This window comes from Snuella sedimenti, assembly GCF_016428595.1.
Lineage (GTDB): Bacteria > Bacteroidota > Bacteroidia > Flavobacteriales > Flavobacteriaceae > Snuella > Snuella sedimenti.
Genome location: NZ_JAELVQ010000001.1, coordinates 1 through 230,686, shown reverse-complemented (window position 1 = coordinate 230,686; position 230,686 = coordinate 1). Strand labels below are relative to the sequence as shown.

The 230,686-nt window shown below is 36.3% G+C and carries 199 protein-coding genes, 2 tRNA genes, 1 pseudogene and 2 riboswitches (1 of these 204 cut by a window edge); of the genes and pseudogenes, 150 read left to right on the top strand and 52 right to left on the bottom strand.

Going from position 1 to position 230,686, the window contains the following annotated elements; all coding sequences use genetic code 11:
• From JF259_RS01010 to JF259_RS00960, 11 genes are all read right to left on the bottom strand, one after another.
• Positions 1 to 107 carry the 5' end (the start) of an EboA domain-containing protein gene (locus tag JF259_RS01010; protein WP_199112240.1) on the bottom strand. 700 nt of this gene lie to the left of the window's left edge, so 107 of the gene's 807 nt are visible here — the first part of the coding sequence; the start codon lies at positions 105 to 107; the stop codon falls past the left edge of the window.
• 4 nt (positions 108 to 111) lie between these two features.
• Entirely contained in the window at positions 112 to 480 is a 369-nt protein-coding gene (locus JF259_RS01005; RefSeq protein ID WP_199112232.1) for a transmembrane 220 family protein, read from the bottom strand.
• A gap of 473 nt (positions 481 to 953) precedes the next feature.
• A complete protein-coding gene (locus JF259_RS01000; RefSeq protein WP_199112230.1) occupies positions 954 to 2,393 on the bottom strand; it encodes a Gfo/Idh/MocA family protein in 1,440 nt (479 codons plus the stop codon).
• Between the two features lie 6 nt (positions 2,394 to 2,399).
• Complete coding sequence (locus JF259_RS00995) at positions 2,400 to 3,251, bottom strand: hydroxypyruvate isomerase family protein (RefSeq protein ID WP_233164044.1); 852 nt, start codon at positions 3,249 to 3,251, stop codon at positions 2,400 to 2,402.
• Between the two features lie 84 nt (positions 3,252 to 3,335).
• Complete coding sequence (locus JF259_RS00990) at positions 3,336 to 4,658, bottom strand: Gfo/Idh/MocA family protein (protein ID WP_199112221.1); 1,323 nt, start codon at positions 4,656 to 4,658, stop codon at positions 3,336 to 3,338.
• A 22-nt stretch (positions 4,659 to 4,680) separates the two neighbouring features.
• Positions 4,681 to 5,646, bottom strand: coding sequence for a formylglycine-generating enzyme family protein (locus tag JF259_RS00985; protein WP_199112219.1), 966 nt, complete (start codon positions 5,644 to 5,646; stop codon positions 4,681 to 4,683).
• A 4-nt stretch (positions 5,647 to 5,650) separates the two neighbouring features.
• Positions 5,651 to 6,445 carry a 3-keto-disaccharide hydrolase gene (locus tag JF259_RS00980; RefSeq protein ID WP_199112210.1) on the bottom strand — a complete coding sequence of 265 codons (795 nt, stop codon included), beginning with the start codon at positions 6,443 to 6,445 and terminating at the stop codon, positions 5,651 to 5,653.
• Between the two features lie 16 nt (positions 6,446 to 6,461).
• Positions 6,462 to 7,076 (bottom strand): gluconate 2-dehydrogenase subunit 3 family protein, encoded by a 615-nt coding sequence (locus JF259_RS00975; protein ID WP_199112208.1) that lies wholly within the window; start codon positions 7,074 to 7,076, stop codon positions 6,462 to 6,464.
• A 3-nt stretch (positions 7,077 to 7,079) separates the two neighbouring features.
• Positions 7,080 to 8,798, bottom strand: coding sequence for a GMC oxidoreductase (locus JF259_RS00970; protein WP_199112206.1), 1,719 nt, complete (start codon positions 8,796 to 8,798; stop codon positions 7,080 to 7,082).
• A gap of 43 nt (positions 8,799 to 8,841) precedes the next feature.
• Positions 8,842 to 9,432, bottom strand: coding sequence for a gluconate 2-dehydrogenase subunit 3 family protein (locus JF259_RS00965; protein WP_199112204.1), 591 nt, complete (start codon positions 9,430 to 9,432; stop codon positions 8,842 to 8,844).
• Positions 9,433 to 9,444: 12 nt separating this feature from the next.
• Entirely contained in the window at positions 9,445 to 11,169 is a 1,725-nt protein-coding gene (locus JF259_RS00960) for a GMC oxidoreductase (RefSeq protein WP_199112202.1), read from the bottom strand.
• Positions 11,170 to 11,278: 109 nt separating this feature from the next.
• Here JF259_RS00960 and JF259_RS00955 point away from each other — a divergent pair, with 109 nt between their 5' ends.
• The 21 genes from JF259_RS00955 (at position 11,279) to JF259_RS00855 (ending at position 34,562) form a co-directional block, all read left to right on the top strand.
• Positions 11,279 to 12,301, top strand: a complete 1,023-nt coding sequence (locus JF259_RS00955; RefSeq protein WP_199112200.1) for a helix-turn-helix transcriptional regulator — start codon at positions 11,279 to 11,281, stop codon at positions 12,299 to 12,301.
• Positions 12,302 to 12,423: 122 nt separating this feature from the next.
• Positions 12,424 to 13,377, top strand: a complete 954-nt coding sequence (locus tag JF259_RS00950) for a sugar phosphate isomerase/epimerase family protein (protein WP_199112198.1) — start codon at positions 12,424 to 12,426, stop codon at positions 13,375 to 13,377.
• 31 nt (positions 13,378 to 13,408) lie between these two features.
• Entirely contained in the window at positions 13,409 to 14,590 is a 1,182-nt protein-coding gene (locus JF259_RS00945; protein WP_199112196.1) for an MFS transporter, read from the top strand.
• Positions 14,591 to 14,625: 35 nt separating this feature from the next.
• Complete coding sequence (locus tag JF259_RS00940; RefSeq protein ID WP_199112195.1) at positions 14,626 to 15,765, top strand: Gfo/Idh/MocA family protein; 1,140 nt, start codon at positions 14,626 to 14,628, stop codon at positions 15,763 to 15,765.
• A gap of 92 nt (positions 15,766 to 15,857) precedes the next feature.
• Positions 15,858 to 16,910, top strand: a complete 1,053-nt coding sequence (locus tag JF259_RS00935; RefSeq protein ID WP_199112193.1) for a sugar phosphate isomerase/epimerase family protein — start codon at positions 15,858 to 15,860, stop codon at positions 16,908 to 16,910.
• A 31-nt stretch (positions 16,911 to 16,941) separates the two neighbouring features.
• The gene (locus JF259_RS00930; protein ID WP_199112191.1) at positions 16,942 to 18,660 is read left to right on the top strand and encodes a GMC family oxidoreductase; all 1,719 of its coding nucleotides are present in this window, start codon (positions 16,942 to 16,944) and stop codon (positions 18,658 to 18,660) included.
• A 12-nt stretch (positions 18,661 to 18,672) separates the two neighbouring features.
• A complete protein-coding gene (locus JF259_RS00925; protein ID WP_199112189.1) occupies positions 18,673 to 19,380 on the top strand; it encodes a gluconate 2-dehydrogenase subunit 3 family protein in 708 nt (235 codons plus the stop codon).
• A gap of 39 nt (positions 19,381 to 19,419) precedes the next feature.
• Entirely contained in the window at positions 19,420 to 20,157 is a 738-nt protein-coding gene (locus tag JF259_RS00920) for a 3-keto-disaccharide hydrolase (RefSeq protein ID WP_199112187.1), read from the top strand.
• A 76-nt stretch (positions 20,158 to 20,233) separates the two neighbouring features.
• The gene (locus JF259_RS00915; RefSeq protein WP_233164029.1) at positions 20,234 to 20,980 is read left to right on the top strand and encodes a 3-keto-disaccharide hydrolase; all 747 of its coding nucleotides are present in this window, start codon (positions 20,234 to 20,236) and stop codon (positions 20,978 to 20,980) included.
• A 535-nt stretch (positions 20,981 to 21,515) separates the two neighbouring features.
• Positions 21,516 to 22,139 (top strand): GNAT family N-acetyltransferase, encoded by a 624-nt coding sequence (locus JF259_RS00910; protein ID WP_199112184.1) that lies wholly within the window; start codon positions 21,516 to 21,518, stop codon positions 22,137 to 22,139.
• A gap of 210 nt (positions 22,140 to 22,349) precedes the next feature.
• Complete coding sequence (locus tag JF259_RS00905) at positions 22,350 to 23,525, top strand: argininosuccinate synthase (RefSeq protein WP_199112182.1); 1,176 nt, start codon at positions 22,350 to 22,352, stop codon at positions 23,523 to 23,525.
• A gap of 58 nt (positions 23,526 to 23,583) precedes the next feature.
• Positions 23,584 to 24,585, top strand: a complete 1,002-nt coding sequence (gene argC / locus JF259_RS00900) for an N-acetyl-gamma-glutamyl-phosphate reductase (protein ID WP_199112179.1) — start codon at positions 23,584 to 23,586, stop codon at positions 24,583 to 24,585.
• Positions 24,586 to 24,843: 258 nt separating this feature from the next.
• Positions 24,844 to 25,638 carry a pyrroline-5-carboxylate reductase gene (proC, locus tag JF259_RS00895; protein ID WP_199112177.1) on the top strand — a complete coding sequence of 265 codons (795 nt, stop codon included), beginning with the start codon at positions 24,844 to 24,846 and terminating at the stop codon, positions 25,636 to 25,638.
• A gap of 1 nt (position 25,639) precedes the next feature.
• Positions 25,640 to 26,785 carry an aspartate aminotransferase family protein gene (locus JF259_RS00890; RefSeq protein ID WP_199112175.1) on the top strand — a complete coding sequence of 382 codons (1,146 nt, stop codon included), beginning with the start codon at positions 25,640 to 25,642 and terminating at the stop codon, positions 26,783 to 26,785.
• Between the two features lie 61 nt (positions 26,786 to 26,846).
• Positions 26,847 to 28,043, top strand: a complete 1,197-nt coding sequence (locus JF259_RS00885) for a glutamate-5-semialdehyde dehydrogenase (RefSeq protein WP_199112173.1) — start codon at positions 26,847 to 26,849, stop codon at positions 28,041 to 28,043.
• 92 nt (positions 28,044 to 28,135) lie between these two features.
• Complete coding sequence (gene proB / locus JF259_RS00880; RefSeq protein WP_199112171.1) at positions 28,136 to 28,897, top strand: glutamate 5-kinase; 762 nt, start codon at positions 28,136 to 28,138, stop codon at positions 28,895 to 28,897.
• Between the two features lie 55 nt (positions 28,898 to 28,952).
• A complete protein-coding gene (locus JF259_RS00875) occupies positions 28,953 to 29,894 on the top strand; it encodes an N-acetylornithine carbamoyltransferase (RefSeq protein WP_199112169.1) in 942 nt (313 codons plus the stop codon).
• Between the two features lie 96 nt (positions 29,895 to 29,990).
• Entirely contained in the window at positions 29,991 to 30,767 is a 777-nt protein-coding gene (gene argB, locus JF259_RS00870) for an acetylglutamate kinase (protein WP_199112167.1), read from the top strand.
• A 1-nt stretch (position 30,768) separates the two neighbouring features.
• Positions 30,769 to 31,839, top strand: a complete 1,071-nt coding sequence (locus JF259_RS00865) for a M20 family metallo-hydrolase (RefSeq protein ID WP_199112158.1) — start codon at positions 30,769 to 30,771, stop codon at positions 31,837 to 31,839.
• 55 nt (positions 31,840 to 31,894) lie between these two features.
• A complete protein-coding gene (gene argH / locus JF259_RS00860; RefSeq protein WP_199112153.1) occupies positions 31,895 to 33,169 on the top strand; it encodes an argininosuccinate lyase in 1,275 nt (424 codons plus the stop codon).
• A gap of 133 nt (positions 33,170 to 33,302) precedes the next feature.
• On the top strand, positions 33,303 to 34,562 hold the full coding sequence (locus JF259_RS00855; protein WP_199112151.1) for a vWA domain-containing protein: 1,260 nt from the start codon (positions 33,303 to 33,305) through the stop codon (positions 34,560 to 34,562).
• 406 nt (positions 34,563 to 34,968) lie between these two features.
• Here JF259_RS00855 and JF259_RS00850 read toward each other — a convergent pair whose 3' ends face one another.
• From JF259_RS00850 to JF259_RS00810, 9 genes are all read right to left on the bottom strand, one after another.
• Positions 34,969 to 36,342 carry an aldehyde dehydrogenase gene (locus JF259_RS00850; protein ID WP_317192052.1) on the bottom strand — a complete coding sequence of 458 codons (1,374 nt, stop codon included), beginning with the start codon at positions 36,340 to 36,342 and terminating at the stop codon, positions 34,969 to 34,971.
• A 72-nt stretch (positions 36,343 to 36,414) separates the two neighbouring features.
• Positions 36,415 to 37,335 (bottom strand): PKD domain-containing protein, encoded by a 921-nt coding sequence (locus JF259_RS00845; RefSeq protein ID WP_233164027.1) that lies wholly within the window; start codon positions 37,333 to 37,335, stop codon positions 36,415 to 36,417.
• A gap of 29 nt (positions 37,336 to 37,364) precedes the next feature.
• Positions 37,365 to 38,843 (bottom strand): SusD/RagB family nutrient-binding outer membrane lipoprotein, encoded by a 1,479-nt coding sequence (locus JF259_RS00840; protein ID WP_199112147.1) that lies wholly within the window; start codon positions 38,841 to 38,843, stop codon positions 37,365 to 37,367.
• Positions 38,844 to 38,854: 11 nt separating this feature from the next.
• Complete coding sequence (locus JF259_RS00835; RefSeq protein ID WP_199112145.1) at positions 38,855 to 41,935, bottom strand: SusC/RagA family TonB-linked outer membrane protein; 3,081 nt, start codon at positions 41,933 to 41,935, stop codon at positions 38,855 to 38,857.
• Positions 41,936 to 41,997: 62 nt separating this feature from the next.
• Positions 41,998 to 43,506 carry a parallel beta-helix domain-containing protein gene (locus JF259_RS00830; RefSeq protein WP_199112137.1) on the bottom strand — a complete coding sequence of 503 codons (1,509 nt, stop codon included), beginning with the start codon at positions 43,504 to 43,506 and terminating at the stop codon, positions 41,998 to 42,000.
• Between the two features lie 79 nt (positions 43,507 to 43,585).
• A complete protein-coding gene (locus JF259_RS00825; protein WP_199112135.1) occupies positions 43,586 to 44,803 on the bottom strand; it encodes a cytochrome-c peroxidase in 1,218 nt (405 codons plus the stop codon).
• Between the two features lie 147 nt (positions 44,804 to 44,950).
• Positions 44,951 to 45,787 (bottom strand): LytR/AlgR family response regulator transcription factor, encoded by an 837-nt coding sequence (locus JF259_RS00820; RefSeq protein WP_199112133.1) that lies wholly within the window; start codon positions 45,785 to 45,787, stop codon positions 44,951 to 44,953.
• Positions 45,788 to 46,022: 235 nt separating this feature from the next.
• The gene (gene leuB, locus JF259_RS00815) at positions 46,023 to 47,141 is read right to left on the bottom strand and encodes a 3-isopropylmalate dehydrogenase (protein ID WP_199112131.1); all 1,119 of its coding nucleotides are present in this window, start codon (positions 47,139 to 47,141) and stop codon (positions 46,023 to 46,025) included.
• 20 nt (positions 47,142 to 47,161) lie between these two features.
• Positions 47,162 to 48,334 carry a 2-isopropylmalate synthase gene (locus tag JF259_RS00810; protein ID WP_199112129.1) on the bottom strand — a complete coding sequence of 391 codons (1,173 nt, stop codon included), beginning with the start codon at positions 48,332 to 48,334 and terminating at the stop codon, positions 47,162 to 47,164.
• Between the two features lie 148 nt (positions 48,335 to 48,482).
• Here JF259_RS00810 and JF259_RS00805 point away from each other — a divergent pair, with 148 nt between their 5' ends.
• The 26 genes from JF259_RS00805 to JF259_RS00680 all read left to right on the top strand — a co-directional run bounded on the left by JF259_RS00805 (position 48,483) and on the right by JF259_RS00680 (position 76,603).
• Positions 48,483 to 50,033, top strand: coding sequence for a hypothetical protein (locus tag JF259_RS00805; protein WP_199112127.1), 1,551 nt, complete (start codon positions 48,483 to 48,485; stop codon positions 50,031 to 50,033).
• A 77-nt stretch (positions 50,034 to 50,110) separates the two neighbouring features.
• Positions 50,111 to 50,256: riboswitch (SAM riboswitch) on the top strand.
• Positions 50,257 to 50,372: 116 nt separating this feature from the next.
• A complete protein-coding gene (locus tag JF259_RS00800; protein ID WP_199112125.1) occupies positions 50,373 to 51,647 on the top strand; it encodes an O-acetylhomoserine aminocarboxypropyltransferase/cysteine synthase family protein in 1,275 nt (424 codons plus the stop codon).
• A gap of 12 nt (positions 51,648 to 51,659) precedes the next feature.
• Complete coding sequence (gene thrA / locus JF259_RS00795; RefSeq protein ID WP_199112122.1) at positions 51,660 to 55,061, top strand: bifunctional aspartate kinase/homoserine dehydrogenase I; 3,402 nt, start codon at positions 51,660 to 51,662, stop codon at positions 55,059 to 55,061.
• 7 nt (positions 55,062 to 55,068) lie between these two features.
• Positions 55,069 to 56,244: a trans-sulfuration enzyme family protein gene (locus JF259_RS00790; protein ID WP_199112120.1), complete on the top strand. Its 1,176-nt coding sequence runs from the start codon at positions 55,069 to 55,071 to the stop codon at positions 56,242 to 56,244.
• Positions 56,245 to 56,278: 34 nt separating this feature from the next.
• Complete coding sequence (locus JF259_RS00785; protein WP_199112118.1) at positions 56,279 to 57,046, top strand: hypothetical protein; 768 nt, start codon at positions 56,279 to 56,281, stop codon at positions 57,044 to 57,046.
• Positions 57,047 to 57,112: 66 nt separating this feature from the next.
• A complete protein-coding gene (locus JF259_RS00780; protein ID WP_199112116.1) occupies positions 57,113 to 57,526 on the top strand; it encodes an RrF2 family transcriptional regulator in 414 nt (137 codons plus the stop codon).
• A 168-nt stretch (positions 57,527 to 57,694) separates the two neighbouring features.
• Entirely contained in the window at positions 57,695 to 57,952 is a 258-nt protein-coding gene (locus tag JF259_RS00775) for a DUF2061 domain-containing protein (protein WP_199112115.1), read from the top strand.
• Between the two features lie 11 nt (positions 57,953 to 57,963).
• A complete protein-coding gene (locus JF259_RS00770; RefSeq protein ID WP_199112113.1) occupies positions 57,964 to 58,584 on the top strand; it encodes a phosphoadenosine phosphosulfate reductase domain-containing protein in 621 nt (206 codons plus the stop codon).
• A 22-nt stretch (positions 58,585 to 58,606) separates the two neighbouring features.
• Complete coding sequence (cysD, locus tag JF259_RS00765; protein WP_199112111.1) at positions 58,607 to 59,512, top strand: sulfate adenylyltransferase subunit CysD; 906 nt, start codon at positions 58,607 to 58,609, stop codon at positions 59,510 to 59,512.
• 83 nt (positions 59,513 to 59,595) lie between these two features.
• Positions 59,596 to 60,843, top strand: a complete 1,248-nt coding sequence (locus JF259_RS00760; RefSeq protein WP_199112109.1) for a sulfate adenylyltransferase subunit 1 — start codon at positions 59,596 to 59,598, stop codon at positions 60,841 to 60,843.
• Positions 60,844 to 60,904: 61 nt separating this feature from the next.
• Positions 60,905 to 63,016 carry a HEPN domain-containing protein gene (locus tag JF259_RS00755; protein WP_199112098.1) on the top strand — a complete coding sequence of 704 codons (2,112 nt, stop codon included), beginning with the start codon at positions 60,905 to 60,907 and terminating at the stop codon, positions 63,014 to 63,016.
• A 10-nt stretch (positions 63,017 to 63,026) separates the two neighbouring features.
• A complete protein-coding gene (gene cobA / locus JF259_RS00750) occupies positions 63,027 to 63,791 on the top strand; it encodes a uroporphyrinogen-III C-methyltransferase (protein WP_199112095.1) in 765 nt (254 codons plus the stop codon).
• 1 nt (position 63,792) lies between these two features.
• Positions 63,793 to 64,380 carry a precorrin-2 dehydrogenase/sirohydrochlorin ferrochelatase family protein gene (locus JF259_RS00745; RefSeq protein ID WP_199112093.1) on the top strand — a complete coding sequence of 196 codons (588 nt, stop codon included), beginning with the start codon at positions 63,793 to 63,795 and terminating at the stop codon, positions 64,378 to 64,380.
• A gap of 1 nt (position 64,381) precedes the next feature.
• On the top strand, positions 64,382 to 65,434 hold the full coding sequence (locus JF259_RS00740; RefSeq protein ID WP_199112091.1) for an NAD(P)/FAD-dependent oxidoreductase: 1,053 nt from the start codon (positions 64,382 to 64,384) through the stop codon (positions 65,432 to 65,434).
• A 43-nt stretch (positions 65,435 to 65,477) separates the two neighbouring features.
• On the top strand, positions 65,478 to 66,212 hold the full coding sequence (gene epsC / locus JF259_RS00735) for a serine O-acetyltransferase EpsC (protein WP_199112089.1): 735 nt from the start codon (positions 65,478 to 65,480) through the stop codon (positions 66,210 to 66,212).
• A complete protein-coding gene (cysM, locus tag JF259_RS00730; RefSeq protein ID WP_199112087.1) occupies positions 66,199 to 67,089 on the top strand; it encodes a cysteine synthase CysM in 891 nt (296 codons plus the stop codon). Before epsC ends, cysM begins: the two co-directional genes overlap by 14 nt.
• Positions 67,090 to 67,206: 117 nt before the next feature.
• Complete coding sequence (locus tag JF259_RS00725; RefSeq protein ID WP_199112085.1) at positions 67,207 to 68,103, top strand: metallophosphoesterase; 897 nt, start codon at positions 67,207 to 67,209, stop codon at positions 68,101 to 68,103.
• An 86-nt stretch (positions 68,104 to 68,189) separates the two neighbouring features.
• Positions 68,190 to 68,309: riboswitch (SAM riboswitch) on the top strand.
• 153 nt (positions 68,310 to 68,462) lie between these two features.
• Entirely contained in the window at positions 68,463 to 69,470 is a 1,008-nt protein-coding gene (locus JF259_RS00720; protein ID WP_199112083.1) for a homocysteine S-methyltransferase family protein, read from the top strand.
• A 294-nt stretch (positions 69,471 to 69,764) separates the two neighbouring features.
• Complete coding sequence (locus JF259_RS00715) at positions 69,765 to 69,941, top strand: GNAT family N-acetyltransferase (RefSeq protein ID WP_199112081.1); 177 nt, start codon at positions 69,765 to 69,767, stop codon at positions 69,939 to 69,941.
• Between the two features lie 20 nt (positions 69,942 to 69,961).
• On the top strand, positions 69,962 to 70,243 hold the full coding sequence (locus JF259_RS00710) for an antibiotic biosynthesis monooxygenase family protein (RefSeq protein ID WP_199112079.1): 282 nt from the start codon (positions 69,962 to 69,964) through the stop codon (positions 70,241 to 70,243).
• Positions 70,244 to 70,292: 49 nt separating this feature from the next.
• Positions 70,293 to 70,640, top strand: coding sequence for a four helix bundle protein (locus JF259_RS00705; RefSeq protein ID WP_199112077.1), 348 nt, complete (start codon positions 70,293 to 70,295; stop codon positions 70,638 to 70,640).
• Positions 70,641 to 70,646: 6 nt separating this feature from the next.
• A complete protein-coding gene (gene metH / locus JF259_RS00700) occupies positions 70,647 to 73,352 on the top strand; it encodes a methionine synthase (RefSeq protein ID WP_199112075.1) in 2,706 nt (901 codons plus the stop codon).
• A 46-nt stretch (positions 73,353 to 73,398) separates the two neighbouring features.
• A complete protein-coding gene (locus JF259_RS00695; protein WP_199112073.1) occupies positions 73,399 to 73,632 on the top strand; it encodes a hypothetical protein in 234 nt (77 codons plus the stop codon).
• A 130-nt stretch (positions 73,633 to 73,762) separates the two neighbouring features.
• Positions 73,763 to 74,719 (top strand): methylenetetrahydrofolate reductase [NAD(P)H], encoded by a 957-nt coding sequence (metF, locus tag JF259_RS00690; protein WP_199112071.1) that lies wholly within the window; start codon positions 73,763 to 73,765, stop codon positions 74,717 to 74,719.
• A gap of 35 nt (positions 74,720 to 74,754) precedes the next feature.
• Positions 74,755 to 75,852, top strand: a complete 1,098-nt coding sequence (locus tag JF259_RS00685) for an acyloxyacyl hydrolase (RefSeq protein ID WP_199112069.1) — start codon at positions 74,755 to 74,757, stop codon at positions 75,850 to 75,852.
• Between the two features lie 4 nt (positions 75,853 to 75,856).
• A complete protein-coding gene (locus tag JF259_RS00680) occupies positions 75,857 to 76,603 on the top strand; it encodes a head GIN domain-containing protein (RefSeq protein ID WP_199112067.1) in 747 nt (248 codons plus the stop codon).
• A 94-nt stretch (positions 76,604 to 76,697) separates the two neighbouring features.
• Here JF259_RS00680 and JF259_RS00675 read toward each other — a convergent pair whose 3' ends face one another.
• The 3 genes from JF259_RS00675 to gldA all read right to left on the bottom strand — a co-directional run bounded on the left by JF259_RS00675 (position 76,698) and on the right by gldA (position 81,284).
• A complete protein-coding gene (locus JF259_RS00675; RefSeq protein WP_199112065.1) occupies positions 76,698 to 77,888 on the bottom strand; it encodes an acetate/propionate family kinase in 1,191 nt (396 codons plus the stop codon).
• A gap of 3 nt (positions 77,889 to 77,891) precedes the next feature.
• The gene (gene pta, locus JF259_RS00670) at positions 77,892 to 79,982 is read right to left on the bottom strand and encodes a phosphate acetyltransferase (protein ID WP_199112063.1); all 2,091 of its coding nucleotides are present in this window, start codon (positions 79,980 to 79,982) and stop codon (positions 77,892 to 77,894) included.
• Positions 79,983 to 80,387: 405 nt separating this feature from the next.
• Positions 80,388 to 81,284, bottom strand: coding sequence for a gliding motility-associated ABC transporter ATP-binding subunit GldA (gene gldA / locus JF259_RS00665; RefSeq protein ID WP_199112061.1), 897 nt, complete (start codon positions 81,282 to 81,284; stop codon positions 80,388 to 80,390).
• Positions 81,285 to 81,571: 287 nt separating this feature from the next.
• Between gldA and JF259_RS00660 the strand changes: the two genes are divergently transcribed.
• From JF259_RS00660 to JF259_RS00565, 20 genes are all read left to right on the top strand, one after another.
• A complete protein-coding gene (locus tag JF259_RS00660) occupies positions 81,572 to 82,399 on the top strand; it encodes a prephenate dehydratase (RefSeq protein WP_199112059.1) in 828 nt (275 codons plus the stop codon).
• Positions 82,396 to 83,550 (top strand): pyridoxal phosphate-dependent aminotransferase, encoded by a 1,155-nt coding sequence (locus tag JF259_RS00655; RefSeq protein WP_199112057.1) that lies wholly within the window; start codon positions 82,396 to 82,398, stop codon positions 83,548 to 83,550. The genes JF259_RS00660 and JF259_RS00655 overlap by 4 nt, the downstream gene beginning before the upstream one ends.
• A gap of 55 nt (positions 83,551 to 83,605) precedes the next feature.
• Positions 83,606 to 84,457: a prephenate dehydrogenase gene (locus JF259_RS00650; protein WP_199112055.1), complete on the top strand. Its 852-nt coding sequence runs from the start codon at positions 83,606 to 83,608 to the stop codon at positions 84,455 to 84,457.
• Positions 84,458 to 84,468: 11 nt separating this feature from the next.
• Complete coding sequence (locus JF259_RS00645) at positions 84,469 to 85,551, top strand: bifunctional 3-deoxy-7-phosphoheptulonate synthase/chorismate mutase type II (RefSeq protein ID WP_199112053.1); 1,083 nt, start codon at positions 84,469 to 84,471, stop codon at positions 85,549 to 85,551.
• A 202-nt stretch (positions 85,552 to 85,753) separates the two neighbouring features.
• A complete protein-coding gene (locus JF259_RS00640; RefSeq protein ID WP_199112051.1) occupies positions 85,754 to 87,112 on the top strand; it encodes a M48 family metalloprotease in 1,359 nt (452 codons plus the stop codon).
• A 13-nt stretch (positions 87,113 to 87,125) separates the two neighbouring features.
• Positions 87,126 to 88,661: a DUF6770 family protein gene (locus tag JF259_RS00635; RefSeq protein WP_199112049.1), complete on the top strand. Its 1,536-nt coding sequence runs from the start codon at positions 87,126 to 87,128 to the stop codon at positions 88,659 to 88,661.
• Positions 88,662 to 88,749: 88 nt separating this feature from the next.
• Positions 88,750 to 89,697, top strand: a complete 948-nt coding sequence (rsgA, locus tag JF259_RS00630) for a ribosome small subunit-dependent GTPase A (protein WP_199112047.1) — start codon at positions 88,750 to 88,752, stop codon at positions 89,695 to 89,697.
• A gap of 42 nt (positions 89,698 to 89,739) precedes the next feature.
• Positions 89,740 to 90,894, top strand: a complete 1,155-nt coding sequence (locus JF259_RS00625) for a sialidase family protein (protein WP_199112045.1) — start codon at positions 89,740 to 89,742, stop codon at positions 90,892 to 90,894.
• 37 nt (positions 90,895 to 90,931) lie between these two features.
• Positions 90,932 to 91,384: a D-aminoacyl-tRNA deacylase gene (gene dtd, locus JF259_RS00620; RefSeq protein WP_199112042.1), complete on the top strand. Its 453-nt coding sequence runs from the start codon at positions 90,932 to 90,934 to the stop codon at positions 91,382 to 91,384.
• Complete coding sequence (locus JF259_RS00615; RefSeq protein ID WP_199112040.1) at positions 91,385 to 91,918, top strand: metal-dependent hydrolase; 534 nt, start codon at positions 91,385 to 91,387, stop codon at positions 91,916 to 91,918.
• A gap of 205 nt (positions 91,919 to 92,123) precedes the next feature.
• On the top strand, positions 92,124 to 94,043 hold the full coding sequence (locus JF259_RS00610; RefSeq protein WP_199112038.1) for a DUF3857 domain-containing transglutaminase family protein: 1,920 nt from the start codon (positions 92,124 to 92,126) through the stop codon (positions 94,041 to 94,043).
• A gap of 319 nt (positions 94,044 to 94,362) precedes the next feature.
• Positions 94,363 to 96,381 (top strand): DUF3857 domain-containing protein, encoded by a 2,019-nt coding sequence (locus tag JF259_RS00605; RefSeq protein ID WP_199112036.1) that lies wholly within the window; start codon positions 94,363 to 94,365, stop codon positions 96,379 to 96,381.
• Positions 96,382 to 96,708 carry a nucleotide pyrophosphohydrolase gene (locus JF259_RS00600; RefSeq protein WP_199112034.1) on the top strand — a complete coding sequence of 109 codons (327 nt, stop codon included), beginning with the start codon at positions 96,382 to 96,384 and terminating at the stop codon, positions 96,706 to 96,708. It abuts the gene before it with no gap.
• Positions 96,709 to 96,743: 35 nt separating this feature from the next.
• Positions 96,744 to 97,970 (top strand): 3-phosphoshikimate 1-carboxyvinyltransferase, encoded by a 1,227-nt coding sequence (locus tag JF259_RS00595; protein ID WP_199112032.1) that lies wholly within the window; start codon positions 96,744 to 96,746, stop codon positions 97,968 to 97,970.
• 171 nt (positions 97,971 to 98,141) lie between these two features.
• Positions 98,142 to 99,191: a tRNA preQ1(34) S-adenosylmethionine ribosyltransferase-isomerase QueA gene (gene queA / locus JF259_RS00590; protein ID WP_199112030.1), complete on the top strand. Its 1,050-nt coding sequence runs from the start codon at positions 98,142 to 98,144 to the stop codon at positions 99,189 to 99,191.
• Positions 99,192 to 99,371: 180 nt separating this feature from the next.
• A complete protein-coding gene (gene rlmN / locus JF259_RS00585) occupies positions 99,372 to 100,412 on the top strand; it encodes a 23S rRNA (adenine(2503)-C(2))-methyltransferase RlmN (RefSeq protein WP_199112028.1) in 1,041 nt (346 codons plus the stop codon).
• Positions 100,413 to 100,551: 139 nt separating this feature from the next.
• Positions 100,552 to 101,529: a polyprenyl synthetase family protein gene (locus tag JF259_RS00580; RefSeq protein WP_199112026.1), complete on the top strand. Its 978-nt coding sequence runs from the start codon at positions 100,552 to 100,554 to the stop codon at positions 101,527 to 101,529.
• A gap of 70 nt (positions 101,530 to 101,599) precedes the next feature.
• Positions 101,600 to 102,181: an RNA polymerase sigma factor gene (locus JF259_RS00575; RefSeq protein ID WP_233164026.1), complete on the top strand. Its 582-nt coding sequence runs from the start codon at positions 101,600 to 101,602 to the stop codon at positions 102,179 to 102,181.
• Positions 102,162 to 102,899 (top strand): hypothetical protein, encoded by a 738-nt coding sequence (locus JF259_RS00570; protein WP_199112024.1) that lies wholly within the window; start codon positions 102,162 to 102,164, stop codon positions 102,897 to 102,899. The genes JF259_RS00575 and JF259_RS00570 overlap by 20 nt, the downstream gene beginning before the upstream one ends.
• Before the next feature lie 55 nt (positions 102,900 to 102,954).
• On the top strand, positions 102,955 to 104,013 hold the full coding sequence (locus tag JF259_RS00565) for a hypothetical protein (protein WP_199112022.1): 1,059 nt from the start codon (positions 102,955 to 102,957) through the stop codon (positions 104,011 to 104,013).
• A 117-nt stretch (positions 104,014 to 104,130) separates the two neighbouring features.
• On the opposite strand, the gene JF259_RS00560 is transcribed toward JF259_RS00565, so the two are convergent.
• Positions 104,131 to 104,511, bottom strand: a complete 381-nt coding sequence (locus JF259_RS00560) for a DoxX protein (protein WP_199112020.1) — start codon at positions 104,509 to 104,511, stop codon at positions 104,131 to 104,133.
• 374 nt (positions 104,512 to 104,885) lie between these two features.
• Here JF259_RS00560 and dnaG point away from each other — a divergent pair, with 374 nt between their 5' ends.
• Complete coding sequence (gene dnaG, locus JF259_RS00555; protein ID WP_199112018.1) at positions 104,886 to 106,844, top strand: DNA primase; 1,959 nt, start codon at positions 104,886 to 104,888, stop codon at positions 106,842 to 106,844.
• On the opposite strand, the gene JF259_RS00550 is transcribed toward dnaG, so the two are convergent.
• A complete protein-coding gene (locus tag JF259_RS00550) occupies positions 106,839 to 107,474 on the bottom strand; it encodes a response regulator (protein WP_199112016.1) in 636 nt (211 codons plus the stop codon). The genes dnaG and JF259_RS00550 overlap by 6 nt on opposite strands.
• Positions 107,475 to 107,574: 100 nt before the next feature.
• Positions 107,575 to 108,363, bottom strand: a complete 789-nt coding sequence (gene nadE, locus JF259_RS00545; protein WP_199112014.1) for an NAD(+) synthase — start codon at positions 108,361 to 108,363, stop codon at positions 107,575 to 107,577.
• A 95-nt stretch (positions 108,364 to 108,458) separates the two neighbouring features.
• Between nadE and gldB the strand changes: the two genes are divergently transcribed.
• Both gldB and gldC read left to right on the top strand, forming a co-directional pair.
• Complete coding sequence (gene gldB / locus JF259_RS00540) at positions 108,459 to 109,421, top strand: gliding motility lipoprotein GldB (protein WP_199112012.1); 963 nt, start codon at positions 108,459 to 108,461, stop codon at positions 109,419 to 109,421.
• Positions 109,421 to 109,756, top strand: a complete 336-nt coding sequence (gene gldC, locus JF259_RS00535) for a gliding motility protein GldC (RefSeq protein ID WP_199112010.1) — start codon at positions 109,421 to 109,423, stop codon at positions 109,754 to 109,756. The genes gldB and gldC overlap by 1 nt, the downstream gene beginning before the upstream one ends.
• 279 nt (positions 109,757 to 110,035) lie before the next feature.
• Here the strand turns inward: gldC and rodA are convergent, their stop codons facing one another.
• The 6 genes from rodA to JF259_RS00505 all read right to left on the bottom strand — a co-directional run bounded on the left by rodA (position 110,036) and on the right by JF259_RS00505 (position 118,266).
• Positions 110,036 to 111,313 carry a rod shape-determining protein RodA gene (gene rodA, locus JF259_RS00530; RefSeq protein ID WP_199112613.1) on the bottom strand — a complete coding sequence of 426 codons (1,278 nt, stop codon included), beginning with the start codon at positions 111,311 to 111,313 and terminating at the stop codon, positions 110,036 to 110,038.
• Complete coding sequence (locus JF259_RS00525) at positions 111,306 to 113,240, bottom strand: peptidoglycan D,D-transpeptidase FtsI family protein (protein ID WP_199112008.1); 1,935 nt, start codon at positions 113,238 to 113,240, stop codon at positions 111,306 to 111,308. The genes rodA and JF259_RS00525 overlap by 8 nt, the downstream gene beginning before the upstream one ends.
• Positions 113,241 to 113,735: 495 nt before the next feature.
• A complete protein-coding gene (gene mreC, locus JF259_RS00520) occupies positions 113,736 to 114,563 on the bottom strand; it encodes a rod shape-determining protein MreC (protein WP_199112006.1) in 828 nt (275 codons plus the stop codon).
• A gap of 11 nt (positions 114,564 to 114,574) precedes the next feature.
• On the bottom strand, positions 114,575 to 115,603 hold the full coding sequence (locus JF259_RS00515) for a rod shape-determining protein (RefSeq protein ID WP_199112004.1): 1,029 nt from the start codon (positions 115,601 to 115,603) through the stop codon (positions 114,575 to 114,577).
• A 166-nt stretch (positions 115,604 to 115,769) separates the two neighbouring features.
• The gene (gene purH, locus JF259_RS00510; protein ID WP_199112002.1) at positions 115,770 to 117,302 is read right to left on the bottom strand and encodes a bifunctional phosphoribosylaminoimidazolecarboxamide formyltransferase/IMP cyclohydrolase; all 1,533 of its coding nucleotides are present in this window, start codon (positions 117,300 to 117,302) and stop codon (positions 115,770 to 115,772) included.
• A gap of 508 nt (positions 117,303 to 117,810) precedes the next feature.
• Positions 117,811 to 118,266, bottom strand: a complete 456-nt coding sequence (locus JF259_RS00505) for a GAF domain-containing protein (RefSeq protein ID WP_199112000.1) — start codon at positions 118,264 to 118,266, stop codon at positions 117,811 to 117,813.
• Between the two features lie 92 nt (positions 118,267 to 118,358).
• Here JF259_RS00505 and xrtF point away from each other — a divergent pair, with 92 nt between their 5' ends.
• The 19 genes from xrtF (at position 118,359) to JF259_RS00410 (ending at position 141,849) form a co-directional block, all read left to right on the top strand.
• A complete protein-coding gene (gene xrtF / locus JF259_RS00500; protein WP_199111998.1) occupies positions 118,359 to 118,910 on the top strand; it encodes an exosortase family protein XrtF in 552 nt (183 codons plus the stop codon).
• Positions 118,903 to 119,349 carry an exosortase F system-associated membrane protein gene (locus JF259_RS00495; protein WP_199111996.1) on the top strand — a complete coding sequence of 149 codons (447 nt, stop codon included), beginning with the start codon at positions 118,903 to 118,905 and terminating at the stop codon, positions 119,347 to 119,349. The genes xrtF and JF259_RS00495 overlap by 8 nt, the downstream gene beginning before the upstream one ends.
• Positions 119,350 to 119,390: 41 nt before the next feature.
• Positions 119,391 to 119,807 carry an HYC_CC_PP family protein gene (locus JF259_RS00490; protein ID WP_199111994.1) on the top strand — a complete coding sequence of 139 codons (417 nt, stop codon included), beginning with the start codon at positions 119,391 to 119,393 and terminating at the stop codon, positions 119,805 to 119,807.
• A gap of 107 nt (positions 119,808 to 119,914) precedes the next feature.
• The gene (locus tag JF259_RS00485) at positions 119,915 to 123,697 is read left to right on the top strand and encodes an efflux RND transporter permease subunit (RefSeq protein WP_199111992.1); all 3,783 of its coding nucleotides are present in this window, start codon (positions 119,915 to 119,917) and stop codon (positions 123,695 to 123,697) included.
• A gap of 16 nt (positions 123,698 to 123,713) precedes the next feature.
• Entirely contained in the window at positions 123,714 to 124,070 is a 357-nt protein-coding gene (locus tag JF259_RS00480; RefSeq protein ID WP_199111990.1) for a four helix bundle protein, read from the top strand.
• Complete coding sequence (locus JF259_RS00475; protein ID WP_199111988.1) at positions 124,067 to 125,374, top strand: TolC family protein; 1,308 nt, start codon at positions 124,067 to 124,069, stop codon at positions 125,372 to 125,374. The genes JF259_RS00480 and JF259_RS00475 overlap by 4 nt, the downstream gene beginning before the upstream one ends.
• A 2-nt stretch (positions 125,375 to 125,376) precedes the next feature.
• Positions 125,377 to 126,084, top strand: coding sequence for a PepSY domain-containing protein (locus tag JF259_RS00470; RefSeq protein WP_199111986.1), 708 nt, complete (start codon positions 125,377 to 125,379; stop codon positions 126,082 to 126,084).
• Between the two features lie 5 nt (positions 126,085 to 126,089).
• Positions 126,090 to 127,835 carry an efflux RND transporter periplasmic adaptor subunit gene (locus tag JF259_RS00465; RefSeq protein ID WP_199111984.1) on the top strand — a complete coding sequence of 582 codons (1,746 nt, stop codon included), beginning with the start codon at positions 126,090 to 126,092 and terminating at the stop codon, positions 127,833 to 127,835.
• Between the two features lie 26 nt (positions 127,836 to 127,861).
• Positions 127,862 to 128,251 (top strand): heavy-metal-associated domain-containing protein, encoded by a 390-nt coding sequence (locus tag JF259_RS00460; RefSeq protein ID WP_199111982.1) that lies wholly within the window; start codon positions 127,862 to 127,864, stop codon positions 128,249 to 128,251.
• A 136-nt stretch (positions 128,252 to 128,387) separates the two neighbouring features.
• Entirely contained in the window at positions 128,388 to 128,960 is a 573-nt protein-coding gene (locus tag JF259_RS00455; protein WP_199111980.1) for a helix-turn-helix domain-containing protein, read from the top strand.
• A gap of 87 nt (positions 128,961 to 129,047) precedes the next feature.
• Positions 129,048 to 131,549, top strand: coding sequence for a heavy metal translocating P-type ATPase (locus tag JF259_RS00450; RefSeq protein ID WP_199111978.1), 2,502 nt, complete (start codon positions 129,048 to 129,050; stop codon positions 131,547 to 131,549).
• 256 nt (positions 131,550 to 131,805) lie between these two features.
• Positions 131,806 to 133,365, top strand: coding sequence for a beta-N-acetylhexosaminidase (locus JF259_RS00445; protein WP_199111976.1), 1,560 nt, complete (start codon positions 131,806 to 131,808; stop codon positions 133,363 to 133,365).
• A 530-nt stretch (positions 133,366 to 133,895) separates the two neighbouring features.
• The gene (locus JF259_RS00440; RefSeq protein ID WP_199111974.1) at positions 133,896 to 134,618 is read left to right on the top strand and encodes an SMI1/KNR4 family protein; all 723 of its coding nucleotides are present in this window, start codon (positions 133,896 to 133,898) and stop codon (positions 134,616 to 134,618) included.
• Positions 134,619 to 134,783: 165 nt separating this feature from the next.
• Positions 134,784 to 136,073, top strand: a complete 1,290-nt coding sequence (locus JF259_RS00435) for a YecA family protein (RefSeq protein WP_199112611.1) — start codon at positions 134,784 to 134,786, stop codon at positions 136,071 to 136,073.
• Between the two features lie 905 nt (positions 136,074 to 136,978).
• Positions 136,979 to 137,782: a lipid II flippase Amj family protein gene (locus JF259_RS00430; RefSeq protein ID WP_199111972.1), complete on the top strand. Its 804-nt coding sequence runs from the start codon at positions 136,979 to 136,981 to the stop codon at positions 137,780 to 137,782.
• A 172-nt stretch (positions 137,783 to 137,954) separates the two neighbouring features.
• Positions 137,955 to 138,425: a hypothetical protein gene (locus tag JF259_RS00425; RefSeq protein ID WP_199111970.1), complete on the top strand. Its 471-nt coding sequence runs from the start codon at positions 137,955 to 137,957 to the stop codon at positions 138,423 to 138,425.
• Between the two features lie 943 nt (positions 138,426 to 139,368).
• Entirely contained in the window at positions 139,369 to 139,992 is a 624-nt protein-coding gene (locus JF259_RS00420; RefSeq protein WP_199111968.1) for a hypothetical protein, read from the top strand.
• Positions 139,993 to 140,410: 418 nt separating this feature from the next.
• On the top strand, positions 140,411 to 141,088 hold the full coding sequence (locus JF259_RS00415) for a DUF5041 domain-containing protein (RefSeq protein ID WP_199111966.1): 678 nt from the start codon (positions 140,411 to 140,413) through the stop codon (positions 141,086 to 141,088).
• 164 nt (positions 141,089 to 141,252) lie between these two features.
• Complete coding sequence (locus JF259_RS00410) at positions 141,253 to 141,849, top strand: hypothetical protein (protein ID WP_199111964.1); 597 nt, start codon at positions 141,253 to 141,255, stop codon at positions 141,847 to 141,849.
• 41 nt (positions 141,850 to 141,890) lie between these two features.
• Here the strand turns inward: JF259_RS00410 and JF259_RS00405 are convergent.
• A pseudogene (locus JF259_RS00405) lies at positions 141,891 to 142,301 on the bottom strand (transposase); the annotation flags it as partial.
• Positions 142,302 to 142,588: 287 nt separating this feature from the next.
• Between JF259_RS00405 and JF259_RS00400 the strand changes: the two are divergent.
• The 7 genes from JF259_RS00400 to JF259_RS00370 all read left to right on the top strand — a co-directional run bounded on the left by JF259_RS00400 (position 142,589) and on the right by JF259_RS00370 (position 147,845).
• Positions 142,589 to 142,831: a hypothetical protein gene (locus JF259_RS00400; RefSeq protein WP_199111960.1), complete on the top strand. Its 243-nt coding sequence runs from the start codon at positions 142,589 to 142,591 to the stop codon at positions 142,829 to 142,831.
• Between the two features lie 90 nt (positions 142,832 to 142,921).
• On the top strand, positions 142,922 to 143,128 hold the full coding sequence (locus JF259_RS17570) for a type II toxin-antitoxin system RelE/ParE family toxin (RefSeq protein ID WP_317192048.1): 207 nt from the start codon (positions 142,922 to 142,924) through the stop codon (positions 143,126 to 143,128).
• Between the two features lie 442 nt (positions 143,129 to 143,570).
• The gene (locus JF259_RS00390) at positions 143,571 to 144,140 is read left to right on the top strand and encodes a hypothetical protein (protein WP_199111958.1); all 570 of its coding nucleotides are present in this window, start codon (positions 143,571 to 143,573) and stop codon (positions 144,138 to 144,140) included.
• Positions 144,141 to 144,211: 71 nt separating this feature from the next.
• The gene (locus JF259_RS00385; RefSeq protein WP_199111956.1) at positions 144,212 to 145,633 is read left to right on the top strand and encodes an SDR family oxidoreductase; all 1,422 of its coding nucleotides are present in this window, start codon (positions 144,212 to 144,214) and stop codon (positions 145,631 to 145,633) included.
• A 218-nt stretch (positions 145,634 to 145,851) separates the two neighbouring features.
• Positions 145,852 to 146,067: a hypothetical protein gene (locus tag JF259_RS00380; protein WP_199111954.1), complete on the top strand. Its 216-nt coding sequence runs from the start codon at positions 145,852 to 145,854 to the stop codon at positions 146,065 to 146,067.
• 312 nt (positions 146,068 to 146,379) lie between these two features.
• Complete coding sequence (locus JF259_RS00375; RefSeq protein ID WP_199111952.1) at positions 146,380 to 146,727, top strand: hypothetical protein; 348 nt, start codon at positions 146,380 to 146,382, stop codon at positions 146,725 to 146,727.
• Between the two features lie 2 nt (positions 146,728 to 146,729).
• Positions 146,730 to 147,845 carry a radical SAM protein gene (locus JF259_RS00370; protein ID WP_199111950.1) on the top strand — a complete coding sequence of 372 codons (1,116 nt, stop codon included), beginning with the start codon at positions 146,730 to 146,732 and terminating at the stop codon, positions 147,843 to 147,845.
• Positions 147,846 to 148,042: 197 nt separating this feature from the next.
• Here JF259_RS00370 and JF259_RS00365 read toward each other — a convergent pair whose 3' ends face one another.
• From JF259_RS00365 to pruA, 3 genes are all read right to left on the bottom strand, one after another.
• Positions 148,043 to 148,804 (bottom strand): cyclase family protein, encoded by a 762-nt coding sequence (locus JF259_RS00365; protein WP_199111948.1) that lies wholly within the window; start codon positions 148,802 to 148,804, stop codon positions 148,043 to 148,045.
• Between the two features lie 59 nt (positions 148,805 to 148,863).
• The gene (locus JF259_RS00360) at positions 148,864 to 149,877 is read right to left on the bottom strand and encodes a DUF3500 domain-containing protein (protein WP_199111946.1); all 1,014 of its coding nucleotides are present in this window, start codon (positions 149,875 to 149,877) and stop codon (positions 148,864 to 148,866) included.
• A gap of 208 nt (positions 149,878 to 150,085) precedes the next feature.
• Positions 150,086 to 151,714, bottom strand: coding sequence for an L-glutamate gamma-semialdehyde dehydrogenase (pruA, locus tag JF259_RS00355; protein ID WP_199111944.1), 1,629 nt, complete (start codon positions 151,712 to 151,714; stop codon positions 150,086 to 150,088).
• Positions 151,715 to 151,883: 169 nt separating this feature from the next.
• Between pruA and JF259_RS00350 the strand changes: the two genes are divergently transcribed.
• Both JF259_RS00350 and JF259_RS00345 read left to right on the top strand, forming a co-directional pair.
• Entirely contained in the window at positions 151,884 to 152,609 is a 726-nt protein-coding gene (locus JF259_RS00350; protein ID WP_199111942.1) for an NRDE family protein, read from the top strand.
• A complete protein-coding gene (locus JF259_RS00345) occupies positions 152,602 to 153,600 on the top strand; it encodes a DUF6695 family protein (RefSeq protein ID WP_199111932.1) in 999 nt (332 codons plus the stop codon). Before JF259_RS00350 ends, JF259_RS00345 begins: the two co-directional genes overlap by 8 nt.
• Here JF259_RS00345 and apaG read toward each other — a convergent pair.
• Together apaG and JF259_RS00335 are read right to left on the bottom strand one after the other, a co-directional pair.
• Complete coding sequence (apaG, locus tag JF259_RS00340; RefSeq protein ID WP_199111930.1) at positions 153,597 to 153,983, bottom strand: Co2+/Mg2+ efflux protein ApaG; 387 nt, start codon at positions 153,981 to 153,983, stop codon at positions 153,597 to 153,599. The genes JF259_RS00345 and apaG overlap by 4 nt on opposite strands.
• Positions 153,984 to 154,119: 136 nt before the next feature.
• On the bottom strand, positions 154,120 to 155,370 hold the full coding sequence (locus JF259_RS00335; RefSeq protein WP_199111928.1) for a type IX secretion system plug protein: 1,251 nt from the start codon (positions 155,368 to 155,370) through the stop codon (positions 154,120 to 154,122).
• A gap of 159 nt (positions 155,371 to 155,529) precedes the next feature.
• Here JF259_RS00335 and JF259_RS00330 point away from each other — a divergent pair, with 159 nt between their 5' ends.
• The 7 genes from JF259_RS00330 (at position 155,530) to nqrF (ending at position 162,121) form a co-directional block, all read left to right on the top strand.
• Positions 155,530 to 156,888, top strand: coding sequence for a Na(+)-translocating NADH-quinone reductase subunit A (locus JF259_RS00330; protein ID WP_199111926.1), 1,359 nt, complete (start codon positions 155,530 to 155,532; stop codon positions 156,886 to 156,888).
• Complete coding sequence (locus JF259_RS00325; RefSeq protein WP_199111924.1) at positions 156,888 to 158,114, top strand: NADH:ubiquinone reductase (Na(+)-transporting) subunit B; 1,227 nt, start codon at positions 156,888 to 156,890, stop codon at positions 158,112 to 158,114. The genes JF259_RS00330 and JF259_RS00325 overlap by 1 nt, the downstream gene beginning before the upstream one ends.
• 112 nt (positions 158,115 to 158,226) lie before the next feature.
• Complete coding sequence (locus JF259_RS00320) at positions 158,227 to 158,580, top strand: four helix bundle protein (RefSeq protein WP_199111922.1); 354 nt, start codon at positions 158,227 to 158,229, stop codon at positions 158,578 to 158,580.
• 37 nt (positions 158,581 to 158,617) lie between these two features.
• Complete coding sequence (locus tag JF259_RS00315) at positions 158,618 to 159,364, top strand: Na(+)-translocating NADH-quinone reductase subunit C (protein ID WP_199111920.1); 747 nt, start codon at positions 158,618 to 158,620, stop codon at positions 159,362 to 159,364.
• 6 nt (positions 159,365 to 159,370) lie between these two features.
• Positions 159,371 to 160,018: an NADH:ubiquinone reductase (Na(+)-transporting) subunit D gene (locus JF259_RS00310; protein WP_199111918.1), complete on the top strand. Its 648-nt coding sequence runs from the start codon at positions 159,371 to 159,373 to the stop codon at positions 160,016 to 160,018.
• A gap of 35 nt (positions 160,019 to 160,053) precedes the next feature.
• Positions 160,054 to 160,812 carry an NADH:ubiquinone reductase (Na(+)-transporting) subunit E gene (gene nqrE / locus JF259_RS00305; RefSeq protein WP_199111916.1) on the top strand — a complete coding sequence of 253 codons (759 nt, stop codon included), beginning with the start codon at positions 160,054 to 160,056 and terminating at the stop codon, positions 160,810 to 160,812.
• A gap of 1 nt (position 160,813) precedes the next feature.
• Entirely contained in the window at positions 160,814 to 162,121 is a 1,308-nt protein-coding gene (gene nqrF, locus JF259_RS00300) for an NADH:ubiquinone reductase (Na(+)-transporting) subunit F (RefSeq protein WP_199111914.1), read from the top strand.
• 103 nt (positions 162,122 to 162,224) lie between these two features.
• Here the strand turns inward: nqrF and JF259_RS00295 are convergent, their stop codons facing one another.
• Entirely contained in the window at positions 162,225 to 162,689 is a 465-nt protein-coding gene (locus JF259_RS00295; RefSeq protein ID WP_199111912.1) for a Na(+)-translocating NADH-quinone reductase subunit F, read from the bottom strand.
• A gap of 681 nt (positions 162,690 to 163,370) precedes the next feature.
• Between JF259_RS00295 and JF259_RS00290 the strand changes: the two genes are divergently transcribed.
• The 7 genes from JF259_RS00290 to JF259_RS00260 all read left to right on the top strand — a co-directional run bounded on the left by JF259_RS00290 (position 163,371) and on the right by JF259_RS00260 (position 173,828).
• Positions 163,371 to 167,009, top strand: a complete 3,639-nt coding sequence (locus JF259_RS00290) for a DUF1592 domain-containing protein (protein ID WP_199111910.1) — start codon at positions 163,371 to 163,373, stop codon at positions 167,007 to 167,009.
• Positions 167,006 to 168,349, top strand: coding sequence for a DUF1552 domain-containing protein (locus JF259_RS00285; RefSeq protein ID WP_199111908.1), 1,344 nt, complete (start codon positions 167,006 to 167,008; stop codon positions 168,347 to 168,349). Before JF259_RS00290 ends, JF259_RS00285 begins: the two co-directional genes overlap by 4 nt.
• A 20-nt stretch (positions 168,350 to 168,369) precedes the next feature.
• Positions 168,370 to 169,695, top strand: a complete 1,326-nt coding sequence (gene fucP, locus JF259_RS00280) for an L-fucose:H+ symporter permease (protein ID WP_199111906.1) — start codon at positions 168,370 to 168,372, stop codon at positions 169,693 to 169,695.
• Between the two features lie 119 nt (positions 169,696 to 169,814).
• Complete coding sequence (locus JF259_RS00275) at positions 169,815 to 171,635, top strand: outer membrane protein assembly factor BamB family protein (RefSeq protein WP_199111904.1); 1,821 nt, start codon at positions 169,815 to 169,817, stop codon at positions 171,633 to 171,635.
• A gap of 124 nt (positions 171,636 to 171,759) precedes the next feature.
• Positions 171,760 to 172,137: a Na(+)-translocating NADH-quinone reductase subunit F gene (locus JF259_RS00270; protein ID WP_199111902.1), complete on the top strand. Its 378-nt coding sequence runs from the start codon at positions 171,760 to 171,762 to the stop codon at positions 172,135 to 172,137.
• A 7-nt stretch (positions 172,138 to 172,144) separates the two neighbouring features.
• A complete protein-coding gene (locus JF259_RS00265) occupies positions 172,145 to 173,128 on the top strand; it encodes an FAD:protein FMN transferase (protein WP_199111900.1) in 984 nt (327 codons plus the stop codon).
• A gap of 31 nt (positions 173,129 to 173,159) precedes the next feature.
• Positions 173,160 to 173,828 (top strand): hypothetical protein, encoded by a 669-nt coding sequence (locus tag JF259_RS00260; protein WP_199111898.1) that lies wholly within the window; start codon positions 173,160 to 173,162, stop codon positions 173,826 to 173,828.
• A 46-nt stretch (positions 173,829 to 173,874) separates the two neighbouring features.
• Here JF259_RS00260 and JF259_RS00255 read toward each other — a convergent pair whose 3' ends face one another.
• Entirely contained in the window at positions 173,875 to 174,294 is a 420-nt protein-coding gene (locus tag JF259_RS00255; protein ID WP_199111896.1) for a (4Fe-4S)-binding protein, read from the bottom strand.
• Between the two features lie 217 nt (positions 174,295 to 174,511).
• On the opposite strand from JF259_RS00255, the gene kynU reads away from it, so the two are divergent.
• From kynU to JF259_RS00215, 8 genes are all read left to right on the top strand, one after another.
• Entirely contained in the window at positions 174,512 to 175,786 is a 1,275-nt protein-coding gene (kynU, locus tag JF259_RS00250; protein WP_199111894.1) for a kynureninase, read from the top strand.
• On the top strand, positions 175,776 to 177,179 hold the full coding sequence (locus JF259_RS00245; protein WP_199111892.1) for an FAD-dependent oxidoreductase: 1,404 nt from the start codon (positions 175,776 to 175,778) through the stop codon (positions 177,177 to 177,179). The genes kynU and JF259_RS00245 overlap by 11 nt, the downstream gene beginning before the upstream one ends.
• A gap of 10 nt (positions 177,180 to 177,189) precedes the next feature.
• Positions 177,190 to 177,606, top strand: coding sequence for a RidA family protein (locus JF259_RS00240; RefSeq protein WP_199111889.1), 417 nt, complete (start codon positions 177,190 to 177,192; stop codon positions 177,604 to 177,606).
• Positions 177,607 to 177,638: 32 nt separating this feature from the next.
• A complete protein-coding gene (locus tag JF259_RS00235) occupies positions 177,639 to 179,081 on the top strand; it encodes an aldehyde dehydrogenase (RefSeq protein ID WP_199111887.1) in 1,443 nt (480 codons plus the stop codon).
• A 78-nt stretch (positions 179,082 to 179,159) separates the two neighbouring features.
• On the top strand, positions 179,160 to 179,942 hold the full coding sequence (locus tag JF259_RS00230) for an SDR family oxidoreductase (protein WP_199111885.1): 783 nt from the start codon (positions 179,160 to 179,162) through the stop codon (positions 179,940 to 179,942).
• Positions 179,943 to 180,049: 107 nt separating this feature from the next.
• The gene (locus tag JF259_RS00225) at positions 180,050 to 180,583 is read left to right on the top strand and encodes a 3-hydroxyanthranilate 3,4-dioxygenase (protein WP_199111883.1); all 534 of its coding nucleotides are present in this window, start codon (positions 180,050 to 180,052) and stop codon (positions 180,581 to 180,583) included.
• 25 nt (positions 180,584 to 180,608) lie between these two features.
• Entirely contained in the window at positions 180,609 to 181,688 is a 1,080-nt protein-coding gene (locus tag JF259_RS00220) for an amidohydrolase family protein (RefSeq protein WP_199111881.1), read from the top strand.
• Entirely contained in the window at positions 181,688 to 182,329 is a 642-nt protein-coding gene (locus JF259_RS00215; protein ID WP_199111879.1) for an O-methyltransferase, read from the top strand. The genes JF259_RS00220 and JF259_RS00215 overlap by 1 nt, the downstream gene beginning before the upstream one ends.
• A 62-nt stretch (positions 182,330 to 182,391) precedes the next feature.
• Here the strand turns inward: JF259_RS00215 and JF259_RS00210 are convergent.
• Positions 182,392 to 182,464 (bottom strand) — tRNA-Phe (locus JF259_RS00210).
• A 249-nt stretch (positions 182,465 to 182,713) separates the two neighbouring features.
• Here JF259_RS00210 and JF259_RS00205 point away from each other — a divergent pair.
• From JF259_RS00205 to JF259_RS00175, 7 genes are all read left to right on the top strand, one after another.
• The gene (locus JF259_RS00205) at positions 182,714 to 183,439 is read left to right on the top strand and encodes a type III pantothenate kinase (RefSeq protein WP_199111877.1); all 726 of its coding nucleotides are present in this window, start codon (positions 182,714 to 182,716) and stop codon (positions 183,437 to 183,439) included.
• On the top strand, positions 183,439 to 184,746 hold the full coding sequence (locus tag JF259_RS00200) for a hypothetical protein (protein WP_199111872.1): 1,308 nt from the start codon (positions 183,439 to 183,441) through the stop codon (positions 184,744 to 184,746). Before JF259_RS00205 ends, JF259_RS00200 begins: the two co-directional genes overlap by 1 nt.
• Before the next feature lie 20 nt (positions 184,747 to 184,766).
• Positions 184,767 to 186,149, top strand: coding sequence for a tetratricopeptide repeat protein (locus JF259_RS00195; RefSeq protein WP_199111870.1), 1,383 nt, complete (start codon positions 184,767 to 184,769; stop codon positions 186,147 to 186,149).
• Complete coding sequence (gene lptC / locus JF259_RS00190) at positions 186,150 to 186,704, top strand: LPS export ABC transporter periplasmic protein LptC (protein WP_199111867.1); 555 nt, start codon at positions 186,150 to 186,152, stop codon at positions 186,702 to 186,704.
• A 155-nt stretch (positions 186,705 to 186,859) separates the two neighbouring features.
• On the top strand, positions 186,860 to 187,054 hold the full coding sequence (locus tag JF259_RS00185; RefSeq protein ID WP_199111865.1) for a hypothetical protein: 195 nt from the start codon (positions 186,860 to 186,862) through the stop codon (positions 187,052 to 187,054).
• On the top strand, positions 187,055 to 188,344 hold the full coding sequence (locus JF259_RS00180; RefSeq protein WP_199111863.1) for a hemolysin family protein: 1,290 nt from the start codon (positions 187,055 to 187,057) through the stop codon (positions 188,342 to 188,344).
• A gap of 186 nt (positions 188,345 to 188,530) precedes the next feature.
• The gene (locus tag JF259_RS00175; RefSeq protein ID WP_199111861.1) at positions 188,531 to 190,660 is read left to right on the top strand and encodes a SurA N-terminal domain-containing protein; all 2,130 of its coding nucleotides are present in this window, start codon (positions 188,531 to 188,533) and stop codon (positions 190,658 to 190,660) included.
• A gap of 48 nt (positions 190,661 to 190,708) precedes the next feature.
• On the opposite strand, the gene JF259_RS00170 is transcribed toward JF259_RS00175, so the two are convergent.
• Both JF259_RS00170 and JF259_RS00165 read right to left on the bottom strand, forming a co-directional pair.
• Positions 190,709 to 191,623 carry a GYDIA family GHMP kinase gene (locus tag JF259_RS00170; RefSeq protein ID WP_199111859.1) on the bottom strand — a complete coding sequence of 305 codons (915 nt, stop codon included), beginning with the start codon at positions 191,621 to 191,623 and terminating at the stop codon, positions 190,709 to 190,711.
• A 3-nt stretch (positions 191,624 to 191,626) separates the two neighbouring features.
• Complete coding sequence (locus JF259_RS00165; protein ID WP_199111857.1) at positions 191,627 to 192,946, bottom strand: hydroxymethylglutaryl-CoA reductase, degradative; 1,320 nt, start codon at positions 192,944 to 192,946, stop codon at positions 191,627 to 191,629.
• A gap of 177 nt (positions 192,947 to 193,123) precedes the next feature.
• Between JF259_RS00165 and JF259_RS00160 the strand changes: the two genes are divergently transcribed.
• The 5 genes from JF259_RS00160 (at position 193,124) to JF259_RS00140 (ending at position 199,740) form a co-directional block, all read left to right on the top strand.
• Positions 193,124 to 195,355 carry a S9 family peptidase gene (locus JF259_RS00160; protein ID WP_199111855.1) on the top strand — a complete coding sequence of 744 codons (2,232 nt, stop codon included), beginning with the start codon at positions 193,124 to 193,126 and terminating at the stop codon, positions 195,353 to 195,355.
• A gap of 26 nt (positions 195,356 to 195,381) precedes the next feature.
• The gene (locus tag JF259_RS00155) at positions 195,382 to 196,770 is read left to right on the top strand and encodes a peptide MFS transporter (protein WP_199111853.1); all 1,389 of its coding nucleotides are present in this window, start codon (positions 195,382 to 195,384) and stop codon (positions 196,768 to 196,770) included.
• Positions 196,771 to 196,824: 54 nt separating this feature from the next.
• A complete protein-coding gene (locus JF259_RS00150; RefSeq protein WP_199111851.1) occupies positions 196,825 to 198,609 on the top strand; it encodes a peptide MFS transporter in 1,785 nt (594 codons plus the stop codon).
• Positions 198,610 to 198,722: 113 nt separating this feature from the next.
• Entirely contained in the window at positions 198,723 to 199,187 is a 465-nt protein-coding gene (locus JF259_RS00145; protein WP_199111849.1) for a thioredoxin family protein, read from the top strand.
• Between the two features lies 1 nt (position 199,188).
• Positions 199,189 to 199,740 carry a thioredoxin family protein gene (locus JF259_RS00140; RefSeq protein ID WP_199111847.1) on the top strand — a complete coding sequence of 184 codons (552 nt, stop codon included), beginning with the start codon at positions 199,189 to 199,191 and terminating at the stop codon, positions 199,738 to 199,740.
• Between the two features lie 167 nt (positions 199,741 to 199,907).
• Here JF259_RS00140 and JF259_RS00135 read toward each other — a convergent pair whose 3' ends face one another.
• From JF259_RS00135 to surE, 5 genes are read right to left on the bottom strand one after another with little or no spacing between them, the layout of a single operon-like run.
• Positions 199,908 to 201,947 (bottom strand): ComEC/Rec2 family competence protein, encoded by a 2,040-nt coding sequence (locus JF259_RS00135; RefSeq protein ID WP_199111845.1) that lies wholly within the window; start codon positions 201,945 to 201,947, stop codon positions 199,908 to 199,910.
• Between the two features lie 23 nt (positions 201,948 to 201,970).
• Positions 201,971 to 202,531 (bottom strand): C40 family peptidase, encoded by a 561-nt coding sequence (locus JF259_RS00130; protein WP_199111843.1) that lies wholly within the window; start codon positions 202,529 to 202,531, stop codon positions 201,971 to 201,973.
• A gap of 4 nt (positions 202,532 to 202,535) precedes the next feature.
• Positions 202,536 to 203,657 (bottom strand): lipid-A-disaccharide synthase, encoded by a 1,122-nt coding sequence (gene lpxB / locus JF259_RS00125; protein ID WP_199111841.1) that lies wholly within the window; start codon positions 203,655 to 203,657, stop codon positions 202,536 to 202,538.
• A gap of 9 nt (positions 203,658 to 203,666) precedes the next feature.
• A complete protein-coding gene (locus JF259_RS00120) occupies positions 203,667 to 203,954 on the bottom strand; it encodes a hypothetical protein (protein ID WP_199111839.1) in 288 nt (95 codons plus the stop codon).
• On the bottom strand, positions 203,947 to 204,723 hold the full coding sequence (gene surE, locus JF259_RS00115) for a 5'/3'-nucleotidase SurE (protein ID WP_199111837.1): 777 nt from the start codon (positions 204,721 to 204,723) through the stop codon (positions 203,947 to 203,949). The genes JF259_RS00120 and surE overlap by 8 nt, the downstream gene beginning before the upstream one ends.
• Before the next feature lie 216 nt (positions 204,724 to 204,939).
• Here surE and JF259_RS00110 point away from each other — a divergent pair, with 216 nt between their 5' ends.
• On the top strand, positions 204,940 to 207,075 hold the full coding sequence (locus JF259_RS00110) for a carboxy terminal-processing peptidase (protein WP_199112609.1): 2,136 nt from the start codon (positions 204,940 to 204,942) through the stop codon (positions 207,073 to 207,075).
• 7 nt (positions 207,076 to 207,082) lie between these two features.
• Positions 207,083 to 208,177: an ABC transporter permease gene (locus JF259_RS00105; protein WP_199111835.1), complete on the top strand. Its 1,095-nt coding sequence runs from the start codon at positions 207,083 to 207,085 to the stop codon at positions 208,175 to 208,177.
• 17 nt (positions 208,178 to 208,194) lie between these two features.
• Here JF259_RS00105 and JF259_RS00100 read toward each other — a convergent pair whose 3' ends face one another.
• From JF259_RS00100 to JF259_RS00085, 4 genes are all read right to left on the bottom strand, one after another.
• Positions 208,195 to 210,330 (bottom strand): FKBP-type peptidyl-prolyl cis-trans isomerase, encoded by a 2,136-nt coding sequence (locus tag JF259_RS00100; RefSeq protein WP_199111833.1) that lies wholly within the window; start codon positions 210,328 to 210,330, stop codon positions 208,195 to 208,197.
• 1 nt (position 210,331) lies between these two features.
• Positions 210,332 to 212,092, bottom strand: a complete 1,761-nt coding sequence (locus JF259_RS00095) for a hypothetical protein (protein WP_199111831.1) — start codon at positions 212,090 to 212,092, stop codon at positions 210,332 to 210,334.
• An 80-nt stretch (positions 212,093 to 212,172) separates the two neighbouring features.
• Complete coding sequence (gene yihA / locus JF259_RS00090) at positions 212,173 to 212,784, bottom strand: ribosome biogenesis GTP-binding protein YihA/YsxC (protein ID WP_199111829.1); 612 nt, start codon at positions 212,782 to 212,784, stop codon at positions 212,173 to 212,175.
• 21 nt (positions 212,785 to 212,805) lie between these two features.
• Entirely contained in the window at positions 212,806 to 213,570 is a 765-nt protein-coding gene (locus JF259_RS00085; protein ID WP_199111827.1) for an alpha/beta fold hydrolase, read from the bottom strand.
• Between the two features lie 293 nt (positions 213,571 to 213,863).
• Here JF259_RS00085 and mraZ point away from each other — a divergent pair, with 293 nt between their 5' ends.
• The 16 genes from mraZ to JF259_RS00005 all read left to right on the top strand — a co-directional run bounded on the left by mraZ (position 213,864) and on the right by JF259_RS00005 (position 230,529).
• Positions 213,864 to 214,334: a division/cell wall cluster transcriptional repressor MraZ gene (gene mraZ, locus JF259_RS00080; protein WP_199111825.1), complete on the top strand. Its 471-nt coding sequence runs from the start codon at positions 213,864 to 213,866 to the stop codon at positions 214,332 to 214,334.
• On the top strand, positions 214,321 to 215,217 hold the full coding sequence (gene rsmH, locus JF259_RS00075) for a 16S rRNA (cytosine(1402)-N(4))-methyltransferase RsmH (RefSeq protein ID WP_199111823.1): 897 nt from the start codon (positions 214,321 to 214,323) through the stop codon (positions 215,215 to 215,217). The genes mraZ and rsmH overlap by 14 nt, the downstream gene beginning before the upstream one ends.
• Positions 215,218 to 215,231: 14 nt before the next feature.
• Complete coding sequence (locus JF259_RS00070; protein ID WP_199112607.1) at positions 215,232 to 215,549, top strand: FtsL-like putative cell division protein; 318 nt, start codon at positions 215,232 to 215,234, stop codon at positions 215,547 to 215,549.
• A 58-nt stretch (positions 215,550 to 215,607) separates the two neighbouring features.
• Complete coding sequence (locus JF259_RS00065) at positions 215,608 to 217,566, top strand: penicillin-binding protein (RefSeq protein ID WP_199112605.1); 1,959 nt, start codon at positions 215,608 to 215,610, stop codon at positions 217,564 to 217,566.
• Complete coding sequence (locus JF259_RS00060; RefSeq protein ID WP_199111821.1) at positions 217,563 to 219,026, top strand: UDP-N-acetylmuramoyl-L-alanyl-D-glutamate--2,6-diaminopimelate ligase; 1,464 nt, start codon at positions 217,563 to 217,565, stop codon at positions 219,024 to 219,026. Before JF259_RS00065 ends, JF259_RS00060 begins: the two co-directional genes overlap by 4 nt.
• A 10-nt stretch (positions 219,027 to 219,036) precedes the next feature.
• Positions 219,037 to 220,278 (top strand): phospho-N-acetylmuramoyl-pentapeptide-transferase, encoded by a 1,242-nt coding sequence (gene mraY / locus JF259_RS00055; RefSeq protein WP_199111819.1) that lies wholly within the window; start codon positions 219,037 to 219,039, stop codon positions 220,276 to 220,278.
• A gap of 41 nt (positions 220,279 to 220,319) precedes the next feature.
• On the top strand, positions 220,320 to 220,649 hold the full coding sequence (locus tag JF259_RS00050; protein WP_199111817.1) for a four helix bundle protein: 330 nt from the start codon (positions 220,320 to 220,322) through the stop codon (positions 220,647 to 220,649).
• Between the two features lie 14 nt (positions 220,650 to 220,663).
• Positions 220,664 to 221,995 (top strand): UDP-N-acetylmuramoyl-L-alanine--D-glutamate ligase, encoded by a 1,332-nt coding sequence (gene murD, locus JF259_RS00045; RefSeq protein ID WP_199112603.1) that lies wholly within the window; start codon positions 220,664 to 220,666, stop codon positions 221,993 to 221,995.
• A gap of 41 nt (positions 221,996 to 222,036) precedes the next feature.
• A complete protein-coding gene (locus tag JF259_RS00040) occupies positions 222,037 to 223,236 on the top strand; it encodes an FtsW/RodA/SpoVE family cell cycle protein (protein WP_199111815.1) in 1,200 nt (399 codons plus the stop codon).
• 102 nt (positions 223,237 to 223,338) lie between these two features.
• Positions 223,339 to 224,433, top strand: a complete 1,095-nt coding sequence (gene murG, locus JF259_RS00035; protein ID WP_199111813.1) for an undecaprenyldiphospho-muramoylpentapeptide beta-N-acetylglucosaminyltransferase — start codon at positions 223,339 to 223,341, stop codon at positions 224,431 to 224,433.
• 3 nt (positions 224,434 to 224,436) lie between these two features.
• A complete protein-coding gene (gene murC / locus JF259_RS00030; protein ID WP_199111811.1) occupies positions 224,437 to 225,789 on the top strand; it encodes a UDP-N-acetylmuramate--L-alanine ligase in 1,353 nt (450 codons plus the stop codon).
• A gap of 40 nt (positions 225,790 to 225,829) precedes the next feature.
• Positions 225,830 to 226,498 (top strand): cell division protein FtsQ/DivIB, encoded by a 669-nt coding sequence (locus JF259_RS00025; RefSeq protein ID WP_317192050.1) that lies wholly within the window; start codon positions 225,830 to 225,832, stop codon positions 226,496 to 226,498.
• A 4-nt stretch (positions 226,499 to 226,502) separates the two neighbouring features.
• Positions 226,503 to 227,816, top strand: a complete 1,314-nt coding sequence (gene ftsA / locus JF259_RS00020; RefSeq protein ID WP_199111809.1) for a cell division protein FtsA — start codon at positions 226,503 to 226,505, stop codon at positions 227,814 to 227,816.
• A gap of 58 nt (positions 227,817 to 227,874) precedes the next feature.
• The gene (ftsZ, locus tag JF259_RS00015; RefSeq protein WP_199111807.1) at positions 227,875 to 229,842 is read left to right on the top strand and encodes a cell division protein FtsZ; all 1,968 of its coding nucleotides are present in this window, start codon (positions 227,875 to 227,877) and stop codon (positions 229,840 to 229,842) included.
• Between the two features lie 147 nt (positions 229,843 to 229,989).
• Positions 229,990 to 230,439, top strand: a complete 450-nt coding sequence (locus tag JF259_RS00010) for a GatB/YqeY domain-containing protein (protein WP_199111805.1) — start codon at positions 229,990 to 229,992, stop codon at positions 230,437 to 230,439.
• 16 nt (positions 230,440 to 230,455) lie between these two features.
• Positions 230,456 to 230,529 (top strand) — tRNA-Arg (locus tag JF259_RS00005).
• Positions 230,530 to 230,686 lie beyond the last annotated feature (157 nt).

Here is a 230,686-nt window from a genome sequence, read left to right as displayed (position 1 = left end):
ACGTTTGAAACGATTGCTGTTTTGGACAAAACCCAGTCTAATTCCTTGGGGTTAAATTTAGATTTAGCCAGATTAGTAAATTGTGTTTGTTCTTTTAATGAACTCATGATTCTATTTTTTCTTTTGTCTTAGTACATAAAAAACACCTAAAGCTGCAATTAAAAGCCCAAGAAATTCCCGAGAGCCTTCCAAATAAGGCTTTTCATATACCATTTTGCCAAATATTTCTTCTTTGTGTTCGGTTTGTAAATACGTAACAAACAATGAGAAATGAAAGACCGAATAGGCTAATAGCCCTATGATAATAGCAATTAGAATATTTTTTGGTATCACTTTAAAACTGGAATACAAACAAATAGCGGAAACAAATCCATAGACAGCAAACCATACCCAAGCATCAGGGTCATTTAGTTGTAAAAAAGCAAAAATGCCAAATAATACAAATAGGCCTATGTTAATTATTTTTTTTGATCTATTCATTATTAAGATTTGTGTGTTTGTTTAATCTTAGTTTGTCAGGTGTTTTAACAAGGGGTTAAAACTTTTTTATTGTTTTTAAGTAGGATTACTTTGCTTATAAATAAATACTTAATTTATTAACTTCAGCTAATTTTGTTTTAAAGAACTCATCTTGACTTTTTCCAATTGGTTAAAAAATTGCTCTTTTGAGCCTGCTTTTCGTCATTTTTTCATTCCGTAGCTCTGCTATGCAACTTAAAAATGCCTTCCATCAAGCTCAAAATAGCTAAATTTAACTTCAATCAAAAAAGGCAAGATGAGTTCAAACACAAACTGAGAGAGCCCAATTATAAAAATAAGCATCTATTCTGTAAAATTAATTAATTTCATAGAGTTATAAGTGGCATTTTTATAATAAAAAGCTATGTAGGCATCAAGTGATTTATGACGTACTCTGGTTTTTAGGATCTATTAAAATTAAAAAATCATTTGAGTTATAATTTCCAGCCTTTTCTGTATTCTCTTTTTACAAATTGATTGGCTTCATCAAAGTTTTTGATTGCCATATTTGTGCCATCCCATAACAGTTTTTTTCTGCCAGGATATTTGAATTGGTTAGGCTTTGTTTGATGTCTAAGCATGTAACTTCTAATTGCCAGATTACCCATCAATACACTTTCTGTTAGAGGGCCAGCATAGTCGAAAGATGAGGTTAAAGCTTTGTGTTTTTCTTTACCAAAGCCTTCCTTACAAGCTTCTACCCAAGCGGCGTTATGCCCATGTTCGGGTAGCGTGCTTTCCTGGGTGTCCTTAAAAGTTAAAAGCTCTCCGTTGTTCAAGTATACTTTAGGGTTTCTACCATAAGTGCCACAAGTCATAATTCCTTTTTCTCCAATCATGATAACCCCATTAGAGCTATCGTTATCTCCAATTGAATGATCTGCAGGAATCAGGTCGGGATGAAATGGTCGTAATCCGCCATCAGACCAGGTTAATTTGAGTTCGGTTGGGTTTTTTTCTGTGGCCGGGAATTTTAACTGCGTTCTCGATGAAGGAGGGCATGATTCTGGTATGTATTCTGGATTCCAGTCTTTCACAAAAACAGCTCCAACGTTAGTTTCTACCTCTGTTGGATATCCTAAACCTAAAACTCTAAAAGGTGGGTCCATTAAATGACATCCCATATCGCCTAAAGCACCTGTTCCAAAATTCCACCAACCGCGCCATTTAAAAGGATGGTAAAGCGGATGGTAATCTACCATCTTTGCAGGGCCTACCCAAGTATCCCAATCAAGACCGTCCATCATTTTAGGTTTGTCTGTAGGGGTAGGGATACCTTGTGGCCACACAGGTCTGTTGGTCCAAACATGTACTTTGTTAACTTTGCCTATTACGCCGGCATCAAACCATTTTGCCATTTGTTTTACACCATTGCCCGATGCGCCTTGGTTTCCCATCTGTGTGACCACTTGGTACCGATTGGCTGCTTCGGTAAGCATACGCGCCTCGTAGATGTCATGGGTTAAAGGTTTTTGGACATAAACATGTTTGCCCAATTGTATTGCGGCCATAGCTATAACAGCATGTGTATGATCTGGTGTCGATACAGTAACTGCATCGATGTCTTTAACTTCTTCTAAAGCTTTTCTAAAATCTTTATATTTTTTTGCTTTAGGGAATTTTTTGAATGCATTGGAAGCCATGTTCCAATCTACATCACAAATTACAGAGATATTCGAAGCACCATTGTTCCAAGCATTAATAGCATCAGAATACCCTTTTCCGCCACCTCCAATTACAGCAATGTTCAATTTATCACTTGGAGGGATATAACCGCTCCCTAACACATGTCTTGGGACGATACTTATTCCGGCAGTGGCAATGGCTGTTTTTTTTATGAAGGAACGTCTACTTGTATTCTTATTTATGTCCATAATGTATTAAAAGTTTGAAGTTTCCCTATAGGCGTCGATTACCTTTTCTTCCCCTTCTTTTCCTTTAATGGAATTGCCATGTTCCATGCCTAAAATTCCTGTATAGCCTTTAGAGTGGATAAATTTAAAGACGTTTTTGTAGTTTATCTCACCAGTAGTAGGTTCGTTACGTCCTGGATTATCACCAATTTGGAAATAAGCTATTTCATCCCAACATTGTTCGATGTTCGGAATTAAATTACCTTCTTGTATTTGTTGATGATAGATGTCGAACAGTATTTTACAGGCTGGCGAGTCAACTGCTTTGCATATTTGATAGGCCTGTGGTGATTCGCTTAAAAATAACCCAGGATGGTTCCTGAAATTTAAAGGCTCTAAAACCATAGTTAAATTGTGAGGTTCCAAAATAGCCGACGCTTGTTTTAAGGTTTCGATAACATGTTCTGTTTGATAGCTCATATTTTGCCTTAAGTCTACATGTCCGGGTACCACCGTCATCCATTTAGCGTTTACACGTTTGGCAACTTCTACTGATGATCGAATCTGACTTAAAAACTCTTCACGTTTTTCTTTATTACCACTGGCTAAATTGGGTTCTTGCCAATAAATTTTATGAGCTACAAATACACCCATGGTCATATTTCTTTTAGCCATGGTCTCCGCCATTTTTTTCTGGGTTTCGACAGAACGGCCTTTCATGCCGTTGTCTTCAAAAGCAGAAAAGCCTTGGTCGGCCATGAAGTTTAATTGGTCTATGGGATCACTACCTGCATGATTTTTAAACATGCCTAAGTGGGGTGCGAAATTTAATTTAAACGTATTCATTGATGTCGTTTTTGATTTGCTTAGCATATTCATAGCTTGTAGACTGGATATTCCTAATAAGGAAGCTGAAGCTGTCGTTTTTTTTATGAATGATCGTCTTTTCACAATGTTTTGTTTTTAGTAATAAGTGGTTTTACCTGGGACAGGAATTGGATATTCTCCAAGTTCATTAGGAACAACAGGAGGCGCAGAATTAAAATCGAGTAAATCTTCATCAGGCACTAATTTTAAGTCAGAATTCATGGCCTTGTCCCATGTTATTTCTTTACCTGAGTAAGTTGCCATACGGCCCATAATTGCAGTCATTGTACTTTCAGCACTATATTGTGCATTGTTTATTACCTCTTCACCCGATCTAATAGCAGCAAAAAGGCGATCGTGTTCTACCTGATAAGGGTTTTTATCGTGCTCGCCATCGTGCTTATATATATTGTTTCCGTCGTATGATTTTAAGATAGCGGTGCTTCCTCCACCTGTATACGATGTTCCCAAAGTGCCCTGAAAGGTCTCTGATACCTGGCTAAAACACCCTGGTTGATGTCTGCATTGACTCGATATAACAGCTCCGCTCGGGTATGTGAATTCTACAAAATGGTGGTCAAATATTTGACCGTGGTCTTTTCCTTTTCTAATTTCACGACCTCCCATACCTTGGGCTTTAATTGGGAGCTCTCCAATAAACCAATTTGCTACATCAATATTGTGTATATGTTGTTCCAGTATATGGTCACCACAAAGCCAGTTAAAATAGTACCAGTTTCGCATTTGGTATTCCATTTCTGTCATAGAATCTTTTCTAGGTCTTACCCATACACCAGCACCGTTCCAATACACTTGACCGGATACAACCTTGCCTATATCACCATTTTGAATGCGTCTTTTTAGTTCAACATATTCTGCTTGATAGCGTCTTTGTAAGCCTACTACAACGTTTAGTTTTTTCTCTTTAGCCAGTTTAGCTGCATTAAGAACCTTTTTAATACCTGCAACATCTGTGGCAACGGGTTTTTCCATAAAAACGTGCTTGCCTTGCGAAACAGCATATTCAAATTGTTGAGGCCTAAACCCAGGAGGTGTTGTTAAAATAACCACATCGGCTTCGTCGATGGCTTTTTTATAGGAACCAAGCCCCACAAATTTCATGTTTGGCTTTAAATCTATACGACTTTTATCAAATAACTTAGATAAATTGCCATAGGACTTTTCTATTTGATCTTCGAATGCATCAGACATGGCAACTAATTTAACGTTGGCGTCTGCTTTAAGAGCTTGAGCAGCAGCACCAGTACCTCTACCTCCACAGCCAATAAGCGCTAGTTTTAGTGTTTTTTCATTTCTAAAAGTAGGAGTAGCGAAAAGGGAAGGGGCTAGTAAAATACCTCCTGTTACTAATGAGGATTCTTTTACAAAATTACGTCTAGATATTTTTTTTTGTTCCATAATTGTATTGAATTAATTAAGGCTAAAAGTCGGCAATAGCTTCCAGCCAATAAGCTTTTATTTCTTCTTTCGTAGGTTGTATTTTGGGTCTAACTACCCTAAAACCAATAAATGGAGCATCGGTGTGCCACCAATCGCTTTTGGGTATTTGCGGATCTCTTCGTTTTAATTTAGGGTTGGATGTCTGTCTTGATGTGCAACATAATTTGTCTGCAGTATCTTTCCATGAGCCACCACGTAAAACACGTGGATAGAGTTTGGTGGGCTTGTTCCAAGGATTATTTTTCGGTGAGTTTTTATAATAGCTCGTACTATATTGATCTAAAACCCATTCTGAAACATTACCAAGTAAATCGTGAACTCCTAAATCGTTGGCCTGTTTTAGGCCTGTTTTTTCATATTTTTCCTTGCCGTTTCCTTCATACCAGGCAATAGCATTTAAGTCCTTATTTTTGTCCGTATTGCCTTTTTTACACACATATTCCCATTCTGCTTCGGTTGGCAAGCGGTAAAAAACACCTGTTTTTGATGTCAACCATTTGCAATACATTAAAGCAGCATATTGGGTCATATTTACTGCTGGGCAACTGCCTTTACCCATGTTAAAACTCATATCGACATAAGGAGGTGTGGCACCTGATACGGCATCTATTCCCAGTGCTTTTAGTTTGGATGGGTCTTGAAATTGAGTGTCATCAAACTGAGCATAGACAAAAGCATCATATTGCTCCCAGGTTATTTCGTATTTCCCAATCCAAAAGTCATCAACAGCAACAGTATGAGCAGGTTTTTCATCTGCTTTTCTATTTGTATCTGTCGTAGGGGCTCCCATAGTGAAATCTCCACCTTTAATTGCAACCATATCTATGGTTATGTCGTCTCCCTTAAGAGATTGGGAATAATTGTTAAAACTTTGAGACACTATAATATTTGTCTGGAAACCAATTAAAAATAGGATACTTGATTTTAGGTAATATTTTATTGTCATGTTATTAAAGTTCTAAAATTTCAATATTTCTAAATTCTACTGGGTGACTTTCACTTTGTAGTGAAATAAAACCTTTCTTTAAAGGCGTTCCCGCTTTTGCTTTCCATTGTTCGTTATTGTAATCAACAGAGCCTCCAATTTGCGGTTTACTATACGATATCACATCAACACCATTAATTTTGTGGGTTATGATGGAATCGTTCATAACAACAATTTCAAGATCGACCCATTGGTCTCCGTGGTATGTTTGCGATATAGAATTGAAACAATGACTCGTTTCTAATTTATCATTCATAACAACATGTGTGCCAGGTGTGCATAAATTACCGGTAGGACGTTCGCCATTACCTAGGCCTCCTAATAATTGAACCTCAATAGAAACTGGGAAATTTTGATCGACCCCCATGTTTTTCGGATCTTCACAATGGATCATAACACCGCTATTACGAAGTGCCCATCCGGCACCACCTTTTACCTGTTCTCCGGTAAATCTGTATTGCATTCTAAATTTGTAATTAGAAAACTCTTTGTTGAAAAAGATATGGCCATAGGCGTTTTCGAAAGTATCATACTCATCATAGTTTACTTTTAAAACACCATCTTCAACACGAAATGTGTTTTTGTAGTTTTCATTTACTGGATGGCCTTTAATTTTTATTGTCCAATCTTTTAAATCGACACCGTTAAATAGTTTGACCCATTGTTCAGGTTTGGGTTCAAGTGTTTTGGTTTTGTTATTTGTTTTGCAGTTCAATAAAAGGAACGTGCATATAATGAATAATGTATTTTTATAGTTCATATAATAGTAATTTATTTTATAAGGACCATGCTTTTCCTCCAGTGGCTTCTTCAACAGAGATGCATCCTTTTTGAGATCCGGGAACGGGATCGTAAGATAGCACATTTAGTCCAATTTCTTTACTTGTTTTATAGCTCCATACGGCAACACTTCTTAATTTGTCAAGAGCTTTAAACGTCATGGCGTCATGATTATCTCCATCAGTGTCTTTGTTGTGGGATTTGTGTTTAGCTTGAAGTGTTTTGTCTGCTTTTAAGTATTTGGCCAGTAAAGCATCGTAGTCTTCTGTCTTTAAAAAATCGGTACCTTGATCTGTTACTTGTAAAGCTTTTAATAGGTAAGATAGTCCTTCTTTATAGCTTTCCTGTTGTTTATTGTTATAAGTTTTATAAATATACAGATCTAAAAATTCGGGGACATTAACATCTAAAGCACCTGGCGAATCACTAGTAGTTGGTAGTATAAGATCGATTAGATTTCTAACTATAACACTTTCGTCTGCCGAAAAGAAAACAGGCTTCCAGTCATCTATTTCGGTTTTACAACTTTGAAGAAGGCTAATAATCGAAGGGGTAGCAACTGCGTACCCAATTGATAGGCCTAGGTTTTTTAATACGTCTCTTCTATTCATAATCTAAGCGTCTTTCATTTTTTTAAACTGTTTTACGGCATGATTAGCAGCTCGTGCTGTTAATGCCATATAAGTTAATGAGGGATTCTGACAACCAGAGGATGTCATGCAAGCGCCATCGGTAACATAAACGTTAGGAACGGTATGTACTTGGTTGTTGTTGTTTAATACAGAGGTTTTTGGGTCGCGTCCCATGCGAGCGGTTCCCATTTCGTGAATACCAATACCTGGAGCTGAACGGTTGTCGAAGGTTTGGATGTCTTTAAAACCAGCTTTTTCAAGCATTTCTTTGGCTTGTTGAATCATGTCTTCTCGCATCTTTAATTCGTTTTCTTTCCATTCGGCATCAAAGGTAACAGTAGGTAGGCCCCATTCGTCAAGCTTTTCGTAGTCAAGCGTCATTTTGTTGTCGTGGTTTGGTAAGCATTCGCCAAAGCCTCCAAGCCCCATGCGCCATTGACCCGGTTCTAATATTTTCTCTTTATATTCAGCGCCATACGCAAGTTCTGCAACGTGTTCGGAAATGCCATATCTTCCAGCGCCCCCTTGGTAGCCATAACCTCTAATGAACTCTTTCTTTTCAGTTTTTTTATCACCTAAGTTTCTAAATCGAGGGATGTAAATACCATTTGGACGTCTGCCTTTATAATATTTGTCTTCGAAACCGTCAAATCTACCTGAAGCACCAGCTCCTAAATGGTGGTCCATAATGTTATGTCCGAGTTCGCCCGAATCGTTGCCAAGTCCGTTAGGGAATCGCTCGGATTTAGATTGCATCAAAATGGATGCCGATGCAATGGCAGAGGCACAGCAAAAAATGATATTGGCATTGAAAACGAGGTTTTCCTTGGTTTCGGCGTCAATGACTTTAACGCCTGTTGCTTTTTTTGTAGAGTCGTCATAAATGATTTCATGAACAATGGAATGCGGTCTTAGCGTCATGTTTCCTGTTCTTTCAGCAGCGGGTAATGTTGATGAGTTACTACTAAAGTAACCGCCGAAAGGACAGCCTCTAATGCATCTATTTCTAAATTGACAATTGCTTCTTCCTTCTCGGCTTTTGTCCCCCGTAATGTGGGCAACTCTTCCAATGGTTAAAAGCCTGTCACTATAATATTCGGATATTTGTTCTTTTAGATGATGTTCTACACAGTTAAGTTCCATTGGTGGTTCAAATACGCCATCAGGCAATTGTGCTAAGCCTAATTTTTCACCACTAACACCTATATAGCTTTCAATATAATCGTACCAAGGAGCTATGTCTTTGTAACGAATAGGCCAATCGACACCGTGACCGTCTTTTTTGTTCGCTTCAAAGTCAAGGTCGCTTAATCTGTAACTTTGCCTGCCCCACATAATAGACCGACCGCCTACATGGTAACCGCGCATCCAATCAAAACGTTTGGTTTCGTTGTATGGGTGTTTAAGATCGTTTACAAACCAATGTCTACTTGCTTCATTAGTGGTGTAACCAGTACGGCTTTGTTTTAATTGTGTTTTTTTTGCTTCAACGGTAGTATGTCCCTTAAATTCGAAATCCCAAGGGTCTTTGTGCATGGTTGGGTAATCTTCGATATGTTTTACCATACGTCCACGCTCTAGTACTAATGTTTTAAGACCGTTTTCGCAGAGCTCTTTTGCTGCCCAGCCACCGCTAACACCTGTTCCTATAACAATTGCGTCATATTTTTCAAGAGTGGCATTTAAATTGTTTTTACTCACGGTATAGAGATTAAAGAATTAAAAATGATTGTTTAATAGTTTTTTATTGGCCATATTTTATGGACCAAGCTTTACCTTGTGTTAAGTTGTTTAAGTCGTCGCAATAACTAGCACCCGGAACTGGGTCGTAAGCCAGTACAGTTTCACCTATAAGTTCGGTTGTTCTATAAGCGTTTATGGTCATCCATTTTATAGTGTTCAATAAGTTAGAAATGGTTATTTCTTTATTGTTATCTTGCTTAGGTGCTTTTAAGGTCATATGACTATCTAAGACCATTTTGTATTGTTCTTCGGTAACTTTACGGATGTTTTTGTTGTACTCTGATGTAATAATGTTTGTTAGCTTTTCGAATGCTGCTAGTGTCTTTTTTTGCTCGTCCAATTCATAAACTTCGTTAAAATAGTTGTCTATAAATTGGGGAATGTTAACTTCGGATGCAGAAGGGGTATCTGTTTTGGGTAAGATAACATCAACAATAGCAGTTAAAACGATGCCTTGTGCTTCCGTTAAAAATGAAGGTCGCCATGTGCTTGTTTCGTTGTTGCAACTTTGTAAAAAACTAATAAGAGCAGGGGAAGCGACAACCATACCTGTTCCTAAACCTAACTTCTTTAGTGCTTCTCTTCTTTTCATAAAACCTGTCGATTAAAGATTAGATTTTTTTAATTCTTCAGCGGCATAGTTTGCTGCTCTAGCTGTAAAAGCCATGTATGTAAGCGATGGGTTTTGGCAGCCAGAAGATGCCATAAAGGATCCGTCGGTAATAAATACGTTTTTACAGGCATGTATTTGATTGTATTTGTTGAGTACCGATGTTTTTGGGTCGTGTCCCATTCTTGCTGTACCCATTTCGTGTATTCCAAGCCCCATGGCTCTTTTATCTGTTTGGTCGTAGCCTTTAACATTTTTATAGCCGGCAGCTTTTAACATTTTAACAGCTTCATTTTTCATGTCTTCACGCATTGCTAATTCATTTTCTCCAAAATCGGCATCAAAGGTGACAGTAGGTAAACCCCACTCGTCTTTTTTATTGTAATCAAGATACATTCTGTTGTTATGGCTAGGTAAGGTTTCTCCAAACCCTAACAAGCCAACATTCCAGGTGCCAGGTTTTAATATTTCTTCTTTTAATTCGGCACCGTACTTAAGTTCGGCAACCAGTTCACTAAAGTCGCCTCTGGTAGCGCCCCCTTGGAAACCATAGCCTCGTAAGAAATTTGGTGTGTTTGTTTTGCCGCCTAAGTTTCTGAATCGTGGGATGTAAATGCCGGTAGGACGCCTGCCCTTATAATATTTATCATCAAAACCTTCCACTGTAGCTTTTGCTCCTATTTTAAAATGATGATCCATGATGTTATGGCCTAGTTCGCCACTATCGTTCCCTAAGCCGTTAGGGAAGCGTTTGGATTTTGACTGTAATAATATGGAGGCTGATGCAATAGAGGATGCGCACAAGAAAATAATCTTGGCTTTGAAGGTGTGTGTTTCTTTTGTTTCGGCATCAATAACTTTAACACCTGTGGCTTTCCCTAAATCTTCATCGTAGATAATCTCGCTTACAATGGAGTGAGGTCTTAGGGTCATATTGCCCGTAGCCTCTGCGGCTGGAAGTGTGGATGAGTTACTGCTAAAATAAGCGCCAAACGGACAACCTCTCATACATCTGTTCCTGTATTGACAAGTGCTCCTCCCAAGCCCTGGTTTCGATCCCTCCGTAATGTGGGCAGTTCTTCCTATGGTAAGAATCCTGTCGTCAAAATTTTCAGCAATCTTTTCTTTTAAATGGGCTTCTACACAGTTCAAGTTCATAGGTTTTAGAAACTCACCGTCTGGTAATTGTGGTAGCCCTAGTTTTTCACCACTTACACCTATGTATTCTTCTACGTGACTATACCAAGGCGCTATGTCTTTGTATCTTACCGGCCAATCTACGCCGTGTCCATCTTTTTTGTTTGCTTCAAAATCAATATCACTTAATCGGTAACTTTGTCTGCCCCACATAATAGAGCGTCCGCCCACATGGTAGCCTCTAATCCAATCAAAGCGTCTGTCCTCGTTGTATGGGTGTTTTATGTCGTCTACAAAATAATGCTGTTGTGCTCCATACATTATATATATGCCAGATCTGTTTTGTTTGTATTTGTGTTCTAATGTTTCCCTAGTTGGGGCACCCCCATTTGGTAAGTCCCAAGGGTCTAGATGTGCAGTATGGTAATCTTCAACGTGTTTAATCATTTTTCCTCGTTCAAGAACTAAGGTTTTTAGTCCTTTTTCACAAAGTTCTTTAGCGGCCCATCCTCCAGAAATTCCAGTCCCTACAACGATTGCGTCATAGGTTTCTTCAGTTGGGTTCAAACAAGCTGTATACATGTAGATTGTTAAGTTAAAATTTTAATAAAATTAGGCTAATTAAAAAGCAAGGTATTTAAATTCATGAAAATTAACTATTTTGCAGGGATTTAATGTTCAATTTTTTTCAGTGAAAACAAATATACAGGAAATACAGCCGTATGAAGCGGATGGGGTAGTGTATCATGCCGATACTTGTTTGCCTTTGGTTGATGCGGTAGACAGGAAAAAGCTAAAGTTTAAGGCGTTGGCGAGGCATACCTATCCGGGCGATCGTTTGGATGGTAATACTTTAGGTCTTAATAGTATTGGTTATTGGGATGCAGATGAGCCGCAAGATTGGGGCTTGGATTGGCATAGGAATGAGGGTATTGAGTTTCATTTTTTAGAGTCGGGGTCCATGCCTTATGCTCAGGAAGGTAAAGAGGTTTTGTTGACGCCCAATCATTTAACCATAACAAGGCCGTGGGAAGCGCATAAAGTAGGTAATCCTAATATTGGTATGGGTAAATTTTATTGGGTTATTATAGATTTGGGGGTTCGCAGGCCGCACCAGGAATGGGTTTGGCCGGATTGGATAACTTTGACGCCTTCCGATTTATTGAGGCTTACCACTATTTTGAGACAAAATGAAAAATCTATTTTTAAGACAGATCAGCGAGTAAGGGAGTGTTTTTTGCGTATTAATAAGGCGGTTAATAAAGATGTTAATGGGAGTAATGCTTCCCGAATACGTTTGCTTGTTAATTATTTGTTGATATTATTGCTCGATATATTGGATGCAGATGATATTGTTTTAAATGAATCTTTGACGGATAGTTCAAGAAGTGTCCAGTTTTTCTTGAACGAGCTAGAAAAGAATCTTTCGGAAAATTGGACAATTGAGTTGATGGCGCAGTCTGCTGGAGTTGGATTGACGCGGTTTACGCATCACTGTAAGCAGTTAACTAATTTAACACCAATGCGTTATTTAACGATGAGACGATTGGAGATGTCGAAAAGAATACTCAGGGAAAATGATGGGGTGTCGATTACTGAGGTGGCGTATATGTGTGGTTTTGCAACAAGTCAGTATTTTTCAACAGTGTTTAAGAAGCATGAAAAATGTTCGCCTAATGAATACCGATTAAAGTCTGCTGAAATTGCTGTTTAATTTGGTTGCTTGTTTAAAATCTTTCACTGAATAAAAATACACAGGATTATAAATTCTATTATATATTTTCACGTATTTATCAAAATAATCAGATTAACCAATACTAAAATATTATTTAAAAAATGAAACGAAGAGATTTTATAAGCAAAACTACGCAAACGAGTGCTGCGCTGGCTGTGTTAGGTCTGTATGCGTGTAAGCAACAAGGAAAAAAAACAACTATGGCAGATATTGTAGAGGAAGAAAAGGCGTTGTTTTTTAAATTGTCCTTAGCACAATGGTCTTTACACAAGGCATTATTTGATAAAAAAATGGATAACCTTGATTTTGCAGCTAAAGCCAATAGTCTTGGTTTTGAGGGCTTAGAGTATGTGAATGCATTTTTTAAGGATAAGGCAAAAGATATGGCTTATTTAAAAGAAATGAATAATAGAGCAAAATCAGAAGGGCAGCAGAATGTTTTGATCATGATTGATGGTGAAGGAGGCTTGGCCAATGCAGATACAAAGAAACGATTGGAAGCCATCGAAAACCATCATAAATGGGTGGAGGCTGCTCACTTTTTAGGTTGCCATGCTATTCGCGTAAACCTAGCGGGAGGAAAAGATAAAGCTGAAGCTGTAAAAGCGAGTATAGACTCATTAACGCAACTTTCAGATTTTGCTAAAGGATCAAACATCAATATATTGGTAGAAAACCATGGTGGCTTTTCGTCAAACGGAAAATGGATGAGTGACGTTTTTTCACAGGTGAAAAATGAAAATTGTGGTACGTTGCCAGATTTTGGGAACTTTTGTATTACGAGAGGCAATGGCGGTTGTGCCGACGAATATGATAGGTATGTAGGTATGCAAGAGTTGTTGCCTTATGCGAAAGCTGTAAGTGCAAAATCTTATGCTTTTAATGCAGAAGGTGATGAGACAAGCATTGATTATTACCGCATTATGAAAATGGTTAAGGAGTCTGGTTATAATGGTTTTGTAGGTGTTGAGTTTGAAGGGGGTAGCGTGTCTGAAGAAGCAGGTATTAAACTAACCAGGGACTTATTGATTAAAGTAGGTAATAAACTTTCCTAAAAAAATTCTAACTAACTAAAATACATTAAAAATGGAGGATATTAATAAAAACAGACTCTTTTTGGCAAGTTGCCTTGCATTAATAACCACAGCTATGACCTTTGCTATTAGAGCAAGATTGGAAACCGTTTTTGGACCAGAAGGTATAGGGCTAACATTAGAACAAATTGGATATGCTTTTACGCCGGCCTTTTTTGGTTTTACGCTTGCTATGATATTTGGAGGGCCACTAGTTGATTTTTTGGGAATTAAAAAAATTACTTGGATTGCATTTGTAACACATGCTGTTGGTATTGTGTGGACACTTATGGCAGATTCTATGACTTCATTGTTTATGGCGACCTTATTTATAGGTATAGGAAATGGAATGGTAGAGGCGGCATTGAATCCTATGGTAGCTTCTATGTATAGTAACGAAAAGACTAAAATGCTAAATAGATTTCATGTGTGGTTCCCAGGGGGGATTGTAATTGGATCGCTTGTAGGTTGGTTGGTAATGGATGTAATGGGGTTGAGTTGGCAAATCATGGTTGCAACTTTGTTTATCCCATTAGTTATTTACGGAGCGATGTTTTTTGGGCAGAAATTCCCGGTTACAGAGCGTGTACAAATGGGGATAAGTAATAAAAAAATGTTTTCGAGTATAGGAAAGCCATTGTTCCTTTTTATGGTTGCTTGTATGTTTCTTACTGCAGCATCCGAGTTGGGTACTACACAACGTATAGAATCGCTTTTAAAAACATCGGTAGATGTACCGCTTTTGGTATTGGCTTTTATCAATGGTATTATGGCGTTGGGTAGGCTGTTCGCTGGAAAAGTAGTTCACAAATTGAAACCTTCGGGTATGTTATTGTATTCTGCAATACTAACCTTTATAGGTTTATGGTTGTTAACCATAACAAGTGGAGGCATGACCTTTGCTGCTGCTGCAATTTTTGCTATGGGCGTTACATTTTTCTGGCCAACAATGTTGGGCTTTGTAGCAGAGTATTTGCCAGAAACAGGTGCTTTAGGGCTTTCTGTAATGGGGGGAGCAGGTATGTTTTCGGTGTCCTTGGTATTGCCAGTAATGGGAAATCTTATGGATAATGCAAGTGCTCATGAAGCATTGAGAACTATGTCTATTTTACCGGCAATTTTAATTGTAGCGTTTTTGGGTTTAAGTATTTATATGAAAAATAAAAAGCAGCAACTAGTTGCAGAAGAATCATAGTTTAATTGAAGAAAAATAAAAGTTTTTAAATTTATATGGCAAGAAAAATAAAGTTAGGCATTATTGGAGGTGGAGGAGATTCTCTAATTGGAGTGCTTCATAGAATAGCGTCTTTTATAAACGATAATTACGAAATAGTAGGAGCGGTATTTAATCCAGTTTGGGAAGAGAATATCAATTTCGCAAAGCAAATAGGTATTAAGACTGATCGTATTTATGTAGATTTCGACACATTAATAGAGGAAGAATTAAAACTTCCAAAAGAAGAAAGAATACAAGTGTGTTCGGTACTTACGCCAAATTTTTTGCATTTTCCTATGGCTAAAAAGTTGTTGAAAAATGGCTTTCATGTTATTTGCGAAAAGCCAATGACTACAACGTTTAGTGAAGCTAAAATACTGCAATCTGTTTTAGAAGAGAACAATGCTGTATTTGCTGTTACCCATACCTATACAGGGTATCCAATGGTACGTCAAATGCGTGAAATGATAAAGGATGGTGCGCTTGGTAAAATTCAAAAAGTAGATGCACAGTACTATCAAGGCTGGTTAAATCCTGTTATCCACGAAAAAGAGAAGCGTGCTTCGACATGGCGGTTAAATCCTGAAAAAGCGGGGATTAGTTGTTGTTTTGGTGATATTGGTGTGCATGCTTTTAATATGATTGAGTTTACAACTGGTATGCAGATAGATACCATTTTGGCTGATCTTAATTATTTGTATGAAGACAATAAAATGGATATCGATGGGACGGCGTTAGTTCGATTCAATACCAATGCAAAAGGGGTTATACGTTCCAGTCAAGTTGCTACTGGGGAGGAGAATAATTTAACCATAGCCATTTATGGCGATAAAGGAGGACTTAGATGGGAACAAGAAAACCCTAACTTTTTATACGTGCTTAGTGATGATAAACCAGTTCAGGTCTATAAACCCGGACATGCTTATAATTCAGAATTATCATTAGATGGTACAAAGTTACCTCCGGGACATCCAGAAGGAATTTTTGATGCTATGGCCAATATCTATTTAGGTGTGGCTAGAGCAATTCGGGGTGAAGCTTATAATTCAGGTGAATTTCCAACAGTTATGGATGGGGTTAGAGGGATGAGCTTTATTGAAAAAGCAGTTGAGTCCCATCAAAAAGGAAATGTTTGGTTAAAAATTGAAGATTAAGCAGGCGTAGAGGCAATAGTTTAGTTTGAACAATTAACCAAAACACCAGTTAAGAACATTTAATATGTTCTTTAAAACAATAAAATAAATAGATGAAAACAATAAAAGGACCTGCGGTTTTCTTGGCGCAATTCGCAGGAGACCAAGCGCCGTTCAATACCTTAGATGGTATCTGTAAATGGGCATCGGATTTAGGTTATAAAGGCATACAAATCCCTGTATGGGAATCTCGTTTTATCGATATCGATAAGGCTGCTACTAGTAAAACCTATTGTGATGAATTAAAAGGAAAGGTACAATCGTATGGGTTAGAAATTACAGAATTATCGACCCATCTTCAAGGACAACTTGTTGCGGTTCATCCTGCTTACGATTTAATGTTCGATAATTTTGCCCCTAACGACTGTAAAAACAATCCTAAGAAGCGAACAGAGTGGGCGGTGGATCAAGTAAAGAAATCGGCCATTGCCAGTAAACATTTAGGGATTAATGCACATGCTACATTTTCTGGAGCATTGCTTTGGCATACCATGTATCCGTGGCCACAACGACCAGCCGGACTAGTCGAAATGGGATTTGAAGAGCTGGCTAAGCGTTGGTTGCCAATTTTGGATGTTTTTGAAGAAAATGGCGTAGACGTTTGTTACGAGATTCATCCTGGAGAAGACTTGCATGACGGTGTAACTTTTGAACGGTTTTTAGAAGCGACAGGAAATCATAAACGAGTGAATATATTGTACGATCCAAGTCATTTTGTGCTACAGCAATTGGATTATTTAAAGTTTATAGATTATTATCATGAACATATAAAAATGTTTCATGTTAAGGATGCCGAATTTATACCTTCAGGAAAGAGTGGTGTTTATGGGGGGTATCAAAATTGGGAAGATCGTCCAGGCAGATTTAGGTCTTTAGGTGATGGCCAAGTCGATTTTAAAAGTATTTTCTCAAAACTTACCAAGTACAATTGCGATGTTTGGGCAGTTATGGAGTGGGAATGCTGTATCAAATCGTCTGAGCAAGGCGCCAGAGAAGGAGCGCCTTTTATTCAAAAGCATATTATTGAAGCGGTTGGAAAGAGCTTTGATGACTTTGCTGGGGCTGAAATTGATAAGGAGCAATTAAAAAGTATACTAGGGTTATAAGTAAAACAATTCATTTTTAAATAACTAAACCATGCAAATAAAAGAATCTCCAGAAATATTTGATGCCATTATTGTAGGATCTGGAGCAGGTGGTGGTATGGCAACTAAAATACTATCTGAAGCAGGTTTAAATATAGCTGTTATTGAGGCGGGACCGTTTTTTGATCCCGCAAATCCAGAATCAAGGACACAGTTAAAATGGTCTTACGAATCGCCAAGGAGAGGAGCGAGTACAACTAGGGATTTTGGAGATTTTGATGCTGCATATGGTGGTTGGGATATCGAAGGTGAACCCTATACAAAAAAGAATGGGACTAAGTTTGATTGGTTTCGCTCTAGAATGTTAGGAGGAAGAACCAATCACTGGGGGCGTATTTCATTGCGATTTGGACCGTTGGACTTTAAACGAAAAAGTTTAGATGGTTTGGGAGACGATTGGCCAATTTCCTATGACGATGTAAAACCTTACTACGACAAAGTAGATAAGCTTATTGGTGTTTTTGGAAGTAATGAAAATTTACCCAATGACCCTGATGGATTCTTTTTACCAGCACCAAAGCCACGACTTCATGAAATGTATTACATTAAAGGTGCTAGAAAGGCCAATGTGCCTGTATATCCCTCGCGGTTATCAATTTTAACTAAGGCCATTAATAATGAGAGGGGTGTTTGCTTTTATTGCAGTCAGTGTAATAGGTCGTGTAGTGCGTATGCCGATTTTTCCTCTGGATCATGCCTTATTTTTCCAGCTCAAAAATCAGGCGGTCAAATTAAACTCTTTACCGATTCTATGGTTAGAGAGGTTGTTATTGATGATTCTGGCAGGGCAACAGGTGTTATTTTTATAAACAAACTGGATAGAAAAGAATATAAATTAAACGCCAAAGTTATTGTTTTAGCGGCTTCAGCGTGTAGTACAGCTCGAATTTTGCTAAACTCCAAGAGTAAAATTCATAAAGATGGCTTAGGGAATAGCAGTGGGCTGGTAGGGAAGTATCTACATGATTCAACGGGGTCGAATCGCAGTGCATTTGTCCCTGATTTAATGGATAGGGAAACCTATAATGAAGATGGTGTTGGTGGCATGCATGTCTACACACCGTGGTGGGGTAATAATAAAAAATTAGATTTCCCAAGAGGGTACCATATTGAAATATCTGGAGGGCTTCGGATGCCGGCATATGGATTCGGATTTAACATAGATGCTTTAAACAAGTTTATAGGAGCCAATGTTGGGGGTTATGGAAATGATTTAAGAAACGACGTTAAGAAGTTTTATGGAGCAATAGTAGGCATATCCGGGCGGGGTGAAAGTATTCCAATGGAAAGTAATTACTGTGAGATTGATCCTAATGTTGTGGATGAATGGGGTATTCCCGTGTTAAGATTTCATTACGAATGGAGTAAACATGAAAAGTTACAGGCAAAACATATGCATGATACATTCGAAGAGATTATAGATGGTATGGGAGGTCATGCATTAGGAGATAAGCCTACAGAAGAAGAAGATTTTGGATTGTTGGCTCCCGGCAGGATTATACACGAGGTAGGGACTACACGAATGGGGGACGATCCAAAGAAATCGGTTACAAACAAGTACCAACAATTGCACGATGTCGATAATGTTTTTATTGTTGATGCCGGGCCTTTTGTGTCCCAAGCAGACAAAAATCCAACTTGGACCATATTGGCTTTGTCATGGCGAACCTGCGATTATATTGTTAGTGAGTTGAAAAAACAAAATATTTAGTAATTTGTAGAAATGAATAGACGCGATAGTTTAAAATCAATACTATTAGGTTCTGTAGCAACTGGATTTGCACTGAATGGTTGTACATCAAATGTGTCGAAATCCGATGAAATACCAGTGCCTAAAGAGGGACCGTTGTATGGAAGAACGGAAGATGAAAAGTTAAGAGATAAAAAATTGTTTGAATCTACTTTTTTCAATGAACATGAACTTTCGACGATTGCTGTTCTTTGTGATATCATATTGCCAAAGAGTGAAACGTATGCTTCAGCAACCGAAGCAGATACTGTTGCGTTTATAGCGTTTATTGTTAAGGATATAGAGGTGGACCAAATACCTTTAAGGGGTGGGTTAATGTGGTTAGATAGTTTTAGTAATAAACTATATAACAAAGAATTTATTAAATGTTCAGAAGAAGAACAGTTACATATTTGTGATCAAATAGCCTATCCTGGGCAAACAAAACCCGAATTGGTACAGGGTGAAGCTTTTTTTACTAGGCTACGTAATTTAACGCTTACGGGCTACTACACTTCAAAAATTGGAATGGAAGAACTCAGTTATAAAGGGAATACGCCGAATGTTTGGGATGGCGTTCCGGATCATATTCTAAAAAAGCATGGTTTTGAATATGAGGAGGCGTGGTTGGCTAAATGCGTAGACCAATCGAAAAGGGGCGATATTGCCCAATGGGATGATAAAGGAAATTTAATTAGTTAAGAACCATATTATTTAAAAAGAAAACTTAAAACTAAACATATGAGATCATATATTTATTTATTAATAACCTTAGCAGTAACTGTTTCGTGTAAGCAAAAGAAAGAAAATGCTGCTGTCGAGGAAAAGTCAGCTGAAGTTCTTGAAGTAAAAACGGCAAAGGAATGGATTACACTGTTTGATGGCAGTTCATTTGATAATTGGAGAGGCTACCGTATGGATGAAATGCCTTCCGAATGGACAATTGAAGAAGGCGCTATGGCTTTTAAACCCGGTGAAACAGGAGGGAAAAATATCATAACAAAACAGAAGTTTACCAATTTTGTATTGTCTTTAGAGTGGAAAATATCAGAAAAAGGCAATAGCGGTATTTTTTGGAGTGTTTACGAAGATGATAAATTTAAAGAAGCCTATCAAACAGGGCCGGAGATTCAGGTACTGGATAATGCAAAACATCCTGATTCTTTTGTTGAAGGAGGCACACATAAAGCAGGTTCGCTTTATGATATGATTGCGTGTCCGGATACATTAGTTAAACCTGCTGGAGAATGGAATTTATGCGTTTTGGAAATAAACCATAAAACAAATCAAGGTAAAGTGAGTATGAATGGCACCGAAGTAATGACATTCCCTGTTCACGGTGAAGATTGGGATAAAATGATAGAAAACTCTAAGTTTAAAGGCTGGGAAGGTTTTGGAAAATACCAAACGGGCCATATTGGGTTGCAAGATCATGGTGATCCTGTTTGGTATAGAAATATTAAAATTAAGGAGCTTTAATAGAGCGTCCATTTAGGTTTTGTGTTATACCAATGAAGTAATTATGAAGTTTGTTTTAAAAATTTTATGCGTTTTCATGTCAGTTTCTGCATATGCTCAAGTTAATGTAGAGGACCTGCATAGTAATAAGCTAGTTGAGCCTACAACGCCAGAAGCCACAGAGTTTTATGAGCCAAAACCTAAAACAGTAGTTCCCGGAATTAATAATTTGGCGCCCTCAGACGCCATTGTGCTTTTTGATGGAACGAACTTTAACGAATGGGAGTCTTCTAAAAATTCTGGAAAGGTAAAATGGTTGTTGAATGAAGATGGTAGTATGACTGTTAAAGACAGATCGGGCAACATACAAACTAAACGTAGCTTTGGAAGTGTGCAACTTCATGTAGAATGGCGATCTCCAAAAAATGTTAGGGGAGCAGGTCAGAGCCGTGCTAATAGTGGTGTGTTTTTGCAAAAACGATACGAGGTTCAAGTGTTGGATAATAATGATAATGACACCTATGTTAACGGTCAGGTAGGAGCTATTTATAAGCAACATGTGCCATTGGCCAAAGCTTCGATGCCGTCTGGCGAATGGAATACCTACGATATTATTTACCGTGCTCCAGAATTTGATGCTAAAGGCGTTAAAGCAAAATCGGCAACTATCACAGTGCTGCACAATAATGTATTAATTCAGGATCATGTAGAAATTAAAGGTACAACAGAATATATCGGTTGGCCTAAAAATAAACCGCATGGTAAAGCCCCTTTAATGCTTCAGGATCATGGTGATAATAGTGGTGTTAGCTATCGGAATATTTGGGTACGCGAATTAGAGTGATTTAAAGGAATTGATATAGTGGTTTAAACTTTTGCAAATTGTGGCTAAAAATGCCGTTTTGTATCTATATTTTTCTTTTTTATCGTCACGTAACCCTACTATGCGACTCAAAAAAGGCTTCTCGTTTATGAAATTGAGATGTTTTTTATTTGTTTTGTTTTGAAGTAGAAAAGCAATGTGTTTAGTTTTGTTTTTCTAAACTGTTTTGTAAAAAACACAAAAAACCATGTTTATTTTGTAAATTCTTACGGAAAAGTTCTTCTTGTTTTAGGAATTCATAATATTTGTTAAAAACAAGTAGATTCGTTTTTGTCATAAAAAATAAAATAATACTTTTACCTTTCTAAAAATAAGGATGTTTACAGATATATTGAACATATCGTTATATTTCACTTCAGCTACAATTATTTCTTGTGGTGAGCGTCGCTTTTTTCCCCGTCGCCCGTAAGGGTGCGCTTCTTATTTGGAACACAGGTGAGTCCGGTTCTTTTTTCAATAGAAAATATTTTACTAAAGTTAATTCAAAATCAAGACAATGAAAGTTGTTATTGCCGATAAATCACATTCTAAATACGCAGAAATTATTTGCGAAACAATAGCCGAATCTGCTGCTGTAAGGGGAACTGGTATTGCTAGACGTACACCAGAATACATTACAAAAAAGTTAGAGAACGGTAATGCGGTTATAGCCTTAGATGGTGATAAATTTGCTGGATTTTGCTATATCGAACTTTGGGGACATGGTAAGTATGTAGCTAATTCAGGTTTGATAGTGCATCCAGACTACAGAGGTGTAGGGTTGGCTAAAAAAATTAAGCATAAAGTGTTTCAGCACTCCAGAACTAAATTTCCAGATGCTAAAGTGTTTAGTATTACAACTGGGGTTGCAGTTATGAAATTGAATAGCGATTTGGGCTATAAGCCTGTGCCCTTTTCAGAATTAACAGATGACCAGTCTTTTTGGGATGGCTGCCAAACATGCAAAAATTACGATGTATTAACGCGTACCAACCGAAAAATGTGTTTGTGTACAGGCATGTTATATGATCCTAAAGACAAAGAACACAAACACAAAAAAATTAAGGAAAAGGTTTTTAATAGATTGAAACATATCAAAGAAACCATGTTTTTAAAAAAAGATAAAAAAATGGACAGGTAGTGATCATATAATAGTTTTAGATAGAATTATTTGGGAGTTACTTTTCGATAAAACAATAGAATTGAACACATGAAACGAACATTAATAAATTTTAAGCATTTTTTCATAATAGGGAATGTTTAAAATTTTTAATGTGAGAGCGTAGCGATTGCATACGTTCTCAATTTTATAATTAATATAAAATCAAATGAATTATCAAAATTTAAACGTATGAAAAAGTTAGTAATAGCCTACAGTGGAGGATTAGATACCTCTTATTGCGCGGTAAGCTTATCAAAGGAGTACGACGTACACGCAGTAAGTGTTAATACAGGTGGATTTACAAAAACAGAAATTGATCATATAGAGACGAATGCTTATAAAATGGGCGTTACAACCTATAAAAATATAGATGCTGTGGCTACCTTTTACCAAAAAGTGGTAAAGTACCTAATCTTTGGAAATGTATTAAAAAATAATACCTACCCTCTTTCTGTAAGTGCAGAGCGTATTATTCAGGCTATTGAAATTATTGAGTATGCTAAAAGTATTGGTGCAGAATACATAGCGCACGGAAGTACAGGAGCAGGAAACGATCAAGTGCGTTTTGATATGATCTTCCAAACACTAGCGCCAGAAATACAGATTATTACACCTATTAGAGATGAAAAATTAACCAGACAGGAAGAAATTGATTATTTAAAAGCCAATGGCATAGACATGTCTTGGGAGAAAGCTAAATATTCAATTAACAAAGGACTTTGGGGAACTAGTGTAGGCGGATCAGAAACTTTAACTTCTGAGAAACCCTTACCAAGTGAGGCATACCCTTCGCAATTAAAACATACCGAAGAAGAAAAAGTAAAATTAACATTTGAAAAAGGAGAGTTAGTTGCAGTAAATGGTATTGAAAACGATCCAGAAATAAATATTGAAACCTTAAATAATTTGGCCTCTGCCTATGCTATTGGAAGAGATATCCATGTGGGAGATACAATTGTTGGTATTAAAGGACGTGTTGGTTTTGAAGCTGCCGCAGCTTTAATTACTATAAAAGCACACCATTTGTTAGAAAAGCATACACTTACCAAATGGCAGTTGCAGCATAAAGAGTACATTGCAAGTTTTTACGGTATGCACTTACACGAAGGGCAGTACCTAGATCCCGTGATGCGAGACATGGAGGCATTTTTGCAAAGTAGTCAAGACAAAGTGAGTGGAGACGTAACAGTGAGCCTAAAACCATACCACTTTACTTTAGATGGTATTTCTTCCAATCATGATTTAATGAGTGCCAAGTTTGGTAGCTATGGGGAAGAGAATAAAGGTTGGACAGCAGACGAAGCGAAAGGATTTATTAAAATCTTCGGAAACCAGAATAAAATATATCAACAAGTAAACTCTTAAATAAGATAGCCCTGCAAGGTTTTTTAAAACCTTGCAGGGCTAAAAAGAAATTATAAACATGAAGCATATTCAAGTTGGAATTATTGGAGGCGCAGGGTATACTGCTGGTGAGTTGATTAGATTGTTAATTAACCATCCTCAAGCAGAAATAAACTTTGTATACAGTACATCTAACGCTGGCAATAAAATAAGTAAGGTACATCAAGACCTGGTTGGTTCTTTAGATTTAGAATTTACCGATACGGTAAATCCGAATATTGATGTCTTGTTTTTATGCCTCGGGCATGGAAATTCGGTTAAGTTTTTATCGTCCAATACCTTTTCCGATAAAACTAAGATTATCGACTTAGGTAATGATTTTAGGCTAAATGCGGATAAGGTTTTTACTTCAACAGGCTCAGCACAAGCTAAAACGTTTGTTTACGGTTTGCCAGAATTGCAACGGGACGCTATTAAAGAGGCTAATTATTTAGCAAACCCAGGTTGTTTTGCTACAGCTATCCAATTAGCATTGTTACCATTGGCTAATGGAGGGTTATTGAATAACGACGTGCATATTAATGCCGTTACAGGCGCTACAGGAGCAGGTACTTCATTGTCTGCAACGACGCATTACACTTGGCGCGATAATAATTTCTCGTACTATAAGCCGTTTACACATCAGCATTTGGGAGAGATTAACCAATCTGTTAAGCAATTACAAAATGGTTTTTCTTCGGATATTTTATTCATGCCAAATCGAGGTAATTTTTCCAGAGGTATTTTTGCAACACTGTATACCGATTTTGAAGGTTCTGTTGAAGACGCTAAAGTGCTTTATAATGATTTTTATAAAGAGGCAGCCTTTACCTTTGTTTCAGATGAAGTTTTACATTTAAAACAAGTTGTTAATACCAACAAATGTTTAATTCATTTACATAAACACAATGGAAAATTATTAATTACAAGTGTTATTGATAATTTATTAAAAGGGGCTTCTGGACAAGCCGTTCAGAATATGAATTTAATGTTCGGACTAGAAGAAACAACAGGGCTGAGCTTAAAGGCAACTTATTTTTGATGGCGGAAACGTCATTACGAGGAGGTACGACGAAGTAATCTCTTCAAATTAAAGAGATTGCTACATCACGCTTTGGCGTGATTAGCAATGACAAATAAAAAAAATATATCATGAAACGAGCATTAAGAAATTTTAAAAATTACTTCACAAAAGGAAATGTTTAAAATTTTTAATGAGAGAACGAGTGTAAGGAGTGGTTACACACGTTCTTAATTTTATAATTACAATAAAATAAATTAATTACTAAAATTTAAACGTGTGAAAATAGCCATTATAGGAACAGGTAATTTAGGAAGTTCAATCGCCAAGGGGCTTATTAAAAATAATACATTTACCTCGTTATATTTAAGCGATAAGAACACTGTAAATGTAGATACTTACAAAACGTTAGACAACGTTACTGTAACGAATGATAATGTCTTGGCTGTAGAACAGTCCGATATGGTCATTTTTGCATTACAGCCCAAGCACATCGATAAGGTACTGGAAAGCGTAGCCTCAAAAATTACAAATGAACATATTGTTATTTCGGTAGCAGCAGGTGTCGAAATTCCGAGAATTGAAGGTATTGTTGGAAACGATAAAAATATCATTCGGGTGATGCCCAATACTGCTATTTCTATTGGTAAATCGATGACTTGCATTGCGGCTAACGGTATAGCTCAAGATAAGGTAGCCTTGGCCCAAGATATTTTTAATCAGTTAGGAACTACCTTGGTTATTCCTGAAGAGCTCATTCAAGCATCAACAGTAATTTGTGCTAGTGGTATTGCTTTCTGGATGCGATTGGTACGTGCTACCACGCAAGGAGCTATCCAATTAGGTTTCGAAGCACATGAGGCTCATGAATTAGCTGTACAAACTTGTTTTGGAGCAGCGAGTCTGTTAATCGAAACAGGAAAACATCCAGAACAGGAAATAGACCGTGTAACTACACCTAGTGGTTGTACTATTGAAGGATTGAATGCTATGGAACACCAAGGATTAAGTTCTGCTTTAATACAAGGTATCGTAGCTTCTTTTGAAAAAATTAATCAAATTAAAAAGAATTAAAATGCCATTATTTGACGTTTATCCATTATATGATGTAACACCCGTAAAAGCTAAGGATGTTTGGGTTTATGATGAAAAAGGAACACAATATCTGGATCTTTATGGAGGACATGCCGTGATTTCCATAGGACATTCGCACCCAACTTATGTTGCTAAAATAAGTAAACAACTGGAAGAATTAGGGTTTTATAGTAATTCCATTCAAAACCCCTTGCAAGTAGCTTTGGCCGACAAGCTGGGGAAACTTTCAGATTGTGAAGATTACCACTTGTTTTTATGTAACTCCGGGGCAGAAGCCAATGAAAATGCATTAAAACTAGCATCGTTCCATACTGGAAAGAAAAAAGTAATAGCCTTTAAAAATGGTTTTCACGGACGCACATCGGCAGCGGTAGCAGCGACCGATAATCCTAAAATTATAGCACCGATCAATGCACAACAAGAGGTGGTTTTTGCAGACTTAGGTGATGCTGAGGCGGTTGAATCAGCTTTAAAAGCAGGAGATGTTTGTGCTGTTATTGTAGAAGGTATACAAGGTATAGGTGGATTGGATGAAGCTTCAACCGATTTTTACCAAACGTTAAGTGTCTTATGCAAACAGCATGGTGCTTTGTATATAGCCGACGAAATTCAGTGCGGTTATGGACGTACGGGCGATTTTTTTGCCTTTCAAAAGCATGGGATAGTACCCGATATTATTTCCATGGCTAAAGGAATGGGCAATGGCTTTCCGGTAGGAGGTATATTAATCCATCCTAATATACAAGCGTCTTATGGTTTGTTGGGAACCACGTTTGGAGGGAACCATCTGGCCTGTGCTGCTGCATTAGCTGTTTTAGAGGTTATGGATACCGAAAACCTTATGCAAAATGCAGAGGAGATTTCAGCTTATTTTGTGGAAAAAGCTCAAGCCATTCCAGAGGTAAAGCAGTTAAAAGGTCGTGGGCTGATGCTAGGTATGGAGTTTAACTTTCCTATTGCAGACTTGAGAAAAGAACTCATTTTTAAACACAATATATTTACGGGAAGTGCTAAAAATCCTAATGTGTTACGTATTCTGCCACCGTTAACCATTAAAAAAGAACATGTAGACCAGTTTTTTGAGGCACTTAAAAAAGTACTGACATTGGTAGGAGTTGAAAAATAAAACAAAGTAACATAGCTTCAATCTTAGAGTATTTGAAGCTTTGAAATTAAGAAATTAAAAAATGAATACCTTATTATCAATTGAAACAAGAAACGCTGTATTATTAAAAATGGCGACGCTTTTAGAAAGAGAACGTGCTGCCATTATAGCTATTAATAAAGGTGATTTAGAAGCCTATGATGGTGATGATATTTCCATGTACGATCGTTTAAAAGTAAATGATGCTAAAGTAGACGAAATGATAGCTTCGGTAACACATTTGGCTTCACAAGAAGACCCTGTGGGGGTTGAGCGTTTTAGTTTTAAGCACGATAATGGGATGCAGGTTTATAATAAAACAGCTTCGTTTGGAACCGTATTAATTATTTACGAATCGCGTCCAGATGTAACCGTCGAGGCTGCGGGTATAGCTTTTAAATCTGGTAATAAAATTTTATTAAAAGGCGGGAAGGAATCCACTAAATCCAACTTAAAAATAGTTGCCTTATGGCATGAAGCGTTGCAAACGTATGGTGCATCGACAGAATGGGTAGAATATTTACAATATAACCGAACCGAAACACAGGCCTTTTTGGAAAAACCGACGCAACAAGTCGATTTAATAGTTCCTAGAGGAGGTGAACGCTTAATAGCTTTTGTAAAACAACATGCTACCTGTCCGGTTATTGTTAGTGGCCGAGGTAATAACTTTGTATATGTGCATAAGGCGGCCGATCAGCAAATAGCATTAGATGTAATAGAAAATGCCAAGACGGCAAAAATATCTGCGTGTAATGCTTTAGATAAAGTGCTTATTGATAAAAACCTCCCTAATAAAGAAGTATTTATAAAGACTTTAATCGCTAAGCTAAAGGCTTTTGAAGTTCAAATTTTAGGAGATGAAACGTTAGCGGCATACGATGAGGTCGAAGCTATCCAATCGGATGCTATTTGGTATCAAGAGTTTTTAGATTTTAAAATAGCCATTGCCGAAATAGACTCGACGCAAGAAGCCATAGCCATGATTAATAAATATTCGGGAGGGCACTCGTCGTCTATCATTACAACTAATGAAAATGAAGCTAAAGTGTTTATGGAAAATGTAGATACCGCAGCGGTTTATCATAATGCGTCGACCCGTTTTACCGATGGTGGCCAGTTAGGGCTTGGAGGCGAATTGGCGATTAGTACTGATAAATTGCACCAACGCGGACCTATAGGACTGCAACATTTAGTAACCAATAAGTGGTATGTTCATGGTAATGGACAAATACGATAGCATGCAAGCCCTATAATGGGCATTTAAAAAATAGGCTTACGATAGTCCATAATGATAAAAGACTACTTTTAAGGAGTTGAAGTTTAAAATAGATGAAGAAAAAACGTATTTTACTCAAAATAGGTTCCAATACGCTTACTAAGGAAACCAATAATATCTCAAGGGGCAAAATTGAAGACTTAGCAAGTCAAATTGCCCAACTTCAAGATACGCATGAGTTTATTATTGTTAGTTCGGGTGCCATTGCAGTGGCCAAACAGTTTGTTAAGTTAGAAAGTAAGCAAAAGGATGTTTTTGTAAAGCAAGCCTTGGCATCTATAGGTCAGCCACATTTAATAAGAATTTATCAGGAAATCTTTAGAGAATATGGCTTATTGACTTCTCAGTGTTTATTATCGTATTCCGATTTTGAAAAAAAGGAAAGTAGGACCAATATTGTCAATACCATTAACGTACTGGTAAATAATAATTACATTCCTATAATCAATGAAAATGATACCGTGGCGACCGATGAGATTAAATTTGGCGATAATGATAAATTAGGTGCTTTAACGGCTTCTTTATTGAATGCTGATTTATTTATTGTTGCTACCAATACCAATGGTATTTATACAAAAGAGTCGATGGAAAATGGTGCGCCAAAAACCATAGAAGTTGTTGAGGATTTTGAAGCTTTGCAGCGTGAAGTGGTAAATTCGAAGTCATCACATGGTAGTGGCGGGATGCAATCGAAAATAGAGGCGGCCGCTGTGGCCAAAAAATCTAATATAGAAACCTGGATAGTCAACGGGTTGGAAGATCAGTTTATATTGAACGCCATCGAGAATAAGGTAGCGTATACCAAAATTAAATAAGACCTGTTAGGTTCTAAAAAAAAACTAACAAGTCTAACAAATAAAAGGAAAAAAAATGAAACATTACACCTCCATACATGATATAGATAACATCAATTCTTGGATTGAGGAAGCAAAAACATTAAAGTCCAACCCCTTAAAGCATTTGGAATTAGGACGTAATAAAACACTTGGTTTGTTATTCTTTAATTCTAGTCTGCGTACGCGTTTAAGTACGCAAAAGGCAGCTTTAAATTTGGGGATGAACCCAATTGTAATGAATGTTTCAGGAGACGCCTGGGGTATCGAGTTTGGTGATGGTACCGTGATGAATGGCAAGACTGCCGAACATATCAAAGAAGCGGCGGCAGTGGTGTCACAATATTGTGATATTATTGCTGTTAGAGCGTTTCCAACACTTACCGATAAAGTAAAGGATGAAAGTGAAGAGGTTTTGAATGCCTTTAAAAAATATGCTTCCGTGCCGCTTGTGAATATGGAAAGTGCAACGGGGCATCCGTTGCAGGCCCTAACCGATGCGATTACGATTTCAGAACACGCCAAAAAAACACGGCCCAAAGTGGTGTTAAGCTGGGCGCCACATATAAAGGCCCTGCCACATGCCGTAGCCAATAGCTTTACCCAAGCCATGCAGAAAATGGATGTCGATTTTGTAATCACCAATCCAGAAGGGTATAATTTAAGTCCTGATGTTGTGGGGAACACCTCTGTGGTTCACGACCAAGAAGAAGCGTTCAAGGATGCCGATTTTGTTTATGTTAAGAACTGGAGTAGTTATGAGAACTACGGAAAAGTATTGAATACCGATCCCAATTGGATGATTACCAAAGAAAAATTAGGCGATGCCAAATTTATGCACTGTTTACCCGTAAGACGTAATGTTATTGTTGAAGATGCCGTTTTAGATAGTGATAGCTCACTAGTTATTGAACAAGCTAACAATAGAACATATGCAGCGCAATTGGTGCTTAAAAAAATATTAGAAAGTAATAATTAAGAAATGAACGTCATTGCGAAAGAGGCACGATTGAAGCAATCTCTTCACCAGAAACAGTTTACTTCGTTGATGCTCCAATGACAAATTAAATGATATATGGAAAAGCTATCCATAGTAAAAATAGGAGGAAACATTATTGAAGACTCTACCGCTTTAAAGGCATTTTTAAAGTTGTTTTCAAACTTAGAAGGAAAGAAAATTTTGGTGCATGGAGGCGGTAAACGTGCTACACATATCGCTTCAAAATTAGGTATTGAATCTAAAATGGTTAATGGTCGCCGTATCACCGATGCCGAGACCTTGGAAGTGATTACAATGGTTTATGGCGGTTTGGTTAACAAAAATATTGTAGCACAGCTCCAAGCCTTAAATGTAGATGCCATTGGATTAACTGGAGCCGATGCGAATAGCATCACTTCTGATAAACGTCCTGTAAAAGAAGTCGATTTCGGATTTGTAGGTGATGTAAAACGTGTGGCATATAAGTCGGTTAACAAATTGATTGAAGCCGATTTTACGCCCGTTTTTTGTGCGATTACCCATGATGGTCACGGCCAGCTTTTAAACACAAATGCAGATACTATTACCTCGCAAATAGCAGTTGGTATGAGTAACCTGTATGAAACGTCTATTTACTATTGTTTCGAACTCAATGGTGTTTTAGAAGACATAAACGATAAAAACTCGGTCATTAAACACATCGATACTAAACGATATGGAGAGTTGTTGGAGCAAGGTATTATTGCCGATGGCATGTTGCCAAAATTAGAAAATTGTTTCGACGCATTAAATAATGGCGTAAAAAGTATAAATATGGGGAATACGTCCATGTTGACCCAAGAAAATGATAGTTTTACAACCATAACCTTATAATATGACGCAACAAGAATTGACAAGCGATGCGATTGCGCTATTAAAACAATTAATAGAAACACAGTCTTTTTCTTCGGAAGAAGACCAAACGGCATTGCATATTGAGGCTTGGTTTAAGCGTTACAATATCGACTATAAACGCACACAAAATAATGTTTGGGCTGTTAACAAGTATTTCGATGCAAGTAAACCAACTTTACTGTTAAACTCGCATCACGATACCGTTAAACCAAATAGTGCTTACACAAAAGATCCGTTTAAAGCGATTGTTGAAGATGGTAAATTATTTGGATTGGGAAGCAACGATGCAGGTGGATGCTTGGTGTCTTTAATAGCGACGTTTACTTATTTTTACAACCATAAAGATTTAAAGTACAATTTGGTTATTGTTGCTTCAGCAGAAGAGGAAAGCAGCGGGCCAAATGGCTTGAACAGTATGCTGCCCATCATTCCTAAAGTTGATGTAGCCATTGTTGGAGAGCCAACCTTGATGAATTTAGCAGTAGCCGAAAAAGGCTTGGTAGTTTTTGATGCTGTTGTTGCAGGAACACCAAGTCATGCCGCCCATCCAAACGATAATAATGCCATTTACAAAGCGATTGATGTCTTGCAGTGGTTTAAAGATTTTAAGTTTAAAAAAGGATCTGAGGCTTTAGGCGATGTAAAGTTAACCGTAACACAAATTAATGCGGGTTCGCAACATAACGTAGTGCCGGGGCATGTAGATTTGGTGATCGATGTACGTGTAAATGATGCCTATACCAATGCTGAAATTGCAGAGATATTGCAAACACAATCACCGTGTACTAGTATCACACCACGAAGTTTACGTTTAAATTCATCGTCCATTCCAATGGATCACGATTTGGTTAAAGCTGGTGTGGCCATGGGAAGAACGACGTACGGATCACCAACGTTATCCGATCAGGCGGTACTAACATGTCCATCATTAAAATTGGGGCCTGGTGATAGTACGCGCTCGCATTCGGCAGATGAATTTATTTATCTTAATGAAATTGAAGAAGGAATAAATATTTACGTAGAATTGTTGAATCGTGTAATTGTTAAGTAGTTTTTTTATTAAGCAATTAAACAAATCAACACATAAACGAATAAACATATAGACAATGAAACTCTGGGACAAAGGCATATCAATCGATAAAAAAATAGAGCAATTTACCGTAGGTAACGATAGGGAAATAGATATTCATATCGCTAAGTATGATGTAATTGCTTCCAAGGCACATGCAAAGATGTTGCATAAAATAGGAATACTCACCACAATTGAATTAGAACAATTGCTGGGAGGTTTGCAGGTTTTGGAAAATGAAATTAAATCAGGCGAATTTGTTATCGATGCGCAGTTTGAAGACGTACATTCTAAAATAGAATACGATCTAACAGCTACTTTGGGCGATGTTGGTAAAAAGATACATACGGCGCGTTCTAGAAACGATCAGGTTTTGGTAGCCTGTCATTTGTATTACAAAGAGAATTTAAACATTGTTAGAGAAAAAACAAAAGCACTTTTTGATACGCTTCTTGAGCAAGCCGAAACCTATAAAGACAAGGTCTTACCTGGTTATACTCATTTGCAGGTGGCGATGCCTTCATCTTTCGGATTATGGTTTTCGGCTTATGCCGAACTGATGATTGATGATGTATTCTTGTTAGATGCAGCCATTAAAACCGTAGATCAAAATCCGCTTGGTTCTGCAGCTGGCTACGGAAGTTCGTTTCCAATAGACCGAGAGTTTACTACACAGGAGATGGCCTTTTCAACATTGAAGTACAACGTCGTGGCAGCACAAATGGGACGCGGTAAAAATGAGCGTACGATCTCAGCAGCATTAGGTAGTTTGGCAAATACAATGGCACGCTTTGCAATGGATATTTGTTTGTATATGAGTCAGAATTTTGGATTTGTCTCTTTCCCAGACGAGTTAACAACAGGTAGTAGTATTATGCCGCATAAAAAGAATCCGGATGTATTCGAGTTGATTCGTGGCAAGTGTAATAAGATACAGGCTCTACAAAGTGAAATGGTTCTCATAACTAATAATTTACCGAGTGGTTATCACAGGGATTATCAGCTATTAAAAGAAAACATGATTGCTGCTTTCGAAGAGATCAAGGATATTTTAGATATTTTTAATTATTCTATCCAACAGGTTATCGTTAAAGATGTGGATATTAATAGTGATTTATATAAGTATTTATTCACAGTAGATAACATCAACACGCTTGTAATGGAAGGGCAGACGTTTAGAGAAGCCTATCAAAAAATTGGCGGGCAGGTGCAAGATGGTACTTATGTTCCGGATATGTCAAAACACCATACCCATGAAGGGAGTATCCATAATTTGTGTTTAGATAAAATAAGAAATAAGTTTCCTGAGTAACTTTTGAGTTTTGTATAAGTTGAATTCTTTTGGGGTTTGATATTAAAATTTGTAATCACTTATTTTATTGTCAATTTTCACTTCAGGACGCAACCTTTTTGCTTTTTTCCATCTATAATGAAAACACATTATTATGATAGGTTTAAATGGACTAGTAAGATTTGCCTTAATAGCAATTATAGTGATCATTTATGGCTGCTCAAAAGACGATGGCTTAATAGGAAACTCAACAGCTAATGGCAAAACAAGTTTGTTTGAGGAGGTAACTGAACCGGAATCGACGCAAACAAATTCTGATTTCTATGAAACGGCTTTAAGTTTATCTTCTGAAGTTCTAAGTGGAGGAGGTGGCAGTTGGGGAGATGGCATTCCAAACGATCAAATCGAGCCAGGTGTTTTAACAGCGGGAGAATGGAACGATCTTAATAATTGGGATTTCTGGAATGATTTGTTGAGTAATAAAGACTATTATGAAGATGTTAATCGATGGAAGCTTAAAAAAATAAAAAGATACAGCTTTCTTGTAACCGATAGTAACGAATCATTAGTTGCAAATGCAGAAATAACTCTTCTGTCTGGAGGCGTAGAAATTTGGAAAACCAAAACAGATAATAAAGGCAAAGCTACATTGTGGTCAGATATGGGACTTAATAAGGTATCTGCCCGTGTTGAATTTGGAGAAACCGAAAGTATTGTTGCAAATGTATTAGCGTATGAAGCAGGTGTCAACAAAGTATCCCTAAACAATAATATAGTCAACAAAAAAATAATTGATATTTACATTGCTGTGGATGCAACTGGTTCGATGGGTGATGAAATTGATTATTTAAAAGTAGAATTAAACAATGTAATTAGACGTATAAAGGAATTGAATCCATTGTTAGAAATGCGTTTTGGGTCTGTGTTTTATAGAGACGAAGGTGATGAGTATGTAACCCGCCCTTTTGGTTTTAAAGCCGATGAAGCAAGTTTGATTTCTTTTATATCAGACCAGTCTGCCAAAGGCGGTGGTGATTTTCCCGAGGCTGTGCATTCTGCCCTTGATGTTGCTATTTCGCAAAGTTCGTGGAACGATAATGCTTCAGCCCGTATCATGTTTCTATTGTTAGACGCTCCGCCGCATTACACCCAAGAAGCTATTTCAAGTATAGAATTGAATTTGATTAAGGCAGCAGAAAAGGGTATTAAAATAATACCAATTACGGCTTCAGGTATAGATAAGGCAACAGAGTATTTAATGCGTTCTTTTGCAATTTTGACCAATGGAACCTATGTTTTTATAACTGATGATAGTGGAGTGGGCAATCCCCATTTGGAGCCTACTATTGGAGAATTTGAAGTTGAAAAATTAAATGATTTAATGGTCAGATTGGTTGATGAATACATTCCCTGATTTTTTAAAGTTTTGTCGCGTAAAAACCTTATATAGGCATTATAACTGTTGTCATAACAGTGTTTTAAACTGTCAGTTTTTTAAAGATTTTCAAAAACACTGATTTTGTTTCAAAACAAATAGACTCCGTTTTTAATATAATCATTTATACTAATCAAATCTAAAGGAGTGAAATTCTGGAAGAATTTAGTACTTCGACTTCGCTCAGTAGAGCTATCGAGAAGTGTTTTTAGTGGAAAATTTATTTGTTTTCGATACACCAAATCACAGATTTGGCACTCAAACTGACATAAATTCCTTATCCATTATTCACGTTAAAGCTATATTGAATTATCTATATTAATTGGTTTGTAAGAAAGGCGTTTAAACTTTGAAATTACCAATAAAAGCACCTTTTTTGTGCTCTTTAAAAAAAATGTTTTATTTTCTTAGCTAAGTGCAAAGGTAAATTGTAAGGCGCATAACGTAACGGTATGTCCAGCCAGTTCGCTTTCTTAATAATGGCTTTATGATGCGAAAAGAGATTGAAAGACAATTTTCCGTGATAAGCACCCAAACCACTTTGTCCAACGCCTCCAAAGGGTAACCTTTTATTTCCAATTTGTATTAAGGTGTCATTTATAGCGCCACCACCAAAGCTGTAAGTGTCTATGATTTTATTCTGAAAGGCTTTTTTGTTGGAAAACACATAAGTTGCCAAAGGTTTGCCATAAGCGTCAATTACCTTGGCGATGTCTGTGTCGTTTTTATAAGAGATGACAGGGAGTATTGGGCCAAAGATCTCACCTTTCATAAGAGGGCTATCCATAGCCGGTTCGTTAACAAGGGTGGGTTCTATAAAATTGTCCTCGGGATTACTACGGCCTCCAAAAAGAATCTCTTGGCCTTCTAAAAGTGCTATTAATTGGTTAAAATGGGTGGCACTGACAGTACGCGAAAAGTAGGGAGAAGCCTCAATGTCTGTGCCATAACAGATCTCAATGTGTTTCTTTAGGGCTTCTACCAACTCTTCTTTTATGGTTTGATGTACTAGAATATAGTCGGGGGCGATACAAGTTTGACCGGCATTTAAAAATTTACCCCATATAATTCGTTTAGCGGCAAGATCTAAAGAAGCTGTTTCATCTACGATACAAGGGTTTTTCCCTCCCAATTCGAGTGTTACGGGTGTTAGATGTTTAGCAGCACTTTCATAAACAATCCGACCTACTCGGGTGCTGCCCGTAAAAAAGATGTAGTCCCATTTTTGAGAAAGTAGCGCTTTCGATACTTCAACACCTCCTTCAACAACCGATACATGCTCGGGAGCAAAGGCTGTTTCTATGATTTCTGAAATAATTTTAGAGGTGTTTGGTGTTAATTCCGATGGTTTTAAAACTACCGTATTGCCTGCTGCAACGGCACCTATTAAAGGCGCTATTGCCAATTGGAAAGGGTAATTCCAAGGCGCTATAATTAAAACATTGCCGTAAGGTTCTTTATGAATCCAATCCGATGATGGGAAATTGACCAAGGATGGCCTCACGCGTTTAGGTTTTGCCCAAGTACTTAAATGCTTTATAGTTGTTTTTAATTCAGCCAATACAAATTGTGTTTCGGCAAAAATGGTCTCAAATCGCGGTTTCTTAAAATCGGCATAAATAGCATCGCATATCAGATCCTCGCGCGCAATAATCTCATGTTGCAACCTTTTTAAGGCTTCTTTCCTGTAGGTTATTTGCTTGCTTCTTTGTGTTTGAAAAAAATCACGTTGTTTCTGTAATAACTCCATAATTGTAATACGCGTTATCTGGTTAATGCTATTTTAAATACCTAAGCTGCCTCACTACTAAAATACTGTAAAATAACCATATTATAGCGCTTCAAAAGAGAGGTGAAACATTAAAGTAGGGAATGCATACAAGTCTGGGTGTTGTACTGCGCCAATAGATATAGCGACATTCATAGTCGTTTCTGTAATGTCTTTAATTATAACAAACCCATTGGCATCCTTAAACCCAAAATAATCGCCAGTAATAAGTCGCCTTTTACCACTAAAATCTGCTTGATAAGGAGCACCTGTGGTCGGGTCTGTTGCTGTAACCGAAAAATCGTCGTCACTAATACTCCATGTGGCATCTGTTGCAGGCGTATACATAACATTGGCCAGAGGTACCAGACCTGGATCCCAAGAAACTTCCCTGATATCAGCTTGTCTTTCAAAATTGGCATACACTAGAGCCATTAAACTATTGCCGTCTACATTATCGATTTTGTAACTACCATCGTGAACAAAGGTAAATGTGTCTTGGTATGATTTCTCTAAGCCGACAGCATTTAATAAATTGTCAATAGAAGGCTGGAAGATGCTTAACGAATTTTCCACCCCACTGGCACCTTCAAGACCAGCAGTGTAAGCAGCTTTAAGGTGCCACGATTTGCCTTCTGGTTTGGCAGGCCCACCTGTTAGCAAGATTTCAAAAGATGGTAAAATGGCAACTGTTTTGGTTTCTATAAAAGTGCCATTCGGACTTGTGGCCGTTAAGCTAACTTCATACTCACCAGCCGCGGCATAAGCATATACGGGATCCTCTTCGGTACTTGTGTTTCCATCACCAAAATCCCATGTATATGATTGTGTGTCGCTAGAAACTGTTCCATTGAATGTAACTAATGCCCCCTCTACTAGAAACTGAAAGTCGGCAATAGGAAACAGAGGTGCTTCATCGTTACTGTCGCATTGAATACATGTTAGCGATACAATTAAAATGAAGAATATTTTAAATGGTTTCATAATTATATGGTTTATCATTTTTGTCGGTTTTAGTTTTTATCCCACCAAACAGGTGTGTCAATCTTGTTTGCACCTTGTCTGCTAATGGCTTCAGAAACATTTGTGCCGTTGGTGCTTAATTCAAAAGAACTATACAAGAAACGGGATGGCATAATGCCATTAGTAACGCCACGTTCCAGATCGCTATCGGTTCTTTCGGCAATAACGGGATACCCTGTTCTTCTAATGTTGCACCAGCCTTCGTAATAGTTAGGTGTTAAGGCCAGCCACATTTGGGTGCCAATTTGTGATTCCTGTTCGGTTGTGCTTCCCGATAGTGTTCCAGTGGAACTTGATAGGAAAGTTGTTATAGAGCCTGAATCAATATCCCATTGTTTAAACGACGTTTCAATTCCCTTTCTGTAAAGGTCATTGGCTTCTGTGGGATCGGTATTGTAAATAAGGGCTGCTTCAGCCTTTAAGAAGTAAACTTCTGAAGCGGTCATTACATAAAGTTTGCTGTCTTGAGAAGAAAGCGCTAGTCCCATATCAGATTTACTTGCCAGATCGGATTTGCCGAAAGCTTCATCATTTAGCCCGTTGGTTTGTCCGGTATAATTACCGTTAGCATCTTGGGCAACAAAAATCGAAAGTCTGGGGTCTGACGTATTTTTTAGTTGATCGACTAACATGGTGGACATTTTAATTGACGGATAGCCAATGCGTCTATTATACCATGCGTTGCCATCTCCTTCGGTCTCAATCATAGAAGCATTATGACTATTGTCTTCCATTAAAGGAGCGGTTAAACATTGGCTTACCACTTGTCTGGATAAATTGTTGTCAACATATCTTAATCGCATCCCTAATCGGAGTTTTACCGAGTTTGCCAATCGTATCCATTTGGATAGATCGTTGCTAAAAATGGGATCTGACTTTGGATAGCCCATTGCAGGATTGGCATTTGTTAAAACATTAATGCTTGCCGTTAAACGTTGGATTAAATCGTTATAAATAAATTCCTGGGTATCGTATTTTGGTGTAAGAATATCACCTGTTTTTCCTTTGCCACCTTCAGTATAAGGAATCTCTCCAAAACCATCGGTTATACGTGCATACCCCATGACCCCAATAATATTGGCCATAGCATAACGAACAGGGTTTTCGGTTTCTGGCTGCGAGGTAATATATAATACTTCTTCAATATGTTTAATTACGCCACTGTACATACTGTTGTAAATACCGTTGTAAGCGCCATCAAAACCATCGGTATATTGATCCGGTAGTCTGGCGGTGCTTCCAGCAACATAATAATGGGCATGTTGCCCTGCAAATCGATACGACCCTTCATCTAGGGTGCCATTAAATAAACTTCTAACAGCAGTGGCAAATAAGGGGGCATCATCAATACTGGTCACATTGTTAGGGTCTTGTCTTACATCTTCTAAAATATTATCACACGAGGTTATTACCGTTCCAACTAGTAAAACAATCAATAATTTATAGGATATGGTTTGTATTCTTTTCATTGACTTAAGTTTTAAAAGTTGATGTTTACGTTTATGCCGTAGGTTCTGGTGGAGGGTAGGGAGGCATGTTCTAAAGCCGTTGCGGTTGGACTGCTACCATTACTGGCTTCGGGATCAATGTCTTCAGCGGCATTATAGATGAAAAACAAATTTCTGCCTGTGGCTGATATACTAACGCCTTGAATGCCTGAATTTCCCAGTGCTTTTTTGGGTATATTGTAGGTTAATGCAATTTCTTTCATTCTTACATTTGATGCATCAAAAATCAAATCGGTTCTAATGTTGCTAACAAAATTGTTTGTATAATTTTTTAATAGTGGATTAATAGCCACTGTGTTTTCAAAACCGGTGTGTTCGTTGATTCCGTCTTCAACTATACCATCTACACGACCAATTAATGAGGTGGCATCTGTACCAAACATTTGTCTGTAACCACGTCCCCAGGAAAAGAACTCACCACCTTTTTGATAACTTACCAGCGTTCTTAATGAGAAGTTTTTGTATTTAAAGTTATTACTGATTCCGCCATAATAGTCGGGATTAATAGAGCCTAACTTAATGCGTTCGCCTGGTTGGGCCAGTCCGGCATTTGTAATTAATTTTCTTCCAAAATTATCTCTTAAATAATCCAGTCCATAGATGGAACCAAATTCTTCCCCTGGTCTGGCTTCTACCGATACAGCCATTAGGGAGTTTAAGGTAATGGCTTCTACAGATTCATCAATGCTTTTTACAATGGAATTGCTTTTGGTAATTGAAACGCCCATGTCCCAACTAAAGTTTTCAGTTTCAATAGGAATGATGTTTAATTGCGCCTCATATCCCTTGTTTTTTATAGCTCCAGCGTTTGTTGTATAAGAACCGAATCCAGTAGTTCCAGAGATGGGAATTGACATGATTTGATCTTCGGTTAATGTTTCATAATACGTGAAGTCCAAGTGAATTCTGTTTTTAAAGAAACCCAACTCTGTACCTAGTTCCCAGGAATGAGAAACCTCTGGGCGTAAATTAGGATTTGGGATTGATCCGGGAATTGAGGCTACCGTATAATCCAAAGTTCTGGTTTGATCTATGCTGTAAGACGATTGTGTTCTGTATGGACTGGTGTCGTTACCTACCTTAGCATAGGATGCCCTTATTTTTCCTTTGTTAAACATATTGGAAGTTAAACCGAAGAATTTTGAAAAAAGGAAGCTTAAATTTTCTGAATGATACCAATAGGAATCATTGGCTGCCGGCAAAGCGGACGAGTTATCGTTACGTATTGTGGCATCCAGATATAAGTAGCCACCATAACTAATTTGTCCAAGGCCATAAAAGGAATACATGGTCTTTTCCCAAAAATAATCGGAGTCACTTACAACCGCGTAGTTGGAGATTCTATAAAAATTCGGAACTTTTTCATCCCTTCCTGACACGCCTATGGATTTACCTGAATCGGATCTGTAATTAGCTCCAACACTTGCTGTAGCATTAAACCCTAAAAAGTTGGTTGTATAGGTAGCTAGTATATCGGAGTTCCAAGAGCTGCTCTTACTGGTGTTGGTGCTGTAGCCTCCTAAACCATTATAATTTGCTTGTCCTCCTCTAGCGGCATGTTCGGTCCCTTCTGTTACGACATAATTTAAACCGGTTTTACCCGTAATATAGAAAGCGTCTGAAATATCCAGTTTTGCAGAAAATGCACTTTGAAAGCGATCCCGGTGGTCTTCATTGAAAACATTGTTTAATGCCCAATATGGATTGTTAAAGGTATTGTCTAGATTCCATTTAATTTCATTTCCATTAGCGTCTACAGTATTGTTTTTAGCATCGGAAAGGCGTACATCCCTTGGCATTAAAGAAAGTTGTAAGGCTGTATTGGAAGCGCCTTCCCCCAATTCAGGTCTGTTTTTTACATGGGACTTGATGTAGGTTACTTTACCATCAATCTTTAATTTTTCGGTTAGGTTTGATGATGCTCGAAAATTCACCGTATTTTTTTTAAGTGTATTATTAGGGATAATACCTTGTGTATTTTGGTTGGTAATGGAAAGCCTAAAAGCACTTTTGTCTGTAGTGCCTTCAAAAGAAACGCCATTGGTTAGGGAATATCCTTTTTGGTAAAATTCTTTATAAGGATTTCCCCTTGGGGAATAGGTGTCCGTTTGTCCCAGCCAATTGGTATAGGTCTGACCTTCCATTTTAGGGCCATAGCTCCATGAGCCTGGGTAGTCTAAATTTGGCCTTCCGTCGCTGCCAACTGGAGAGAAAGCATCAAAGGCACCCATACCGTATTCGTTTTGAAGCCTTGGCGTTAGCGCTATTTCGGTAATGTTAAATGAAGATGTTACCGTAACACCTATACCACGTTTGCTAACACCCGACTTAGTGGTAACAAGTATTACCCCGTGCATGCCTAAGGAACCATAGGCGGCGGCGGCACCGGCACCTTTTAAAACAGTTACGGAGGCCACATCATCTGGGTTAATATCAGAAAGGGCATCTCCACTATCTCTGCCTCCGTTAGGGTTTCCACTACTACTGGCATTGGAAACGGGTATACCGTCGATAACAATAAGCGGTCTGTTGTTTCCGTTTATCGTTGTAACGCCTCTTAATAAAATGCGAGACGAACCGTCTACTCCTGTGTTACCTTGTGTAATTTGTAGTCCTGATACCTTACCAGAGAGTGAGTTCATTATATTATTTTCCTGTGCTATAGCAAACTCAGCGGGCTGTAATTGATCTACAGAATATCCTAGTGATGCTTTATCTCTTTGTATGTCTAGTGCGGTAATCACCACCTCGTCGATGATTTCCGTTCCGGGTTCAAGATAAACGACGAGCTCATCTTGCTCATTTATGGTAATTTCGTAGGTTGTGTATCCTATATAGGAGAAAACCATGACCTCTCCTTTGTTAACATTTTGGAGTTTAAAACCACCGTCAAAATCGGATGAGGTTCCTTTGTTCGTTCCTTTTATGAGTACACTAACCCCTAAAAGAGGCTCGTTGGTGTCTTTTTCCAACACCTGACCAGTGATCGTTTTTTGAGCCGAGGCTGTAACCGATAAGGTGATTAAAGCCCATAGTGTTAAGAGTTTATTCATACGGTTGTACTTTTTAGTTTGGTTAATTATTAGTTTCTCTAGTGTTTTTATGATGCTTATTCCTAATTTTTAAGGGAAAGGATGTACTCTGCTACAGCTATTTTAGCTTCGTCGGATAAGTAATTCTGTGGGGGCATTTCTGGATAATCGTCTCTCAGATTTCTAGGGGCGTTTATATAGTCTACAATACCTTGGGGATTGTCTTTATATATTGCTTGAATGAGTTTTGTTGGAACGCCAATGAGACGTGTGTCAAAAGCATGGCAGCCAGCACAAACGCCATAATAAGTAAGCTCTCCTAATTCTTCTTTGGAAACAGATCTGGGGGCTACGGGCTTATCGAACATAAGTGTTGTGACGTCTTTTGTGTCTGTAATTTGGGCGGGGCCATAGTGCTCCAATCCAAATGTGCGATAACGGTTTTTATCCCGAATTGTACTGCCTACACCTCCTCCCATGGCGAGAATATCTGGGCCTTTGGTTTTAAGTTGAGAAAGCATTAAAGCCTTAATATCGCCAACAGGGTTATTGCCATTTTCGATCATAAAATTGTCTAAGATGACAACTCTATCTGGGTTGGGTTCAGAATTGGGGTCGTTAGCAGTAGGAGCACCAGTTGGAAGGTCTACTATAGTGATGCCTGCATTGTCGTTATTAGAAATAATATTGTCTTCAATAATAACGTCATCGGCAGCCATAACCAATATGCCTGTTCCTGGGGGGATACCAGAAACGATTGATCCTGGTGCGCCAAAGTTTTCGTGGTTGTTGCCGCTAATAAAGTTGTTTCTAATGATTACATCAAATACTGTTTTTATGGGAAGTCCGGGAGTAAGAAAGGCTAGGATGCCTCCTGTATTGTTATAAGCCAGATTGCTTTCAACCAGACAATGTCTGGAGTTCTCAATTTCAATGCCGGCAACATTACCATATACTTCATTGAATTTTACATCTACGTTGTCGCACATACCAACATAGATGGCAGCATCTTCAATTTCTGTTAAAATATTGTGGCTAATGAGGCCATTTTTACCATATTGAGGAAAAATGCCATACACACCGGTATCAACAATCCAATTGTTTCGAATAATAAAATTGTTTCCGGCCTGTCCCATGATACCATTCCCTTTGTACTCAATAATTTTTAAGTTTTCAACAGTAATACCGTTGCCTGAATATAAAATAGCATCATTCAAGGCTTTTTTGCCGTCTAATGTTGGCCAAACACCATCTATAATAACCCCTTGAATACTAATGTTGTCTTTGTCAATGTATACAGTTTCCGAATAGGTGCCGGGATATACTCGCAATAAATCCCCTGGATTTGCTTTTAAAACAGCTTCTTGAATGGATTCCCCATCTTTAATCTGAATAATGTTGCCACTAAAGGTGTTTTGGTCTGTAACAGTCAAGGAGTCATTTGTTGCACCCACGCTGCGATATTTCATAGTTGTAGGCATAGGTACTGTGTCTGCTGGTTGGGGCTTAAGGAGCGTTTTTCCAAATAGTACGCCAATGGCAAATAAAACGAGGTATCCAACGATTTTTAAAAGGCGAGATTTTGTTTTCATGTACGTTTTTTTTAGTGTTTATTAAAGAATAAGTATTATGAGTATGGTAGCTAGTTTAGTGAACCACCACTGTCTAATTTCATTTTATTGATTCTTGATTTTGGTTATTAATAAAAGCTGCTTGGTTTGATGGAAGTACTTTTGGAACTTTAGGCATAAAGGATTCGTCGGTTAGGGTTTTTAAAAAATCTACCAGCCTGTCCAGTTCGTAATCTGTTAGTTTAGGTTCCCAAATATGCCAATGGATCCTTAGATTTTCATCTTTTGGAACCGCATGTCCACGTCCGTCGGTATAAAACTGAACGGTTTCTTTAAGTGTAGCAAAGTTTCCTGAGTGCATGTACGGTGCGGTTTTTTCTATGTTTCTTAGGCTAGGTACTTTAAACCCACCCCGTAAGGTGCTATCGTTAAATGGAATTTCGGCGCCTGGGTCTAATGCTAGGCCATTGGGTTCTGGAGTTCCTAAAACAGCTATTTGCTGATTGGTAAATAAAGGTGGGGTATGGCATTCTGCACAGCGGGCGACAAACGATCTAAAAATGTTCATGCCCTCTATTTCTTGTTTGTTTAGGGCTTGGTGGTAACCGTGGGCATACCGGTCATATTTACTGTTTAGAGATATTAGTGATGCCTCAAAGGCTGTTATTGCAGTATATATGTCATTTAAGCTAATTGGAGCTTCTTTTACTTTATTTGGAAAGGCTTCTGCGAAAAGATGTTTATAATTATTTAAACTGTTAATTGTTTTTAATAGTTTTTCCGGTGTGTTTCCCATTTCTTCTTTGGAAAACAAGGGGCCTTGCATTTGTTCTTCTAAAGAGTTTGCGCGTCCGTCCCAAAAGAATAATTTAAAATAAGCTACGTTCCAAAGAGATGGTGCAGAGCGTTTTAATTGATGCCCTTTAAATCCAATACTGGTTGCCAAGCCATCACTAAATCCTTTTTTCGGATCGTGACAAGAAGCGCAAGAAATTGTACCATCGCCAGATAGGATCGGATCAAAAAAGAGATAGCGCCCCAAGTCGATTTGTTGGGGAGAAAAGCCGTCACGAACTTTAGGAAGCGCAGTTTTTAATCCACCAACACCGGGGTCGTTATTGGTGCTATAGGCCATATATAAGTTTTGGGCGATGCACTCGTTTTTGTCATTTAGTTTAAATCCTGGGGGGCAATCACAGTTTAGTTGGGGTACGTATTGGGTATGTGGAACTTTAATGGCAGCAACAAGAATAATTAATAAAGTGCTCATTAAAATTACGGGAATAACCCATTTTAGAATCGTGCTTTTTTTGCTCATTAACTGTTTGGATTTATTAAAATGGTAGCTATTAAAAAGATTGACTACCTATTTGTTTGTATAAACAACTGTTGGGAAATTAATGAGCTTGTTATTTTTAACAAGGCTATTTTCAAGGGTTTGTGATGAAATTGCCCTTAATTGGTACTAATGGGTGTCCTTGTTTTTAAGGGCGTCTTCAAAAGCTTGTTTGTAAGAAGAGGAAATGGGGATAATTTCGTCAGGTACATGTTGAACTGTAAGAGCGTATCCTTTTCTTGTTTTTTTATATGAAACGAGGTGTTGTAAATTAACAAGATAAGATCTGTGTATGCGGATAATGGAATCATCATCTATCGTTTCCTCAAATCTTTTTACACTACCTCTAATTAGTTCTTTTGCCAATTTATCGCCTTTAAGGTAAAATAACTCTAGATAATTCCCTGCTGACTTAACATAGACCAAGTGCTTAGGTTTAATGGCAAGTAAAACTTTTCCATTTTCCTCGCTTATCGTTATGAGTTTGTTGGCGTTGACTTTTACGGTTTCTTCAATTTTTTTTAGACCGGAAATTTTTACCCTAAGTTGTATGTACCATAAAAATAGTAGATAAGGAACCATAATTACAAGACTGGTATATCTTAAAGTAAGAAAGTACTCTTGTAGCTTTTCATTGAAAGTGTTTAAAGGCGCATTTTCTAATAAAAAAAAGATCAGGGCTATTATGGAAACTTCAAAGATGCAGTATAGTAATACGCTATAAAGGTTGGTTCTATATGACTTAAATACAAAATGGAAGATAAATTGTGTTATTAGAAGGATGCCACAGCCAACTAAGGTGAAGTTCCAATAATACTCCTGTCCCCATTCGTTAATGTTAAAAGGCTCATAGATATTAATAAAAAAGAGCGCATATAAAAAAACAAAAGCCACTAGTAAAACCCTGTTCCTAAAAAAAAATAAAGGAGGAATGTCTTTTTTAAATGATTTTAATAGAGGCGTCATTTTTTGTTTTAAACTGATTTATTGGTTTTTAAGGGTGGATTTTGTTTTTACAAATTTTTGACAAAAAGATATGAATAAAAGTTTGAATTTTGGCCAACCGAGCATTACTTATGTGAATACTATCGGCAAAATAAGATTTTATACGAGGTGAAATACTGTAATTAAAAAAGCGTACTCTTTCGAATACGCTTTTAAGGACTCCAAAAATTTTAATTTTGGTGACTAACTCAAATAATTAAATTATAGTGGACTGCCCTAAATGTATGTTTGTAAAATTTAAATTTGTTTCGTCCGGGTTATTGATAAAGTCTTCAATAAAATCTCCAACTTTACTGGTACTAATATTATCGTACTTGGTGTTTAGATCTGGTGTTGTAATATGAAGCTTTAATGCTTTATCTACACCTTCTCTAACCAATGATGCTTCATCGTATAGGCCAAAGTGATCTAAAAGCATGGCGGCAGATAGAATAGCAGCAATCGGATTGGCAATTCCTTTATTGCGAGCCGTGGTATACGTGCCGTGAATGGGTTCGAACATAGCATGTGTGTCTCCTATTGAGGCCGATGCCAACAAGCCAATAGATCCCACAATAACACTAGCTTCTTCCGAAATGATATCACCAAACATGTTTTCGGTTAAGATAACATCAAATTGTTTAGGATTGGTAATAACTTGCATAGCAGCATTGTCAATAAACAAAAAGTCTAGAGTCACATCGGGATATTGAGATGCAAGTTCCTTAACTACTTTTCGCCAAAGCCTAGAACTTTCAAGTACGTTTGCTTTGTCTATTAAGGTTAGTTTTTGTTTTCTGGATTGAGCAGCTTTAAATGCCATATGGGCAATACGTTCTATTTCAAACCTAGAATATTCACATATATCCGATGCATTATTGCCATCTTCACTTACTTTTTTATCACCAAAATAAATACCTCCCGTTAACTCACGATAAATACAAATGTTAACATCTTTAATATACTTTCGCTTGAGAGGTGAATTGTTTAACAGGTCTTCATAAGCGATAACAGGTCTTATATTGGTAAATAAGTCGAGTTCTTTACGTAATTTTAAAAGACCTTGTTCTGGCCTTATTTTAGCATAAGGATCATTATCGTATTTTGGTTCTCCTATAGCACCAAACAATATGGCATCAGCTTTTTTGCAAAGTTCTAGTGAGGTATCAGGCAAAGGAATACCATCTTTGTCAATAGCACTGGCGCCAATAAGGCCGTAATCAAATGTAAATACATGATTAAATTCCATAGCAATAGCCTTTAAAACCTTAACGGCTTCGGCTGTTACTTCTGGTCCAATACCATCTCCTGGTAAAACGGCGATATTTAATTTCATGTATTTATTAACTGTTATCGTTAAGAGTTGATCTCTTTGTATATTTTACTGTTTTCTATAATTTGATGAATGTCGTTATCATCAATTTCCTTTTTCTTATCGGCAAATTCTAAAAAGCTTTGATAGATAACATCCAATTGTAGCTTTGTTAATTCATAACCAATATTTTTAGCTCTGTAGGCTAGAGCTGCCCTTCCGCTTCTGGCGGTTAATACTATAGCAGACTCTGTAACGCCAACATCTTTTGGGTCAATAATCTCGTAGGTTTCACGATTTTTTATAACACCATCTTGATGGATACCCGAGCTATGTGCAAAAGCATTAGCTCCAACAATTGCCTTGTTTGGTTGGGTGTAAATACCCATACTATCGGATACTAATTGACTAATGCCATAAAGCATTTCGGTTTTAATATTAGTGTCTAGATTCAAGTACGGATGCTGTTTCAAGATCATTACTACTTCCTCTAAAGCAGTGTTGCCGGCACGTTCACCAATACCATTAATAGTACACTCAATTTGTCTAGCGCCATTAATAACGCCTTCAATAGAGTTTGCAGTAGCTAACCCAAGGTCATTATGGCAGTGGCATGATAAAATTGCTTTATCAATACCTTTTACATTCTCTTTTAAGTATTTTATTTTTGCTCCGTATTCGCTTGGTAAACAATATCCAGTTGTGTCTGGAATATTAAGCACGGTAGCACCGGCCTTAATTACAGTTTCACATACACGTGCTAAATATTCATTGTCGGTTCTTCCGGCATCTTCGGCATAAAATTCAACATCTTCAACAAAGGATTTTGCGTATTTAACAGCGGCGTAGGCACGTTCAAGAACATCCTCCCGAGTGGATCTAAATTTATATTTTATATGAGAATCAGAAGTCCCTATTCCAGTGTGAATACGAGGTGTTTTAGCATGCTTTAACGCTTCAGCAGCTACTTTAATATCATTTTCAACCGATCGTGTAAGTCCACAAACTGTTGCATTTTTAACAATTTTAGAAATAGCTTCTACCGATTTAAAGTCACCAGGACTCGATACAGGAAAGCCTGCTTCAATAATATCAACACCTAAATTGTCAAGTTGCTCTGCTATGATTAATTTTTGTTCAGTGTTTAATTTGCAACCTGGAACCTGCTCACCATCACGAAGTGTTGTATCAAAAATTTGTACGTTAGTATCAGACATTTATTAAAATATATTTTCGTATTGTATTACGAATGTATATTTTGGTTTCCTAAAAGGATAATTCAATAGGTGCTTTTTACGATGTTTAACATATTTATTTGTATTCTAAAACACTGTGTATCAGGTTTTTAAATACAATTTTATAACTATGACAAAAGAACAAAAAGATAATTTGTTTGTGTTAGTAAAGTCGCTGTCTAAATCGGAAAAGCGACAATTTAAACTTTATGTGGGAAGACTGGGGGTTAATGAGGATTCCAAATTTCTAACACTTTTCAATATTTTAGATAAACTTTCTGTTTATGATGAGTCGGTGATCCTTAAAAGGGGTGTGGTAAAGAAACAGCAGCTATCTAATTTAAAGGCCCATTTGTACAAACAAATCTTAATCAGTTTAAGGCTGAACCCGTCTCACCAAAATGCAAGAATTCAAATTAGGGAACAATTAGATTTTGCCACGATTCTATATCATAAGGGCTTGTATAAGCAAAGTTTAAAAATTCTTGATAAGGCAAAGGCCTTGGCTATAGCAAACGAAGAAAAGAATATAGCTTATGAGATCGTAGAGTTGGAAAAGGTTATAGAATCTCAATATATTACTAGGAGTTTAAGCAACCGGGCAGATGAACTAACCGTTCAAGCTAAAGAGCTCAGTATGCAAAACGTAATGGCTAGTAAGCTGTCTAATTTATCGCTTCAACTATATGGCTTGTTTTTAAAAACGGGTTATATAAAAAATGACAAGGAGTTTAAAAGGGTTACCAAATATTTTAATGACAGATTACCAAAGTACGATATAAATAAGCTAGGGTTTAGGGAAAAACTATGGCTGTACAAAGCGTATTTGTGGTATAGTTTTTTAACCTCAGATTTTTTGTCATGTTATAAATATGCCTCTAAGTGGGTGGATTTGTTTTATGATAATAAAGACATGATTGTTTTAAACCCTGTCTTTTTTTTAAGAGGCAATCACTACTTATTGGAAGCTTTATTTTATCTACGTCATTATGGTAAGTTTAAAACAACGCTTTTGCGTTTGGAAAGCATAACTAATGAAAAATGGTTTCCGGTAGATGATAACTTAAAAGGTTTGGCGTTTCTATATATCTACAATAACAAGTTTAATTTACATTTTATTGAAGGAAGTTTTAAAGAAGGACTTTCTTTGGTGGAGGAAGTCTTGGAGCGCTTAAAACGTTATAATGACCGAATTGATGAGCATCATGTCATGGTGTTTTATTACAAAATAGCAAGTATGTATTTTGGAGCCGGTGAGAATAAGAAGTGTATTATGTATCTGGACAAAATAATTAGTAATAAATCGTTGCAGATGCGTGAAGATTTATTGTGTTTTTCCAGGATATTAAACCTTGTGGCGCATTATGAAGCTGGATTGGATTATAATTTGGATGTGCTTATTAAAAGCACGTATAAGTTTTTGATTAAAATGGAGGATCTGTACGAAGTACAGAAAGAGTTTATCAAATTCTTAAGGGGCTTAGGTGATATTTATCCTCATGAGGTTAAAGGAGAGTTTATTAAACTGCATAAAAAGTTGAAAGAATACGAGGAAGATCCATATCAAAGCCGAGCCTTTTTATACCTAGATATTATTTCTTGGCTAGAATCTAAAATTCAAAACAGACCTATAGATCTCATAATTAGAAATAAATTTCACGAAAATAGTGCTCGAAAGTAAAATTTTTACAAAAAAATTAGGTTTTTAACTTTTTCTAACTGAATATTTGCACTCACAAAGTTCAAGAACTTATTGAAATGTTATCAAGAAAGGTGGAGGGATTAGACCCTATGAAGCCTTAGCAACCCTTTAGATGTCCTGTTATCAATTTAGGATCTTAAAGAAGGTGCTAAATTCTACCCCGTCTTAAGCTTATTTTTAGGATTTTACGGATAGATAACCCATAAAACTACTTTCTGTAGTTTTAAGATTTCTTTTTAACATTTTTCTATTAAGTACGTTAGTAATAACGCATTTTGGCTTTTGGTTTAATTTATTAATTCAAAAAAGATTAGAAAAATGAGTATTCAAAGCATTGCCACAGAGGCATTACACGCAGGGCACGACGTAGCACAAACAGGAGGAACAAGAGCTGTTCCTATTTACCAAACAACATCGTATGTTTTTAACAACACCGATCATGCAGCAAATTTATTTTCATTAAAGGAGTTAGGGTTTATATACACACGACTCAATAACCCAACAAACCAAATTTTGCAAGAGCGTTTGGCTGCAATAGAAGGTGGTATTGGGGCAGTAGTATTTGCTTCGGGAACCTCGGCCATTTCAACAGGTTTGTTGACTTTATTAAAAGCGGGCGATCATATTGTTGCTTCAAGTAGCTTGTATGGTGGTACTTACAACTTGTTAAAAGTGACTTTGCCTCGATTGGGAATCACAACTACTTTTGTAGATGCTAATAATCCTGATAATTTTAAAGAAGCGATACAAGATAATACTAGAGCATTTTTTGTAGAGTCTTTAGGAAACCCTAAATTAGATGTGTTAGACTTAGAAGCTATTGCAGCACACTCAAAAGCAGCAGGTATACCTTTTATTGTAGATAATACGGTGGCAACTCCAGCCTTGCTAAACCCTATTAAACATGGTGCAAATATTGTGATCCATTCTTTAACAAAGTATATTGGCGGACAAGGAAATTCATTGGGAGGTGCTATTATCGATGCTGGAACGTTCGATTGGACAAACGGAAAGTTTCCTGAGTTTACAGAACCATCAGCTGGTTATCACGGTTTAGTATATAGTGAAGCCTTAGGAGCGGCGGCCTATACATTTAAATTAATACTGGAAGGATTACGGGATTTTGGAGGTGCATTGAGTCCGCATAATGCTTTCAATATCATTCAAGGTTTAGAAACATTGCCAATTAGAATAAAAAAGCACAGTGAAAATGCTTTAGAGTTGGCTAAATGGTTAGACGCACAAGATGAAGTGGCTTGGGTTAATTATCCGGGATTGGAATCAAGCGAATATAAAGACTTGGCAGATAAATATTTGCCAGAGGGTCAAAGTGGTATTGTTACTTTTGGAGCCAAAGGCGGTTTTGAAGCAGCAAAAACCATTGCCGATGAGACTCAAATCTTTTCGTTGTTGGCTAATATTGGCGATACAAAATCACTGATTATCCATCCAGCGAGTACTACACATCAGCAATTGACAGAAGCCGAACAAGAATCGGCAGGCGTTACTGGTGACTTAATCAGATTGTCTGTGGGACTTGAAAATATTGAAGATTTAAAGGCTGATTTAAAAGCAGCATTTAGTAAAATTTAAAAGAGAGTATTCTTGAAAAAGACATTGGAACATATCGTTATTAAAGACTATACTACTGTAAGCAATGTGCTCAATACCAAGATAAAGCTCAGCTATCAAATTTTTGGTAAGGCTTTGGGGGAGGCTCCTGTTGTTTTGGTAAATCATGCTTTAACTGGAAATAGTAACGTAGCTGGGAATGATGGTTGGTGGAATGATTTGGTAGGTGATGACAAAGTAATCGACACCAAATTATATACGGTTTTGGCATTTAATATTCCGGGTAACGGTTTTGATGGTTTTGTAATTGACAATTACAAGGATTTTGTTGCCCGAGACATTGCAAGATTGTTTTTAATTGGGCTTGAAACCTTAAAAATAGAAAAACTGTTTGCAGTTATAGGCGGCTCTTTAGGAGGTGGTATCGCTTGGGAAATGGCTGTTTTAAAACCAGATCTTACAGAGCACCTTATTCCAGTAGCAACCGACTGGAAGTCTACCGACTGGCTAATTGCCAACTGTCAGATTCAGGAACAGTTTTTATTAAATTCTAAAAATCCTGTGCATGATGCTAGAATGCATGCCATGCTATGTTACCGTACACCGGAATCATTCAAAGAGCGTTTTCAGCGTTCAAAAAATGAAGACTTGGAGATTTTTAATGTTGAAAGCTGGTTGCTCCATCACGGAAAAAAACTGCAAGAAAGGTTTCAACTATCGGCTTATAAGTTAATGAATCAATTGTTAAAAACGATTGATGTAACAAAAGGCAGGGCAGAAGATTTTAATGTTTTGGAAACCATTAAAGCCAATATACATATTGTTGGAGTAGATTCCGATTTGTTTTTTACAGCTGAAGAGAATAGGCAAACCCATAAACAGTTGGCATTAACGCATCCCAATGTGACGTATAATGAAATAAATTCGGTACATGGACATGATGCATTTTTAATGGAATACGAGCAAGTTGAAAAAATAATAGAAGGCATTTTTGTGCCGGATTCTAAAAAGAAAAGAATGAAAGTATTAAAGTTTGGAGGTAAATCTTTATCAAATGGTGATGGCTTGAATAAAGTTATTTCAATCATTGAAGATAAAGTGAATGAAGGAGAAAAAATTACTGTGGTGGTTTCTGCAAGGGGATCTGCAACAGATGATTTGGAGGCTATTTTGAACAAGGCAGTGAGAGGGGAGTCTTATCAAGAAGATTTTGAAGCTTTTAAGAATTATCAGAAAGCCCCATTACCAACGGTCGATTTTTCAAAAGAGTTTGATATTTTAGATAAACTATTTGAAGGCATTAGCTTATTACGTGATTGCAGCCAAAAGACCAAAGACGAAATTTTAGCACAGGGAGAGTTAATGTCTGTTAAAATGGTGTCTGGATTATTAAACGAAAGACAAGTAAAGGCTCGGGCTACAGATTCCAGACAGTTGATAAAAACCGATGGTGCTTTTGGTAATGCGCAGCCTATATTACAATTGTCCAAAGATAATGTCAAAGCCTATTTTAAACAGAATGGAGCCGATACGGTTCATATAGTTACTGGTTTTATTGCTTCTAACTTAAAAGACGAAACGACTACTTTGGGTAGAAACGGCAGTAATTATACAGCCGCTTTATTGGCTAATTACTTAGATGCCGAAGAGTTACAAAACTATACGCATGTAAATGGTATATATACCGCCAACCCAGATTTGGTAGCCGATGCGCAAAAAATAAGGGAGCTTTCGTTTAGCGAAGCCAACGAATTAGCAAATTTTGGTGCAACTGTATTGCATGCAAAGACCATCATTCCACTAGTTGAGAAAAATATCAATTTACGTATTTTAAATACTTTTAATTCGGATGATGAAGGTACTTTAATTACATCCAAACCAAGCTCTAAAGAAGTAACCTCTTTGTCGGTTTTAGACAATGTGGCATTACTTAATTTAGAAGGTCGCGGATTGTTAGGAAAGAGTGGTGTTGATGCCAGAATATTTGGTGCTTTAGGAAATCAGAATATAAGCGTTAGTATCATTTCGCAAGGATCATCAGAAAGAGGTATTGGTTTAATTGTGAATGCAGATGATGCCACACAGGCGGTTATTGCATTAGAGCGTGAATTTGAAAAAGATTTTTACTCGCAGGATGTTAATAAAATAGGGGTCATAGACGATGTATCTGTCATCTCTATTATTGGTATTGAATTGAGTTCATTCCATAAGCCATTCAATGCCCTTATTAAGAACCAGATTACACCATTATTATTTAACAATACAGTAACGGGGAGAAATGTAAGTTTGGTTGTTAAAAAAGAGCAGCTTCATAAAGCCTTAAATGTTATTCATGGCGAGATATTTGGTATTTCTAAAAAGATAAATATTGCCATTTTTGGTCATGGATTGGTAGGAGGTGCTTTGATCAACCAAATTTTAAAATCACGTAAAGATATAGAAGCGCGCAAAGGAATTAACCTTAATGTGTTTGCTATTGCGAACTCTAGAAAAATGCTGTTGGACAAAGATGGTGTAAATACAGACTGGAAAGATGCCATAGCGTCAAGTAATTTATCAAGTTCGGTACAGGATGTTATCGATTTTGCCGATACTCATCATTTAGAGAACCTAATTGCAGTGGACAATACAGCAAGTCCGAATTTCCATGAAAATTATATTCCTTTAGCCGAAGCAGGTTTCGATTTGGTATCATCAAACAAGATAGCTAATACAATTTCGCATACATTCTATACCGATTTGAGAGCGCAACTAAAGGTGAATAATAAGCAGTATTTATACGAAACGACAGTTGGGGCTGGTTTGCCTTTAATCGATACCATTAAATTATTACATGAATCGGGAGAAAACATCACTAGAATTCGAGGTGTTTTTTCAGGAACCTTAAGTTATTTGTTTAATAATTTCTCTGTACAAGACAAACCGTTTAGTGAGATTGTTCAAGAAACGATTGATAAAGGCTTTACCGAACCAGATCCAAGAGAAGATTTTTCGGGTAATGATGTGGCTAGAAAGTTATTGATTTTAGCAAGAGAGTTGGATTTACAAAATGAATTTGAAGATGTGTCTGTTTTGAATTTGATACCAGAAGCATATCAAAGTATTCCTGTAGAGTCGTTTTTGAAACAGTTAGATGTATTGGACGAAGAATTCCAAAAGATAAAAGAAGATCAGAAACCCGGTCATGTGCTGCGATATATAGGTGATCTTTCAGGAGATTTATCAGGAGATAAAGGTGATTTGGAGGTGAAGCTTGTATCTATACCAGAAGATAGTACTTTGGGGCATGTTAAGGGCTCTGATGCTATATTTGAAATATTTACAGAATCCTATGGCGAACAACCTATTGTCATTCAAGGTGCCGGTGCTGGAGCAGAAGTAACGGCGCGAGGTGTTTTTGGAGATATTTTAAGGTTGTCTAAACATATTAATTAGAGGGATTATGAGCGAAAAGAACAAACAGTTTGAAACAGAAGCCATTCGTACACAATTAGAGCGTACCGAATTTTTAGAACATACAAGTCCGTTATATTTAACGTCCAGTTTTGTTTTTGAAGATGCAGAAGATATGCGTGCTTCTTTTTCGGAAGAAAAGGAACGTAATATCTATAGCCGATTTACAAACCCAAATACATCTGAGTTTGTTGATAAAATTTGTAAAATGGAAGGCGCCGAAAGTGGTTATGCTTTTGCAACGGGAATGGCAGCTGTGTTTTCAACATTTGCGGCCTTGTTAAATAGTGGCGACCATATTGTGTCGTCACGCTCTGTATTTGGTTCAACACATACCCTGTTTACAAAATATTTACCTAAGTGGAATATTACCACAAGTTATTTTAAAGTAGATGAAGTCGATACCATTGAAAGCTTAATTACACCGCAAACAAAAATTTTGTACGCAGAATCACCAACAAACCCTGCGGTAGATATTATAGACCTCGAATTGTTAGGGAATATTGCCAAAAAGCATGGTTTGATTTTAGTAATCGATAACTGCTTTGCAACGCCGTATTTGCAACAGCCCATAAAATATGGAGCGCATTTGGTAATCCATTCCGCTACAAAATTAATTGACGGACAAGGACGTGTGTTAGGAGGCGTAACAGTAGGGAGCTCGGATTTGATAAGGGAAATTTACTTATTTTCCAGAAACACAGGGCCTGCATTATCACCATTTAATGCTTGGGTTTTGTCAAAAAGTTTAGAAACACTCTCCGTACGAGTTGATAAACATTGTGAGAATGCATTAAAGGTGGCCGAATTTTTGGAAGCACATCCGCAAGTGAATTGGGTGAAGTACCCATTCTTAAAATCACATCCGCAATACGAAGTAGCCAAAAAACAAATGAAGCTCGGAGGAAACATTGTTGCTTTTGAAGTTAAAGGCGGTATAGAGGCAGGGCGTAAATTCTTAAATGCTATTAAAATGTGTTCTTTATCTGCTAATTTGGGAGATACACGTAGTATCGTTACGCATCCTGCGTCAACAACCCACAGTAAGTTGTCTGAAGCAGATAGGTTGGAGGTAAGTATTACCGATGGCTTAGTAAGAGTGTCGGTAGGTTTGGAACATGTAGATGATGTTATTGCAGATTTAGAGCAAGCATTAAATAGATAATAAAGAGTATAAGTTTATTAATATATTTAAAAAGATGAAGACTAACAACAAAGTAATTGATTTATTTGGTAAGAAGAGAATCGTTCAAAATGAAGGTGTAAAATATTCTGAACTTTTAAACGATTTTATAAAACCTTTTGAGCATGACTTTGATGAAAATTATGATATCGATGATGTTCTGGAGTTTGCCGTTCAAGTTTGGAACTTTGGAAATTTAAAAAGTGTTGTGCCTCCAGAAGAGTTTGATGAAATTTTATCTCCATCAAAAAACTTGAACACCAAAGAAAAAGCGATTTTTGAAAAAATGTTGGAGGCAAAGGTCAATGCATTTGGTCAGTATGAACGCTTTATGATTGATTTTACTTTAAAGGAGGTAAGCAATGAATTAAGATTAGAGGTTATGGCTGGGGATTTTGAAGCTTTTCTTGAAAGTTTGGAAGATAGGTTTTCGTATGAACCAATTGAGGAGGATTTTGAACAGAATTACGTTAACCGTTATGCTGTTATATTAAAACCATTAGAACCTTTTTTTGAATGGATCAATAATATATATCCAGAAGAGACTATTACAAGGGTAGAAGAGGCAAATGTTTATCTCGTTGATAATGGTATACAGGACTTAGAGAAATGGTTGAAAAAGAAATACGATAAGTTTTTTGTTATGGAATTGGAAGACTGGCATGGAAATAAAAAAGAATGGCCCCAAAAAAGATCTTATAAAATGTTTAAGCAATGGTTTCAAGTTAGTATTTCCAAAATGGTTTATGATATGGAGCCTAGACCGGTTATTAAAGAAGTTTAATCTAAAGAATTCCTCGACGCTCTGCCTCGGGGTTGTTCATTTTTTTAAATTACCTATCTTAGCACCATGCTTTCTAAAAAAACAAAATACGGATTAAAGGCACTTACCTACATCGCGAGGGTAGAAGGCGATGCACCTGTGCAGGTAAGTGAAATAGCAGCTAGCGAAAAGATTCCGCAAAAATTTTTGGAAAGTATATTAACCAGTTTGAGAAAATCGGGGTTTTTAGGATCCAAGAAAGGAAAACATGGTGGTTACTACTTGAGAAAAGACCCTTCAGAGATTCTTATGACCGAAGTTATGCGCATTTTAGAAGGTCCCATTGCTATGGTGCCCTGCGTGAGTTTGAACTTTTATGAGAAGTGCGACGATTGCCCCGATGAAAACGAATGCAGTGTCCATAAACTTATGATTCAGGTTAGGGATAGTACGCTTAATGTATTCAGAAATACGACTTTAGCCGATTTGTCAGGTAGCTAAAGATTGAAAATTTAATAATAAAATAACTTCTTTTTATTCATTTTCTTCCATTTATCCTTAAAATATGCCATTATTCTAAAAAATAGTAGAATCTGTTTTTTATGTGGAAAAAAGTTATATTTTTGTAATTCCTATTAAACCGATAGGGTTAATATAAAACGAGTTTAAATGATAGGACAAGTGATATTAAAAGATAAACAAAAATCGACTTACAAAGCAGATAGCATCAACGATAAGCCAATACGAAGTGTTGCCAAAGCTCTAAGTTGGAGGATTGTAGGTACTTTAGATACGTTAGTGGTTTCTTTTATTTTGGCAAGAGATTTTAAAATAGCAGCTTCTATTGCATCCGTAGATTTTATTACAAAATTGATTTTGTACTTTTTTCATGAGAGAGTTTGGAATATCATAAAATGGGGAAGATAATTTAGAGAAATATGTTTACAGAAAATCAAATACAGGACTTAAATGAGGCTTTTAAAAATGCAAAGCCTTCAGAAATTATAAGAAAGGCTTTAGAGCTTAGCAGTAAAGCTGTTGTGACCACAAATTTTAGACCTTATGAAGCCGCTATTTTACACGCGGTAAACAAAGAAAAGTCTGAAATTGTTGTCGTTTGGTGTGATACAGGTTATAATACGCCGCAAACATACAGACATGCCAATCAAGTAATAGATGCTTTAAAATTAAATGTATCCTTATATGTGCCTAAACAAACAGCAGCATATAGAGATGTAGTCATGGGGATACCAAGTGTTGATGCACCAGAACATGCGCTATTTACAGAACAAGTTAAATTAGAGCCTTTTAGACGTGCGATGGAAGCACATAAGCCCGAAGTGTGGTTTACTAATTTACGACAAGGACAAACTGCATTTCGAGATAGTATCGGGATTTTTAGTTTAAGTAAAGATGGCGTCCTAAAAGTAAGTCCTTTTTACTATTGGTCCGATGCCGATTTAGACACCTATTTGGAAGAACACGATTTGCCAAATGAATTTAAATATTTTGATCCAACGAAAGCCTTAGAAAACAGGGAGTGTGGTTTGCACGCCTAAGATAATTGATAAAATGAACATAATGAATAAAGATACATCACATATAAATTCGCTAGAAAACGAAGCTATATACATTATTAGAGAAGTAGCAGCACAATTTGAAAGACCGGTACTGTTATTTTCTGGAGGAAAAGATTCAATCACCCTAGTGAGGTTGGCAGTAAAAGCATTTTATCCTGCTAAAATTCCGTTTCCTTTAATGCATATAGATACGGGACATAATTTTCCTGAAACCATAGAATTTAGAGATCGTTTGGTGAAAGAGTTGGGACTAGAATTAATCGTAAGACATGTTCAGGATTCTATAGACGAAGGAAAAGTAAAAGAAGAATCTGGTAAGTATTCTAGTAGAAATCAATTACAAACCACAACACTTTTAGATGCGATTGAAGAATTTAAATTTGATGCATGTATTGGCGGTGCACGTCGCGATGAAGAAAAAGCAAGAGCTAAAGAACGTATCTTTTCCGTAAGGGATGATTTTGGCCAATGGGATGAAAAAAACCAGCGCCCTGAATTATTCGATATGCTAAATGGTCAGATTGAATTGGGACAAAACGTACGTGTGTTCCCTATTTCAAACTGGACAGAGTTGGATGTGTGGTCGTATATCGAAAAAGAAAATATAGAAATACCATCTATCTATTTTGCGCATACCAGAGCCACATTCTTAAGAGATGGGTTAATATGGTCTGCCGAAGATGATGTGGTTTACCGCGAAGACGATGAAGAAGTTGTAGATCGTATGGTGCGTTTTAGAACAGTAGGAGATATGAGTTGTACGGCAGCAGTACTTTCCGATGCAACCGATATCAAAACAGTTGTTCGGGAAATTCGTGAGTCTTCCATTTCTGAACGTGGAGCTCGTATTGACGACAAACGTTCAGAAGCCGCCATGGAAAAACGTAAACAACAAGGGTATTTTTAAAAATAATTAGTTATTGGTTCCCGGTTTTTGGTTGTTGGAACTACAACTAACAACAAACAACCATCCACAAACAACAAAACAAAATGGAAGTATTAAAAATAGCAACAGCAGGAAGTGTAGATGATGGAAAAAGTACCTTAATAGGACGTATTCTATACGATACCAAATCATTAACAACCGATAAATTAGAGGCTATAGAAAGCAAAAGTAAACAACTTGGTTACGATTATTTGGATTTTTCTTTAGCTACTGATGGCTTGGTGGCAGAAAGAGAACAAGGTATAACCATAGATGTAGCGCATATTTATTTCTCAACAGCTAAAAAAAGTTACATAATAGCCGATACGCCAGGCCATGTAGAGTATACGCGAAATATGGTTACAGGAGCTTCAACGTCTCAAGCATCTATCATTTTAATAGATGCCAGAAAAGGTGTTATTGAGCAGACTAACCGTCACTTTTTTATCAATAATTTATTGCGTATTAAAGATATTGTGGTTGCCATTAATAAAATGGATTTAGTTGATTACTCCGAAGAGATATATAATGGCATCAAGGCAGATTTCGAGGAATTAATGAGTAAAAGAGATTACCAAGATCAAAAAATAACGTTTATTCCAGTAAGTGCATTAAAAGGAGATAACGTTGTACACAAATCAGAAAAGATGCCTTGGTACAAAGGTGAAGCATTATTAGAGCATTTAGAGCAATTAGATAAAGCCGATATTTTTAATGTAGGTACGCCGCGTTTTCCTGTACAATATGTTATTCGTCCAAAAACAGATGAGTTTCATGATTTTAGGGGCTATGCTGGTAAAGTGTACGGTGGCAATTTAAGTGTAGGTGACGATGTTATCGTGTTTCCGTCAAAAACAAGATCGAAGATAAAGGATATCTATTTCTATGACGAGAAATACGAAACAGCATCAAGGCGTTCGTCGGTAACGATAACCTTAGAAGATGATATTAATGTGAGCCGTGGCGATATGATTGTAAAAGAGGGTGACATACCAACTATAGATAAACAATTTACGGCAAATGTATGTTGGATGGATTCAAACCAACTAACACCAGGAGCAAAATATGTTGTACAACATGGTGTTAATAAAGTGTTAGCAAAAGTAGATCGTATAAATCATAAAATTCACCCGGATTATTCGGGAATAGAAAAAGATGTAACCGGATTAGGTGTTAATGACATTGCTTCGGTAACGTTTAAATTAAATAAACCAATTTTTTATGATCAATTTAAAAATCATAGAACAAATGGATCTTTTATTTTAATCGATACACAATCAAATAGTACTGTTGGAGCTGGCTTTATTCAGTAAAAGCTTGTTCATTCAAAAAAAATAAACACTAAAAAAAATCCTTCTTAAGAAGGTGGGTAAAATGCAAAGTTTTAGAACAGAAATAGAGAATCCTGTTGTTGAAAGAGATGTTATTGAATTAGCCAATAAAATTGAGTTATTTAACAAGGGTAAAATTGATGAGGAGAAATTTAGAAGTCTTCGTTTGGCGCGTGGTGTTTATGGTCAGCGTCAAGAAGGTGTGCAAATGATTCGTATTAAATTGCCTTACGGAAAGGTGTTAAGTAATCAATTACGTCGTATTTCAGATGTGTCCGATGAATATTCGCGTGGTCGTTTGCATATTACAACACGTCAGGACATACAAATTCATTATGTTGATTTAAACAGAACGCCAGAACTATGGGCGGAACTGGAAAAAGACGATGTCACATTAAGAGAGGCTTGTGGAAATACAGTACGTAATGTAACGGCTTCAGAAACTGCAGGAATTGATGTTAACGAACCTTTTGATGTGTCGCCTTATGCAGATGCATTGTTTCGTTTCTTCTTAAGAAACCCTATTTGTCAAGAGATGGGGCGTAAGTTTAAAGTCTCTTTTTCTGCTTCCGATGAAGATACAGGTTTGTCGTATATGCACGATCTTGGCTTTATAGCTAAAATCGAAAACGGCGTTCGTGGTTTTAAAGTAATGATAGGTGGTGGACTGGGATCGCAACCGCGTGAAGCCGATGAGCTCTATAGCTTTTTGCCTTCAGATAAGATTATTCCGTTAATGGAAGGCGTTTTAAGAATTTTTGATCGCCATGGTGAGCGTAAAAGTCGCTCTAAGGCGCGGATGAAATTCCTTATTAAGGATATTGGGCTAGAAGCATTTAAGGATTTGGTTGAAGCCGAGCAAAAAGCCATTGCACTTAAATCGGTACCTATTGATGCCGATGCGTATAAAGTGTCAAAACCAGTATCGGTTGAAGCACCTCAAGTAACAATTAAAGACCAAGAAGCATTCAATATCTGGAAATCGACCAATTTAATACCGCAAAAGCAGGCAGGTTACGTAGCCATTGGTATAAAAGTGCTTTTAGGTGATTTTTACACCGATAAGGCTCGACTATTAGCAGATTTGGTAGAAAAGTATGCAGCTGGGGAAATTCGTCTGTCGTTACGACAAAATATTGTTATTCCATTTGTTAAAGAAGAATTAGTTCCGTTTTTTTATACAGAATTAGAAAAGCTTGGGTTTGTAGAGGCTGGATATAACAAAGCAGTAGATATAACAGCTTGTCCGGGAACAGATACCTGTAATTTGGGAATAGCAAGTAGTACTGGTATTGCTGATGAATTAGAGCGCGTTATTAAGGCTGAGTACCCACAGTATTTAAGTAATGAAGACTTAGTTATTAAAATTAGTGGCTGTATGAATGCCTGTGGACAACACAATATGGCGAATATAGGATTTCAAGGTATGTCTGTTCGTACACCAGACAAATTGGTAGCTCCAGCATTGCAAGTATTGCTGGGAGGTGGTAATCTGGGAGATGGTAAAGGTGTTTTTGCCGATAAGGTTGTAAAAGTGCCAAGTAAAAGAGGACCAGAGGCTTTACGCAGAATTTTAAATGATTTTGAAGCAAATGCCAATGGAAAAACATTTTTGGAATACTATAAAGTAACCGGTGAAAAGTATTTTTACGATTTACTAACCGATTTATCGGATGTTACGAATCTAACTCAAGACGATTTTATTGATTGGGGAACGGAAGAAGCATATGTAAAAGAAATTGGTATTGGTGAATGTGCCGGTGTAGTAATAGATTTAATCGCAACCTTGTTCTTTGAAAGCGAAGAAAAAATAGATAATGCAAAGGAATCTTTGGATAATAAAGTCTATTCAAGTGCTGTTTACCATGCCTACAGTTCTATGGTAAATTCGGCAAAGGCATTATTGTTGTCAGAAAACAAGAAAACAAATACACACGCAGGTATTATTAGTCAGTTTGATGAAATTTTTGTTGAAAGCAATAAGATAGGCTTAACAGGAACATTTTCTGAATTAATTTATCAAATTAACAAAAATGCGCCAACAGAAGAATTTGCCATTGGATATATAGAAGATGCAACACGATTTTTAGAAAAGGTAAGAGCCTATCGCGATGCAGAAAATGAAGATAATAAGCTAGAAGTAAAAGCTGTTTAAAAAAATATAAATGAGTACTAAAACCCCTAAGTTAACAGTTGTAGGTGCCGGACCGGGAGACAAGGACTTGATAACGCTTAAAGCCATTAAAGCAATCGAGTCTGCCAATGTTATCCTGTACGATGCACTTATCAATGACGAACTGCTGGCTTATGCGTCAAAAGAAGCAGAGCTTATTTTTGTAGGTAAGCGTAAGGGGTGTTATGCTTTTCAACAAGTTCAAATAAATGAGCTTATTGTTGAAAAAGCGAAACAAAAGGGGCATGTTGTTAGATTAAAAGGTGGCGATCCCTTTATTTTTGGACGCGGTGCAGAAGAGATAGATTATGTAAGGCAGTTTGGCTTGGAAACGTATGTTGTTCCCGGAATAACTTCGGCTATTGCGGTGCCGGCATATCAAGGTATCCCGCTAACCAAACGTAATGTGTCCGAAAGCTTTTGGGTAATTACGGCAACAACAAAAAATCATCAGTTGTCAACCGATGTGCCTTTAGCAGCTAAGTCTACTGCTACAGTAGTCATTTTAATGGGAATGCATAAATTACATGAAATTGTAAAGGTGTTTACCAAAGAGAATAAGCAAGATACTCCAATGGCGATCATTCAAAACGGAACACGGGATGATGAAAAGGTTGCAATTGGAACAGTAAGTACTATTGAGGTGCTTGTTGCACAAAAAGAATTAGCCGCTCCAGCCATTATTGTTATTGGTGATGTGGTAAAAGAACGTGCTATTTTGGATACGGTTTATAAAGCGTTGGCTGTAAAGGAGTAGAATGGAGGAACGTAATAATTTATATCCAATCTTTTTAAAGGCAAAACAGCTTAAAGTACTTATAGTAGGAGGTGGCTTTGTGGCTGAAGAGAAATTGGGCTTTTTGTTAAAGTCAAGTCCAGATGCTCACGTAACTATCGTGTCCCCTATGTTTAGGGAAGGCACTGTTGAGCTGGCAAAACAGGGCGATGTGACGTTAGTGGAAGCTGAATATAATAAAAAGTACTTAAAAGGCCACCATATAGTTGTAGCGACAACTAATAAACAAGAAGTAAATGCTAAAGTGTATAAGCATTGTAGAAAAAGAAGTATTTTGGTTAATGTAGCAGATAATCCGCCGTATTGCGATTTTTATATGGGTGGTATCGTTACAAAAGGAAATGTGAAAGTGGCGATTTCAACAAACGGAAAATCACCAACAACAGCCAAGAGGTTAAGGCAGTTTTTTGAAGATGTACTTCCAGAGAATGTAGACGAATTGGTAATAAATTTAAATAAATATAGAAAAACAATAAAAGGTGATTTCGAGCAAAAAGTAGAAAAACTAAACGAATTTACTAAAGGATTAATTGAAAAAAAAGAAGCATAAAATGATCAAAACAGATATACTTATAATAGGAGCGGGACCAACTGGATTGTTTACGGTTTTTGAGGCTGGATTGTTGAAGTTAAAATGTCATTTAATTGATGCGTTACCACAGCCTGGAGGACAATGTTCAGAAATTTATCCTAAAAAACCTATTTACGATATTCCTGGTTTCCCTGAAATATTAGCAGGTGATTTGACTAAAAATCTATTGGAACAAGGAAAGCAATTTGAACCAGGATTTACATTAGGAGAACGTGCCGAAACTATTGAAAAGCAAGAAGACGGTTCTTTTATTGTTACAACAAACAAAGGTACCAAGCACCAAGCACCTGTAGTTGCCATTGCAGGAGGATTAGGGTCTTTTGAGCCTAGAAAGCCATCAATTGAAGGTCTTTTGGACTATGAGGACAAAGGCGTTGAGTACATTATTAAAGATCCAGAAATTTACAGAGATAAAAGAGTCGTTATTTCAGGAGGGGGCGATTCAGCTTTAGATTGGAGTATTTTCCTTTCCGATGTTGCTTCCGAAGTTACACTAATTCACAGAAGAAATGAATTTAGAGGCGCTTTAGATTCAGTAGAAAAAGTAAGAGAGTTAACACTTTTAAATAAAATAAACTTAATTACGCCAGCAGAAGTAACAGGTTTACATGGCGATGGGAAAATAGAAGCAGTTACTGTAACCAAAGATGGTGAGGAAACTATATTGGAAACAGATCATTTCATTCCGTTATTTGGATTGTCTCCTAAACTAGGGCCTATTGGCAGCTGGGGGTTAGAGATAGAAAAAAATGCCATTAAGGTAGATAATTCACTAAATTATCAAACAAATATTCCTGGTATTTTTGCTATTGGAGATGTAAATACCTATCCTGAAAAATTAAAATTAATCCTTTGTGGTTTCCACGAGGCAACATTAATGTGTCAGGCAGCATACAGAATTATCAATCCAGGAAAAAAATATGTCTTAAAATATACAACAGTAAGTGGTATTGATGGATTCGATGGTTCACGTAAAGAAGCACCAAAAGCTGTTGTGCAATCTATTTCATAAAATATTTATGTAAATTTCGCATATATTTTACGACAGGTAATAGATGAAAAATTATAATGTACGCTTAAGAGAAGTAATGGAAACCTTTACAAAGCGGTTGTTTTATAACCTCTTTGATAAGCAAGAATCTGAAGCATTGTTTTTAAAACAAACGTTTTTGGAGGTAGCCGAAAAGCTTTCCATTAATAACCCTACTGATATTTGGGAAGCCTTTGAAAACCAATTTCCTACTATTAGAGAAAAGTTAGATTTAGACGCCTTGTCATTTTTAAAAAATGATCCGGCGTCTACATGTATAGAAGAAGTTTATCTGGCCTACCCTGGGTTTTTGGCAATTTCGGTGTATCGTCTTAGCCATGAACTATACGTTTTAAAAGTGCCGATCATTCCTAGAATGATGAGTGAATACGTACACGGTATTACAGGGATAGATATTCATCCGGGAGCAACTATTGGAGACTCTTTCTTTTTGGACCATGGCACGGGAATCGTAATAGGGGAAACATCAATAATAGGGAAACATGTAAAAATATACCAAGGAGTAACGCTAGGAGGTATTTCTGTAGCAAAAAAATTGGCTTCAACCAAGCGACACCCTACCATTGAAGATAACGTTTGTATTTATGCCAATGCTACCATTTTGGGTGGTGATATCGTTATAGGTGCCAATAGTACCATAGGAGCTAACGTTTGGATTACCCAATCGGTGCCAGAAAACTCATTAGTTACCTATCAAACAGAAATTAAGATAAGACCCAAAAAGAATGGCATACGGTAAAAGTATTTTGAGCCTTATAGGTAATACCCCATTAGTAGAGGCAAGTCAGCTTATTCCCAATAAAAAAGTAAAGCTTCTTTTAAAGTTAGAAGGTAATAATCCCGCTGGTAGTGTTAAAGATAGACCTGCTTTTAATATGATTAATGAAGCTTTAAAAAGAGGCGATATTAAAAAAGGAGGGTATTTGGTTGAAGCAACTAGTGGAAACACAGGAATTGCTCTAGCCTTTATTGCACGACTTTTAGGGCTTAATATGGTCTTAGTTATGCCAGAGAATTCTACAGAAGAGCGCGTAAAAACGATGCGAGCCTATGGCGCCGAAGTTATTTTAACATCAGCTGATGCAGGTATTGAAGGCTCTAGGGATGTCGCATTTCAACTGAGGGATGAAAAAGGTTATACCTTGCTTAATCAGTTTGAGAATGATGATAATTGGATGGCACATTATAAAACTACCGGACCTGAGATTTGGAAAGATACGCATGGTGAGATTACCCACTTTGTATCGGCTATGGGAACTACTGGAACCATCATGGGCGTATCTACCTACTTAAAGGAACAAAATGCAGCTGTTCAAATTATTGGAGCCCAGCCAACCGATGGCTCAAGAATTCCAGGTATTAGAAAATGGTCCCCCGAGTATGTCCCTAAATTTTTTGACCGTTCTAAAGTAGATCAGGTAATTGAAGTTACCGAATCGGAAGCTAAAGCGATGACCCAGCGTTTGGCTAAAGATGAAGGTGTTTTTGCAGGTATGAGTAGTGGTGGAGCTGTGTTTACGGCCTTAAAATTAGCGGAAACATTAGAAGAAGGTGTTATAGTCGCCATTATTTGCGATAGAGGCGATCGTTACCTGTCATCAACATTATTTGAGTAAACCACCTCGGCGCAAGCTTATGAGGTGTTTATTCGATAAATATTTTGATTTTGAGACAAGCCTCCAAGCGTATCAGTATCAGTTCTTTTATAATACTTACGTAAGCCTCCCAAGAAAATGAAATACATCATATGTCTATTACTTTTATTTACTGCTTGTAAAAACAAAAAAAGCAATGTTCCAGAATATATTAATGTTGGTATTATTGCCGATTGTCAGTATTGTGATTGTGCAAGTACCAACACTAGATTTTATAAGGGAGCAAAGAAAAAACTTCAGGAAGCTGTACGTGTGTTGAATTCCAAAGAATTGGATTATGTAATTCATTTAGGGGATTTTATTGATAGGGATTATGCCAGTTTTGATTCTGTTTTTCCTGTTTGGGAAAAGTTGAAATCGGATACAAAGCATGTTTTAGGCAATCATGATTTTAGTGTTTCAGATTCTTTAAAAGCTTTAGTCCCAAAAAGAATGGGTTTGTCTAAACGCTATTATAGTTTTAAAACTAATAATTGGCGTTTTATTGTTTTAGATGGAAACGACCTAAGTTATTATGCGGCAGATTCTGAAAGAAAACAACAAGAGACCGATTCTCTGTTTAACCTATTGAAGAAAGACAGTTTGCCAAATTTACAAAAATGGAATGGAGGATTGAGCAATGAACAACTGAAGTGGGTAAAAGACGAGTTAGAAACAGCTGTACTTAATAAAGAAAAGGTTGGTTTTTATTGTCATTTCCCTGTTGCCAAAGAAGAAGAAGTCCATAACCTTTGGAACTTTAAACAGTTTTTAAAACTAATAGAAGACTATAACAATGTTAAGTTTTATTTTAATGGGCACAATCATCATGGTGATTACATTGAAAAAAATGGCGTGCATTTCCTTACGTTTAAAGGGATGGTAGATAGCGAGGACAAAACGGCTTTTTCGGTGGCAAGAATTGTGAAGGATTCCATCATTATAAAAGGCTATGGAAGAGAGGTCTCGAGAAATTTAAAAATAAAAGAGCCTTAAACAGTCTCTTACTATCTATACTTTAGATAATGATTAATCAAAAATAAAGTGTTAATTTTGCACACGAGTTCATTAACGTATTAATAGTGTTATCAAGAAAGGCAGAGGGAATAGACCCAGTGAAGCCTTGGCAACCCTTTATCTTGTAAAGAAGGTGCTACGTTCTACTAACAGTCAGCGATAAACGATTGTTGGAAAGATAACGGAAAATGTTCCATTACTTTTCCTGATAACATAGTATTAAATCAATTTGTCGATTTTAATTAAAAACGATGAATGGTTACGCACTGGACTGTGTTTGCTATAATACAGCAAGATTGTGTGTTACGTTTGGTAGATAATAAAAAAATATCGAAAAGATGTCAAATATACAAGAGGTTTTACAAGAACGCATTCTCGTTTTAGATGGCGCTATGGGGACGATGCTTCAAGCATATAAATTCACTGAAGATGATTTTAGGGGAGAGCGTTTTAAAGATTACCCTATTCCTTTACAAGGGAATAACGATCTGCTTTCCATTACCCAGCCAAAAGCCATAAAGGAAATTCATGCTAAATACTTTGAAGCAGGAGCCGATATTGTAGAAACAAACACGTTTTCTGGCACAACTATAGCTATGGCCGATTATCAAATGGAAAACTTGGTGTATGAATTAAATTATCAATCGGCTAAAATAGCAAAGGAAGTTGCTAACGAATTCACAGCTAAAGAACCTCATAAACCTAGGTTTGTTGCTGGTTCTATAGGGCCAACAAACCGTACGGCGAGTATGTCGCCCGATGTTAATGACCCAGGCTATAGAGCAGTTACTTTTGATGAATTACGAATAGCTTATAAGCAACAGATTGAAGCTTTAATTGATGGCGGTGTAGATTTATTATTGGTCGAGACCGTATTTGATACCTTAAATGCAAAAGCAGCATTGTTTGCTATCGAGGAAGTAAAAGAAGAACGTAATATTGATATGCCGATTATGTTAAGTGGAACCATTACAGATGCTAGCGGACGCACTTTATCGGGGCAAACTGCCGAAGCATTTTTAATTTCGGTGTCCCATGTCCCATTGTTATCTGTTGGGTTTAATTGTGCGCTTGGAGCCAATTTGTTGCAGCCCCATTTAGAGGCTATTGCCAATAAAACCAATTTTGCCATTTCTGCCCATCCTAATGCGGGATTACCAAACGCCTTTGGTGAATATGATGAAACACCGGAAGAGATGGGAGCACAAATTGAGGAATATTTGAAAAAGAATCTGATCAATATTATTGGTGGTTGTTGTGGAACGACTCCTGAACACATTAGGGTTATTGCAGACATAGCTGCAAAATATAAACCACGGGAAAGGTTATTGGTTAATAGTTATTGAGTTGTCAGGTTGGTAGAAACAGATAAAATAATATTAAAGAAAACCAAGCTTGAAGATATTGAAAGGATATTGACTTTTGAAGCGGATAATAATCAATTTGTTCAATAATATAATTTTAGTGAGCATAAAGAAATATTAGAAGCTGGGAGTCATTTATCTGTTTTTGAAAGAAAAAGTAATATGCTCATTGGATTTGTGATTTTAGCCGGGATTTTGAGTTCGGATAAGATTATTGAATTCAGAAGAATTGTAATATCTAAAAAAGGATTTGGATATGGGAAAGATACAGTCTAATTGGTTAAGAAGATTTGTTTTGAAGGTTATAAAGCAAGTAGGATTTGGTTGGACGTGTATGCAGACAATGAAAGAGCAATAAAATTATACAAATTAATGGGGGTTATAGAAGAAGGTGTTGAAGCCATTGATGAAAATAGAAAATTATTGATAATGTCAATTACTAACAACCAATAGCTAAAAACTAATAACCAGAGATGATTTTAGAAGTAGCCATTTTAAATATAAAAAAAGGACTTTCGGCAGATTTTGAAAACAATTTTCAAAAAGCCCAACATATCATTTCATCCATGAAGGGGTATATATCCCATGAATTGAAAAAGTGTTTAGAGCGAGATGATAAATACATATTGTTAGTCAATTGGGAGTCTGTCGAAGACCATGAAATTGGATTTAGAAAATCTAGTGAATATCAGGAATGGAAAAAGTTGTTGCATCATTTTTATGAGCCATTTCCTGTTGTAGAACATTATATTTAGTTATTAGTTATCAGTTTCTAGTTATTGGTTATTTGAAACGTATTAGAGGATGAAATCATATACAGAATTAGATGTTTGGATTGAAGGAAGAAAACTCGTGAGTTTAATATACTCTATGACTAAAACCTTTCCTAATGAAGAACTATATGGAATGACTAATCAAATAAGAAGATGTTCTGTGTCTATTCCTTCAAATATAGCAGAAGGTTGTGGAAGACAAACTCCAAAAGAGACAATTCATTATTTATATATTTCAAGGGGCTCTTTGTATGAACTGGAAACTCAATTATATCTGGCCGCGGATCTAAGTTATATTGGTGTTGATGATTTAGAAAATGTATTGAGTCAGATTGAAACCACCAAAAAAACTGTTAAATGGTTTCATAAATTATTATAAAAAATTATGATTGATAAAACCAATAACCAACAACTGTCAACCAATAACCAAAGAAAGTTTATGAAGCTTTCTGGTCTGGAACCACTGGTCCTGAATGAGAACAGTAATTTTATTAATGTTGGTGAACGTACCAATGTGGCTGGGTCGCGAAAATTCTTAAGGCTTATTAAAGAAGAAAAATTTGATGAAGCTCTAGATATAGCAAGACACCAAGTAGATGGCGGTGCGCAAATTATTGACATTAACATGGACGACGGTCTTATAGACGGTAAGGAATCGATGGTACGGTTTTTAAACTTAATAGCTGCCGAACCCGATATTTGCCGCGTGCCAATCATGATAGATAGTTCCAAATGGGAAATTATTGAAGCGGGACTAAAAGTAGTGCAGGGCAAATGTGTTGTAAACTCTATTTCCCTAAAAGAAGGCGAAGACAAATTTATATGGGAAGCAAAACAAATAAAGCGATATGGTGCTGCGGTAATTGTGATGGCCTTTGATGAGGTTGGACAGGCAGATACTTATGAACGTAGAATAGAAATATGTGAACGTTCTTACCGTATTCTAGTAGATAAAGTTGGTTTCCCTTCAGAAGATATAATCTTCGATTTAAATATTTTTCCAGTGGCAACAGGGATGGAAGAGCATCGGAGAAATGCCATCGATTTTATTGAAGCTACCCGTTGGGTACGTGAAAACTTGCCTAATGTTAGTGTGAGCGGAGGAGTGAGTAATGTGTCGTTTTCGTTTAGAGGAAACGATGGTGTTCGAGAAGCAATGCACTCGGTGTTTTTGTATTATGCTATTCAGGCAGGCATGAATATGGGAATCGTAAACCCCGCTCTTTTAGAAGTGTATGATGATATCCCGAAGGATTTGTTAGAGCATGTAGAAGATGTTATTTTGGACAGAAGAGACGATGCTACCGAACGCTTATTGGATTTTGCCGAAACGGTAAAAGGCTCCAAAACAGAAAAAAAACTGGATTTATCCTGGCGCGAAAACTCAGTCCAAGAACGCATTACCCACGCTTTGGTAAAGGGAATAGATGCTTTTATTATTGAAGATGTTGAGCAAGCACGGTTGGAGGCAGAAAAGCCAATTGATGTTATTGAAGGCCATTTAATGATCGGTATGAATGTAGTCGGTGATTTATTTGGAGCGGGAAAGATGTTCTTGCCACAAGTGGTAAAATCAGCGCGTGTAATGAAAAAAGCAGTTGCTTATTTAAATCCGTTTATTGAGGCAGAAAAAACAGATAAGCAAGAGCCTGTAGGTAAAATATTAATGGCTACCGTAAAAGGCGACGTGCACGATATTGGGAAAAATATTGTAAGTGTGGTTTTGGCCTGTAATAATTATGAAATAGTCGATTTAGGGGTTATGGTACCTCCTGAAAAAATTATTGAAACAGCTATTAAAGAACGTGTAGACGCTATTGGTTTATCAGGACTCATTACGCCTTCACTCGATGAAATGGTGTATTTGGCAAAAGAAATGCAACGTCAAAATTTTGAGCTGCCATTGCTAATTGGAGGAGCAACCACATCGAAAGCCCATACGGCTGTTAAAATAGATACACAATATGAAAATGCCGTGGTACACGTTAACGATGCATCCAGAGCAGTAACCGTAGTAGGCGATTTGTTGAATAAAAAAACGGCACATGAATATACAGCTAAGCTAAAAAGGGATTATGATGAATTTCGTGAAAAGTTTTTAAAACGAGGAAAAGAAAAGTCGTATGTTTCTATTAGTGAAGCAAGAAATAAAAAGTATAAAATTGACTGGGAAACATCACCGATAGTAAAACCAAAAGAGTTAGGCGTACAAGTTTTAAAACAACTAAGTTTAAAAGAATTGTTACCTTACATCGATTGGAAGCCTTTCTTTATTTCGTGGGATTTACATGGTAAGTTTCCTGATATTTTAACCGATGATGTTGTAGGGGAGCAGGCTACGCAGTTATATGAAGATGCGCAGAAGGTAGTTAAAGAAGTGGTTGCAAAACAACTGTTAAAGCCAAAAGCGGTTTTCGGTTTATTTGAGGCCAATACGGTAAACGATGATGATATTTCCATTCAAAAGAAAGGAAAAGAAATAGCTGTTTTTAGGACCCTGCGTCAGCAGTTAAAAAAGCGTGATGGCGTGCCTAATATTGCATTAGCCGATTTTATAGCGCCTCAAGAAACGGGTAAAACGGATTATATGGGAGCCTTTTGTGTAGCTATATTTGGAGCACAAGAGCTAGCTGATTCATATAAAGCGAAGGAAGATGATTATAATGCTATTATGGTTCAGGCTATAGCAGACAGATTTGCCGAAGCTTTTGCCGAGTACTTACATATGCAAGTGAGGACCAAGCATTGGGGCTATGCAGCCAATGAGAATTTATCGAATGAGGAGCTGATTAAAGAAAGTTATAAAGGAATTCGTCCAGCACCAGGATACCCAGCATGTCCCGATCACCTTGAAAAAGAAACCATTTGGGAATTGTTGGAAGTAGAAAAACTTATAGGCGTTACCTTAACAGAAAGTTTAGCTATGTGGCCAGCAGCAGCCGTATCGGGGTATTATTTTGGGAATCCTGAAGCCAAGTATATGGGCTTAGGGAAAATTACCGACGATCAATTAACCGACTATGCTACGCGTAAAGGTATTACTAAAGATAAAGCCAGAAAATGGTTGCACCCTAATTTGGCAGAACAATAGAAGAGCGGTTGTATATGTTCTCAATTAATAATAAAATATTAAATCTTTGAAGTTTATAGAGTTAACTTTAGGAAGCTATATTATATCACATGGATATGATAATAAAAATAAAGAGACATTAGAACATGTGCGCTCGGACACGTTTTCCAAGAAGGTAATTGCTGTTTCTAGAATAAAATCGGTTAGTGAAAAATATATTTTAACAGATTATGTTGATGGCCGATGGATATATTGGGAGTACGCCGAGGATTTTGAAGATGTAAAAAAAATATTGATGTAAAGCGCTCTATCAATAGCATTGAGAGCTTTTTTAGGACGAGTAAAACACAATACAAAGAGCGCAAAAAGGTAAAGCCAAAAATAAAATAATTGATGAGATTCCCTTATTGGGGAACACCAAAATAGAAGTAATGAAAGTAACAGAACACATAAAAAGAGCTAACGGAAAAACATTGTTTTCTTTTGAAGTAGTACCGCCTCAAAAAGGAAAGAACATTCAGGATTTGTATAACAATATAGATCCGTTAATGGAATTTAATCCGCCATTTATAGATGTTACAACATCTAGGGAAGAGTATGTTTATGTTGATAAAGGTAACGGCCTTTTTGATAAACGCATCACGCGTATGCGCCCTGGAACTGTTGGTATATGTGCTTCTATTATGCATAAGTATAATGTAGATGCCATTCCGCATTTGTTATGCGGTGGTTTTACAAAGGAGGAAACCGAATATGTTTTGGTGGACTGTCATTATTTAGGAATTGACAATGTAGTCGCTTTACGTGGCGATTCTAGAAAAGATGAGCCCTATTTTGTGCCTACCAAAGGCGGCAATGCTTATGCGAGTGATTTGGTAGAGCAAATAGCCAATTTGAATAAAGGAAAATATTTACATGATACTGTTGAGGTAGAGCATAATTACGATTTTTGTGTTGGGGTTGCTGGTTATCCAGAGAAGCACATGGAAGCTCCATCTCTTACAACCGATTTAAAACGCTTAAAAGCTAAGGTTGATGCTGGAGCCGATTATGTGGTTACGCAAATGTTTTTTGATAACAACAAGTATTTTGAATTTGTAGATAAAGTCAGGGCAATTGGAATAGATGTGCCTATTATCCCGGGAATTAAGCCACTTGCAATAAAACGTCATTTGCAAGTGCTACCGCAGGTTTTCAAAATAGATTTACCTCAGGATTTAATCGATGCTGTTGAAGCTTGTAAAGACAATAAAGCAGTACGACAAGTTGGTATTGAGTTTGCTATCCAGCAATCTAAAGAATTGAAAGCGGCAGGCGTACCCTTTTTGCATTACTACTCTATGGGGAAAAGTGATAATATTAAAGCAATAGCGTCTGAGTTATTCTAATAATTCTATTACATTTGCCTTATAACTAAACCTACATGAGGCTTCTATTTTTCTCTGTGTTCTGTGCCCTGTGTTGTAAGTCTTTTTCTCAAGACAACCAGCATGCCACTTATATAGATGTTAATTATTTTAAAGGTAATATAGCACTTCACAATAATGACATCCTTCATTTAATAAAGGGGCACCCCGAAGGGGTTATTGTTGGTTGGAACCAAAAAACATTTGGTTTTAACGAATGGGAACAGCGTTATAATTATCCCGATTATGGTGTGTCCTTCGCTTATCAGAACCTTAAAAATAGAGTGTTGGGTAATGTGGTTTCGGCTTATGCACATTATAATTTTTACTTTTTAAAACGGCATCTTATGTTTCGTATTGGCCAAGGTTTGGCTTATACCAATAATCCGTACGATAAGGAAAATAATTATCGAAATAATGCTTTTGGTACGCATGTCATGAGCAGTACCTATGTGATGTTGAATTATAAAAAAGAACGTGTTTTTAACAGATTGGGATTACAGGGCGGACTGTCCTTAATACATTATTCAAACGCAAATGTAAAAGCACCAAATACCAGTATCAATTCCATAACGTTTAATGTAGGAATTACTTATAACTTAGATGATGCTATTTTGGAATACCAATATACACTTGATAAAAACGATAATATATTTAAGGAACCCGTAAAGTATAATCTGGCTTTTAGAACAGGAATCAATGAAAGCGATGTTGTAGGCAGTGGGCAATTTCCATTTTACGTTGTTTCAGCATATGCAGATAAGCGTATTAACAGAAAAAGTGCAATACAACTAGGAACAGATGTTTTCTTTTCCAATTTTTTAAAAGAATATATTTATTATAAAAGTGTTGCTTTTCCCGAAGATAATGTTTCAGGGAATGAGGACTATAAACGCGTAGGCGTATTTGCAGGTCATGAGTTATTTGTAAATAGAACCTCGTTGGTAACGCAATTAGGATATTATGTATATTATCCTTTTGATTTTGAAGGGTGCGCTTATTTAAGGATTGGATTAAAACGCTATTTTAGTAAAAAATGGTTTGGGTCATTAACCTTAAAATCACATGGAGCCAAAGCTGAGGCTGTGGAATTAGGGATTGGAGTACGATTATAAGATTATGAACAGATTAATTTACTTATTGATTTTAGTTTTTGTGTTTTCTTGTGACAATGAAAATGCCAATGATTGTTTACAAAAAGCAGGAGTCATCATTCAGCAAGAGTTTGTGGTGTCCGATTTTGATAAGATTTTAGTGAATAGGGATATCGAACTTATTGTAAAAGAAGGTGCCGAACAAAAAGTTGTTGTTGAGACAGGAGAAAACCTGATCAATGATGTTGAAGTAGTGGTGGTAGATGGGAAATTGACATTAACCGATAATAATACCTGTAACTATGTTAGGGAATACGGCGTAACTAAAGTATATCTTACAGCTCCTAATATTACCGAGATACGAAGTTCTACACAGTACGATATAAGTTCTGATGGTGTATTGACTTATCCAAGTTTAACCATCCTGTCCGAGGATTTTGGTGCTCCCGATACGTTTACCAATGCCAATGTTAGATTACAGATAGATAATGGGACGTTTAGAGTTGTTTTTAACAATCTTTCCAATTGTTTTATTTCTGGAAAAACCGATAATTTGCACATTACGTTTGCGGCAGGAACCTCGCGTTTTGAAGGAAAAGATCTTATTGCCGAAAACATAAATTTATGGAATAGAGGCTCTAATGATATGATAGTAAATCCGCAGCAATCCATAAAAGGGAAAATATCCGGTACGGGTAATGTTATATCAGTTAATGAACCGCCAATAGTTGAAGTGGAAGTACTCTACAAAGGGCGTTTAATTTTTAAATAGCCCTCTCTTCTTTCACCTTGTAAAACTTGATAGAGAGCTCTCGATTTCACTCGACCCGAGATAAAACACGATAAAAGGCTTGAAATTAGCAAATCTATGTGTTCTGATACAAACCCATAGCCTGTTTGGCTATTTCCAATTCTTCGTTGGTAGGTATGACCAAAATCTCAACCTTGGTGTTGTCTTTACTAATAGAACGTATGGTTTTAGATTTTTCTTCATTTTTTGTAGCGTCAATTTCAATCCCTAAAAAGTCTAATTCTTTACAAATTAAATGACGCATTCGTTGCGAATTTTCACCAATCCCGGCAGTGAAAACAATAGCGTCCAATCCATTCAATATTGCTGCATAACCGCCTATGTGTTTTTTTATGCGATAGGTATTCATCTCTAAGGCCAACTGACACGATTTATTGCCTTTGGCTGCTTCGTTTTCAATGTCTCTTAAATCACTAAATCCGGTCAACCCTAGCATGCCACTTTCTTTTTGTAGTAGTGTGTTAATTTCATCCAATGTGAAATTTAGCTTTTTGGCTAGATAGAAAATGATAGAAGTATCTATGTCTCCCGATCGTGTCCCCATAATGAGACCTGTATTTGGTGAAAAGCCTAAAGAATGGTCGATGCTTTTTCCATTTTTTACAGCCGTCATACTACAACCGTTGCCTAAATGAATGGTGATAATTTTGGAATCCTTTTTGCCTAGATACTCAATAGCTTTTTCGGAGACATATTTATGACTCGTTCCATGAAAACCGTATAAACGAATGTTGTAATCTTCAGAAAATTTATTCGGAATGGCATATTTATAAGCGTATTCCGGGATAGATTGGTGGAAAGCCGTATCGAATACAGCTACTTGTTTGGCGTTAGGAAAAATGGCTTCGGCTACTTCAATACCCTGTAAGTTAGCTGGGTTGTGTAAGGGTGCCAGAGAAGATAAATCCCTGATTTTTTCTTTTACGGCTTCTGTTATTTCTGTGGTTTCACTAAAGTGTTTGCCTCCGTGCACGACTCTATGACCAACAACACTAATGTCGTTGGGCGACTTTATAATGCCCGTTTCTTTATTTAAAAGGTGCTGGGCTAAAAGTTGTAGCCCTTCTTTATGGTTTAAAATAGGAACTTCAAGCGCTATCGTTTTATGTTCTGTTCTAAAGTTGAATATAGCATCTTTAAAGCCAATACGTTCTATGAGGCCCGAGCACAAAATATTAGCCTTGGGCATTGAGAATAATTGAAATTTTATAGAAGAACTTCCAGAGTTTAATACGAGTACTTGCATAATTTAAAATTCTTGTGCCTGAATGGCGGTAATAATAACAGTACTATAAATGTCGTCGGCAGTACAACCACGGCTTAGATCGTTAACAGGTTTATTAAGCCCTTGTAAAATAGGACCTATGGCCAATGCGCCGGTTTCTCGTTGTACAGCTTTATAAGTGTTATTGCCAGTGTTTAGATCGGGGAAAATTAGCACGCTGGCATGACCTGCAACATCAGAGTCGGGAAGCTTGCTTTTTCCAATACGCATATCTACGGCAGCATCGTATTGAATAGGGCCTTCAATTTTTAAATTAGGAGATTGTATTTTAACCATATCTGTAGCTTCTCTTACTTTTTCGACATCAGCACCCTTACCCGATGCTCCCGATGAATAGGATAGCATAGCAACTTTTGGCTCAATGCCGAAATCTTTTGCCGTTTGGGCCGATGATATTGCAATTTCTGCCAATTGCTTAGCATTAGGGTTGGGGTTGATAGCACAGTCACCAAATATAGAGATGCGTTCCCCTAAACACATAAAGAATATAGATGATACAATATTAACCCCAGGTTTAGTTTTTATAAATTGCAACGCAGGACGTAACGTATGTTGTGTTGTATGTACTGCTCCAGATACCATACCGTCTGCATGGCCTTTATAGATCATCATGGTTCCAAAATAGGATACATCGGCCATCATATCCCTCGCCATTTGTAAGGTTACATTTTTATGTTTCCTTAGTTCGTATAAGGTGTTAACATAGTCTTCGAAATGGACTGACTTGGTTGGGGAAACAATATTTATAGCTTGGATGTCTAATGAAATGTCAAACTTTTCGATACGCTCTTGTATTTTGTCTTTTTCACCAATGAGTGTTAGGTCAACAACTTGGGCATCTACCAAGCGTGCTGTGGCGCGTAAGATGCGTTCGTCATAACCTTCTGGCAATACAATATGTTTTTTGTCTTTTAAAGCGCGTTGCAACAGGTTATATTGGAACATTCTTGGCGTAAAGATGTCCGATTCGAATGTAATTAAGTCATTTGCTAATTTGTCAGTATTAACATGCTTTTCGAATGTAGAAATAGAGGTTGTAATTTTTTCGGTGTTTTCAGCATAAATTCTAGATTTAATGCTTCCAATTGTGTTAGTGACCAAAAAAGTGCCTCCATAAACACTAATGATGGGAACGACACTTGAGAGTCCTTCGATTAGTTTTAAAATAGGTTGTTCGGGAATAAGACCGCCGGTAAGTATGATTCCCGATATTTTAGGGTAATTTTTTGAAATATTGGCTTGTAGCGCACCTAAGATAATATCGGCCCTATCACCAGGGGTGATAACTAGTGCATTGTCTTTTAAGTGTGTTAAATAATTACGTAGTTGCATAGCACCAACACTAAAATTTTCTACTTGATTGTTAAGAAGGTCTTTTCCAAAAAGAATCTTGCCATCTAATGACTTTACAATTTCTTTGATTGTAGGATTTAACAAGCTTTGTATTTTTGGAATAACACTTATGTCGGTGTTGTTGCTAATGCGGTTTTTTAACGATTTTTTTAAAGTGTCTACTTCTTCAGGGGCAATTTTGTTGGCCATGATGGAGAGTACGTCGACTTCTTCTTTAAATGTATCGTAGGCTAGTTGTATGCTATCTACGATCTCTTTTGAATTTTTTCCATCACCCTGAGATACAATTATAGCCGGAATGCCTAAGTTTTTGGATATTAAGATATTTATGTCCAACTCTAAACTGGAGTTTTCGTGGGAGAAATCGGTGCCTTCTACAAGAACAAAATCGAAACGTTCTTCAAGGTATTTGTATTTTTTAATTATTTCATCAATTACATCTCCAGATTTTCCTTGGTTATATAAATCAAGCACTTGGCTTCTGGTGAAAGCAAATGTTTTTTTGTAATTAAGATCAATTTCGAAATGTGAAATCACAGTGTTAATGTGGTTATCCATTTCGTCGGTTTCAATGTCTTCAATTATTGGTCTAAAATATCCTACCGTGGCGGTTTTACCTAGAAGCATTCTCATTAGACCAAGCACAACAACAGATTTACCGCTATTGGGCTCAATTGTAGCTACGTAAATTCCTTTGCTCATTTTAGTGTTTTGTAATGTTATAAAGATAGCTTGTTACGTTTAGAGACTGTTTAAATTCTACCTTTTGGTTTTGTTATGCCCCTTTTTCACCACTTTTCGTTATGAAAATCCTCATTTAGCGCTGCTAAACTCCGGTTTTAAGGCCTTAATTGGCAAAAAAATAACCTATAACAAATTTCAAAAACGAATTTTAAACAGTCTCTTACTTTCAGTAATAAGCTGAGATTTCAATTATTTCGCACATATTAACATAATATGATATGGCAAAATTAGTACCTTAATAGCTTGGTAAAGATGATATTTGTCATACTTCTACTTAAAATCACGCTCAATGATTTTATAGGTGAATTACCTTTGGACATTTAAATCGCGATTATCCAGTAAATTTAAGAAGAAATAATATGTTTAGTTCGAAGTTAAATCTCTAAACAATGTTTCTAAACTGGTGTTTTTTTGATTGAGCTGTAAAATTTTTAACTCGTTATCGTGAGCAAAGTCAAATACATGAGAACGCATATCTTGGGATGTCTTAAACGTAATCTCATAAACAAAACCATGCGTATTAATGACACTTTTTGCTTTTGGTAGTTTTAGTAAAAAGGCATCTTCTATGCGATAATCAAATTCTACAACAACAATTTGAGTGTCGCCTTCCTGTATTTCATGTAGTTTTTTATCGGCAACGATTTCTCCTTTGTTTATAATGATTACCCTATCGCACATGGCTTCAACTTCTTGCATAATATGGGTAGAGAGAAATACGGTTTTTGTTTTTCCTATTGTTTTTATTAATGAGCGAATATCTACTAATTGGTTTGGATCTAGGCCTGTAGTAGGTTCATCTAGAATTAAAACATCGGGGTCATGTAGTAATGCATTGGCTAGACCTACCCGCTGTCTATAGCCTTTAGATAATTGACCTATCTTTTTATGAACTTCGGGGGTCAATCCAGTAAGTTCAATAACCGCATTAATGCGTTGTTTGTTTACCTTGTATATGTTAGCATTAAAAGCTAAATATTCTTTTACATACATGTCTAGATACAAGGGGTTGTGTTCTGGTAAATAGCCAACACTTTGTTGTACTTCGCGTGCTTCACCATTTATAGTATGTCCGTTTATTTTTGCTGTACCTTCACTCGTGTTAATGTAAGTGGTTAATATTTTCATCATTGTTGATTTTCCTGCGCCGTTGGGACCCAAAAAGCCAACTATTTCTGGTTTTTCAATTGTAAAAGAAACATTGTTTAATGCTTTTTGATTTCCGTAAAGCTTTGAAATACCTTTTGATTCAATAGACATATTTGAATTTATTTGTTCAAAAATAATGATTATATAATGTAAAGTTGGTTTTGTTGGTTAATCTTTAAAATTTTTAATAAATATGTAAAAAAGGTTTTATACTATTTTGATTTCTAAAAATATTAATTACTTTAGCTGCGTAATTATGACGACAACAGTATATTATACATATTTTAACAACTGGTTTTATTTCTTTTTTAGCAAAGGAACCGAGGCGTTGTATGTATAATTTATAACAATAAATTTTAATATGAGTCTCGATGAAAATCGAGACTTTTTTTTGTAATATGATTAAAACGGTAGCTATACAAGGTGTAAAGGGGTCTTTTCATCATATTGTATCACAGCAATTTTTTGATAAACCAGTCGATGTTGTTGAATGCTTAACATTCGATAGGGTAGTCGACTCTTTGATAACAAAAGAATGTGATGCAGCTATTATGGCTTTAGAGAACTCTATAGCAGGATCGATTATTCCAAATTATGCGTTGATCGATAAATATAATTTGCATGTTGTAGGAGAGCACTACCTTGATATCCAACACAACTTAATGGTTTTGCCCAACCAAAGTGTTGAAGATATTAAAGAGGTTTATTCGCACCCGATGGCACTATTGCAATGTAAAGAATTCTTTAAGCTTTATCCGCATATTAAATTAGTTGAGGATAAAGATACTGCCGAAGTTGCACAACGTATCCATGAGCAACAGCTTGTGGGAGTAGGAGCAATAGCAAGTGATATGGCTGCTAGTATATTTGGATTGGATATACTGGCGCATAGTATTCAAACCATTAGGCATAACGAAACACGCTTTGCTATTGTAAAGCGTGTAAACTCTGAGGTGCCTGAAAATGAAATTAATAAAGCTTCGGTGAAATTTGAAACCGAACATAAAAGGGGGAGTTTGGCTGCGATACTTAACGTAATGAGTGACTGCAAGTTGAATTTAACAAAAATACAGTCGTTGCCTATTGTTGAAACACCTTGGAAATATGCCTTTTTTGTAGATGTTACTTTTGAGTCATATGATGATTTTAAAAAGGCAAAATCGATTATAGGTATTATGGGACAAGGGTTTAAAATTTTGGGCGAATATAAAAATGCAAAATTATGATTGAGGCTGCAAAAAGATTGCATACCGTTGAAGAATATTACTTTTCTAAGAAGTTAAGAGAAGTTAATTTGCTTATAGCGAGTGGAAAACCAGTTATCAATTTAGGTATTGGTAGCCCCGATATGCAGCCACCACAAAAGGTTGTGGATGCATTGACCAAAGGACTACTTGATCCTAACGCACATAAATATCAAAGTTACCAAGGACTTCCCGAACTAAGGGAAGCAATTGCTAGCTTTTATAAAGAACAGTTTTCCGTGAGTTTAAGTCCTTTGGTAGAAGTGTTACCACTTATGGGGAGTAAGGAAGGGATCATGCATATTTCTATGGCATATCTTAATGAAGGTGATGCCGTATTAATTCCTAATCCAGGATATCCTACATACCAGTCGGTAACAAGGTTGGTTGGAGCCGAGCCTGTTTTTTATGAATTGGACGCGGACAATAACTGGTTGCCAGATTTAAATGCTTTAGAGAAGCAAGATTTAAGTAAGGTGAAGTTAATGTGGTTAAACTACCCACATATGCCTACTGGAGCACAACCTACAGAAACGTTGTTTAAGGATTTGGTAGCCTTTGCTAAGCGCCATCACATTTTAATCGTGAATGATAATCCGTATAGCTTTGTGTTAAATAATAACCCTAAAAGCATATTAAGTGTAGAAGGGGCAAAGACAGTTTGCTTAGAGCTTAATTCGTTGAGTAAAACCTTTAATATGGCAGGGTGGCGTGTAGGAATGGTTGTTGGTGATAGTAAACATATCAATAATGTCCTAAAAGTGAAGAGTAATATGGACTCAGGTATGTTTTATGGCATCCAAAAAGGAGCGATAGAAGCCTTAAAATGTTCAAAAATGTGGTATAGTACACTTAATAGTGTATACCAAAAAAGGCGTGATTTGGTATGGCAACTTGCTGATGCATTGCAATGTAAATACGATAAAAAAGCGACTGGTCTATTTGTTTGGGCTAAGTTGCCAGTAGGGCTAAAGGCAGAAACGTTTATAGATAAGGTGCTTAAAGAGCAACATATTTTCATTACACCGGGAACCATTTTTGGAAGTCAGGGAGAAGGTTATATTCGTTTTTCTTTATGTGCATCAGAAGAAAATTTGGAAGAGGCCATAACAAGAGTGAAAGGTGGTCAATAATAGAATAGAACGATAGGAAATTTACTTTTTGCAGATGTTTTAAGAAGCAAAAACTATGAAAAATATATACATAATAGGAATTGGTTTAATAGGAGGTAGTCTGGCTATAGATATTAAAAGGAATGACCCAGAGACGGTAATCTATGGTATTAGTAGAAAAGATGCTACTTTAGAGGAGGCTTTGTCGCTTAAATTAATAGATAAGAAAGCAACTCTAGATGATATTTCCAATGCAGATTTGGTTATATTGGCTATTCCTGTTGATGCTACGGTAAAGTTACTGCCAACGGTTTTGGATAAGATATCCGATTCCGCATTGGTTATAGATGCTGGATCTACCAAATTAGATATTTGTAAAGCAGTTGAAAACCATCCCAAGCGTAGAAATTTTTTAGCAATGCATCCTATAGCAGGAACCGAATATTCGGGGCCTTCTGCTGCTATTAGCAATTTATTTGTGGGGAAAACAAATATTATTTGCGAGGTTGAAAAAACAACATTTAAGCTTCAAGAAAAAGCGTTGGAACTGTTTAAGTCTATTGGTATGCGTATTCGGTATATGAATCCAGAGGCACATGATAAACATATTGCCTATGTATCGCATTTGTCCCATATAAGTTCATTTATGTTAGGCAAAACCGTTATAGAAAAAGAAAAGAACGAACGGGATATTTTTGATATGGCCGGCAGTGGATTTGCATCAACAGTACGATTAGCAAAAAGTTCACCAGAAATGTGGACTCCAATCTTTAGGCAAAATAAGACCAACGTTATAGAAACTTTAGAGGAGTACATTAATAATCTCGCTCATTTTAAAAAGCTTATGGAAAGCGACGATTTTGAGGCAGTTTTTGATGAGATGAAAAACACCAATCATATAAAAGACATTTTAGAAGGAATCAGTTAAGTATTAAAATTATGGAAAACAAAAAAGAAATGAGAACCTGGTTAGATGATTTAAATTTAGATCATCCATTAGTAATAGCAGGTCCCTGTAGTGCAGAAACAGAAGAGCAAGTGCTAAAAATAGCACATGAACTTAAAGATACAGATGTTAACTACTTTAGAGCAGGTATATGGAAGCCAAGAACGCGTCCAGGTATGTTTGAAGGCGTTGGAGCATTAGGGTTAAAATGGTTGCAAAAGGTAAAAGAAGAAACCGGTATGAAAGTTTGTACCGAGGTTGCCAATGCAGCTCATGTAAAGTTGGCGTTAGAACACGATGTCGATTTACTATGGATTGGTGCACGCTCTACTGTAAGCCCATTTATCATGCAAGAGATAGCCGATGCTTTGGAAGGTACAGATAAGCCTGTGTTAATAAAGAATCCAGTTAACCCAGATTTGGCCTTATGGTTAGGAGGAATTGAAAGAATATACAATTCGGGGGTTAAAAATATTGGAGCAATTCATAGAGGTTTCTCTACGTATCAAAAAACGAAATACCGTAACATTCCAGAATGGCAATTGGCAATTGAATTTCAAAACAGGTTCCCAGATATCCCATTAATTAATGACCCATCGCATATTACGGGTAAAAGAGATATGATCTTTGAGGTGTCGCAAGAAGCCTTGGATTTGAATTTTGATGGTTTAATGATTGAAACACATTACGATCCCGATAATGCATGGAGTGATGCTGCCCAGCAGGTAACGCCAACAACTTTGGTTCAAATCATGAAAGATTTAAAGATTAGAAAAGAAACCGATTCTGAAGCAGAATACAATAAGTCGCTAGATAATTTAAGGGCTCAGATCGATGTGGTAGACAATCAGATTATAGAGTTACTTGGTAAGCGTATGGAAGCTGCCGATGGTATTGGAGAGCTTAAAAAACAAAAGAATGTCGCCGTTCTTCAGTCTAAACGATGGAACGAGATTTTGGGTAAAATGGTTTTAGAGGGTGAACAACACGGGTTAAGTGAAGAGTTTATATTAAAAATGTTTAAGGCAATTCACCAAGAATCAATTAACCATCAAGAAAAGATAATTAATAGTTAAATGTTATTGAATTAATAACTACTAAGCCCCGCAAATGCGGGGCTTTTGTTTTTGTTAATGGTAATGATCTGACAGTTTCATAGCTGAGTTGTACGAATTTTTTAGGCAGGTTGAACTTTAGTGTGTTATTGAAGTTGAAGTACGAAAAAAACTTATATATTTGAAAAATAAATCTGACATTGTTTTGTAAGACTAAAAGTAAATGCATATAAGAACTTTTTATCTGTTTATTTTTTTATTGTTGGCCGCTAATGTAAACGCTCAAACAGGTTCTAACGAATATCTTCCCGAAGATTTTGATGCTATAAAGAATTATTTAAAAGCGATCAATTTAAAGCATGTTCAAAAAATAGATGGTAAATTTTCATCTAAAATAAAGAAGGTTTATAAAGATAGAGATGAAAAGATAGTTAAATCGATTGAAGATAGTGCTTACTTCTTTAATTCGTCAATACAGAAGAGTTTAGATGGTGTATTGCAAGAGATATATGATTCTAATCCAGAAATTAATTCAGAAGATTACTGTTTTTTCATAAATAATTCGTTGGTTCCAAATGCGGCTTGTTATGGAGATGGCATGTTTGAGATTAATTTAGGATTGTTTACAAGATTGGAATCCGATGATGAGTTGGCTTTCATTATTTGTCATGAAATAGCGCACAAAAGATTAGAGCACTCCTTAAAAAATGTATCCAGGAGAGTAGCTTTGGTAAATTCTAAGGACACGAAGAAAAAGATTAACGATGTGAAAAGCCGTAAATATGGAAAAACTAGGGCAGCACTTTCTGTAATTGATGAATTAAATATAGATATATTGGATTATTCAAGGGAGGCAGAAGCAGAGGCAGATTCACTGGGTTTCGTGTTTTTTTCTAAAACAAAATATTTAAAACCGTGTGCCTTGTGGTCTTTAGAAAAATTAAAAAAGGTCAATGAAATGGTTTTTCATTATGATGTTAAGTTAGATAGTGTATTTAATTTTGAAGATTACCCCTTTCAATCCTATTGGTTAAAGGAAACGACCTCTCTTTTTGATACAACTGAGAAAATAAACGAGTTTGCCATTGTTTCAGATACTTTAAAAACGCATCCTGAGATTGAATTTAGAATTGATAAGTTGATAGGAGATTTCAATATTGAAAAAGGAAAGGGTGATTTAGGGCTTGTTAAAGAGCACTTACCCAAAATGAAAAAAGTATCTCACATTCAGAGCATCCAGTTTACTTATGATTTGAAGATGTTGGATTTAACCTTATATCAATTAATCGAGAAATTCAATAATAAAAAAATCGAACCAGAATACTATTTTTTGAAAATGGCTGAAACTTTGCAACAAGTATACTTAACAAAGAAGAATCATGAATTGGGGAAATATGTCCCACAAAAAAGTAGCTTGTCTGATGAAAAACAGTTAAACGTAATTAGGCTCTTTCTTCATAATCTAGAACTAAAAGAAGTAAAAAAGATAGCATTGGCATTTTGTGATTTACATCATCCCAAAGTAACCAATAAAGAATCATTTCATACAATCCATAATTTTTTTAAAACATTAAATAATTAACCTTCAACAAAAAATGAGAAAATTTTTAACCTTAGTCAGTTTTTGTTTGCTCTGCTTTATTTTAAATGCACAACAAAAAACCTTTACAGACATTACAACCCTTAAAATGCAACATGTCGGTCCGATGATGGATAAGAATAACGATGTAGACGGGTATTATCTATACTATCAACTTGATAAGCTAAAAAAGGGAATGCGGGAATATGCTATCCATATGCTGGATAATAACTTAAATGACATAGCATTAAAGTCGTATGTCGATTCTAAAAATACTGTTTTAGCAGATAGTAAATTTAATAACCACGCCTTGATGTTTGCAATGATTAACCTCAAAGAAGAGCAATATAAACTTGTAACTTTTGATAGAAAGGGGGGACAGGGAGAAGATGTTATAATACCAGTTAATAAAAAGGAAATGAGATGGCTTTCTTACGCTATTAAAGCCGGAAACTTTAATTTGCTATACCCGGTCGATAACAAGGGCTTTTTGTTTAATTATGTTAGGGATAATAAAAAAATAGGATATGGCTTAAAATATGTGGCTACTGATGGAGGCACTTCTTGGGATTACAATTCACCTGATGATATTAAAGAGATTATGTCCGTAAATCCAATTGAGGTTAATGACGAAGTAGTTGTGGCTTTGGAGAGTTCCAAGAAGTCGGCCCTTAGTCAAACCGTAAATTTTAAAGTAATTGTTTTAGATATAAATACGGGCAAATTGTTGTTTGAGAAGCGTTTTGATAGGGAAAATAACCCACGATTGATAACCAATGCCTTTTTAACCGAAGATAAGGAATTAGTCTTGTTGGGCGAATATTTTGAAAAAGATGACAATGTTGCTAAGGAAAAGAGTCTGGGCGTTTTTGCTCAAATAAATTCCCTGGAAGGAAAGGTTATCTCTGATAATAAAGTGAGCTGGGAAGAAAAAATCGATAAAATGATGCCTGTAGAATCTGATGGGAAAAACCCAAAAAGAGGCTATGTGTATTTTCATGATATAGTTAGGACGCAAAAAGGAACCTACTACTGTATTGGTGAAAGGTATAGAAAGACAGTAAGTTTGGCTGGAGTAATGGGAGTTGCAGTAAATCCCAGAGGAGGAAGCTCGATGACTCAGTTAACCATTACTGATGCTGTGGTTTTTGAATTTGATAATAAATTTAACCTTTTAAATATTGAGGTTTTTGAAAAAGGAAAATCGAGAGCACCTAGCCTTATTGATGTTGGAAGTCCGCAACTTAATGCTCATGCATTAAAAGCTTATGGTGCTTTCGATTATCAATTCACTCAATTGGATACCGATAGAGACAGATTTTATGCTTCTTTTATAGATTATGAAAGATTAAAAGGAGAAGAAAATAAATATGCATTTAAATCTATAATGTACAATGATGGTAAATTATCTGAGGACAAAATTTATTTAAATAAATCAAAAGGAAAAATTAGATTTAGGGTCATGCCTGCAAAATTGGGGCATGTCATGTTACTGGAGTACAATAAAAAGGAGAAGACATTAGATATTCATTTAGAAAAATTGAACATCTAGTAAAAGATTAAAAGTAAAAGAAGAGCTATCTTGAAAGGTAGCTCTTTTTTTGTTGTATTAGAGCCTAATTATTTACATCTTTGTTGTAATGACAGGACGCGTATATAAATCTACAGGCAGTTGGTATACTGTGAAAACAGAATTTGGGGACACTTACGAATGCCGTATAAAAGGAAAGTTTCGTATTAAAGGTATTAAAAGTACAAACCCAATAGCTGTTGGTGATGTGGTGGATTTTGAATTGGAATCTGATAATAACCAAGAGTCTGGTATCATCTATAATATTCATGATAGAGCTAATTATATCGTAAGAAAATCGGTTAACCTATCTAAGCAAACCCATATTATTGCAGCAAATTTAGATCAGGTTTTTTTAATGATCACGATTAACAATCCACCAACCTTAACCAGTTTCATTGACCGGTTTTTGGTTACAGCTGAAGCTTATTCTGTTAAAACTATTTTACTCTTCAATAAAATAGATGTATACGATGAAGATACGTTAAACGAGGTTCGGTATTTAGCACATGTTTATAGAAAAATAGGCTACGAGTGTATAGGGGTCTCAGCTAAAACAGGCAAAAATGTTGATAAAGTAAAAGCATTAATGCACGATAAGGTAAGCATGTTTTCTGGTCATTCTGGAGTTGGTAAATCTACTTTGGTAAATGCTATAGAGCCAGATTTGAATTTGAAGACAAAGGAGATATCCTCATTGCACATGCAAGGCCAACATACCACGACATTTGCAGAAATGTTTGATTTAAGTTTTAGTGCAAGAATAATCGATACGCCGGGTATAAAAGGTTTTGGTATTGTAGACATGGACAAAGAAGAGATAGGCGATTATTTTCCTGAGTTTTTTGCGCTAAAACAAGATTGTAAGTTTAATAATTGTTTGCATGTTAACGAACCAAAATGTGCTGTAAAAAAGGCCTTGGATGATGGTGCCGTAGAATATACGAGATATCGAAGTTATTTACAGATAATTGAAGGCGATGAAGAGCATTACCGCACCGATAACTGGGAGCAATAGCCTTTTAAGAAGCTGTTAGCTGTACTTAAACGTTAGTTTTAGATGAATAATAGCGTATTGTTTATTTCGATTTTGTTACTGGGAATCATTTATTTGAAACATGTTCCTAAAGGGGGAGATGATCGGATGAAAGGTAAAGTGGTTCAGTTTCAGAAATCTAATGTTTTATTTGTGCCTTGGGAAGAAGGGTATGCTTGTTTTAGAATTCCATCGGTTGTAACAACCAATAGAGGAGCCGTTTTAGCTTTTTGTGAAGCCAGAAAACTTGGCTGTTCGGATACAGGGGATATTGACCTTGTTATGAAAAAATCTGTCGATAATGGTCTTACATGGAGTCCGCTTAGAGTTATTTGGAATGATAATGATAATGTTTGTGGAAATCCGGCACCTGTTGTAGATGCAGAGACAGGAAATGTACATTTACTGGCAACATGGAATAATGGAGAAGATCATGAATCTGAGATCATCAATGGGACAAGTATTGACAGTAGAACGGTATTTCAGTTAACTTCTAGCGATGAAGGAGAGACTTGGACTCAACCAAAAGATATCACAGCGAATGTTAAACAAGATAACTGGTCTTGGTATGCAACAGGGCCCGTTCATGGCATTCAACTGAAAAAGGGAGTTAATAAAGGACGATTGGTAATTCCGTGTGACCATATAGAAAAAGATTCAAAGCATTATTATTCTCATGTTATTTACTCTGACGATCATGGAGCTACTTGGAAGCTTGGTGGAACAACACCTGGTCATCAAGTTAATGAATGTACCGTGGCCGAATTGTCGAATGGCGATTTAATACTTAATATGCGTAACTATAAAAGGGATACCACCAAAACGCGACAAATTGCCTTTAGCAAAGATGGAGGTATTACATGGGAAAACCAACGATTTGATAAGCAGTTACCTGAACCAAGATGTCAAGGTGCCTTACTAACCGTTAAAAAAGGAGATAGAAATATATTGTTATTTACGAATCCCGCAGATACTAATTCCAGAGTAAATATGACACTTTCCATAAGTTATGATGATGGCTTAAGTTGGAATAAGAAGATAGTAATCCATGAATCACATGCTGCCTATTCTGATTTAACAGCGTTGCAGAACGGTGATATTCTTATTTTTTACGAGGCTGGTAACGAAAATCCTTATGAAGCAATTCGTTATAAAATAATACCTAAAAGTGATTTGTAGTTTTGAGAGTGATTTTAAAGAAGAGAGAGATTAAGAAATGAAAGTAGTATTACAACGTGTTTTAAAATCTAGTGTAACTATTGAAGGAGAAATAGTCGCATCTATTGATAATGGAATAATGGTTCTTTTAGGGATTGTTGATGATGATAAACAAGAGGATGTAAAATGGTTATCTAATAAAATTGCGAACATGCGTATTTTTAATGATGATAACGGTGTGATGAATAAATCTTTGTTGGATGTTGATGGCGAAGTAATTGTTGTTAGTCAATTTACATTGCATGCTTCAACAAAAAAAGGTAACAGACCCAGTTATATTAAGGCGGCAAAACCTGATGTTGCCATTCCTTTATACGAAAGTTTTGTAAAGCAATTAGAAGTCGACTTGGGGAAGCAGGTGCAAACAGGCGTTTTTGGAGCCAATATGCAATTAGCTCTGGTAAATGATGGACCAGTTACCATTATAATCGATTCTAAAAATAAAGAATAAGTGGCTTCCGTTTTTGGGCACAGTATTGTAGGGTATACCTTAACAAAAGTTATCGATAATCAAAATACAAAATGGTTATTGGTAGTAGCTATTATTTCTACTATACTGCCAGATTTGGATGTTATCGGATTTAAACGGGGCATACCGTATATGCATCCGTTCGGACATCGAGGTTTTTCCCATTCTGTTGTATTTGCTTTGCTATGGGCATTGCTTTTAATGTTTACATTAGGTAAGAAGCATAAACTTATTTGGTTTTTAGTGATTTTCCTAGCGACACTATCGCATGGGGCTTTGGATGCTATGACCACTGGGGGTAAAGGCGTAGGGTTTTTAATCCCATTTAATAATAATCGCTTTTTCTTTCCCGTTAGAATAATAAAGGTGTCGCCTTTAGGAATAAAACATTTTTTTTCAGAATGGGGACTTAAGGTTATTTTTAGCGAATTTAAGTACGTAGTTGTGCCGTGTTTTATTATATTTGGTATAAGATTTTTAACACGTCTCAGAAAGAGTGAGGAGTTTGAATCTTAGAGACTTTTACAATTCGTTATAGGTCATTTTTTGCTAGTTAAGGCTTTAAAACTGAAGTTTAGTAGTGCTAAATGAGGTTTTTCATAACGAAAAGCGGTGAAAAAAGATATAATAAAACCGAAAGGTGAAATTTAAGCAGTCTCTTATTTAATTAAATCTTTTACGAATGCAAATACATTAGTTTTTGCATCTAACCAAACAGTTTATGAGTATTAAAAATAGTATTAGAGTTGTTTTGTTCTTAGCAACTCTAGTGGTTTCTTCTCAAGAAAAAGTATACAATAGCTTCTCGATTCCTAATCATTTAAAACAATATGCCAATGCTGTTGTTAGGTCTTGTGAAACAAATATTTTATTAAAATCATCTGATGAAATGGTTGTTACAGAGAAACGCATTGTAACAGTGCTAAATAAGGAGGGAGACGATGCTGTTGATACATATGTACATTACGATAATAATGTAAAGATTAAAACATTAGAAGTTTTGGTGTTTAATAACCTAGGCAATCAAATAAAAAAAATTAAAAAGGGCGAATTTAAGGACGTTAGTGCAGTTGATGGCGGTACTTTGTATTCAGATTCCAGAGTTAAATATTTAGATTACACGCCTATTAGTTACCCGTATACCATAGAGTTTACCTACGAGATGAACACTAATAATACAGCATTTATAAGACCGTTTATGCCATTAAACGACTATTTTGTTAGTGTAGAAAGCAGTTCTTATTCCCTTGTTTATCCTGAAGGTTTAACCATTAGAAAGAAGGAAAAAAATTTTGAAGGAATTAATATAGAAAAAGAAGAATTAGAAGGTAAGGTTTCCTATAAGGTAAAACATATTGAAGCTACCAAACCAGAGGATTATAGTCCGTTGTTTAGCGATATTATGCCAAAAGTATTGTTTGCTTCCCAACAGTTTGCTTTGGAAGGAGTGCAAACTAAAGTAGAGGATTGGAACGATTTTGGAAAATGGATGTATCATGATTTAATAAAAGATACGCACGATTTGCCTGAAAGCACTATCAATATGGTTAAGGATTTGGTTAAAGATGAAACAACAGCTATTGATAAAGCTAAGAAGATTTACAAATACGTTCAAGATAAAACACGGTATATAAGTGTTCAGGTTGGAATAGGAGGCTGGAAACCTTTTAATACATCAGAAGTTGATAAGTTAGGTTATGGCGATTGTAAAGGATTAACTAATTATACCATGTCTTTGTTAAGGGCTGTTGGCCTTACATCTAATTATACAGTTGTATATGCTGGAAGCGGCCAAAGAAACATTGAAAATGACTTTGCTTCAGTGCAAGGGAATCACGTCATTCTTAATATTCCAATAGAGAATCAGGAGGATATTTGGTTAGAATGTACAAGTCAAAAATTACCATTCGGTTTTATTGGGGATTTTACAGATGATAGGGATGTGCTGGTAATTACGCCTGAAGGAGGAAAGATTGCCCATACTAAAAAGTATACGACCGCGGAAAGCACACAAGTGCTAAATGGAACCTATAGTATTTCTAATGAAGGCGGTATGGAAGCTACTGCAAATATTAGATCCAAAGGCATACAATATGACGATAAACTTCGGTTAGAAACCGAAACAGAGAGAGATTTAGATGTACACTATAAAAAGCGGTGGAAGTATATAAATAGTTTAACCATTGATAAGATGGACATTGAGAATGACAAAAACAATATTGAGTTTATTGAAACGATTGCTTTTAAGGCATCTAATTATTCAAAGTTAGTAGGAGATAGAATGCTTGTTACTATAAATGCGTTAAACCGAAATATGCACATTCCAGATCGTTACAGGGAAAGAAAATGGCCAGTTAAAATTCGTAGGGGGTTTAAAGATGTTGATAAAGTGGAAATTAAATTGCCTCAAGATTATAAGGTAGAATCCTTACCAAAGAATAAAGTAATTGAGACTAAGTTTGGAAGTTATAAGGCGGAAATAGAGGTTGTAGGTGGTAAGACATTGTTGTACAAAAGACAGTTTATTGTAAACGACGGAGCGTTTCCTAAAGAAGACTACGATAGTTTTAGAACCTTTTATAAAGAAGTTGCAAAACAGGACAATTCAAAAATAGCATTAATTAAAACTAAAAATAAATAAAGCATCCATGACTAGTGTTTTGCATGTCACGAAATGTTTATAAAGGATGTTAGAGACCGTTGAAATAAAACAATAAACATAAACCATGAAACGAGCATTAAGAAATTTTAAAAATTACTTCACAAAAGGAAATGTTTAAAATTTTTAATGTGAGAACGTAGGGATTGCATACGTTCTCAATTTTATAATTAATATAAAATCAAATGAATTATCAAAATTTAAACGTATGAAATGCCCATTAACAATAAGTTGCAAACCCAACCAATATGATAATTTGGGCATCGCATCTGACCACTAAAAAACAATAAAATTTAAACAGATGAAACAGATAGTCTTTTTAACTGTTTTGCTCTTTAGCTTAACAACGGTTGCACAGAATTACGATTTTGGAAAAGTATCCAAAGAAGAATTAGAAGAAAAACTCCATCCCTTGGATTCGTCAGCCAATGCTGCTTATTTGTATAAAAACAGGAAAACGTTCTTTGAATACACCGAGAGTGAAGGGTTTCAATTGATAACCGAAGTTCAGGAGCGTATTAAAATATATACGCAAGAAGGATTTCAATATGCTACAAAATCAATAGGTTTATATAAAAATAATTCGAATATAGAAAAAGTAACTGGCATTAAAGCATATACTTATAATTTAGTTGATGGTGATATAGAAGAAACGAAACTTAATAAAGATGGGATTTTTAAAGAAGAACGTTCAAAGTATTGGGACGAGACTAAATTTACTATGCCCAATATTAAGGAGGGAACAGTTATAGAATACAAATATCGAATCACATCTCCTTTTTATTCAAATGTAGATGAATTTGTGTTTCAGCATGATATACCGGTGAAGAAAATAGAAGCTAAATTTGAAGCCCCTGAGTATTTCAATTTTAAAGCTAATGCTAAGGGATATTTAGCAGTTAGACCAAATAATGAAACCAAGAGAGATAAGATAACATTTAAAAACAAAACTAGGACAGGAGGAAATGGCATATACGATGGACCGGCAAGAACAAGTTATCAAACATCAGATTTAGAGTACACAAAGCATATTTCTTCTTATAATTTGGAAAATGTTCCTGCATTAAAGGAAGAACCCTATGTAAATAATATTAATAATTACAGATCTTCGGTAAAGTATGAATTATCGTATACTAAATTTCCCAATAGCCCTATAAAATATTATTCTACTACATGGGAGGATGTAGTAAAGACTATTTATGAAAGTCCGAATTTTGGAACAGAACTAAATAAATCGGGATATTATAAGGATGATATTGATGCATTAATAGGTGATGTGTCCGATCCAATGAAGCGAACAGCGCTTATTTATAATTTTGTAAAGTCAAGGGTTAAGTGGAATGGCTATTACAGTAAATATTGTAATGAAGGAGTAAGGAAAGCTTATAAAGAACAAATAGGGAATGTAGCAGAAATTAATTTAATGCTAACCTCCATGTTGCGCCATGCAGGACTTAATGCAAACCCCGTTTTAGTAAGTACCAGAAAAAATGGTGTGCCGCTGTTTCCAACGAGAGAAGGGTATAATTATGTAATTTCTTGTGTTGAAATTTTAAATGGGGTAATTTTGTTAGATGCGACTAGTGAGTATGGAACACCAAATATTTTGCCGTACAGAACGCTTAATTGGGAGGGTAGGATTATTAGAAAACAAGGTAGCTCGGCTTTAATTAGTTTGTATCCAAAGGATATTTCCAAGCAAACCATTTCAATGTTGGCTAATTTAGATGAAAATGGAACTATTGAAGGTGCATGTAGAAGTGTGAAAACTAGCCATAATGCATTGTCTTATAGAGAAAAATACAATAAAGTGAATGAGGAAGATTTTTTAGAGAAATTAGAAAATAAGTATAATGGTTTGGAAGTTTCAGATTTTAAGGTAGCCAATGCAGTAGATTTAGGGAAGCCTGTTATGGAATCGTATAAATTTACAAAAGAAAGCCAAGCAGATATTGTAGGAGATAAAATCTATTTTTCACCTTTATTCTTTTTAAGAACAAAGGAGAACCCTTTTAAATTAGAAAAGCGAGAATTTCCAATTGATTTTGGTTATCCTTCTGGATCTAAATATATGGTAAATATAAAATTACCAGAGGGGTATAAAGTGGAATCAGTTCCTGAATCAGGTGCATTAGCTTTGCCAGATGACTTGGGGTCGTTTAAGTATGTGATATCAACAACGGAGTCTAATGTGCAATTAATAATAGAAACAGCAATAAATCAATCGATTATTCCTTCAATGTATTATGAAACTTTAAAAGAATATTTCAAGCAGCTTATAGAAAAAGAAAACGAACAAATAGTTTTAACAAAAGTATAGATGGATATAAAAAATGCACAAAAAGTAGTAGATGACTGGATTAAAAATCATGGCGTTAGGTATTTTAATGAGCTAACCAATATGGCACAGCTTACCGAAGAAGTAGGCGAGGTAGCACGAATTATTGCCCGACGTTATGGTGAGCAGAGTGAAAAAGAAAGTGATAAAGATAAAGATCTGGGAGAAGAACTAGCCGATGTATTGTTCGTCGTTTTATGTTTGGCAAATCAAACAGGAGTCGATTTACAAAAGGCTTTCGATAAAAGAATGGATAAGAAAGCAAAACGAGATCACGATAGGCACCATAATAACGAAAAATTAAAGTAAATTTGCAGCTTCTTTAATTAGGAATCTATACGAGCATGCAAACTATAACACTTCAAAAATCACAAACAGACAAACAGACAGCCGTTCAAATAACAGGATCTAAAAGTGAATCGAATCGATTACTATTGTTAAAAGCACTTTATCCAGAGCTTGAGCTTGATAATATTTCAAACTCCGATGACAGTAACTTAATGACCAAGGCTTTGGTATCAACCTCAGATGTAATAGACATACATCATGCAGGTACGGCCATGCGGTTTTTAACAGCTTTCTTTGCTGTTCAAGATGGTAGAGAAGTAGTACTTACCGGTTCCAAGCGAATGAAAGAGCGCCCTATTAAGATCTTGGTTGAAGCACTTCAACATTTGGGAGCAGATATTCAATATGTCGAAAATGATGGTTTTCCGCCCATAAAAATAAAAGGAAAGAAGTTGTCGAAACACGAAGTATCTTTAAAAGCGAATGTAAGCAGTCAATACATTTCAGCACTATTGTTAATTGCTTCAAAATTGGAAAACGGATTGGAACTAACGCTAGAAGGCGATATTACTTCTGTACCCTATGTAAAAATGACTTTAGGGTTGTTGGAAGAAATTGGCGTGAGTACAAAGTTTGAAGGTAATGTGATTTCTGTTAAACCGAATGCACGGGCATTAACGCCTCAAAAGCTTGTTGTAGAATCCGATTGGTCTTCTGCGTCTTATTACTTTAGTATTGTTGCTATAAGTGATCTGGGTACTCAGGTAACCTTGTCTTCGTATAAATTGGACTCTTTACAAGGCGATTCGGCTTTAGTTGAAATATATAAACATTTTGGTGTAGAAACAACTTTTGGAGATAACACCATAACATTAAAGAAAGTTAGCGATAACAAAACAACTAAAACATTTAATTTGGTTAATGCGCCAGATATTGCCCAAACCATAGCAGTAACTTGTTTTGCCTTGGGTATAGCGTGCGATTTAACTGGACTACACACCTTAAAGATTAAAGAAACCGATAGGTTGGTAGCTTTAAAAACCGAGATAGAAAAGCTTGGCGGAAAGGTAACCATAACAGATAAGTCATTGCACTTGGAAGCTTCAAAGGAAATAAATGAGCTAGTTTCTATAGCAACCTATAACGATCATAGAATGGCTATGGCTTTTGCGCCTTTGGCTCTTAAAGTGCCTATAGTTATTGAAGATGCCCAAGTTGTTTCTAAGTCCTACCCTACCTTTTGGGATGATTTAGAGGCTATTGGTTTTAAAATTGCGCAATAATAATCATCCAAATACTTGACAAGGCCTAGTCGCAGATTGTATATTTGCGCTTTCTTATAAAAAAGTAAACTAGTTAAAATTTTTAATATGAGAACGAGTACAACGAGTGCTTGTATGTGTTCTTAATTTTATAATTAGTTTAATGTCAGGAAATTATTAAAAATAAAACGAATGAAATTATCAAACTTTGGCTTCAATTTACCGGACGAATTACTAGCAGAATATCCGTCAGAACATAGAGACGAATCTCGTTTAATGGTTCTAGATAGAAAGAAGCAAACTATCGAACACAAATTATTTAAAGATATTATTGAGTATTTTGACGAAGATGATGTAATGATACTTAATAATACCAAGGTGTTTCCTGCTAGATTATATGGAAATAAAGAAAAGACAGGAGCCAGAATTGAGGTGTTTTTGTTAAGAGAATTAAATGAAGAGCAACGTCTTTGGGACGTTTTGGTAGATCCTGCCCGAAAAATAAGAATAGGTAATAAATTGTACTTTGGTGATGACGATACGTTGGTGGCAGAGGTTATAGACAATACAACCTCAAGAGGTCGTACCCTACGTTTTCTATATGATGGCTCTTATACTGAGTTTAGAAAGAAATTGAAAGATTTGGGCGAAACACCACTTCCAAAATACATTAAAAGAGAAGTTGAACCGGAAGATGAAGAACGTTACCAAACGATTTTTGCTAAAAATGAAGGCGCTGTAGCTGCCCCTACTGCAGGCTTACACTTTTCTAAGCACCTATTAAAGCGTTTGGAAATAAAGGGCGTTAATTTTGCTGAGGTTACGTTGCATGTTGGACTTGGAACTTTTAACCCTGTTGAGGTGGAAGATTTGTCTAAGCACAAAATGGATAGTGAAGAACTTAAAATTGGCCCAAAGGCAGTAGAAATTGTTAATACGGGAATTCAAAATAAAAAGCGTGTTTGTGCCGTAGGTACCACAGCTATGAGAGCAATTGAAAGTTCGGTATCATCAAATGGCATGTTAAATGAGGTTGAAGGATGGACCAATAAATTCATCTTCCCCCCTTACGATTTTAGTATCGCAAATTGTATGATTACCAATTTCCATACACCAAAATCAACTTTACTAATGATGGTGTCTGCTTTTGCAGGTCATGATTTTATTAAAAAGGCCTATGAAGAGGCTGTAAAAGAAAAGTACAAGTTTTACAGTTATGGAGATGCTATGTTAATCCTTTAATTAGTGTTAACAGACCCTAGATCATAACAATATAATTCAAGCCTCTGTTTAGAGGCTTTTTTCTTTTAGTATCTGGGTTAACTGACTTAACTAATGTTTTGTAAAGTGTAAAACATCAATCAATTATTCATTCATCAAATAATATATTTCGAAAAACCTTTCACTATTTTTGCAATACTTATGACGACAGAAAAAAAGGATATACGTGCATTAACCAAAGAGCAGTTACGGGATTTTTTTGTAAAGCAAGGCGATAAGGCTTTTAGAGGAAACCAAGTGTATGAATGGCTTTGGCAAAAATCGGCGCATACGTTCGAAGATATGACGAACTTGTCTAAAGAAACACGCCGTATGTTACAAGAACATTTTGTTATCAACCATATAAAGGTCGATAATATGCAACGTAGTAACGACGGTACCGTAAAAAATGCCGTACGTTTACATGATGGATTAATTGTTGAGTCGGTACTAATCCCAACACCAACCCGCACAACAGCCTGTGTGTCAAGTCAGGTAGGATGCAGTTTGGATTGCAGGTTCTGTGCTACTGCGCGATTAAAACGTATGCGTAATTTAAATCCGGACGAAATTTACGATCAAGTAGTTGCTATCGATAAGGAAAGTAGACTTTATTACAACAGACCATTGAGTAATATTGTGTTTATGGGAATGGGCGAACCGCTTATGAACTATAATAATGTAATGAAGGCAATTGATAAAATAACATCACCCGAAGGTTTGGGGATGTCGCCTAAGCGTATTACAGTATCTACATCTGGAGTGCCAAAGATGATAAAAAAAATGGCTGATGATGAGGTTAAATTCAATTTGGCTGTTTCATTACATTCGGCTATCGATAAAGTACGTACAGCAATAATGCCTTTTAATGAAACCTTCCCTTTAAGCGATTTGCGCGACGCTTTAGAATATTGGTATACCAAAACAAAACGTAAAATTAGTTACGAGTATGTTGTATGGAAAGGTGTAAATGATACGCAAGAGGATATCGATGCTTTTGTTCAGTTTTGTAAATATGTACCATGCAAGGTAAACATTATCGAATATAACCCGATAGGTGATGGGGAGTTTCAGCAAGCATCCAATGAAGCTCTAGAGCAATATATTAACAGTTTGGAACGTAACCGAATTGTTGTTAATGTTAGAAGAAGTCGAGGTAAGGATATTGATGCAGCTTGTGGGCAATTGGCTAATAAATCGTAAACGACCTTGCGGTAAGTATACGAGGCATTTATGGAGAAAAGCATTTTATTTCGAGGCAAGACTCAACGTATTTAAATCTCGATTATCGCGTAAAAATTAGTTTCTAAAACTTATATTTGGAACGTCTTAAATTTAATTTGTGAAAATAGTAGAGCGTATAAAACAACCTATAGCTTTCGAAATGGAACTTTTTGAGCAAAAGTTTCAATTATCAATGTCTAGTAAGGTAGCCCTACTTAACCGAATAACCCATTATATTGTAAACCGAAAAGGGAAGCAAATGCGTCCAATGTTCGTGTTTTTAGTCTCTAAAATGGTTTCCAATGGAGAAGTTAGCGAACGTACATATCGGGGCGCTTCGGTTATAGAATTAATCCATACGGCAACATTAGTTCATGATGATGTGGTAGATGACAGTAACCGACGTCGCGGTTTCTTTTCGGTAAATGCACTTTGGAAGAATAAAATAGCAGTTTTAATAGGAGATTATCTATTATCTAAAGGATTGTTACTGTCTATTGATAATAATGATTTCGATCTCCTTAAGATTATTTCAATAGCTGTGCGCGAAATGAGTGAGGGCGAACTACTTCAAATAGAAAAAGCACGAAAATTAGATATAACAGAAGCCATTTATTACGAAATTATCCGACAAAAAACAGCAACCCTTATAGCGGCTTGTTGTAGTCTTGGGGCTGCTTCAGTAAAACCAGAGTCCAATCATGTAGAAACCATGCGAAAGTTTGGTGAACTTATTGGAATGGCATTCCAAATTAAAGATGATTTGTTCGATTATGGGGAAACCCAAATAGGAAAGCCAACAGGTATCGATATCAAAGAGCAAAAAATGACCTTACCTTTAATTTATGTATTGAACAATGCATCCAAAAAGGATAAGCGATGGTTGATAAATTCTATTAAAAACCATAATAAGGATACAAAACGAGTAAAGGAAGTCATCGCCTTTGTAAAAGACAATGGTGGATTGGATTATGCCATTAAAAAGATGAAACAATTTCAAAAAGATGCCTTACAGTTGCTTCAGGCTTATCCAGAATCAGATTACAAGAGTTCATTAGAACTTATGGTTAACTATGTAATTGATCGAAAAAAATAAAATCTTACAAAAAAAATAGGCCTAGGCAACCTTTTACTCAAGAACAGCGTCTTTATAAATATAAGACAAGATGAAGCCTCTTTTGAAAGTTATTCAATTGCATAAAAACGAATCCGTACTTATTAAACGAGCGATTAAAAATAATCGGGAAGCGCAGCATGAACTATTTACGTTGCATGCGCCCAAGATGCTAAGTGTTTGCAGGTTTTATATAAGCGATTTGCAAGATGCAGAGGAAGTAATGCTCAATGGGTTTTTCAAGGTCTTTACAAATTTAAAGCAGTTTAGAAATAATGGCAGTTTTGAGGGGTGGATACGCCGTATTATGATAAGAGAGTCTATTTCGTTTTTAAGAAAGCAAAAAAATATCGAATTCTCTTTAGAGATTGCAGAAAATGAAACCGAACCGTTTAATGCTATAGAAACAAATATTGAAGTAGACGAAATACAACAGTTAATAGACGAATTGCCCGAAGGCTATAAAATGGTCTTTGTTATGTACGCTATTGAAGGATATAAGCATCAGGAAATTGCAGGGATGTTAGATATTACGGTAGGAACGTCGAAGTCGCAATTGTTTAAAGCAAGGAAACTGTTACAGGAAAAAGTTAATAATATTAATAAAACAAGTTATGGATCCTATAAAGTTTGATGAACATCTTAAGGGAAAACTTGAAAACAGACGGGTAAAGCCTTCCACTGAGTCATGGAGTAAGCTGTCAAGTCGTTTAGAAGCTAAAGAAGCAAAACCAAATGCAGGGAGGTCTTGGTTGTTTATGGCAGCGAGCATTATTGCTGTTTTGTTGGTTGCAACGCAGTTTTTTAATAATAACACTGAAACTATTAAAGTATTGCCTTCAATAGAGCCAACAAAGGCTGTGATTGTAGAACAAGCTAATGAAGAAGTAAAAACATTGAATAAAGATGTTAATGATGTCGAGGTTGATCAGTTAGTAAAGGACACACCAGTAATTGAACAGGGTATTGATGAAGTTAATACTATAGTTGCATTAGAAGATAAGATTGTTGCTAAAGAAGAGCAAAAGATTGAAGCTGTCTCTAAGGTTGCTGTTGTAGAGAATTTAACTTTTGAAGCGCAAAAGATTCAAGACTTAGTAGTTCAGATCCATACCATGAAAAACGAAAACAAGGAAGTTTCCGATGATGAAATTGAAGCTTTGTTACAGCAGGCAGAAAAGGAGATTAAATTAAAACGATTACAAGATAAAAGTTTTCAAAAGGTTGATGCCATAGCATTATTGGAAGATGTTGAAGCAGAGCTCGACCAGTCTTTTAGAACCAAGGTATTTGAAGCCATAAAAGCAAGTTACAATTCGGTAAAAACAGCTGTGGCTCAAAGAAATAATTAAAAATCTTTCATCAAAATCAATTAATAATTACCGTAAGGGATTAAAACGAACAGTTATGCAAACAATTACTAAGTATTTAGTGCTTTTGGCACTGGGTTTAAGTGTGCAGTTAATCCAGGCACAAGACACAATTCCTGCTATTAAAAATAGAAAGAATATTGAAATGCTCGAAGAAGTCAAGTTTACTATCGAGAAGGAAGAGCGAGATTATTTAAAGAAAGAAGTAGAAGCAATAAATAAGCGATTAGGAGCAGGGGAGATTACTAATGAAGAGGCTGAAAAATTAAAAATGGAAGTTGCAAAAGTTGCAGCTTTGAATATTGAAAACAGAATTGCTATTGTTGATAACAAAATAGCCCTTTTAAAGAGGAATGATTATGGGTTAAGTCGGACAGGAGCAGATTATAAATTTGGAGTAGTAATCAATAATAAACCGTATGCTATTACTGAAGACAAAAAGGAAAAAGAGAATGATAAAAGAATTACAAGTGAGTTTTTGTTAGCCATTGGTTTAAATAATGCTATTATTGAAGGTGTAAAATTAGATGATTCTCCATATAAATTTGGCGGTTCTCGTTTTTTTGAAATAGGTTGGGTATGGAAAAAACGCGTGTTTAAGAATACCAATTGGCTAAGGTTGAAATATGGGCCTTCACTTCAAATAAACGGTTTAAAACCGATAGAAAACAAATATTTTATTAATCAAGAAGATCAAGTTGTGCTGGCAGAGTCTCCAGAAAATTTAAAAAAATCCAAATTATCAGTTACTAATTTGGTTTTCCCAATGCACCTAGAGTTTGGTCCGTCAAAGAAAATAGATAAAGGAACATATTATAGGTATTCAACACAAAATAAATTTAAAATTGGTATTGGCGGTTATGGAGGGTTTAATATTGGAACTCGACAAAAATTAAAATATAGCTTGGATGGCGAGCGCGTAAAGGATAAACAAAAAAGAGGGTTTAATACTTCTAACTTGGTTTACGGGGTAAGCGGCTATTTGGCATTCGATAATACTGCGTTGTACGTTAAATACGATTTATCCCCTCTATTTAAAGACCAAATCGTAGAACAACACAACATTTCGTTAGGTTTACGTTTTGATATAGATTAATGTTTTTAATTTATAGTGCTTAGGCAATATGTCATTCTATAAAACCATAAAAGCAGGTTTTTCCAATTGAGGTATTGCCTGCTTTTATGTTGCTAAAACAAATTAATTATAATCAAATTATTCAAAGAGCGGAATATATTTCTTTTTATTACTTAGTACCAAAGCTATATTTAAGAAAGCTACTATAAGGGCAGGCCAAATTTTACTGATATCGTTATTAGAAAGATTAAAAATCAAGAATGCTATAGTGAGGGGAAATAAAACAATAATGATAAAAGCTGTCCATTTATTAATAAGCAATAGTATCCCTATTAAGATTTCAAACATGTACAGGTAGGGTAAGTAAGGTGCAACAGCATCTATAAAGTCTCTTGTGTTTTCTGGCATTGTTCCATACGATGTTGGTAAAAAATGCAAAAATTGATTTAAGGCATATACAATTAAGAATAAACCCAATATAATCCTAAACCATACTAAAAAAAGATTTTGCGACTTCATGAATTTAAAGGATTTGTTGTTAGTAATTTCAATACAGTTATTAAAAGTAGTAGAAAAACTTTGTTTAAAACATGATCATTGTCATCTGTTTAAATTTTATTGTTTTTTAGTGGTCAGATGCGATGCCTAAATTATCATATACTCACGTGTTATTCTTTTGAAAATAGGAGCTCGTGAATCTTCGATTTCGGTTGGGTTTGCAACTTTTTGTTAGTAGGCATTTCATAATATTAAATCCAAGAAGCTAATGCGTTTCTAAAATCAATAAGATTATAGTACTTTTACATTGTTATTTCTGCAAAGTCAGGAACCTACTTTTAAAAATTAAGTTTTAATAAAAAAGATTCCCGTTTTTAATGGGTTAATGTAGTCATTTGATATCACAATCATCCATAGATTTAGTATTTGAGACCGCTCGTGTAGAAGAGGTTATTGGCGATTTTGTTCAGCTTAAAAAAGCAGGGAGCAACTTTAAAGGGTTGAGTCCTTTTAGTGATGAACGTTCCCCAAGTTTTATGGTGTCTCCGGTTAAGCAAATCTGGAAGGATTTTTCCAGTGGCAAAGGTGGGAATGTTGTTGCATTTTTAATGGAACACGAACATTTTACCTACCCAGAAGCAATAAAGTATTTAGCAAAACGATACAACATTGAAATAGAAGAAACCGAACAGTCTAACGAACAAAAAGAACAGGCCAATACACGTGAGAGTTTGTATTTGGTTAGTGAATTTGCGAATGCTTATTTTCAACGAATACTTCATAAAACCGATCAGGGACAAGCGATTGGTTTGAGTTACTTTAAAGAACGGGGGTTTACCAATGAAACTATAAAGACTTTCGACTTGGGGTATTCGCTTGATGAGTGGCAAGCTTTTACGGATGAAGCTCTAAAGCAGGGGTATAGTATAGAGTATTTAGAAAAAACAGGACTTACTATTGTTAAGGAAACAAAGCGTTTCGATAGGTTTAAAGGACGTGTTATGTTTCCTATTAAAAGTATGAGCGGTCGAGTGTTGGGCTTTGGAGGGCGTATTTTGATTAATGATAAAAAAGCAGCTAAATACTTAAATTCTCCAGAAAGCGATATTTACCATAAAAGTAAAGTTTTGTATGGTATTTATCATGCCAAGCAAAGTATTTCTAAAGAAGATAACTGTTATCTGGTTGAAGGATATACCGATGTTATTCAGTTTTATCAAACTGGGATAAAAAATGTGGTGTCTTCTTCGGGAACGGCTTTAACCTCAGACCAAATTAGGCTCATAAACAGATTGACAAAGAATATAACTGTTTTGTTTGATGGCGATGCAGCGGGTATGCGTGCTTCACTTCGTGGAGTGGATCTTATTCTAGAGCAAGGGATGGATGTTAAGGTGTGTTCTTTTCCAGAAGGTGAAGACCCCGATAGTTTTGCAAGAAAAAATACGCTTGAAGAACTTAAATTATATTTAGAAACAAATGCTAAGGATTTTATTCAGTTTAAAGCATCTGTTTTGTTTGAAGATTCTAAGAACGATCCCATTAAAAAAGCAGATACAGTCAGGGATATTGTAAATAGTATTTCTAAAATACCCGATCGTATTAAAAAAGAAATTTATATCCAGGAGTGTGCAAGGATAATGGATATAAGTGAAGAGGTTTTATTTAGTACGTTGGCTCAGATCGATAAAAAAGAAGTTCAGAAAGAAAGCAAACAGGGCCAGCAGAGTAAGAAAGCTTTTGAAGTGATCAAGCACCAACAACCTGTTAAAAAGGTAGATGTGCAATATATTTTAGAACGTAAGATTATAGAGGTTTTGTTGTTGTATGGTAATGAAGTTGAAGATTTTGAGGATCTGGTGTTAAAAGAGAACGATAAGGGAGAATTGGTTTTAGAACCTGTGGTTCATCAATCTAAAGTTTTTGAAAAAGTGTTTTTGGATTTGCAGGAAGACGAAATGGAATTTTCTAACCCTCGATTTAAAACGATCTATTATAAAGTAATAGAGGCATTAAATCAAAACCCTAATTTTGAGCTAAAGACATTTATCAATTCAGTTGATGCCGATATATCAAGTGAAATCACATCCATTTTAATGGATGACGAACGTTATACGCTTGATGATTGGAATCGAATGCAGATTTATCCCAAACAGAAAAAAGACACAATAGGACAATTGGTGAGCGAAACTATTTTAAGCCTGCGTTGCTTTTTTATTGATCAAAAGGTCAAAGAGTTCCAGCAAGAAACCCTAAAGAGTATACAGGATACCAATAGAAATATTCTTGAAGAAGTTAAAGACTACTCAGGCTTAAAAATGCTTTTATCTAGAAAACTGAACCGTGTTTTATGATTCAGCTTCTACAGCAAGTTTCGCTTGCGTAACCAAATCTACTAAATTGGTTACCTTTAATTTTTTCATTAAACGAGCCTTGTAAGTACTTACAGTTTTCTCGTTAATATCCAATTCTTTTGAGATTTCTTTGTTTTTTCTTCCTATGGTTAGGAGTTTTAAAACCTCTGCCTCACGAGTGGATAACTTTTTGTAAAAAGCACCCGATTTATTGGATCTACTACCCAATGCTAATTGTTTGGTTAGCTCATTACTTAAATAAATACCCCCTTCATGAACTTTTAAAACGGCTTCGTTAATCGTTATGATATTAACGGATTTAGATAAGTAACCGGCCGCACCTGCTTTAATGGCATTGATGGCATAAACTTCTTCCGGTTGACCACTAAAAATAATGGTCTTTACGTCTGGATAGTCATTTTTTAAATAACGTAAAACCGTTAAACCATTAAGTTTTGGTAAATCGGCTTCGGTTAAGATAATGTCTACCGGATTGTTCTTTACAAATTCTAGTAAGGCCTCGCCATTATCAACATTTCCAACAATTTTAACGTTAGAAGACGCTGAAAAAAGAATTTCTAACCCTTTTCTTACAATAGGGTGGTTGTCTGCTATTAATAATTTAATCATAATTGAAAGCTTTAATATTATAATTTGGTTGAGAGATAATTATAATTGAGAGATTAAGCCATAAAACAAAGGTAGTAATTTTTTTACTACCCTGCAAGACTTAAATCAAGTTTGTGGGAATTTTACAAATAGGTATTGGTAACATTTTGTGTTTGTTAGCGGTGTTAAAGCGTTTGTAAATTTTAAAAACTTCTTGTTTCCTTCCAGAAAAATCTTCCGCTTTTTTACCATTATTGTCCATTTTCATAGCCCATTCCAATTCAGGGTAAGAGGCGCCAATTTGATCTTCATCAGTTCTGTCGTCTCCCCAAAGGCCATCGGTAGGGGCTGCATCAATAATTTCCTGTATAATTCCTAAATGTTCGGCTATTTCATAAACTTGGGTTTTTAATAAATCGGCAATGGGACTTAAATCAACGCCGCCATCACCATATTTTGTGTAAAAGCCAACACCAAAATCCTCTACTTTATTACCCGTTCCAGCTACTAAATAGTTGTTTAGTGCAGCAAAGTAGTAAAGTGAAGTCATTCGTAATCGAGCTCTGGTATTTGCTAAAGACATAAATCGATCTTCTTCATTTTTCACAGGAGGTAGGGCGGCTACCAGATTGTCAAAAACGGGTGTTAGGTTTACTTGAGTCATGGTTATGTTAGTAAAATTGGTTTTTAGCCAATCAATATGGTTTAAAGCTCTATTTACTTGATAAGTTGCTTGGTGTATAGGCATTTCTAAACAGAGAAGGGGTAAATTCGTTTTTGCACACAAAGTTGAGGTTACTGCCGAATCGATGCCTCCCGAAATGCCAATAACAAAACCTTTAACGCCTGCATTAGAAGCATAATCTTTCAGCCAATTAACAATATGGTCTACAACTTTTTCTGTCTGCATATTAAATGGATTTAAATCTAAGAATATTACCTTTGCAGACAAAAATAAAGTAAAGCCTTCAATATATAAAAAATTATAGCGTTTAAGTTTTAAATATGAAACATTTATTGCCTCTTATCGGTTTTATTGCTGTTGTATTTTCGTGCAAGACTGAAAATCAGATTGAAAAAACTATTGCAGCTATTAATATTGATGTGGATGTTGAACGTTATGATAAGTTATTTTCAGAAATAACCGTTCAGGGTTTGCCTAAGTTAAAACGGGCATATCCGTTTATGTTTGCCGAAAAATATAGTGATTCGTTTTGGATAGCTAAAAAGCAAGATACATTACAAATGCAATTGGCATCTGAAGTTGCTAAAGCCTTTCCAAATTTTAAAAATGAAGAAGCTAAAATCGAATCCCTCTTTAATCATTTAAGGTATTATTTCCCAAATTTTAATCCGCCACGTATTATCACTACGACATCGGACGTAGACTATAGAAATAAAGTGATTGTTACCGATACAATAGCACTTATTTCTTTAGATACGTATCTTGGAAGTGACCACGAGTTTTATAGTGGGATACAGAAGTATACAGTTCAAAACTTGCGTAAGGAACAGATTGTTGTGGATTTAGCAAATGAATACGCAAAAAGGTATACGTTTCAACAGCACAGAAAAACGTTGTTGGACGAGATGATATACTTTGGAAAGTTACTTTATTTTAAAGATGTGGTTATTCCTTTTGTAGACGAAAAAGAGCGTATAGGGTATTCGCAAGAACAATTGGACTGGGCTATTGCTAACGAAAGTTATATTTGGCGTTATTTTGTAGAACGCGAATTGTTGTTTAGTACAGATTCTAAGCTTCCAGGACGATTTATTAACCCAGCACCTTTTTCTAAGTTTTATCTGGAAGAAATAGACAAGGAATCGCCAGGCCGGTTGGGGCAATACCTAGGTTGGCAAATTGTAAGGGCATACATGGAAAAAAATAACGTTCCTCTAAAGGACATGCTTATAATGAGTGCAGAAGATATTTTTAATAATTCAAAGTTTAAACCAAGAAAATAATGTCTAAGAATAGAACATCAACAATAGAGCTTAATATAGAACTTGATGATAATCGCATACCTGAAAAATTAAAGTGGTCAGCGCAAGATGGCGGTATAAGTAATGAGGAGGCTAAAGCTATGATGCTATCGGTATGGGATGCTAATGCTAAAGAAACATTACGTATCGATTTGTGGACCAAGGACATGCCGGTAGATGACATGAAAGTGTTTTTTCATCAAACCCTAGTTGCAATGAGTGATACATTTAACAGGGCAACGCAAGATGAAAAGATGACAGCTACCATGAAAGATTTTTGTGATTATTTTGCTGAAAAACTGGAGTTAAAAAAGTAGGGTTAAATTTTTGGTTGTTGTTAAGTCACAGCTATCCTAAAGTTTGACTTAAGACAGCTGCACTTTTAGTAAGAAATTTATTTGTTTTCGATAGCTCTACTGAGCGAAGTCGAAGTGCACCAAATCACAGATTTGGCACTTAAACTGACATAAATTCTTTATCCATTATTCCCCTTGTTTTAGGTTTTTGAGTTAAGCCCGTTCATCTTAGTCAACCTCCCCTAGTTTGTTTGGATATTTGTCACTGTAAACTGCGACTGCGTACAGGATGCTAAATAATCACCATTCGTTGATTCGGTTAGAATCCAGTTTTATAAAAATAAATAATAAAATGGTGAAGGCCCAAAGTCCAGAGCCTCCATAACTAAACATAGGTAATGGAATGCCAATAGTGGGTATTAAGCCCATAACCATACCAATGTTAATGAAAAAGTGCATAAAAATAATAGCTGCAACCGAATAGCCATAGACACGACTAAATTGTGATTTTTGAAGTTCGGCCAAGTGTAGGACTCTAAGAATGAGTAATACGAAAAGTATAACGACAAATGAACTCCCTAAAAAGCCCCATTCTTCACCTACGGTACTAAAAATGTAATCGGTGTGTTGTTCTGGTACAAATTTCCCTGTAGTCCTAGTGCCTTCTAAAAAACCTCGTCCTGTAAGCCCACCAGAGCTAATGGCTTTTTCAGACTCGTTTAGGTTGTAGGCAAACGTTTGTTTCATACGTTTAAGTTTAGCAGGGTCTTTTTCTAATCGTAACCATAGACTTATACGATCTTGCTGGTGTGGTTGCAGGACGTTTTGATAAAAGAACTTAACGCCAAAGGATACCAATACACAACATATTAAAGTAATAATGGATTGGATTATAGAGGTGTGTTTTTTATTTAAGAAATAAAAAGCCAATATGCCAATAAAAGCAATTATGGAGGTAGTTGTTACGCCAAATTTTAGTGATAAAACAGATAATAAAACAATTATTATACTAATGGTTAAATAGTATTTTGGAAGCCCTTCCCTATACAAAACAAAAATAAAAGCAGCATAAACGAGTGTGCTTCCCGTATCATTTTGTAATAAAACCAAAAAAGCAGGGATGAACAGTATTAATAAAACTTTTAATTGATCTTTAAAACGTTTTATGTCGGTATTTAAATCACTCACAAATTTGGCAACGGCAAGCGCCGTAGCTGCTTTTGCAAATTCACTAGGCTGTAAGGTCATACCTCCTATGCCATACCAAGAAGTGGCACCATTTACATTTTTGCCAAATATAAAGAGCCCTACAAGGGATAGTAGAGCGATAATGTATATAATACTGGAAAAACGCTCATAAAATTTTGCATCAATGGCAAGTAAAACTACTATTAGGGCGAAGGTAAAAAAGATAAATATTAGTTGTTTGCCATAAGGTTGTGAAAAATCAAAGTAATTAATTGTTTCCCCTGTGTGCGATGCCGATAAGATATTTAACCATCCAAAGCCAACTAAAAGTAAAAAGAGCACGATGGTAATCCAATCAAATTTAAAATATTTATTGGTTTCCCTAACCATCATTCATTTTATTTAGCTGTTCTATCAATTTATTATAGTCGGGGCCATCGAGTACCTGTAAAGAGGTTTGGCCATTAATTTTAAAAGGTTCACCAGAGTAGGGTTTAGCGTACTCATCTTCTAAACTGTGCGATAAAATCCAATGTTCTAAATCAGTTCTCGTAATATATCCTTTAATGTGTTTTTCAATCATTAAACTGGCAACCTTTCCGGCAAACCGACTCCCCCAGTAGCCATTTTCAACAAATACGGCGAGTGCTATTTTAGGGTCTTCTTTTGGGGCAAATGCAACAAAAATAGAATGGTCTGTAAGCTGGGTTGTTACACCGTCAATCTTCATGAAATTTTCAGCAGTACCTGTTTTTCCACAAATTTCAATACCAGGTACTTTTAAATAAGTAGCAGTCCCATCGTTGTATACGTCAAACATTCCTTGTATGACAGGCTCGAAATTTATTTTATCTATGGTGGTGTATTTCCGGGTTGTGAATTTTTTAGGAATGGTGTCATCTTCTATTGCCTTTATGATGTGGGGCGTGTAAAAATAACCGCGGTTACCAATGGCAGCAACCATATTGGCTAATTGGATAGGCGTGGCTTCAACTTCCCCTTGACCTATAGCATTAGAAATGTTATAGGTTGATGCCCATCGCCCTTTTCCGTACCATTTGTCATAAAAGTTTCCATCGGGAACGCGTCCTGGACTACCAATTTTTAAATCATAACCTAAATAGTTACCTAATCCAAAACTTTTTACATGGTTGCTCCAAACATTTAATCCCTCAGCCGCAGTATCATACTTTTCAACAATGCGTCTGTATACATTTGCAAAGTAAGCGTTGCAGGATTGTGCAATACCTTGATTCATGTTTACCGGACTAAAGTGGTCGTGGCAACCGGTTAGTTTTCTACTTCCAAGGTAGTATCCCATCCTACAGCTAAATTTATCATGGGTACTAACTATATTCTCTTGCAAACCAATGAGGGCATTCAAGACTTTAAATGGTGATCCTGGTGGGTACTGCGCTTTTAATGCTCTGTTGAATAAGGGTTTTGCAATAGTGTCATAATGCATTTTAGAGTAGTTAGCAGATCGATTCCTTCCAACTAATAAGTTAGGATTATAACTAGGCGCAGTAACCATGGTTAGTATTTCACCGCTACTGGGTTCGATAGCAATAATGCCACCTCGTTTATTTTGCATAAGTAATTCGCCATAAGCTTGCAATTCAGCATCAATGGTGATGGTAATGTCTTTTCCGGGTACGGGTATTGTGTCAAATTCTCCACCCTTATAAGGGGCAATGTCCCTGTTAAACCGGTCTTTTTGAATGAATTTAATACCTTTTACGCCTCGTAATACTTTTTCATAAGAGACTTCAACACCTTCTGTTCCAATAAGATCCCCCATTTTATAATAGGGGTCTTTTTCTATAATAGCATTGTTAACTTCGCTAATACTACCTAAAACATTAGCACCTATCGTTGTTTGATAATGGCGTAAAGAACGTTTTTGAATGTAAAAGCCTTCATATTTTCGCATCTTTTCCTGTAAAACAGCATAGTCTTCTTTCGATAAATGAGACACGAAAACCGATGGGAGCCTAGGGGAATAATGATATGCTTTTTTATAAGTGGTTATAAATTTTTCTTTGTCTATTTTAAGCAATGCGCAAAACTCAAGCGTGTCCAATGGTTTGACTTCACGAGGAATAACCATGACATCATAAGAGGGTTGGTTATCTACCAAAAGCCGTCCATTTCTATCGTACACAAAACCGCGCTTTGGGTAGTCGTAAACTTTTCGTATGGCATTATCATCAAATAAATTATGTTCATTTGATGTATAAACTTGCAGATAGAAAAGTCTGGATATAAATAAAAGACCAACAAGTATTACAGATGCAAAAAGTAAGAGTTGTCTCATTTGGTTTTTCTACTAAAAATAATTGTTATTAACACGCATAATAAAATAGTAAATATACTTGAGAATAACGTTTTTTGTAGCACTAACATTATCTTGGAGATGCTAAATATTTCTAAATAAAATAAAATAATATGATGCAGAACAGTAAGCACTGTGATATAGGTTAGTTTAGAGCCAAAGTCAACTGCATCAAATTTCATGGTAAGGTGTTCGTATTGTATGCCAAAAGAAAATTTTAGAACCACAGGTCGTACATAAGCTATAAAAACACAAGCAGCGGCATGCATACCCCCAGAGTCTAAAAAGATGTCGACTGATAGTCCTAAAAGAAAGCTTATAAAAATAAAAAGAACACGATTGTTTTTAACTGGAAACAATATAATGAACAAGATATAGATATACGGATTGATGTAGCCTAAAAAATTAATATGGCTACATATTAGAACTTGTACTAAAACAAGTGTGAAAAAACGTAGAATATTTGCAGAGACAATATTATTCATTTTTGTTTTCGTTTAACAAATTGGTGATCTCTACTATATCAATGTTCTCAATTGTGTAAACATGCTCTATATTGGACATGTCGTTAAACAGCTTAACCTGTATCACATAAAAATTTTCGGCATCATCTAACTCAAAATCTGTTATTGTCCCAATAGGAATGCCTTTTGGAAATATTGAAGACCTTCCGGAGGTAACAATCGTATCTCCTTTTTTTACCGGTGCAATTTTTCCAAGATCTAATAGTTGTACAAAAGCAGGGCTTATGCCATCCCAAGTTAAAGAGCCAAAGTGGTTTGATTTTTTTAGTTGGGCACTTATTTGGCTGTTAGTATTTAAAATTGAAATAACGGTGGCAAAATTTTTACTTGTCTTATTGACTACTCCTAAAATGCCTTTACTTGTTATGACACCAAAATCTTGTTTTATGCTGTCGTTAGAACCTTTGTCAATTAATAAAATGTTATCGGTGGATGAATAACTGTTTTTAATAACCTTCGCTGTGCCAAATATAAATTGTTTATCGAAAGATAGACTATCTCTAAAGAGGGTGCCGTCCGCGGGTTGTTTGGTGTTATATAAAAGGGATTTTAGATAATTGTTTTCTTCGACTAAAACTTCATTTTGGGTTTTTAGATCAAAGTAGCCAGTAATATTGTTGACAGAATTATAAACGCCGCCAGTAATAAAGTTAGCAGAATTGATAAACTTACTTTTGTGATAAGAATGCGATTGGATTGTAAAAAGAATAGAGATAGTAAACAGCAACAAGAACAACAAAAAGGTTTTGTTTCTTATTATAAAATTGATAATTTGTTGCATGGTCTATTAGACTATTTTATCAATACGCTTTTGTATTTAGATAAGTTTTTAAGTGTAATGCCAGTGCCACGTACTACGGCTCTTAAAGGGTCTTCTGCTATATAAACTGGAAGATCTGTTTTTTGGGATAAACGCTTGTCTAAACCTCTAAGCATCGATCCTCCTCCAGCTAAGTAAATACCAGTGTTGTATATGTCGGCAGCTAGCTCAGGTGGTGTTTGTGACAGGGTTTCCATAACCGCATCTTCAATCCTTAAAATAGATTTATCAAGCGCTTTGGCAATTTCTCTATAAGAAATCTGCACTTGTTTGGGTTTTCCCGTTAATAAATCACGTCCTTGAACACTCATGTCTTCAGGAGGAAGTTCTAAGTCTTCAGTAGCTGCACCTATTTGGATTTTTATTTTTTCTGCAGTACGCTCCCCTACATACAAGTTGTGCTGTGTACGCATGTAGTATACGATGTCGTTTGTAAAGACATCACCCGCAATTTTTACCGATTTGTCGCATACAATTCCTCCAAGCGCAATAACAGCAATCTCGGTAGTTCCTCCACCAATATCGACAACCATATTGCCTTTAGGTTGCATAATGTCTACTCCAATACCTATTGCTGCAGCCATAGGTTCGTGTATTAAATAAACTTCTTTACCATTAACACGCTCAGCACTTTCTTTTACCGCACGCATTTCAACCTCCGTAATGCCAGACGGAATACAAATAACCATCCTTAAAGCAGGAGAGAAAAACTTTTTCTTTAAAGCAGGTATGTTTTTTATAAACATACTTATCATTTGCTCTGAAGCATCGAAATCTGCAATAACACCATCTTTTAGAGGTCTTATGGTTTTTATATTCTCATGGGTTTTACCTTGCATTAAGCTGGCCTCTTGACCAACAGCTATTATTTTACTGGTAATACGGTCTCTAGCGACTATCGACGGCGCATCAACAACTACCTTGTCATTATGTATAATAAGCGTGTTTGCAGTTCCTAGATCTATTGCAATATCTTCGGTTAAGAAGTCGAAAAAGCCCATGTGTTATATGTGATTTTTTTGAGGTTTAAAAACTAATCTTGTAAATGTAATAAAACTTGACAAATATGCGAGCTATAATTCTTATCTATATTTAATCAAAAACCATTAAAATGTTATACGTGTAAAATGGGTTTAATGGACGCTTAACTAAATTATAAATTTAATATTAGTGTTTAAAATGGCGAGTTCCAGTCATTACCATCGCAACGTTATTATCATTACAATAATCAATACTTAGCTGATCTTTTATAGAACCTCCAGGCTGAATGACAGCACTTATACCTGCATTTTTAGCAATTTCTACACAATCTGGAAACGGGAAGAACGCATCACTGGCCATAACGGCACCATTTAAATCGAAGTTAAATGACCCTGCTTTATGAATGGCTTGGTTTAAGGCGTCAACGCGACTTGTTTGGCCGGTTCCGCTAGCACAAAGTTGTTTGTTCTTAGCTAATACAATAGTATTTGATTTTGTGTGTTTACAAATTTTTGAAGCAAAAATCAAATCCTCTAGTTCGTTGGCTGTAGGTTTAGTGTGTGTGGCATTGGTTAAACCTTCTTTAGAATCGGTAATGTTGTCTTTATCCTGAACTAAAATTCCATTTAAGCAAGTGCGAACATTTGTTTGTGGTAAGTCAATGTTCTTAAGTATTAAAAGGATACGATTCTTTTTGCCTTTAAGAATCTCTAGAGCTTCTTCTGAAAATGAAGGCGCAATAACAACTTCACAGAATAAGTTATGGATTTCTTCGGCAGTGGCTTTGTCAATTTCAGTATTACTAATTAAAATACCTCCAAAAGCAGAAACAGGATCCCCTGCAAGCGCATCAATATAAGCTTTATGTATGGTGTCGCGTTGGGCTAGGCCACAAGCATTATTGTGTTTTAATATGGCGAATGTAGGCGCATCGTTTTTAAACTCATTCATTAAGTTAACGGCTGCATCAACATCTAACAAATTGTTATAGCTTAATTCTTTTCCGTGAAGTTTAGTGAAGATGTCATCAAAGTTTCCGAAGAAAAAACCTTTTTGATGTGGGTTTTCACCATAGCGCAAAACTTTGCCGTTGGTTTCACTAATCTTCAATACAGTTTCTTCATTGTTATTGTTAAAGTAATTAAAGATAGCTGTATCGTAATGAGAGGATACGTTAAACGCTTTTGTAGCAAAACGCTTTCTGTCCTCTAAAGAAAGTGCACCGTTTTGAGTTGTGATAAGTTCTAAAAACGCACTGTAATCGTTAACAGAAGCAACACATACAACATCTGCAAAGTTTTTTGCAGCTGCACGAATTAACGAGATGCCTCCAATATCAATTTTTTCAATAATATCTTGTTCGCTGGCACCCGATGCTACTGTTTTTTCAAAAGGATATAAATCAACAATAACAGCATCTATCTGTGGAATTTCGAATTCAGCTAATTCAGCAACATCTGTTTCGTTGTTTTGACGATTTAAAATCCCCCCAAACACTTTAGGATGTAAGGTCTTTACACGACCACCAAGAATGGAAGGGTAAGAGGTGATATCTTCAACAGGGACAACATCAATACCTAAATCGTTTATAAATGCTTGTGTGCCACCAGTAGAGTAAATCGTAACGCCTTGTTCGTTTAGTGTTTTTACAATGGGTTCTAAGCCATCTTTGCTGAATACCGAAATTAAGGCAGATTTGATAGTTTTTTCGTTGCTCATTATTGTTGTGTTATGTTTGAAGGTTTCCCTGGTAAAAGGAAATAAAATTTTGTGATTATTAAGCGTTTATGGTGCTTTGTTGTTTATGAGTGCAAAAGTAATTATTTCAACTAAAATATAGGCTTAATCCAATTAAAAAACAACGTGTTTTTTTTAGTTGAATCTATATTGTGTATTAGAACTTTGTCATGAGATTGTAAAACACAATAAAAACAAGTGTTTTCTTGATTTCAGTGTTTAAATTTAACTCGATATAAGAAAATCATTTGATTTCAACACAAAGTCCCTTCGGAATTCTATGTAATCTGATATGATTTTCATTCAAAAACTGTCAATCTGAGTGATTTTTCGAAGAAAAATAGTATCGAAAATAAGTTTTTGAATATTGGTTGGTTTTAACATAGAAACTCACGTTAAATTTAAGAACACAACATATGTGAAGTAATTTGAAATAGCAACAAATTTTTTTAACACATATATTGGGGTTAAATGAATTGAGAGGGTGGAACTATAAAATTTTGGACACTTCATTGCAAACAAACTCTAAAAAATGTTCGTCTTTTTCACTAAATGGATCGGGTGTGTTCGAATCGATATCTATTTGACCAATGTTTTTTCCGTTTACAAAGATTGGGATTACGATTTCGGCTTTTACTGTAATACTGCAGGCAATATAGTTGTCTTGGGCTGAAACATCGGGAACCACAAAGTTTTTATTGCTCACAGCAACCTGCCCGCAAATGCCTTTTCCAAAAGGGATAATCGTGTGTTCTGTAGGTTCGCCAACATAGGGGCCTAAAATAAGCTCTTCTTTATCGCCGTTTCTAAAATAAAAACCAACCCAGTTGTAATAAACTATTTGGTTCTCCAATAATTTACAAATGGCAAATAGGCGCTCGTTGGTTGCTTTTTTTGTATTAGTAGTAATGGATATTATTTGTGGTTTTAATGTTTCAAACACCATAATTTCAAAAGTTTTAGTAAAAGTATTTAAAAAGCTGTAAATTCGATATTACGTTTGGTATAAATTTAATCCAGTAATCTATTAAAGTTTTTTTGAGAGCACTCCTAATTCAATATAAAACCGTAATTAAGTTTATACTTACTTTTTTGATTGTATATATCGTTTTATCGTTGTTGTACAAAGCCTATTTGCAGTATGCAATCAATACTAAATATTATCCGGATTATGTGACAAATTTAGTAGCCAAACAGGTTGGAGTTTTGTTGAATGATATTGGGTATGAAACACAAGTATTGGAACATTCGGATGAGCCTTCAATAAAACTTATTGTTAACGGTAAATATTTAGCACGAATTATTGAAGGGTGTAATTCGTTAAGCGTTATTATTTTATTTTTAGCATTTGTTGTTGCTTTTGCAGGAAGATTAAAGACGACTATTTTGTATGTAATTTGTGGTGCTGTATTAATTTATATAGTAAATTTAGTCCGCATCGTTTTTTTTGCAGTTGCCTTGTACCATTATCCGTGGCGAAGCGAAGTATTACATAGTGTCGTGTTTCCGGGGATAATTTATGGCATAGTATGTTTACTGTGGGTATTATGGGTAAATCGTTTTTCAAATTTGAGTAGAGGGAATGAATAAATTCACCAGATATACGTTGCTTTTCTTGCTGTTTGGAGCATTGGTGTTGATCCGGTGGTTTGAAAATGAATTGTTTTACGATCCGTATCTTATTTTTTTTAAGAACGATTACCTTTATCTGGACAACCCCAGGCGGGAAGTGTTTAAACTTACAATGTTTACAGGCTTGCGTTATACTTTAAACAGTATTATATCTTTAGGGATATTGTATGTTATTTTTAAAGAAAAAAGCATGGTCAAGTTTTCAGCTTTTATATATGTGGTTGCTTTTGTGGTATTGATTCTTATTTATTTGTATTTTGTAATCAACCCAAGACAGCAGGACTATTATATGTTTTTTAACGTACGTCGTTTTTTGATTCAGCCTGTTATTTTACTTTTACTTTTACCCGCATTTTATTACTATAAATTGAAACGCAGGTTGTTAAATAATTTGTAAAAAAGACATGGGTATTTGATTTTTTGTACTTTTGTTTCATTATGAGATCGGTTTTTACTAAAATAGTATCCTTTTCAATGGCCTTTGTAGTATTGTTTTCTACAATGTCTTTTACCATTGATATGCATTATTGTGGTGATACTTTGGTAGACACGGCCATTTTTTATAAAGTAGAAACTTGTGGCATGGAAATGCAACAAGCATCGACAACTTCAGATTGTTCGGTAACTAAAGAGGGGTGTTGTAACGATAAGCAGTTAGTAGTTGATGGTCAGGATGAGTTACAGCTAAACCTGCATAAATTATCGTTAGATAAACAATTATTTGTTACCTCGTTTATATACACTTATCTTAATCTTTTTGAAGATACAAGTAAAGAGGTTACGCCTTATAAGGCGTATAAACCGCCATGCGTCATAAAGCAAATCTTCAAGATTGACGAAAGCTATTTAATTTGATTTTTAAACTTTAGAGCGATACACCTCAGGATTATTTCTGCCAGGTGCTATACCGTATACCGTGTTTTACACACTTATATTGTCTAATAGTTTAAAAGTAAGATGAAATGCTAAATAAAAGCATAAAATTTTTAATAGAGAATAAACTGGTGGCCGTCCTGTTGTTGGTGCTCTTTGTAGGATGGGGAACAGTTAATGCACCTTTTAATTGGGATACTGGCTTTTTACCAAGCAATCCAGTAGCTGTAGATGCTATTCCCGATATAGGTGAAAACCAACAGATCGTTTTTACAAAGTGGGAAGGACGATCGCCCCAGGATATCGAAGATCAGATCACCTACCCGTTAACAACCTCGTTGTTGGGAATTCCTGGTGTAAAGACCATACGAAGCTCTTCTATGTTTGGGTTCTCTAGCATCTATATCATTTTTGAAGAAGATATCGAGTTTTACTGGAGTCGTAGTAGAATATTGGAAAAGCTTAATTCATTACCAAGTGGTTTGCTGCCCGAAGGTGTAAGCCCGGCCTTAGGGCCAGATGCTACGGGATTAGGACAAATATTTTGGTATACCTTGGAAGGGCGTGATAAGGAAGGCAATGTAACCGGTGGTTGGGATTTGCAGGAGCTGAGAAGCATTCAGGATTATTATGTTAAGTATGCCTTGTCTTCTGCTAGTGGTGTCTCAGAGGTAGCCTCTATTGGTGGCTATGTGCAAGAATATCAAATAGATGTTGATCCCGAATTGATGCGGCAGTACAATATTGGATTAAATCAGATTGTAAAAGCAGTTAAAGAAAGCAATACAGATATAGGAGCACAAACCATAGAAATAAATCAGGTTGAGTATTTGGTTCGTGGATTGGGGTATGTGAAGTCTATCGCGGATATCGAAAATGCGGTAGTAACTTCCGAAGAATATACGGCAATTAGGATTAAGGACGTAGCTAAAGTAGTATTAGGCCCTGCAGCACGAAGAGGGATATTAGATAAAGAAGGCGCCGAAGTTGTTGGAGGCGTTGTTGTGGCTAGGTATGGAGCCAATCCTTTAGAAGTTATTAATAACGTAAAAGGAAAGATAAAAGAATTAAGCGCAGGTTTACCTTCCAAAGTATTATCCGATGGAACCACTTCCCAGGTTACCATAGTGCCTTTTTACGATCGAACTGAACTTATTCAAGAAACACTTGGGACACTTAATGAGGCTTTAACCCTGGAAATATTAATTACTATTTTAGTAATTATTGTCATGGTATTTAATTTAAGAGCTTCCGTTTTAATATCCGGATTGTTGCCTGTGGCGGTTCTTATGGTCTTTATTGCCATGAAGCTTTTTGGAGTAGATGCTAACATAGTTGCTCTTTCGGGAATAGCCATTGCTATTGGTACGATGGTAGATGTAGGGGTCATTCTCTCAGAGAATATTATTAGGCATCTAGATGAAGATAAAAAACAATCCTCCATAAATACAGTAGTTTATAAAGCTACAGCCGAAGTGTCTGGAGCTATTGTTACTGCGGTTATGACGACCATTATAAGTTTCATTCCTGTGTTTACAATGATTGGTGCCGAAGGAAAGCTATTCAGGCCCTTAGCATTTACAAAGACCTTTGCCTTAACAGCCTCTATAATTGTGGCCTTGTTTTTAATTCCCCCTTTTGCAGCATTTTTGTTTAGAAAAAAACGAGTTAAAAAGGTTTTCGGTTATGCTTTAAATGGGGTCTTGATACTATTTGGAGTTGTTATGGTTTTATATGGCCATGGCTTAGGTGGTATATTGCTGGCGTATGGTGTGGTGTCGATCGCCAGTTTATATTATAATAAAACAGCATTTCGTTTCTCATTTCTCACTTTTAATTTTTCGGTTTCAAAAAATAGTATCAATATTTTTATATCGGCGCTGGCCATTGTGTTTCTTTTAGCTGAGTATTGGCGACCTTTAGGAGTCGATAAAAGCATTTTTTGGAATCTTATTTTTGTAGGCCTTGTTTGTTTTGGTCTGTTGGCTGTATTTACGCTTTTTAGGAGGTATTATACACGTATTTTACAATGGGCATTGGCACATAAGTTACTCTTTTTGTCCATTCCAATGTTTCTTGTTGTTTGTGGTTTTCTTATCATGAAAAATACAGGTAAGGAATTTATGCCAGCTTTAAATGAAGGTTCCTTTTTACTGATGCCCACATCCATGCCACATTCGGGAGTGGAAGAAAACAAACGTGTATTGCAACAGTTGGATATGGCTGTGGCCAATATTCCCGAGATAGAAACGGTTGTTGGGAAGGCTGGTAGGGTGGAATCGGCTTTAGATCCAGCGCCCTTATCCATGTATGAGAATGTTATTCAGTACAAGCCAGAATATATGCTCAATGAGGCAGGTGAACGCCAACGCTATAAAGTCAATGACGATGGCTTGTTTGCGTTGAAGGATGGGCGCTTTGTTGAAAACCCTAACAGGACTGTAAGTTCGAACGCAGCAGAGAACCAGAGCATTAACAAAGCGACAACACACGATATAACATCGAAAATGCTCATTCCTGACGATGACGGTGAATTTTTCCGCAACTGGCGTCCCGAAATACAAACGCCAAATGATATCTGGAACGAGATCGTAAAAGTTACAAAACTTCCTGGGGTTACTTCAGCACCTAAATTACAGCCCATCGAAACCCGATTGGTTATGTTGCAAACCGGTATGCGTGCCCCCATGGGGATTAAGGTGAAAGGGCAAGATTTAAAACAAATTGAGGCTTTTGGAATCCAGTTAGAAGCCATTTTAAAACAAGCAGAAGGCGTTAAGGCCGAAGCTGTTTTTGCTGATCGCATCGTAGGAAAGCCTTATATGTTAATAGATATAAACAGGGAAAAGATCGCACGTTATGGTATTTCAATAGAGGCAGTTCAGGATGTGCTAAAAGTTGCTGTTGGTGGCATGGTATTAACCCAAACTGTAGAAGGGAGAGAACGCTATGGTGTTAGGGTGCGCTATCCACGGGAATTACGAGCAAACCCTAATGATCTTAAACAGATTTATGTACCCGTTTCCAAAGGAACTCCAGTGCCTTTAAGCGAATTGGCAAGCGTTCGTTATGAGCAGGGACCGCAGGTTATAAAAAGTGAGGATACATTCCTCGTGGGGTATGTGTTATTTGATAAGTTGGACGGCTATGCCGAAGTAGATGTTGTTGAGCGTGCTCAGGCTTTGATTCATACGAAGATCGCTTCGGGAGAATTGGTAGTTCCGAAAGGGATTAGTTACCAATTTACAGGTACTTACGAAAACCAGCTACGAGCAGAAAAGACCTTGTCGGTAGTCGTTCCGTTGGCATTGCTTATTATTTTCTTGATTCTCTATTTTCAATTCCGTTCGATAGCTACATCCTTAATGGTGTTTACTGGCATAGCCGTTGCTTTTGCAGGTGGTTTTGTTATGATTTGGTTATACGGGCAGGACTGGTTTTTAAACTTTAGTGTTTTTGGGGAGAACCTTCGCGATCTGTTCCAAATGCATCCTATTAATCTTAGTGTAGCCGTTTGGGTCGGGTTTATTGCATTGTTTGGAATAGCAACAGACGACGGAGTGGTTATGGCCACTTACTTAAAACAAACGTTTAGCAAGAACGCACCTAAGACAAAGCTGGCCATACAAGCCTCTGTAATAGAAGCCGGTGAAAAGCGAATCAGACCTTGTTTAATGACTACCGCTACAACTATTTTGGCTTTGTTGCCTGTATTGACATCAACGGGTAGAGGTAGTGATATTATGATACCAATGGCCATCCCTAGTTTTGGAGGGATGCTTATAGCGCTTATCACATTATTTGTCGTTCCGGTATTGTTTAGCTGGAAACAAGAGTTACAATTGAAATCAATAGGTAGAATTAAAAACTAAAAACGAAAAGTTAAAAATGGACAAAAATATATTGAGAAACAAAAGTTATGACTTTGCAATTATGATTGTGAGAATCTCTCAGTTTTTAGTTTCCGATAAGAAAGAATTTGTGTTGAGTAAGCAATTGTTAAGAAGTGGAACGGCTGTTGGCGCGCTTATCCGTGAAGCTGAATTTGCTCAAAGCAAAAAAGATTTTATAAACAAGATGAGTATTGCACTTAAAGAAGCAAATGAATCTTTGTATTGGTTAGATTTATTAAAAGATACCAATTACATAGAAATAGAAAACTATAAAACGCATTATAGTTTAAATAAAGAATTGGTAGCCATGTTAGTGAGCTCTATTAAAACATCTAAATCAAATAACTTATGATAAACTTGTTTAGATATTTAAAGGAAGTATTGTTTGAAGGTAGTTCAAGGGCTTTGAATTTGAGAAGTATTTCACTTTCCACTGTTCGCTTGTCGTTTTTCGTTTTCTGTTTTTCACTTCTAGCGGTACAGCTTTCAAATGCCCAACAGTTGGAAAGCCTGTTAGATGAAGCCTTGAATAACAATCCTGAAATTCAGAAATACGAACTGCAATACCGTATTGCTTCCGAAAAGGTGAATGAAGTCAATGCCGTTCCCAATACCGAATTTGGGATAGGCTATTTTGTGAGCGAACCCGAAACCCGGACAGGAGCACAGCGGTTTAAATTATCTGCCAGGCAAATGGTGCCATGGTTTGGAGGTATTACGGCACGTGAACAATACGTCAGTTCGCTGGCCGATGCCAAGTATGAGGATATTGTAATAGCCAAGCGCAAGTTGATGGCTTCGGTATCGCAATCCTATTATAAGCTCTATGCCAATAAAAGAAAGCAAGCTGTTTTGGATGAAAATATTGTCTTGTTAGAAACTTACGAAACCCTGGCGCTTACTTCTGTTGAGGTAGGAAAAGCATCAGCAGTCGATGTTTTACGTTTGCAAATGCGCCAAAATGAATTGGAGCAGCTCAAGCAGGTTTTAGAGCAGCAGTATCTGACCGAGCAAACACGTTTTAATAAACTCTTGAATCGGGATAAAGGTATTGAAGTGAATGTTGTGGGCGCACTAGACATCCCGATGGACGATCTCGATATCCGTTCGGAAAAACTGGTGTTGCACCCCGAATTATTAAAGTACGACAAACTCTATGAATCTGTGGAGCAATCGGAATTACTCAATCAAAAGGAAAGCAGTCCGATGATCGGTTTCGGTTTGGATTATATCAATGTAGAGAAACGTCCCGATATGGATTTTAAAGATAACGGAAAGGATATTTTAATGCCTATGCTATCGGTTTCTATTCCTATATTCAATAAAAAATATAAGTCACAGACCAAACAGAATGCATTGCGACAACAAGAGATCCAATCGCAAAAGCAAGAGCGCTTAAATATATTGGAGACATTGCTGGACGATGCCGTTAATAACAGAACCTCTGCAAGAATTCGCCATGAGACCCAAACCAATAATTTAAAGCAGGCCAAAGACGCCGAGGCCATACTTATTAAAAGCTATGAAGCGGGAACCATTGATTTTAATGATGTTTTGGATATTCAGGAGCTGCAATTAAAGTTTCAGATAAATCAAATAGAGTCTGTAACGGACTTTTATGTGCAATCAACGATCATTAATTATCTAACACAATAATTATGGTAAACAGACACGCCGCATTAAAGATACGGAAGACCCATCGTTATTTAGGATTGTTCTTAGTGGTTCAGTTCTTGTTTTGGACACTTAGCGGTCTGTATTTTAGTTGGACTAACATTGATGACATTCATGGCGACCAGTTTAAAAATTTAAACTATAAGCCAAAGCATTTTTCAAATTTAATCAGTCCGGCACAACTGCATGTGGAGCATGGCATATCATCCCTTGAAATACGGGATATTAATAATACGCCTTACTATTGGGTGAACAGATCGCAGTTGTTCAATGCGGTTAATGGTTCCGAAAAGCAGGAGATATCTAAGGAAGAAGCCCTGTATATTGCAAAGCATCGAATGAAAGACGGTTTGGAGGTAGCCTCCATAGACCAGATAGATGCCACAGGGAAACATCACGAATACAGAGGGCGTTTGTTACCCGCTTATGTGGTTTCTTATGTAGACGATGCACATATTAAAGCCTATGTGTCTAAATCAGACGGCAGGTTTCAAACCGTTAGACATCGCGGTTGGCGTTGGTTCGATTTTTTGTGGATGACCCACACGATGGATTACGAAGGTAGAGATAACTTTAATACCACGGTATTAAGGGCCTTTTCACTTTTAGGGTTAATGACCGTATTGAGTGGGTTTTTACTGTGGTATACCTCGTCCCCTTCAGTTAGAAAACTATTAAAACGAAAAAAATAATAATAATGAGGAAATATATAATTTATATAGGCATATTAACCATTGGAATACTACTGGGGTGGTTTTTCTTTGGAGGTTCTTCTAATAGGACAGAAGAACACGATCATGGCAGCGAAGTAGAAACAAAGACCATGTGGACCTGTTCCATGCATCCACAGATATTACAACCGGAGCCCGGCGACTGTCCAATATGTGGTATGGATTTAATCCCTGCCGAAGCTGGTGCAGATGGATTGTCCAAAGATCAATTTAAACTGACAGAAAATGCCATGGCACTTGCCAATGTGCAGACCTCTGTAATAGAGAAAGCAGATGTGGATGCATCAATTGTAAGGCTTTCAGGAAAGATTACCGAGAATAAAGATAAAGCCGCAACGCAACCAGTACATTTTAGCGGTCGTATTGATAAGCTGTACGTGAAATCCTTAGGCGAATACGTTAAACGCGGACAAGCCATTGCAGAAATATATTCGGCAGAACTTATTGCAGCGCAGCAGGAACTGTTAATAGCCTATAAAAATAAGGCGTCTCAGCCTGAGTTGTATGAAGCCGTAAAGAAAAAATTTAGGAACTGGATGATTCAAGATGCCCAGGTTTCGGAAATAGAACGTTCGGGTAACATTCAAACACAATTTACTATTTATTCAAACATTTCGGGAGTTGTAACAGAAATAGCGCTTAGTGAAGGTGCCCATATTATGGAAGGTAACCCGCTATTTAAAATTGCTAACTTAAATACTGTCTGGGCTAATTTTGATGTATATGAAAGCCAAATCGACTTGTTTAAATTAGGTCAAGAAATAGAAGTAGTTACTAATGCCTATCCCGATAAGACATTCAAAGCGACGGTAGACTTTATTGATCCCCTTTTAAATACCAATACCCGAACAGTAACCTTACGAGCTGTTTTAAATAACAAGGAAGGAATTTTTAAGCCCGGGATGTTTGTGGAAGGACAGGTTAATGCCTTGCAGGATGACGGTCTTTTGCTAGTGCCTTCAAGTGCGGTTTTATGGACTGGCAAGCGTTCGGTGGTCTATATAAAAGTAAAAACCGATACGCCTGTTTTTGAAATGCGTGAAGTAACGTTAGGGAAAAAAATGGGAGCAGCTTATGAAGTTTTAGATGGCTTGGAACGAGGTGATGAAATTGTAACAAACGGAACGTTTACCATTGACGCTGCAGCACAATTACAAGGCAAAAAATCCATGATGAACAAAAGCGGTGGTAAGGTAATGACCGGCCACGAGGGGCATATGGGGATGGATACAGCCAATCCTACCGAAATCTCACGGTTTGAGGTTGCAACCGATTTCCATAAGCAGTTGCAACAGGTGTTTGATGGGTACATTCAAATAAAAGATGCCCTGGTAAAGGACAATGCAAAGGAAGCGCAGGAAGCCGCCAAGCAGGTAGGTAACCGTTTGAATAAGGTAGATATGACCTTGCTAACCGACAGTAAAGCCCATGCACACTGGATGGTATTGGAAAAAGGATTGCAAACTACATCTGCTGGTATCGCAGAAACCTTGGAGATACAAGAACAACGTAAGCATTTCAGGGACTTGTCCCTGCATTTAATTGATGCCATACAACGTTTCGGTATCGATAAAAAGGTCTATGAGCAGTTTTGCCCAATGGCCGATAATAACAAAGGGGCTTATTGGTTAAGTAATGAAGAAACAATATTGAATCCTTATTTTGGAGATGCCATGCTTAACTGTGGAGAAGTGAAATTAATTATAGAATAACAATTATAATCATTAAATTTAATATCATGAAGAGAATCATTTTAAGTGTCGCCGTTATTGCGGCAATCGGATTAACAAGTTGCAAAAATGAAGCGAAAAAGGAAACCACAACTGAGGTTGCGGTCCAAAAAGCTGGAACAGACCTAAGTTTTGGTGTTCGCGGGAATTGTAAAATGTGTAAAAAGACCATTGAGAAAGCCGCTAAAGGGGTAGAGGGTGTTGCAAGCGCCAACTGGGATGTCGATAAAAAGAAGATCGATGTTACTTTCGACGCGTCGAAAACAGATGCCATGGCCATTCATAAAGCCATTGCTGCATCGGGCTATGATACCGAAAAGATAGCTGGAAGTGAAGATGCTTATAACAACCTGCCGGGATGCTGTCAGTACGATCATGAAATGGCTATGAATCAGTAGTCTATTTTTTTTAAGTATTAACATGTAAAAGCTGAATTAGGAGTACATGCCAATCAAAAAAGCTGGCTTCTAATTCAGCTTGAATGCCTTAGGAATAGGTTTAGTTTTTAGCAATCAATAACACGGATCTTTCATTATGAAGGAGGCTTATACTGAAATAGCGGTAAAGAACATGGTGTGTAACCGCTGTATTAAAGTGGTTAGGGAAGAGCTGACCAAAAACCACTTTGACTTCAACCATGTAGCCCTGGGAACGATTTATTTTGACCACGGGATCTCTGAAAAAGAGAAAGCACAACTTAAGACCATTCTTGAAGCAGAAGGGTTTGAACTTGTAGAAGATAAAGAAGCCGTTATTGTAAAAAACATAAAAACACTAATAATTCAACTAATCCATCACGGAAAAGAAAAGCCAGAGCATCAAACCTTTTCGGGGTTTATTGCATCAGAAATCGGGATGGAATACACGCAGTTGAGTAAACTGTTTTCTGAAATAGCAGGACACACCATAGAACATTATATTATAGAACAGCGTATTGAACGTGCTAAGGAATTGCTGATCTATAATGAACTAACATTAAGCCAGATTTCTTATGAGCTTAATTACAGCAGTCCGCAGCATCTGTCAAGGCAATTTAAACAAATAACAGGGCTTACGCCATCTGCTTTTAAAAAGATAAGGATCCGCAAAAAGTTAGATACAATTTAATCAAAATTGTATACAATCGGGTACTGGATAAAGCTGATCTTTGTTTAAGAAGTCAATCGGATTTATTAATTATTAAAACTTAAACATGTGAAGCATACATATTCAATTTCGGGAATGACCTGTAATGGGTGCCGTTCTCACGTAGAGAAAACCCTCAACACTGTAGAAGGTGTTGAAGAAGCGCATGTGCATCTTGAAAGGGGAGAGGCTGTTATAAGCATGGTCTCGCATATCCCATTGGAAACATTTACTAAAGCTTTGGAAGCAAACAGTGGTGGGCGTTATAGTATTGCCATGCCGGGTATGGCAAAGCCAAAACAAGTCACTCCTAAAAAAGTAAGCGGTACGGGAACCGGTGTGTTCTATTGTCCGATGCATTGTGAGGGTGATAAGACCTATGACGTAGCTGGTGACTGCCCAGTGTGTGGTATGGATCTGGTAGAAGAGGTGTCTTTAGTTGCTGGGGCTTCTGTTCAGTATACTTGCCCCATGCATCCCGAAGTAATAGAAAATGGACCCGGAGCTTGTTCCATCTGTGGTATGGACCTGGTACCTCTGGAACCGGAGCTATCGACCGAAGCGATCCATTACAAAAAACTGTTGTCTAAGTTTTGGTGGAGTGTGGCCTTTACGCTGCCCATCTTTCTGATAGCAATGTCCGAGATGCTTCCCGGAAGCCCCTTATATAAGCTATTGCCACAAAATAATTGGAACTGGATCCAGCTGGCCTTATCGCTACCCGTGGTATTTTATACTACTTGGATGTTCTTTGAAAGGGCATATAGGTCGATCGTGACCTGGCATTTAAATATGTTTACTTTGATAGGCATAGGTGCCGGAGTTGCCTGGATCTTCAGCGTCTTTGGCTTACTGTTTCCAGAGGTTTTTCCTGCCCAGTTTAAAACCGAATACGGCACCGTACATGTGTATTTTGAAGCCGCTACCGTTATTCTAACCCTGGTACTTATGGGGCAAGTGTTAGAAGCGCGGGCACATACAAAGACCAATAGTGCGGTTAAGGAATTACTAAAACTGGCACCCAACAAGGCCGTTCGCATTACTAATGGCAAAGAGGAACTCGTGGCTATTGATGTTATTAAAGTTGGCGATCTGTTACGGGTTAAACCGGGTGACCGGATTCCAGTGGATGGCGTGGTTCATGATGGCGAAAGTTCGGTAGATGAATCGATGATTACGGGCGAACCCATTCCTGTACACAAATTACCGGGCGACAAAGTGCGTTCGGGAACTATTAACGGCAAACAGTCGTTTGTTATGAAAGCCGAGCGGGTAGGGGCCGATACCTTATTGTCGCAAATCATCGATATGGTTAATAAAGCCAGTCGCAGCCAGGCGCCCATTCAGAAGTTGGCCGATACCATTTCTGGGTATTTTGTGCCTATCGTGGTGCTCATTTCGGTCATTACCTTTGTGCTTTGGGCGGTTTTCGGACCCGAACCCAGATATGTGTACGCGCTTATAAATGCCATTGCGGTACTTATTATAGCTTGTCCCTGTGCACTGGGACTGGCAACACCCATGTCTGTTATGGTTGGTGTGGGTAAAGGCGCTAAATCGGGCGTGCTTATAAAAAATGCAGAAGCTTTGGAAACCTTAAACGCGGTGGACGTCCTTATAGTTGATAAGACTGGTACGATCACCGAAGGCAAACCTTCAGTGGAAAAGGTAGTAGCCGTAAGTAATGATTTTAATGAGGATTTAGTATTACGGTATATGATGTCCTTGAATATCCATAGCGAGCATCCCTTGGCAGAAGCAACTACACAGTATGCTAAAGCTCAGGATGTAGCGTCTCTTAAAGTGCATGCCTTTAGCTCGGTAACTGGAAAAGGGGTGATGGGGCAGATAGATAATAAGCCAGTAGCTTTTGGAAATGTTAAAATGATGGAAGCAGCACAAGCAGACCTGTCGGTAACCATTCAAAACACTGTTTCGAAATACCAGTCGCAGGGCAAGACCATTTCGTTTCTATCGGTGGATAAAACAGTAGTGGGGTATGTGGTTATTTCGGATAAAATTAAAGCAAGTAGCAAACAGGCTATTGCGAGCTTACAGCAAAAAGGTGTTAGCGTTGTGATGCTTACGGGCGATAGTGAACCTACGGCGCGGGCTGTTGCGACAGCGTTGAATCTTAGTGATTTTAAGGCCGATATGTTGCCACAAGATAAGTTAAAGGAAGTTGAACGCTATCAGAAAGTTGGCAAAAAAGTAGCCGTTGCTGGCGATGGCATTAACGATGCACCGGCATTGGCTAAAAGTAATGTGGGTATTGCTATGGGCACGGGAACGGATGTAGCCATAGAGAGTGCCGCCATTACCCTGGTAAAGGGCGATCTTCAGGGCATTGTAAAGGCTTATAATTTAAGTGTCAAAGTAATGCGTAACATCAAACAGAACTTGTTCTTTGCGCTGGTGTATAACAGTGTGGGCGTGCCGGTAGCGGCAGGGGTGTTGTTCCCTGTTTTTGGGATATTGTTGTCGCCTATGTTGGCGGCCCTGGCGATGAGCTTTAGTTCGGTGTCGGTCATCACGAATGCGCTACGGTTACGACGGGTGCGTATTGATTGAAAAACATAGGTTATTGTTTTTATTCATTTCTTTTGCTTGTCCAAAAGAAACCCTTCGGCCGAGCCTGTATCGAGCTTGTCGAGATGCTAAGGATAAACTTAAATGGTAGTTCACCAAATCAGAGAGGTGGTCTGTGGGCTGTTGGAAATTTTCAATCCGTATTCGGGTAAAAACAAAATCATTAGGGTAGATTTGCTAAAAAACTTATTTTCGTGTCTATTAGCGAAATTTTGACAAACCTTTTGAAGTGTACTCTATGAACCGATTGATCTTCTTCTTCATTTTAGCCATTACATTAAATAGTTGTAAACCTGAAGTACAACCGACATGGGCTCTGGTGCCTTATCCGAATGCGATAGAAGCCACCGATGGTGTTTTTAGTTTTGAAAAGGGTATTGCCATTACCTTTTCTGATCCTTCGTTGCAGGGGCTTTCAGAATTCTATGCGAAGCGGTTTTCAGAGTTGGGGATTGGGGTTGAAGCCAAAGCCCGCCAGACCATCGACCTGCAACTTACCAAAGGGGACACTTTAAAGCCCCAAGCATATCGCTTGGAGATCGGTAAAAAGAAGATCAGCGTTACCGCATCGCATCCGCAAGGGCTTTTTTATGGACTCATGACCTTGTGGCAACAGCTAAACCTATCGGGTAAGCAGGTGATTGCCTGTGGAGAGATTACGGATACCCCGCGTTTTGACTACCGTGGCTTTATGCTAGATGAGTCCCGACACTTTTTTGGTAAGGCAAAGGTGAAACAGTATATCGACTTGATGGCCGGCTTTAAACTGAATACGTTTCACTGGCATTTAACAGACCAGACGGGTTGGCGTATCGAGATCAAGGGCTTTCCGAAGTTGACCACGGTGGGCGGACAGGGTAATTATTCGGATCGGGAGGCACCTGCTGCTTATTATACGCAGGAGGATATTAAAGAGGTTGTGGCTTATGCGGCCGAGCGTTTTATAACGGTGATTCCTGAAATAGACATGCCGGGGCATGCCACGGCGGCCAATATGGCTTACCCGGAGTTTTCGGGTGGGGGTAGCGAGAAGCATCCCGATTTTACCTTCGATCCGGGTAACGAAGCTACTTATGGCTATTTAACAAGCATCCTTAGGGAAGTGGCCGGTTTGTTTCCTTCGGACTATATCCATTTGGGAGGGGATGAGGTGCATTTTGGAAACGACCAATGGCACCATAATGCAGGTATAAAAGCCTTGATGACCCGTGAGAATTTAGAGAACCTGGTGGAGGTCGAGTATTATTTTATGCGCCGTATGACGGATAGCCTTAAAGCGATAGGGAAGCACCTGGCCGGATGGGATGAGATCGTGGCTTCGGGTGTGGATAAGCAAACGAGCATGATCTACTGGTGGCGCCACGATAAGGTGGATAAGCTGGAAGCGGCGCTTAAAGCAGGCTATAAGACGGTACTTTGTCCGCGTAGACCGCTCTACTTCGATTTTGTACAGCACGATTCCCTGAAGAACGGTCGTCGCTGGGAAGGTTTTAACCCCTTAAAGGATGTGTACCAGTATCCGGATAGTACGCATCAGTTTACTAAAGACGATCTGAAGTTGATAGCGGGGCTTCAGGCCAATTTATGGACGGAGCGCCTGGCTACTGAGGACTGGATCGATTTTATGACCTTTCCGCGGTTGATTGCTATGGCGGAAGCAGCCTGGACCGATCAAGCGCATAAGGATTGGTCGCGGTTTGATGCTACCTTGCCGAAGCTATTTGCGTTTCTTGATAGTAAGGGCATCTACTATTTTAACGAGACCGATACGGTACATCAAAAGGAACCGGCGCTTTAAGAGATTTCTGTTGTTTTTGTTGGAAATGGATGCCACGAAATCCGGCTTATGAGTGACCTTTGTAGTTGTCATTCCTGTGACTGGTGCTGATTTTATTTCAGTAAGGCAGGAACCTCAATAAAAGGCACTGAAAGCTGTTATTATGGTGTGGTTGATAAGCCTGTTTCTCTAAGGAGGTTTCTGCTGTTTTTGTTGATTTCTGTTGTTTTTGCCACTTTCTGCTGTTTTTATTAGCATGTGTTGTTTTTGGTGCTTTCTGTAGACATGCGTTTTCCTTACTTAATGTGTACTGTTTGCATGCTATAAGCACGCTATAACCACGCTATAACTATACGGTTGACCGGTTTTTGACGTGTTGTTGTTTTAAATTGAAATAATATATTACCTATTTGTAGGTTTTTGTATATATTTAAGACCTGTAAGTTGTGCTGGGGAACAAAAGTTCTTTTATCCGGAATTAGAAACCGATAAACAGTATAATATATAAAGATATAACGAGTTAGGCACAAGCTAAAAAAACACGAAAAGAAATGACACCGAAACAGCAATTAGAATCAATCCTCTCAAATCAATACGAATCGGAAGACGGAGATTTATATAAGGTTGAATTGTTGAACGAAATGACAGACAGCGAAATAGAAAACCTAAAAAGTAAACTTCCAAATAATACTTTACCGATCGAAATCGAAGAATTACTACGACTCAGTAAAGGCTTTGAATTCTATGGACTTGAAGAAGTCCGATTTGATGCATTCGGTCATTTTGGATTTGAAGAGATGTTTCCAAATTCCATCCAACTTGCAGGAGACGGATTTGGGAATTTTTGGATTTTAGATATTGACTCAAAAGGAAATTGGAATTCAGTTTATTATGTGTGCCACGACCCAGCCGTAATTGTAAAACACTCTGAGAATTTAGCTGAGTTCATAAAACACGTTGACGAGTTCGGACAAAAAGGAAATCAATCCACCTTAGACATTATTCACGAAAAGACCGTAATGGAAATTTGGAGAGAAAAAGTCGGAATAATGGAAAAAAATGAAAAGGACTATGACTTTGAAAACGGACAAGTTGAATTGCCAGAAATGTTTTTAGTAGCAGACTTGACTGATAAACCAATAAAAACAGGATTTCCATGGGGAAAATCAGGACCAAATACAAAAATTATAAGACCGAAAGACGAACCGATTTGGATAGTTGAGAAACGAGTAAAACAAAGTTTTCTATCGAGACTTTTTGGTGGAAAGAAATGAAAAAAGCCAGTGCCTAACAGCGTATATAACTTATGGCGGAGAAAGTGGTAAATTCAAGCTTAGTGCTTTTAATTAAGTTTGTTGCAAGCCGACAGGAAAGTGCTTCGAAAGCCGCCACAAGTCATATACGCAAACCGTTGTGTGTAATTATGACCAACCGACAAAATGAAAATAGGAAGAAACGAAAAATGTTATTGCGGAAGTGGTTTAAAATATAAAAAGTGTTGCAAATCTAAAACTTCACAAACAGAAAAACCTGTAGAAATAAAACTTACAGATATAATTAAGACCATAAAACTTGGTTTAGAAAATTTAGACAAACTGAATGGCTCTAAACAAAAAATCAGAGTCAAGGATATAAACTTAATGAATGAAGATTCACTCGTATGTGAATTTTATCCGCATAAAGAGAACTCAACAGATATAAAAATAGAGATTGCAACTATAATGGGATTCTTTAATGGATTTTTCAGAGATGACCCGTACGAAGGAATTAGATTTAGATATTATGCTGCGAGAGCTTACGACAAAGATGATGTTGAATTATTATATGCTCTATCCTCAAAAGAAAGTGCTGAACAGATTGGAACAGGAAATTCTATCGATTGGATGAAATCAACAATCTTTCAGGAAAACACAAATGATTATCGCCTTGGAATTGCTAAAAAAATAATTTCAGAAATTGAAATAACATTTCGGGAAGTTATTAAGGATGTTCTTTCTAAAAAATATGGTACTGATTGGTGGAACTTAACACTTGACAATAAGCTTGGTAAAAGTATTAAAGACACTTACAAAAATCAATTTGGGTTTGAAATAACAGATGGAAATGTGCTAATAGAATATACATATATTCTGCAACTAAAAAAAATAATCACAACTTATTGGCCAAATTTCAAAACTCTATTTGATAAAAAACCTGATTTTGAAAATTTGATTGACAATCTTAATCTAATAAGAAGAGAAGAAGCACACAATAGAGTAATTACACAATCTCATTTAGACCAACTAAATGATATTTACATTAAGCTATTATCTAAAATTTCAAGAAAATATCCCGACATTTTACCAACACACTTAATTGATAGTTGGAAGTCAAAAATCAAACTGATTATGACAAATGGATATAAACCATTATATGATAGTTCTGAACTTATTAACGAACCAGATTCAAAAATCAAACTTTGGAAATCAATAAATAGCACAAAACATCTAATCGAATATATCAATCAAACTATTATTAGGCTTCAATCTCTAGTTGTTCCAATTCAAAAAAATACAATTCATAATGAATTAGTAAATCATTTTGTTCATTATAAAGATTTATCGGAAAAGAAACTGAAAAATATTGCAGATGGAGAGTTACAAATTCTACTGGAAACCTTGAAAGAAATTGAAAATTACGAAATAACAATGAACGAATTCACAGGAAAGTTTTTACTGTCCGAAGCGTGAAATAACTACACACAATAACTAAGTGTTCATGTGGTCTGTAAGACCAAACAAGAACACCGTGTTGACTGAACCGGTTTTGGTTGATTAGCCTACTATTGGAAGGTTACTGTTGGTACGACAAAGGAATGTGATCCCTTACTTTTTGCCATTGCTGCAACCTTTCGACTGAGCTCAGGACGAATAAGCAAAAAAAGTCTAGGCTTACGCTAAAAATCTAAGAAAATACTACGGTATCCCCACCCATGGATGAAAATACCTCCCCCTCGTTGCTTCGGGGTCAAACAAGATTTTCATCCTCATTCCTTCCTGCTACCTTGATTTTTAAGATTTTTATGGGTAGGCCGGGAGGATAGAAATGCAATAAATTATTAAGGGGGTATTAAGGTGTAAAAGTACAGCCTGCTCTCCAGGCATCCAAATACATGACACATATTGACACACATTGACACATAGGAACAAATACTCTAGGAACTTTATCTGGTATGTTAGGAAAATCGATTAGTGATTTTTATACAACCTATTCCAATCAAAGATTAATTAATATTAATAGTGAATTTTATGAGGTGTCAAGGAGTTAAACCTGATATTGAGTTAAAGGTTTTTAGAAAGGAAAACATTCTTAATAGTCATAAAAACACTATTGCTGATTTAATAAAAATTATAGAAGAAAATTAAAACAGCCGCTATAGATGGCTGGACAGGGTTCGGAAACAATTTCCTTGCCTGTTTTATCACTGGTATGTTGGATATTCAAATTAAGTGTATAGATTTGTATAAAAGAGCCGTATGATGGGAGACTATCACGTACGGTCCTGTGAGAGGCTTGGGGTGAAACTCCCCTTGTCTACTCGACGCCGAACCGTTGTGCTTCATGCTGGGAGACCGCGTAACAAAATAATAAGTTAATGACAATACAAATAATTTTTGTTCTAATATTCACCTTGATAATTCATTTGATAAGTACATTATCATATTCTGTTCGGATTGTCGGGATTAGGACAAGAAAGATTGCGATATCCTTTGCCTTATTTAATATTATGGTGTTAATTTCAAGGACTTCAAATTCTTTTCAAGCACCACTATTAGCCAAATGGATTGAGAATAACATAAATGATGGAATTAACCCAGGAACATTAGAGATTAGATTAATAATAATTGCAACAACAATAGCCACGATTATTGGTGGATTATTGATACCTACATTTCAGAGAGTATTATCAAACTCGGTTGAGAATTTTAGTTTGCACAAATCTGTTCCAAGACTGATTTTGCATGGATTTACAAAGACAGGAATAAGTCAATTTAAGAAAGAGTTGAAACTTCCTGATAAAAATAACTTTTCGATTGATAAATCATTATGGACAGGTTTTCCGGTTAAGATATTCATTTATAATATCCTTGCTGTTGCAATCTTGACTGTTGGAGTACTTTCATCTTTATATGCAGGATTTATTGAGCCTGATTTAAGAACGACTTCAAGTACATTATCCGCAGTTGTTAATGGATTGGCAACGATTTTAATGTTCGTATTTATCGACCCTTATTTATCTGGATTGACTGATGATGTAATTGAAGGTAAATTCTCCGAGATTGGATTTAGAAAAATAATCCGACTTATGATTTTTAGTAGGTTGATTGGAACAATAATGGCTCAATTATTATTAGTTCCTTTTTCAAAATTTATAGCATGGATTGCGACTATAATATGATGACTAACAAAAAGCACGAAAGCACAACAATGTGTATAGTGCATAAGGGTTTCAAAGGTTTTCGAGCGGTATCACCCGCATCAGTTTTGGGTGGTAACTTGATAGGTTTGAAGCCCGCAATCCCTTACGACACCATACACTAACCGTTGTGCATAATACGAACCGAGCTTAAATGAAAATCAAATCTTTCTCGACTTTATTTGGAATACTTTTCTCAACAATCGGAATTATTGTTGGAATTTGGATTTCTAACACAGCTATAAGTAATGATTATAAATATTTCTATATCTACTCTGGAATTTCGGGATTTATAGCAGGAAAACTATTTGCAAAATATATAATTGAAAAGAAAAACAGATTTAACCACCAGAATTATATTCTTGTTGGAATTTTAACTGGATTACTTTCGCATTGGCTATGTTGGTATTTAATAACATTGGAATTGAACTTTAGATATTGGATTTTGAACGAGCACTTTTTTTCTCGCCCTATTGACCCTTTACTCGGAATTTTTGGAGTCTTCGTATTTTGTCTTTGGAGTTGGTTATTTGTTGGTTGGGCAACTGTCATAGGCGGAATTGCAAGTATTTATGGAACTAAATGGATTTATGAAAAAAATAAAAGTACTATGCACAATAACTAAGGAGTGTTCATGTGGTCTGTAAGACCAAACAAGAACACCGTGCCTGTCCTGAGCATCTCGACAAGCTCGATACAGGATCGATCGAAGGGTTGACAGAACCGGTTTTGGTTGATTAGCCTACTATGGGGATTGCCTTGTTTATTAGATTAAAAATCTTGTGTTCAAGTGGATACCTGCCACAGTTTATCTTGGGCATCTCGACAAGCTCGATACAGGCTCAGACGAAAGGCAGATATGACAAAGGAATGTAATGTCTTACTTTTTTCCATCGCCGAAAAAAGTAAGCAAAAAAGTCTAGGCTTACGATAAAAATCTAAGAAAATACTACGGTATCCCTACCCACGGATGAAAATACCTCCCCCTCATTGCTTCGGGGTCAAACAAGATTTTCATCCTTATGCCCGCCCTGCTACCTTGATTTTTAAGATTTTTATCGGTAGGCCGGGAGGATAGAAATGCAATAAATTATTAAGGGGGTATTAAGGTTTAAAAGTAAAGCCTGCTCTCCAGGCATCCAAATACATGACACACATTGACACATATTGATAGTTATTGATAGCTATTGACACATCGGGCTGAAAAAGCAGGGGTTTTGTTCGAGATTCGTTCAGTTACGCTTCGGGTGTATTTTTTTTAGAAGGTCCTTTTACAAAGCGATACCCGAAGTAAACAGTTATTGCAATAGGCAAGGGGTGGCTAATATGGTGCTGATATTGTAGCCTTCCCTCCAGCTATACTGAAAAATAGGGGTTGACCCGACCTAAATGTGTTGTTGTTTTAAATTGAAATAATATATTACCTATTTGTAGGTTTTTGTGTATGTATCTGATTGCGTATAAGTAATTAATTAGAGGTGTAAATAGTATAATAGTCCGTTTATAAATATCGATGGTGGCTATTTCACAAAAAAACACGTTAAACCAAAAAACTTGAACAATAAATTATGAATAAAAGTATTCTATCATTATTAATTTTTGGATTGTCAATTGTTTCATTTGGACAAAATACAGATACTGATTTAAAAATAACCTCCATACATCAATTGGATGAATATGACATTCAAAATATTTTTGGTTTCCAAGGGATTAAATACCAAAAGCTAAAGTTTATCGGAAATGATTTTAAAAATAAAACTTATAAAATAACCGCAAAAGAATTTTTAGATGGTAATATTGTAACTGATACTTTGGTATTTGATAGTGCAGAAATGTATTATGATGAGTTAAAAAAAGTAAAAGATACAATTCTAGAAATCACTGTTCTTGCTAAACAAATAGACAATACTACTTTAAAAATGGAATTTATATTTCCAAGGTTTTCTTTACCAAGAGAATATAAAGTATTGGACTTGAAAAATAAGTATAGTTTGAGAAATATTGCCTCAGAAAGTAAATTGGATATAAGATATAACGAAAAGTTTTATTTACTAGCTTATATTCAACCATACGACAGAAAGGATGGTACTTTATCATACTGTGATGTTGGATTAAGTGGTATGGATATAGAGAATTGGGTAAAAAAGTTTGATATTAAACATTATTGGACTTTTGAAATGGAATTCAAATAAAAATTGTTGCTTATAATTAAGTGTTCGTGTGGTCGGTAGGACCAGACATGGATGTTACGAAGAAAGATTTATTAAAAATGGAGAGTCCTCTGGATATAGCCTTGAAATCTATGATGGCTAATGATAATCTTAACTCAAATAAAACACCATGAATATCTGATAATTACTAAACATGCTATACTTGTAAGAATTAGTATATTTAAAAAATGGTTTTTACGTATATTTGGTTAAACACTTTATATAAACTGAAAAGATCAAATTAAATAAAATTTAATATACTTAATAACTATTTGGTTTATCCGGAATTAGAAACCGATAAACAGTATAATATATAAAGATATAACGAGTTATGCACAAGCATGACCAAACTCAAACCACATATTACTGCATTAAACAATTAACACCTTAAATTTTATACATGGAAAATTATAATTTTAAAAACAATATAATGAAAAGAATTATACTAATTTGGATATTTTTTGTGTCTATATGTTCTTCTCAAGCCCAGAAATTTGATGTTGATTACTCAAATCCTAACATTACAATCGAAGACATGAATGCTGTATTAAAATCTTTAAAAATCAACGTTTTAAAATTTGGCCTTTATCCACCGGATAGCTTAAAATACAAAGTTTGTCTATTTCTAGAAGAGTACGCTGACAAAGAATTGATGAATGAAAAAGTAATTTGGTGTACATCATCCCCATATCACTCAATAAAAAATGGAGAAAGAATATTTAAGCCATTCGACGGGGCTAGATTTATAATTACAGAAAATGACAATGATTTTTTATTAAATATTAGAATGGGAGATTTTGGCATTGACGACTATAAGCTGGAAATTGATTCCATTTACTCAAATAAACATGCATCAATACCGTTCAAAATAGAAAACACAACTTTACAAGAAGGAAAGAACCCTTTGTTTTTGATAGGTTCATTTTGGGAATCCCCTTCAAAAAATGGAGATGTTCTGTTAAGATTCTGCATGGAAAAGGAATTAGCCACTGATTATTCTAATCAAGCTTTCGATATGATGCCACATTATTTTATAATTGGGTTAAACGTAACCAAACAAATAGAAAAGGAGGATTAAAATAATTAAAGCCAGTGCATAACAACGGCTATAATTCAGCGTGGCGACAGTGCGAAAACTGAAAGTAAAAACATTAAATTAGCTTGATTTCTATGCGGAATAGTCCTGCGGACGATTCCACGCCGAAATCATAGCCAAACCGTTGTGCAACATTTGAATGAACAATGAAATTAAAAACTAAATGCACTATTGGACTTTTGCTTTTTGTGATTAGTGCTTGGCTTTTCACTAAAGGATCTGAATTTGCCTATTCACAGAAACCAATCGATTATGCACATTGGCTGAATTTAATTGGAGCAGTATTACTGATTTTTTTCAATTTTATATTCCCAAAAAATAAAATCGGAATAATTGCATCTTTTCTAACAACTCTAGGTGTAATTGGACATATTGGTTTGAATACAATTGATTTTATTTCATGGAGTTTCGGAAATGATGTTGAAGGCAGGGGTAATTTTTTTAATCAATTGGCAAGTACACCTTCGATAGCATTTCCATTTGTCTACGTTGGCCCATCTTTATTGTTTCTAGGTCTTTCAATTCATGCGCTTAATTTTTTTAAATCCAATATGATTGGTAGTATTTTAACAATAAGTGGAGCAGTTTTTACCGGACTTGGACATTTTTTGTGGGATGAAAGAATTTACGCAGCTAAGGGATGTACCCTTTTTGCTCTAGGTTTAATACTGATTTTGAATAAATTGGATAAAAAAACTAATAAAACGTTGCACAACAATGGTAGCCGTTGCACAAGCCCTTAATTTTCTACAAGCAAGATACAAATAAGCCCTTTTAAGGGCTTTTATTTTGCCGTGTAAATTGCTTGCACCCTAAAATTATGAGGCTTAAAAAGACGTAAAATGTATTGTAGGGTAGCTTTATAAGCAAAACGAACATTGGACAGGCTTGTCGCCCCACTTTTGGTGTGCTTTTCTATAAATTTCAGGTACTTCTTTATATTATAGGCTATGGCCGATAGCTGCATGCACTTATTGGCCTGTTTAATACCAATAGTATTGACTTTTCTTAAGCCCATAAACTGTGTTAAGGGGCCAATAACGGGTTCTACCGTGCTTTGCCGTTTGGCTTTCATATAGCGTCCCTGTGGACTGTTTACCCGGGCGATGTTACGCTCGTACTAGGTCCGGTAATACGTTACGGTAAACTTCTTTTCTTGTGCGCTCTTGCCCAGGCACTCACTGCGTATCGGGCAGTCAATACAAACTTTCTTGGAAGCTCTATATTCCTTCTTTTTTGTATGGTTCTTGGTTTCGTAAAAAACCTTTTTAAACGACGATAGAAATTGTGTTCTGGGACACGAGACCGTTAGACTGCGCAAAAACCTATTTTGAATATTAGAATATTCGGAGGGGGATCTGAGAAAAAAATCAAATACGGGATTCTCAGGGGGGGAATTTAGTTATTGCGCAGACTCCTGTAGGGCAACATTAGGAAAAGCGAGCAATTTTTCGGATATTTAGAACTTAAATTTAAGTAAAAATGGCAACAATAGATAATATACGAAACGGATTGATTGACAAAATACTATCCATTAAGAATAAAGATTTTTTGGTCGCTCTTGACAAACTAATCTCATCGAGTTCTTCCGAATCAGAAATCATTGAACTGTCCAAAGAGCAGAAAATAATGTTGGAGATGAGCGAACTGGATATCAAAAGCGGAAAACTGATTTCTCAAGAGGCTATGGACAAAAGAAATCTGGAATGGCTAAACGCGATGTAATTTGGACTAGAACTGCCGACATCCAATTTGTGGGAATTTTTAGAATATTGGGTAAAAAGAAATAAATCAAATACCTATTCAAAAAAACTTGTGAAACTGGTTTCGGAAAGGACAAAACAAATTGCCAATAAACCATTGATTTACAAAGCAACCGACTTTAAAGATACGCGAGTTGCTTCATTGAGAAACTTTAGCATCTATTATAAAGTTACAGACAAAGAAGTTATCATTACAGCTTTTTGGGATAATCGACAAGACCCTAAAAAGCTTTTGAAAATATTGGAAAATAAAAAATAACGTTGTCCAACCAGTAGCCGTTGCACAAGCCTATAATTTTTAAAAAACATAACATAAAGACGCCCGTTTTAAGGGCGTTTGTTATTTTTCAATAGTTGTTACAATGTAAATTCAAACTGATTATTAGGGCTTACACCTTGATTTTTAAGATTTTTATGGGTAGGCCACGGTGTTTAGAAAGTTATTAGATATGCAAAACAAAAAGCACTATATTTGAGAGAAACCATGTGTTGCTAATTGTGTTTTCTAGTTAGTTTTCAAACATTTGTGTAAAATACACATAGAAATAATGGCATGAAACGAGCATTAAGAAATTTTAAAAATTACTTCACAAAAGGAAATGTTTAAAATTTTTAATGAAAGAACGAGTGTAGGGAGTGGTTGCACACGTTCTTAATTTTATAATTACAATAAAATCAATTAATTACTAAAATTTAAACGTGTGAATAAAATTTTATTTCTATTCGTTTTAATATTAACTACCAGTTGTACTGAAAGAAAAAGTACGGAGGCAGAACACGTAGCAACATACTACAAGGGTTTTAAAAAAGGAGATTATAAGCAGATAAGCGCAGTTATATCCGATACCCTTACAATTATCGAAGGCGATTACACCATGGTATTCACGCCCGAAACCTTCTATCGGCAATTTAAATGGGATTCTGTCTTTAAGCCCGTTTATAAATTAGTTTCATTAGAAAATAGGGATGAACACATTGTTGCGGCGGTCTCGGTAAAATCTTTAAGGTTTGAATTTTTAAAAAATAATCCTTTAACCTGTGAGCATAGATTTCATTTTAAATCAGGGAAAATAACTAAGATTGAAAATTTAGATTGTATGGATGCCGATTGGCAAATATGGCAGAAAGAAAGGGACTCTCTAGTTGCTTGGATTAAGTTTAATCATCCCGAATTGGATGGGTTTGTTCATGATTTAAGCGCTAAAGGTGCTATGGATTACTTAAATGCAATTGAGTTGTATAAAAACAGGCAATTTAAGCGAGAGAAATAAATGCTGGTTGCCAAAAAAGAACCGTTGCTTCTTGCTAATTTTAGGAATGCAATGTAATAATGTTTAAATACATGAGAATACTTCTAACCGGTGCTACAGGGTATATAGGTAAGCGGATGCTCCCTTTGTTGGTGAGTAAGGGGCATCATGTGGTATGCTGTGTTAGGGATAGCTCAAGGTTCAATCCACCCCAGTCACTTCAAAAAAACATTACGGTTATTGAGGTGGATATGCTGGATGCCCCTTCTTTGACGAAGATTCCAGACGATATTGATGTTGCTTATTACTTGATTCATTCCATGGCGTCGTCGAACGATTATAGGTCATTGGAGCATATGTCTGCTGTCAATTTTCGAAATAGATTGTCGCAAACAGCAGTTAAGCAGGTTGTTTATTTGAGTGGCATTGTTAACGAATCAAATTTATCCAAGCATTTGCTGTCCAGAAAAACTGTTGAAGAGGAACTTGAAAAAGGGGCTTATAGCTTGACCTGTCTGCGGGCTGGGATCATTATTGGTTCCGGAAGTGCCTCTTTTGAAATCATGAGGGATCTGGTGGAAAAGTTGCCGGTTATGGTCGCTCCTAAGTGGTTGCAAACAAAGTGCCAACCCATTGGAGTAGCCGATGTGCTGCGATTTTTAATAGCTGTTATTAAAAATGAAAAGACCTATGATAAAAATTTTGATATTGGCTGTAATGATGTGCTTTCATATAAGGATATGCTGCTCGAGCTGGCAGCAGTGAGGCATTTAAAGCGTAAAATATGGATCGTACCGGTCATGACACCCAGATTGTCGTCTTATTGGCTCTATTTTGTAACCTCGACTTCGTATAAACTGGCCAGGTCGCTCGTGGATAGTATGAAGGTAGAAGTGGTATGTCGTAATGATGATATTAATAAAATACTCGGCATAAATCCGATATCGTATCGCCAGGCTCTGCTTAATGCTTTCGATAAAATTGAGAATAATGAGATCGCCTCCAGTTGGAAAGATTCGTATGCCAGTAGTGGGTTGCAAATAAATATTTCCGAGTTTATTAAGGTGCCCTCTTTTGGTTGTTTTAAGGATCAACGAACAAAGACTTTTGATGATCGCGAATCAACTATTGAAAAAATATGGGCTCTGGGAGGAGATACCGGTTGGTATTATGGAAATGCACTCTGGCGGTGTAGAGGCTTTTTGGATAAGTTGTTTGGAGGTGTGGGACTCCGGAGAGGGCGTACCAACCAACACGCAATTTCGGTAGGTGATGCATTGGATTTTTGGCGGGTTATCTATGCCGATAAGCAAGAGGGAAGGCTGTTGTTGTTTGCGGAAATGAAATTGCCGGGCGAGGCTTGGTTAGAATTTAGGGTAGAGCATAACGAATTAATTCAGACAGCTACCTTCAGACCTTTGGGCTTGGCGGGAAGATTATACTGGTATGCTGTATATCCTTTCCACGGTTTGATATTTCGGGGTCTGATAAATAAACTGACTAGAGACATATAACAAAGGACAATGAGCTAAATAGGAAGTTTTATTAGGTATTTTAATGCAATATGAAACGAACATTAAGAAATTTTAAAAATTATTTCACAAAAGGAAATGTTTAAAATTTTTAATGAGAGAACGAGTGTAGGGAGTGGTTGCACACGTTCTTAATTTTATAATTACAATAAAATCAATTAATTACTAAAATTTAAACGTGTGAAAATAAAGATAAGTTTTTGGGCTATGCTTTTGAGGTCCAAGATGGTATTTATGAAGCAAACAAAGCTTGTGTACGGTATACAGCCAGACAAGGACAAGATTTTAGTCTTGATGTAAGTGAATGGTATTATATAAAGAACCATCAAATTGAAGCAATTGTTTCCTATTATCATATAGGTGACATACGGGAGGAACGTAAGCTTAAAGGCTCTCAAAACAATGAAAATGTATAAAGAAGTATGCTTTCTTTCTGTTCTTTAATTGTTTGTTTTCAGTTTCTTAAGTGTATTTTATAGACTTGAGTATGTTAGTGAAAATTTTTCTTCTTCGAATGTAGAGCACCAAAGGGAATGCTCAATTGTTAATTGTACAGTTTATATTTGAATTATTTTTTATGAATCTTCTTGTTTTTATGTCAGATAAACTCTCTAAATTGTTATCTTGGTTTCCTGATCCGAAAAACAGTAATTGACCTTTCGTGAAGTAAAACCATTTGTTAATAACTAAAGAATATTAAACAAGTATAAACTAAAACAAGAATAAAAATGGCAAAACAAAGAGTAGTAGTAGAATTTGATACAGGAAACTTGACTCAAGAGCAACTAGATGGAATGAAAAATGACTTGCTCAAAAGTGTACTAGAGGATGCGATCAGTCCAGGAGACTTAACCAGTTGGCATATTAAAGCCTCACATGATAAAACAAGTCATATAAAAGGAAAAATAGATGTCGATGGCCATATCAGTCCTGGAGACATGTCAATTCCAATTACTAACGGAGGAGGAGGGTCGCCGCTTCCAGGTTTTGATCCAAGAGTTAAGTTGGAGGATATCAATCTTGATAGATTAAATAATCTAGAAGAATTGAAAAACTCAATTGACTCAATAGAATAATATTGGATTTAATTATATATAAAATAGCCCAACGCTGCAATATAGATTGTACGTATTGTTACGTTTATAATATGGGCGACTCTTCTTGGAAAAGCCGCCCTAAATATGCGTCTATCGAGGTATCAAGTAAACTTGGTTCAAAAATTAAAAGTTATGGTATTAAAAATGCAATGAAAAGTATAACTATTGAATTGCATGGAGGAGAACCGCTTTTAATGAATAAAAAAAAGTTTTGTAAAATTTTAGATACACTAATTCAAAATTCCTTTCCGGTTAAATTAGATTTTATTATTCAAACAAATGGACTTTTGTTGGACTCGGAATGGTTAAGCATTTTTGATAAATATAGAATACCTTTTTCTGTTAGTTTGGATGGCCCGCCAAAGTATGCAGACGAGGTTAGGGTAGATTTTAAAGGTCAAGGTACTACCATGCAAGTCTTAAAAAAATTAACTCTTTTACAAAATGAAAATAAGCAGGTTTTCGATACCTTGTTTTCAGGGATTCTATCGGTGATAAACTCTAAAACAAATGGAAAGGAAATAACGCAATGGTTCTTAAATCTAGGATTTAAAAACTTTGACTATTTACTGCCTGATGGTAATTATGTAAATCCGCCTTTTAAAAATGAAGAGCAAAAAATTGCAATTAGCAATTTTTTGAAAGACTCATTTTCTTATTGGGTTAATTTGGGCAACCCAGAAATTAGAATAAGATACTTTGAAGAGGTTATTAAAACGCGTGTAGGGAAAAAATCTGGATTGGATGCTATTGGAGGTGATTTGAGCAAGATGTGTGTGGTGGAGTCTGATGGCACTATTGGTTGTCATGATGTTTTAAGGATTTGTGAGTCTGATATTACCGGAGATCAACTGAATTTAAACAACTCTGAATTAGGGGAGCATTCAGAATATTATGGGCTAAAGGCTATTCAAAAACCTTGTGAGAAATGTTTGAATTGTGAATATTATGATTCTTGTGGAGGAGGGTATCTACCGCACAGGTTTGATGGGCGTTCTTTTGATAACCCTTCTGTTTATTGTGATATTTTATATGATTTTTTCGGATTTATCGATGCAGTTTTGAATGTGGAATTAAATAAAGCAAATGTACTCTAGTATTGAGTTTAAAATAGAGGGTTTTAAGAAATTAAAAATTTATAATAGCAGTGGTTTGTCATCCTATGTTTGTAGATGGTAGCCTAATTCTAAATGGAGTTTTTAATAATTGATATTAAGTACAGTAAAAATTGAACCCAGGGTAGTTTTTACCTGCCTTTCTACAGGCGGGCAAGAGAATTTATAGGTTATTTACATTATTCCATCATTGCTACTACTCTGGCTGGTGCGGCCGAGGCTCCTACTATTTTAAGAGGGAAGACGGCTATTTTAAAGCCAGTATAGGGGAGGGCATCCAAGTTAACAAGTTGTTCCATATGGCAGTATTCTTTGTTCTTGCCCACTAAGTGTGCTTCCCAAAATAATTCGGAATTGCCCGTTTCCTTGGCTTTTTTCATCATATAAGGGAGTGGAAGGTCCCAACCCCAAGCATCGATACCCATCACTTTAATGCCTTGGTCGATAAGCCATTCTGTGGCCTCTGCACTCATACCTGTGCCTATTTTGTGGAAGTCTTTGGTTCCGTTAAATGCATCCCTTCCGGTTTTAATGAGTACGATCATGCCAGGCTGTATACTTAGTTTGTTTGTTTCCAAAAATTGTGTGATGTCCGATACAGTAATCGGGTCGAAATCGGCTTTATGGGTCATATCTATCACGATACCGTCGCCAAAGCACCAGTCTAACGGAACTTCGTCAATGGTCTTGGCTTTTTTGCCGTTACAGGTTGGGGCATAGTGCCAGGGGGCGTCTATATGTGTGGTAGCATGAACGCCCATTTTTTGAATGGTGTCATCGGCCCAACCTACAAAACCTTTTGGGAATAGTTTAAAGGGTAAGCCCAAAACACGTATTAGCCACTTTGCTTTGCGGTGGGGTTTATGTTTTATTTTTACTTTCATAAACCAAGGGTCGGTTTTGTTGTATTGTATGGGTTTTGATAAATCGATGATCTTCATTGTTAGTATTAATGTAAGATTGAGAATATGCTTTTTAAGATAACGGTTTTAAAGAGGCCTTAATTTTGGTGCTTAAACTTATGGTAGTGTTCCTTAATTAAGTCTTTACCAAAATCGCCATTAAAATCCCGCCACACCGTGTGGATGTGGTTGGCGTTATTTTGTGTGTTATCGAATTCAATTAAAAAGGTCTTTCCTTGTATTCTATAATAGTGGGGTTTTTCAAGTGCTGTAGCTCCAGCCCAACCAAACGTAATGGCATTTGATTCTTCTTGCTTTAGAGCATGCATCCTTTTTGTGGCAAGTGCCGTTGGCATGCTTGCTATGTATTCGTTAATAAGTTGTAATAATAACAATTGTTGCGTATTGCTTAATTCGTGCATATTGATTCCCACGGCTTCTAATGGTGTAACTTCAGCAGCATTGGAAGTAACGATATCTGGAAGTGCTTCTTCACTGAAAATAGCTTTTTGTAACTGGTCACCAGACATGGAGTTAATGAGTTTCAAACCTAGGTCTTCTTCTTTATGTAGGGTGCGTTCTCCTTTTCTTTTACCTTTTTTTATGGTGGCAGGGTTGGCACCAAAGAACCGTGGTGTAAATGATATTTTGTTATTAAAACAGGTAAAGTTAAGGGACAGGTGATGGCCTTCAAAAGACCAGGCCCAAATAGTGTCCTTTAAGGGGTTGCCATAAAAGGCAGTATAATATTTTTTGGCGTCTCGAAAAGCGAAATTGCCACTTAATTCGGCCAGTACGTTTTCAAGGTCAATAATCTTCATGGTCTTTTTGTAGCCTATCTCACTTAAATAAGACCGTAATAAAATGAGTAACAATGCATTTTGTTCGGGTGTTAACTCACCAAGCGGAATGCCTTCTCTGGGCCACATGCTGGGCGGGAAAAAATGCCAAGATGTTTTTGTGGGAGCATTAAAGTCAAGGATGATTTTGTTTTGTTGTTCCTCGCTCAATGCATTTATAAAGTCTGCTGTAGGATTTGAATCGTTAGCTTGAAGGGCATAAAATGAAAAAGGAAGGGCAAGGACAAGGATAACAAGAAAAAATCTTTGCATTTTATTTAGTTTTAAATGGCATGTTATTTTACCATTTCCAACTTAATTTTTTTGTTTAAGCAAAAAAATGCTGTGTGTTGTTTAAATCAAAAATGGTGTAAATGTGCATTAAAGATAGCGTTATTTTTTGTCAATGTCCATAGTATTGAAAAAAAGAAACCCCGTCTGGAAAGCCTAACGGGGTTAAAAATATATTATAGTAGGATTATTATTCTCCTAAGAAAGGGTATCTGTAATCTGTTGGTGTTACAAATGTTTCTTTTATCATACGCGGTGACACCCAACGTAATAAGTTTTGAGCACTTCCAGCTTTATCGTTGGTTCCAGATGCTCTGGCACCTCCAAAAGGTTGTTGTCCTACAACAGCTCCGGTTGGTTTGTCGTTAATGTAAAAGTTACCGGCACAATTTTGTAAGGCTTGTGTGGCCTCGGTAATAGCATATCTGTCGGTAGATAAAATAGCACCTGTTAATGCATATTCACTAGTTTCGTCAACAAGCTTTAAGGTTTCAGAATAGGCATCATCTTCATATACATATATGGTAATAACCGGTCCAAATAACTCCGTACACATGGTTGTGTATTTTGGATTGCTTGTTAAGATAACGGTAGGCTCAATAAAATAGCCTTTGCTCTTATCGTATCCACCTCCAATAATAATTTCGGCATCTGCATCGGCTTTGGCTTGGTCAATATATTTAGCAAGTTTATCGAATGATCCTTCATGGATTACGGCTGTAAAGAAGTTGCTCATATCTTCTGGGGATCCCATTTTGATAGATTTTACATCTTCAATAACATAGTTTTTTACATCTTCCCATAAACTGGTTGGAATGTAAGCTCTGGATGCTGCGCTACATTTTTGACCTTGGAATTCGAAGGCACCACGAACAATAGCAGTGGCCACTTGTTTTGCATTGGCTGTTTTGTGGGCAACGATGAAATCTTTACCTCCTGTCTCACCTACAATTCTAGGGTAGGTTTTGTAATTATGGATGTTGTTTCCAATTTGTTTCCAAAGCTCTTTAAATACGAAAGTAGAACCTGTAAAATGTAATCCAGAGAAATCAGGACTGTTAAGAACGGTTTCAGAAATCATTACAGGATCACCAAAAACAACATTAATAACGCCAGCAGGAACGCCAGCCTCTTTAAATACATCCATAATCACTTTGGCAGAATAGACTTGACTGTCACTAGGTTTCCAAACAACTACGTTACCCATTAAAGCCATACATGCAGGTAAATTACCAGCAATAGCAGTAAAGTTAAAAGGTGTAACAGCATAGGTAAACCCTTCGAGTGGTCTATATTCTATACGGTTCCAGGCATCGCTCGTACTTTCTGGCTGCTCATGATAAATATCGGTCATAAACTGTACGTTAAAGCGTAGGAAGTCAATCAATTCGCAAGCAGCGTCAATTTCTGCTTGGTGGATTGTCTTAGACTGCGCGATCATGGTAGCTGCATTTATTTTTGCTCTGTAAGGACCTGCAACCAGCTCTGCGGCTTTTAAAAAGATAGCAGCACGTTGCTCCCAAGGCGTTTGTGCCCATTCTTTTCTTGCTTCCAGAGCAGTACTAATGGCAGTTTCAACGTGCGATTTGTCAGCTAAATGGTAGGTGCCTACAATATGTTTATGATCGTGAGGTGGTGACATAGTACGGGTGTTGCCCGTGGTTACATCTTCGCCATTAATGTACATAGGGACATCGACAGAGCTATTAAACATGGTTTTGTATGTTTCAAGAACCGCTTCGCGTTCAGGCGATCCAGGTGCATATCCTTTAACTGGTTCGTTAATAGCTACGGGTACATTAAAAAATCCTTTTCCCATTATTTTATATTTTTTATAGAGTTATTAGTAAATAGGCTGCAAATTTACGAATTTAAAAGGCATTCAACCTGTAATGTTTTCTTAAAAAATGGGGGAGGATTTAGGCAAAATAGCATGATGTTTCTTTATTTTTTGTAAGTTGGTGGTTTATTTTTGGACTACAAAATATATGTGTACAGTAACAATAATACCCAATGGTAGCAATGATTTTGTGTTAACATCCAATCGGGATGAGGCACCGGATAGAATATCAATTGCACCAGAAATTTACAGTATTGCTAATACAAAGGCATTATTCCCAAAAGATGTTATGTCTAATGGAACATGGATAGGTTTGAGTGAAAAGAACCGTTTGGTATGTGTGCTTAATGGGGGTTTTAAATACCACGAGCGAAAAACTAGTTATAGATTGAGTCGTGGTATTGTTGCTAAGGACTTAATGGTTGCAGGAGATTTAGAACAGGCAGTTGATACCTATGATTTAATGGGGGTAGAACCTTTTACTATGGTTATTGTTGATTGGGACAAGGTCTTGAAATTTTATGAATTGGTTTGGGATGGTGAGGTTAAGCACTTTAAAAGTTTGCCTCTAGAACCAGCCATTTGGTCTTCTTCTACGTTATATACGGCATCTATGAAAGCCGAACGCTTGCGTTGGTTTGAAGCGTTTAAACAAAGCAATAGCACGGATGCACCTTCGTTGTTGGCATTTCATAAAACTGCAGGAAAAGGTAATTTGGATTATGGTGTTGTGATGGATCGGGGCATTGTAAAGACTACGAGTATAACACAAGTAGTAAAATGTGGAGGGCGTATTGAAATGCATTATGAAGGTTTAGAAACTAATTTGGTGGTTACTAAAGAATTCAACCTTTCTGAAGTTGTAAATGACTAATACCGGAATAATTTTAACGTTGGCCTATCCCGAAACCATTGTGATGGTTTCGGAGGAATGGTTTTCGCCTTATCTGCGTTTTTTGGGTATTGGTAAGAAAGATTATGTACGTGCTGGTCACGCCGCGTTGGTATTGATAAACAAAGCTACAGGTCTTTTGGAGTACCACGATTTTGGTCGTTATATCACACCAGAACCCCATGGGCGTGTAAGGGGACGGGATACCGATAATGAATTGCAGTTTCCGTTAGTGGCCAATATTAAGGGAGATACAATTACTAATTTAGAGGAAATTTTGAAATTTTTGGCTACCCATCCTAAATTAACGCATGGTGAAGGAAAATTGGTGGCTTCGGTATGTACTGCAGTCGATTATAAAAAGGCGCGAGCACACATAAGTGAGATGCAAGGTAGGCATTTTATAAGATATGCGGCCTTTATTAAAGAGGCGTGTAATTGTGCGCGTTTTGTTACCGATGCCTTGATTGCATCCGTAACGAATGGAACTATTAAAAAGAAGTTGCTAAACTCAAAACTGTTTACGCCTAGTACAGTAGGTAATGTGTTACTTGCTAACACAGAGAATCAGGTTTTCGAAGTGTCTGAAAATGGTGTGGTTTCAGAATTTACAGGTTCTCAAAAAAGTGAAAATTTGCGTTGCTTTTTGGATAGGCTTAAGGATCATGAGCCTAATTTTGAAGGTACATTGCTACCGCGTTTGGTTGCCGGGTTACATGAAAAAGCGCAATGGCTTTCAGGAATAGCGGCAGGTGCTTGGTTTGAGTTGTATCCAACCCATGAAGATGCGGTGTATTACTTTAAGCGTATTTCACCTTACGGAAATATTGATGTGTACGATATGTATGTGGTAAATGATACACGTTTCGATTACCATCAAGCGTTTGAATTTATACATTATTCAAATTGTCAATTCTTTCATGTAAAACAACAGGAAACCATTTATAGGTTTTACAGAAAAACAGACAATTAGTTTAGTGCAAAGGGAGCGCTTAACTTGAATGTAGGGATGGTTACTTTAAACCTTTGGGTGGTGGTGAAATTCACCATGTTGTAGTGGCCGTGCATGGCTCCAAATGGAGAAGTAAGCAGGCATCCAGAAGTATAGGTGTGCGATTCTCCAGGTTTAATAACGGGTTTTTTGCCTACAACGCCTTCACCAGAAACAATTTCTTTATTGTTTAAGGCATCTAAAATATGCCATTTTCGGGTGTTGAGTTGTACGGAGTCCTTACTTTGGTTTTCAATGGTAATTTTATAGCCAAAAGCATAATGCATTTTATAATCTTTATAAAATGAGCCCTCAAAATTGGTTTCGACCGAAATTTTTATGCCTTTTGTTACTTGTTGAACCATGTTAACTATTGAAAAATCAATGTATTTCTTCTGCAAAAATAATAAATAAAGCGTTGCTAATTGTAAAATTTACTGTGTATGAACGAAAAAAGCAGTCGAATTGTATTTTATTGAAGCTATTTAAATAATGCGGCTGCTAATTAGAAATGTTTACCGAGCTGCCAGATCCCAGACCAATAATTTTATCGTAACGCGCCCCAAGGTCGCGGTAGTAAACAATAACTTTGTAGTCGTTCTCTGTTTGGTAAAAATTACCGCTTATAACGCCTTCGTCAATGGAACCATTTTCATTTACCACAACATACTTGTAATTGTAAAACCCTTGCTTTAAAAGCATTTGGTTTACAAAAATATCATTATCTGGATCGTAATAGAGTTTTGTGCTTTCTTCTATGGCATAGTTGTTAAAGTTACCGTAAACATGTATGGATTTGTTTAGGAGCGATTCGTTTGCTTCCAAGGCAAAATGCATCCAAACATAGTCGGCTTCAATATTGGGGTTTTCAGTTCCAATGCTTGTAACAACATAATTGCCATTAATGTCAGGGTTGTAAGTGTAAGGTTTATGGGCTCTAGGTGTGTTTATAAACAAGTAGTTGTGGTAAATGTCTTTTAAGTCGATAGATTGTATACCAGTATTAGCTGCGCGCACATCTTTGTTTTCAAAGAATAAATATTCGTTGCCACCCCAAAAACTAGATTCGGTATCGTACTTGTAAATCAGTTTGTTCCCAATAGTGTATTGGGGTTTTAAATTGGAAATAGCTGTATTTAGGTTGTTGTTTTGAACAACTAAAGTCTTTACTGTTTGCTTCGGGTTTTTGAAATGCATGGTGTTGGATGCAATCGTGATATCGACACGTTGTTTTTGTTCAATAAACTGTATGTCTCGTGTGCGCTTTATACTAACGCCTACCGAAGCTTTGTCTTCGTAAATCATAAACTTTCTTGAAAACATAAGCTCGTTGTCATTATTAAAAATAGAAAGTATGTAATTCCCCGAAACTTTTAAACGTTTGGTTTGGGCATTGGGTATAGTAAGTCGGTAGTGCGAGTAAACCTGGTAGGTGTTAAAGGAGTTTTCGTAATTTCTGATACGCTGATTGTCGAAACCGTCCATGAATTCGGGTTTAGCCAAAGCAGACGGTCTCCAGTCGAAATCGTAATGCTCAATTTTATAATAAAAGTCACTTTCGTCACCGTTTAGAACATCGAATTCCAAAACCAAATAATCACCAAGTTTTAATAAAGGTAATTGGCTTTCTCGTGTGTCGCCTCTAAAAGTTATGGTCTTAATGTATGCAGGAGGATTCACCTCTTTTACTTGGCAAAAAAACAGCATTGGAAAGAAAATGAAGGTTAAAAAGATAGAGGACTTGAATATCATGATTTGCTACAGGTATTTTTGTAAATATAAGCAAAATTAATACCCAACGTAAAAGTTCTTGTTAAGTACATAAAATTATGCATAATTTATTATGAAAACTGCATTATAAATTTGTACTTTTGCAGCGATTTTTAGACAACTAATTTCAATAAAAAAAATATGTCAAACGACATTCGCATTAAAAAAGGTCTAGACATTAAACTTAAAGGTGAAGCTGAACAAACCTTGGAAAAGGCAACAGTAAGTAACTTTTATACTTTAAGACCTGAAGATTTCCACGGCGTTATACCTAAATTAATTTCTAAAGTTGGAACTAAAGTAAAAGCAGGAGAACCTGTATTTTATGATAAATCCAATGAAGCTGTAAAGTTTGTGTCTCCTGTTTCGGGAGAGGTTTTAGAAATTACTCGTGGTGAAAAACGAAAAATATTAGCTATTAAAATTCAGGCTGATAAAGCACAAACGTATCAAGATAATGGGGTGTTTAATGTAGATAGTGAAACACCTGAAGCCATTAAGAACCACTTGTTAGCTTCGGGATGTTGGCCATTTATCAAACAACGTCCATATGATGTTATTGCTAATCCCGACAAGTCACCAAAAGCTATTTTTATCTCTGGTTATGCAAGTGCGCCATTGGCAGCCGATTACGATTTTACTTTAAAAGGTAAGGAGGCCGAATTGCAGGCAGCGGTTACAGCTTTAGGAAAACTTACCGATGGTAAGGTACATGTTTCTATAGGGAAAGCAAGTACTAATTCGCCATTAGCAGGTTTGTCTGGAATTACACTTCACAAGGTTTCGGGACCACATCCTTCTGGGAATGTAGGTACGCAGATTAATAAAATTGATCCTGTAAACAAAGGTGAAGCTGTTTGGACGGTTAATCCCCAAGATTTAGTAATAATAGGTGAGCTTTTGTTAACTGGAAAATTCAATGCCGAGCGCATTGTCGCTTTGGTAGGATCTTTAGTCGAAAAACCAAGGTATTTTGTAACAAAGCTTGGTAGTGAAGTCGCTACTATGATTTACGACAAAGGGTTAGCTGAAGGCGCTCATGCCAGAATTATCTCTGGGAATGTGTTGAGTGGAAAGCGCATTCGTCCTGATGGTTATTTAGACTATTACAGCAATGTTATTTCTATACTGCCAGAAGGAGATGATTACGAACTCTTTGGTTGGAATAAACCAATATTTAATAAGATATCAACGTCAAGAGCCCTAACTTTTTCTTGGTTAACACCAAATAAAAAGTACGATCTAAATACCAACACCAATGGGGAACATCGTGCTTTTGTAACAACAGGAACTTACGAAGAAGTATTCCCTCTAGATATTTATCCAATGCAAATATTAAAGGCATGTAAGTATAAAGATTTAGATGAAATGGAAGCTTTGGGAATGTATGAAGTAGCTCCTGAAGATTTTGCTTTAACAGAATTTGTTTGTGTGTCTAAACAACCACATCAAAAAATTATAAGAGAAGGTCTTGACTTAATGCTTAAAGAGATAGGATAATGAGTTTAAAAAGTAAATTACATATTTTAAAAAGAAAGTATAGAAGCTCCAAAATGGCTCCTGCCTTTAATGCGCTTCATACCTTTTTATATTTACCAAACGAGACTACCCACGGTGGTACGCATATTAAAGCGGCCGACGATTTAAAGCGTACTATGAATACGGTTATTATGGCTATGGTACCGTGTTTAATTTTTGGTATGTTTAATGCCGGTTACCAACACAATGTAGCCTTTGGTGAAATTCAAGCGGTAACTGCAGGATTGTTTAGCCCAGAATTTTGGACTTTAGATAACTTTTTAATTGGTTTTTGGAAAATATTACCATTGGTTATCGTGTCTTACGGTGTAGGTTTGGGTATTGAATTCTTGTTTGCGATTATAAAAAAGCACGAGGTTGAAGAAGGGTACTTGGTAACAGGTATGCTAGTGCCGCTTATTGTGCCTGTTGATATTCCATTGTGGATGTTAGCTGTAGCAGTAGCCTTTGGTGTTGTGATAGGAAAAGAAGTGTTTGGTGGTACAGGGATGAATATTTTAAATCCCGCCTTAACTATAAGAGCCTTTTTGTTTTTTGCTTATCCAACTTGGATGAGTGGTGATAAAGTATGGGTTGAAGGCGCAGTTAAAAGGACAGAAGAGATTGCTGCTGGGGCTAATTTAGACGCTATTTCTGGAGAAACCATTTTAGGAAGCTTGGCACAGGGCAAAGAAGCTGGTTACAGCGTCATGGATATGTTCTTCGGTTTTATTCCTGGTTCGGTAGGAGAAACGTCTACCTTATTAATTTTATTAGGAGGTTTGTTTTTAGTCTTTGCTAAAATTGGAAGTTGGAGAATCATGTTGTCGTCTGTGTTAGGAGCCATTGTAATGGGCCTAATATTTAATCAGGTTGTAGACAGCGGATGGATAACAGAATCAAGTAAGTTTTACGGTTTAATGAGTACAACTTGGTGGCATCATTTATTAATTGGGGGCTTTGCTTTTGGTACCGTATTTATGGCTACCGATCCAGTTACGGCTTCTCAAACCAATAAAGGAAAATGGATATATGGTTTCTTGGTAGGGTTTATTTCTATTATGATTCGCGTATTCAATCCAGCATATCCAGAAGGTGTGATGTTGGCGATTCTGCTAATGAACGTATTTGCGCCAACTATCGACCATTATGTGGTGCAAGGCAATGTCAAGAAAAGAAAGAAACGTTTAAAAGTTAAAAGTATATAAAGTACTTGAAGTTTAAAGTGCTTTTAAATACTCAAGGTTTATGTAAATGAAAAACATAATTTGAAAGTTAACTTTAGGCATTTTGAATACTTAAGACTTTAGACTCTCAATTATGACTAATAAAGAATTTGCTGAAAAATTAGAAAAGCGAACCATTAAGTTTGCCATTGAAATTATAAATTTGTCAGTAAGTTTACCAAACACAACTGAAGCTTTTGTTTTAAGAAATCAATTAACAAAATCTGGAACCAGTGTTGGAGCTAATTATAGAGAAGCTAATAGAAGTCGAAGCAAAAAAGATTTTAAAAATAAAATTAAAATTAGCTTAGGCGAAGCGAGTGAAGCAGATTATTGGCTTGAGATAATAGAGAAAATGAATTGGATAAATAATAATAAAATAAATGAGTTAAGGAAAGAAGCGAAAGAGCTTTTAGCAATTTTCACATCGATTGCTAGCAAACTTTAGACACTTTAAATACTTTATAATTTTATGAACTTAAAAAATGGAAAAGAAAACGGATAAAAATTCATATACAATTATATTCGCCATAGGAATGGTGCTTTTGGTAGGTGCATTATTAGCTTTTGCTGCCGAATCATTAAAGCCAAGAATTAACGAAAATAAGCGTTTAGAAAAGCAACAAAATATTTTGTATGCAATGGGTATTAACGAAAATGATGGAAGCAGTGCTACTTTCATTTCAACCGATAAAGCACCGGAAGCATTTTCAAAATACATCACAAAACAGTTGGTTATTGAAAACGGAAAGGTGACAGAAAATGACCAAGCCTATTTAATTGATGTTAAAAAAGAACAGGCCAATGCCAAAGCAGGTAAAATAAGACGGTTGCCTTTATTTATTGGTGAGAAAGATGGTGAAACCTATTACATCGCACCTATTAGAGGTAAAGGTCTTTGGGATGCTATCTGGGGTTATGTTGCTTTGGATGCCAACATGGTAGTTCAAGGCGCTTATTTTGACCATAAAGGAGAAACTCCTGGTTTGGGTGCAAATATTAAAGAGCGTTTCTTTATGGACGATTTTATTGGTGAGCACTTATTGGATGCCTCAGGTAATTTTAAGGGCATTACTGTAGCAAAAGGTAACGCCGACCCAAAGAACGACGATAAAACTGATAATGAAATAGATGCTATTGCCGGAGCGACTATTACAGGTGATGGTGTAACAGCAATGATTAAAAGTGATTTAAAGCTTTATAAGTCATATTTCGAAACTTTAAAAAACTAGCATTTTATGGGACTTTTATCAAAAAAAGACAGCAAGTTAATATTAGATCCGTTAGCAGATAATAACCCAATTACCATCCAGGTATTAGGTATTTGTTCGGCCTTGGCAATTACGGCTGAGTTAAAAGCATCGATCGTGATGTCCATTTCTGTATTATTTGTATTAGGATTGGGGAACGTAGTAATCTCATTAATGCGAAACATTATTCCTTCTAAGATTAGAATTATTGTACAGCTTGTAGTAGTTGCTACTTTAGTAATTATAGTAGATTTGGTACTTAAAGCGTTTTCGTATGAACTAAGTAAAACCTTGTCGGTATTCGTAGGTCTAATTATAACCAACTGTATTATCATGGGACGTTTTGAAGCCTTTGCTTTGGGGAATGGCCCCTGGCGATCGTTTCTTGATGGTGTTGGTAATGCTGCCGGGTACGGTATTATATTGGTGATGGTAGGTTTCTTTAGAGAGTTACTGGGATCGGGAACCTTATTAGGGTTTAAAGTGCTGGGTGACCCTATCGAAAAAACAGGCCTGTATGCTCTAGGTTATGAGAATAATGGATTTATGTTATTGTCACCAATGGCATTAATTGTGGTAGGTATTATTATTTGGGTACAACGAACTAAAAATAAAGCGTTAGTAGAAGATCATTAATAATTCAGAATTCTGAATTTATAATTAAAGAATAAATGGAACATATAGAATTATTTTTCAAATCAATATTTATAGATAACATGGTATTTGCCACGTTCCTTGGGATGTGTTCTTACCTTGCGGTATCTAAAAAAGTAAGTACAGCTGTTGGTCTTGGTGCAGCGGTTATTTTTGTGTTAGCTATTACCGTACCTTTAAACTGGTTGTTAGATCAGTATTTGTTACAGCCGGGCGCTTTAAAATGGTTAGGTGCTGAGTATATAGACTACGACTTAAGTTTCTTATCGTTTATTATGTTTATCGCTACCATTGCAACCATGGTACAATTGGTAGAGATTGTAGTGGAGAAGTTTTCACCATCTTTATACAACTCACTTGGTATTTTCTTACCGCTTATCGCCGTAAACTGTGCGATCTTAGGAGGGTCGTTGTTTATGCAGTCTCGTGAGATTCCAACTTTAGGTTTGGCAACTGTTTATGGTGTTGGTTCAGGTATCGGTTGGTTTTTAGCCATCTTGGCAATTGCAGCTATTCGTGAAAAAATCAGGTATTCAAATGTACCACCTGCATTAAGAGGTTTAGGGATTACTTTTATCATAACAGGTTTAATGGCTATTGGATTTATGAGTTTTGGAGGTATGTTGACAGGAGGTGATGAAGAAGCAAAGAGTGAAACAAAAACAGCTGTAGTAGTTGATGAAAAGGTAGAAGAAACAATAGTTTCTAATGCGTCAGAGACGACTGAAGCAAAAGAAGAGAAAGTGTTAGCTAACAACATAAAAGTAAATGAGTAATATGATTTTAGCCGCAAGTACATTAGGAACAATAATCGCAACAGTAATCGCTTTTTTAATCATTACGCTTTTATTGGTAGCATTACTATTGGTTGTTAAACAAAAATTATCACCATCGGGGCCTGTTAAAATAACCATTAACGGCGAGCGGGAAGTAGAAGTTGGATCGGGGGATAGTTTGTTATCTACTTTGGGAAGTCAAAAAATATTTTTACCATCAGCATGTGGTGGAGGTGGTACTTGTATTCAATGTGAATGTCATGTATTGTCTGGAGGTGGTGAAGCACTCCCAACAGAGACCCCACACTTTACACGTAAAGAATTACAGCACGGAGCGCGTTTAGCATGTCAGGTAAAAGTAAAACAAGACATGAATATTACCATTCCTGAAGAGGTATTTGGGATTAAAAAATGGGAAGCTACGGTGGTACGTAACTTTAATGTTGCTTCTTTTATTAAGGAATTTGTTGTTGAGATTCCTGAAGATATGAATTACAAGGCTGGTGGATATATTCAAATTGAAATTCCACAATGCGAAATAAAATATTCTGATATTGATATAACAGCACACCCAGAGGAACATGAAACACCAGATAAATTCCAAGCAGAATGGGATAAGTTTGGTCTTTGGCCTTTGGTGATGAAGAATGATGAAACTGTGGAGCGTGCCTATTCTATGGCTTCTTACCCAGCAGAAGGACGTGAGATCATGTTAAACGTGCGTATTGCTACACCACCATGGGATCGTGCCAAGAATGGTTGGATGGATGTAAATCCAGGGATTGCATCGTCTTACATTTTCTCTAGAAAACCAGGAGATAAAGTAGTGATTTCTGGTCCTTATGGCGAGTTCTTTATTAACGAATCGGAGTCTGAAATGTTGTATGTAGGTGGAGGGGCCGGTATGGCACCGATGCGTTCGCATTTATATCACTTGTTTAAAACATTAAAGACTGGACGTAAAGTTACCTATTGGTATGGTGGTCGATCTAAGCGCGAATTGTTCTATTTAGATCACTTCTACGAATTAGAAAAAGAGTTTCCTAACTTTAGATTCTTCTTGGCATTGTCTGAGCCTTTACCAGAAGATAACTGGAAAGTTAAGGAAGATATTGATGCACCGGGAGATGGGTTTGTAGGGTTTATTCACAATTGTGTGATTGATAATTACCTAAGCAAGCACGATGCACCAGAAGATATTGAATTGTATTTCTGTGGACCACCGTTAATGAACAAAGCAGTTCAGAAAATGGGAGAAGATTTTGGTATCCCAGATGAGCATATTAGATTTGACGACTTTGGAGGATAAATAGTATCCCAATACTAAGTAAAAGTAAAGCCCAACACCAAGTGTTGGGTTTTTTTATAGTTTTTAAATATCTTACATATAAATAAGGATTATAATTCTTTTGTTATGTAACGTTAAAAGATTGATGTAGTGTGTTTTGTCTTTTTACATGAGTTTCAAAAAGTTTGGTATAATCCATTACATTCGAGATACCGTCGAGTTCACACAGGTATGCAATAACTGCACACAGTCCCTTAAAAAGTAAATCTTTATCTTCGGGGTTGTTAGGTCGCGTACCTCGGTAGTGCAAGGGAATAGAATAACCACAATTTTTAAGGAAGATGGCTTCAATATGTAATAACTCTTGAGGTGTATAGCCATTAAATTTTCGGCCTAAGTTTTGGTTTACCATGCCCACATAGTTAAGTTTTAAGCTGCCATGTCTGTCCGATAGATGTTTCCAAGATTCGGTATTGTCTAGAATATTACCCACAGCACATTGTTTGCAACATTCCGGGTTTAATGCGTTGTTATGAAATGCTACATACAGTTTTTGTACAGCCTGTTCTAAACGAATTGAAGTTTTCATTACGATACGATTTATTTGATAATCGAGATTTTAAATGTTTAAATGCTTGTCTCCAAATCAAAATACTTTTCTATATAAATATCTATTGGTTTCATTTTGAGACGGTTTACTTAAAGATACGAAAAAAATTGGTAGATTTATAGTTGTAATGATGTTATAGGTTATATGCAGCTCATTAGTTACAAGTGTAAGGCCATAACGAATAGTTCAAGAGGCATTAAGGCGAAGTATTTTGATTTGGAGGCAGACATACATTTAAATATCTATTATAAAGTAAATTAATAAATAGATAGTGTTGTGGTAGACTGCAAAAATAGTATTAGGAAAGGTTAGATTTTCACAGGATTTAAGTTTACATAAATTATATATTGGAACTTTTTAACGAAGAAGTGATTTAAACTTTTACAAATTGGCTAAAAAATTGCCGGTTTGCACCCATATTTTGTCTTTTTATCGTCACGTTGCCCTGCTATGCGACTCAAAAAAGCCTTCATCTGGTCACAAACCCATCAATTTTCGCTTCAATCCAAAAAGTTTAAACCACTTCGAAGATTTAATGAGAAGGACATTTGATACGTCTTTTTTATTTGTAAAACATAACTTAATGTAAGTATATTATAAAGTTGTTGCTGTTAAGTAATTGTATTGGCCATAACGTAGTATACTGCAATATTGATTTTTATGAAGTATAAGTTAATAACAGTTATTATTTTCACGTTCATACTCTTTGGAGTTCTTTTTATTCCATTGTTAGGTGAAATTGAAAATACATTTTTTCTTTTTCTAGGACGCTTTCATCCTTTAATTCTGCATATTCCCATAGGGACTTTAATAGTGTTGTTCTTAATGGAAACAATAAGTATGCTTCGTCCAAAATTGAACCTGGATACTGCATGCGATATTTTGCTTTGGTTTACGGCTTTAAGTATTATTCCAACTGTTATTATTGGATTCCTATTGGCGTACAGTGGTAATTATAACGATGATGCCTTAGAAAAGCATCAATGGTTTGGTTGGTTTACGGCCTTAGTATGCGTTTGGTTGCTTGTGCTACGCCACAAAAGGTCATCAGTACAAAAAGATCAAGTAAGTAAGGTGTATAGAGTTGTTCTGTTGGTTAACGTTGTTTTACTGTCCTTAGCAGGACACTATGGTGGTTCGTTAACACATGGAGCCAATTATTTAACTAAATATATGCCATCTGGGCTTAAGACTGTTCTTGGGGTTGCTCCTGAAAATTATGGAGTTTATATGGCATTAAATAATCCAGGAGATTCTACTTCGGTTCAAGCGGTACATTATCAAACAAAGGTAAGGCCCGTCATGGAAAAATATTGTTTTGAATGTCATGGTGAAGATAAACAAAAAGGAGGCGTTCGTTTGGATGTTTTGCATTGGGACATGATTAATGGTCCTGATGCCGAAGGATGGCATTCTGCATTGGATATGATTAACTCGGGTGAGATGCCACCAGAGGAAGAACCCCAATTGCAAGATGATGAACGCCGGGCAGTAGTGGAATGGATGACCAAGAACTTAGAGCAAGCTGCTATTGCCAAGCAGGATGCCGATAAAGGGGTTATGCGTAGATTAACAAAAAAACAATACACGCACACATTGAATGAATTACTCGGTGTTTCGGTTAATTTCGGAGATGTTTTGCCTGACGACGGAAAATCTAAGATGGGCTTTAGTAATAATGGGAATATTTTACAGACATCATCATTACATATAGATTACTACCAGAAAATAGCCAGAGAAGCCCTGGATAAAGCCATTGTTTTAGGAGAAAAACCTGAGGTTAAAAAATATAAAGTGACTTTTGGAAAAGATATAGGAGACGGTAAAACAGGAACTGAATATTGGGGCTATCAAACAGCTGCAATTAAAAAGAAAGATTTGCATATAGAAATCTTAAATGGTCAGGACGTTCCTTTTGTAGCCGATACAACAAAACAGGAGGCCAATCCTATAACTGCACTTAAAAATAAAATAGGTGTTGGTATGAGGGGCTCCGCAAGTAACCGTTATGCTGTAGTAAATGAAGGCATTATTTTAAGTTCGGCATTACCAGCTAAGGAAGTAGCACCTAAGTCATGGCAAGGACCATCTCCTAATTTAAAAATGTTAGTTAAAGAAGATTTTCCAAGGACAGGAGATTTTGTTTTGAGGGTTGAAGCTTCCAGAGGCTATAGCTCCTGGTTAACAGAGGATGAACGCTTAATTGATTTAAGAAGAGATATTCCTGCACCACAGTCTTCCGAAGCTATATTCATAACGGCTAAAGATGTAACACCTGCTAAAAACTTAATATTAAAAAATAAGCTGTTAATGCCTGAAGATGTTGCTGCAATTTCCCAAGCTAATTTTGAATATAATGTGCCAAAGTCGGGCGTATACCAAGTGGACTTGGTACATCCTTATGCGTCAGATGATGCTATGCCTTCCTATAATATGAATCTTTTAGGAGGTAAAAAGAATGGGATGGTTAGTAAGCGCCTTTATATGAAGCAAGAACAAAAAGATGTCAATCAAATTACTACGCCCGTTACATTGATTTATTTATCGGAAGGAGCCCATAAAGGATCTATTGGAGGTAAATTTTTTGTTGGGTTTAGCCGTATTGTGTTAACACCATTATCTGAGGAAGCATTGGCTGAAGCAGCTTTCGAGAATGAAGCAGAAAAGAATGAATTAAAGTATAAATCGGTAAATCCATCCATTCAGGTATTTGCAGGATCCAGAACAGATGATGGGATGGATTATAAAACCTTTGGTGAAAGCAAAGAGGTAACAGCTCCTTTTGGTGAATCTCAAATGTTTGAGTTTGAAGGGAGATTGGAAAACTTACCAATTCCTTTGGAAAGCTCTCAAGTGAGTGGCGATTTGGCAAATATTTTGACTTTAGGGCTTTGGAATAACCATTTGGTCAAGGAAAGTCGATTTAACGGTCCGCCTTTACTAATTAAGTCCGTAGAATTTGAAGCACCTTATTACCCTGTATGGCCTCCAAAAAGTCATACAAATATTTTCTTCGATTCACCTAACAAAGCTAATGAAGCCCTTTATACAGAAGAAGTTTTAACGCATTTTATGGAGCGTGCTTTTCGACGAGAACTAAACCCAGGAGAGCTAGAGCGTTATATGAATTTTTGGAGAGATATTAAAGGGGATTTTGAACGTTATGAGGATGGTGTTAAAGAAGTTTTGGTTGCCGTGTTATGTTCTCCCAATTTTATTTACATATATGAACCCGAACAGCCGAAAAAAGAAAAGTCGGATGACCAATTTATTCTGGCTTCCAGATTGTCTTATTTCCTATGGAATTCGCCTCCAGACGAGACCTTAATGGCTTTAGCTAAAGAAGGTGATTTGTATGATGAATTGCCAGAGCAAGTGGAGCGTATGGTGCAAGATCCAAGAATAACCAGAATGGTACAGTCATTTACTTATGAGTGGTTGCGTTTAGACAGGCATAAAAGTATGGATACAGATGTTCATGAATATACAGACTACACCAGATTTGTAAAAGAAGACATGACAAAGGAAACTTATGAATTTATAAGTTATGTATTAAAGAATAATATGAGCATTCTGAATTTAATTGACTCAGATTTTGCCATGCTTAATCAAAACCTTGCCGAGTTTTATGGGGTAGAAGGGGTGCAAGGGAATGTATTTCGCCCTGTGGCTTTAACTGAAGACATGCATAGAGGTGGATTACTTTCACAAGGGGCTTTCCTAAATGGTCATTCCGATGGTGCTCAGGCGCACCCTATAAAACGAGCTGTTTGGTTAAAGGAAAAGATATTAGGGGATACCCCACCGCCACCGCCACCAAATGTACCCGAGCTAGACCCAGAAACTCCTGGCTTTGAGGATTTAACTTTAAAAGAGCAATTGTTCTTGCACAGAAATAAGACCTCATGTTTGGATTGCCACCGAAAGATTGATCCTTATGGCGTTGTTTTTGAAAATTATGATGCCGTTGGAAGATACCGTTTAGAAGCTTCAAATGGAAAACCAATTGATTCTAAATCGAAGTTACCAGATGGTACAGAAGTGGAAGGTATTCAGGGTATTAAAGATTATATTTTGAGGTTAAAAAAAGAGGATTTCACCAGATCGTTAATAGAACATCTTTACGCTTATGCGTTAGGCAGGGATGTTAGTTTTGCAGATCAGGAAACAATTGATGATATGGTAGAAGAAGTCATAGAAGATGACTATCGTTTTCAATCGGTCGTAACTCAAATTGTTTTGAGTCCGTCATTTTATAAAAAGGAACCTAATTGGTTTCAAAAAATAGTTGGATTATGAGTAAAAAACCTTGGCATTTAGATCGCAGAACCTTTTTAAAAGGCTTCGGGGTAGCATGTATGCTTCCTTATTTTGAAAGTATGGCTATGAGTAGTATTTCAAAATTTATTACTCCTACACAGCCAAAACGCTTGTGTTTTCTTTATTTTCCTAATGGTGTAGGTATACCACCGATAGAAAGCCATTATCATAAAGATTGGAGCTGGTTTCCACACGGCGAAGGAACCGATTATAAGTTAACTAAAACATTATCGCCTTTGGCTTCTTACCGTAAAGATATTTCAATTTTAGGAGGTTTGAGTCACCCGAACAGTCGACAATTGTTGGGGCACATCGCAGGAGATACCTGGCTAACAGGAGGGGATTTACGGGGTGAGTATCGAAATAATATTTCTGTCGATCAGGTCGCTGCTAAAAAGTTAGGGCAATATACACGCTTTCCTTCTTTGTCATTATCTACTGATGGCGGTGTAGGCTATAAGTCAAGAGTGTCAACTTTATCGTTTAATTCATCTGGACGACCTATTCCCTCGGAGCACAGGCAGCGTGAGATCTTTGAGCGGTATTTTTCTCCAAACGGGATGACATCTACCAACGAAAGACGGAAAAGTTTGCACCAAGGTAAAAAAGTTGTCGATTTGGTTTTAGAAGATAGTAAAAACCTACAACGACGTTTGGGAGCTAATGACAAAGCAAAGTTAGATGAATATTTAACATCCTTGAATCAAGTTGAAGAGCAGATAAAAAGAAATGAACGTTGGTTAGATGTTCCCATGAAAGATTTTGATGCTAGTTTAATTAACCTAGATGTCGATCCGGTATCGGCTCCGCAGGATTATGTAAGATCTATGCTGGATTTGATGGTGTTGGGCTTTCAAACAGATTCTACGAGGGTTATTACCTATATGATGGCAAGGGAAGATGGTATGGGCTTTGGTGATAATTTTCCAAAAATAGCGTTAGGGTTAAAAGGGCATCATGGAATTTCTCACGATAAAACCAGAGGGCACTGGGAAGAATGGGGGCGTTATGACCAATGGCTAACAAAACAGTTAGCTTACTTTATTGATAAAATGAAGAATACAACAGACGAACACGGTTCGCTATTGGATAATACACTTATTCTATATGGTAGTGCTTGTAGCTCTACACATAATGCTAGAAATTATCCGCTTGTCTTAGCAGGTGGTACTAACTTAGGTGTTAAACACGGTAGCTATACCAAATTTGAGGAAAAACACACAGTTATGTCTAACTTATTTGTGAGCATGCTTAATAAAGTTGATGTGCCTACTGAACAATTTGCAGATAGTACAGGAACGTTACCTTCAGTCCTATAATTTTAAATAAACCAAACCATATGACCAGTAAAACAAAGGCCGCAGTAGTAAATAGGGAGTTGTTATTTCCTTTTATAATAATAACATCGCTTTTTGCCTTATGGGGCATTGCAAACGACTTAACAAATCCAATGGTATCCGCTTTTAAGAAAGTAATGCCCGAACTGTCTAATATTCAAGCTTCACTAGTGCAGTTTGCTTTTTATTTTGGGTATTTTTTTATGGCCTTGCCGGCAGCACTGTTTATAAGACGTTTTAGTTACAAATCAGGGATTCTCTTAGGGCTGATACTCTATGCAACTGGTGCATTTTTGTTTTACCCTGCAGCCCTTTATGAAGAATATAATTACTTTTTAATTTCCTTATGGGTAATAACTTGCGGATTAGCATTTTTAGAAACAACGGCTAATCCTTTAATCTTAGCGCTTGGCGATAAAAGAACCGCTACACAGCGTTTAAATTTATCCCAAGCTTTTAATCCTGTGGGGTCGCTAACGGGCATGATTATAGCACAAGTGTTTGTACTAGCAGCATTGCGTTCGGACGATTATACCTCTGAGGCATACAATGCTTTATCTTCAAATGAACTGGCGGCCATTCGTGAAAACGACCTGGGGGTTATTAGTGTGCCTTATTTAAGTTTGGGTGTTTTGGTTTTAGTAATCATGGCTATCATTTTATTTACTAAAATTCCAAAAACGCCGGTTGAAGATAAGATGTCTCTTGCGCTTTCTTTTAAAAAGGTACTTGCTAATAAAAACTATTTAAACGGTGTTTTAGCGCAAGCTGCCTGTGTTGGATCGCAAATTATGTGTTGGACATACATCTTTCACTATGTCGATAATTTGAATGAAAGTACGGGGTGGAATTTAACAGCAACAAATTATAATATAGCCGCTATGATACTTTTTTTAAGTGGTCGTTGGATAGGTACTGGCTTGATGAAACGTCTCAATCCTTCAAAAGTTCTAATGCTTTTTGGTACAGGTGGTGCTATTGCTAGTATTGGAGCAATAATACTTCCCGGTATTGCAGGGTTGATTTCTTTAGTAGCTATTTCTGTATTCATGTCTATTATGTTTCCAACCATTTATGGTATAGCCTTAAAGGATATGGGTGATGAAGCAAAAATTGGTTCAGCAGGCTTGGTTATGGCTATTGTTGGAGGCGCTTTAATGCCCATAGTACAAGCTGCGATTTTAGATTGGGGAGGCGATGGCTTTGCCGACTTAAATTTATTGGGGTATATTCCAGAAGTAAACTTTTCTTTTATTTTACCGGCTCTGTGCTTGGCTTTTGTGGGATACTATGGTTATAGTACCATTAAGACAATGGAAATTAATTAGTTCTCACAATGTATTTAAGAAACAAGATCCTTGGTTTTTTGCATAGCAGAAACTTAATTTTTTTCATGGTACTTTGTTTTGTGTTGACTTCATGTAAGCAAGACATAAGTAGTAGTGTTATGGTGAAAAATAGCGATAACCAATGGCCCATGTCGGGAGGGCCTGATGGTAGTTGGAAAATAAAAACATCTTTAAAAGTCCCTACAAAATGGTCTGTCCGCACAGGAGAAAACATAAAATGGAAGAAGGCTTTGCCTGCTGGGGGTCAAAGTGGTATTGCTGTTTGGGGTAAAAAACTGTTTTTTACAATTAATCCTCCCTTAGATACCCCGCCTTTTTCTGAATTGCGAGCACAATATGAAGCAGCTAAGGAGGTATATGATACCTATTATAGTTTCTTATTAGATAGCTTGCAAAAAGAAAAGGAAGTAGTATTTCAAACAAAGTTGAATGCTAACAAGGCAGCCATGAAAAGATGGGAAGCTTTTTTAGCAAAGGATAAAAGCTATAAAGACGCACCGAATGAACGTAAAAAAGGAATACACAATAGATTGTCAAGAGAGAGTGAGTCAGGGAAAGCAGTTAAAGCAACATCTCAAGCTCTTACCGCTTATTTACATTCAAAATCTTATAAAATAAAGGCTTGCCACAATAAGGTAGAAGAAGCTTCGAAATCCCTTAAAACAAGAGCATATGGGACAGATGTTATACTTTATTGTTTAAACGCCGATAATGGTGAAACTTTATGGACTAAACGGGTTAAAGGACTATTGCCTAGTGAATATAATTATGGTTTTAGCGACTCGACGACACCCTGTCCTATAACAGATGGCAAATATGTTTGGGTAATTAATGCCAGTGGAGGAATGGCCTGTTTTTCTGTTGATGGTGATTTAGTTTGGGAAAGAACTTGGATGCCTACTGTTGGTAGACCATTCAATAAACAGTTTGATTCTGTACTGTACGAAGATTTAATCCTAAACGTAGAACCTCCTGTAGAAAATGATTCGTTGCGACATAAAGAATGGAACTATTTACATGCGTTCAACAAGAATACGGGAAAGCGTGTTTGGGTAACAAAAGAAGCCTTAACGCATTATAATACACCCATTATAGGTGAAACAGCTTCTGGGAAACCAGCAATACTCATAGGTCGAGGAGGTCCTCATGGTGTGCTAGAACGACCAGTGGGACTAAGTTTGATTAGTTTAGAAGCAGGCAAAGCAGGTACCGCTTTATGGCATTGGGAATCGGAAGTGCCAAACGAGATTTCGGGTTATGGAGCACTAAATACACAGCATTGGGATATGCATAAAATTTCTTGGACAAATAAAGGTCAGGATAATGTAGTTATTAATTCTAATACAGGAGAACTTATAGGGCAAAATCCGCTTAATATAGTTAACCAATATATCTATGACGAACAAAAGGAGCAATATGTTTTAGAGGAAAATGTAGAATTGAAAAATTTAGAAAATGAGTTTCACTGCAATATGTCGGTAAACGATTATACATTTTATCTGGTTATGCATCATCCTTTCGTTGCGCGTCATAATATCGTAACAGGAAAGAATGAACATTTGGAATTGCCACGTGAGATAAATCCCGATGGTAGTTTTGTTTGGAAAACACCACAAAACAATGACGGCCTAAATTCAAGAGGACAGCTTCATAGTACAGATTCCCGAATATTAGGAAACGGTTTTCAAAGATCTTTTTTAGGGTCACCAACAATGATTAACGATTATTTGTTTTTTACAAATGCCATAGGAATGGTTTATGTTATTGATACTACTACCGAAAAATTTGATAAAACCGCTTTAGTATCTGTCAACGATTTAGGAAAAAAAGGGGAAACATGGACGGTTAATTCATTGAGTTTTGCTAATGGGAACATATATCACCGAACCCTAAAGGAGATTATTTGCATTGGGGAATAATGCAATATACAAGTAGTTTTATTGTAACCTAAAATGGATATTTAGAAACTCGGAAAAGATTAATTTTTGCTATTATATGGAGTCTAAATTTTAAAGGAAAACATATTAATAGTAATTTTGTTCCATGAGCAAGCCACTTACAGAACAAGAACTTCACAATCTAGCCATGAATCATGTAGGAAAGGATCTAGAACAGCGTGGTTTTGAGTTTATTGCAGTGAACAGTCAGTTAAAAAGACATCCTCAGTTTGTCTGTATCGATAAAAATAACCAGTACTTTTTTGTTATTGTTAGAGCCGTTATTTTGCCTGATAACCCAAATAACTATGATGTGGTTTGGATGGAATCTTTTAAAAAGCATGCACGAGAAAAAAATGCCAAGGTATTGTACGCAGGTGTTGGCTTGGGTAATGCAACCGACAAAACGTTGCCTGTTTACTTAAATGAATCGTACTTGATCGAATACAGTGGTATTCAGATTTTGGATACCAATTTAAACTAAGTTCTTTATGATTATTAGATCGTTAGTAGGGGTTTTAATTTTTTTGCAGCTAGTTTCATGCGGTAAACCAGATACTACCAAGACATTTCTTGAAGGGGCTGTTTTCGGAACCACGTACCATATAACCTATTTTTCTAAACAGAACTTTCAGAAACAATTTGACAGTTTGTTTTACGTGATTAATAAATCGTTATCCACCTATCAAACGAATTCCGATATTTCTAAGTTAAACAGAAATGAGGCAGTTCAAGTAGATAACCATTTTGTTAATGTGTTTGACATTTCAAGAACTATTTATAAAGCAACAGAGGGCTTTTTTGATCCAACTATTGGGGCAGTGGTAAATGCCTGGGATTTTGGGCCAGAAGGGAAAATTGAACAGCTGGATAGTCTCAAAATTGATAGTTTGATGCATTCCGTTGGGTTTGATAAAGTAAAGAGAACAGACTATTCTATAACAAAATTACCTGAAACTTTTTTAGATTTTAATGCCATTGCCAAAGGTTATGGTGTCGATGTAATTGGACAGTTTTTAGAAAGCAAGAATGTAAATAATTATATTGTTGAAATTGGAGGAGAAATAAGGGCAAGAGGCATAAATAAAGAAAAACAACTACCATGGAAAGTAGGGGTGGAAACGCCAAAATTTAATGGTGAACAATCTATTTTAAAAGCAATTTCCTTAAAAGATGAGAGCATGGCAACCTCTGGCACTTACAGGAAGTTTAAAATAGATGCCAATGGTAATCGTTACGCACATATTATTGATCCTAAAACGGGATACCCAAGTAAAACAAATTTGTTAAGTGTTTCGGTAATTACTAAAGATTGTATGACAGCTGATGCTTATGCTACAGCTTTTAAGGCAATGGGAATAGCAAGAGTAAAGACCTTCTTAAAAACACATCCAGAGCTTAAAGTGTTTTTAATTTATGAGAATGATAATGGTGAATTTGAAACAGTATCTTTAAACGGTTTTCCGACAGATTAATTAAAGCAATTCATTAAAACAAAAAACTAAAATGAAACAAGTCTGGTTGATAATAGTTGTTATGTGTACGAGCTTCTCGTGTAAACAAAACAAGGAGACTGCACCTAGTTCCAATCCGATTTCAATAGCTGAAAAAATAGCAAATGCACATGGGTTTAACCAATGGGAACGCATAAGCAAAATGGAATTCACTTTTAATATTGATAGAGATAGCAGCCATTTTCAACGTGCATGGGTTTGGTATCCAAAAAAGGAAGATGTACAATTAATAACAGCAACAGATACCATTAGGTACAACCGAAAAGTAATGGATTCTATTAGTATACAGGCAGATAAAAGCTTTATAAATGATAAATTTTGGCTGTTGGTCCCTTTTCAATTGGTTTGGGATACTGGAACAAGTATTTCTACTCCCATTACAGAAGAAGCGCCCATAAGCAAGGTGCCAATGCATAAAATAACCCTAACATATTCTAATGAAGGTGGCTATACACCAGGTGATGCCTACGATCTGTATTTTAAGGATGATTATATTATCAAGGAATGGGTTTTTAGAAGAGGGAATAGTGAGACACCCTCACTCGTAAGTACTTTTGAAAATTATAAGGATTTTAATGGTATTAAATTGGCGTTAGAACATAAAAAAGCAGAAGGGAATTGGAATCTTAATTTTACCAATGTTAATATTACATTAGAGTAGTCTTACGCCAATGAGGTTTTAAATTTGCCAAAAAAAATGACTGGCACTATCCTTTAAAGTCGTGTTTTACATGGGTGCCATCACAATAAGGTTTGTTATCGGAGCCGCCACAACGGCAAAAAGCAGTCGTTTTATTTTTAATTTCTGTAGAGCCGTCCTTATGGGTTACCTTTAGTGTTCCATATACCAATAAAGGCCCATTTTCCAACACTTCTATTTTTGTTTCCATAGTTTCAGAGCGCTTGTCGTTTTCAGCATTCATATAATAGCTCAAAGCCCCTGAGGGACATTGTTTAACTTGATTTACTATATTTTCTGTTTCAGCACCGTCAATTTTTACCCAAGGCCTATTTAAGGGCTGAAAAACACGTGGTAATCCTTTGGAGCAAATACCGGAATGAATGCATTTTTCAGCTTCCCAGACAACCGTTACTTCACCGTTTGTATATTCTCTTTTTTTACCCATATTCACAAGTGTTACTCGATAACCGAGGTTAGATTAAAATATTCTCAAGTTTGCCTCGAAATCAAAATGTTTTTTCTAGCCAATACTTTGTAGGCTCTGTTTCGAGGTAGTTTACCATAAATATACAAAAAATAGTATTGAGAATTAAGAGGCTTTAAGCTGCCCATTTCTTAATCCAGAATCCTTATTTTTGTTAGAAACAGTTAAAAAAAATATTTTGTTAAGTTATAAATTGGGTTTGGAATATGCTAAAGAGCTAGATCAAAATGATGTATTGGCAACTTATAGGGAGCGGTTTTATATCCCTAAGAACAAACGAGGTGAAGAGTTAATATATATGACCGGTAATTCGCTTGGATTGCAGCCTAAAGTTACCAAAACGTATATAGATAAAGAATTAAGCGATTGGGCTATTTTAGGAGTTGAAGGGCATACACAAGGAGAAACGCCTTGGTTGCCATATCATGAATTTCTTGCCGAAAATATGGCTATGGTGGTGGGAGCTAAACCTATTGAAGTGGTTGTTATGAATACGCTCACTGCAAACCTGCATTTAATGATGGTATCTTTCTATCGGCCAACAAAATCACGATACAAAATCCTAATCGAAAGTGATGCGTTTCCATCCGATAAATATGCCGTCGAATCGCAATTGCGACATCATGGATTTGATGAAAAGGATGGCGTTGTGCTTTGGAAACCACGTCATGGAGAAACGTTGTTGCGTTATGAAGACTTAGAAACCATTATGGCATCGCAAGGCAATGAAATAGCCTTAATCATGATTGGAGGTGTTAACTATTACACCGGTCAGTATTTTGATTTAAAACGGATTACCGAACTAGGACATAAATATGGCTGTACTGTTGGTTTTGACTGTGCGCATGGCGCTGGTAATGTAAATTTGGATTTGCATGATTCTGGGGCTGATTTCGCAGTTTGGTGTACCTACAAATATCTAAATTCGGGACCAGGCAGTTTAGCTGGGTGTTTTGTGCATGAACGGCATGCCTACAATAAAGAACTTAACCGCTTTACAGGGTGGTGGAGCCATAACAAGCAGACGCGATTTAATATGCGAGACGATTTCGACCAGCTTCCAGGAGCCGAAGGCTGGCAGTTAAGTAACCCTCCAATTCTATCTATGGCCGCGATTAAAGCGTCTTTGGATATGTTTGGTGAGGTAGGAATGCTAGCGCTCACCGAAAAGTCGAAACAGTTAACGGGGTATTTCGAATTTTTATTACAGCAGTTGGGAGATCATACAATTAACATAATTACTCCTAAAAACCCAGAGGAGCGCGGTTGTCAATTATCCATTCAAGTTAAGAATGCCGATAAAACCTTGCATGAAAAATTAAATGAAGCAGGCGTGTTAAGTGATTGGCGTGAACCCGATGTTATGCGATGTGCCCCTGTGCCATTATACAATAGTTTCCAGGATGTTTATCTATTGGTAGAAAAGTTGAAAGTAATTTTAAATGACAAATAAGGGAAATATACAAATTATAGGAGCTGGACTTTGTGGTGCCCTCTTGGCATTACGGTTGGGGCAACGTGGATATAATGTTGAGGTTTTTGAAAAACGTCCTGATTTGAGAAAAGTGGCTGTTGATGCAGGACGTTCCATTAATTTGGCCTTTTCAAACCGAGGGATTAAAGCTATGAAATTGGTGGGAATCCAAGATAAGGTAGAACCACTTTGTATTCCCATGTATGGACGCATGTTACACGATGAGGAAGGGAAAACCATGTTGGCACCATACAGCGGACGGGCGCATGAATACATCAATTCGATTTCAAGAAACGCCTTGAATGCCCTATTGCTAGATGAGGCAGAAGCGCTGGATAACGTTACATTTCATTTTAACCATAAATGTACTTCGGTCGATTTTGAAAAAGGAATTTCTCGGTTTTATAAATACAAAGACGAAACAGAATTTACCAAAAAAGCTGATGTTATTTTTGGAACAGATGGTGCTGGTTCTGTTTTGCGGAAAAGTTATTTTCTGGCAAAGAAGTTTCTATTCAGTTTCTCTCAGGATTATTTAACACATGGTTATAAAGAGTTAAGTATTTTACCTACCAAGAAAGGCGACTATAAGACCTATAAAAATGCTTTGCATATTTGGGGGCGTGATGCGTTTATGCTTATTGCACTGCCCAATTTAGATGGGAGCTTTACGGTTACGTTGTTTTTAAGCTATGATGAAGGTGTTTACAATTTTAATAATTTAACCACCAAAGCACGTGTGCTGGAATTCTTTAGTACCTATTTTAAGGATGCTCTAGAGCTCATGCCAAACCTTGTTGATGAGTTCTTTGAAAACCCCACATCCCCATTGGGGACAGTTAAGTGTTCGCCGTGGCATTACAAGGGGAAAACACTGCTTATGGGTGATGCAGCCCATGCCATAGTGCCTTTTTACGGACAAGGGATGAATGCGTCCTTTGAAGATGTAGTAGCGTTTGATAAAGTTTTAGACGCAGGTTATGGTAATTGGGAAGACGTATTTACGGCTTTTGAAAAAGAGCGCAAAAAAGATACAGATGCTATTGCCGATTTGGCTATAGATAATTTTCATGAAATGAAAGGCCATGTTAATAAGGCTATTTTCAGAGAAAAGCGTAACTTAGAGATGGCGTTTGAAAAGCAGTTTCCTAATGAATATGCTTCAAAGTATGCCTTGGTGACCTTTAATGAGGATATTGGGTATCGTGAAGCCATGTTAAGAGGACGTGCACAAGATAAAGCGATCTTAAATTTGTTGGCAGACAAAAAAATTAACCTTAATGATGATTTAAGGAATATCTTGAAAAAAGTAAAGGAAGAAACAGAGACTATTTTGGAAGAGGATAGCGTTGCAAAAAAGATGCATCACTAAAAATAAAGGAATGAATAAAGATAATGTAGTAACACCAAGAGGCGCCTATCCGCATACTAAACGGGTAGGAGATTTTATTTTTGTTTCGGGGACTAGTTCACGACGATCAGACAACACTATTGCCGGTGTCGATACTATTGATAATATGGGGACTAAGCACTTGAACATAGAAGTGCAGACACATGAGGTCTTAAAAAATATTGAAAGGAATTTGGCAAATGAAGGAGCAACGTTAAACGATGTGGTCGATGTAACTTCTTTTTTGGTTAATATGAACGATTTTGCAGGTTATAATAAAGTCTATGCAGAGTTTTTTGATGTAGAAAATGGACCTGCGCGAACCACTGTTGCAGTGCATCAATTACCACACCCCGATTTGGTGGTGGAGATTAAAGTAGTCGCTTACAAGAAACCTGAGGATAGTTAAATGTTTCCTCGATGGTAGTCGAGAACTTAGCAATGAAAACAATACAAAACTATATAAACGGAAGTTATCACAATCCCCTTAACGATGATTGGTTGGATAATTATTGTCCGGCCGATGGTACAATATATGGGAAACTCCCAAATTCATCAGCTGAGGACGTTGAAAATGCTTATATAGCGGCCAAATCGGCTTTTCCTTCCTGGTCTCAAACACCGTTGGAAGAACGTAGTCATATCCTAATAAAAATATCGGAATTGTTAGAGGCTAATTTACAGCGTTTGGCTGAGGCAGAAAGTATGGATAACGGTAAGCCTATAGGCTTGGCTAAAACGGTCGATATCCCAAGGGCAGCGAGTAATTTTCGGTTTTTTGGTAATGCCATTACACAGTTTGCAAGCGAGAGCCATGAAAGTGTTGGTATGGACGCTATAAATTATACCTTGCGTCAGCCTATAGGGGTCGTGGGATGCATTTCGCCTTGGAACCTTCCACTTTATTTGTTTACTTGGAAAATAGCACCAGCCATTGCGGCGGGTAATTGTGTGGTGGCCAAACCTAGTGAAGTAACCCCAATGACCGCTTATCTGTTGGGTGATATTTGTGCCGAAGCAGGGTTGCCACGAGGCGTTTTAAATATTGTACATGGTTTGGGAACGACTACCGGACAGGCTATTGTTGAGCATCCCGATATTATGGCTATTTCATTTACTGGAGGAACAAAAACAGGAGCACAAATAGCTAAAATAGCAGCACCCATGTTTAAAAAATTGTCTTTAGAACTTGGAGGTAAGAATCCGAATATGATTTTTGCGGATTGTGATTATAGGAACATGCTTGAAACAACAATTCGTTCTTCTTTTGCAAACCAGGGACAAATTTGTCTTTGTGGTAGTCGGATTTTTGTTGAAGCGCCTATTTACAAAAAGTTTAAGACAGATTTTATTGCAAAAGTAGAGGCCTTAAAGATAGGGGATCCATCAAACAAGGATACAGATATAGGAGCTTTGGTATCTAAGGAGCACATGGAAAAGGTAATGGCATATATTAAGATTGCCAAAGAAGAGGGGCACACTGTGTTATGTGGTGGAAATAGGGTTAATATTAAGGGACTAGAAAAAGGGTGTTATTTAGAACCAACGGTGATTGAAGTAGAAAGTGATGCATGCCGTGTTAATCAAGAAGAAATATTTGGCCCCGTAGTAACGCTTATGCCTTTTAATAGGGAAGAGGAAGCCCTGCAAATGGCTAATAGTGTAAAATATGGTTTATCGGCAACGGTATGGACGAGCAATTTAAGCCGTGCCATGCGCTTAAGCAACCAATTGCAAACAGGTATTGTTTGGGTGAATACTTGGATGTTGCGTGATTTGCGAACACCTTTTGGAGGGATAAAAGCATCAGGAGTTGGACGTGAAGGTGGTTTTGAAGCTTTACGCTTTTTTACAGAACCCAAAAATGTGTGTATAAAATATTAATGTTGAACTTGATTCAGCATCTTATGATAAATTGAATTAACCCTTAAACAGATCCTGAAACAAGTTCAGGATAATTGTATGGATTTAAAATTAACAGGTAAATACGCTTTGGTATGTGGAAGTACCCAAGGCATAGGAAAAGCTACAGCAATGGTTTTGGCAGCCGAAGGGGCTAAAGTGACTTTGGTAGCCAGGGATAGGAGTAAGTTACAACAGGTTATTTCTGAATTACCTAATAGTGGTGACCATGATTGTATTGTTGGCGATTTTTTAGACCCAAGAGATCTGCAAGAGAAAGTGCTGAAGTATATTGATAAATATCATGGGTTTCATATTTTAATTAATAATACCGGAGGACCTCGTAGCGGAGATGTCCTAACAGCGACGCTCGAAGAGTTTGAAAAAGCATTTACGCAGCATTTAAAGTGCAATCATGTGCTGGCCCAATCTACTGTGCCTTTCATGAAATCGGAGGGCTTTGGTAGAATTGTTAATGTGATATCCACTTCGGTTAAAGAACCCATTCCCGGACTTGGAGTTAGCAACACCATTAGGGGAGCAGTAGGGAATTGGAGTAAAACACTTGCTACAGAACTAGGAGCTTATGGTATTACGGTAAACAATGTGTTACCGGGCTTTACAGATACCGAACGCCTTAACGAAATTATTAAAATTAAGGCAAATCAAAGTGGAACATCTATAGAGGCTATGGCAGAAATAATGAAAAATTATGCGCCGGCCAAACGCTTTGCCAAACCAGAAGAAACAGCAAATGTTATCACGTTTTTGGCTAGTGAAGCAGCTAGCTATGTAAATGGAATTAACGTTCCTGTTGATGGTGGACGCACAAAATCTTTGTAACTTTATATTTTAATTTGCGTGAAGGATTGCAACGACATCCTTTTTGTTTTTAACAAAAAGATACAGTGAAAAGCCTGACCTGAAGGGGCACGCCCAAAAGTATAGTTATGAGCAAATTAGTTTCGCCGTTAAATTTTAAAGATTGGATTGAGGAAAACAGGCACCTTTTAAAACCCCCAGTGGGAAATAAGGTGGTTTGGAAGGATACCGATTTTATTGTCATGGTGGTTGGTGGGCCAAACAGTAGAAAGGATTACCATTATAACGAAACGCCGGAGTTTTTTTATCAGATTGAAGGCGATATTGTTCTTAAGATAATAGACAAAGGGATACCTAAAGATATTCACATTAGAGAGGGCGATATTTATGTTTTGCCTCCCAAGGTGCCACATTCACCACAACGAGGTGCCAATACCGTTGGTTTGGTAATTGAATACAAACGCCCTGAAGGCATGCGTGATGCGTTGTTGTGGTTTTGCGAAAACTGTGTCACTAAATTGTATGAAGAAGATTTTACCCTCGAAAATATAGAGACCGATATGCCTAAGATTTTTGATAAATATTATAAAGACCTTAATAAGCGTACCTGTCCGAATTGTGGTGCAGTAATGCACGCGCCTCAAAAGGTTAAAATAGAATAATTAAGACGCCTGAAGCCATACAAAAATGAAAAAACTGCGTATCAACGGGCATTCACATCTGCTACCATATCCCGAGGAAATTCCGGAATTCATGAAAGAAAAAGGGATTTTTTGGGTGGATAAGGATCGTAAGTTTATGCTTCAAAAAGATTGGAGCCGCCCAGTAACCGACTCCAGTTTCTTTTTACATGAAAAGCTAGAGTGGATGGAACGCTATCAAATAGACCATGCGGTTGTTTTAAACCTGTCGCAATTGTATGGTAATGGTCTGCGTGTTGAAGAAATGAAACAGGCATTGCGGTTTCAAAATGATTTTAATGCACGTATTCAGCATGATCATCCTAGTAAATTTACCTGTGGGTTTGTAGTCCATCCTGGGTTTGTAAGAAGTGCTTGTTGGGAGATTGAACGTTGTGTGGAAGAGTTAGGGTTGCAACTACTTTGTTTGCCTACGCATTTTATGGATACTATAGGTACTTGGCGCTGTATTTTTGATGAAGAAAACGAGCCTATTTTTGAATTGGCGAGCAAGTATAATTTAGCAGTTGAAATTCATCCGTATGATGGGGAGAAATTTATAAAGCTGGAAAATACCTCCTGGCGATTCCATCTCATTTGGATGTTGGCACAGTGTGCTGATGCTTATCATTTTTTAACCTTAAACGGCTATCAGGAAAAATTCCCTAATATGCGTACTTGTTTTGCGCATGGCGGACAATTGGCCCAAATTAATTTGGGGCGTCGTATTCAGGGATTCGATGGACGACCAGATCTGTTTGAAGGCAAGCACCATCCTAGAAAGGCTGTAGGACATAAGAATATTTTCTTTGATACGCTCGTGCACGATACAGGGTCACTGGAGTTGCTTATAAAAAACCAAGGTGCTAGTCAGGTGTTAATGGGGCTGGACGATCCGTATCCCTTAGGTGAAATGGAAAGCATAAAACAGTCGTCTTACCCAGGAAAAATATTGGATCTGGCCATGGAACGTGATATTATTACCGAAACCGAACGTGATGCCATTTGGGAAGACAATGTTATACAATGGCTTTGTGGTGATGATGAAGCTGCAAAACAACGTTTAATTAATAGAATCTTATTATAATGCATTTTATACCCGAAGCTTTAGACAATTATGTAGTAAACCATTCTGAGAACGAACCGGAATTGTTACGACAACTTACAAGAGAGACCTACCAAAAGATTTTGCAACCCCGTATGTTGAGCGGGCACTATCAAGGGCGTTTATTGAGTATGATCTCTAAACTGGTTAATCCCAAAAATATTTTGGAAATAGGTACTTATACAGGGTATTCGGCGCTGTGTCTGGCAGAAGGTATGCAGGATTCAGGGGTGTTGCATACGATTGATATTAATGAGGAGCTGTTTGATTTTCAACGAAAGTATTTTGATAAATCGGATTATGGGAATCAAATTTTTCAACATTTGGGAGATGCTTTGCAGATTATACCAGAACTGGATGTTACATTCGATCTCGTCTTTATTGATGCTGATAAAGAGAATTATCCTAACTACTTTAATATAATCATAGATAAACTAAATGAGGGAGGGATTATATTATCAGATAATGTCCTTTGGAGCGGTAAGGTTATTGAAGCATTAAAACCCGACGATACATCCACCAAAGCTTTACTTGAGTACAATAGCTTATTAAAGGAAGATGCACGTGTAGAAACGGTTATACTACCCATTCGTGATGGATTGACCATTAGCAGAAAGTTGTAAAAAAAGACAAATTGATTAAAAACAAAAAATCCCGTAAACAGTAATGTTTCGGGATTTTTATGTGGTACCTCCAGGAATCGAACCAGGGACACAAGGATTTTCAGTCCTTTGCTCTACCAACTGAGCTAAGGTACCAGTTGCTAATTGCGGTTGCAAATATAAATTCATTTTTGCTATTCGCCAAAACAAAATTACAAAAAAATACGTTTTTAATAACGATTGTTTTGTAAGGTGCTAAAATGTAGGTTTTTAATGTTGTAAATTAAGTTTATTGCTAATAATTGTGACTAGGGAACACCAATTGTAAAGTGCTTTTTGTAAGTAATATCAAATAATAAATATTACAAGTGATACGTTTTGTAAATTTACAGCTTTTAAAACACTATGAATTTAGTAATTGATGTAGGGAATTCTTTTGTAAAGCTTGCTGTTTTTAATAATGACGATCTGGTAGAGAAGAGAATTATTGCTATTGAAGCTATTTTAGATCAAATAGCTACTTTAGGGGCGAAGTACGAAATTGACAAGACAATAATTTCATCTGTTGGGGAAATAGAAAAGAATGTACTTGATTATATTCACAGAAACTTTGATGTAATGGTGTTAAGTACAGTAACAAAATTACCCTTTTTAAATTTATACAAAACGCCTAGTACATTGGGAATTGACAGGATAGCATTGGTTAGTGCTGCTGTTAGCCAATTTCCTAACAAAAATGCTTTGATTATCGATGCTGGTACCTGTATAACCTACGATTTTATAACAGCAGATACAAAATATTTGGGAGGTGCCATTTCACCGGGCATTAGGATGCGTTATCGATCTTTAAATGATCTAACGGCCAATTTACCTTTGCTAGAAACCGAGGAGCCGGAAAATCTTATTGGTAATTCAACCAATAGCGCGATACATTCGGGCGTTGTTAATGGTATTTTAAGAGAAATAGATGGCCTTATAGAAGAATATCGTCTAAAATATCCAGATTTAACAGTTATTTTAACAGGGGGCGACGCTAATTTCTTGTCTAAACAATTAAAAAGTAGCATATTTGCCAACTCGAATTTCCTTTTACAAGGATTGAACTATATTTTAAAATTTAATTCAAACTAATGATAAAAAAACTTGTATTAGTTTTTATTGCAGCTTTTGCAATTCAAAGTTATGGTCAAGAGGGTACAGCCTCTCCTTATTCGTTTTATGGTATAGGAAGCCTTAAGTTTAAAGGTACTGTAGAGAACAGAAGTATGGGAGGATTAAGTATTTATACTGATAGTATTCATATAAATTTAAGAAATCCTGCGTCTTATGCTGGTGAGAATTTAATGCTTTTAAATAATGAAACCCGTCCGGTTAAGTTTTCTGTAGGTGGGAGTCATTCCAGTTTAAATTTAAAAAGTAATTCGGGAAGTGATAAAGCAAATGCTACGACTTTCGACTATTTGGCTCTGTCAATTCCAATGGGTAAGTTTGGTTTTGGTTTTGGTTTGTTGCCATATACCTCGGTAGGCTATAAGTTAGAGTCTGTAGATACCGATGGCACTGTTATAAATAGGTTTAGAGGACAAGGTGGTGTTAATAAAGCGTATTTAGGACTTGGTTATATGCTGGCTAAGGGACTTAGTATTGGAATAGATGTAAATTATAACTTTGGGAATATGCAAAACAGTACCATAGAATTTGCTTATGATTCTGATGGACAGTTAGTACAATACCAATCTAGGGAAAACAATAGATCTGATTTAAGCGGATTGAACTTAAATTTGGGAGTGTCTTATAAAACAATGCTAAATAAGAAGTTAGAGCTGGTAGCTGGAGCTACTTATACCCCAGAAAGCAATTTAACATCCTTGAACAAAAGATCGTTTTCAACTATTGTCATTAATTCCAATACCGGTCAGGAAATTCCGGTAAATACGATTGATGTTGATTTGGAAACCATGGGCTTGCAAGAAACCGAACTAATTATGCCGTCTAGGTTATCATTTGGTGCTGGAATTGGTCAGCCAAGAAAATGGTTTGTAGGTATAGAATCGGAATACCAAAAAACAAGTGATTTTTCAAACCCCTTGTACAGCAGTAGTACAACCCGATATGAAGATGCTTCAAAAATTTCTTTAGGAGGTTTTTATATTCCTCAATACAATGCATTTAATGGGTATTTTAAACGCGTCGTGTACAGAGCTGGATTGTATCATGAAAAAACGGGATTAAATATAGAAAATGAGTCAATTAATGAGTTTGGCATTACTTTTGGTGCAGGTTTACCAGTTGGTGGGTTTTTATCGAATGCTAATCTAGGTGTAGAAATAGGTAAAAGAGGGACGACAAACAGTAATTTAATACAGGAGAATTTTATAAACCTACACATAAGTTTATCTTTAAACGACAGATGGTTTCAAAAGCGAAAATATGAGTAACCAAGCATAAAACTAAAATTATGAATACGAAAATTACATTATTACTAACACTGCTATTTATAGGGGGGAATTTAGGTTTTGCGCAACAGGATGAGGAGTGCATGAGTAAACTGTCTATATTCCATGAGTATTGGAAAGCAAAAAATTATGAAGCTGCGTATCAGCCTTGGATGGATGTAAGGACTAAATGTCCAAGATTTAATATTGCTATTTATAGTGATGGCGAAGATATTTTAGAGCATAAAATAGAAAAGGCTACTGGAGCCGATAAAGTTGCTTACATAAACGACCTTTTAAAACTTTGGGAACAGCGCGCTGAAAACTTTGCAAGTAAAACGCCTAAAGGAGAATATGCGGCAAAAGGCTGCCAATTGATGTACGAGTATAGAAAAGAATTGAACAAATCGAAAGAAGAGTTATACACGTGTTTTGATACCGCTTACAACTTGGACAAAGGCACGTTTACAAACCCTAAAAGTTTGTATACTTACTTTTCTTTAATGGTAGATTTATACGATGCAGGGAAGAAACCAGCAAAAGATTTGTTTAACAAGTATGATGATGTAGTAGAAAAGGTAGAAGAAGAAGTGAAAAATTACTCTGGAAGCCTTAATAAAATTATTGAGAAGGAAGAAGCAGGTACCGAGTTAACCAAGAAAGAAGAGAAGTACAAAAAATACTATGAGAGTTACTTAAAGGCCTACGATCAAATCTCGGGGAGTATCGATAGCAAGTTGGGTAACCGTGCTAATTGTGAAAACTTAATTCCACTGTACCAAAAAGATTTTGAAGAGAATAAAACCAATGCGGTTTGGTTACAAAGAGCAGCAGGGAAAATGTCTGAAAAAGATTGTACAGACGATCCGTTATTCTTTAAGTTGGTAAATGCATACCACGAGTTAAGTCCTTCAGCTAATTCTGCTTATTATTTAGGGATCTTAAAGGATAAAGAAGGAAAACAAAATGAAGCGATTACATTTTATCAACAAGCGATTGACTTAGAGACCGATTCGTTCAAGAAGTCGAAGCTTTATAATAGAATAGCCTTAAAGCTTAAAGCAAAGGGGCAATATGCGAAGGCTAGAAATTATTTTAGACAAGCATTAAAGGCCAACCCATCTAACGGCCGTCCTTATTTGTCAATTGCAGCTATGTATGCAGCCAGTGCAAAAGATTGTGGGGACACGAATTTTAATAAAAGAGCTGTGTATTGGCTAGCGGCTTCCGAAGCAGCTAAAGCTGGTCGTGTAGATCCTACCCTTAAAAAGGCAGCGGCACAATCGCAAGCAAGTTACAAAGCTAAAGCGCCAAATAAGGCTGAGATATTCACCGCAGGAAATAGTGGGGAAACTATTAAAATTGGATGTTGGATAGGTGCTTCGGTTACAGTTCCTAAAATATAAATGAAGCTACATTATACACATAATATATTGAACATAGTCACAGTAATTACTGTGACTATGTTTTTTTCGTGTAATAATAATTTGAATGACGTTAGTGGGCTTGATATTTCACAAAATGAACCTATAGGGGTTTCTTACAACACAAATACCGTTTATACCGATTCGGGAAAAGTAAAAGCAGTTCTTATAAGTCCTAAAATATTGAACTATTCTAATCGAGACTTTCCTTTTTACGAATTTCCAGAAGGTATTGTTTTAGATCTGTTTGATGACGATAATAAAAAAAGTGTGGTAGTGGCCGATTATGCGATTAATTACCTTGAGGCAGATTTGATCGATTTGCAAGGGAATGTTGTTATAGCTACCCAAGACAATGATACCTTGTATGCCGAACAGTTGTATTACTATCAAAAGAAAGAGTGGTTGTTTACCAATAAACCTGTAACATTTAGAACAGGCTTAAATGTAATCAATGGTAATGGTTTTGATTCTAACTCAAAGTTAACTAATGCCGAAGTGTTGGAAATTAACGGGTTTGTTACACTGGACGAGTAGTTGAGTAATTTATTTTATATGCTATAAATTATTAAAAACATCTTTGTTAAAACCGAAAGGTGGATTTTAAACAGTCTCTTTAAATTTATGTATCTTTACATCGTAATAAAAATGGAGGATCTACTCCGTTTTCATTAAACGGTAAATTTATATAGATGAAGTATTCTAAGATTTTTCAGTATGCCTATCTTGCCTTTGCAGCATTGTTTCTTTATGATGGTTTTACAAAACTGAATGATGGTACGCATGGGGCGTATGTTTCCTTTGGATTGGCAGCTTTGGCTATTTTTATGTACTTTTTTAGAAGGAAATTCCATAAAAAATTTCAAAACAGGGATAAATCAGACTAAATGAGTTTGGATATAGTTATCATTATTGTATCCTTATTACTTTCCGCTTTTTTTTCTGGGATGGAGATCGCCTATGTGTCATCTAATAAAATCCATATAGAGATTGAGAAAAAGCAAGAAGGCATATTGGCCAGGGTATTGGCCAAACTAACGGCTAAGCCCTCAAAATTTATTACTACCATGCTTATAGGTAATAATATAGCTTTGGTAATTTATGGGTTTTTTATGGGAGACTTGTTAGTTAATTGGTTTCAGTCCATGTTGCCTACACAATCGGGATTTGTTAATTATATGTTTACCGATTTAAGTCTGCTTTCACAAACAGTCATTTCAACGGTAGTGATTTTAATTACAGCCGAATTTTCACCCAAGGTGTTTTTTCAAATCTATGCAAACACTTTAATTAAGGCTTTGGCTGTTCCTGCTTATGTGTTTTACGGTTTGTTCTCTTTTATCTCCGATTTCGTAATCTGGATTTCAGATAATTTACTTCGACTTTTTTTTAAAACAGAAGGTGACCAAATTCAAATGGCTTTTACAAAAGTAGAGTTGGGTAATTATATTAGCGAGCAAATGGAGTCTGCAGAGGGGCATGATGAGGTGGATAGTGAGATTCAGATTTTTCAAAATGCATTGGAATTTTCCGAGGTAAAGGCGCGTGAGGTCATGGTGCCCAGAACCGAAATCATTGCAGTAGATATAAAGGATTCCATAAAATCCCTAAATGTGTTGTTTACAGAGTCAGGGTGTTCCAAAATATTAGTGTATAAAGATACCATAGACGATATTCTGGGCTATGTGCATTCCTTTGAATTGTTTAAAAAGCCTAAGGCTATTAAAGATATCATGCTTCCTGTGGAGTTTGTACCCGAAACAGTGCTTATTAAAGATGTGCTTAGTGTGCTGACAAAGAAGCGTAAGAGTATTGCAGTCGTTTTAGACGAGTATGGAGGGACATCGGGTATTATGACTGTAGAAGACATAGTAGAAGAACTTTTTGGAGAAATTGAAGATGAGCATGATACTGTAGTACTGAAAGAAGAACGCACTGATGAGGGTACCTATATATTTTCGGCACGATTAGAGGTGGATTATATTAACGAAACCTATAAAATTAATTTGCCAGAAAGTGAGAATTATGAAACCCTAGGCGGATTGATCGTTAACCATACCGAAGAAATTCCTGAGCGAAACAAGGTGGTTAAAATAGGCGGTTTTCAATTTACAATTTCTGAAGTATCAAACACCAAGATTGATTTGGTAGAACTTAAGCTAGTTGAAGAAGACTAGTGTCAATAAGAATATTCTAATTATTGCGCCTTTCTGCTTTTATTATTAAATAGAAAATGGTATTTTCGCGCACGATATTTTTGTCGGTAATAGGTTTTTAAAGCAATAATTACGCTTTAATTTTAATAAAAAAATAATTTAACAAGCTAAATCCTATTAAGGGTTTTATAAAAAAATAAATAACAAATGGCAGTTTTAAATAAAATCAGACAACGTTCCTTATTTCTAATATTAATTATAGCGTTGGCCTTATTCTCTTTTGTATTAGCAGATTTATTTAAAAACAGTGATGCATTAAGTGCAAAGTCACAAAATATTGTTGGAACCGTAGCCGGTAAAGATATTACACGTGAAGATTTTTTACAGAAAGTAGAGGCTGCACAGCAACAAGCAGGGCCTTCGGCAACGAATACGCAGGTTATGAACCGCGTTTGGGAGCAAGAAGTAAGGCAAGCTATTATGCAATCGCAATTTGATGAGTTGGGGCTTTCTGTAGAAAAGGATCAAATGAAGGATTTGTTAAAAACAGCGTTAAGCACAAATCCTAATTTTCAGAATGAAGCAGGTTTGTTTGACGAAAACAAGATGAACGAACACATTGCTACTTTAAAAGAAACGTCGCCAGGAGTATACCAACAGTGGATTAGTTATGAAAATTCTTTGGCCTCGGGAGCTTTACAACAAAATTATTTTAATTTGGTTAAGGCCGGTTTAACTGGAACACTTGCAGAAGGTGAGCTAGAGCATAAACTAGAAGGTAATACAGTTGATATTAAATATGTGCAAGTACCTTATTCATCTATAGCTGATAGCACAATTACAGTATCAAAATCGGATATTTCAAACTACATTAATAAAAACAAGAAACAGTTTAAGGTAGAAGCCTCAAGAGATATTAAATATGTAGAGTTTAAGGAAGAGGCTACTGTTGCTGATGAGGAAGCCATTAAAGCAGAGCTTCAAAGTTTATTGAACAATAGGGAAGAGTACAATAAGACCACCAAAGCTACAGAAACAATAACAGGATTTTTAAATACAGAAGACAATGAAGCTTTTGTAAATTCAAATTCAGATATCAAGTTTGATAATCGTTTTGTGTTTAAGTCCAGTTTACCTAGTACTGTAGCCGATAGTATCTATAACTTGAAGGTAGGAGCGGTTTATGGCCCATATAAGGACAACGGTTATTTTAAGATATCTAAGATGGTAGCCGTTAAGCAAATTCCAGATTCAGCTAAAGTAAGACACATTTTAATTCCTTTTATAGGGGCACGTAGCGCAGCAGCAGATGTAACACAAACAGAAGCTCAAGCTAAAGCAACTGCCGATAGTCTTTTAACAGTACTTAAATCTAACCGTTCTAAGTTCCCGGAATTGGTAGAAGAGTTTTCTTCAGATCAAGGTAGTGTGGCAAACGGTGGACGATATGATTGGCATCCATACAATAGGATGGTTCAAGAGTTTAATGACTTTGAGTTTGAAGGTAAAGTTGGTGATTTGGGTGTTGTAAAAACAATTTTCGGGTTTCATATTATAGAAATTGAAGGTCAAAACGATAAAAAGAAAGCAGTACAAGTAGCAACTATTGCAAGAAAGATAGAACCTTCTGATGCAACCATCGATAAAGTATTTAGAGAAGCTTCTAGTTTTGAGGTTGCGGTAGCTGAAAAAGATTTTCAAGAAGTAGCTACAGAGAGTAAATATACGGTACGTCCGGTTAATGGTGTTAAAGCATTAGATGAAAATATTCCTGGTATTGGTAATCAAAGACCTATTGTGCGTTGGGCGTTTGAATCTGGTAAAGAAGTAGGGGCAGTAAAGCGTTTCAATATTAATGGAGGCTATGCTATAGTGCAATTGGTAGCCAAGCATGATGCCGGTTTAATGTCTGTAGAAGATGCTACGGCAACGGTATTACCAATCATCCGTAAAGAAAAGAAAGCAGCGCTTATTAAAGATCGCATATCTGCAACAACACTAGAAGATGTGGCTTCTACAGAAAATGTAAATGTAAGAACGGCATCTGCTATAAACATGAAAAATCCAACCATATCTGGAGCAGGAAGAGAACCATTTGTTGTTGGAACGGCTTTTGGATTAAATGAAGGAGAAACATCTGGATTGTTGGAAGGTGCCAATGGTGTGTACATGGTTCAGGTTACAAAAGTTACACCAGCGGTAGAACTTGATAACTACCAAGCTGCAGCAAATAGGGTTGAACAACAAAAAACAAATGTTGTGAATACTAAACTGTACAATGCGTTAAAAGAAGCTTCTGAAATTGAAGATAACAGAGCTAGGACACAAGTTCAGTAGAGTTTGTCTTGTAAAAAGAAAATATAAGCCTCTTAATTGAGGCTTTTTTTATGGTGTCAAGTCAAGAACCATATCGTTGTAGGGTAAGAGTGTTTCAAAGCCCTTATTTTTAAAATAGTCATGAGGAGGTGTGTTGGAAGTAACCAGAATGAAGTCACCACCCCAAGCACCAAGACTTTTTACGCTCCCTTTAAAATCCTTAAAGAAACGTTCTTTTATAGGAGGGATCTTTATAAGTTTGGAAATAATGGTCTCGTGTGCTGTTATAAGGTTTTCGAATTCTTCAAGTGAACGACATGAAATTAGTTGTGTGGTAATAGCATTGATCTCTGAAATGGCTGTACGGGCATTTCCTTTGTTTGCGTTGTAATGTCTAATCCCATCACGGCTGTTCTGTTTTTTATTTAAATACACAAAGTATAAATCGTTTTTAAACGGTGTATTAAAGTTAACCGTATTAATTAAAGGAACTTTGTTAGTTAGTTGATAGGTTATGGGAGTGTTGTTTTGAGCGCATGCAATGTCATAACCACTACCGCCAAAAGTACTTTCCAATAGTTTATAAGCATCGATTTTGGCCCATTGCGCCATATTGTTTATTAAGGTAGAGGAGGTGCCAAGCCCCCAATTTCTGGGGAAGTTCAATTTTGTTGTAACCACATATCCCGAATCGTGTTTTAAAAAATCAGGATTTAGAGTCTTTACCGTATTTAAAATCTGTATCAAGGTATTGCTAGTATCATTATGCTGTAGGAAGGAACTAAGTGGTTTGTATGTAAAAGTGTCTTCAAACCAAACCGTACCATCAGCATCAATACTTTTCCAAATAAGTTTGGGCTCGTTTATGGGAGTTATATCCAACCATTGCCCAAATTTGGTAGGGATGGCCAGTGATAAAGCCCCATCAAGAACAACATATTCACCTGTAAGCAGTAGTTTTCCGTTACTGTAATAATTGCTCATCCTTTATTTATTTGCTCTTAATACCTTTAGGGCTTCAACAACGGCACTATGTGATACAGTGTGGTTTTCAAAATGCTTCGTTAGATTAAGCTTTTCATCTTCACTAGCTTCAAACTGATTTAGAATGTTCATTAAGTGCATTTTCATATGACCTTGCTGAATACCTGTGGTTGTGAGCGAGCGTAATGCGGCGAAATTTTGAGCGAGTCCCGCTACTGCTACCACTTGCATGAGCTCTTTCGCCGATGGATGGTGTAATAATTCCAACGCCAATTTTACCAAGGGATGTAATCCCGTAAGACCACCAACAGTACCTAAAGCTAATGGGATTTCGATCCAGAAGGTGAATATGCCGTTTTCAATTTTTGCGTGGGTTAAGCTAGCGTATCTTCCTTTTCTTGATGCATAGGCGTGAACACAGGCCTCTATAGCTCTAAAATCATTTCCTGTAGCTAAAACAACAGCATCTATGCCGTTCATGATACCCTTGTTGTGGGTTACAGCACGATACGGTTCTATTTCGGCAATATTAACTGCCTGAACAAATTTTTGAGCAAATGCCTCACCCGAAACCTTACCTTCTTGTAAATCCTCTACCTTACAGCTTACTTCGGCACGTACTAGGCACTCCGGAACATAATTAGACAAAATACTCATTACTATTTGAATATTTTTTTCATCTTCCGAAAAGCTGTCAAAAAGTAGTGCTTCCCTTTTAAAAGTTTCTGCAAACTGTTCCAGACAGGAGTTGATAAAATTAGCACCCATAGCGTCTAGGGTTTCAAAGGAAGCATGTAGCTGGTAGTAGCCTGGAATCTCTTGGGTTTTATTACGCAATACGATGTCTATAATACCACCGCCCCGGGATTCCATATTCTTGGTAATGGCTTTTGTGTCTCCTATAAGCTTCGGTTTTACTTGCTTAAAGAAGGTTTGCAGCTTATTAGGGTCGCCGTGGAACATAAAATGTACTTGACCTATTTTGGTGGTAGATACTACGGTTGTTTTAAAGCCTCCTCTGTCTAGCCAAAACTTAGCAGCCTTACTAGCAGCAGCAACTACCGAGCTTTCTTCAATAACCATTGGGATCGTATATAGCTTGCCATTAATTGAGAAATTAGGTGCTACACCAAGCGGAAGATAATAATTGCTTATGGTGTTTTCTATAAACTCATCGTGTAGCTGCTGTATTTTTTCGTCGGTATTCCAATATTGTTTTAAAATACGCTTTGCAGCTTCCGAGTTGGAAAAATACGTGTTAACAATCCAATCGATTTTCTTTGATTTGGATAGTTTTGAAAAGCCAGAAATGGATTTGCTCATAGCATCTTTTTATTTTCAAAGCAAAGATACTATATCTTGAAATGAATATTTAATATTTCCTTTTGGGTATTTCGTTATTTAAGTGTTAATAATTAGGGTTTTTTATAGAATTTTTAGTAAACTTGACCCCGTTTTGAGAAATAAACATTTTTTAATTTGAAATATCAAGAAATCTAAATGAAACGTCAAAAGCTTTCACTTTTTGTTTGCCTCTTTTTTACTACATTTTTATTTACTCAAGAAAAAGAAATTACCCTTAAATTGATTTGGAATGGCACCTTTAGAACAGAAGGTATGGATGTTTTGCATTCCATGGCTGATGGTCGGCAATACTCTGTTCTTAATCTAGATAGAGTAACAAGGTCTACATCTATAGATATTTACAACTATAAAACTTTAAAGAAGCTAAAGACGTTGGTTAGTTCGAGCGACATAGACGAACTAAATTATTTTACGAACTATACATTTAGTAATGATGAAAGTAAAATTATTTTGGCAACTGACGAAGAGCCAATATACAGACGATCATCGCTTGCTAACTACTATGTTTATAACGTAAAAGATAGATCTGTAATAGCGGTTTCAGATAAAAAAATACAGGAGCCGACATTCTCACCAGATGGAACGAAAGTAGCTTATGGCCTAAATAACAATTTATTTGTTAAAGATTTACAATCGGGTAAAACCACACAAATAACGTTTGATGGTGAAAAAAACAAAATCATTAATGGTATAACCGATTGGGTTTATGAAGAAGAATTTGCCTTTGTAAGAGCCTTTGAATGGAATGTCGCTAGTAATAAATTGGCATTTCTACGTTTTGACGAGACCAATGTTCCCGAATTTTCAATGGATATTTACGGCGAAGGATTGTACCCAACACAGCAGGTTTTTAAATATCCTAAAGCAGGAGAGGAAAATGCTGTTGTATCACTTCACGTTTATGATTTAGCTACTAATAAATCAAAACAAGTAGAGGTTGGTAAGCAGTACAACGATTTTTATATACCACGTATTAAATGGTCTAATAAGCCAGATGTTTTGAGTGCTCAATTTATGAACAGGCATCAAGATACATTGGACTTATGGATGATAAATACAAAAACCAATACGACGCGTATTGCAATTGCCGAAAACGACCCAGCCTATGTTGACGTTACAGATAACCTCACATTTTTAAAAGATAATAGTTTTATTTGGACGAGTGAAAAAGACGGTTATAACCATATTTACCATTACTCCGAAGCCGGCGAACTAATAAACCAAGTCACCAAAGGCAATTGGGAAGTCACTAATTACTATGGTTATGATGAGGCAAACGACAAGGTGTTTTATCAATCCGTAGAGAATGGATCTATTAATCGCGATGTCTATGCAATTAAATTAAACGGACGGGATAAAACAAGGCTTACTAAAAACGAAGGCACCAATGATGCTGCCTTTAGTGCCGATTTTTCATATTTTATCAATACATTTTCCAGTGCAACAACGCCGACAGAATATACTTTAAACAGTGCGGCATCGGGTGATTTAACCAAGAGTATAAAGGATAATGACGTTCTGTCACAAAAACTTTCAGAATATAAAACCTCCAAAAAAGAGTTTAGTACAATTCATGTTAACGGAAATGATCTGAACATGTGGATGATCAAGCCTGCCAATTTTGATGCTACTAAGCAATATCCGCTACTAATGTATCAATATTCAGGACCCGGTTCACAATCAGTAGCTAACAGATGGAATGGTGCTAATGATTATTGGTACCAACATTTAGCACAACAAGGCTATGTTATTGTATGTGTAGATGGTAGGGGAACCGGTTATAAAGGTGCTGCATTTAAAAAGATGACACAGCTTCAATTAGGGAAGTATGAATTAGAAGATCAAATAGAAGCAGCCAAACAGTTAGGGGATTTACCCTATATTGATGCCAGTCGCATAGGTATTTGGGGATGGAGCTTTGGTGGTTTTATGAGTAGTAATGCCTTGTTTAAAGGAAACGACGTTTTTAAAATGGCCATTGCTGTAGCACCTGTAACCAGTTGGCGGTTTTATGATTCTATTTACACCGAACGTTATATGACGACACCACAGGAAAATGCAGAAGGCTATGACGATAATTCACCTTTAAGCCATGTAGACAAGTTAAGAGGTGATTTTTTATTGGTGCACGGATCTGCTGATGATAATGTACATTTGCAAAATACCATGTGCTTGGTAGAAGCCTTAATTCAGGCCGATAAACCATTTGAATGGGCAGTATACCCAGATGACAATCATGGGATATACGGGGGGAATACGCGTTTGCATTTGTATAAAAAAATGACACGTTTTATCCATGAGAACCTTGGGGATAAACGTCAAGTTGAAGGAAAGAAACAAGAAGAAGCAATAGAAATTAAAGGATAGAAAAAACTAACTAATTAAATAGATTTATGACAAATTCGGCTACAATTAAACAAAAAGAACTATTTGGACATCCTGTAGGGTTGTATGTTTTATTTTTTACTGAGATGTGGGAGCGTTTTTCTTATTACGGAATGCGGGCCATATTGGTATTGTATTTAGTGCAGACAACAAGCGATGTAAACCCAGGATTAGGTTGGACTAATGGAGAAGCTTTGGCTTTATATGGTTGGTATACCATGTTAGTGTATGTGGCGTCAATTCCTGGGGGTTGGATAGCCGATAAATTTTTAGGACAGAAAAAAGCTGTGCTTTATGGAGGTATTCTTTTGGTGGCTGGTCATAGTATTTTAGCTGTTGAGCAATTGTGGGCCTTTTATTCAGGTTTAGGTCTAATTATTTTAGGAGTAGGAATGCTTAAGCCGAATATCTCTACCATGGTTGGAGGTTTGTATAAGCAAGGTGATATTAGAAGAGATAAAGGATTTACTATTTTTTATATAGGAATTAATGTCGGTGCTTTTCTATCAAGTTTAATCGTTGGTTATGTAGGAGAAGTGCATGGTTGGCATTATGGTTTTGGTTTGGCAGGTATAGGAATGGCTTTAGGTTTGATCCAGTATTTAGTAGGTCAGAAACACTTAAAGCATGTTGGTAACTTTTTGGGAACTTCCGGAAGTGAAAAAGACAAAGAAGATATGAGTAGACCATTAACTAAGGTTGAAAAGGATCGAATTATTGTATTGTTTGTTTCTTTTTTATTGGTTATAGTATTTTGGGGTGCTTTTGAACAGGCAGGAGGACTTATGAATATTTATGCAAAGGATAATACTAATAGAATGTTGTTAGGCTGGGAAGTTCCAGCTTCATGGTTTCAATCCTTAAATGCAATGTTTATTATTTTCTTGGGTACATCAGTGGCCGCATATTGGGCAAATAGGAAATTAAAAGGGAAGTTGTCATCGTCATTGTTTAAAATGATTATTGGTTTAATAATCATGGGTACTGGTTTTTTCTTTATGTCAGCAGCTGCTGCAGAATTTAACAGTGCGGGAGCTTCGGCTATGTATTGGTTAGTGTTAGCTTATTTATTCCATACTGTAGGTGAACTATGTATTTCTCCAGTGGCTCTATCGTTTATAACAAAATTAGCACCAGTTAAATATGCCTCATTAATGATGGGGGTATATTTTGCCATGACAGGCTTTGGGAACAAACTAGCAGGTTTGTTGGGTGAATCGGCTGAAGGACTAGGAGAGTTTGCTGTATTTACAGGAATAGCTGTTTTTGCCATTGTATTTGGAGGATTGGTGATGGTTTTTCGTAAAAAACTGGAAGCTTTAACGCATGGTGCCGAGGATAAAGAGCGTGTTATGCATTCTGAAGAAGTAGAAGACTTTGAATTAGCAAGTAATTAATAATTTACCTTCTTTAATATGGAATCTTTTAATTATAACCATTAAAATTCTTTTATGAATACTGATATCGAAAATCTTTTTAAAGATAAAGTCATTGGTCATCCGGCAGGCTTATTTGTACTGTTCTTTACCGAAATGTGGGAGCGCTTTTCCTTTTATGGCATGCGTATATTGTTAGTGTTGTTTTTAACAGCACCGTTTGCAAGTGAAAACCCTGGTTGGGAATGGCCAAGGGAACATGCCCTAGCGTTAATTGGTACCTATGCATCTCTGTTATATTTAACGCCTATCGTAGGTGGTTGGATTGCAGATAAGATTACGGGGTACAGACTGGCAGTTGTAATTGGGTGTACTATTATGACACTGGGACATGCAGCTATGGCTTTGGAAACAACTGCAACATTTTATTTGGGATTGGCTTTATTGGTGATTGGAACTGGTTTTTTTAAACCGAATATAACATCTATAATATCAGAAATGTATAAGGGCAAGGAATCTAAAAAAGATGGGGCTTATACTATTTTTTATATGGGGGTAAATGCAGGAGCCTTTTTTGGGATGATGCTTTGTGGGTATTTGGCAGAAAACTACGGGTGGTCTTGGGGTTTTGGTTTGGCTGGGATTTTTATGTTCTTAGGGATGTTACAATTTTGGTTGGCTGGAAGTTTATTTGGATCCATAGGAGCTAAGCCAAATAAAGTATATGAAGTCGAATTACTTCAAAATATTAATGAGAAAAATACTGCTATAAATGAAGATAGAGATGTTGCTGAAAAGTTAAACCCATTTACATTATTTGATAAAATATTAATAGTGCTTTCGTCAGTTGGTGGGTTGCTTTATTTATTTAATGATCCTCTTGAGAAAATTGAAGGGACTAGTTTGGCGCCATTCAAAATTGGTAATTTAGATGGTTCTAGCGTAGTTGTTTTAACTGCTTTGTGTTTATTCTTAATTTTACTTGTGACAAGAATAGCAAGATATATTCCGGTAGTAAGGGATCGTATCATTGCAGTGTCTGTTTTTGGACTTTTTACAGTGTTCTTTTTTGCATTTTTTGAGCAATCATTGGGATCCATGACACTATTTGCAAGGGATTATACCAATAGAAGCTTAGTGGGTAATTCAGCTATGGTTTTTAAAGTAATTGATGCTTTATTAACTACGGTGCCTCTTATTATAATTACATGGGTACTTATTTTACTGTCAAAGAAGACTTTTTCTAAAATAGGCTTGTCTAATATTGTTTTGTCAATTGCCTTTATTGGGATTTGGTTTTTAGTGATTTTTAGATTGATTAACAAATTTTCTGAAGCAGGAAATGAAATTGAGGCAACTTGGTTTGGAATTTTAAATTCATTTTTCATTATTACGTTGGCACCATTGTTTTCAAAATGGTGGGAGAGTAAATATAATCCGAGTGCAGCTATGAAATATGGGTTAGGACTCATATTGTTAGGGGTAGGTTTTGCTGTGTTATCTTTTGGAGCTTCCGAGATTCCATCTGGAGCAAAGACAGCTTCTGTTAGCATGATTTTTTTAATATTGGCTTACTTATTCCATACTATGGGTGAGTTGTGTTTGTCACCTGTTGGTTTGTCCTATTTAAGTAAGTTGGTGCCTGCAAGAATGATTGGTTTTATGTTTGGAGTTTGGTACCTGGCTATTGCAGTAGGGCAAAAAGCTGCTGGAACAATGGGGGGTATGATCGATAAGATTTCCGAACAATACTCATTGGGGACCTTCTTTTTGATATTTACCTTAGTGCCTATAGGGGTTGGGACAATTTCAATACTTTTGAATCCTGTACTTAAAAAACTGATGCACGGAATACGTTAATCGATAAAATCGTTAAAATAAACTCAAAAAGCCCCTGTTTAGGGGCTTTTTTTGTAAGTTAGGAGCGAACTTTGCAACATAAGAGTTGGTTTGTTAGTTCAAAAAAAATAAACATGAAGAAAGTCTTACTTGCGCTATTGTTAATCGTTTTTGTGTCAACTACAAGTTTTTCCCAGGAATTGACTTGGCATACAGATATGAACAAGGCGTCTGAAATAGCTATGAAAGAGAAGAAACCAGTATTGATGTTCTTTACAGGATCCGACTGGTGTGGTTGGTGTAAAAAACTTCAAAAGGAAGTTTTTCAAACGCAGGATTTTGAAGTTTGGGCCAAGGATAATGTAGTTTTAATGGAATTGGATTTTCCAAGACGAACACCCCAGGAACAATCCGTTAAGGTTCAAAATTACCAATTACAGAAAATTTTTAAAGTAAGAGGTTACCCTACTGTCTTTTTTGTAAATCCAGAAAAGAAGCCCGATGGTAAAATGAATTTGAATAGCTTAGGGAAGACCGGATTTGTTCGCGGCGGTGCCCAACAATGGTTGTCAGTAGCAAATAATATTATAAAAAAATAGCATGATGAAACGAATAGGATTTACGCTTATATTGGCTTTGTTGACTTTGGTTACGTCCAAAGCACAGGAAATTAATTGGGTAACACTTCAAGAAGCTGTAGCGCTACAGAAGAAAAACCCAAAAAAGATAATGATAGACATGTACACCAATTGGTGCGGGCCTTGTAAAATGTTGGATAAAAATACGTTTCGCAATGAGGATGTAGCCAATTATGTAAACAAACATTATTACGCCGTAAAGTTTAATGCAGAAGGTAATGATGTAGTTGCTTTTAAGGATAGGACATTTAAAAATCCGGGTTATAAGCCTGAAAATGCCAATAGACGCAATTCGCCTCACGAGTTGTCCCGTTATTTTCAAATCACGGCTTACCCAACCATTGTGTTTTTAGATGAAAAAGGGGAATTGATTGCTCCAATAAAAGGCTATAAAAAACCACAAGATTTGGAGCTGTATTTAAAGCTATTTAAAGCAGATGCGCATAAAGACATGGATACACAGGAAAAATTCAATGCTTACTACAAAGCTTTTAAACCTGAGTTTCAAGGATAATATTTAGAGACTGTTTAAATTCCACCTTTTGGTTTTGTTATGCCCCTTTTTTCACCACTTTTCGTTATGAAAATCCTCATTTAGCGCTGCTAAAATCCGGTTTTAAAGCCTTAATTGGCAAAAAAATGACCTATAACAAATTTCAAAAACGAATTTTAAACAGTCTCTTAATAGTTTATAATAAAAGCTCCCTTTTTGCCAGTATTGTGAAAAGGGAGTTTTCGTTTCTTACATATGTGTTTCCAGTGCGCTGTATAGGATTTATAATTGCTGCCATCAGCAATAATGTATTTGGGATTTAAAGAGTCAATTAAACGGTTTAAATTTAATTGCGGCGACTGCCGTAACAATACATAATCAGGCTTAAATGATTTTATATTATAGACACTTAAGCTGTCAATAACTAGTAATATCTTGTTATTCAAAATATAAACAGATTGGAGGCTGTCGGTTTCCAATTCGTCAATATGACTTCCCGTTGTGTAGTCAGCAATGGGCTTTATGGAAGGAGAAGGTGTGTTCTTAATATCATGAGCGATAATGGTTTTGTTTTTTAGCGTATTCGCCAGTAAGGTTTGTCGACTTTTATGGAATATAACAAATTGGTGTTTCGGTATGTTATACGTAGTATAAATATAAGATAATTGAAAGCAAGCAATAGCAGTTAGGAGCCAAACAAAACGCTTATAAGTTCTTTTGCAAAAGCTGTTTATTAATGCAATTAGTAAAAAGTAGGCACAGATCAGGAATAGAAAATTAAATGAGATAGATGTAATTATAAAACGATCTTGTTGAGATAAGAATCTAACAAAACGGTTCATAAAATCTATCATGTTGGCAAATAAGGATGCATAAAAATCCGGAAGTATATTTAATAAAGCCATCACAATAAGCAGTATGCCCAAGCCTAGTATAATGCCTAAAAAAGGAACAATAACTAAGTTTGACACAAAGAATAATCCCGGAAACTGGTGAAAGTAAAATAGGCTAAGAGGTAAGATGCCTAACTGTGCCGATAGTGTTACGGTTAAGGTGTGCCATAATGTGTCAATTATTCGGTATCGAGGCTGCCAAAGCTTGTACAGCAACGGGTCAATGCTTACAATGGAAAATACTGCTAAATAACTTAGCTGGAAACCGACATCAAACAAAAACATGGGTTTTATAAGTAGTATAATGAACATACTTATCGCAAGTGTGTTAAATATGTTAGTAGGCCTTTTAAGGTTTATGGCGATAGCAACAATACTAAACATAGTTACAGCTCTTGTTACAGAAGCGGATAGTCCTGCAATGATGGCAAAACACCATAAGATACACACAAGAATGACAGTCTTTGCTAGTTTCCCATGCTTAAAAGTTTCCAATGGTTTTAATATAAAACTGAGAATTAGCAAAATAATGCCAACGTGTAAGCCGGAAACTGCTAAAATGTGTATCGCTCCTGCATTGACGTAATCGGAGTATATAGAGTCATCGATATCTTGGCGCTGACCCAAAAGCAAGGCATTGATAATAGCCAGTTCACCTGGTTTAAAAGTATATGCTTTAAGCTTTGTGTTGATATGTTCTCTAATACTGTTTGCTATTCCTAATAGTGTGTGTGGTTTGGATCTGACAGGTAAAAGCCATTTTTTATTGGTAAAGATTTGATGGTAGATGTATTTCTTTTTTAAATAAGATCTATAGTTAAATTGATAAGGGTTTAGTGGTTTAGGAATGGTTTTAAAGTTAGTTCTGGAAATAAGAATGTCATCCACTTTAAGTTTGTGGGATACAGAATCTTTTTCAATGTTCAAAAGGGACTTGCCCTTGACTCCGGTAGAATCTATTTTTAAAATCTCTACGATGTATTTTTCATGATAATTTGTAGGTTTAAGAACCTCTCGAACCTTAAAGGTGATGGTTTGAAGTGAATCTTCTTTAGTCCTAATGTATTTTGAGTAGTGGTCGGTATTAAATTGGGGATTGTTAAAGTTTATTGTAAGTATGCCTATAGCAATCATAAGCAAAAAGGTGACAGAGCCAAACCAAATGGTTCTGGTAAACCGATTTTTAATAATAAAATATATAATGATGAGTGCCCCCAACAGCGTAAGGGTAAGCATTAAGCTTATTGCAATTGAAAGGGACAACGCATAACCAATAAGGATACCTGTAATAAGGCAACATGTTAACTTAATTATTGTAAAGTTAAGTAGTTTCATAAGTTTGTAAGATAAAAAATATCTTACAAAATCCTGCGTGCTTCAACAAAAGATGTTTTCCAATAATTTTCAGTTAAGGACGAAACAATAACGCCTCTTTGGGTTGTTGCGTGAATGAACTTAATGTTTTTGTTGTTTGAGGTTATTACCAAACCTACATGATTAATGGTGTTTCTTCTGTTTTGGGTTTTAAAGAATAATAAATCGCCATTTTTAACCTTATTTAAAGGAACTTCATTGCCTTTTTTAGCCATATCACGCGAAATTCTTGGAAGTAGAATGTTGGAGGCTCTAAAAGATTCAAACACCAGTCCCGAGCAATCCATGCCGTTTTTTGTGGTGCCGCCCCATTTATACCGTACCCCTTCAAATTGCTTGGCATAAGTAATAATGGTTTCAGCTTTTGAAGCCGATGTATCTATTTTTAAGGAATCTATAGCCGCAGCTTTTTTGTGGCCGGTAAAAGGTCGGTCTATAGCAGAAGGTGCAATAATTATTTTAGAGGTCACTTTTTTTTCTTGTTTGCTAGACTTACAACTACCTGTAAGCAAAGTAATGAACGCTATGAAAATAAGCCTCTTCATTTGTTTAATCTGATGTGTTAAGCGTATTAAAAATTAATTCAGCAGTTTTTTTACTGGCACCTTTGCCTCCTAATATTTTTTCCAATTCGTAATAGTCTAAAAATATTTTAGAACGCACAGTTGGGTTTAAAATGCGATCCATTTCTTTCTTCAGTCTTTTTTTGTTAAAATCATTTTGGATAAGTTCGGTAACAACCTCTTTATCCATGATTAGATTAACCAATGATATGAACTTTAAAGTAATGATTCTTTTGGCAATATGATAAGAAAGCCAGCTGCCTTTGTAACAAACAACCTGAGGGACTTTAAATAAAGCGGTTTCTAATGTAGCTGTTCCCGAAGTAACTATTGCGGCATAAGAAATGCTTAAAAGGTCATAGGTTTTATTTGCAACAAAACCAATGTTGGACTTGTTAATAAAGGTTTTGTAAAATTCGAAATCTTGACTTGGTGCCCCAGCTATTACAAATTGGTAGTCTTTATAATTGTCTGCCAAGCTAAGCATGAGTGAGAGCGTCTTTGTTATTTCCTGTTTTCGGCTACCGGGCAAAAGTGCAATAATGGGCTTATCGTTGAGTAAGTGCTTTGTTCTAAATTCGAATTCATCAATTTGAACCCTATCAGAAATCGCATCAATTAAAGGGTGACCGACAAAATTAACATCGTATTGGAATTGTTCCTTATAAAATGCTTTTTCAAAAGGGAGTATAACATACATGGCATCGATATCCCTTTTTATAGCATGTACACGATTGGCTCTCGACGCCCAAACTTGAGGTGAAATATAATAGTTGGTTCTAAATCCTTTTGCTTTAGCCCATTTAGCAATGCGTAAGTTGAAACCCGAATTGTCAATAAATATAATAACGTTAGGATTAAAGGCTTCAATGTCGTGCTTACATAGAGAAATATCTTTAAAAATCTTAGATACGTTTTTAATGACTTCGGCAAACCCCATGAAAGACCGTTCTTTGTAATGTTTTACCAAAATGCCACCAACAGCCTGCATTAAGTCACCACCCCAAAAACGAAAATTAGCATTAACATCTTCTTTTGATAAGGCTTTCATTAAATTGGCGCCATGTAAATCGCCTGATGCTTCGCCGGCTATAATGTAGTACTTCATTAATAATACTTAAATAAGTTTAAAGACAAAGGTGAAAACAGCAATAAGTACCGTAATTAATAGAACCCCTCTAGCACGGTAATCCTGTTTCTTTTTTATAAAGATAAAAAAAGCAATCAGATTCAAAATAGCACCCAAGCTAATTAGTTTACCTAAGAAACCTTCAGTAGCTGCAGCTTTTATTACCGTTATAAAATCGTTGTCATTACCTAACAACGTTGCGGTTAATATGAGTCCAATGACATTGGCTATCAAGCCAACCATAAGTCCTATAAAGATATCTTTCTTTTTAAGCATTTAAATTCCAGTTGTTTAAATTTTGAATGTAATCATGGGCGGTTAAATCAAATTGTGTCGGAACCACAGAAACATAGCCGTTTTCTAAGGCCCATTCGTCTGTGTCTTCCCCATGATCTAAGTTGACAAACTTTCCAGTAAGCCAGTAATAGTCTTTGCCTTGTGGGTTTTTACGTTTGTCGAATTCTTCAACCCAATTGGCTTTGGCTTGTCTGCATACCTTAATGCCTTTTATATCCTTACTAGGAATATTAGGAATGTTAACATTTAAAATAACACCGTCTGGTAAACCGTGTTCTAAAACCTGTTCTGTTATTTTTTTTACATAGGGCTTTGTGGCTTCAAAATTAGCATGCCATTTATAGTCGAGTAATGAAAAACCAATAGCGGGAATGCCTTCAATACCAGCCTCTATGGCGGCGCTCATAGTTCCTGAATAAATGACATTTATGGAAGAATTAGAGCCGTGGTTGATGCCCGAAACACATAAGTCAGGTTTACGATCTAGTATTTCGCGTATAGCCAATTTAACACAGTCGGCAGGCGTTCCGGAACAACTGTATTCCGGTTGCGAGTCATTGCCAAGTTTAACCTGTTGGACATATAGTGTAGAATCGAGTGTAATGGCGTGTCCCATACCGCTTTGTGGGCTGTCGGGAGCAACTACTACCACATCGCCAATGGTATTCATAATGTCTATAAGTGTTCGTATTCCTGGGGCATTAATGCCGTCGTCGTTAGTAATTAATATAAGCGGTCTTTTTGTCATATATATCCTTAAAATACAGCGTTGCTAAAATACATAATTTCCTTTGTAAACACCCTATTTCTTTGGTTTAACAAAAAATTAGGTGGACAAATCTTTATTGGCATGGATTTTTCTTTATTTTAGTGCAAAATAAATTGATGGTTTTAGGGAGATAAGTAATATTAAAGTTTTACGACCTAAATATGGTAAAGAAATAGTTAAGAGATGAAGAAAATTATGAAAAGGAATTATAAAGTATTATTGTTGGTTTTTATGTTGGCATTTGCCTCATGCAGTTTTACAGCCAAGACGTTTAGTGATCCAGATAAAGATAAGTTGTTAATGCAAGTAATTACGTTTGTTTTACAACAAGGACATTTCGATCCAATTGAAATTAATGATGATTTTTCTGCTGATTTCTTTGAGGACTATATTGGGATTACCGATCCGGCCAAACGTTATTTTTACCAGTCAGATATTGAAGAGTTCGAAAAGTTTAAGTTAGATATTGATGACCAGGTAAAGGTTGCGGATATTTCATTTTTTAATTTAGTGAATTCAAGGTTGCTGCAGCGTATAGAAGAAGTAAAGAAAATATATAAAGAAGTGCTGTCTAAGCCGTTCGATTATTCTATAGATGAAACATTCGATACAAATTATGAGAATAGCGATTTCGTAAAGAATAAAAAGGAAATGAAAGAACGCTGGAGAAAACAGCTTAAGTTTTCTACACTTTCTTATTATGACGATATATACAATCAAGAAACGCGCGCTAAGGAAAAAGACGCTTCCCATGTCATGAAAACTGAAATAGAGATAGAAAAAGAAGCTAGGGAAGCTACCTTAAAATCGATTGACATCTATTTTAATGACAATATTGATGATTTACAAAGAGAAGATTGGTTTGCCGTTTACGTAAATACCATTGTTGAAGAGTTCGATCCGCATACGTATTATTTGGCTCCAAGAGGCAAAGAAGATTTCGATCAACGCATGTCAGGAAAATTAGAAGGTATTGGAGCGAGGCTGCAAAAGCGAATGGATTATATAAAAGTTGTTGAGTTGATTTCAGGCGGGCCTGCTTGGAGGGGTAAAGAACTAGAGGTTGAAGATGTGATATTGAAAGTAAAGCAAGAAGATGAAGAGTTTCCTGTAAACATTGTAGGGATGCGAATTAATGATGCCATAAAGTATATTAAAGGCCCCAAAGGAACAAAAGTAACCTTAACAGTTAAAAAAGTAGATGGTACCATAAAAGATATCACCATTACTAGGGATGTTGTGGAGATTATGGAAACCTACGCAAAATCTTCGGTAGTTAAAAAGGATGAGAAAACATTTGGAGTAATTAATTTGCCAGCATTTTACGTAGACTTTCAAGATTACAAGAAATTAAATGCGGCCAAAGATGTAAAAGCAGAAATTGAGCGCCTAAAAGCTGAAGGTATGGAAGGCCTTGTGTTGGACTTACGCAATAATGGAGGTGGATCATTGCCTGCTGTTGTGGATATGGCAGGTTTGTTTATAAAAGAAGGACCTGTGGTGCAGGTTCGCAGTACCGGTAGAGCGAAAGAGGTTTTAAAAGATAGGGATAAATCGATAGCTTGGGACGGGCCTTTGGTTATTTTGGTTAATGAAATCTCGGCTTCAGCTTCAGAAATAATGGCTGCTGCTATGCAGGATTATAAGCGTGCTATTGTTATAGGTAGCAAGCAAACTTATGGAAAAGGAACTGTACAAAATGTTATTAATCTAAATAATATGCTTCAAAATAATACAAGTGGAGATTTAGGAGCTCTTGCTTTAACCACACAAAAGTATTACCGAATTAGTGGGGGGTCTGTGCAGCTAGAAGGTGTTAAAAGTGATGTTAAAGTGCCGGGGCGTTTTAGTTTTATAGAAGTAGGGGAAAAAGATAAAGACAACCCTTTGCCTTGGGATGAGATTGATGCTGCTGATTTTGTGCCATGGGAAAACTATTTCGACTACGAGAATACCATTAGTAAAAGTAAAGACCGAATGGGGCATAATGAACAATTAAGACTTATTGAAGAGAATGCTAAGTGGGTAAAAAATAAAATTGATGAAACGGTTTTTTCTTTAAACTATAAGAAGTATAAAGCCGATATGGAATTAAGTGAAGAAGAAGCGAAGCGTTTTGATGCTATTTCAGATTACAAGACGAACTTAACATTCGATTCTACGACGTATGAAAAATCCCTTTTTGAGCAAGATACTACCGATTTAAAAGAAAAAAGAGAGCGTTGGCATGAGAGCTTAAGTCGAGATGTTTATATAGAAGAAGCTTTAAATGTTTTGACAGATTTAAAAATGTCTTATGCAGTTAAAAAAGTAGCGACTATAAAAGAATAGGTTTCTAATGATTCAAAAATCCAATTCGCTAAAACATTTAGCGCTCCAAAAGTTTAAAAAGAACTTTTGGGGCGTTTTTAGTTTTTGTTTTATTGTATTGGTTGGTTTGGTTGCGGTATTCGCTTATACGATATCTCCGGATAATTCGAGGTATGCCAATCAAATGCATTTGGCTATTCACTCAAAGCCACCGGGTTTTAAAATTAACATGCTCGTGATGCCATCACAGTTAAATATAGAGCAAAGTGGCTTTAACAAGTTGTTTTTTGGTGATATTAATGCTGTTACTGAAATCCCGATTTCCGAGTTTAGTGTAAAGGGGGATACATTGACCTATACCGAGTATGCGTCTGATGGTTTGAAGGGGCAAGAGAAGGTTGTTGACCTGTCCGAATTTTACGATTACAATATAGCCGATTTTATTAAGGAGAGAACTTTTTATTTTGGGACAGATAAATATGGTCGAGATTTGCTAAGCCGTGTGCTTGTAGGGACACGTATTTCTTTTTTTATAGGCTTTGTTGCGGTTTTTATATCCCTCGTTATTGGAGTGTTTATGGGGAGTATTGCTGGTTATTTTGGAGGAAAGCTTGATGCACTTGTTATGTGGATTATAAATGTTACCTGGTCCATACCCACACTGTTGCTTGTTATAGCCATAACATTAGCCTTGGGAAAAGGGTTTTGGCAAGTCTTTATTGCTGTTGGTTTGACCATGTGGGTAGAAGTTGCTAGAGTGGTGCGCGGTCAAATAATAAGTGTTAAGGAGATGCAATATGTAACAGCCGCTAGGGCTTTAGGTTTTGGTGATTTTAGAATAATTACCAAGCATATTTTGCCAAACATTATGGCTCCTGTTATCGTTATATCGGCAGCTAATTTTGCGGCGGCTATCTTAATAGAAAGCGGGCTGAGTTTTTTGGGCATAGGAGCACAACCACCTATGGCAAGTTGGGGGGCGATGATAAAAGATCATTACAACTACATTATACTAGGAAAACCTTATTTGGCGCTTATACCGGGGTTTTGTATCATGGCTATCGTAATGGCTTTTATGATGGTTGGAAATGCTTTAAGAGATGCTTTTGATGTAAAAGGTTAATGAGGTGAGACTTTGAGTTAGTTTTCTGAAATTTCTAATAATTCAATCTCATAAATTAAAACCGAAAAGGGTTCTACTATTCCCATTTTGCTATTTCCGTAAGCTAGTTGATGTGGGATAAAAAATTTGTATTTAGAACCAACATTCATTAATTGTATGCCTTCTGTCCACCCTTTTATAAGATCTTTTATGTTTAGTTCTGTTGGTTTGCCACTTTTAATAGAGCTATCTATAATATCTCCTGAAATAGTGGTTCCATGATAATGTACTTTTACTCTAACATCAGCAGACTCAGGTTTTTTTCCTTCACCTTGTTTTAAAATAATATACTGTAGTCCTGAAACCGTGGTTTGCACACCTTTTTTTGTTTTGTTTTCTTTCAAGAAGTTTTCACCATTAATTTTATTGGTGTTGGATTTTATTTTTGAAAAAAAAGTCTTAGGGTTTTTTAAAAATTTTATAGCATTTTCATTTTTTGGGTTTAACTCTAAAGATTTTTTAAAAGCTTGTGTGGCTTCATCTATTCTATTTGCTTTTGCTAAGCATTCACCGTAGCTATCATATGTGTTCCATGCGTTAGGGTGAAATTCTATATTGAGTTTGAAAATTTTTAAAGCGTCTTCAGTATTTTTTTTATCTGTTAAGTAATAGTATCCTAGACGATTAATGGCGTCTTCTGATAAATAAAAATCCTTACCAATAGGGTTTTTCGATTTGCAATAGGCAATAATGTCATCTATAGTTTTATTATCTTTAATTAGTTTGAATAGTGCGTCAGTTTGATGAGTCACATAATTAAATTTGCCTCTTTTTTTATCGTTATCCCATGTGGACTTTATGCTTCCATCTTCAAAATAGGTTTTGTTTATTCCAATAGGTTTACCAGCCTTGTAATGTTCAATCCTATGTAGTTTGCCACTATCATAAAAAGATTTCACAATGCCTTCTTCATAGCCATCTACAATATTAGCTTCATAAATAATAACTCCAGCAGCATTTGCTCTTTTAATATAACCATTGCCTTTTTTTAGCTTGCTAATTTTTATTTTATTGCCATTAATATCTACCTGTTCTAATAGTTCCATGGCTTTGCCATTTTCATAGGTTATATTAATATGTCTTTTTCCGTTTGATTTGAAATAATAAGCACGCTCTCCGTTAAGTTTGCCATCTGCATTTAGATATTCCCAATGGTTTAAATTTCCGTTCTCATAATAATATTTTTGAGGTCCTTGTTTTTTGCCTTTTACATAATTTTCCTCAGATAATTTAGTGCCATTTTCGTAATAACTTGTTTTTACCCCTTCAAGATAACTTGCTATCTTAGTATCATAACTAGGCGTATTATTATAAGTGTATGTAGAACTTACTTTTCCATTAGTATAATAATTAATCCACTTTCCTTTTTTCTTATCATTTTCAAAATTCCCTTCGGTAGATAATATTCCTCTAAAAAAGTACTTATAGTGACCATTTTTTTTACCATTAACATAAATGTAAATCATGTAGAGCTCTCCTGTTGTTGTATTATAATGTTTTTGTTCTTTTGTTTTTTTTCCGTATTGATCATAATAATTTGTTTGATGTAATTTCCCTTTAGCATCAAACCATTCATAAAATCCGTTAACATATCCGTTTTTCTGTGTCCCCGATTGAATTAGCACTCCTTTTTTGTTATAGCGTTTAATAAACCCCTCTTTTTTACCATTTTTATACTCTTGCACCCATTCTTTTTCTCCAGAATCGTAATACGATGTCTTTACGCCACTTCTACCTGTTATGTCTTTAAAGTTACCATATTTGTCAATTTTATCGCTTACTTCTATATCTACAATTATAGATGATATTTCATCTATTCTGCTATCATTAGGTTCTGCTTCCTCTAAAAACTGATTAAGTAATTTTTTTGCTTTGTTAACATTAATATCACTATTGTAATGCGCTTTGGCTTCTAAATAGATAATTTGGGCATTGGTGTCGCCACCCAACTGTTCTTTAGCTTTGTCCAGTAATGTAAATACTTGTGTGTAATTTTTTTTGCTGTATTCTTGCTGGGCTTTTTTAAAAAAAGCTTTTGCAAGCGTTAGGTTTTGTGCGCTGGCAGAAGTGCTAATTGTAATAGCTGCGATAAAGAGTATCGTTTTAAAATTCATTTTAATTATCTGTTTTAGTCCAAGGGTCTTTTTTGGTTTTGGTTGAGTCAGTTTTTTTAGTAGTATTACCCCAATAATCTATTTTCTTTTTGGGTTTTGATTCTTCAGATTTAAAATAGTCTACCTTAGATTTTTTAGTAGTTTCTTTTGTGTTAAAATAATCAATTTTTTTTGTCTCTTTTCGTTCAGCTACTTCGCCAGTCCAATAATCTGTATGGTTTGAATCTACAATTTTGTCATTTAAAAAGATAATGTTGTTATTGTTTGATGGTATTGCAGACGAAAATTTATGATTATATACAACATTGCTCATATGTTGTGTTAAACTATTTACCATTTTATCTACTGTGGTTTCAGCGTTTAAAAACGTAATTTCATATTTAGATTGGTCAAGTGTAATATGGTTGTTTATTATGTTTTGTTTTATATCTTCAAAATAGGGGTAAGTGCCATTTGAAAAAGGAAAAACTGCCATTACTGGCGAAAAATAAACCGTGGCCTGTTCCATATTAAGTTTAATATCCATTTCAGGGTATTTGGCATAGTCGTAATAGCGGTCATAGCCTTTTTTTGTATAGGCATAAATAATATATATAGGTTCAAAGGATGAGCCATCTAAGTTGTAGGTGCTTTTGTTTTGTTTTTTAATGAAGAATTCTTTTCGTTTGTTAACAATATCTTGCACTTCTTTTATGTAGCGGTCTGCTTGCCTGTAAAAGTCTTGTTCGCGTTTTTTTTCATTTTCAATTCTTTGCTCTCTTAAAGCTATAGCACGTTCTCTGGCTTCACGCTGTTTTTGCTTTCTGTCTATCATTGTGCTAAATAATGATTTGAGTTGGTCTGCTGCTTGATCAATTTGAGAAAAACTTTGCTGGTAAAGCGCATTATTTCGAGACATAATATTAGATACGTTATATGAGGCCGAAGGTGAGTAGTTGTATGATGTTTTAGCTTTAGAGTTTGAGGTTACAGCCGATACTTTAGATGTGCTTTTTTTGGTGCTAGTGCTTGTTAATACAATGCCTTTGGAGCTAGATTGATTTTCTTTTTTAATTTTATCTTCTGCTTCTTTTTCTTTTTTAGATATTTTTTCTTTTAAATTTTTTATAGAGATTTCAGTAATTGTTTTTTCTCTTGTATTAGGGGCAAGTTTTAATGCTTTTTTTAGAATTTGTAGTTTGTCTTCAAGATTTTCAGTGTTTCCAGCATTAAACATTAAGTTGGTGTATTTTTTTGCATCTAGTTTCTTTTTTTCAAAAGCTTCTATTTTTGATGATAAAAGCATACTCATGCCATATTCAGCATTTTTGAAAGACACAGAAAACTTATCCAAATTTTTGTTGTATTCAGTATTTTTTGAAGCAATTGTAACAGTTTCCCCAAAACAGCCTAAATCATATTTGTCTAAAACATAAGAGAGTACTTTGGAGGTAACAGGCGCATAGTTAAATCGAAAATCGGCATCTACTCTTGTAAGAGACATTTTATATTTGTTAAAGTCTGAGATGCCTAAATCGTTCGGAGTATACGTTTTTCCATTGTATTTTACCTTTGTTATATTCAAGTCTTTATAACCAAAAGCCATTATAGCGTCGCCATAACAGTTTCCAAAGGCATATACCATAGTTACGGTTCCTAAAAAACCATTTTTACTTTCAGGGTTGAGGTTTACAACTTGAGTATAGGTTTCTGTTCGATTCGCTTGGGAGAAACTAATGTTTGCATATAAGATACAAGATAAGAGAAGGTGTTTTATTTTCATCGAACACGGTTTAATAGATTTAAGCGCAACATAAATATACAAAAAGAATATAAGTTCTGTTTTTAAAACAGTCTCTAATTCTAGTTTTGGCTTAATTCCATATTCTCATTCAATTCATCAATATATTTCAATACTTCGTCTTTCCCTATGTTTTTTGATGAGGATGTAACAAAATGATTAGGCATTTCTTCCCAAGTCTCTAAAAGGATGTTTTTGTACACTTCTATATGGTTTTCAATTGCATTGGGTTTTAGTTTGTCGGCTTTAGTGAATATGATGCTAAAAGGAATGCCGTTTTCGCCAAGCCATTGCATGAATTCAAGATCAATGGGTTGAGGTGTATGTCTAATGTCAACTAATACAAAAGCTGTAACCAGTTGCTGCCGAAAACTAAAATATTGCGTAATAAATTTTTGAAAGGTTTTTTTGGAGCTTTTGGAAACCCGGGCGTAACCATAACCAGGCAGGTCTACCAAGTACCAGTTCTTATTAATTAAAAAATGATTGATAAGTTGTGTTTTTCCTGGTCTACCCGATGTTTTTGCTAAGCTCTTTTTGTTGGTTAACATGTTAATGAGTGATGATTTGCCAACATTACTACGGCCAATAAAGGCGTATTCCGGTAGGGGGGCTTTAGGGCATTTGGCCACATCGGAATTGCTCATTACAAATTCGGCAGATTTAATATGCATGTATTGGAACTTTTGTTGAAATTATAATCTTTTTTCTTTTAACCACGCATCCATAAGCGCGTTGAATGTTTCAGGGTGTTCCATCATGGCTGCATGCCCGCATTTATCAATCCAGTATAAATCCGAATTGGGTAATAGACTGTTAAATTCTTCAGCGACTTCTGGCGGTGTTACGGTGTCATTTTTTCCCCATATAATGCATGTTGGTAAATGCATGTTGGGTAAGTCCTTGGCCATATTATGTCGTATAGCGCTTTTTGCTATAGCAAGGGTTTTTATAAGCTTGTTTCTATCATTAACAGTTGTGTAAACTTCGTCAACAATTTCCTTGGTAGCTATTGCTGGATCGTAGAATACTTCTTGAGCCTTTTTTTTGATAACATCATAATCACTGCGCTTGGTGTAACCGCCTCCCATAGCACTTTCATAAAGACCAGAGCTGCCAGTTATAATCAAGGCTTTTACTTTTTCAGGAAAAAGTTTGGTGTGGTATAAACCTATATGTCCTCCTAGTGAATTGCCTAGTAAAATAACATCTTTGTAACCTTTAAATTCAATAAAATCGTATAAATATTTTGCGAAACTTTTTACATTGGTTTTAAGCAGTGACATAGAGTAGATAGGTAACTCTGGAATGATGATTTTATACCCTTTAGCGCTGAAAAAATTTAAAACAGAATCAAAATTACTCAATCCACCCATAAGACCATGTAGTACTATAATTGGTGTGCCTTCTCCAGCTTCTACATAACTATAATTTCCTTCTTTTTTTAGTCTGTCTGTCATTAATAAGTTGATCATTGCATTAAAAACAAATATAGTTATTTCATTGATATTTCAAGTACTTTAATTAGATCTGTAAAAATAATTGCTAAAAAAATAATGTTAATAAGTCCTTCCTTTTAAAGTGTCGTGTTTAACCTATTGATAATTAGAGGGTGTAGTGTTTGTAAGGGGTAGAAAACGAGGTGAATGGGTATTTAGTCGAAAAATTATCAACAAAGTGGTATAAAGTGGTAAAATGTGGTAAAATTTTCAATATATTTGAAAAACTAACGCAATAGCTTTAACCAATCGCATTGGATTCATTAATAGGAACATACGAGTGTAAGGTAGACGCAAAAGGCAGACTTATGATGCCCGTTGCGCTTAAAAAGCAATTGTCCCCAGTGTTGGAGGAGGGTTTTGTGTTGCGCCGTTCGGTCTTTCAAAAGTGTTTGGAGTTGTATCCTATGGCGGAATGGCAGGTGCTAATGCAAAAAATAAACAAGTTAAATAAGTTTAAGAAAAAGAATAACGATTTTATCCGTCGTTTTACAGCAGGAGTTAAAATGGTTGAGGTTGATGTTAATGGACGTTTGTTGATACCTAAAGATTTAACTGTCTTCGCAAATATTTCTAAAAACATAGTGGTTGCTTCGGCAATTAACATTGTTGAGATATGGGATAAGGACTTATATGAACAAGCTATTGATGATGCGGCTGATGACTTTGCGGAATTGGCAGAAGAAGTAATGGGACAAGATGATGAAGATTATGGAATATCATAACCCGGTATTATTAAAGGAAACTGTAGATGGTTTGGCAGTAAAGCCAAATGGGACGTACGTGGATGTGACTTTTGGGGGTGGCGGACATAGTAGGGAGATATTGAGTCGCTTGGGGGAAGAAGGGCGGTTGTTTGCTTTTGATCAAGATCAAGATGCTTTAAAAAATGCCATTGATGATAGTCGGTTTGTGCTGATTAATGAGAATTTCAGATATATAAAGCGTTTTTTGAAGTTTTATGGGGTGAGGGAAGTTGATGGGATTTTAGCTGATTTTGGTGTGTCGTCGCATCAATTTGATGTGGCAGAACGTGGCTTTTCAACACGGTTTGAGGCGAACTTGGATATGCGGATGAACCAGCAAAATGAGTTGTCGGCTTTTCATGTGGTGAATGAGTATGAGGAAGAAAGGTTAAAGCAGGTGTTTTTGCAATATGGAGAGTTAAGGGCTGCGTCGGCAATGGCTAGGGTAATTGTCGCGCATCGTGAGCAAGAACCGATTGTGACCAGTGAGCAATTAAAAACGGTGTTGAAGAAGTTTTTGCCGCCTCGACATGAAAATAAAGTATTGGCGCAAATTTACCAAGCAATTCGTATTGAGGTGAATCAGGAAATTCAAGTTTTGAAGGAGTTTTTGGAGCAAACACCAGAAGTGTTAAAAGTAGGTGGACGACTAAGTGTTATTTCGTACCACTCGCTCGAAGATAGGTTGGTGAAGCGCTTTATTAGGAATGGCATGTTTGAAGGTGAGCCGGAACGTGACGTCTTTGGGAATTTTGAGGTGCCACTAAAAAAGGTGAATGGTTTAATTGTGCCGTCTAAAGAAGAAATAGCGATTAATGGCCGAGCTAGAAGTGCTAAACTTAGGGTGGCTGAAAAGATATAATTGATAATATGGCGATAAAAAGAAATATATATAACATATTAAAAGGTACTTTTTTGGTTAGTGATGATGCGTTTAAAAATTGGCGTTTCATCATTTTTATTTCTGTTTTGGCATTGGTTATGATCGCCAGTTCGCATAGTGTTGATAAAAAAGTATATGAGATAGCGCGACTCAATAATGAGGTGAAGGAAATGCGATCGGCTTTTGTGGATGGACGCTCAAAATTTATGCGTCTTAAGATGGAGTCTAATATTATTGTAGAGATGAAAGATAAGGGATTGGAGCCTTCGGTAGTTCCGCCAAAAAAAATAATGGTTAAATCACAAAATTAAGAACTTGGCAGTACACGAGAAAGGCATATTGAATAGATCGTATTTCGTAGCAGGATGCATGTTTGTCTTTGGTGTTGCTGTTGTGTTTAAGTTGTTGAGTATTCAATTAGTGCAAGGTGACAAGTACAGGGCGTTAGCAGAAAAACGGGCTGTTAAAAATGTGGTTATTCCAGCGAATAGAGGTAATGTGTATGCCGATGATGGTAGTTTGTTGGCAACCTCAGTACCTAAATACAATATTGCCATTGATGCGGTGACCTCTTCAACTAAGATTTTTGAGGCAAACATTAAGTCTTTGTGTGATTCACTTGCTAATTACTTGGGGAAGCCCTCTGCATATTATCAAAAAGCAATACGAAAAGCGCGCGCAAATGGAAACCAATACTATTTGTTGGTTAGGGATATAAATTACACCGATTATTTGCGTTTTCGAAGTTTTCCGTTACTAAAATTGGGAGCTAATAAAGGAGGTTTAATTGTTAATCAGCAAACAAAAAGAGAGTTTCCTATGGGGGAAATAGCTCAGCGTTCTATTGGTTATGAACGCTTTGATGAAGATGGACATGTAACAAGAGCTGGTATTGATGGGGCTTTTGGGGTTAAATATTTAAGGGGGACAGACGGTAGGCGTTGGAAGCAAAAAATAGGAAAAGGGGAGTGGAAGCCAATCACTGATTTTAATCAAGTGGAGCCTAAGGATGGCTATGATGTTTATACTACTATTAATGTTAATATCCAGGATATTGCACATCACTCTTTACTTGGCCAATTGCAGTTTTATGAAGCTGAACATGGTTGTGTTGTTGTGATGGATGTAAAAACAGGAGAGGTTAAGGCAATATCTAATTTGGCTAAAACAAGTCAGGGTAATTATTATGAAAAACGAAATTATGCAGTATGGGAATCTCATGAGCCAGGGTCTACATTTAAGGTAATGGCACTTATGGCTGCTTTGGAAGATAAGGTTGTAGATACTGCTGCTGTTGTTGATACCAAAAAAGGGGTGAAACGCTTTTATGGAAGAAATATTTTCGATTCTCATCATGGAGGATATGGTAAGATCTCAGTAGCCAGAGCTTTAGAAGTATCATCAAACATTGGATTGGCAACTATAATTGATGAAAATTATTCTAAAGAACCGGAAAAATTTATAAAACGTATAAAAAGTTGGAATCTGCATAAGTCCTTGGGAGTTTCAATTATGGGAGAGGGAGAGCCAGATGTTCCAGAGCCTGGGGATAAAAAGTGGAGTAAAAATGCATTGCCATCCATGGCCTATGGTTATAATTTGAGTTTAACACCGTTGCAGACACTTACTTTTTATAATGCGATCGCTAATAATGGAGAGATGGTTAAGCCTAGGTTTATAAAAGCAGTAAAGGAGTTTGATAAAGAAATAGAGGTTTTTGATAAGGAAATTATTAATGGGAAGATCTGTTCTGATAAAACGCTAAGCGAAATAAAAGAGATACTTAAGAACGTAGTGGAAAGGGGGACGGGTTCGAGATTGTATTCTCCGGACTTTTCAATGGCAGGAAAGACAGGAACGGCTCAAACAGAGTACTGGATGGAGGATTGGAAGGAAAACAAAAGATATGTGTCGTCCTTTGCGGGGTATTTCCCAGCTGAAGACCCTAAGTATTCTTGTATTGTAGTTATTCATAAGCCAAGTATTAAAAAAGGATATTACGGAGCAGATGTTTCTGGGCCTGTGTTTAAAAGAATTGCGCAAAAAATATTTACAGATACACCTATAATAGATGAGGTGCAGTCGCTAGAGGTTAAAAATGCCTTAACAGAAAAAGAGCATGATAATTTTTATCAGACGGCTAATATGTATAAAACTATTATGCCCAATGTTGTAGGTATGCCTGCTATGGATGCATTAGCACTTTTAGAAAACATGGATGTTAAGGTTAAAGTAAAGTTAGATGGGGCTGGTGTGGTTAAGAAGCAATCAATAGATAAGGATACAAAGTTAAAGTTTAATCAGTTAGTCGTATTAAAGGCATCATGATGGTGTTAAAAGACATATTATATAGAGTCCCTATAAATGTGGTGGTAGGTAGCACGGGAGTTGAAATTGATACAATTGATTTTGATTCTCGTAATATCACTGCCAATAGTATGTTTGTTGCCATTCGTGGGTATGTGGCCGATGGACATGATTTTATAGAATCGGCGATTAACCAAGGGGCTAGTGTTGTAATTTGTGAAGTTATACCAGAGAAAATGATTGAAGGTGTAACATATGTTGAGGTTGAGGATACAAATAAAGCTTTGGCAATTATAGCTTCTAATTTTTATGGAACACCATCTGAAAACTTAAAACTTGTGGGAGTAACTGGAACCAATGGAAAAACAACCATTGCCAGTTTGTTGTATCAGTTATTTAAAGAAGCGGGTTTTAAAGTAGGTTTGTTGTCTACGGTTAAAATAATGGTGAATGATACGGCGTATAAAGCAACACATACAACGCCCGATTCATTAACGATTAATAAGTACTTAAAGGAGATGAACGATGCCGGGGTTGAATTTTGTTTTATGGAGGTGAGTTCCCATGGGATACATCAAAGCAGGACAGAAGGCTTATGTTTTGAAGGAGGTATATTTACCAATTTGTCCCATGATCACTTAGATTACCATAACACTTTTGCGGAATATAGGGATGTGAAAAAATCGTTTTTTGATGCGTTGCCAAAAAAAGCGTTTGCATTGGTTAATGTAGACGATAAAAACGGTTTGGTGATGCTTCAAAATACCAAGGCCAAGAAATTTACCTATGCATTAAAGAACTATGCCGATTTTAGGGCGCAAATACTAGAAAATCAATTTAGCGGGCTGTTGTTAAAAATCAATGATAGCGAAGTTTGGACTAGACTTATCGGGAGTTTCAATGCCTACAATGTATTAGCTATTTATGCAACAGCAGAACTGTTGGGGCTTGAAAAGGAAGAAATACTTCGTCTGTTGAGCTTGCTGGAAAGTGTAAGTGGCCGTTTTCAATATTTTATTTCAGATGAAAAGATAACGGCTATTGTGGATTATGCGCACACACCCGATGCGCTTAAAAATGTATTGGAGACCATTAATAGTATACGTACCAAAAATGAGGATTTAATAACCGTTGTTGGTTGTGGTGGTGATAGGGATAAGACAAAAAGACCAAAAATGGGACATATAGCTTCGGCATTAAGCACCAAAGTTGTGTTTACAAGCGATAACCCTAGAAGCGAAGAGCCTGAAGTTATTTTAAAAGAGGTTGAGGCTGGCGTTGAGCCCCAAAATTTTAAAAAGATTTTAACTGTTGCAGATAGGAGGCAAGCGATTAAGGTGGCCTGTCAAATGGCACAGCCAAACGACATCATCCTTATAGCGGGTAAAGGGCATGAGACCTATCAGGAGATAAAAGGAGAACGCGTTGATTTTGATGATTACAAGATCGTTCAGGAATTTTTAAAACAATTAGAAAAGTAGTTTAAAGCCAATGTTGTATTACTTGTTCGAGTATTTAGAAAAACAATTTCAGTTACCAGGGGCTTCCCTTTTCGGTTTTTTAACCTTTAGGGCAGCTTTTGCAATGATTTTATCTTTGCTTATTTCAACCATTTACGGAAAACGCATCATTCGTTTTTTACAAAAACAACAGGTAGGTGAGACTATTAGGGATCTTGGATTAAAAGGTCAGGTAGAAAAAGCTGGTACACCTACTATGGGTGGGATTATCATTATCCTTGCTACTTTAATTCCAGTGCTTTTGTTAGCTAAGTTGGAGAATGTATACATTATACTTTTAATAGTTACAACCCTTTGGATGGGGACGATAGGGTTTATTGATGATTATATTAAGAAGTTTAAAAACGATAAAGAAGGTCTAAAAGGACGCTTTAAAATACTTGGGCAAGTAGGCTTGGGAGTTATTGTTGGTGCGACCTTGTTTTTTCATTCAGACGTAACTATAAAGGAAAAATTGCCATTAGTAGAGCAGCAACAAATATTAAAGGCCGATGCAAACGCTGCGCCTTCAAAGTTGTTTGGCTCCGAAATACATTCCACAAAAACAACCATCCCTTTTGTAAAAGGAAATGAATTTGATTACTCCGATATTATTACATGGATACACCCTAGTTTAGGTAAGTATGCTTGGATCATCTTTATTTTGGTTACTATTCTTATTGTGACAGCCGTTTCCAATGGCGCTAATCTTACTGATGGTATTGATGGTTTGGCTGCTGGAACCTCGGCTATTATTGTGCTTACACTTGGGATTTTTGCATGGGTTTCCAGTAATATTATTTTTTCAGATTACTTGAATATTATGTATATCCCGCGGGTAGAGGAAATCACTATTTACATTGCGGCTTTTGCAGGAGCCCTTATAGGGTTCTTATGGTACAATACATTTCCAGCACAAGTGTTTATGGGTGATACTGGGAGTTTGACTATAGGAGGTATTATTGCGGTTATTGCCATAGCGGTTAGAAAGGAATGGTTAATACCTGTATTGTGTGGCATTTTTGTGGCAGAAAATCTATCGGTGGTAATGCAGGTAAGTTGGTTTAAATATACCAAGAGAAAATATGGTGAAGGGCGTCGCATTTTTAAGATGGCTCCGCTGCATCATCATTTCCAGAAATCAGGATATCATGAAAGTAAGATAACGACCCGTTTTTGGATTGTTGGAATCTTGTTGGCAATTATATCAATTGTCACATTGAAGATCAGATAATATGAGTTTTGATATACGATGTTAGAGTTACGAATTAATAAATGAAGGAAGCTTTAAAAAATAGAACTGAAAAATTTGCAACAGATTACTGGAATCTGTGTACTAAGTTTCCAGTGTCAAGAGAATTTAATGCTTTTTGTAATCAATTAATTAGAAGTTCTAGTTCGGTAGGAGCGAAATCTGAAGCAGATTTTATAAATAAGTTAAAAATTGTTGAAGAGGAGGCTGATGAAAGTATGTACTTCCTTGAGTTGCTTTTAGAAGTTGACAATAAGGAGCATTTTGAGATAAAAAGGTTACATGGAGAAGCAAATGAGTTATTGTTTATCATTGTCTCCTCAATAAAAACAATGAGAAATCGTATATCGTGAATCGTAAATCTAAAATAGAACGACTTGTCGTATTAGGAGGAGGAGAAAGCGGTATTGGAACAGCGCTTCTGGGGAAGGCAAAAAACTATGACGTTTTTGTGTCCGATAAGGGAATGATTAAAGAAAAATATAAGAACGTTCTTATACATAATGAGATTGAGTGGGAGGAAGGTATGCATTCTGAAGTAAAGATTCTGAGTGCAGATATCGTTATGAAAAGCCCAGGGATTCCAGATAAAGTGCCTTTGTTAAAACAAATTAGAGAACAAGGTATTATGGTAGTGTCCGAAATAGAATTTGCTGCTAAATATACTGATGCAATAATTATTGGCATTACGGGGAGCAATGGTAAAACGACTACGGCTACGTTAACGCATCATATTTTAAAACAAGAGCTTGAAGTTGGATTAGCTGGTAACATAGGACATAGTTTTTCTAAGCAGGTTTTAGAAGATGATTTTCCAAATTATGTTTTGGAGATTAGTAGTTTTCAATTAGACGATATCGTTGATTTTAAACCAAGCATAGCGGTAATTACCAATATTACACCCGATCATTTAGATCGATACGATTACAAATTTGAAAATTACATCGCGTCAAAATTTAGAATTGCCGAAAATCAGACAAAAGATGATTTTTTAATCTATGATGCAGATGATGAAGTAATAGTTAATTGGTTAAAAAAACATCCAGTTCAATCAACATTAGTACCATTTTCGTTAACACAAATTGTAGAAAATGGTGTGTGTTTAGAAAAAGAAAATATTAAAATAACAATAGATAACAATTATATAATTATGCCAACAACAAACCTGACATTAGAAGGGAAACACAATGTTAAAAATGCTATGGCAGCCTCGGCTGTAGCGCACTTATTAAAGATAAGAAAACAAACCATTCGAGAAAGTTTGGAAAACTTCCAAGCAGTTGAGCATAGGTTAGAACATGTCTTGAAGATAAATAAAGTGCAATATATAAATGACTCTAAAGCAACCAATGTAAATGCCACATACTATGCTCTGGAGAGTATGGATGCGCCTACTGTTTGGATTGTAGGTGGAGAAGATAAAGGAAACAATTATGAAGAGTTATTCTCGTTTGTAAATGAAAAGGTAAAAGCAATTATCTGTTTAGGTGCGGATAACGAAAAGCTTATGCAAACTTTTGGTAATATGGTTGATGTTATTGTGGAGACCCAGTATATGTCAGAAGCCGTAAAGATTGCTTATAAAATAGCAGAGAGTGGTGATAATGTGTTGTTGTCGCCAGCATGCGCAAGTTTTGATTTGTTCGAAAACTATGAAGAACGCGGACGTCAGTTTAAGGAAGCAGTAAGGAACTTGTAAATAAAATAAAGTATACGTACATAATGATATATTGACAAAAAGTGCAAGCAGTATTTAAAAACATAAAAGGCGATCGGTTAATTTGGGCAATAGCAGCGTTATTGGCTATTTTTTCATTCTTACCTGTTTATAGTGCAGCTAGTGATTTGGCTTACGATACAGGTGATGGGAATACCTTTGTGTTTTTCGTTAAGCATTTCATGCATCTCTTTTTGGGGTTTGTAATTATGTATGGCGTTCATAAAATACCCTATCGTTACTTTAGGGGCTTGTCATTAATAATGATTCCCTTTGTTTTGGTACTGTTGGTAGTTACTATGTTGCAAGGTACGGTTATGGGTGGGGCTAGTGCCAGTAGGTGGATACGAATTCCGATTGTGGGCGTGTCTTTTCAGACGTCTACTTTTGCCTTTGTAGTGCTTATGGTATATGTCGCTCGGTATATGTCAAAAATTAAAGATAGGAAGATTACGTTTAATGAATCTGTGTTGCCTTTATGGGGACCGGTGTTTTTGGTATTGGCTCTAATTTTGCCATCTAATTTTTCTACAGCAGCTATTATGTTTTCTATGGTAGCAGTATTGGTGTTCTTGGGAGGGTACCCTGTGCGTTATCTTGGAATTATATTTGGTTTGGGTGTAGTTGCTTTGGTGTTTTTTATCATGGTAGCAAAACTCACTACAGGGCCTTTAAATGTAAAGGTGACTACTTGGGAGAATAGAATTAAGAATTATTCTAACGGAGAGGATACAGAAGCAGATTATCAAATAGAAAAGGCTAAAATAGCCATAGCATCAGGAGGGATTCAAGGAGTAGGGCCTGGTAAAAGTATTCAAAAGAACTTTTTGCCACAGTCATCGTCCGATTTTATTTTTGCCATTATTATTGAAGAGTACGGATTAATAGGCGGTTTTGTGTTGGTGATTTTGTATATGTGGTTGTTGTTTAGAATTGTTATTGTATCTCAAAAAGCTGATACGGTTTTTGGGAAGTTATTGGTGTTGGGTGTTGGTTTGCCCATTGTGTTTCAGGCATTTATTAATATGGCAGTGGCTGTTGAATTGTTTCCTGTAACGGGACAAACGTTGCCTTTAATTAGTAGCGGGGGAACCTCTATTTGGATGACCTGTTTGGCAATTGGAATTGTATTGAGCGTAAGTGTAAAACGGGAAGAGATTAAAGAACGGGAAAAAGAAAGTTTTGAAGATAATCCGTTAGAGATTTTAACGGAAACGATATAACGTGAGTGACTAATGATAAAACCTGCAAGGTTTTTTTAGCCTTGTGGGTTTTAGAAAAAAAATTAAAAGAAACTGTTTTTCTTATAGGGAAGAATTAAAGAAATGAAGAGTTATAAGATCATATTGTCTGGAGGTGGAACAGGGGGGCATATCTACCCAGCTATCGCCATAGCCAACGAATTAAAAAAACGATTCCCGGATGCGACGTTTTTGTTTGTTGGAGCTAAGGATCGTATGGAGATGGAGAAAGTACCCCAGGCAGGATATGCTATCAAGGGTTTGTGGATTTCAGGAATTCAGCGACGGTTAACGTTAAAAAATATGATGTTCCCGTTTAAATTAATAAGCAGTTTATGGAGTGCTCGAAAAATTATTAAAGATTTTAAGCCAGATGTGGTAATTGGGACTGGAGGTTTTGCCAGTGGTCCTGTGCTACAAGTGGCAGCATCCAATAATGTGCCGTGCTTAATACAGGAGCAAAATTCATTTCCTGGAATAACTAATAAATTATTGGCTAAGAAAGTGGACAAAATATGTGTGGCTTATGATGGTTTGGAGCGTTTTTTTCCTAAAGATAAAATTATAAAAACGGGTAATCCAGTAAGACAAGATCTGTTGGATATTGATACTAAGGCCGTAGAAGCCAAGAACTTTTTCAATTTAAAACATGGAAAATATACGTTGCTCGTATTGGGAGGTAGTTTGGGAGCTAGACGTGTTAATGAGCTTATAGAGAAAGAATTAGATTTTTTGGACACTAAAAATGTCCAAATAATATGGCAGTGTGGTAAGCTGTACTATCAGCAGTATAAAATTTACAACCATACCAAGGATGTCCAGGTGTATGCGTTTTTAAATAATATGGATTATGCCTATGCGGCAGCTGATATAATCATTTCACGAGCAGGGGCAAGTTCGGTGTCTGAGTTGTGTATTGTAGGTAAGCCAGTAATATTTATACCATCTCCTAATGTGGCCGAAGATCATCAAACAAAAAATGCAATGGCCATTGTAGAACAGGATGCGGCAATGTTAATTCAGGAAAAAGATTTGGAAGTTGATTTCGAACATCAATTTTCACAGCTTATAGCATCTTCCGAAATGCAAAAGCAAATGGGGGGCAATATAAAAAAAATGGCATTGATAAATGCTACGAATCAAATAGCAGACGAAGTGGAAAAGCTTCTGAATAAATAGTAAATGGATTTAAACAGTATACATAATATCTATTTTGTTGGTATAGGGGGCATTGGTATGAGTGCCTTGGCACGCTATTTTAAAGCTAATAACAAACAGGTTGCAGGTTACGATAAAACGCAAACAGATATTACAGATGCTTTGGAAAAGTTGGGTATTCCTGTGCATTTTCAAGATGCTGTTAAGAATATAGGAGATGCGTTTCTTGATAAAAAAACGACTTTAGTAGTGTATACACCGGCAGTTCCTAAAGACCATAAAGAATTTGAATATTTTAATAGTCAAGGATTTGTTGTTTTAAAACGCTCGCAGGTTTTGGGGATAATTACTCAAAATACATTTTGTTTGGCTATAGCAGGTACCCATGGTAAAACTACAACCACAAGTATATTGGGGCATTTAATGTATGAGAGTGATGTTGCATTAACGGCATTTTTAGGAGGCGTCAGTGAAAATTACAACTCAAATTTAATTAGTAACGGATCTGAGGTTTCTGTAGTTGAGGCTGATGAGTTCGATCGTTCGTTTTTAACGCTTTCACCCGATATTGCATGCATTACTTCTATGGATGCAGACCATTTGGATGTTTATGGTGAAGCCGATGCCTTGAACGACTCATTTGTTGCCTTCTCAAAAAGACTAAAACCTAAAGGTAAATTGTTTATTAAAAATGGACTGCCATTACAAGGTATTACCTATGGAATAGAAGATGACTCCGATTATTCGGTCCAAAATATAAAAATAAAGAATGGAGCTTATGTTTTTGATGTAAAAACACCAAAAACCATACTTAAAGATTTAGAATTTAACTTACCCGGTAGACATAATTTGTCAAATGCGTTAATAGCTTTGGCGATGGCTGTAGAATATGGTTGCCCTTACCAACGGCTCGCCAAGGCTTTAGCGTCTTATAGGGGTGTTAAAAGGCGTTTTAGCTATCATATAAAAACTGAAAACCTGGTGTTTATAGATGATTATGCGCACCATCCGGAAGAAATAAATGCAGTATATCAGGCTGTACGCGAAATGTACCCAGAAAAAAGAGTATTGGCAATTTTTCAACCACATTTGTATACCAGAACACGCGATTTTGTTGATGAATTTGCTAAAAGCTTGTCGCAGTTTGATGAGGTCATGCTCCTGGATATTTACCCAGCTAGGGAATTGCCTATTGAAGGAGTGACATCGGAGTGGTTGTTGGGTAAGATTGACAGTAATAACAAGCAATTGGTGGACAAACTGGAGTTGCTTGATAAAATTCGTGAAAGTAAAGCGCAAATTGTTCTAACCATTGGGGCCGGAGATATAGGAGAACAAGTTAAACATATAAAAAAAGAATTCAGTGTTGCGAAGTAAATGGACATACATAAAAATGATTTTGTTGCTATTTTTAGTAGTGTTTTTGTATGCTTTTGCTTCCGATAGAAATGCAGCAAGAAAAGTGTCTAAACCTGTTGTCACTTTTATTGGTGAAAACAATCTTTTTATAACGAATGAGACTGTTAGTAAATTGTTAATACAAAATCGAGGGGGGCTTAAAAATGTTGCCAAAGAAACTTTAGTTTTGAATAAGTTGGAGAATGCCCTGAATTCTAACCCAATGATTAAAACTGCCGAAGTGTATGTTACTGTTAATGGAACACTTAATGCTGATATTGAACAAAGAACCCCGATTGCTAGAGTAAGTACGAATGCATCTTACTATATCGATGATGAAGGTCTTTTTATGCCATTGTCAACAAATTATTCAGCAAGAGTGCCACTTGTAACAGGTTTTGTTGAAAAAAATAACTTAAAAAACGTTTATAAAATCGCAAGTAAAATTAGAAATGATGCCTTCTTAGAAAAGAATGTTTTTGAGATTCATCAGAGTACAGATAGGACTATTTATTTAAAACTTAGACAATGTAAGTTTTTAGTGCAATTAGGAGATGTAACGAATTTAGACAAAAAAATAAATAACCTAAAAGCGTTTTATCAAAAAAGTTTAAAAGAGAAAACGCTTGATGATTACAATAAAGTCAATTTGCAATTTGATAACCAAGTAGTGTGTACCAAAGCATGAATCTATGGAGCATAATATAGCAGTTGGATTAGATATAGGAACCACAAAAATTGTGGCAATGATCGGTCGTAAAAATGATTACGGCAAATTAGAAATTTTAGGTATTGGTAAATCCAAAAGTTTAGGAGTACACCGAGGTGTCGTAAATAATATTACACAAACCATTCAGTCTATCCAGCAAGCTGTTCAGGAGGCAGAAGTCGCTGCCGATATGAAAATAGAAGGAGTTACCGTTGGTATTGCAGGGCAGCATATTCGTAGTTTACAGCATAGTGATTACATTACTAGACCAAACTCTGAGCATGTTATAGATGATGATGATATAGACCGACTTATCAATCAGGTACACAAATTGGTGATGCTTCCCGGTGAAGAGATTATTCATGTGTTGCCTCAAGAGTATAAGGTTGATGGTCAGGCCGAGATTAAGGAGCCAATAGGGATGTATGGCGGCCGTTTGGAGGCAAATTTCCATGTAGTTGTAGGACAGGTATCGTCTATACGTAATATTGGCCGTTGCGTACAAAGTGCCGGACTGAATCTGGAAGGCATTACCTTAGAACCGTTGGCATCAGCTAATGCTGTTTTAAGTCAGGAAGAAAAAGAAGCAGGTGTAGCTCTCATCGATATAGGAGGAGGAACTACAGATCTGGCAATATTTAGAGACGGTATCATTCGTCATACGGCAGTGATTCCCTTTGGAGGTAATGTCATTACCGAAGATATAAAAGAAGGTTGCTCCATCATTGAGAAGCAAGCAGAATTGCTTAAAATTAAGTTTGGGTCTGCTTGGCCCGGAGAAAATAAGGATAACGAAATTGTGTCCATACCTGGGTTAAGAGGTAGAGAGCCAAAGGAGATAACCTTAAAAAACCTTTCAAAGATTATTCATGCACGTGTGGTTGAAATAGTTGAACAGGTATATGTCGAGATTAAAAATTACGGACACGAAGAACAAAAGAAAAAATTAATAGCCGGTATTGTTTTAACAGGTGGTGGGGCACAGCTAAAGCATTTAAAACAGTTGGTAGAATATATTACCGGTATGGATACCCGAATAGGATATCCTAACGAACATTTGGCAGGCGATAGCGATGCAGACATTACAAGTCCTCTGTATGCTACAGCTGTAGGCTTGGTTTTAGACGGATTAAAACGTCAAGAAAGAAAACGCGTAGAAACTGAAGCCGAGACAGCTAAAGCTAATGATAATGAAGTTCCAGAAGAGGAAATTATTGAGAAACCCGTTAAAGAGCGACGCTCTTTTTTAGATAAGTTAACCGAACGTGTCAAGGATTTTCTTGATAACGCTGAATAAAAAATCCATTGAAAAGAAAAGTAAAAATTAAAGTATTAATACCAGTAAAACAGAATTTATGAGCAGCAAAAAAGAATTCGAAAGCATAACATTTGATTTGCCCAAGAATCAATCAAATGTCATTAAGGTTATTGGTGTTGGTGGTGGTGGTAGTAATGCCATTAACCATATGTTCCAACAAGGTATAAAAGGAGTAGATTTTTATATTTGCAATACAGACGCACAAGCACTTCAAAATAGTGGTGTTCCTAATAAAATTCAATTAGGACTTAATCTTACTGAAGGGTTAGGAGCTGGTGCAAATCCAGATATAGGAGAGCAATCTGCTGTTGAAAGTTTTGAGGATATTTCCCAAATGCTAGATACTAATACAAAAATGGTGTTTATTACCGCAGGTATGGGAGGAGGTACTGGTACCGGTGCAGCGCCTATTATAGCTAAAATGGCTAAAGATTTAGATATCTTAACAGTAGGTATTGTAACCATGCCATTCCAGTTTGAAGGTAAGATGCGCTTAGAACAAGCTCAAAAAGGAATTGAAAACTTACGCAATGTTGTCGATTCTTTAATCGTAATAAATAACAATAAGCTTCGTGAAGTTTATGGTAACCTTGGCTTTAAGGCTGGGTTCTCAAAAGCAGATGAAGTGCTATCTACTGCTGCTCGTGGTATAGCCGAAGTTATTACCCATCACTATACACAAAACATCGATTTACGTGATGCTAAAACCGTATTAAGCAATAGTGGTACTGCTATTATGGGGTCTGCCTTGGCGTCTGGTCAAAATCGTGCGCAAGAGGCGATACGTAAGGCGTTAGACTCACCATTGCTGAACGATAACAAAATTACAGGAGCCAAAAACGTATTACTGCTTATTGTTTCTGGAGCTCAGGAAATAACCATTGATGAAATAGGTGAGATTAACGATCATATTCAAAATGAAGCAGGACACGGCGCTAATATTATTATGGGTGTTGGTGAAGACGAATCGCTTGAAGAGTCCATTGCTGTAACTATTATAGCTACTGGTTTTAATGTAGAACAACAAGATGAAATTTCTAACACAGAAACAAAGAAAGTAATCCATTCGCTTACTGAAGATAAAGAACTAAGTGCCGCCGAAAAGGATCCGGTTATTATTGCACCGGTTATAGAACTGGAGAAGAAAAAAGACCCTCCAATTGTTAGGCATACTTTAGATGTAGATTCGGAAGACTTAGAGTTTGGTACACCCGAAAATAATGTTTCGAATAAGCAATCTACTGTAAAAATACCTAAAGATGATAGCATAGTACCTACATCTGAAGTTATTAAAAATATCGATGTGGTTTATGATGAAGTTAAGGCTAATTATCAGGAAGATGAAGACTTTGTAATAAAGCCGGTAACAAGAATGTCGAATATAGAAAAAGTTGATGTTGAAGAAGAACAACAAATTACCTTAACTTTTGATATGCCAATAAGTCCGACTAAAGAAAATACCGAGAAAGAAGATGTTAGTGAATCAAAAGCTATTAACGATAGTATAAAGAAGATTCCCGTAAAAGATTATATAGAACTTATAACAGTTACAGAATCTAACGAACAAGGAGAGGTGCGTTATGCTTTAGATGACTATATTGAGTTGGAATCTACTACTACCAGAAAACAGATTAAAGCAAAGAAAACTTTGGAAGATCTGGAGTCTAGTGATATCGTATTTGAAAAGAAACAATTAGAGAAACCACAAGAGGTAGAGGAGGCACCAACAGACGAGGTGGATCCAATGAACAGTCCTATATCCGATATGCTTAAAGAGCGCGCTGCAGAGCGCAGAAGAAAGATGAAGGACTTCAATTATAAATTCAACAATGCGAAAATTGATGATATTGAAAAGATACCTGCCTATAAGCGACAAGGCGTTAATTTAGAGGATGCAAAACATTCCTCTGAAACTGATATCTCAAGGACGAGTATTGGTGTTGATGACAATGACGATATTCAATTAAGAAGCAATAATTCCTTTTTGCACGATAACGTCGATTAAAAAATACACTGACCTTACTTAGTTATGATTCCCGATAAGTTTCCCTCAGCTTATCGGGTTTTTTGTTAAATAAGGATTTTTTGCAATATTCTTTATGTAAGCAACAATCTATTTTTTATATTCGCAGCTACTTTACAACGTATAATTATGAGTTTACAACAAGACATAATGGGGGCGCTAAAAGCAGCCATGAAGGCTAAAGATCAAACAGCTTTAACGGCTTTAAGGGCTGTGAAATCGGCCATCTTACTTGCGCAAACAGAAAGTGGAGCTCAGGCAGAGTTAACGGAAGAACAAGAACTTAAAATACTTCAAAAGCAGGTAAAACAACGTAAGGATAGTGCTGCGGTTTATTTAGACCAAGGGCGCGAGGATTTAGCTGCTCCAGAATTGGCAGAGGCAGAAGTAATAAGTCAGTTCTTGCCTGAAGCTTTAGGCGAAGACGCTATTAAAGAAGTTGTTGTAAGAGTAATTGCTAATGTTGGTGCTCAAGGCATGAAAGATATGGGGAAGGTTATGGGGATTGTTAGCAAAGAATTAGCAGGAAAAGCGGATGGTAAGACTATTTCTAACATCGTAAAACAGCAATTGTCTTAAATATTATAAACATAATGGCTGCGTAGTTCAACTGGATAGAATATCAGATTTCGGCTCTGAGGGTTGGGGGTTCGAATCCCTCCGCGGTCACAGGGAAAATCCAATTAGTTAGTAATAACTAGTTGGATTTTATTTCATCTTATAAAACCACCTGCTTTGCTGGTGGTCATGTTCTGAAGGCTATGCCTATATTTGTACTATGAACAAATATAAGAAACTTAGTCATGTTATATATAAATGTGAATAT

Bases quoted from the DNA above. Each gene is read 5' to 3' on its own strand.
- JF259_RS01005 (WP_199112232.1), bottom strand. From the start codon at position 480: ATGAATAGATCAAAAAAAATAATTAACATAGGCCTATTTGTATTATTT.
- JF259_RS01000 (WP_199112230.1), bottom strand. From the start codon at position 2,393: ATGGACATAAATAAGAATACAAGTAGACGTTCCTTCATAAAAAAAACA.
- JF259_RS00995 (WP_233164044.1), bottom strand. From the start codon at position 3,251: ATGAATATGCTAAGCAAATCAAAAACGACATCAATGAATACGTTTAAA.
- JF259_RS00990 (WP_199112221.1), bottom strand. From the start codon at position 4,658: ATGGAACAAAAAAAAATATCTAGACGTAATTTTGTAAAAGAATCCTCA.
- JF259_RS00985 (WP_199112219.1), bottom strand. From the start codon at position 5,646: ATGACAATAAAATATTACCTAAAATCAAGTATCCTATTTTTAATTGGT.
- JF259_RS00980 (WP_199112210.1), bottom strand. From the start codon at position 6,445: ATGAACTATAAAAATACATTATTCATTATATGCACGTTCCTTTTATTG.
- JF259_RS00975 (WP_199112208.1), bottom strand. From the start codon at position 7,076: ATGAATAGAAGAGACGTATTAAAAAACCTAGGCCTATCAATTGGGTAC.
- JF259_RS00965 (WP_199112204.1), bottom strand. From the start codon at position 9,432: ATGAAAAGAAGAGAAGCACTAAAGAAGTTAGGTTTAGGAACAGGTATG.
- JF259_RS00960 (WP_199112202.1), bottom strand. From the start codon at position 11,169: ATGTATACAGCTTGTTTGAACCCAACTGAAGAAACCTATGACGCAATC.
- JF259_RS00950 (WP_199112198.1), top strand. From the start codon at position 12,424: ATGAAACGAAGAGATTTTATAAGCAAAACTACGCAAACGAGTGCTGCG.
- JF259_RS00945 (WP_199112196.1), top strand. From the start codon at position 13,409: ATGGAGGATATTAATAAAAACAGACTCTTTTTGGCAAGTTGCCTTGCA.
- JF259_RS00940 (WP_199112195.1), top strand. From the start codon at position 14,626: ATGGCAAGAAAAATAAAGTTAGGCATTATTGGAGGTGGAGGAGATTCT.
- JF259_RS00935 (WP_199112193.1), top strand. From the start codon at position 15,858: ATGAAAACAATAAAAGGACCTGCGGTTTTCTTGGCGCAATTCGCAGGA.
- JF259_RS00930 (WP_199112191.1), top strand. From the start codon at position 16,942: ATGCAAATAAAAGAATCTCCAGAAATATTTGATGCCATTATTGTAGGA.
- JF259_RS00925 (WP_199112189.1), top strand. From the start codon at position 18,673: ATGAATAGACGCGATAGTTTAAAATCAATACTATTAGGTTCTGTAGCA.
- JF259_RS00920 (WP_199112187.1), top strand. From the start codon at position 19,420: ATGAGATCATATATTTATTTATTAATAACCTTAGCAGTAACTGTTTCG.
- JF259_RS00915 (WP_233164029.1), top strand. From the start codon at position 20,234: ATGTCAGTTTCTGCATATGCTCAAGTTAATGTAGAGGACCTGCATAGT.
- JF259_RS00910 (WP_199112184.1), top strand. From the start codon at position 21,516: ATGAAAGTTGTTATTGCCGATAAATCACATTCTAAATACGCAGAAATT.
- JF259_RS00905 (WP_199112182.1), top strand. From the start codon at position 22,350: ATGAAAAAGTTAGTAATAGCCTACAGTGGAGGATTAGATACCTCTTAT.
- argC (WP_199112179.1), top strand. From the start codon at position 23,584: ATGAAGCATATTCAAGTTGGAATTATTGGAGGCGCAGGGTATACTGCT.
- JF259_RS00890 (WP_199112175.1), top strand. From the start codon at position 25,640: ATGCCATTATTTGACGTTTATCCATTATATGATGTAACACCCGTAAAA.
- JF259_RS00885 (WP_199112173.1), top strand. From the start codon at position 26,847: ATGAATACCTTATTATCAATTGAAACAAGAAACGCTGTATTATTAAAA.
- proB (WP_199112171.1), top strand. From the start codon at position 28,136: ATGAAGAAAAAACGTATTTTACTCAAAATAGGTTCCAATACGCTTACT.
- JF259_RS00875 (WP_199112169.1), top strand. From the start codon at position 28,953: ATGAAACATTACACCTCCATACATGATATAGATAACATCAATTCTTGG.
- argB (WP_199112167.1), top strand. From the start codon at position 29,991: ATGGAAAAGCTATCCATAGTAAAAATAGGAGGAAACATTATTGAAGAC.
- JF259_RS00865 (WP_199112158.1), top strand. From the start codon at position 30,769: ATGACGCAACAAGAATTGACAAGCGATGCGATTGCGCTATTAAAACAA.
- argH (WP_199112153.1), top strand. From the start codon at position 31,895: ATGAAACTCTGGGACAAAGGCATATCAATCGATAAAAAAATAGAGCAA.
- JF259_RS00855 (WP_199112151.1), top strand. From the start codon at position 33,303: ATGATAGGTTTAAATGGACTAGTAAGATTTGCCTTAATAGCAATTATA.
- JF259_RS00845 (WP_233164027.1), bottom strand. From the start codon at position 37,335: ATGAAACCATTTAAAATATTCTTCATTTTAATTGTATCGCTAACATGT.
- JF259_RS00840 (WP_199112147.1), bottom strand. From the start codon at position 38,843: ATGAAAAGAATACAAACCATATCCTATAAATTATTGATTGTTTTACTA.
- JF259_RS00835 (WP_199112145.1), bottom strand. From the start codon at position 41,935: ATGAATAAACTCTTAACACTATGGGCTTTAATCACCTTATCGGTTACA.
- JF259_RS00830 (WP_199112137.1), bottom strand. From the start codon at position 43,506: ATGAAAACAAAATCTCGCCTTTTAAAAATCGTTGGATACCTCGTTTTA.
- JF259_RS00825 (WP_199112135.1), bottom strand. From the start codon at position 44,803: ATGAGCAAAAAAAGCACGATTCTAAAATGGGTTATTCCCGTAATTTTA.
- JF259_RS00820 (WP_199112133.1), bottom strand. From the start codon at position 45,787: ATGACGCCTCTATTAAAATCATTTAAAAAAGACATTCCTCCTTTATTT.
- leuB (WP_199112131.1), bottom strand. From the start codon at position 47,141: ATGAAATTAAATATCGCCGTTTTACCAGGAGATGGTATTGGACCAGAA.
- JF259_RS00810 (WP_199112129.1), bottom strand. From the start codon at position 48,334: ATGTCTGATACTAACGTACAAATTTTTGATACAACACTTCGTGATGGT.
- JF259_RS00805 (WP_199112127.1), top strand. From the start codon at position 48,483: ATGACAAAAGAACAAAAAGATAATTTGTTTGTGTTAGTAAAGTCGCTG.
- JF259_RS00800 (WP_199112125.1), top strand. From the start codon at position 50,373: ATGAGTATTCAAAGCATTGCCACAGAGGCATTACACGCAGGGCACGAC.
- JF259_RS00790 (WP_199112120.1), top strand. From the start codon at position 55,069: ATGAGCGAAAAGAACAAACAGTTTGAAACAGAAGCCATTCGTACACAA.
- JF259_RS00785 (WP_199112118.1), top strand. From the start codon at position 56,279: ATGAAGACTAACAACAAAGTAATTGATTTATTTGGTAAGAAGAGAATC.
- JF259_RS00780 (WP_199112116.1), top strand. From the start codon at position 57,113: ATGCTTTCTAAAAAAACAAAATACGGATTAAAGGCACTTACCTACATC.
- JF259_RS00775 (WP_199112115.1), top strand. From the start codon at position 57,695: ATGATAGGACAAGTGATATTAAAAGATAAACAAAAATCGACTTACAAA.
- JF259_RS00770 (WP_199112113.1), top strand. From the start codon at position 57,964: ATGTTTACAGAAAATCAAATACAGGACTTAAATGAGGCTTTTAAAAAT.
- cysD (WP_199112111.1), top strand. From the start codon at position 58,607: ATGAATAAAGATACATCACATATAAATTCGCTAGAAAACGAAGCTATA.
- JF259_RS00760 (WP_199112109.1), top strand. From the start codon at position 59,596: ATGGAAGTATTAAAAATAGCAACAGCAGGAAGTGTAGATGATGGAAAA.
- JF259_RS00755 (WP_199112098.1), top strand. From the start codon at position 60,905: ATGCAAAGTTTTAGAACAGAAATAGAGAATCCTGTTGTTGAAAGAGAT.
- cobA (WP_199112095.1), top strand. From the start codon at position 63,027: ATGAGTACTAAAACCCCTAAGTTAACAGTTGTAGGTGCCGGACCGGGA.
- JF259_RS00745 (WP_199112093.1), top strand. From the start codon at position 63,793: ATGGAGGAACGTAATAATTTATATCCAATCTTTTTAAAGGCAAAACAG.
- JF259_RS00740 (WP_199112091.1), top strand. From the start codon at position 64,382: ATGATCAAAACAGATATACTTATAATAGGAGCGGGACCAACTGGATTG.
- epsC (WP_199112089.1), top strand. From the start codon at position 65,478: ATGAAAAATTATAATGTACGCTTAAGAGAAGTAATGGAAACCTTTACA.
- cysM (WP_199112087.1), top strand. From the start codon at position 66,199: ATGGCATACGGTAAAAGTATTTTGAGCCTTATAGGTAATACCCCATTA.
- JF259_RS00725 (WP_199112085.1), top strand. From the start codon at position 67,207: ATGAAATACATCATATGTCTATTACTTTTATTTACTGCTTGTAAAAAC.
- JF259_RS00720 (WP_199112083.1), top strand. From the start codon at position 68,463: ATGTCAAATATACAAGAGGTTTTACAAGAACGCATTCTCGTTTTAGAT.
- JF259_RS00710 (WP_199112079.1), top strand. From the start codon at position 69,962: ATGATTTTAGAAGTAGCCATTTTAAATATAAAAAAAGGACTTTCGGCA.
- JF259_RS00705 (WP_199112077.1), top strand. From the start codon at position 70,293: ATGAAATCATATACAGAATTAGATGTTTGGATTGAAGGAAGAAAACTC.
- metH (WP_199112075.1), top strand. From the start codon at position 70,647: ATGATTGATAAAACCAATAACCAACAACTGTCAACCAATAACCAAAGA.
- metF (WP_199112071.1), top strand. From the start codon at position 73,763: ATGAAAGTAACAGAACACATAAAAAGAGCTAACGGAAAAACATTGTTT.
- JF259_RS00685 (WP_199112069.1), top strand. From the start codon at position 74,755: ATGAGGCTTCTATTTTTCTCTGTGTTCTGTGCCCTGTGTTGTAAGTCT.
- JF259_RS00680 (WP_199112067.1), top strand. From the start codon at position 75,857: ATGAACAGATTAATTTACTTATTGATTTTAGTTTTTGTGTTTTCTTGT.
- JF259_RS00675 (WP_199112065.1), bottom strand. From the start codon at position 77,888: ATGCAAGTACTCGTATTAAACTCTGGAAGTTCTTCTATAAAATTTCAA.
- pta (WP_199112063.1), bottom strand. From the start codon at position 79,982: ATGAGCAAAGGAATTTACGTAGCTACAATTGAGCCCAATAGCGGTAAA.
- gldA (WP_199112061.1), bottom strand. From the start codon at position 81,284: ATGTCTATTGAATCAAAAGGTATTTCAAAGCTTTACGGAAATCAAAAA.
- JF259_RS00660 (WP_199112059.1), top strand. From the start codon at position 81,572: ATGATTAAAACGGTAGCTATACAAGGTGTAAAGGGGTCTTTTCATCAT.
- JF259_RS00655 (WP_199112057.1), top strand. From the start codon at position 82,396: ATGATTGAGGCTGCAAAAAGATTGCATACCGTTGAAGAATATTACTTT.
- JF259_RS00650 (WP_199112055.1), top strand. From the start codon at position 83,606: ATGAAAAATATATACATAATAGGAATTGGTTTAATAGGAGGTAGTCTG.
- JF259_RS00645 (WP_199112053.1), top strand. From the start codon at position 84,469: ATGGAAAACAAAAAAGAAATGAGAACCTGGTTAGATGATTTAAATTTA.
- JF259_RS00640 (WP_199112051.1), top strand. From the start codon at position 85,754: ATGCATATAAGAACTTTTTATCTGTTTATTTTTTTATTGTTGGCCGCT.
- JF259_RS00635 (WP_199112049.1), top strand. From the start codon at position 87,126: ATGAGAAAATTTTTAACCTTAGTCAGTTTTTGTTTGCTCTGCTTTATT.
- rsgA (WP_199112047.1), top strand. From the start codon at position 88,750: ATGACAGGACGCGTATATAAATCTACAGGCAGTTGGTATACTGTGAAA.
- JF259_RS00625 (WP_199112045.1), top strand. From the start codon at position 89,740: ATGAATAATAGCGTATTGTTTATTTCGATTTTGTTACTGGGAATCATT.
- dtd (WP_199112042.1), top strand. From the start codon at position 90,932: ATGAAAGTAGTATTACAACGTGTTTTAAAATCTAGTGTAACTATTGAA.
- JF259_RS00610 (WP_199112038.1), top strand. From the start codon at position 92,124: ATGAGTATTAAAAATAGTATTAGAGTTGTTTTGTTCTTAGCAACTCTA.
- JF259_RS00605 (WP_199112036.1), top strand. From the start codon at position 94,363: ATGAAACAGATAGTCTTTTTAACTGTTTTGCTCTTTAGCTTAACAACG.
- JF259_RS00600 (WP_199112034.1), top strand. From the start codon at position 96,382: ATGGATATAAAAAATGCACAAAAAGTAGTAGATGACTGGATTAAAAAT.
- JF259_RS00595 (WP_199112032.1), top strand. From the start codon at position 96,744: ATGCAAACTATAACACTTCAAAAATCACAAACAGACAAACAGACAGCC.
- queA (WP_199112030.1), top strand. From the start codon at position 98,142: ATGAAATTATCAAACTTTGGCTTCAATTTACCGGACGAATTACTAGCA.
- rlmN (WP_199112028.1), top strand. From the start codon at position 99,372: ATGACGACAGAAAAAAAGGATATACGTGCATTAACCAAAGAGCAGTTA.
- JF259_RS00575 (WP_233164026.1), top strand. From the start codon at position 101,600: ATGAAGCCTCTTTTGAAAGTTATTCAATTGCATAAAAACGAATCCGTA.
- JF259_RS00570 (WP_199112024.1), top strand. From the start codon at position 102,162: ATGGATCCTATAAAGTTTGATGAACATCTTAAGGGAAAACTTGAAAAC.
- JF259_RS00565 (WP_199112022.1), top strand. From the start codon at position 102,955: ATGCAAACAATTACTAAGTATTTAGTGCTTTTGGCACTGGGTTTAAGT.
- JF259_RS00560 (WP_199112020.1), bottom strand. From the start codon at position 104,511: ATGAAGTCGCAAAATCTTTTTTTAGTATGGTTTAGGATTATATTGGGT.
- JF259_RS00550 (WP_199112016.1), bottom strand. From the start codon at position 107,474: ATGATTAAATTATTAATAGCAGACAACCACCCTATTGTAAGAAAAGGG.
- nadE (WP_199112014.1), bottom strand. From the start codon at position 108,363: ATGCAGACAGAAAAAGTTGTAGACCATATTGTTAATTGGCTGAAAGAT.
- gldB (WP_199112012.1), top strand. From the start codon at position 108,459: ATGAAACATTTATTGCCTCTTATCGGTTTTATTGCTGTTGTATTTTCG.
- gldC (WP_199112010.1), top strand. From the start codon at position 109,421: ATGTCTAAGAATAGAACATCAACAATAGAGCTTAATATAGAACTTGAT.
- rodA (WP_199112613.1), bottom strand. From the start codon at position 111,313: ATGGTTAGGGAAACCAATAAATATTTTAAATTTGATTGGATTACCATC.
- JF259_RS00525 (WP_199112008.1), bottom strand. From the start codon at position 113,240: ATGAGACAACTCTTACTTTTTGCATCTGTAATACTTGTTGGTCTTTTA.
- mreC (WP_199112006.1), bottom strand. From the start codon at position 114,563: ATGCAACAAATTATCAATTTTATAATAAGAAACAAAACCTTTTTGTTG.
- JF259_RS00515 (WP_199112004.1), bottom strand. From the start codon at position 115,603: ATGGGCTTTTTCGACTTCTTAACCGAAGATATTGCAATAGATCTAGGA.
- purH (WP_199112002.1), bottom strand. From the start codon at position 117,302: ATGAGCAACGAAAAAACTATCAAATCTGCCTTAATTTCGGTATTCAGC.
- JF259_RS00505 (WP_199112000.1), bottom strand. From the start codon at position 118,266: ATGGTGTTTGAAACATTAAAACCACAAATAATATCCATTACTACTAAT.
- JF259_RS00495 (WP_199111996.1), top strand. From the start codon at position 118,903: ATGAATAAATTCACCAGATATACGTTGCTTTTCTTGCTGTTTGGAGCA.
- JF259_RS00490 (WP_199111994.1), top strand. From the start codon at position 119,391: ATGAGATCGGTTTTTACTAAAATAGTATCCTTTTCAATGGCCTTTGTA.
- JF259_RS00485 (WP_199111992.1), top strand. From the start codon at position 119,915: ATGCTAAATAAAAGCATAAAATTTTTAATAGAGAATAAACTGGTGGCC.
- JF259_RS00480 (WP_199111990.1), top strand. From the start codon at position 123,714: ATGGACAAAAATATATTGAGAAACAAAAGTTATGACTTTGCAATTATG.
- JF259_RS00475 (WP_199111988.1), top strand. From the start codon at position 124,067: ATGATAAACTTGTTTAGATATTTAAAGGAAGTATTGTTTGAAGGTAGT.
- JF259_RS00470 (WP_199111986.1), top strand. From the start codon at position 125,377: ATGGTAAACAGACACGCCGCATTAAAGATACGGAAGACCCATCGTTAT.
- JF259_RS00465 (WP_199111984.1), top strand. From the start codon at position 126,090: ATGAGGAAATATATAATTTATATAGGCATATTAACCATTGGAATACTA.
- JF259_RS00460 (WP_199111982.1), top strand. From the start codon at position 127,862: ATGAAGAGAATCATTTTAAGTGTCGCCGTTATTGCGGCAATCGGATTA.
- JF259_RS00455 (WP_199111980.1), top strand. From the start codon at position 128,388: ATGAAGGAGGCTTATACTGAAATAGCGGTAAAGAACATGGTGTGTAAC.
- JF259_RS00445 (WP_199111976.1), top strand. From the start codon at position 131,806: ATGAACCGATTGATCTTCTTCTTCATTTTAGCCATTACATTAAATAGT.
- JF259_RS00440 (WP_199111974.1), top strand. From the start codon at position 133,896: ATGACACCGAAACAGCAATTAGAATCAATCCTCTCAAATCAATACGAA.
- JF259_RS00435 (WP_199112611.1), top strand. From the start codon at position 134,784: ATGAAAATAGGAAGAAACGAAAAATGTTATTGCGGAAGTGGTTTAAAA.
- JF259_RS00430 (WP_199111972.1), top strand. From the start codon at position 136,979: ATGACAATACAAATAATTTTTGTTCTAATATTCACCTTGATAATTCAT.
- JF259_RS00425 (WP_199111970.1), top strand. From the start codon at position 137,955: ATGAAAATCAAATCTTTCTCGACTTTATTTGGAATACTTTTCTCAACA.
- JF259_RS00420 (WP_199111968.1), top strand. From the start codon at position 139,369: ATGAATAAAAGTATTCTATCATTATTAATTTTTGGATTGTCAATTGTT.
- JF259_RS00415 (WP_199111966.1), top strand. From the start codon at position 140,411: ATGGAAAATTATAATTTTAAAAACAATATAATGAAAAGAATTATACTA.
- JF259_RS00410 (WP_199111964.1), top strand. From the start codon at position 141,253: ATGAAATTAAAAACTAAATGCACTATTGGACTTTTGCTTTTTGTGATT.
- JF259_RS00400 (WP_199111960.1), top strand. From the start codon at position 142,589: ATGGCAACAATAGATAATATACGAAACGGATTGATTGACAAAATACTA.
- JF259_RS00385 (WP_199111956.1), top strand. From the start codon at position 144,212: ATGAGAATACTTCTAACCGGTGCTACAGGGTATATAGGTAAGCGGATG.
- JF259_RS00375 (WP_199111952.1), top strand. From the start codon at position 146,380: ATGGCAAAACAAAGAGTAGTAGTAGAATTTGATACAGGAAACTTGACT.
- JF259_RS00365 (WP_199111948.1), bottom strand. From the start codon at position 148,804: ATGAAGATCATCGATTTATCAAAACCCATACAATACAACAAAACCGAC.
- JF259_RS00360 (WP_199111946.1), bottom strand. From the start codon at position 149,877: ATGCAAAGATTTTTTCTTGTTATCCTTGTCCTTGCCCTTCCTTTTTCA.
- pruA (WP_199111944.1), bottom strand. From the start codon at position 151,714: ATGGGAAAAGGATTTTTTAATGTACCCGTAGCTATTAACGAACCAGTT.
- JF259_RS00350 (WP_199111942.1), top strand. From the start codon at position 151,884: ATGTGTACAGTAACAATAATACCCAATGGTAGCAATGATTTTGTGTTA.
- JF259_RS00345 (WP_199111932.1), top strand. From the start codon at position 152,602: ATGACTAATACCGGAATAATTTTAACGTTGGCCTATCCCGAAACCATT.
- apaG (WP_199111930.1), bottom strand. From the start codon at position 153,983: ATGGTTCAACAAGTAACAAAAGGCATAAAAATTTCGGTCGAAACCAAT.
- JF259_RS00335 (WP_199111928.1), bottom strand. From the start codon at position 155,370: ATGATATTCAAGTCCTCTATCTTTTTAACCTTCATTTTCTTTCCAATG.
- JF259_RS00330 (WP_199111926.1), top strand. From the start codon at position 155,530: ATGTCAAACGACATTCGCATTAAAAAAGGTCTAGACATTAAACTTAAA.
- JF259_RS00325 (WP_199111924.1), top strand. From the start codon at position 156,888: ATGAGTTTAAAAAGTAAATTACATATTTTAAAAAGAAAGTATAGAAGC.
- JF259_RS00320 (WP_199111922.1), top strand. From the start codon at position 158,227: ATGACTAATAAAGAATTTGCTGAAAAATTAGAAAAGCGAACCATTAAG.
- JF259_RS00315 (WP_199111920.1), top strand. From the start codon at position 158,618: ATGGAAAAGAAAACGGATAAAAATTCATATACAATTATATTCGCCATA.
- JF259_RS00310 (WP_199111918.1), top strand. From the start codon at position 159,371: ATGGGACTTTTATCAAAAAAAGACAGCAAGTTAATATTAGATCCGTTA.
- nqrE (WP_199111916.1), top strand. From the start codon at position 160,054: ATGGAACATATAGAATTATTTTTCAAATCAATATTTATAGATAACATG.
- nqrF (WP_199111914.1), top strand. From the start codon at position 160,814: ATGATTTTAGCCGCAAGTACATTAGGAACAATAATCGCAACAGTAATC.
- JF259_RS00295 (WP_199111912.1), bottom strand. From the start codon at position 162,689: ATGAAAACTTCAATTCGTTTAGAACAGGCTGTACAAAAACTGTATGTA.
- JF259_RS00290 (WP_199111910.1), top strand. From the start codon at position 163,371: ATGAAGTATAAGTTAATAACAGTTATTATTTTCACGTTCATACTCTTT.
- JF259_RS00285 (WP_199111908.1), top strand. From the start codon at position 167,006: ATGAGTAAAAAACCTTGGCATTTAGATCGCAGAACCTTTTTAAAAGGC.
- fucP (WP_199111906.1), top strand. From the start codon at position 168,370: ATGACCAGTAAAACAAAGGCCGCAGTAGTAAATAGGGAGTTGTTATTT.
- JF259_RS00275 (WP_199111904.1), top strand. From the start codon at position 169,815: ATGGTGAAAAATAGCGATAACCAATGGCCCATGTCGGGAGGGCCTGAT.
- JF259_RS00270 (WP_199111902.1), top strand. From the start codon at position 171,760: ATGAGCAAGCCACTTACAGAACAAGAACTTCACAATCTAGCCATGAAT.
- JF259_RS00265 (WP_199111900.1), top strand. From the start codon at position 172,145: ATGATTATTAGATCGTTAGTAGGGGTTTTAATTTTTTTGCAGCTAGTT.
- JF259_RS00260 (WP_199111898.1), top strand. From the start codon at position 173,160: ATGAAACAAGTCTGGTTGATAATAGTTGTTATGTGTACGAGCTTCTCG.
- JF259_RS00255 (WP_199111896.1), bottom strand. From the start codon at position 174,294: ATGGGTAAAAAAAGAGAATATACAAACGGTGAAGTAACGGTTGTCTGG.
- JF259_RS00245 (WP_199111892.1), top strand. From the start codon at position 175,776: ATGACAAATAAGGGAAATATACAAATTATAGGAGCTGGACTTTGTGGT.
- JF259_RS00240 (WP_199111889.1), top strand. From the start codon at position 177,190: ATGAATAAAGATAATGTAGTAACACCAAGAGGCGCCTATCCGCATACT.
- JF259_RS00235 (WP_199111887.1), top strand. From the start codon at position 177,639: ATGAAAACAATACAAAACTATATAAACGGAAGTTATCACAATCCCCTT.
- JF259_RS00230 (WP_199111885.1), top strand. From the start codon at position 179,160: ATGGATTTAAAATTAACAGGTAAATACGCTTTGGTATGTGGAAGTACC.
- JF259_RS00225 (WP_199111883.1), top strand. From the start codon at position 180,050: ATGAGCAAATTAGTTTCGCCGTTAAATTTTAAAGATTGGATTGAGGAA.
- JF259_RS00220 (WP_199111881.1), top strand. From the start codon at position 180,609: ATGAAAAAACTGCGTATCAACGGGCATTCACATCTGCTACCATATCCC.
- JF259_RS00215 (WP_199111879.1), top strand. From the start codon at position 181,688: ATGCATTTTATACCCGAAGCTTTAGACAATTATGTAGTAAACCATTCT.
- JF259_RS00205 (WP_199111877.1), top strand. From the start codon at position 182,714: ATGAATTTAGTAATTGATGTAGGGAATTCTTTTGTAAAGCTTGCTGTT.
- JF259_RS00200 (WP_199111872.1), top strand. From the start codon at position 183,439: ATGATAAAAAAACTTGTATTAGTTTTTATTGCAGCTTTTGCAATTCAA.
- JF259_RS00195 (WP_199111870.1), top strand. From the start codon at position 184,767: ATGAATACGAAAATTACATTATTACTAACACTGCTATTTATAGGGGGG.
- lptC (WP_199111867.1), top strand. From the start codon at position 186,150: ATGAAGCTACATTATACACATAATATATTGAACATAGTCACAGTAATT.
- JF259_RS00185 (WP_199111865.1), top strand. From the start codon at position 186,860: ATGAAGTATTCTAAGATTTTTCAGTATGCCTATCTTGCCTTTGCAGCA.
- JF259_RS00180 (WP_199111863.1), top strand. From the start codon at position 187,055: ATGAGTTTGGATATAGTTATCATTATTGTATCCTTATTACTTTCCGCT.
- JF259_RS00175 (WP_199111861.1), top strand. From the start codon at position 188,531: ATGGCAGTTTTAAATAAAATCAGACAACGTTCCTTATTTCTAATATTA.
- JF259_RS00170 (WP_199111859.1), bottom strand. From the start codon at position 191,623: ATGAGCAATTATTACAGTAACGGAAAACTACTGCTTACAGGTGAATAT.
- JF259_RS00165 (WP_199111857.1), bottom strand. From the start codon at position 192,946: ATGAGCAAATCCATTTCTGGCTTTTCAAAACTATCCAAATCAAAGAAA.
- JF259_RS00160 (WP_199111855.1), top strand. From the start codon at position 193,124: ATGAAACGTCAAAAGCTTTCACTTTTTGTTTGCCTCTTTTTTACTACA.
- JF259_RS00155 (WP_199111853.1), top strand. From the start codon at position 195,382: ATGACAAATTCGGCTACAATTAAACAAAAAGAACTATTTGGACATCCT.
- JF259_RS00150 (WP_199111851.1), top strand. From the start codon at position 196,825: ATGAATACTGATATCGAAAATCTTTTTAAAGATAAAGTCATTGGTCAT.
- JF259_RS00145 (WP_199111849.1), top strand. From the start codon at position 198,723: ATGAAGAAAGTCTTACTTGCGCTATTGTTAATCGTTTTTGTGTCAACT.
- JF259_RS00140 (WP_199111847.1), top strand. From the start codon at position 199,189: ATGATGAAACGAATAGGATTTACGCTTATATTGGCTTTGTTGACTTTG.
- JF259_RS00135 (WP_199111845.1), bottom strand. From the start codon at position 201,947: ATGAAACTACTTAACTTTACAATAATTAAGTTAACATGTTGCCTTATT.
- JF259_RS00130 (WP_199111843.1), bottom strand. From the start codon at position 202,531: ATGAAGAGGCTTATTTTCATAGCGTTCATTACTTTGCTTACAGGTAGT.
- lpxB (WP_199111841.1), bottom strand. From the start codon at position 203,657: ATGAAGTACTACATTATAGCCGGCGAAGCATCAGGCGATTTACATGGC.
- JF259_RS00120 (WP_199111839.1), bottom strand. From the start codon at position 203,954: ATGCTTAAAAAGAAAGATATCTTTATAGGACTTATGGTTGGCTTGATA.
- surE (WP_199111837.1), bottom strand. From the start codon at position 204,723: ATGACAAAAAGACCGCTTATATTAATTACTAACGACGACGGCATTAAT.
- JF259_RS00110 (WP_199112609.1), top strand. From the start codon at position 204,940: ATGAAAAGGAATTATAAAGTATTATTGTTGGTTTTTATGTTGGCATTT.
- JF259_RS00105 (WP_199111835.1), top strand. From the start codon at position 207,083: ATGATTCAAAAATCCAATTCGCTAAAACATTTAGCGCTCCAAAAGTTT.
- JF259_RS00100 (WP_199111833.1), bottom strand. From the start codon at position 210,330: ATGAATTTTAAAACGATACTCTTTATCGCAGCTATTACAATTAGCACT.
- JF259_RS00095 (WP_199111831.1), bottom strand. From the start codon at position 212,092: ATGAAAATAAAACACCTTCTCTTATCTTGTATCTTATATGCAAACATT.
- yihA (WP_199111829.1), bottom strand. From the start codon at position 212,784: ATGCATATTAAATCTGCCGAATTTGTAATGAGCAATTCCGATGTGGCC.
- JF259_RS00085 (WP_199111827.1), bottom strand. From the start codon at position 213,570: ATGACAGACAGACTAAAAAAAGAAGGAAATTATAGTTATGTAGAAGCT.
- rsmH (WP_199111823.1), top strand. From the start codon at position 214,321: ATGGAATATCATAACCCGGTATTATTAAAGGAAACTGTAGATGGTTTG.
- JF259_RS00065 (WP_199112605.1), top strand. From the start codon at position 215,608: ATGTTTGTCTTTGGTGTTGCTGTTGTGTTTAAGTTGTTGAGTATTCAA.
- JF259_RS00060 (WP_199111821.1), top strand. From the start codon at position 217,563: ATGATGGTGTTAAAAGACATATTATATAGAGTCCCTATAAATGTGGTG.
- mraY (WP_199111819.1), top strand. From the start codon at position 219,037: ATGTTGTATTACTTGTTCGAGTATTTAGAAAAACAATTTCAGTTACCA.
- JF259_RS00050 (WP_199111817.1), top strand. From the start codon at position 220,320: ATGAAGGAAGCTTTAAAAAATAGAACTGAAAAATTTGCAACAGATTAC.
- murG (WP_199111813.1), top strand. From the start codon at position 223,339: ATGAAGAGTTATAAGATCATATTGTCTGGAGGTGGAACAGGGGGGCAT.
- murC (WP_199111811.1), top strand. From the start codon at position 224,437: ATGGATTTAAACAGTATACATAATATCTATTTTGTTGGTATAGGGGGC.
- ftsA (WP_199111809.1), top strand. From the start codon at position 226,503: ATGGAGCATAATATAGCAGTTGGATTAGATATAGGAACCACAAAAATT.
- ftsZ (WP_199111807.1), top strand. From the start codon at position 227,875: ATGAGCAGCAAAAAAGAATTCGAAAGCATAACATTTGATTTGCCCAAG.
- JF259_RS00010 (WP_199111805.1), top strand. From the start codon at position 229,990: ATGAGTTTACAACAAGACATAATGGGGGCGCTAAAAGCAGCCATGAAG.